Origin of the sequence: Leptolyngbya boryana PCC 6306, from assembly GCF_000353285.1 — a bacterium.
Lineage (GTDB): Bacteria > Cyanobacteriota > Cyanobacteriia > Leptolyngbyales > Leptolyngbyaceae > Leptolyngbya > Leptolyngbya boryana.
Genome location: NZ_KB731324.1, coordinates 3,384,690 through 3,615,375 on the forward strand (window position 1 = coordinate 3,384,690; position 230,686 = coordinate 3,615,375).

Consider the following 230,686-nt stretch of genomic DNA (forward strand, 5'->3'; position numbering starts at 1 on the left):
GATCGCAATCTACTACCACGACGACCACGACTGTTGTAGGTCCTACCCAAACGGCAACTCCAGCAACCAGTTCTTTTACAGTTGGACTGGCAGATTTAGGTAAGATCTTCCGCGTTAACTTTGATGGGAACGTTGGCACTCAAGCTGTTGCAGGGTTGTCTTCATTTGTTGACTTCACTTTCAAAGGATTTGAGACTGTTGCTGGAAACACGATCGCGAAGTTTCAAGCGGTGTTGGACGACACTTCTAGCGGTGGCATTACCTCTCGTGTAACGGGATTAGGCTTCAACACAAGCTCGACGCTTCTGAGTTCAAGCGCGAGCGGTTTGTTTGATAAGGCACATTTGAATGGTGCATTTCCAAATCAGTTTGGCAATGTAAATGTTTGCTTCAACGCTGGAAACACTTGCCAAGGGGGCGGAAATGGCGGTATCGCCACGGCTGGGGGTACTGGAACGTTTGACTTCTCACTCACACTGGCGGGTGCAGTCAATAGCCTCACACTCAATAATCTTGGAGTTCGTTACCAGAGCATTGCGGGTACATCATTAGGCTCAAGCGGTACGGGTCGTGCGACTTCCGTCACTGTGACTAATCCTCCGACTACTCCACCAACTAATCCTCCGACCACTCCACCGACTACTCCACCAACCACCCCACCGACTACTCCACCAACCACCCCACCGACCACTCCACCAACCACCCCACCGACCACTCCACCGACCACTCCACCAACCACTCCACCGACCACTCCACCAACCACCCCACCGACCACTCCACCGACCACTCCACCGACCACTCCACCAACCACCCCACCGACCACTCCACCGACCACTCCACCAACCACCCCACCGACCACTCCACCGACTACCCCACCAACCACTCCCCCAGTTACTCCTCCGGTGACTCCCCCAGTTACTCCTCCGGTGACTCCTCCAGTTACTCCTCCAATATTCGACACGCCGATCGATGGAACAAAACCCAACGATCCGACCCCACCGGTTACTCCTCCGGCACCTCCAACTCCTCCAAAACCGCCCACACCTAAACCTACGAAAGTACCTGAACCTGGCACGATCGCAGCATTAGCGTTAGTGAGCGCGATCGCAGTGCGTTACCGCAAACAACGCGATACCGAAGCGGAAATCTAAATCCGTTAGAAAACACGACAATCATCAAAAAAGAGAGTGCAAAACTTCACTCTCTTTTTTCTTGTTTTTTACGATCGCTGGAGTTGTTCGGCTAACAATCCTTGCGCTCTAGGGCGATAGAGCAGATAGAACAGCGATTCAATGTATCGCATCATATCTTCGCGATGATCCTGCGAAGTGTAATTCCAGAAGCCATAAATTTTGGCAAGTGAGAGCAGCCGCGTTGTATGAATTTTCCAAGTGTAAGTACTGTAGACTCGCTCGATTCCCCGCTGCGAAATCTGGCTCCAATAGTGCGGATCGCGATCGCACTGGTCTAGAAACTCTAAAATTACTTCTGCTGTTTCTTCGTAATTGGTTGGATTGATATAAAATCCATTCACTTTGTTCTGAATAATTTCAAGTGGACCTCCAAATCGAGTTGCAAACATGGGCAGTCCAGTCACCATCGCTTCAAGAATCGTCAAGCCAAATGCCTCAAATAAAGCAGGCTGCACAAAAATTCCTTCTCGATCAGCAATGACTCGATACACCTCTCCCGTGTCAATTTTGGGCAGACGCACACCAAGCCAGCGAATTTTGCCCTTGAGCTGATAGCGATCGATAATTTCATACAGCTTTTCGATTTCGCTAATTTCTTCGTGATCGGTTGAATCATCGGTGCGAAGTTTCCCCGCAATTAGGATCAAATTACATCGCTCTTGCAGAGATTCACTTTGTCCATAAGTCTCAGCCAGTCCTGTGAGATTTTTAATGCGATCAAGTCTCGCCATCGAGAATAACGGACGTTTATCTGGATTATCCAATTTGCCGTAGATTTGTTCAGGATCGTCATCGTAAAACAGAAGATTCTCTAGCCGTTCTCGATCGTTTAATAGTCGATCTTCTGTGCGAGTAAAGGGAAAGAATACGGCTTCATTCACACCCGGAGGAACAACGTTGAATTTAGGACTAAATAACTCAATCCCATCAACAACATGGTACAAATCTGGCATAGTAAAAGATTTGTAAGATTCGTACTGACCAACGCTTTCAGGTGTGCCAACGATCTCTTGATAGGTGCTGCTAATGATAAAGTTTGCTGCATTCATTGCAATCAAATCTGCCGTAAATTGCAGCGAGAAATGATATTTATCTTCTAGATCTTGCCAGTAAAGATTGCTAAAAAGATATTTCGATTTCTCAAGCGCATGAGCAATAATACAATGTGTTACTTTGAGTCGTCTTGCTAGTAAAAAAGCAACGAGGTTTCCGTCAGAATAGTTACCGATAATTAAATCCGGTCTGCCTTGAAACTCCGCTCGAAGCTCACGTTCTGCATCGATTGCAAAGGTTTCCAAATACGGCCAAATCTCGAATCGAGAAATCCAATTTTGTGTCAAATGTGGATTAAATTCTCGAAATGGAACTCTTAAAATCCAAGCATCTGTTGTGCCATAAATCTTTTCAAGTCTCTGATTACAAAGTGTTCCATCACTATTTGGAATCAATCGCGTTAAAACGATGACTTTCGGCTGCACACCCAAGATAGCTAAACCTGCAAGTTCAAGATCCTCTTGCAACTGTTTTTCCAAGCTTTTAACCTGATCTAGAATGTAGACGACTTGCCCGCCCGTATCAGGTCTGCCTAAAACTCCTTCTTGTCCAAACCATCCATGCGGCGAAATTAATGCCACTCTAAAGATCATTGGAATTCGCGAGATAAAAGCATCTAAAGTTTGGTGATCAGGTGAATCAATTAATTGATCTAAAATTTCTAACGTTTCTCGAACCCTTGCCGCTGTGTTACCCCAACCTGGTTCAAATCCTAAATCTTGTAATTCAAATCGAAAGGTTTGATAAGGATCATTTGGATCACGATCGCTGACAATTCCTAAGGCTTGCTTCACGCGATCGCTTAATTCTTCGGTGGAGCGAATCCGCTCATTAATCAACAATTGAAGCCCGTTATATCGATGTAACTGTAGAAATTGATATAACGAAACTTGCCCCTTTTTCTCATCTTGAAATAATTGGCTAGATAGAAAACGGTTGAGATATTCAACACCTTTTCCAATGTTTTTTGGATCACGCAATACAGGCGAATAGTCATAGAAGGGCGCAAAATCAATTTCGTATACATCCCCTTCTTGGGGATGATAGTGGTTGACAAAGCGATCGCGTAAATCTAGCAATTCTTGAACACTCATCGGTTCTACTGTCAAATCCTCAAGGATTCGGTACGCCTCCTGCTTTGCAATTCTCGGACGGATGATTAGACAAAAAAAGTCGTTTTCTAAAATGATTTCTTGAACATATCGGATTAATTTTTGTAGATTTGGTGAATCGGAAAATTGCTCTGACTTTTCATTAAAGAGTTGAAGAATTTCATTTCTAAGTAAATACTTTTTATCAGCCGATCTTAATAAGCTCGCAAATTGACGAAAATTCGATCGTTCCTCACTCTTGAGAACAGCTTGAATTAACTCTGACATCTTTCCTCACTCTCGATTTCAGTACTTCCATCTCCGGTTTTCCCAAAATAATTCTCATTTGGGGAAGATACTTTACATAATTTGAAATAACCCTACATCTCGATCCATTCTTTAAATTCACGACAAAACGCTAACTCAAATTCCTATCTTTTTCGTCTGTCAATCGAAACAACTTGCAATCCGCTCAATGACTCAATATGATCTATCCGTTGCAGCCCCACCATTAAGGCATGACTCCTGACACTTCTGTTTCGCCCACTCCCATTGACCCGCTCTCAGTGACTTCAGATTCAACTCTGGAGAAGCCTCTAGAAGCCCCTACACCTTCCTCAGACACTCCAACCGCTGAGAACCCTAAAACTGATGTCACTGCATCTAGTGACGCTCATGCATCCAGCGAGATCACGGATAGCAGTCTTTCTACATCGAGCGAGCTATCTCCTCAGACAGTCGCGATCGCAGATCTCCAAGTCCGCCTCAAAACAAAAGAGGGGGAACTGCATCTGATTTTGCCGCCCGAATCCGAGAATTCAAAGATTGCCCTGGCTTGGGTAGAACTGTGGCAGCAATTCAAACAGCTTTTAATGGGTCAGGAACGATTTTGGCAGCCGAATACCCCTGTGCATTTGGTCAGTGACGATCGCTTGCTCGATACACGGCAAATTAGCGCGATCGCAGAAGCTTTGGCTGAAGTGCAATTGCAATTGAAATGGGTGCATACCCGTCGTCGTCAAACGGCTGTTGTTGCTGCAACTGCAGGCTACTCGGTTGAACAAATTACGGCTGCTTCCCCATTACTTCCGAATTCTGAGCCTGCAACAGCGATGGAGGATCCGCTCTATATCCAAATGACATTACGATCGGGTGCAGAAATTCGTCATAACGGAACAGTCGTAGTTGTTGGAGATCTCAATCCTGGAAGTTCGATCATTGCAGAAGGCGATATTTTAGTGTGGGGTCGCTTGCGAGGCGTAGCGCACGCAGGATGTAAAGGCAATGCAAAATGTCTCATCATGGCGCTGCAAATGGAGCCAACTCAGATTCGGATCGCGGATTATGTTGCTCGCGCCCCAGAAACGCCCCTTGCACAATATTTCCCTGAAGTCGCCTATGTTTCGCCTCAAGGAAGTATTCGGATTGCACGCGCAGCAGATTTTGCAGCACGGAAGGAAGAGCCTAATTTTTCGTAGGTCTTGGGAGAGGGAAAGTGTGCAGGTCGGTGTGAACCGCAGTTATTTTTCGGAAGTTGGGAGATGGGGAGAACCCAAACTTAGATTGCTCCCTATCTTCCTATCCCCACTCCCTATCTCCCAACAAAAAAACGAAGGGCAGATAGCATCTTCTATCCCACCCTTCACTTTTACTCAAATTCCAATTGGCTTTAACGTTGAACGTTCACAGCAAACGTCAACACATCTTGTTCGCCTAAACGAACTTCTAACGGATAGACGCGATCGACAGCGAACTCCCGAATCTCCAGATTCAGCCGACCCGCTCCGTCGCGATCGACTAAAGACCGAGACTCCTCGCCTTGGAACTGAAGACTGCCGCCACAAGGAAGCTCTGCCTCAATTCGTAAGCAATCTGTCTTATATTCCATCCGTAGGGTAAATGCTCCAAGCTCAGTCAGCCATTCCCGCTCAATCCGAGGTTGCTGGGTCGAAATCTTCAACGTCAATGTACTCAGAATCTCGCGGGCTGCTAGTAGCGATAACGCCATTTGCTGCGTGTCGATCGCACCCTCAAAAGACTTCGGCAACTCCTCTCCAAGCTCAGTCGCGAGGTCTTGCAGCTTGGCAACAGAAGACCGAGCTGGAGAAACCATCACATACCCTGCAACATTGTTGAGCAGTTGAGACTGCCCCGGAAACAGGGTGTCCACTGCCTGAACCAGTTTTGCTCCTTCTCGCAGCGAAGAAAATAACGCCGATTGACACCGTGCCAGAAGTTCGGTCATCACCGCTTCAGGCAAAGGGATCGGCAAATTCATATGACGAATTTGACTTAACCAAACAGATGCTGCGGCTAAAACAGGTTGCGCTTCGATCGTTGACTCAGCATCATAATGAACCGCTTCTTTTTCCCAAGGAAAAACGGGCGGCTTTTGCTCAGCCTCCATCAGAAGACGACGTTTTAGCAGCGCATGAAAACGATCTTGCACAGCAGGTATCTCTCCCGGTTGGTGTGATAAGTCCTCAGACGAGGACGAGTGTGAGGTGGAACGATCCTCACGGATAGCATCACGATGTTGATCGAACTGTTCAAAAGTGACCCTCGGATCGGATGGATTGACCAATCCTAGGTTTTGTAACAGTTTTAATAGAACTCTAGTTCTGCTTTCTAAGTCGTGATCCATTGTGATAACACCCTATTCATCAGCCGAGAGCGTTCCTCCGGAATCTTGGTCATTACGAATTTCCCAAGCTTGCTCAAGGAGTTTAAACCATTGTTTCTGAACTTGATTCACCGTGCAACCTAACCGTTGAGCGATCGTGCTCTCGGGTAATTTTTGTTGCTTGAGATGAAGCAGTTCAGCTTGAGAGTTCGTTGCCCGTTGATGTAACAGTTTCCACTGTCGATTGGAGAGTCCCAGATTACGCTCTAAATCGGCTTCTAGCCATTGATGCACCAGCTCCCAATGGTGAGAGAACGAAAATCGAATCAAATGATATTTGAATCGCTGCTGTAAGTAATCCCGTTGACGCGGGGTTAAGCCCAAAATTGCTTCAATTTCATTGGCCGGTAAATCTTGAAGTCTTAACGTAAAGTAGTCGATACAGTCATGCTGCTTCCGTTCTTCGAGATAAGCAATCAATTCTTTGACAACCGATTGCCGCAACGTATCTTCAGCTAATTCGGGTTCTTGCGCGACCATTTGCTCGCGGACTTGCTGAATTGAGGCCATATTCCAAGGATTCTCAGATTCTGACATCGACCCTTCTGCGGCTTGCTCCAAATCCACGAGAGTTTCGATGGGCTGCTGCTGAGAAAAGGTCTGTGCGCGCAAAATGATCAGCTGTTGGTTCCGGTGTCCGGGTAGGGGAATACGACGCTTGCCATAACGCTCGGTGAACGCCATGTATTCCGCAAGCTCTAGCGTGGTTTTGGGCGTGTATTCGGCTCCCAACTGCGACTCTCTCCGGAAGGCGTTCAGCGCTTCCATGTAAAAGCCTTGTAAGAAGTCTTCGATCAAAACGAGTCGGGCTTGGTAGCTCGATTGAGTTTGGGGTGGCGTGATGTAGCGGTAAATCACAGCACTCAAATTGCTGTGAAGCTCAGCGCGACCACGACGCGACCCTAATTTGTAATAGGACAGACATTGTTGAAGGCGATGCTTGGCAAGAGTCGTTGCCCAGGTTTGAATTTCGCCGGAAGCTTGAATCCGTTTGCTCTCGGAGCAAATTCGGACGACTTCTTGGGTGAGTCGATCGGCGACTTCTTGACAATTGCGCTCAGAGGCATGGGTTGCTTGTTTCAGTTCGCCTAGTAATAGCTGAAGAATCGCATCCACGCTCTGGCAGATTTCCCCCACGGTTTCTAGTGTCGTGCAAATCAATGGCTTTCTCTCATTGGTTTGATGGAACTTTTTTGTGATGCCTAGATCACAATAGTGGTAGAAATCCCTGATTATTTGCGGACGGTACGTATGACTCTAGATCAACAACTTCAAGCGCTGATTAATGACGCACCCAAGGACGGCTCTACTCCTCAGCTTATTGAGTCTATCGCTCCGGTTTTAAGCGCGATCGCGCAACGGTTACGACATCTTCAATATTATGTAGTGCAGACGCTCAATCAAGATTGGGTGATGTTAACCCTGAATCATCGTACCCAAGGCGAGACAGAGAAAAACGTGGTTTATGCGTTTCCCAGTCTCAAAGACGTGGCTTCTAGTCCTTATGATCTGAGTGATCCGAATTTAATTGCTTTACCTGTCCCTGTGACGCATATCCTGTTTCAAATGCTGGCAATGGATAAGGATTACAGCACTATTTTTTTTGAAACACCCGGAAATGCGACGATCGGAACTGAGGTTCAGCGATCGGAGCTAGAAAGTTTGATTCATGAATATTGGCAATCCCAGGCAGATGCGGTGTCTGATGCCAATATTCCCAGTGATATCGCCTGATTGTGTGAGATGCATGTTAGAACTGTAAATCAAAATCTTGGTAGAAGTATTTGGATTTGCAGTTCTGACCTTTCCATTTTTCCATAGAGAAAAAACTTTGAAAAGTCAACCGTTTGAATACGCTATTTTTCTGAACTCATTCCAGATTGCCCTCGCTTGCACAGATAGACAAGTTTGAGGGAAAGATTCAAACACAATCCTTAAAGTTTGAATGGGTCGTTTCATCAAAGCTTTATATGAAGAATCCGGTTAAGAAGAGACCAATGTGTATATCTACAAGGATTTCAGCAGCTGTTTAGAGAAATCGAGTCGATTTGTCGGAATTTCTACAGAAAGATGGATCGTCAAATCGAAGAAGTCCGAGTACGATCGACGGGAAAATATTTTTGATTAGAAAAAATGAATTCTCTTTCAACGAGCGTGAGATCAGCGCTGACGTTTGGTTTGTGCTGCTACGTCAATTCAACGCCCCAAGTTCAGATTGCCCGAATTGCGAATATTGAGAATTGGTATTTTGAGCGGGTGGTATTTCCGGGACAACGCTTACTGTTTGAAGCGCCTGACAACGCCCATCTTGAGATTCATACAGGTGCAATAGCGAGTGCGGTTTTGACGGATACGATCGCCTGTTCATCGCTGAAGGTTAAAAGTTCAGAGGGTTAGCTGTTCGAGATGTCAGCAGGCTAAATCACTTATCTCTGAATCTAACCCAGTTTCGGGCTGAATGATTGCCTTGATCACCTTAGGCATCTTTTTGGCTAAATAAACAGCAGGCTATTTGAATCTTGCATACAGTTTAATCTCATTGGTTTTACGCTTCAGCATAAACAAACCGTTGAGTGATGAAAAGTAGCAATAAAGACCAGGAATATCATTCTTGAATGAGCAGCTAACCATATTCAGACCTGAGCAATTTCTCTACTTTGGACAATTGTGAAAACTCCTTGCTGCGCGAATTTCAAATGACTGACTTCAAATTCCTCAACCATCAAATTCCTCAATCGTTTGAATATCCAGCAGAATCGAGAGCGTTTAGCTAGGATTATGAAGCTAACGATCGAGATTTTGATTCAGCACGATCGAACCGTGAGAAACTGAAATCTAATCTGATCCATCAGCAGGCTAAGCTAAATCTCTTCTGCATATTTAGCCTACAATCTTTCTGCTTGGTCGTACTCCCGCAACGTATTCATGACTGTCGCACGTACTATTTGTCTAGGCTTTCTCGCAGTAATTCTAGTCGGCGCTCTGCTCTTAATGCTTCCCTTCTCAACCGCTTCCGGAGAATGGAACAGCCCTGTTGCAGCCCTTTTCACCGCAACTTCAGCCGTCTGTGTAACAGGGCTATCAGTTGTCGATGTCGGCAAGTTTTATTCATTCTGGGGGCAGTTTTTTCTGGTGCTCTTAGTCCAAGTCGGAGGACTTGGCTACATGACTGCTACCACAGTTTTATTACTCCTGCTTGGGAAACGATTAGGACTGAGAGAGAAAATCGCAGTTCAACAATCACTGGATGTCCAAGGACTTTCAGGACTCGCAGGGCTTCTGCAATCGATTATCGCAACGACTCTAGTTTTTGAACTGACGGGTGTGATTCTGTTGATGACCGTTTTTGTCCCACAATATCAGGATCAACCCTTGTGGGCACTGTGGCAATCAATCTTTCACAGCGTCAACGCCTTTAATAATGCGGGATTCGGCTTGTTCTCAGACAACTTGGTGCAATACGTAACCAATCCAGTCATGAACTTTACGATCACTGGATTAATTATTTTTGGCGGGATCGGCTACGGAGTCATTATGGAGCTATATCAATGGATTCGCAATCGCATCATGCGCAATCCTTGCCGCTCAAATTTTTCTCTCAATTTTAGAGTTGCAACTAGCACCACGATCTCGCTTCTAATTCTCGGTACGATCGCATTCTACGCGACCGAATTCCGTAATCCCAATACGCTTGGAGCTTTAAGTTTGCCGCATCAACTGATGGCAGCTTGGTTCCAATCTGTCACACCCCGCACTGCCGGATTTAATACGATCGACATTACCAAAATGACGACTGCGGGCTTGTTCATCACGATCGCGCTCATGTTTATGGGTGCAAGTCCAGGCGGAACGGGCGGCGGCATCAAAACTACAACGGTCAGAGTTTTATTAGACTGCACCAAGGCTGTTCTACAGGGCAAAGAAGTTGTTTTAGGCTCACAGCGGCAGATTCCTTCCGCTCTGATTCTGAAAGCGGTCGCTGTGCTTGTTGGCTCGATCGGCACTGTGATTGGGGCAACCATCCTCATTGCTCTGACCGATGCCAAACTTGATTTCATTCACATTCTGTTTGAAGTTGTCTCAGCCTTTGCCACGGTTGGCTTAACCGCCTTTGGAACGGCAAATCTATCGATTCCTGGACAACTGGTGATCATTGCTGTCATGTACGTCGGGCGGGTCGGAGTCTTACTCTTAATGAGTGCGATTCTGGGTGATCCCAAGCCGAGTTTTGTTAACTATCCTGAAGAAAATTTACTAGTTGGGTAACATTTTCAAATTATCATGAACAATCAAGAGTCATATTGAGGACAGGGACGTGAACTTATCGTCGTTAGGGTTCTTCCATAGTTTGAAATCGGATAACCGAAATCGACAGTTCGCTGTCATTGGATTGGGGCGCTTTGGTCGTGCAGTTTGTGCCACGATGCATAACTCTGGCTATGAAGTTCTAGCGGCTGACTTCGATAAGGGTAGAGTTGATCAAGCGTTAAACGATCGGATTGTCACCCATGCTCGCCAAATCGACTCGACTCAACCAGTGGCACTCCGAGAAGCCGGAATTTTTGAGCAAGATACTGTGATTATTGCGATCGGGAATTACGTTCAGGAAAGCATCATTACGACGATGAACGTCAAAGAAGGCGGGGTGCGTCATGTGGTTGCCAAAGCTTCCTCAGAAATCCACGAGAAATTGCTGAAAAAAGTTGGAGCCGATCACGTTGTCTTTCCAGAACATGAAATGGGTTGCGACTTAGCGCGATCGCTGACCAAACCTGGAATTTTAGAACGATTTGAGCTTGATCCTGAAAATAGTATTGTTGAACTCATCGCACCCGAAAACTTCCATGGCAAGACAATCGCGGAACTGAGACTGCGATCGCACTACGGCTTAAACTTGCTTGCCTTTAGTCATCAGGGAAAATTTATCATCAATCCTGATCCGAATACACGGCTCTCTAAGGGGATTGCGATTGTTGTCATCGGCGCAAATCGAGATATCGATCGTCTGCCAATTTGATCCGTAGGAATACGATTTCCGAGGTTTATCTTGTACATTAAAAGAAGAAGAGGGTTCTGCGTAATTATTCAGGATGATTATTTAAGCTTGTGTAAAATAACTCAGGACTCTATGGCAATAATTTGAAAATCCTGCTAAAAATACCTAGTCTCATAGCTGATATTTTGGCAACTTTTCCTCAGAACGTCTAATTACGTTCTTAGTCCAAGTGCAGATTACAGGGGCATCAACCAAAACACTCTCCGTCTTCCTGTAAGGTCTGTAATGTATGGCAAAAAGTTTCTTCGGTTTGACATGCCCTAAGTCAAACTTTTATCCAGTCAGTACTTTTAAACTGGCGGGTTGTTCAAATCGTGGCTCTCGTCGATCGTGGACACTGCTAACCCTCAGTATTACAGGGGGATGGCTTCTCAGTAATTTCTGGGTTCCAGTCCGTGCTGCTACGATGATCAATAACTCGGGGCTACAATTTGAGCAAGATACAACGCTTGATTCTAACTTCATAGAATCTCATGGTGCGTATCAATCGACTTTCGGAGTCATGGAAGTCGATACGAAAAAGAAAACTCCGTTGATTGTAGAAACGAAAGCTGCGGATGATGCAGAATCTATTTTTAAGCCTTCCTCGTTTCGGAATCATACTGGAACCAATACTGACTTTCGAGGAACCCCAAGCAATGCAGTTGCAAATCCAACTGCACGATTTACGTTTAAAGGAAACAAGCGATACGTTTTGTATTTAGAATCTAGCTTTAATGGTCGCCCGACTGGAATTCTTTACTCAGAGAACGTTCTGAATCCCAATCAAGAGCAACAAGTTAAATTCACAGGCGGTGCGAGCGATCTGTGCTCGAGTGGGGTGATGGTGAATTGGGACGATACAGGTTCTAAACTTGTGCGGAACCGAGGACAACAAGATCGTGATTTTGATGACTTTATCGTGCAGTTGAAAGGAACCACTTGTGCGATGGGCGGGGGTGAACCTCCTGAAGCCGTTTCGCAACTTCCCTCCCCGCCTCCGGTAGGAGTCTTACCTACGACGGTCGGTGGGAGAAGATTTCCCTGGGAACCATTGCTGCTGCTCGGTGCACTTCCGTTTTTGGGTGGAGGGAAGGATAGCAGTTCAAATCCTCCAGGTGGTCCAGGAGGACTGGTTAGTTCGAGTAATCCAGGTAATCCAGGCAATCCAGGTAATCCAGGTAATCCAGGCAATCCAGGCAATCCAGGTAATCCAGGTAATCCTATCTGTCCCAATAAACCAAACTGCCCGAATACTCCTGTCCCAGAACCAATGACAATTCTGGGGTCTGGGACTGCGATCGCATTTGGAGCTTTGATTCAGCGTCGCAGAAGACGGAAGCCATAATCCCTTAACGCTGTAAAGGCGTTCCTACTGGAGCGTCTCTACTCGTTTTTGATCGACGGATAATTCTGCTGCCACCACTCTATCCATTCTGTCCAAGCTTGCTCTAAGTCTTGCCGAGTTGTCGTTGGAGCCTTTGGATCGATTGGGAGTGAGGCGTTAGTCCAGAGACAGCGTAAATCGCGCAGTTGACTTCTCCCGATGAACCAGGGGAAGACACGCTGCATCAGAATATCGGGTCGAGTCTGCGCGCCTCTGAGTTCGCCATCGGTCACGGTCGTATCCCGAGTGACTGGAATGCAGGCGGAAAAGTAAAGTCGATTTGATCGCTGATAAACCGCATAGCTGCCGGTCGTTGAGCGCTTGGTCTCGAAATCAATTTTGGTGTTGTTAATCGTAGATTCTTCAAGAATGTCCGAGACTTTGGTGTAGGTGTCATTAAAGTAGCGCATCTCAATGTCCAGAGAGCGACCCTGGCGAAGATAGCGATACTGCTGTCCAGCGATCGTTAAATCATCGACGCTTGTCGCAAGCGAAGGGGTATAGCGTTTTTGAGTGCCAATTGAGGTGGCTTTGACAAATTCCCAGCGGGACAGGGGAATGGCTGCTGGAAAAGAATAGCTAAGTTGGGGTAGCTTCTGAGGGGGTGTAACTGTGAGTTTGAGCAGCACTAAACTACTACTTGCAAGCGCAGCAGCTAACCAATAATTGCGAATGGTCTCCCAGGTTTTCATGCTTGCACCTCATCGTTTTCAGCAGCCCGATCGGCTTGTTCGAGCAAGAAGTAACACAGGAAACCGAACAACGCGACGGAGATCATCGAGAAAATTAGCGAACCTGTACCTAAATGCCAATAATCAAAGGCTTCTCGCTGATTTTGAGCGACCAGAATTGCCATCAGTGCCACCCGAATCGCGTTTGTGAGGAAGGCGATGAGCATTCCAGCGAGGGGTACGATCAGCGATCGTATAAGTCCGATCGGGAAGAGAATCACAAACAAGCAACCCAGTAACAAATGCTGCCAAATCAGCTGAATCCCTGAACATCCTGGATAGACTTCGACACTTCCAGTCGGCATATGAAGTAAAACCCCGTCTTGAATCACCCGAAATCCGGAGTACCAGAGTAGGCTACCGCTGACATCTGCAGTAAGGGGCGAAATGTCGAATTGGGTTAAGAGAGTCGTCGTCGGGATCACCATCCATGCCAATACGAGAAGTGCGCGCCAGTACTGTTTCAGGGCAAAGCCTGATGCGAGTAAAGCGACTCCAATTCCAGATACGATCGGTGCAAATCTCAAGAAAGAGTCATATTCTGAAATGCCTAGACTTCTGAGCAAGACCCAAGCAATACAGCATGATCCGATCGCGCTCGGTACAGGATTGCTCTCAAATTTCAAGTTTTGATGGTTGCGCCAGACGAGAAACCAAGTGGCAGCCCAACAGATCAGGGCAGCTTCTAGAAATTGTCCATGATGTCCACTTCTCCAAATAAGTTTCAGATGAATCGCAGTGAGTGCTGTACTAAGTGCCAGCAGGAGATAGGGGGTGTTGAAAAACACAGTCATGAACTGTAAGTTTGGCAAAATATTTTACAAATTGGAAGCTAGCCTACTAGATTTTGCAGGTAATTTCGAGTCTTTCAGGATAGATTTTCATGTCTATTCACAATTTCTCGATATCTAAAGGCTGCCTTTACATCTGAAGGATAGCTGATTGATGCAATGTGGCACAGACAATTCAATTAGCAGTTGAACTCGATTCAACTGCTTAATTTGCAACACCTTGAGTTAAGCGAGACATTGCTTCAATAAATTCGTGATGAGTCAAGCGGGATTTTTGCTGTAAGTATGCCATTGATTTGAGAGCAGCCCAATGGGCATCCCAATCTGAACCCATGCAGCAATCTTCGATGACATAAAAGTGATAATCGTGCTGGTGAGCGTCAACAGCCGTGTAGTGTACACACACGTTAGTCAATGTGCCCATGATGACTAATGTTTTGATGCCGAGACCCCGCAGCAGTAGATCTAAATCAGTGGCAAAGAAAGCACTGTAGCGTCGTTTGGCGATCGCAAACTCTCCATCACAAGGAGAGAAATCAGGATGAAAATCGGTTCCTGCCCAAGTTTCGAGACAGTGAACAGGTTCAGCACCATCTAGCTCTCGCCCAAAATCCACCATTTCTTTACGATGTACTTCTTTGGTATGGATAATGGGCAATCCTGCTGTTCTAGCGGCGGCTAAAACTTGCTGAGCTTTGGGTTGGACTTCCGCAGCGCCAGTGACGTGGATTGCGCCACCGTGAAAGTAATCTGCTTGAAAGTCAATAATTAACAGAGCAGTCGATTTGAGATCAAACATGGGCAGCATCCGGCTGTTCTCCTGACTCACTCCAGTAGGTTCGATTCTACAGATTGAAATTAAAGCGTGTACGTAAAATCTTCCACAATCATTCCAGGAGCAAGAACGCCGCCTAAATTGCGATGCTCATACGTTCCAATGTCGGGAATAAATTCTTGAAAATTCGTCAGAGCGACCAAATTATCTCCCCAAAATTGATAGAGACTATCATCGAATCTGAGATTTTCGATCGGCGCAATAATCTCGCCCTTCTCAACCCAGAAACACGCATAGCGCGTCATTCCAGTGATGCGACCTGTGGGGCGATCGCTCCAATTCAAATAGTGCAAATTCGATAGATATAGTCCAGTATCGAGGGTTTTGAGAATCGCATCGTGGTCTAGGTCACCTGGGAGAATTTCGGGCGATCGCAGTTCTTCTCCTTGGGTTGCGCCATTTGCTTCCAGCCCATATTCTTTTGCGGTTGCAGACGAGGTTAGCATGTTGACTAGTTCGCCTGATTCGATCAAAGCAAGTTCTAAGGGTGCGATCTCGCCGAGTTCGTTAAATCTGGGAACTAAGCCGGATGTGAAATTCTCTTTCAGTGTGAACTTAGGCGAAAGTTTCTTCTCACCTCGACGCATCGCACTAAAGCAACTGCCGCCTTGTTGGTGAGACGATTCACTAATTCCTCCCCAAGAAAGCATTGTCATCAATTCCGCGATCGCAGCCGGTGCAAGATAAGTGCGATACTGTCCACGCTGAATCGGCTTTGGCGCGTTGGACATTAACGATAATTGCGCGCGCGATTCTTCAATCCGAGATTGATAGGCTGCCTCATCCCAAGTCGATCCGGCTAATGTGCCTTTTACGGCTTGTCCATCGGCGGTAAACAGTGAGTAATCTAGCGAATAAGAATCGGTGTCAAACCAGTGCTGTTGACCGACTGAATCCGCATACGCTCGAATCACAGAACCTGCGGCATAGATTCCCGTGAAATCGAGATCCGACACCATTGGAAGCAGGGTTGAAACAACTTGATCAGCAGCAATGAGCTTGCCAGCATGGGATTCTCGGCTGATGTGATTGCCTGAAGGCAGGACGAGATAAGGATTTTCAGGCAGTTGGGGGACTTCTTCGCGCAGGAGCGCGATCGCAGCTTGAGCCGTTTGGTGATCGCACTCAAGATTACCCGTAAACGGAAATTCTCGGTAGCTACTCCGATGATTGTGCATCAAAACAAGTTGAAGACTGCCATCATTGACGGTTCCAGTTTGTCGAACTTTGGCATGATTGAATCGAATGAACTGGCTTTGCTCACAGTTCAGAGTGAGGGTAAATTGCTCATCGGGTTGGAGTTGACTGCGAATTTCGTTAACCAGTTGATTAAAGCTAGCTTCTAACATCGGCTATGCGCCCCCTCCAAAGACTTCAATATTGGCAAAGACTGCTACGGGAGAGCCATGCCCGACCGTGATTGCCTGGTTCGGCTCGCCTTTTCCGCACATCGGCGTGCCGTACATTTGCCAGGTTGAGCGATCGCCGACCTCGACTAAGCCTCCCCAAAATTGAGGTGTAATACTTCGATAGTTCGGATTCCGCAACGTGGTTGTGAGTTTGCCTTGCTCAATGCGTTTGGCATATTCACAACTAAATTGAAATTTGTGGCGCTGATCGTCGATCGACCAAGAGCGATTGGATTCCATGTAAATTCCGCGATCGATGCCTGCAATGATTTCCTCGAAACTCTTAGTTCCGGGTTCGAGATTGAGGTTTGCCATACGATCGATTGGGGGACGATTCCAAGAAGAAGCACGGGCACACGCAACTCCTTTGACACCTGTTCTCGCTTGACTTTCGAGGCTGCCGACTCCGCGCTGTAAAATGCCATCTTTGATCAAATATTCGCGCGTGGCGGGTGCGCCAGTGTCGTCAAAACTGTAACTGGCAAATTCGCCAGAAACCGTTGGATCAAAGGTGATATTCATCAACGGTGAACCGTAGACGAGATTGCCAAAGTCCTGAAGTTTGACAAAGCTACCGCCTGCATAGTTACGCTCATCGCCCAAAATGCGATCGAGTTCTAACGGATGCCCCACACTTTCATGAATTTGCAGCAGCATTTGATCGGGTGCAAGCACTAAAGTGGTTGTCTCACTGGGACAGTCTTCAGCGTTGAGCAGTTCGATCGCTTGCTCTCCCACTTGCTGTACGCGCTGCCAAAGTTCTGGTGTGATGAAGTATTCTAATCCGCCTTGATAGCAAGCTGCGAGCCAACCGTTATTGGTGCGACGTTGTACCACAGAGCCTTCTTGTGCGGTTGCTGCGTAGTCTGTGCCGATGCGGAAGAAATGTTGATAGACTTCTGAGCCATTCGTGCTGACAAACCAGGTTTCTGTTTCAGTCGTTAACGCCGTGGCGCTAGTTTGAACAATCTGATCGGAAATCTTGAGTTCTTCAGTAATTTTGGTCAGGATTTGGTTAATTTCGCCGGGACTCAATGCATCGAAGGGCTTTAGTAAGGGCGAAACATATTGACCGACAACTTTGGGGCGCGCTTCGATCGACGTTGAATAAATATTCCATGCTGAAGCTGCAAGCGCTTGACGATATGCCTGTGCTGCTGCGGCTTGAATTCCCTCGACTGTTAGTAAATTTGTAGCAGCGTAGCCGATCTGCCCTTTGACTAGGACTTCGACCATCACGCCTTGCGTGAGAGACGAGCCATTGGTTTCAGGGACGCGATCGCGCACCGAACGAGTGGTAGATGATTCCTTGGTGGCTCGGAGTCCTATCCAATCGGCAGGAATCTCCAGCGCATTCAGGAATTGTGTGAGTTGAGAAATCATGGAACGTGGATGAATTCAGGATTGAAGGATTTTCGCGGGACGAAGATTAGTCACTCATTATAGACACGATTTCTAGTCTAGCGATGCCAAATTACTTCGCCCCCTGGTTTATCGATCAAAGTAATGCCTTGAACTTGCAGATCGTTGCGAATGCGATCGGCTTCGGCAAAATCTTTTGCTTTTTTCGCATCTTTCCGTTGCTGGATCAGGGTTTCAATCTCACTGTCTGATAACCCGCCCGAACTTTCTGCTTCTGGCTCTGCCTCTAAACCTAAAACTTTCGCCAGTTCGACTAAGGTTTTCCATTGAACTTGCAAAATATCGGGTGCAGTGTCAGTTTTGCCTTCATGCACTAGAATATTGCCTTGCCGCTGGAGTTCTTTTGCAACTGGGAATAGCGCCGCTAACGCCCCGGATGTGTTGAAATCGTCATCCATCGCGGCTTGGAATTCTTGCACGGTTTGAGAAGTTCGATCGATTTCCCCTTCCAAAGCCGAATTCAGCTTAAACCCAAACAGCAAGCCATCTTTTAATGTCTCCCAACCATTTTGAGCCGCTGACAAGGCTTCGTTTGTGAAATCGATCGGTTTTCGGTAGCTCGCTTGTAGCACAAAGAACCGGATCACCATCGGATCGATGCCTTTCTTATCGAGCAAATCGCGAATGGTTGTGAAATTGCCGAGCGACTTGGACATTTTCTCACCATCGACATTCACCATGCCATTATGGAGCCAATAGTTCGCGAGCGATTTACCCGTTGCCGCCTCTGATTGGGCAATCTCATTCTCGTGATGCGGAAATACTAGATCCGCACCCCCGACATGAATATCGATTGTTTCCCCTAAAAACTCCCGCACCATTGCCGAGCATTCAATATGCCATCCAGGGCGACCTTTCCCCCAAGGCGAATCCCATGCAGGTTCACCGGGCTTCGCGCCTTTCCATAAAGCGAAATCAAACGGATAGCGCTTTTTCGGTTCCTCATCATCGACCCGCCCGCTTGCACCTGCTTGCATGTCTTCTAATTTACGTCCTGAGAGCTTGCCATACTCTCGATCGTGCTGAACTGCGTAATAGACATCGCCCCCGGCAGCGTAAGCAAATTCTTTTTGCTCTAATTCGTAAATTAAGCGTTTGATGCCGTCGATCGTATTCGTTGCCCGCGGATAAGCATCAGCATCCAGAATATTCAACCGCCGCATATCCTCGAAATAGAGTTGAATATTGCGTTCTGCAACCGCTTCCATCGTGGAGCCTTCTTCGCGGGCGCGATTGAGGATTTTGTCATCAATATCGGTAAAATTTTGCACATAGCGTACCTTGTAGCCGCGCCAGGTCAAATATCGCCGAACCGTGTCCCACGCAATATACGATCGAGCATGTCCTAAATGGCAAAAATCGTACACTGTCACTCCGCAGCAATACATCTTCACGTGACCCGATTCGATTGGCTCAAACGGTTCCTTGCGGCGGGTTAGAGTGTTGTAAACGACTAAAGCCATGAAATTTTTCAAGTGAATAACGAACGATATCCCATCCTAATCGATTCTTATCAGCAATAATGAGGGAAAAGATATTTGATGCGATCGTGCTATGCAATCAGTCAGCACTCAGTCCGAACCTAAAATGGACGCGCCCAAAACTGGGCTTCCGGTTACGATTATCACAGGCTTCTTGGGAAGTGGTAAAACCACTCTGCTGAATCATATTCTGACCAATCAACAAGGTCTGAAAACAGCAGTCTTGGTGAATGAATTTGGTGAAATTGGGATTGATAACGAACTCATCATCCAGACTGACGAAGACAAGAATATGGTGGAACTCAGCAATGGATGTATTTGCTGCACCATCAATAATGATCTGGTGGATGCGGTCTACAAAGTTCTAGAACGTCAGGATCAAATTGATTATTTAGTAGTCGAAACAACAGGACTCGCTGATCCGTTGCCTGTCGCATTAACATTTCTTGGCACAGAACTGCGGGATCTGACTCGATTAGATTCGATCATTACCGTTGTCGATTCTGAAAACTTCAGCTTAGATCTGTTCAATAGCGAAGCGGCGTATAGCCAGATTGCTTACGGCGATATTATTTTGTTGAACAAAACGGATCTCGTCGATGAAGCGACCGTCGATGCGCTAGAAGTTCGGATTCGAGATATCAAAGAAGGCGCACGGATTCTCCGAACGGTGAAGGGAGAGATTCCGTTGGGTGCTTTGCTCAGCGTCGGCTTGTTTGAATCCGATCAATTTTTTGACCCTCATGCAGAACATCAGCATGAAGGGCACGACCATCACGATCATGATGATCATGCGCATGATCATTCCAACTGCGATCACGATCATGGACATTGCAACCATGACCACGATCATGACCATCACCACCACTCTCATCACTTAGAGAACGATGGGTTTACCTCAGTTTCATTTGAGAGCGATAAGCCGTTTAGTATCAAGAAATTCCAGCATTTCTTAGATAACCAACTGCCGACCAATGTCTTCCGGGCGAAAGGCATTCTCTGGTTTGATGAAAGTCCGAAACGGCACATCTTTCACCTCAGCGGCAAGCGGTTTTCACTCGATGATGATGAGTGGAAAGGCAAGCCGAAAAATCAGTTAGTGCTGATTGGTCAAAACCTAGATCACGAAGCGCTGCGATCGCAAGTCGAAGCTTGTCTAGGCGTATCTTCAGAAAATCGCGGCAAAGGTTTCGGTCGTTAAGGGCAATCTAGGGCATAACGGACAAAGTAAAAATTGTCGCTCCTTTGTTCCTGAAATTGCCCATGTCTTCCAAACAGGTATTCGTCTGCCAGTATCAAAGCTGTCTTGCTCAAGGGTCAGCCGAGGTACTGGCAGCTTTCTTAGAAAGTTCTGATGCTGAAGTATCGATCGTTGCATCAGGTTGCCAAGGACAATGTAATCTAGGTCCAACAGTGCGAATCCTGCCTGATGAAATTTGGTATTGTCGAGTGAAGCCGCAAGATGTGGAGACGATCGTTCACTCTCATTTACAGGAGGATCATCCTGTCGATCGCTTACTGCATCCCCGGTTTCACCCGTCTTATTCCACTCCGTAGTTCTATCTCCCCACCCTATGCGCGTCATTCTCCAACGAGTTACTTCCTCCCAAGTATTAGTCGCTGGAGAAGTGATCGGAAAAATCGATCGAGGCGTCAATCTTCTCGTCGGAATCGCTGAAACCGATACAGAAGCAGAGCTTGATTGGATGGCGCGTAAATGTTTAGATCTCAGAGTCTTTCCTGATGGAGAGCAGGGACGATTCGATCGTTCAATTCAGGAAATTAACGGCGAAATTTTGGTGATTAGTCAGTTCACACTGTATGGAGATTGCCGAAAAGGACGACGACCATCGTTTGATCAAGCCGCTGCTCCCAATCGAGCCGAGCAGATGTATGAGAGATTCGTTGAGAAGTTGCGTGAAAGCGGATTGAAGGTCGAAACTGGGAAATTTGGAGCGATGATGCAAGTTTCGATCGAGAATGATGGGCCTGTCACATTAATTCTAGAGAAATGAAGCGGCAGTTTGATTGCTCTTTCACGACGCGCACTCAAATCAGATCATCTCAGTAGCCCGTTGCGGCTAAATCACGTTGATAGCTGAACTCCACTCGCTTAACTTGCGATTGCCAGGTTCCATCTGAGTGAAGTTCAATGAGTCGAAACCCTGGATCTTCTTTTCCCAAAGCAAACTCGTCACTTTCGCGCGCAAACTGAATGCAAGTTGAAGGTGTCCCTAGATAAGTCACGGCTTTGCGTTGATGCTGAAATTCTTGGTGAATATGTCCAAATACGACAAGCTTGACTTGGGGATACCGATCGAGCACTTTCAATAGCTCTGCTGAGTTCTGCAACGTACTCGTATCTAACCAAGTCGAATTCACTGTAAAGGGCGGGTGATGGAGCGAGACTAGCGTCGGAGCATCGAGATTTTCGGCGAGTTGGTGATCAAGCCATTGCAAACTTTCCTTCGAGAGCCGACCGTGAACACAACCTGGATCTTGAGAATTGAGAAGAATGAATTGCCAATTGCTACAGCGAAACGATTTCTCTGCATGGAACTGAGTCAGCGATCGCTGCATCACCTCAATGTCGTCATGATTGCCAGGCAGCCAATAAGTGGGAATCTCAAGGGGAGCAAATAAGTGCTGCACATGTGCATATGAATCTGCCGAGCCATCTTGAGATAAATCGCCCGTCAGCAGTAACAGATCAGGTCGCGGGCGCAATTGACGCAGTTGAGTGATCAGGGCGTTCAGCGATCGCAACGTTGGCATTCCTAGAAGACACCGATCTGATTCGGCAAATAAATGCAGATCGGTCACCTGAACAATTCTGAGAGGAGGCGAGATCATATGCACAGAAAATAGAAAGCAAAAGGCGATAGCGCAGAAACTATCCTCTCTAGCTTACCGGGTGTCTTTTCAACGCTTTGCGATCTTATCCGCGCTTCTGCTGTGATCTTGATCACACTACTATGGAAGTTTTGCTGATCCGCAGCATTAAAAAAATATAAATTTCATCAAATCTTGCGGACTTTGTTCGACTTGCCAGTAAGGATAGATGGAGGAATGTCGAATCGACGAGTTCGGCATTCAATAGAGTGAGTAGGGTTAGGTTTCTCGGTTGTTTCTGAATGTTGCCTCATAGTCAAGAGGCACTAAACGGCTTTTTCGCTCGTATTTTTTACTCCGGATCGGTAACCCGTCCTGTTTTATGATGTGTTCCCTATGCAAACGAGATTGTTTGAGGGCGCAAGGCACGATCGCATATTTTTTCTCCTAGCACTATGAAAGTTATTGCATACTTTTTGTTCGGAGACGATCGCCTGTACGAGGTCGAGCTTGCCTTTAGCGTTTTATCTGCTCTCCGATTTCTCAAAGAACAACCGGAAGAAATCAAGTTCTGTATTGTTTCTGACTCTGCGGAAAGCTTGCTCCAGCATGGCGACATTGGAATTGACCTTCCCATTGAGCGCTTAACGTTCTCATCGCAAGAATTAGCAGCATGGACCAACAATGGAATGTACCTCTATCGGGCTAAGCCTTTCGCCTTGAAAAAGGTGCTAGAGCACTATCAAGCTCCTGCTGCTTTGATTGATACTGATACTTACTTTATTGATCATCCCCGGAAACTCTTCGAGCGAATTGCTCCAGGATGTTCTGTGATGCATGTTCGTGAAGCAGCGATTGGAGAAAGCGAACTGTGGCAGCCGATTGTTAACCAGATAGGCTCAGGAATAAATATCGGGGGGATCCAAATTTCTGCGCGATCGTCGATGATTAATTCTGGTGTGATTGGGATTGATCCGCAGGATCAATTGCTGATCGAATCTGCGGTGAAAGTATTGGATCACCTCTACCAGTTCGCTCCGCTCACTACTGTTGAGCAATTCTCGATTGGCGCTGTTTTAGAGCAAACAACACAGCTATCGTTCAGTGATGATTTAATTGAGCATTACTGGGGAACTCAGAAAGATTTTATTCGAGTTCAACTGCTGAAAGCATTGAAAGAAAACACGATAGCAAACGTCAATCGGATCTTAGAGAGAAGACCTGTTTTTCCATCTATTTATCCGCGAATTCGGTTCCGCGATCGCATTGTTACAACTTGGGGATTTTTGCAGCACCGAAATCATCATTATCGTCGCGCCCAATTGGCGTATCGCACTGCATTATTTTATGCAGACCGAGATCCAGATTATGCCAATGCGTGGGCTTATACTGCCTTGCAGTCTTTGAGGTATTCTCAACAGCGCGATCGCCAAAAAAATGCTCGTGCTTTTCGCTTCTTGAATAAAGATGAAATCGAGCAGGTAAGCTGGATTGAACCCTCGACGAGACGCGGCTGGATGCGGTTCTGGCAGCAATCAGGATAGCACTATAAGATGAGACATATTGATTTGCCATTTAGCATTGTATGATATGCTCGTGATTAAAGTAGCGATATTATGGCAATATTGCGGTTTCGGTAGTTTCTTCTGAGTCGTTAGAGCATTCTGTTTCTGCTGGATTTAGCATTTCAGCTCGTGTTTCAAAAAACCGCCACTGTATTATCTTGGCATTGTCAATCAGATTTCAATTTGCGATCAAATCTGTGACCAAATTCGTGCTCGAATTTGCGCTCAAATTATCACGCTTCTTTAATTGGTAAGCGGTTTGTCAAATCGCCAATTCTGCTGAATCGCCTTTGTAGGGCGGTGCGGTTTTACTCACTGTCGTTCATTTACCTACAAAATTTATGAGAATTGCAGTCATTGGAGCGAAAGGGCTTCCTGCCCAGCAGGGCGGTATCGAACACCATTGCCAAGAGCTATACCCTCGCATTGTTGAGCAAGGGCATCAGGTGGATTTGTATGCGCGATCGTCTTATACCGGATCGCTGTTTCGCGACACGGTGAATGGAGTCCGGGTGATTTCGATCCCCAGTCTTAATTTACGCGGATTGGATGCCCTGAGTTGCTCATTTCTCGGCACACTTTCGACGATCGCAGGCTTTCAAGAACAGCCTTACGACATCATTCATTTTCATGCATTGGGTCCTTCTTTATTTAGTGGATTACCTCGGTTGAATACAAAATCGCGTGTGATTGTGACCTGTCATGGACTCGATTGGGCAAGAGCAAAGTGGGGCAGAACCTCGCGTTGGATTTTGCGCCAAGGCGAGCGGAATGCCTTGAAATTTGCAGATGACATGATTGCGGTGTCGGAAGATCTACAAGACTACTTTCAGACGACTTACAGCAGAGACACACACTATATTCCCAATGCGCCTGCCAGTTATGCAGCTTCTGATCCCGCCTTTCAATTTGTTCAGTCGTGGGGATTACAGCCACAAAAGTACTTTGTGTTCTTGGGTCGATTAGTTCCTGAAAAGCGTCCTGATTTATTGCTCGAAGCTTTTGCTACCTTGAAGCAGACTGATTGGAAGTTGGCGATCGTCGGCGGAGACAGTGATAGCCAAGGCTATGCTGAAATGCTGAAACAGCAGTATGCCTCAAATGAGATTGTCTTTACCGGAGAACTCGTCGGAGCCAAACTGGCTGAAGTCGTCCGAGGGGCAGGATTGCTCGTGCTGCCATCGGATGTCGAAGGTATGCCGTTAGTTTTACTAGAAGCGATGAATGAGAATGTGCCTGTGCTCGCGAGCAATATTGAGGTGCATCAGAAGCTTTTAGCCAATGGGCGAGGATTGTTATTTGAGGCAGGTGAGGTTGCAGCCTGTCAGCAACGATTGCAATGGGCGATCGAGCATTCAAAAGCGCTTGCTCTGATGGCAGAGGCGGCTCGGCAGCATGTCCAGGCGGTTTACAACTGGGATGAGATTGTGCAGCAGACTCTAGCGGTGTACGATCGCGCTTTGATGCTGAGTTCGTCGCAGGGGGAGCAAGAACGCCAAATGAGTCAAGTTTAGACCCTTTATTGAGTGCAAGGTATGAGTTTACGGCAGAAAGTACTACAGGGCGGAATTTTTCTAGCACTGCGTGAAGGGTTCGGCATCATTCTCAGTCTGGGTAGCATTGTGCTCTTAACGCGGATGATCGGGCCGCAACAATACGGGCTTTATGCTGCTGTATTTGGCATCTTTACTTATCTGTTTAGCTTGGGTCAGTTTGGGGTGCTAGTTTATCTCGTCCGCATGGAAGAAGACCAGCGACAAGCTTATCATCAAGCGTTTATGCTGCTGCTCTTGATCGGGGTGGTTCTAACTGGAGGACTGTGGCTCGGTGGCTTTTTCTGGCTCGATCGCTGGGTAAATTTGCCTGGATTTGAAGCGGTGGCGAAAGTGATGCTGTCTGCGCTGCCGCTCACCTTGATCAATCAAGTTCCTCTGGCAAGGTTAGAGCGACAATTAGATTACCGTACGATCGCGATGATCGAACTGGCAAATCAGTTTACTTATAATCTGATCGCCTTACCGCTTGCGTTTTCGGGATTTGGGGTTTGGGCAATGGTGCTTGGATGGTTAGGACAGCAGATTCAGGATTCGATTCTGTTGTTTAGTCGGTCTCGGTATCGGCCCCACTTGACTTGGCAGCCGAAGGTCGTGAAAGAAATTGTGCATTTTAGCTTAGGGTTTTCGGCTGCGAACTGGGCGTTTCAGTTACGTGCCTTGGTGAATCCTCTGCTGATTGCGCGATTTGCAGGAGCGGAGGCAGTTGCTTATGTGGCGCTGGCAGTTCGCATGGTGGATGTATTGAGCTTTGTGAGAACTTCGACCTATCGGATTTCGATTTCGGCACTGGCTCAGATGCAGGGTCAGCTAGGACGATTACAGAGAGCACTGTCGGATGGGATGAATTTACAGGTTCTTGCTCTCGGTCCCTTACTTGCATTGGCAAGTTGGTTTGGTCCGATTTTAATCCCGCATATTTTTGGTGCAAAATGGGTGCCTGTGATGTCGGTATTTCCGTTGATTGCGTTTAGTGCCCTATGGAGTGCATTATTCAATCTCCATTCTTCCGTCCTGTATGTCCTGCATCGCAATTGGCAAGTGGCATTATTTCACATTCTGCATATTGTCTTGTTTATAGGTGGAGCTTGGCTGTTGGTGCCTCGGTTGGGATTGATGGGGTATGGTTGGGCTGAGGTAGCAACGCTCTTGGGATATGGCTTGATTCATCTCTATGTCACGCAAGCGATCGGGGAGCCTGATTACCGTATGGCGTTTCTCTGGGCAAGCGCATTCGGCTTGTCGCTGTTTTGCTATCAGATTGGCTGGTGGGCGATTATCCCATTGCTGTTTGTCGGAGTGTGGTCTGAGACACGGCAGACGGTCGGGCAATATATTCGCCAGGTTCGGGAGGCAAATGCGAAATGATTCGACCTAAGGTCAGTATTGCAATTAACAATTACAACTACGATCGCTATTTAGCTCAAGCCATCGAAAGTGCCTTAGATCAGACTTATGCCAATGTCGAAGTGATTGTCGTCGATGACGGTTCAACGGATCGCTCAAGACAGGTGATTGAATGCTATCGCGATCGCATCATTCCCGTCTATAAAGCCAATGGGGGTCAAGCTTCTGCATTCAATGCTGGATTTGCTGCAAGCACTGGAGAGATTGTTTGCTTTTTAGATGCTGATGATATGTTTTTGCCTGAGAAAGCAGCCGCGATCGTAGATGCGATTTCTGATCCCACTGTGATGCAATGGTGCTTTCATCCCTTACAACTTGCCAATGCCCAAATGCAGCCGATGGAGCCAATTCTGCAACTGGGTGAAACTTATCCAGTTGACGTTCGACAAGATGTTACAAAAGGGAAATTGAAAGGCAAGTTGCCTTTTGCGATTCCTGCGACCTCAGGGCTGTGCTTTACGCGATCGCTGCTCTCAAAAATTTTACCGATGCCCGAAGCCGAGTCCATTCTGCTCAATGATAGCTTTCTGCAATTTGCAGCGTTAGGAATTGCTCCGGGAATTGCCCTCGATCATCCTCTTGCTCTGCAGCGCGTTCATGGCAGTAATGCTTATACCGCAAATTCAGCTTCAGAGCGCATCAATGCTCCGATTCGGATTTTAACGGCTGCGGCATTACGCGATCGATTCCCCTCGACGAAGCAGTTTGCTAACTGTTGGTTTGCCGATGGATTAGGGCTGTATTGGAAGTTGGGAGGAGTGGATGCTGCCATTCAACCTTGGGTCGATCGCTATCGATCTGAACTTTCCCCCACTGAAGCCTGTGTGATTTGGATGCGTGCTACTTATCGACGATTGAAACCATGATCATTTTGAACCGCTTTGAAGCGGTATTTACTGTTTTCACAATGCTCTACTACAGTTCAGCACTGTATCGGATTCTTGTGGATGGACTCAATTCAAGCGGAGCATCCAGTAGCTCTGGAGCCGATAGTAACCCGATGTTGCTCCTGATGCAGCTTGTCATTTTAGCGGTGTATTTTGCGCTGAGCGCATTGCGATGGCGCAAGTTTATTCCAGCTGCAATGAAAGTTCCTCTATGCTGGGCGTTACCTCTGTTAGCCACGCTCTCAACTCAGTGGTCAGAAGTACCTGATCTGAGCTTGCGGCGGGGATTGTTGCTGGTCGGAGCAACGTTAGTGGGGGTGTATTGGTCGATTCGCTATCCGTTGATGACGATTCTGCGATGGATTGGATGGGGCTTTGGATTTGCAGCAGTTGGCTCGGTTGTGTTTACATTGGCATTTCCCGCGTTCGGAATGGGGATTGATGAACATGCAGGAGCTTGGCAAGGCATGTTCGCTCAGAAAAATGCGTTGTCGAGAGCGATGATTTTGGCATTCATGACCTATTTCTGCTTAGTGTTGGATCGACAACGACTGCGCTGGTTGTGGTGGAGTGGAATCGCGATCGCATTTGCCTTAATCTTGCTTTCAACTTCAAAGTCAGGCTTGCTGATTTTAGGAACGGTGGTCGCTTGTATTCCATTGTTTCGAGCTTTGAAGACGGGATCAGCCCCGAGAGCATTGCTTTGGGTGCTGGTTGCACTGCTGACGACAAGTTGTATTTCATTGGTGGTAATTGCAAATGCAGAGCTGATTGTGGCTGCATTAGGACGAGATTTAACGCTGACCGGACGCACGGGCATTTGGGAAGTGTTGAGCAGTAAGATTGCCGCCCGCCCCTGGTTGGGATACGGCTATAAAGGCTTCTGGCTCGATATGGACGGAGAATCATCCGATGTTTGGTATGCCACGTTCTTCATGTCTCCGAACGGTCACAATGGCTATTTGGATCTCGTCCTGGATTTAGGTCTGGTTGGACTGGGGATTTTTGCTGTGAGTTTTGTCCTTGCTGTGGCTCGATGTGCCGTTTGGTTGCGGGTGCAATCTCAGCCGATGGTGGCGGTGTTTCCATTGCTGTACATGGTTTATTTAACTCTCTCCAATATCACGGAAAGTTCGTTGATTTTGGAGCCGAACTATATTTTCTGGCTGCTTTACGTCACGATCGTTGCCATGGTTCAGGTACAGATGCCTGTTCCAAAGCGATCGCGAAAACTTCAACCGAGTTTAGAGGAATCATCTTATGTGTGATTTAGCAATCTTTACTCACTCTCTTTATGGAGGTGGGGCTGAACGAGCGATGGTAAATTTGATCCGCGGATTTATCCAGCGCGGATTGTCGATCGATTTAGTTCTACTCAAGCGAGAAGGAGCGTACTTAGACTTGCTGCCTCCGGAGGTGAGAGTGATTGATTTGGGCGGAGGGAGGTTATGGCAACGCTTGCCAGAGTTAGCAAATTATTTGCGAGAAAATCGCCCGCCTGTGATGCTCTCGACGTTGGATGATATCAACATTGCTGCACTTTGGATGCGGCGACTGACTGGGGTGGATATGCGCCTTGTGGCGAATGTTCAGAATACGATTTCTCAGGAAGCTCGGCGATCGAAGTCGCTGAAAGTTCGATTGATGCCCACTTTAAGCCGCTGGTTTCTCAACTGGGCGGATGCGGTGGTGCCAGTGTCTGAAGGCGTTGGCAGCGATTTGCAACAGATTGGTGTGCGCGAAGACTTGATTCAAGTAATTCATAATCCAGTCGTGACTCCTGATTTATTTGAACAGGCACAAGCCGCGATCGAGCATCCTTGGTTTCAATCTGAGATTCCTTGCTTGATGAGTGTCGGGCGATTAGAGTACCAGAAAAATTTTCCGCTCTTGCTCGAAGCCTTTGCCCAGGTTAGAAAGTCTCGTCCCCTGCGGCTGATGATTTTAGGAGAAGGCAACGATCGAGCGGCTTTAGAAGCTCAGATCGAACAGCTTGGAATTCAAGAAGATGTTGCCCTGCCTGGTTTTGTTTCAAATCCTTATGCTTACCTCCGACAAGCCGATTTATTCGTCTTGTCGTCTTGGTTTGAAGGATTGCCGACTGTTTTGATTGAAGCATTAGCGGTGGGAACTCCCGCAGTCGCAACGAATTGTCCGAGCGGGCCGGCTGAAATCCTAGCAGATGGCAAATATGGCGCATTGGTCGAAATGGGCAATGTGGAGCAATTAGCGAATGCGATCGCGCAGACATTAGACAACCCACTCCCTTCTTCGGTTTTACAAACAAGAGCTGCACAGTATTCGTTGAAACATTCCCTGGATCAGTACACCAAAGTGCTTCATCTTGCTGAAAGCACTTGTTCTGTATATTCCGCTTAAATCATCCGCTTTCATCCATAGCGAGCGGGTTTGCCCAACATAATCAATCTTACTTTCCCAACTCATTATGCATCTCCAGCCCCAAGTTGATAATGAAGTTATCCAATTCCGGTATACCTTTACTGTTTTTACTCCCACTTACAATCGTGCTCATACCTTGCATCGCGTGTATGAGAGCCTTTGTGCTCAGACTTATCAGAGCTTTGAATGGTTGATTGTGAATGATGGTTCGACGGATCATACTGAACAGCTTGTCCAGCAATGGCAACAATCTGCGCCTTTTCCCATCCGGTATCATCGACAAGAAAACAGTGGTAAACACATTGCTTACAACTATGCAGCGAAAGTTGCGCTCGGCGAGTTTGTGGTCAACTTAGATTCAGATGATGCTTGTGTTCCAGAAGCATTAGAGCGATTTCAAGATTATTGGAATCAGATTCCACCCGCTCAGCGCTCAAAGTACTCTGGAATCGATTGCCTTTGCCAGGATACTGAAGGAAAAATTATTGGCGATCGCTTCCCTCAAAGTCCGATGGATTCTCATGTCGCTGAAATTCGCTATCGGTTGAGAATTTCAGGTGAAAAATGGGGAATGCAGCGGACAGATGTGCTGCGAGAATTTCCCTTTCCAGATGTGCAAGGTCGGCGCTTAGAAATGCCTGAAAGTATTGTGTGGACGCGGCTGACTCGCCAATATCCAGCCCGCTACGTCAATGATGCACTTCGGATCTACTACACCAATGGAGCAGATCAGATCACGCGCGCACGTTGGGCAGAAAAAGACACGAGGGGATTTTTCCTCAGCAATCAAACTACGTTGAATTATGACTTAGATTATTTTTGGTATGCTCCGCGTACCTTCATCAAGGCGGCTGCAAACTGCAGTCGGGCTGGCTTACATTGTGGATATCCACTGCGTCAGCAGGTGAACTCTTTGACTTCAATCAGCGCGCGGCTACTTTGGCTAAGTTTACTTCCTTTAGGATTTGTGCTGTGGTTTCGAGACACGCGACAGTAGAGAAATGCTATGAATCGACGGAAAAGCAAGAATTGCCAGGACAAAATTCAAAGAATCAAAAGTTGTCAGCAAGGCTTTGTGTATCAGGAGGAGCAAAAACGGTTTTTCTATCCTATGAGGACTTGGATTCGTGGTATTCTCCTCATGGCTTTCATAGCAGAAACGAATACGCTCTCTTCACCGCTTAGCAATCCCTTACAGGCTCCATCCGAGCCATGGAATACTGCTTCCTTAACCATGAATCGGTCTAGTCGCTATGCTTCCTTAAAGACTTCGCTCGATCCTGCTTTTCATGACTCAGATCCGGGTGTGCCCAACGATGCTAAGCCTGATGGCGTGCCCTCGCACTACACCTGGTATGAGAGCGCAACTCAGCCCGGATTTGGCAATCATCCCCCGGCTGGTTGGCACGCGATCACGATGCTCGGACACGTCTATCCTGCACAAGGCTGGAAAACGTGGCAAGCTCCGAATACGCGCATTCAAATTAAAGGGGCAGAAACTTGGATTCTGAGCAAATCGACGAAGACCTGGAAACAGGTTCAGAAAACGGATCGGGTTGCTGGTGCAAGCTACGTGGCTGATTTTGCGGGTGATGCGAATCAGCCTGCTGATATTAGAGACGAATCAAGGAATGGGGGCGGTATTTCGGTTGCAGTCAACAATGGCTATTTGTTCCATTTTTGGGCAGAGCGTGCCACGATGAATCCGACAGATATTGCTGGTGTGTATGCGAAGTTTGAAGCGCGATTGGTCAAAGCTAATCCGAATGGTGTAGATGATCTCGATTCGGCTCGCTATATTGCGAGTGCGGGCGCAGATTATTGGCGCAATCATCATGTCCAGTGGGCAGCAGATTGGAGTAACAATGGTCAAGTTGCAGGCGGTCGATTTAAATGGGTGGCGCGGCACTGGAAGGTGTTTGCGATGACGACGATGCCTGCTGAGGAGATCAAGAAGAATCCGCCGCCGCTGAATTTTTAGCGATCTGGATACTCTTAGGGAGATGAGACGATAGGGAGCACTCTGAACTTGAGTTCTCCCATTTCGCGAAATGAATGCGGTTAAGTACTAGCTCTTGACCGCATTCATCTGTTGCTGATTCAAACAATACTTTCTTTTTCAAACAATACTTTGGTGATGAAGTTCTGAAGTCGGTAGTTTTGCTTCAGAACTTCATTGCTATCGAGAGCAAGAACTAATAGACCTGTTCCATTGGTGTATGAATGTAATCGTCATGATCGTAGTAAGAATCATGAGCATCATTTTCAAGCACCGCGCCGTTGATCACCATACCCAGAACATTTTGCGAAGATTGGTTTAGGAGTTCCTTCGCGGTCGTGGCATTCGCATGATCAACCACGCCTGGTCTTGCGACTAAAATCAGCCCATCGACAATTCTGCCGAGGGTCAAAGCTTCCGCCGCAACAATCAGAGGAGGAGCATCAACAATCACAAAGTCATACTGCTGCTCAAAGGTTTCAATCAAAGATGCCATCCGCTTAGAATCGAGCAAAGCTAGAGGATTCGGTGGAATCACACCACAGGTTAGAACGTCAAGATTTTGCATCACAGGTATGATTGCATCTCGGGCATTCGTCTGCTCTACAATCACATGGCTCAATCCACCGACATTCGTCAAATTCCAAATGTGGTGCTGAGACGGATGATGTAAATCTGCGTCGATCAACAGTGTGCGTCGTCCTAAGGTTGCCATTGTTGCTGCTAAGTTCGCTGCGATCGTAGATTTGCCTTCACGCGGGACAGAACTTGTGATCACAACGCTTTTGAGCTTTTCATCTAGGCTCAAAAACTTCAGATTTGCTTGCAGCATTCGATACGAGCCGCTCACCGCCGATCGCGGAGCATCTCGTACAGGGAGTTCAGGAATTGACCATTCCTGTTTCTTCGATCGCGCCATGAGCGGTCTACCAAAGTAAGGAATCGTTCCCAGCCAGGTATAGCCGAACAAGTCGCGTGCCTCTTTGAGCGTCTTGATCGATTTGTCTCGAAGTTCAAGCAAGGTAATGACTGCTAGCGACAGCAAGGTTCCGGCTGCTGCTCCAAGCAAGAGGAACATACTGGTCTTGGAACCAGATGCGCTATCAGGAATCGCAGCTCGCTCAACAATTCGCGCAGTCCCGACGTTTTGCTTCTCGGTTAATTGAACCTCTTGCAGTCGTTTCAGTAGGGTTTCATAGGTTGATTGTGCTGCGTCGAGCTGGCGTTGGAGTTCGCGCTGAGTTTGTTCTAGACGAGGAACTTGCATCATGCGATCGCGATAGAGATCCCGAGTCTCTGTCAAGGAAGCTAACCGCGTCGAAGCTCCTAATTTTTGAACTTCAGCATTGACAAAATCCTTCATCAAGTCGCGACGCAATTCGTCAGGAACAAGATCGCGTGGCGTAACGGAGGCAGCATCGACCGTTTGAGAGATTCGCTCTTCGAGCAAGTTTTTTAAGGCAGCTTCTCGGTCTTGTAAATTGACGATCGCCGGATGTTTGCCTGTGTAGCGTGTACGCTCTAGCTCTAGCTGAGTTTGTACTTGCTGAAGCTGAGCGGCAATTTGTTTGATGTTGTCATCTTGGCTGAGGAAACTAACTTCCAAAGCGCGATCGGCTGTCATGTTGAGCGTGCTTGCAAGTTTGTCGTGCCGAGTCGTTGTTTCAGCAAGATCAGTGCTGGCATCTGCAATTTGTTTTTCTAGCGTGCTAATTGCCTCGTTGACCCGAGCTTCTTCAGCTTTCGCATCTGCAATTCCACTTTGCTCTTTGAATTGTCTGAGCGCAGTTTCGGTTTGTCGTACAGTTGCTTCTGTTTTGGGAAGTTGCTCAGCAATGAATTCTCTCGCAGCGGCAGCTTCAGAGCGATTCTCTAAAACATTGGCATTGAGGTATTGAGTCATGACTTGATTGAGAACCGCAGCAGCTTTGTCGGCTTCTTGATCCTCGTAGCTAATCTGCAGAACGTCCGCACCAGCAACATCTTTGACTTTAATTGATTTTGCTAGAGCATCTGGATGCAGGGGCTTACCGGAGGCGTCCGTCAATTTGAGGGCTTCGATCGTTTGCTGCATCACTGGGCGAGAAACGACGTTCTGTGCTTCTGTCCTGACGGGATTGCTTTGCATGGTCAAGTTTGACACTCGTCCCGCCGCTTCGCCTCCAAGCCCAGTTAAAGCAGGGATTTTGTTGGGTTTGAGGACGATTTTCCCAGTCGCGACATACGTTGGCTTCTGCGACGAGGATGCAAATCCAGCCACGATCAAACTCAGCGTAATGATCGCAGCAGTGGGCTTCCAGCGTCGTTTTGCAATTAACCAATAATTCTGAAAATCAAGCTTCTCTAGGTTGTCTAGAGACACCGTGCCAGAGTCGGCATTGTTCTTCGCTCTCATTGTTTGGATCGAATTAGTTTGAACAACTTGAAACCATTCTAGAAATAGTCCTAGTGGTATCTACAACCCTGTTAGCTCGATCATTTCCTGCATGATTCTAGAATCGTCTTTGCAGTATTGATCTTTTTCTGATACTTGATGCAACTTTACTCTACATCAACTCAGTTCACAATTTGAAAAACTCACATACTTAAAGTGTCCTGCAACAATTGATATTAGTGTTGCTTTTTTTACCCGATTTTTGATCAAAATCGGGATTGTTTAAGGAATGAGTTGCATTTCTATCTGTGCCAGTCTACTGAAATTTACGTGTACGATCGCGCAACTGGAACTCGCTCCCGCGATCGCGCTTTCCATCTCCACAGCATATCTTCATAAACTCGGCTGACAATGGCTTGTGCTGCATAAGGTTGAGCCGCACTGACACAGGCTTCTACAGGAAAATGGTCGGGATTGAATAAAACTTGGTCGAGAGCCTTCGCGATCGTGATTGCTGCTCGATCTTGACAAACGACTCCACTCTTTGAGTTGAGCAGTCTGGGAGTATCTCCGCAGTCAGTCGTTACAATCGGTGTTCCGCACCCTAACGCTTCTAGGACTGAAACAGGCAGTCCTTCAAATCGACTGCTCAGGACAAAGACGCTGGCAGCTTGATAAAGTCTGAGCATTTCGGTCTGAGTTTGTGCGCCGAGCATGGTTGCTGGAACGCCTAATCGCGTAATTTCAGCCCGAACTTCCGGCGCTAATTCTCCATCTCCGGCGAGCAGTAAATGAGCGTTGGGATGGGATAAAGCGGCGATCGCTTGAATCAGCAGAACGGGGTCTTTTTGGGGTTGCAGTCGCCCGGCAAAGAGAATGAACTGCGTTTCTTCAGGCAAGTTCATCGTTTGGGCAAGGACTCGACGATGTGCGCTGCGATCTGGGGCAGGCTGAAAGACTCCATCATCGTAGGAGTTGTTAATGTAGGTGATGCGATCGCTCAAATTTGGATAGCGATCCTGATACAGTTCAAGCGATCCGGTATGACAAGACAGCACTTGGTCAAACTGCTGAATCAAATAGCGTTCTAAGGCGTGATTCAGGGCTGGAATTTTTTGTTTTGCTGCTTGCTGCTTGAGATCATTATGGACAAACAGCGTTTTTTCACCTTGCCACTGTTTAGATGCGATCGTCGGTTCTAAACGATGAAAGTGCATGAAGTCTGATTCGAGACAGGTGCGCAGTAGCGCGGCGGTATATCGAACCGTGACCGGAATGCGTTTGCGGTGATTGTTGTCTTGTAGGGTGAGAATGGGCATGAACTGGAGAGTTCTGCCTGCATAGTTCGCTTCTCGCCAAGTGAATAGAGGTTCGGTGGGATCGTCCGTGGTTCCGACAAAGCGGATCTCGAAGCTATCGGGAGCATATTTGAGGAACGATCGAATGATAGTTTGGATACCGCCGATGCTACTTCGCCAAGGGTTAAATTGATAAAAGATGGTGAGAACTGGTTTTTGCATAGAAGGGGTGAGCAGAGAAGGACAAAACGAGCATGGGTGAGCTAGTAAGCTCCTTCTCGACCCAACACAACTTTCAGCGTTTTCAGAATGATCAGCAGGTCATACCCCACATTCCAACGTTCTTGGTACCTCAAATCCAAGTCTACAACCTGCTCAAAATCTTTAATCTTAGAGCGACCGCTCACCTGCCACTCTCCAGTTAATCCAGGTTTGACTTCTAAGCGTCGCCAATGCCGATTGTTGTAATGAGCGACTTCATCTAACGTGGGGGGGCGAGTTCCAACTAAGCTCATCTCTCCCATCAGCACATTCCAAAGCTGTGGCAGCTCATCTAAGCTCGTTCGGCGCAAAAAACGTCCTACTTTTGTAATTCTGGGATCGTTTTCGTTTTTGAAGAGGAGATTACTTCCTTCGTTTTTAATCTGGTGTTTTAGGACTTCGGCATTGTCCACCATGGATCGAAACTTGCGGATCTCGAAGGTTCGCCCGCCCAATCCACAACGCGTTTGCTTGTAAAAGATTGTGCCAGGACTATCGAGCTTGATCGCGATCGCAATCGGAACAAAGAGGATGGATAGCATCAGTAGCCCAACTAAGCTTCCCAGGACATCAATACTCCGCTTCAGCCCAGATTGTGTGGAGGGGTGAAACGTGATGGAGCGAGGGAGCGTTAAGTCGGGAGACAACTGAATAGACTGTAATTCAGACGCTTCGGGGAAGTTCATTTCTGCTTTTCCTTTTTCAATGGTGCAGTAGTTCGCAGGTGATGCAGGAATGGCAATCAGTTGCGCCCGTACTGAGGAGCACAAGCTACGCTGTACGCTGAGAGGATGAGCCTTGTGAGGGGTTTAAAGCAAGATTTAAACGGGTTCTGACAAAGCTTGATCCTTGAGATAAGCAGGTTGGACAGAGGTCGCCATGTGCTTCATCTTCGGTGTAGACAACGACCCTAGCGAGCATCGGTTGAAAAAGGTCAGAGCAGATCACACAGGTCTGCCGAGTCGGACGGGAACACACGTGTTCGATTTGCAATTGCATATAGGATGACAAGTCAATCAAGAGAGTATTTTGGACATTCTTCTGAGGGTTCCAATTCAGATCCTCAGTAATTTAGCTGAGTGAATTGCTGATTTATGCAGCCGAAAAGGCAACATCAGGTTGAATGCAAGTTTTTGCAAATTTGTCTAGTGGAATAACACTGAAAATCCGCAGCACCCTTAATTTCTATCATGTATATCTATTGAGAGCAATAGCTGTTGCTATGAATGTGCGATTACATAGGATCTTTTTACATTCAAGTCAGTTTCGTGAAGTTGAACACACATACAACTGCGATCGATACTCGAACTACTATCGATCGCAGTTGTATGACAGCTAAAAAAAATGAGGAGCAGTAGGACAGATCAGCAGTGATCTACCCATCAGATTTATCGCTTGAAGACGACTAGGGAGATCAACATCTATCACCCCGAGGGATCGCGCTGATTACAGCGCGATCGCGCTCGGATGCATCACCGGAATGTCCTCTGCTTTTGCCATTTGCCGAGCATGTTGTGAGATTGTGAGCACTGTAAAATTATCAGTCAAGACCCGAATAATTTTGCTCATCATTGCCACTTTCTTGTAGCTCGGTAGATTCATCGCTGGAAAGAAAGCGAGTTCCGGCAAATCATCACAGCCCATAAAATCCAGAGGGTGCAGCAAGATAGAAGGCTGGACTTGAAACAATTTGCAAAGCGCGATCGCGCATCGGAAATACAACATTGCCAGCATCGGAGAAAACACGCCCAGATACAGAATATAGCTAGCATGAATTGGAACCTTAAACACAGGCATTGTCGTGACTGGAAGCTCGACTAAACTGCCCGCATCCATTCTCAAGCGATACGGCTTGAGCGGGCGCAATCCATCTTGAAATTTCCCAAACAGTTGCTTGCGCTTTTCGAGTTCTTCTTTACTCAGCTTACTGGTCATAAAATAGTAAGCTCGCGCCAACGGTCCTAAGAAGGTTGGAAATGTTGAAGCATCGCAGAGATATCCTCGTCTCGCGAGCACTTGCAGCACAGTTCGAGACAAGCTAAAGCCAGGACCTCGAAAACAGATAGGACGCTGTCCGGTCGCCTGCTCGATGTGCCGTTCTGCGATCGCGAGTTCTGTATTAATCTGCTCTTCGGTGTACAGATGCAACCAAGGTTCATGCAGAAACGAATGGTTTCCAACTTCATGACCGTGATCGGCGATCGCTTTTAATGCTGCTGTGTTTTTTTCTAGCGCAGCATCCTGTCCAACAATGAAGAACGTAATTTTCAGATCCCGCTGATCCAAAAACTCCAGTACTCGCGGGATCAGAAGATTTAAATAGGATGGAAAAGACTCCCAGCCCTCATCTCCGTGAGTTTTCATGTAAGACCATTGATTATCCAGATCAAGCGATAAGCTCGCGATCGGTTTTCTACGCTGTTTCATAGGGTTCACACTAATTCAAGTTCGCTGCAAGTTGACGCATTTTCGAGGTTGTGCGCCAGTAGATGTCCTCCATGAGTAAATGGGCGAATTCTCCATTGCGCCCAATACTGTAGAGTCCTGAAATCCCTGTGGAGTGAGCGAGTCGCTGACGATGCTCCTCATACTGGCTCAAGAAGACTGGATAAGCGATCGGAGTTTTCAACACCCGACAGCCAAAATATCGCTGCCGCGCATCTGGAATGATTTCACGCAAATGTTCGATACAGCGCTCTCCCAATTCTTCGTCTGACATCTGCCAAATCTCATCGCCGATTTCACAGCCGATATCTGCGGTGATCAGTGTTTTTCCTTCAGGAGCGAGCCACGGCATGGATAAAGGTGTCTCGGTTAAGCGAAAGAAGAGATAGTCGCGTTCTGGAGTCCAAACGACTGTATCAGAGAGCAAGCCACGACCATGCAAGCGCAAATTCACAAAAACCATCGGACGGTACTTGAAGCTCGATAGAGGCTTGACCGCATCCGAGCCTTGAACCAGTTTGGCTAAAATATGACAAGGTGCCGTACTAATCACAGCAGAAGCAGGCTGCTCTATCCCTTTGACTCGAACTCCGACTGCTTGCTCATTCTCAACGAGAATTGCTTCTACTGGAGACTCAAGCTGAATGCAATCTTGAAGATCTTCGGCTAGCTTTTGACACAATAAGCCGAGTCCACCTTTAGGATAGACGTGCCAAACATGCGGATTTTCAGGCATGTCATGGCTGTATCCATTGGTGACAGCGCGCTGAGTGAAGCGAGCCATCAGCTTATGGACGATGCTCTGAGCAATTCCGGCTTGCAGCTTATCGCCAACAGACGTTGCTAAATCTTCAGCCGCAGCGCCTGACCAAGCTTCAGTTAATGGAATCGCGACTTCATTGGCTAAAGTTTGACCATACTCAGCACGATACCATTCGGCTGCATTTTTCGGCTGATGCCGCTTCAATTTGCTGGCGATCCCGCTGGCAACATAGCGAGGATTTTGCAGTAAACCAAACGGATATGTGTAGTTACGACCTTTGAGGTAGACAGTTTCGCCATAGTAGCGCACGTTTCGGCACAGCGCACCTACGCCGATCGCGGCAGCGAGTCGATTGGTGACAAAATGTGCGCCAAAGTCATAAGTAAAACCATCGGGATCGTGAAAACTGCCTGCTAGTCCAGCAATCTGCTTGCCTGCCTCATAGAGTTTCACAGGGATGTTATGTTGTCGAAGTGACCAAGCGGCAGTCAAACCAGCTAGCCCACCGCCGACGATCACGACAGGTTTAATTTCAGTGTTCATAAGGTTCAGGGAGGAATTAAATCAGCTTATCAAGGCTTTCTCAACACGGCTCTCAGCAAAGCTCCATGACCCATCCGTTGATGAATCATGTCAAAAATCGTAAACACACCGAGCGAGAGGGTAGATTGCAAGCTGAATTGATTGATGAGCCATTTGGGTGCGTTCCAATCGACGAGCGCATTCCGAATCGAATAGACCCAATTGACTGGCGACACGATCGTGGTCATCTGAGCGACTTCGAGATCAACTTTCTGCGCCAGCATTCTTAAATTGGTTGAATTAAACAAATTCCAGTGTCGCGGAAAATGATAGCCGCCCCAGTGGCGGGCTTTTGAGAGTTTGAAATCCAATGTATCGGTGTTGTCGGTCACAATGACAATTCGACCGCCCGGCTTGAGGAGCGATCGCACAGCAGCGAGCACTTCAGCGGGATGATCGACATGCTCGATCGTGGCGATCATGAAAGCTAAATCATAGCTATTTTTGGGCAAGTCTAAGTCCTGAACCATGCCTGAATGAATCTCCAGTCCTTCATTCATTCCTGCTTTGACTGCGAGATCGCTCGGTTCAATTCCTTCGAGTCTCCAGGTGGGCTGTCCAAAATCACGCAGTAAGCGTAGATGAAAGCCATCCCCACAGCCGACATCAATGATTCGAGCATCTTTGCCTAGTCCTTTGCAAGCTGACAGCAATCGCTTTGCTTCTAATCGCTGCCGCACCCGGTAGACAAAGCCAAATCGCTCAGCCGAGAATTCATACGCATGATAGTCACGCGGATAAATGCGATCGAGTTCGCTGATATCAGGGCGCGGATTGAGATAGACCAATCCACAGCCACGACACTGCACAGCTAGAAACGTATCGGGGCTAGTACGATACTCGAAATCTTCTCCAACTGCTACAGCACTTGCATCATCGACATCGCAAATACAGCACTTCACCCGTGTCATCGCGAGGGGAGCAGTTCCATCAGCACGGCAGGGCGCGCCATAAGGTTGAGGAAAGGTATCAGATAAATCTTTCATGATCTATAAGAGAGCTATTGAACTGAAGAAAGGAGCGCTTGCGGGGCTTCTCAATGATCGATCGTGGCTATCATCTTGCACGCAATTTCATGAGAATTGACGACCTGTAAGCTTGAGGTGAAACGACCGACTTAGGAAGCCGAAGATTTGAAATGCAGACCTGAGCGTTTTGCAATGAGCAATTTCTGAATTCGTCGATTAAACAAAGCGAACCAAGCCATTAATAGACCTCCAGCGCCAAAGCTCAGAACAATGCCAATCCGTTCTTGAGGCAGGGTTTCTAGCTGCACCGCGATCGTATGTTGACCCGGTGGAACTTTAATTTGTAGCAGTCCCTCTGGAGAGGGCTGTATTGGGAGAGAAAGAGAGTTGGTTTTAGCGATCCAAGCTGGATAGTAGAACTGTCTCAGCGTCAACCATTGTTCAGTTTCTAAACTGGTTTGTAAAGTTAGAAACCTGGGTTTCCAGATCGAAGCATTGACTCGATCTTGTGCTTCGATCGTCACCGCAGAGCCAAATTTCTCATCAATCAGTTTTCGCAGATTATCTGTTGTATAAAGCGATGCAGGAACCCATTTTGGGCGATGTAAGACTGCATCTCGCTGAATCTCAAGCTCTGATTTTAGATTGAGAATAGGATAGAGCGATCGTTTCATGACTACGCTGCTAGAAAAGAGCAATACGATCGTTAACAACAGACTGATTGTGGCGAGTTTAGAACTGACAAGGTGCGTCCAGTATAGAACAAATGTTGTTGCGATCGTACACAAAGTCACAATCACAATGAGCAGTACTTTGTTTGCTGCAGTCCAAGTGAAGAACATTTCTCGTACAGGCAGCAAACTTAGAAATGCTAATCCTGCGCCAATTCCAAGAAGGAGCACCGCACTTAAAATTGTTTTGAGGTTCAGTCGAGCAGGCTGAACAGAGGTCGCTGCCAATCCAACTAAAGCCGTTGTCGCAAGCGTCAAAATTGTATTAAATCGCCAAGGGGCTTCGATGATCTGTAGCGGTGGGATTAATTGCCAGACCCAGTTACTTTGAGGGAGGCACATCCAGCATGAAACCAGCGCGATCGCGATCCAAAACAAGCTAGAATGCCGTGTCGAATTCAGCCGATTTGCGATGAAGAATGTCGTCGCTGCCAGCACAAGCATCAGAACACTTGAGATTCCTAGAAATGAAATCACGCCCTGGAAATTCTGCCGAATGCTCTCTGCAAATAAGAAGTTTGTTGTGTAGTCGTAAAACTCGTACTGAGTCGGATCAGCCTTAAGGATAATGAAATCTTTGGTTGTCATCGCTGGAAACCAGTAGATTGCAGCTAATCCGACTGCCAAGATAAAGGCGATGCTGAAAGCGATCGCAATTTTGACTCGCTGCTTTCCGTACCAAAGCAGATAAAGAAATGGGACAGGTGAGAAAATCAGAAAAGTGGGCAAATGCGTCATGATCAAGAGCGCTTGCGCGATCGTGAATCCAATCGCTGCTTTTTTCTGACCCTGAGCCAATTTATGCGTGAAATATAGAATCAACGGTAGCCAGACAAAGCTCCAAAATTCTGCATAAGCAAATCGAACATACAGATCGACTGCTAAATGATAAGGTGCAATCACATAAAAAATTGCTGCAATGAACGCTGCTCTAGCTGGAACCAAACACTGCAACCACAGATAAGCCGTGATCCCCGATGCAGCGAGTCCCAGTAATGCGCCAAAGCTCAACTGATGCCACCCTAGCGGATCAGCCATCCAGACCAATGGACGCAGTAAGCTCGTGAAATAGTAGGGCACTGGGCTATAAAAGAAAAAAGTTGGACTGCCTAATCCTCCATTCAAATTGAGCAACCAACGGGGATATAGTTCTCCAGACCAGAATTGATCCGAAAACTGTTTTGCCCAACGCAGATGAAATGCAGGTAAGTCATGGGCATCGTACACGCCGTAAAACAGCATCGGCAGCATGACTAAAAGCGCGATCGCGACGATCGCCAAGCGATGGATTTGAGTCATCGATTGAGATTGCTTTGCAAGCACAGGCGTTGTTTTCATTGCAACTTTCGGTGTGAGGATTAGGCTCGAACAGCATCGATTGCGAACTGTCGAGAGCGGGTGAGCAATTCCACGGCAGATTTTTCAGCTAGCAGCACTGTCTCATTCACATTCAAGGTTCCATTCGGAATATGAGCAGAGTTAATGATGTGTACGCCTGGAACAGAAGTATGCATCGGCGGTAACTTTTCCGAATAGTTCAAGGTTGAAATCGCAAAGACCTGCCGCACACGCGAGACTCGGAAAGCTACCACATCATTGCGATCGAACTTTGGATACATCAAGACCAGCGTTTGAATAAACTCTTCTTGAATCTCTTCATCGGTTAATCCAAAGGCGGGATCATTGCTAGAGACATACTTCGGTAAGTAAACGAGCGATCGCTGATCAAATTCTGAGCGATCAACGAGAGCGGACATTTCAATGACACCTGTAAACGGAACCCAGGTATCTGTAATATTCGTGACGTAGTAAGATGCTAAGGGCTTTTTCAGCAACAGGGACGCACAGATAATGCCTTGATACTCAACGTTTCTGAGTAAGTCGTATTCCATCGCAGAAAGCCCTTTGCAGACTTGAGCCGAGATCGGAGATGCCATCGTCAGCACCACTTCATCGAAGTGTTCTGTCTGTCCGTTGGTAAATTCAAGTTGGACTTGTCCTTGCTTGCGAATCACGTGGCTCACTCGATGTCCAACTTTCAGCTCAACATTGTGTTCTGAAAGCACTTCAACGAATCGAGAGAGCAATCGTGCATATCCGCCTGGCAAGTAGCCGAACATTTCTTTTTTCAAGCCTGTTCGTCGCGCGGCATACATGCGAGCAATGATCGCCCAAATGAATGAAGCAGAAGCAATGTGATAATTTTCACCGAGCTTCGATCGCAGAAGCGGCAACCAAATTTTTTCAAATGTGCGATCGCCCGATAGTTTTCTCAACCAAGTTGCGACGGGAATCTTTTCTAGTTTTTTCCAGTTTTTGACCTTTGAGGCATACCAGATCGTGAAGCCTAATCGCAACTTATCGATGAATCGTAATGCTGGAAAGCTCAAAAATTCCAGCGTATTCGACATCGAATAGAGCTTGCCATCGGTGAAGAATCCTGTTTTGGTTTCGACCCATTGCATGTCTTGTTCTAAGCCTAGCTCTGTCAGTAGCGATCGAACATGAGTATCCGAGAGCAATGTGACATGATAGTGCCGATCCCAAAGGATGTTGCCTAATCGCCAAGCACTTGCCAGCCCACCAAATTGATGAGCGCTTTCGTATAAAGTAACTTGCTTACCTTGCTGAGCGAGACGGAGTGCGAGGGTCATGCCGAGGATGCCACCGCCTACGATCGCCCATCGTTGTGATGAAACTGACATGAGTATCTTGGGTAGGTGAATGAATGTGGGGAGTGGGGAGTGGGGAGAACTAAAGTGTCAATTCTTCAACGACCCCTTCGCGAATTGCATACTGAAGTCCACAGGTCGGACAATCAATATCTGCGTGAAACGTCTTAAGATCGGCTGGGAAGCGCGTCAATAGCTGACCGCATCGGCACACAGCGCCTACTGAGCGAGCAGGATGTCCGATCGCTAAATGGAAATCTGGAACGGATTTTGTGACTAGCGATCCCATACCAACCATTGCGAACCGCCCGATCGACAAATCATTGCCGATCGTGCAATTTGCTCCGATCGTGGCTCCTGCTTTCACAAGGGTCGGTAAAGTATGCTCATCTGGATCAGAGGGACGCAGGTGTTTGAGATCAGAGGTCGTCGCTCTGGGAAAACGGTCATTGGTGAACACCGTTCCTGCACTAATCATCACTCCATCTTCGATCGTGACTGCATTGCAGATATACACAAAGGCATTGATCTTGACGCGATCGCCAATCTTCACACCATAAGCAATATAGGTTTTTTCACCAATGATGCATTCTTCGCCAATCTCAGTGTCAAAGCGAATATGAACATTGTCCCAGACTGAACTCCGCGCTCCAATCGAAACATTCGCTTCCACGATTGCCGTTGGATGAATACGCACAGAAGGGCTACTAGAATTGATTTGCAGATTCATAGACTCGTTCTAGATTTTTAAACTAAATCCACGCACAGTAGGCTCGATAGTCTCGGTTAAACTTTGTTCAACCCGCAGGTTTGAAATTCACTCTCTTTGCGGGTTGAACAGCCAAACCCCAACCCTTACGATGCGCTAGCAAACGCTTTATCGCCATTGGTCGGCGCAGTCGCGAAGCCTAGCACCTTCAGCGAGTCGTAAGATACACCTGTCCACTGAGTTTGATTCATCGACTTGTAAGCCGCTTCGATCACTTCTACAGACGCAATACTGTCTTGCGGAGTGATCAACAAAGCTTCTTGTCCCAAAATCGCTTTCGAGAAGTTCTCGATTTGGCTCGTAAATGCTTGAACCTTGTCGTATCCGTTGCCAAACTTGATCCACTCAGGACTAGAAGATTGACGATACTTCGACTCTTTCCAACCGATCGAAATCGTTCCTTGAGAACCGTAGATCCGAATGTAGCTATCCAACTCTTTGTTGATACTCCAGGACAGATCCACGTTACCTACAACGCCGCTCGCACTCTTCGCAAAGATTCTCACGGTATCTTCTACATCCAAGCTCTGAATGCGTTTTCCTTCAATCACCTGGACTTCAGCTAGAGCGCCCAAGAAGTAGCGCATAATATCGATCGAGTGGGTTCCGTTATCAATTAACACGCCCCCGCCACTAATCGCAGGCTTCGAGTTCCAACGCGAGGACATATCCACCCGCGAAGTAAACGCATTCTCAAACAAAACAATCTCGCCTAAAACGCCCGACATGACTAAGCTCTTTGCCCGAATTACATCTTCGACATAGCGGAACTTCGATGCCATCGTCAAAATTACGCCGTTGCGCGCCGCAGTATCGACCATCTCGATCGCACTGTTCACATCGACACTCAGCGGCTTCTCACACAGCACATGAATCTTGCGATCTAAGAAGTAGACGGAAATGTCCCGGTGCGTCACAGGGGGTGTACAGATAATCACTGCATCAAGTTCCAAGCTTTCTGCCATCGTCTGATAGCTATCAAAGCTCTGGCAGTTCAATCGTTCTGCAAGCGCCTGTGCTGCCTCGGGTCGAACATCAACAACGGCGACTAATTGCGCGATCGTAGATTTTTCAAACGCCTGTGCATAAGCCTGTGCAATTCCACCTGCTCCAATCAATCCAAACTTCAGCTTCTCAGTCATGACATTTCCTCTTCACAGCTACTGATGTGTATTGATCCGTGGCAAATTTGATTCACCACGGTTCCAATGGCTCTACCGCGTACTTTTCTCGGATGACCTAAGCTAACGACTCATGAATTGCATTCGCAATGTAGTCAATATGCTCGTCGGTATAAGCCTCATTCCAAGGCAGTACCAGTACTGCTTCTAAGCCTGCAAATGTTCCCGGAAACTTCTCAGGGCTATAATCCACCGCCTCAGGACGCGCCAAAGTAAACGGAAAGCGCGAATTCCCAAACGTCCGCTGTTGCTCAAAAATCATGCACTGAAACGCAGGTTTCTGAATGTATCGAGGAGCCGAGAAAATTCCACGCTCTTTGAGTTTCTTCGCTAAACCGACTGCACCATCTGGCACGACCTTGCTATCGACCCGCAAGCAGTACTTCCAGAACACATGCGTATTGCGCTCATCGCAGTAGGGTGTTTCAATTCCTGCCAAGCCTTGCAGCTTTTGTGTCATCTTCTTCGCTGCAATTCGCCGATGTTCTACACAGCCCCAAAGCTTCGACAACTGTGCGACTGCAACTGCGCCTTGAAGCTCACACATCCGCCCATTCAAAGCAATGAAATAGTGATCGGGATTCGGATCCCCATAACCAAATGCCTTGTTGATGAACAAGAACATCCGACGTGCTAGAGCATCATCGTTCGTGGTGACAATTCCACCTTCACCTGTCGTGATGTGCTTACCTTGCTGCAAACTAAAGCAACCAATCTTACCAATGGTTCCTACAGGCTTGTCAGCATGAGTGGCGAGAAAAGCTTGGGCACAATCTTCGATCACAGGAATGCCACGAGACTCTGCTAATTCCATGATCGCAGTCATGTCACAAGGATTCCCGAACAAGTGCGTCACAATAATTGCTTTCGTGCGATCGCTGATGCATTTCTCGATCGTTTCAGCCGTGACGTTCCAAGTTTGCGGATCAACATCTGCAAAGACCGGAATCGCACCTTGATACAGAATGGGTGTCAAAGCCCCCATATCCGTGATTGAAGTCGTGATAATCTCATCACCTGGCTCTGGATCAATTGCTGCGATCGCAGTATGGACTGCGCCTGAACCGGAAGAGCAGGCATAAGCATACTTCACGCCTAGCATCTCTGCAAACCGCTTTTCTAGCGTTTTAACAAAAGTTCCTTTCGTGCTTGTCAATGTTCCGCTGCGAATTGCTTCCGACACCAATGCAATTTCTTCTTCGCCTAATGTCCGACCGCTCGCTTCTTGGTCAGAGGGTAGAACTAAACGAGTTTGTTGTTTCGGTGCTTGTACCATGTGTTTTTCTCCTGTACTGCAAGCAATTCCACGGACTCAGCACAAAGCTGAGAAGGCTTTCTACACAAGCCTTGGAACTGCAAATATTTTCAAGACTTACTTTTCGGAATTGCGCTTATAAATCGCGGTGCCTAGATAGAACAGTTCTTCAAAATAGCTCTTGTTCTGCACCGATACGATGCCTAAACTAAAAAGCTGAATTGCGAGCATCAAAGTTGTTCCGCCAATAAAGAAGGTATGCGGAGCCTGAGCGAATGCTAATGCAACTGCTTCTGTCGCATCTGGAAACCGAGTGTCTTGTGCTAAGCGCTGATATTGCGTGAAGCAATGCACCAGCACCCAAGCATTGGCATAGAGCGACATCAGAAAAAAGAGCACGCTTGGGACGATAAAAAATATCACAGGGCGTAGTAGAAAGCCCGAGAAAAAGATTTCCCAAGTATGCCGAAGCAACTTTGCGCTAGAACTCAGGCTCGATTTGCGCTGCTGCGGCTGCGGCTGGCTTTTCTGCATTCTCCAATTCAAATGGGCTGGAATCTCTTCTACTTTCGTTCCAAGTAAAAAGGCTTTGTGAATCAATTCAGGATTGATTTCCATACCATTTGAGCGCAGATTCAGCGATCGCAGAAATTCCGCATCATAGACCCGAACCATTCCAGTCAACGTCGATAAGTTGCGCTTAGCTGCGATCGATAAAAATCGATTTGCCCACACACTTAACTCACGCCGTAACCAAGGGACATTTGAAACTCGTCCTCCACTCATATAAGGTGAAGCAACGACAACCCCAGCTTGAGTGTCCTGAATCTTTTTCAGCAGCAAGCCGATATGCTCAGGACAATAGCTCAGATCCAGATCAACGACGACGACATAGTCCCCTTTTGCGCCGCTAAACCCGGTCTTTAATGCTTGTCCGAGTCCTCGATTGACGCGATGATGAAGCACTCGGACATTTGAGTGGGTGCGGGCAAATTCTTGAGCTAACCGACCCGTTTCATCGCGACTGCCATCATTCACAATCACAATTTCCCAGTCATACTCCGACTCTAGCGATCGCATGTAGTCGCAGAGAAAAGACAGGTTATCTTGCAGAATCAGTGCTTCATTAAATGCGGGAGCAATCAATGAAACGAGTGGCTTTTGATCGGATGAAGGCACAATCGAATATGGGCTGTGCCGAGTCGATCGCACAGGTGAAAATTGTTCTTGCATTGGAACACACCTATAGACAAATGATTGATGCAGACTCGATGCAGTCTGATCTCATCAGCTAAAAACTTTTAAAAGCATTCAGGTGCTAGAAAAGCAATATCGCTTAAATCTTCTACCCGCGTAGGCAATCTTTTTCTCGAAACCTAACCGAAACGTCCTCAATTCTCAGTGCCTAGCTTTTCTAGTCTCTCTACCTAACTTCTCTCTTCTGCCGTTTTCAATACGAGCAGTACAGATTCACACAGATTCACATTTTCTTAACACGATATCTTAATTGAATGATTTCATCTCAACCGTGCCACACCGAGCCATCTATATAAGTAAACGTATTCAATCAGTAAAGTCAAGCACGCATTTTGCGCTTGAACGGATGCACTGGCTACAAGGGATAACTAACTATCCGGATAACCTAAAGTTCCGTAGAATAAAGATAGCCCCTCTATTTTTTTGGAGCTAGACACATACACAGAGAGACTCGTATCAAAACTCTCGTCAAAGCTAGAGCGATCGCAGTAAGTTTAGCGCTTGTCCTGCTTAGATGCAGAGTATATTTACTTCTAGTTAACCTCTGTACAAGAAGCGAGTTAAAGCTTAAACATCACATTGATACTTACCTTGCGAAAAACCACCTCTCTACTGAACTCCGTTATGCGCTCGATCACTCAGACGAAATTAAAGATTTAAGAAAGTAATCAATATTTCCTTACTCGATTAGAACTCATCATCATTGATGAGAAGTCCTTTCAAGGGGAAAATTCGTCTCAATTTTTGGATTGGGCATTCTAGGTTCAACCTCTGAAAAGATATTTGAAAGATTATAAAAAAGCTGTTTCACTTCGATCTGTCTCGCTTTAGGTATTTAACCAGGACTGATGCACGTCTGTGCTATACGAACTGAGCGCTAGTTTTTTGTTTGTGAATCCTTTTAGTGAACTCACTCTGACTTGCAATCTAGAGATGGTTAGCATTCAACGACGATTTTCAAACTATTTTCAGAGAAATCGCTCTATTGTGTCTTGGATTTGACATGTCGTTATCGCCACTTGCCCAATATTGTATTCGGAAACTCTTACGCCAAAGTACCGATAATCTCGCGCAGCTATTCATGCCCAATTCTAGAGCGGCGGGTCTCAGCGAAATGAGCCTGGATAAAATCCTGTCGAACTGGTCATGTCAGCTAAACTCCGAAGGCTCAGAGACGGTAGAACTTGAACTGCTGCTGAAACTCTATCAGCAATTCGAGAAAGCACCTGCTCACTCAGCGAATCTCATTGAAATTAAGCGCCGAATTTTGCAAATTTTGGGCTTTCAAACCTCGCCTATCCTGCCGACCGAGTTTCCTACGATCATCAAACTTGGCTCGACCCAGCAATTTTCTTTCTTCTACAAGGGGCGAATTCAAACCGGGATGCGCTACCAAAACGAGCTATTTGGTGCTGTCAAGACATTTTCTTTAACACATCGATTGCAAGCGTATCAGAACGCTTGGGCACTGTCAGTCGCCAAAGTTCCGATCGTGCTGACATTCAGTACCTCAGAACTGGTCATCTGGATCAATTTACAGTCTCCAACATATGCGGTGTTAGTCCATCAAAATCCAGCTGTGTTCAGTACCGTTTTAACGCTCAATTCCGCTTTACATAAACGGAAATTCGCGCGCGAGTAACTCTCCTTTAAGCCACAATCCGCACCTAGCAATCCTGAATCGTGAACTCTCTAGCATACAGAAGGTCAAAGTAAACTCTTACAACAATCCCCGATACCGAATGAAGAGCAAAACCACTGCCCAAGACCCTAGCGCAACTTTAATCGCGACTAGAACATTCAGCAATGGCAAAACTCCACCACTGATCAAAGCTCCCGGTTCTCCATGCGGCAACTCATAGCCAGCTAGCGTGATCACTGCCAACACAATGAACACCAAAACCGAAATCTTCTCCCACATCGCAGCTTTCCACTTGTGATACACTGCTTCCAACCATTCTGGCGAAGAAGTAATCGCAATCAGCCCGATCGCTGTTCCACCCGCAACCCCGGCAGCAAATCCGCCCCCAGGACTCAGATGCCCTCGGATTCCCAATTCAATACTGACCAATGCACAGATGGTCGCTCCTAATCTTGCCAACACAATGGAAGCTTGATCCGTAAAATGGTGCACTTTACTGGGCGGCTCATTCGATAAGAGATACTTCGCCCCGAGAATTGAGATTGTAAACACAATCACTTCAAAAATCGTGTCGTAAAGCCGATTTCTAAAAATAATTCCCGAGACTGCATTAATCACACCACTTTCTTTCACCACCGTCTCTGCGATCGAAAACGGCAATTCTGGCGCAGGATTCGGCATAAAAAGAAATTTCACATACAGCGCTAATCCGGCTGCAAGGTAGATCCATTTCATGATTTCTCTCCTTTGTAAGTCAGTTGAGCGAGAGGAAATGCTAGTTCGTTTTGTAAAATTTCATAGAGGCGTGGGATGCGAACTACTGTGTTATAGTTCTCCGAATCGCGCACACAAGTTGCATGAATTTCTTTTGTCATCAATGCTTGATCTAAATCTTGGCGATCGCGAAAGGGTACTAATTCCACTCGCATATAGTGCTTGTTCATGATCGATCGCACATTCTCAATCATTGGTTCCAAATTCTCTTCTGTAAGAATTCCTAGCCGCATGACGAATGACGATCGTACTGCTACTGCGTATAGCATCGTTGCCAGTAAGCTGCCCATCAATGCTTCTGTCAAGCCAACATCTCCCGCTCCTAACACGGCATATAACAAGGCAGCGATAGCCCCTAAAATGCCGCGAATGATCAGTGCATGATAGGGATTTGTTTGAAACACTAACATAGCTGCCACAATTGGCAAGAGCACGGCAATGATATTTACCTCAGTCATAATCCGGTTCCTCACTACTCGAACAGTGAGCCAGCACATAGCCCAACATGGTGTTCCAAATCATCAGACAAAAGAGCGCAAGCAGTAACAATGCCCATCGGTTCGGAATCCTCAGAAACAATCCGAAGATAATCGTCATCGAACCGAGCGTGTCAGCAACGGACAAACTGTGAAGTTTGTAAAGTACCGATCGCTGAGTCGGTAAGGCTAATGTCCCCCAAAACCAGAGAACAATGCCCGCTCCAATCAAAATATCACTGAGAATATTGATCATCCGTCATTCATCCTCTTGAGAATATGTGCGAGCAGCATCATGCCAGCGTTACCCACACTCAAAATGATCACAGCAACAACGCCAATCATCCAATCGTCTCGAAAGACCGCGATCGTTAAAGCAATAATGGCGGTCTTGGATGAGACGCTGGCAAATGCAAGCATCGTTTGCCAAATATCTTCATTCTTCCAAGCTTCGTAGAGCGGAATTAACAATGCAATCAGCATTGCAATCAGCAGGATATTCATGAAGCATCCCTCCGCACTTCATGCACTTCATACCAACCTCTATCATCGTGTTTCGTGACGATCGTTTTCGGTGTGAAGGTAATCAGAAAGATATCGAGAAAAATCATCCGTGGCGATCGATGAGCGGGAACTCGTTCTTTCACTATCGTTTCATGGCGGTGCGGATGCAGCATAATTTCAAACGCTTCTTGATACGCTGCCGGAATCACCATGAGAATTTTTTTCAGCGATCGTAGCCACTCTCTTAAAGTCTCTGGAGCCGTATAGCTCCGAGGTAAGAGAAAGGCAATACAGAGTCCAATCACAATATTTGCTGCACTGAAATCGGCAGTGAGCAAGAACCAGAGAACGAGTCTGACAAGAACATGTCCAATCATGCGAGTGCCATCCAGAACAACAGAATCAAGGTTAAGCCCATCATGCCGACTAGGTGCTCAAACTCTTCAAGCATTCGCGGCAGTTTGACCGTCGCCCGTCGAAAGATCACCCAATATGCCAACCATCCCCCGCCAATCGTGACGAAGGCTTTCACAATGTTTTCGACGCTATAAGCTTGGATATAGGCAATATTCGCGAACAACAAGCCTCCGAGAAGGAGCACGATCGCGGCAATCAATCCCGGACGCACTTTTTCCTCGGTCTTGCCATGTGGCAAAAAGATAAATTTTGCAAAAGAGGTCGCTGTGCCAACGGCACAAACATTCATTGCGATCACTTGCCAAGGCAGTAGATTCTTCAGGGTAAAAACCTTGGCTCCAAATCCTGCCCACAAAGGCGATCCAGAAATCGAAAGACTGGCAATCACCAACGCAATCCAAACCGGGGTCGAAATCGTCTTGGTCTGCAATTCCTTAAAGTTCCGACTGGGCAAATTCCCGGCAAGCAAGAATAGTGAGGATTTCACTAAGCCGTGCGAGAGCGTGTAAAAGCCTGCTGCCTCCGGTGCTGCCAGAATAAATCCCAATTGTGAAACAGTGTGAAATGCTAACATCCGTTTCGTGTCTTTCTCAAAGACCGCATAAAACACTCCTAAAAGCGTTGTTGCGACTCCAAAAATTCGTACGATCGTATCGATATCATCCAAAATCAACGCACATCGCACCAAAGCTAAGAGGCTTGCCTTGACCACGACTCCGGACAATAAGGCAGATACAGGCGTTTCTGCTTCAGAATGTGTCATCGGCAGCCACAAGCCTGAAATGAATACTCCTGCTTTGACCAGTAAGCCTAGAAACAGAAGCGCGACTGCTTCAGGTGGTGCATTCTGCAATCCTGTAAAACTGAAAGAATGATCTGCTTTATAAACCAAAGCTGTCCCAATCAGGTAGAACAGCATGGCGACATTACTGGTAAACAGATAACGTAACCCGACCCAAATACTGCGATCGGTTCTCGGATAAGCAATTAGCAAAAATGCTGCAATTCCGCTGACTTCTAACGCAATATATAAGCTGAGAAAATCTGAGCAAACAAATGCCGCATTAATGCTGGCGTGTAAGAGCAGCGTTTGCGCGTAAAAAAAGGTTAATTTGCTGGTTTGCCAACAGTAAAATAGCACGGCAATCGTGACGATCGCATTCGTTAAAATAAAGTACGCTGTTAGCGAATCAACCGTTAAGACTACGCCAAAGCTATCTAATAGTTTTAGGTTTAATGCAGGCTCAGTAAATAGTTTCAAAGCATAAGCAACAGAAACTAATGTGCCGAACAATGAAAGCTGTTTATCGAGTTTTGGTACTAAATAAATCACAAACCCGAGAAAGAACGGGAATGTAATCCAGGCAAGTGTAAGAATATTCATGGTGTATTCTGTTTTTCAATTTCGTGACTCTCTAACGTTGGATTTTCTTTGGCTAACTTCATGACACCAACCAGCATGAGTGCCTGAATTGAGAAGCCAATCACAATACCTGTCAAAATCACAGCTTGAGGAACTGGATCAGCAAAAGCTCGTTCTGTTGTTCCAGAGAGAATAGGTGTGAACGTTCCTTGCCGAGCAGCAATCACGACATAGTAAGCAATCACCCCTGCACTCATCACATCCATTGAAATGATTTTCATGACAAGATTCTTTTTCAGAATAATGCCAAAAAAACCGCACAAAACTGTGGCAAAGACACACGCTTCTAGCACGAAATTTTCCTGTTAAAAACTAGGGTGTTCGATCGTAATTTGATCAATAGCGAAAAGTCGTAGCTTTGCACTATTGATTGAATAATATTGATGATCCATTAAAGGATTGATTCGTCTCTATTTGATATTACGAGATAGCTGTCTTAAAAAAAACTTGAAGAGTATAGAAAACCCCATACCTTACCATAGGTTTCATTCGCTTCAAGTCCTTAATAATTGAGTGGATTCGACCCTAACAACTCGAAATTTTCTATATAAAGTCCGACTGAAACCGAAAAGACAAACTCGGCTCTGCTGACCATTGTTCTCTTGCAGGACGAGTCTGGTTTGTGTCATCTCGATCGACAAATTGAGCCTTTTGGCACAGGTTCAGCAAGACTTGCCGAACTCGTGCCAGGACAAGTTGGAATAACAATATCGGGAGATTCGGAGCAGCGTTCAATCGAGCGACGATTATTCGTTCTCTTCTTCGCTACCAAACAACACAGGTAGACTCACATGGGTAATCCGTTCTGTTTTCGCCAATTTGACAACTCGATCGCCGCGTTCATCTTTTGCTCTCAGTTCCAAACGATCGACATCGATCCGCGCTAAGTGATTTTCATTTGTCAATAAGAACACTAATGCTTGAGGCAGCACCGCCACGATTCCGGCGACTAAATCGGTCTTGTTGTTGAAATGGAACGATTGAGTTCCAAGCTCTCCAGTACTGGCGCGACGCATCGCTGAGACTTCCATATGTTTTGCATAGCCCTGCTCGGAAATCATCAGGAAGGTATCATCTTCGTTCGCGATCGCCCATCCAACAATCCGCTCTTTCTTGCCCACGCGCATTCCGGTTTGACCTTGAGAAGTCCGGCTTGCTACTGGAACCTGCAAATCATTGACTTCAAAGCGTAAGACTCGCCCACTTGAAGTTGCTAACATCACCTGCTCACCCACTTGAACTGGGTTAGCAGCTAAGAGTTGATCCCCTTCTTTGAGTTTCAGTGCAGTTAAGCCTCGCCCGGTAATATCCGCAAATTCAGATAGCGGTAGACGTTTAATCTTGCCTTGCTCGGTTAGAAGTAGAACAAATTGATCGTCTAGAACTTCTGGCAGCATAAAGGTTGCCGCGATCGCATCGGGTTCTGCTTGCGCCGCAGGAGGTAACAACGTCACAAGGGGCGAACCTTTTGCTTTATTGTTATTCGCTTGCGGAATGTCTCGAACTTTCAACGTAAAGGCTTTTCCATTGCGAGTAAAGACAACCAGCGTTTTACCTGTGGTTGTAAAGTCAGTTTGAGTTGCAAAATCATCTCCGTCTTCTAAGTCTTTGGTGACGGTATCATCATTGCGAGTTTTGCTTAGGCGATCGTAGGTTTTCGGGGTCATGCGCCGCACATAGCCCCGCTGAGTTACTTCTACAACGGTATCTTGCTCTTCTTCCTCAAACTCAAAGGCTAAATTGACCGATTTTGCAGCAGTCGTCGCTTCATCTTTATCTTTGACTTCCATCGCTGCAACTTCAGTGGAAGAAAGGATTTTAGTGCGACGATCGTCTCCGTATTTCTTCTTCAACGCCCGCAGATCTTTCTTCAATGCTTTGAGCAATTCTTTACGATCGCTAAGCAGCTTGTGCAACTCATCCATTTTTGCCAGCAGCTCATCATACTCGGTTTGTAAGCTTTGCCGCTCCATTCCGGTGAGCCGACGTAGTGGCATCGACAGAATGGCATCTGCTTGTCGATCGCTCAAGTCTAAGCGCTCTTGCAGTTGAATCTTCGCAGTTCCTCCATCGGGTGCATTTCTTAAAATATCAATTACATCATCCAAATTCGCTAGCGCTTTTAAGCGACCTTCGACCACATGAAGCTGGCTATCGGCTTGATCGTATTCATGACGATATTGCCGCGTTAAAGTAGTTTCGCGGAAGTCTAAGAACGCTTGCAGCATTTGTCGGAGGGACATTTGCTTCGGTTGTCCGTTCTCAAGCGCGAGTAAAATTACTCCGAAATTGTTCTGTAAGGGGGTTTGACGATACAGGAAATTGAGAATTTTTTGAGGATTCGCATCGCGACGTAGTTCAATCACGACGCGAATACCTTCGCGATCGCTTTCATCGCGCAGATCGCCAATCCCTTCGATTTTGCCAGTGTTGACTAATTCGGCAATTTTCTCAATCAAGCCAGCTTTGTTGACCTGATACGGTAATTCGGTAATGACGATCGCACTTCTACGATGCTTCCCTCGTCCGGTTTGAATTTCTTCTAAGTTTGCAATTCCCCGAATCGGAACACTGCCCCGTCCGGTTAAGTAAGCTTCTCGAATTCCATTCGTATCAATGATTTCCCCACCTGTCGGAAAATCGGGTCCTGGAATCAACTTGAGCAGTTCTTCATCTGAAAGCGTGGGTCGATCGATTAAGGCAATCAATCCTTCGACCACTTCACCCATATTATGCGGCGGAATATTCGTTGCCATTCCAACTGCAATTCCTGAACTCCCATTCAGCAGCAGGATCGGGAGTTGGGCAGGTAAAACGGTTGGCTCTTGCTGTGAATTATCAAAGTTCCCAATAAAATCGACGGTTGATTCGCCAATTTCTGTGAGTAAGGCTTCGTTCCCGATCGCGGAGAGTCGCGTTTCGGTATATCGCATTGCCGCAGGCGGATCGTTATCAACGGAGCCGAAGTTTCCGTGCCCCCCAAGTAGCGGATAGCGGCTGGAAAAATCTTGAACTAATCGAACTAACGCATCATAAACAGCTTGGTCGCCATGCGGGTGATATTTACCGAGTACGTCCCCGACGACACGGGCGCATTTCCGATAAGGGCGATCGGGAGTTAATCCCAATTCATGCATTGCGTATAAAATACGACGATGGACAGGTTTTAAGCCATCGCGCACATCGGGTAGTGCTCGCCCAACGATGACGCTCATGGCATATTCCAAATAAGACTGCTGCATTTCTGTATGTAACGCAGTCGGGATGACTTGTCCACTTGGAAGAATGTTTAACTGTTCTGATTGAGTTCGCGTCCGCGCCATGAGCCTACTTGTCCTGCTGAATTTTACAAACTATATGCGGAAATGATCGGTTCGGTGATTTAATTTGATCGCTGTCCTGAAAATACTAATACAGTTGCGTTATCTTACAATCGTTTTATTGTGCCGTATCCAGCATCTTGTCGTAAGAGGAATTTGATATGCAAACCGTCCTAATTGTGGAGGATGATCTGACAAATGCTAGAGTCTTTTCCAAAATTCTGACAAAACGCGGAGGTCTAGCGGTCAAACATACTGAAAATGTAGATGAAGTGATTGAGATTGCCCAGTCCGGCGAGGCAGACATTATCCTCATGGATGTCTCTCTCTCTCGTAGTATGTACCAAGGCAAAGCAATGAATGGAATTCAGCTAACTCAGTTGCTCAAGGCAGATGAGAAGACTGCAAGCTTGCCGATTATCTTGGTCACCGCTCACGCCATGGAAGGCGATCGCGAAAATTTCCTCAAACAAAGTGGTGCAGATGGCTATATCTCGAAGCCAGTCGTCGATCATCAAGCCTTTGTCGATCAGATTATGGAACTGCTGCCGGGGGCGTAGCGGCATAACATTTGCCTCAAAGGTTTGCATACATTAGTACTATTTTAGCGCGATTTTGGCAAGGATTTGGCTGAAAATTCTTGAAAGTGGAGCGACATAAACTAATCTCAGCCGATTGGGATCTGTTGTAAATGCAAAAACAGATCTGCCTTGGCATTTTTCGACAGAACGTGGAAAATACGGAGGGATGTCATGTAATGCATGATTTGATATCCGTAAATCCATAGCCCGGACACGATTATGTCTTCTCAGACGAATTGCCCTTTTCTTGCAGATAGAATGCTTACCGAGCGTAAGTTCTTTGTAGGAAGGCGAGATCAGATTCGATTTATTCTGTCGCGGATGACGAATGACCAGCCAACAAGTGTCAATGTGGTTGGAGATCGGCGTGTCGGAAAATCCTCACTGCTCTATCACATTTATCAAAGTTATGAAGAGCAGGTAACAGCATACGGGCGACGAGCAGAAGAATTTGTCGTTGTCTATCTATCACTTCGAGATGGAAACTGTCGGAAACCAGAAGACTTTTATCAGGCGGTAGCTGATCAACTGCTTCAGCGGCAGAGAGTTTTATCAAACCCGATTTTGGCTCAACCGTTACAGCAGAGCCAATTGAATGGAAGCAAGTTTTTTCGGGCAATGGATGCTTGGAAGCAAGCGAAAGTGCTGCCTGTCGTGTGTTTGGATAATTTTGAGGAACTGCTTGATCCTGAAAGTCAGTTTGATGATGGATTTTATGACAACTTGAGGGCGCTTCAGGGACGGAGTGAGATCATGCTGATTATTGCATCTCGGCGCAAGTTGCGGGAATACAAGCAGAAGGGGCGTACTTCAGAATTTTTTAATGTGTCACAGACAGAAGTGTTGCAGGATCTTTCTGAGTCAGAAGCGCAGGATCTGGTGCGATTGCCGGATACACAAAATCCTGCATTGAGTGAGGAGCGACAGCAATTAGCTCTCAAGTGGGCAGACCGACATCCCTATCTATTGCAGTTAGCAGCCCTGTATTTGTGGGAAGCACGACAGTTTGACAAATCAAATGAGTGGGCGCAACGGCGATTTGAAGAGGACGCGCGAGGAGTGCCGAGGCGGGTGAATCCAGCGAGAATGGTGTTTATGGGAATCGGGCGACTGGGGCAATGGGGACAGCAGTTAGGCGATACAGCCGATGACTGGGGAAATTTTTTGAAGGGAATGGTGACGCTCGTGCTGTTGGGTCTGGCATTAACGGGGGTTGTGAAGTGGAGCAATTTTGGCAGCTTTATGCAGGATTTTGCAGGAGAGATTTTGAAGAATATGCAGACGCAGCCAGATCAAAAGGGTGAAGGGAAGTAGAAGATAATGAATCAGCTTTGGCAGTATGTTCGAGAGTGCATTCAACTCTTTCACTGGGTTTATTTTCAGCCGTTTACTTTTGTCAGAAAGCTGCGAGAAATCCATCCTGATTTAGAGCCGACTACAAATCCCTTTTCGTTAAGAGCGGAGTTTGTAGAGTTCCCAAACTTGAAAAGATATGCTGAGCAGATCGGTTGGCTGACCATGCTCACGCCCATCCTCGCTGCACTCGTAGTCGCTCCGATTTATTCATTCTTCTCAGACACTCCCTTTGATTTTTTGCGAAGTGGTCAGGTTTTACTAGGGTGGATTGTAGGTGTGTGGATTGCTAAAGGCGAGTTTCCATCCCTTCAGAAATGGCTCAATTATCTTTTTTACGGATTTGCCATATTCGTAGTTGCGTATGGAATTAGTGAACAATTTAAGCTCGAAATTTTCACAGCACTTTTGAATGCTCTTCCAGTTTTAAAGCAAGGAGTCAGCGCGATCGCGCCTTTCTACTTGTTCGCGTTTGGTATCGTATTTGGTGTCGCTTTTGGTGTCGTATTTGGTGTCGCTTTTGGTATCATGGTTGGTGTCGCATTTGGTGTCGCGTTTGGTGTCGCGTTTGGTGTCGCGTTTGGTGTCGCTAGTGGTATCGTGGTTGGTGTCGCTAGTGGTATCGTGGTTGGTGTCGCTAGTGGTATCGTGGTTGGTGTCACGTTTGGTGTCGCTAGTGGTGTCACGTTCGGTGTCGCTAGTGGTGTCACGTTCGGTGTCGCTAGTGGTATCGTGGTTGGTGTCGCGTGGATCTTGGGTGCAATCCGAGCCTATTTCTGGATACCAGAATTCGTCTGGATGTTGGGATTGGGGCTTTTTGCTCGTAATGCCCATGTGAGTGCTTCAACCTTACGGTTCTTACCACCGTACTTTGATCAATTGATTTACTTTCCGCTCCCTTTTCTGTCCGAACTCATTGTCGAAGCCCATCGGACAAACCCTGTTGCGGCTGAGTCTACGATCGACTATCTCATCAACTCCACAACACAACAAAAAGCAGCAATCAATGCAATGCAGGGGATTGCGTTAGATACTCTCAGTCGATGCAAATATGCCACTGATATTACGCAAGCTTCTCTCATACTCGACTGGATTCCTCGGAATGAAGAAGACTTTGGGGCTGTTTTGCTCCAATTGATTGATCTGAGCCAAAGTATTCGCACTGCTTACGATGGAACAACTCCCTACCGTAAACTTGAATTGCTCGATCAGCCAATCGCCGAACTCACGAAACTTCAGAAAAAACTCGCAACTCAAGAATTTGCGAAAGACGCAACTTTATACGGTTCTATCGTTGAGCAATGGCTGACGATTCTTCAAGATAGCCGCATCGCCTTTGCAGAAGCTGCCTCTCAATCTCCTGAAATCCCTGATCGGTATCTTGCAGGCAATGCACTCGATCCCCTGAGCGCGAAAGGGCGGTTTAAAGGTCGTCAAGAGCTATTTCGTGAGATTGAAAACATTTCTCTCTCTGCCCAACCACCCGTTCTCCTACTCTACGGCAGACGGCGTACCGGCAAAACTTCCACACTGAACTATCTCCCAGAAAAAGTCAGTGGCGATCTGATCCCACTCTTTGTAGACTTCCAAGGCGCTTCCAGTTTCCAAACTTTTGAGAGTATTGCTGAATGGATCGCAGAGGAAATTCAGAAAAGCGCTCGGCTCTCTCGAAACGTCATTCTCCCCGCAATTGATGCCAAAGAGATCGCCCGTGATCCCTTTGCTGCACTTTTGCAATGGATGGCAAAAATCGAACGGCTTGTCCCCTCGAAACGTTTTCTGCTCTGTCTAGATGAGTTTGAGCGACTCGAAGAAGCGATCGCAGCAAATAATAACAATCGAGCACCGCTCAACTTCCTTCGCTACGTCATGCAAAATCGTCGCCAGTGGGTGCTTCTATTTAGTGGTTCTCATCGTCTCAGCGAACTGAATCCCTACTGGAGCGATTGCTTAATCAGCACCCAAACTCTGCCTCTAACTTATCTTTCTCCAACCGAAACTCGCGAACTGATTCAACAGCCTGTTCCCGATTTTCCAGATATCTACGAACTCGAAGCTGTCGATGCCATTAGTAATCTCACCCACGGGCAGCCCTATCTGGTTCAATTAACGTGTTCGCAAGTTGTCGATCGTCTGAATCAAGAAATTCTCGCTGACCAGCCTCATCGCAAAGCGACTGCAAAGGATGTACAGCTTATCATTCCAAAGGTTCTAGAACGAGGTGAAGGTTATTTCAATGAATTTTGGCAAACTCAAACGCCAGAACAACAAGCCATTCTGAAATTAATCGTTCAAGGGGAGCACATTACTCAACCGACTCATATACTAGACAAGTTCATTCAAGCAGAGATTTTACATAAACAAGCTGAACAGTATATTTTTCAAGTTCCGCTAATTCATCACTATATAAACTCTCTGGGTTAGCTGAGGAGAACTTGCAGGAGATATTCGATTCTCACACAAGATCTACAATTGATTTTTGAGTTTGAGTTGCAAATAGCGATCGACTAATTCATTAGTGATTTGATTCGCAGGCGCATCTAAAACTAAAACGCCTCGCTGCTTCAACGTACTAAATGCCATCTGCCTCTGAGCGATTAAATCCAATGCCACTGCCCTTTCATAGGTTGCAGGCAGATCTTCAGTAACGGTATGAGCTTGTTGATCGACTTGTGGGTCGCGCAAGGTGACACAGAAGGGTAAGTATCTTGGCGTTAATCGTCCCAATGCAGCAAGCAATTCCGAAGACGCAGTATTGTCAACAATATCGGTAATGACGACAACTAAAGCACGTCGGGTTTGTTGATTGACGAGCGTTGTCACTGCACCGAGATAATCTGGTTCTAGCATCTCTGGTTGAATCGGAGTTAACCGCTCGATCAGATGATTGAGATGAGCTTGCCCGCGTTCGGGTGGAATCCAGGTTTGAACTTGACGATCGAATACTCCGACTCCGACTCGATCTCCCCGATGCAATCCTGCCAGAGCCAAAGCTAAAGTTGCATTCAGTCCCCAGTCAAATCGCGTCAATCCCTTTACTTGCGAAGTCATTAACCGACCGCGATCGAGCAAAATAATCAACGTTTGCTCTTGTTCTGGTTCCAACACTCGAACTAAAGGTTGTCCGCGTCTCGCTGTTGCTTTCCAATCAATGAAGCGTGGATCATCTCCAATCCCATATTCTCGAAGCTCTGAAAATTCGGTTCCAATTCCCATTCTTCGAGCGCGACGCATTGAGCCAGACGATTCTAGCGTTAGGCGAATTGAGAGCGATCGCAATCCCATCAAATCTGGATAGACAGCGACTTTCTGTTCTTGCGGAATCTGCCAATTGTGCCAAGCTAAACGCCAAGGGCTTAACTGCCGAACTTGAATGTCTTTCCAAATGTACTCGCCTCTCTCACTGGGATGAACCGTGTAAGAAAGCTGTTGCGAAGTATTTGGAGGTAACTTTGCCGCTAAAGGCATCGAAGAGATGCCAAATGAGATCGGATATTTGTCATAAATCCGCACCTCTGCCGTTGTCTTGCCTGCTTCAACCGAGAGACTGACTAAGTTGTCTCGCCCGATCGATAAGCGCGATGCGACCTGCCGTTCGATTTTGACTCGATGCGGCTTGACGCGCCAGCCATCCCAAATCGTTAAAGCCAAAACAATCAAGTCAAACAGCAACATTCCCAAAATCGCCAAAGCGGGATTAAAGAAGAATGCAATGACCGCGATCGCACCACCCAGCAATAACAATCCGTAAGTTCGACGTGAAGGCAGCATAAGTTAACGAGGCACAGCAACTTGATTGAGGACAGCATTGATCACCGCTTCGACTCCAATCCCGTCTAACTGGGCTTCAGGACGCAGAATCAGACGATGACGCAATAGAGGAGATGCAACAGCTTTAATGTCATCCGGTGTGACATAGCTGCGCCCAGACAGCCAAGCTTGAGCCTTACTGACATTGAGCCATGCGACTGCCGATCGCGGCGATGCTCCTAAAACTAAGTCTGGATGTTGCCGAGTCTTTTGAACCACTGCGAGTAAATAATCCAGAACACTCTCTTCGACTTTGAGCGATCGAATTTCCCGTCTCGCCTGCAAAATTTGCTCGACAGATGCAACGGGCTGAATATTATCTAAATCCAATCGCTTACCCTGAAAACCTGCTTGATGATTGAGCAGCATTTTCTTCTCGGCAACCGGATCTGGATAGACCGCCATTAACTTGAATAAAAAGCGATCGAGTTGTGCCTCTGGCAGCGGATACGTGCCTTCAAATTCCAGCGAGTTCTGAGTCGCAATTACCCAGAAGAAATCAGGCAACGGTAAACTCTCACCGTCTAAGGTGACTTGCTGTTCTTCCATTGCTTCGAGCAATGCTGATTGAGTCTTGGGCGGGGTTCGATTGATTTCATCCGCGAGAAGAATCTCAGTAAAAACGGGTCCTTTTTTCAGCAAAAAGCTGCGAGTATTGAGGTCAAAAATATTCGTACCGAGAATGTCAGAAGGCAGAATATCAGGCGTAAGTTGCACACGTCGAAACTGCGATCGCACTAACTTTGCCATCACTTTGACAGTTAATGTTTTTCCAGTTCCAGGCACGCCTTCTAAGATCACATGACCGCCTGAAAGCAACGCAACCAAAAGCTGCTGGATGAGGGCACTTTGACCAACCACAATCTGATCAAGGCTCTGTCTCAGTTTAGAAAATGTTGTTTGCAGGTCGGACATAGGCGGATGGGGTAACTATGAGCACAACCATCTTAGTGCGGAAGTTTGGGTTTGGATAATTTAATGAGGAGTGGGGAGGTTATTCTGCGTTTGCTTCTAGGTATTGGCTGTCTAGCAGAAATGCTCCTTTCTCGAATCTCACACCCCAGTAGCCACCGGGTCGGCGATCGAGCACGGTTCCTTCATCCCCGACCTGCAAAATATCCGCCGGACGCAGCATCGGCATTGGATCAGCCGACTTCAAATAAGGCGGCAAAGAAATCAAACGAACCTTTGCACCGATCGTAAATTCTTTCATGACACCGAATCTCTGATATCTGCCAATCGAGCATAGCCTTTAAAGCGATCGACATCCTACTTCCCATTCCCTCACTCCCTACTCCCCACCCCTTTTTCCAACAAAATTATTCGATTTCTTCCAAACTTTAGGGTATACTACTCATAGTCGTTATGAGTTTGTGTAAAAGTCTTATGGCAAACCCCACTGTCGAAAATTTAGTCATTATTGGCTCAGGTCCTGCTGGCTATACGGCAGCGATTTATGCAGGACGCGCCAACCTCAAACCCTTAGTTTTTGAAGGCTTTCAGGCGGGCGGGCTTCCAGGAGGTCAGCTAATGACGACAACTGAAGTTGAAAACTTCCCTGGTTTTCCGCAAGGCATCACTGGCCCGCAACTCATGACCCAGATGAAAGCGCAGGCTGAGCGTTGGGGTGCAGAACTGGTTACAGAAGATGTCTTATCTGTTGATTTCTCAACTCGCCCATTCAAGATTCGCGCCGAAACACGAGAGGTTGAAGCGCACAGTGTCGTAATTGCGACAGGAGCAACCGCAAAACGCTTAGGCTTACCGAGCGAGCATGAATTCTGGAGCCGTGGAATTTCGGCTTGTGCAATCTGTGATGGTGCAACCCCGATCTTTAGAGGTGTCCCTCTCGTGGTGATTGGTGGCGGCGATACTGCTGCCGAGGAAGCAATTTATCTGACAAAGTATGGCGATCATGTGAATCTCTTGGTGCGAAGCGATGTGATGCGCGCTTCAAAAGCGATGCAAGATCGAGTCCTGAGCAATCCTCGCATTACGGTTCACTGGAATTCAGAAGCGATCGATGTTGTCGGCGATGAGAAGCACATGACGGGTGTAAAAATTCGCAATCGTCAAACAGGCGAAGAAAGCATCATCGAAGCGAAAGGCTTGTTCTATGCGATCGGACACACTCCCAATACAGCTTTGTTTAAGGGTCAAATCGAACTCGATGAAGTAGGCTACATCAAAACGCATGGTTCTGTCGAAACCAATTTGGAAGGAGTCTACGCAGCAGGCGACGTGCAAGATCACGAGTTTCGGCAAGCGATTACCGCTGCAGGAACGGGCTGTATGGCAGCGATGTTGGCAGAGCGCTGGTTATCCGCCAATGGCTTAGTGCAAGAATTTGAGCGCATTGAAGCGGATGTTCCCAACGAAGAAAATACGGCGCATCCAGCTTCTGAACAAGTGATCGAATTCAGTTTGGAACATACTCGCCATGTCGGTGGCTTAGCGTTGCGGAAGTTGTATCACGAAAGCGATCGCTTAATCTTGGTCAAGTATGCTTCTCCAAGTTGTGGTCCTTGTCACACGCTCAAGCCAATTTTGAATAAAGTTGTCGATGAGTTCGATGGCAAAATCCACTATGTCGAAATTGACATTGAGGAAGATCCCGAAATTGCAGAAGCAGCAGGCGTGATGGGAACTCCGACCATTCATCTTTTCAAAAATAAAGACAAGGTGGCAGAAGTCAAAGGTGTCAAGCAAAAGAGCCAATATCGTGAATTGATTACCACTCATATCACCGATTAAAGACTTGGCATATCAATGCTGAAATTCAAAAGCTCCGGGTTTTTCAAAAAACTCGGAGCTTTTGCGTCTGGTGAAGTCAAAACTCGCTTTAGAGGATGTTTGCAACGTATCAACAGGTTTCTCACTTCGTTCTAGCTCGCCCTGGAATGGAATTCCAAGGCTAACGGTGCTAAGTCCACTAAAGGGACTGAAGATCTGATTCTGCTTGGCTGTTAGTCCCTTTAGTGGACTTTGTTCAACTAGCCCGGAATTCCATTCCAGGGCGGGGGAACGCGATGAACGATACGTTGCAAACATCCTCTCAGAGATGCTTCGATCGTACACATCTCAACCAACAGAACTAACTTCCACCTCATTAGGCTCTTCCAGCACAGAGTTCTCTGAAACTTTCTTCACGGTCTCTGGCGCAACAGATTCCTCGATGATAGAGTCTTCTGAAACCTTCTCTACGGTCTCTGCCGCAACAGATTCCTCGGGTTTCGGCTTCTTCTGAATCAACTGCCCAATATCTTGATTAATCTGAAAATACTGATGGAACTTATCTGTCACCTGTACTAACGACGATCGACCATCTGAATTTTTCCGTTTCCGCACAAATCCCAATTCCACCAGTTCAGGAATATGTTGATAGACTCCCGATCCCCGAATTTCAACTAATTCTGTCTGGCTGATCGGGCCTTTCAGGGCAATCACCGCCAAAGTCCTCAGCGCCCCAACTCCCAAATCTGCTGGAATCAGCGCATTAATCAAATTCTGATACGTTTCGCGAAGTTGCAAACTGTACCCTGAATCTGTTTCAGCGATTTCCAGTGCCCCGTCGCGGTGAGCATAATCCGACATCAACTCCATCAATCCCTCTTCGGTGGTTTGCCGATCGAATCCTGCTAATTCAGCGAGTTGCGCGATCGTCATCGGTTGCGCTTTGAGATAAAGAATTGCTTCAAGCGTAGTGGTCAGACGAGTCATGAGAATCGCATCAGAAAAAGAATGACTAATAGAGTAGCAAACTTCAGCAAAGGCGCTGAACTTGTTACATTAGAAATTGCCTTTCATCATGTATCAGTTCTCATGACGGATCTTCCCGAAACCCCAACTTCTGAAACCCCAATTTCTGAAACCCCAAAAGAGCCGCAGCCTAGCTACGTCAAACTGGCAATGCGGAATATGGTTCGCAAACGCGGGACATCGATTTTTCACTTTGCCCTCACCACGATTGGCTTATTGGGCACGCTTGTCGTTCTTTCGTATTTGACCCGCTAATGCAAGTCGAATTAAGCGTTCAGGATTGCTGTCCTCAAAACTCGTCCATTCAGCCCGAAACCTGGGAAATTTGGTTTCGGCAGTGGCTTGATCTCCTAAAACCTGAACTCGATGGAGCGCCGCTTCATCCCCAGGAAAATTATGAACTGAGCTTACGATTAACCGACGATCGCGAAATTCAGTCTCTCAACCAAAACTATCGCCACAAAGATCAGCCAACTGACGTACTCGCCTTCGCATCCCTAGAGGTAGACTGTCCACAGATTGATGAATTAGAGACAGAACCGCTTTATTTAGGGGACATTGTCATTTCGGTTGAAACTGCCGAACGACAAGCCGCTCCCCACAATTTAGAAACGGAACTGGCTTGGCTTGCTGCGCATGGACTGCTTCACCTTCTTGGGTGGGATCATCCCGACGATGCAAGTTTGCTACGAATGTTAGATCAGCAGCAGATTTTACTGAATGCAGTGGGATTGGACGCAAAACGGTAGAAAATGTTGAGAAATGCAACCCAGGACTATTCTCTCTGAGCAATTGTATTTTTCAGATTTATTTTCTCAGGTCGAGCTTTACCTTTCCTAACAATGTTGTAATACTGTGTTTACTGTGATCTGATGCGATAGCCGCGCCATGAGGGTATTGCTAAAGTATCTTCACTGGTTTCTCACCTGGTCTGCGTATGTCTCAAGAAGTCCCCACTCAGTCCCCAAAACGTCCCAAAGTCGTCCCTCTGGTCAAACCTGAACGGGATCTGGCTTGGCAAGTTGCACCTACTCTCTTCACGAGCTTTCGCTATGCCTGGATGGGGGTCAGCTATGCATTTCTGACTCAGCGAAATTTCAGAATTCATGTCTGTTTGGGATCAATCGCGATCGGATTAGGGTTGCTTCTCCATGCCAGCGTCGTTGAACTGGCTGTGATTGGTTTAACAATCGGCTTAGTTCTCGCGATGGAATTATTGAATACTGCGATAGAATCTGTGGTCGATTTAACCGTTAAACAGACCTATCACGAACTCGCAAAAATCGCCAAAGACTGTGCAGCAGCAGCGGTTTTAGTGTCAGCGATCGCAGCAGTTTTAGTCGCAGGCTGCATTTTATTGCCAAAACTTTGGTTAGTCTTGTAGGTAATTTTCTAGAATTTCTGAGAAACTGAAAAGACTGATTCAAGGCAGTCTTTCATGATTCTGGTCATTGATAATTACGACAGTTTTACGTATAACCTCGTCCAATACTTGGGAGAATTGGGCGAAGAATTCGCGATCGCATCTGACATCCAGGTCTATCGCAACGATCAAATTACACTGGATCAAGTGCGCGCATTACAACCGGATGCGATCGTCATTTCACCCGGACCCGGACGACCTGAAGATGCCGGAATCTCGATGGAACTCATTCGGCAATTGGGAGCCAACACTCCGATTCTAGGTGTTTGTCTGGGACATCAAAGTATCGGGCAAGTTTTTGGCGGCGAGATTGTATCCGCGCCTGTATTAATGCATGGCAAGACTTCGGAAGTGAAGCATACAGATACCGGAGTGTTTGAAGGACTCGACAATCCGATGACCGCAACTCGGTATCATAGTCTGGTGATTGATCGATCGAGTTGTCCAGCAGTGCTAGAGATTACGGCTTGGGTCGAGGATCAAACGATTATGGGCGTTCGCCATCGCGAGTATCCGCACATTCAAGGGGTGCAGTTTCATCCAGAAAGCGTGTTGACCAGTTCTGGCAAGCAACTGTTACGGAACTTTTTGCGATCGATTCAAGGTCAATAATTCAAAACTTGGTGTGAGGGAGTATGAAACGCAGGCAGTTTATTCAGTACGCAGGTGCGGGCTTGGTTGCGGGCGCAGTTCCAATTGCAGCGCAAGCACAGTCGGGCGGATTAACCGTGCAGTATTTAGGTCATATGTGTTTCCTGTTTACCGGGGGTGGAAGGCGCATCTTAGTGAATCCTTTCCGAAGTGCAGGCTGTACTGCTGGCTATCGCGCACCGAAGGTTGCAGCTGATTTAGTCATGATTAGTAGCCAAATTCTCGATGAGGGTGCGATCGATGTTGTGCCTGGGAATCCAAAGCTGTTAGTGGAATCAGGTGCCTATGACATTAACGGATTCAAAGCGCAGGGAATTGCAATGGATCACGATCGCGTCGGTGGAAAACGATTCGGTCGCAATATCGCTTGGCGTTGGTCGCAGGGTGGTCTGAATGTGGTGCATTTAGGTGGGGCTGCGGCTCCGATCACGTTAGAGCAAAAGATTTTGATTGGCAGTCCAGATGTCGTGTTTCTGCCTGTTGGGGGCGGAGCGAAAGCGTATGACCCACAAGAGGCAAAACAGGCATTGCAGGTACTGAATGCCAAGATCATCGTGCCCATGTACTACCGGACGGCAGCAGCAAAAGAACAGTGTGATATTGGCGGATTGGATGCGTTTCTGAGCGTGATGAGTGGGACGCCTCTGAGAAAGGGCGGAAGCTCAATTTCCTTAACTAAGGCAAACTTGCCGAAGGAGGGATCGGTGATTCAGGTTATGACTTACGCCTAACGAATTTAGGGAGTTCGCGCTCCGCATCTACTCTGGGATTTTCACCTTGCACGATTGAGCTATTTAGTTAGACTTCCTGCATAAATCATTGCGCCTTGGCGAATGGAATTCGCGGCTAAACGAACAAAGTGTGCGAAGGCACACTAACAGCCCTTTTCGCGGTTAGTCCACAGCGGTGGACTTTGTTTGTATAGCATCGAATTCTATTCGGAGAGCATTCTCAATGGCTCGACAACTTGAGTCAATTCTGATCGCTGAATCTTGAATTTGTTTTTACACTAGATTTTGTGACAGTAAACCCTCGTGCTGTAAGTAGCACTTGTAACGAGTAAAGCCGTGAAATTACCAGACTTAGACTCCGAAACAATCGACAGAATTCTTGAAATGGCATGGGAAGATCGCACTCCCTTTGAAGCGATCGCACTGCAATTTGGTTTGGATGAGCCACAGACGATTGCACTAATGCGACGAGAAATGAAGCGATCGAGCTTTGAGATGTGGCGGAAACGAGTGACAGGACGCAAAACCAAGCATTTGAAACAGCGAGATTTTGTAGAAGGACGGTTTCGCTCTCAGAATCAGAAAGGCTCCTAGAAGACGTACCAGATTAGAGAGCCGTCCTAAAATAAAAGCTGTGTGGCAACACTCGTTTATCCTTCATCCTTCTAGATTCATGCTCCATTCCGAATTTCAGCAAAGACGCGATCGCTACTTGGCAAAAATTGGTAACGGCACAGCAATTTTTCGCAGTGCGCCGATGGCAGTGATGCACAACGATGTGGAATACAATTTCCGCCAAGATAGCGACTTTTACTATCTGACGGGATTCAACGAAGCTGATGCAGTCGCAGTCTTTGCACCCTGGCATGAAGAACACAAATTTATTCTATTTGTGCAGCCAAAGGATCGAGATAAGGAAACCTGGACAGGTTATCGCATCGGAGTCGAGGCAGCGAAAGAACTCTATGGAGCGGATGAAGCTTATCCGATTACTGAACTCAATGAGAAATTAGGGCAGTATGTCACGAAAGCTGAAAAACTTTACTATCACTTTGGACGAGATCGCACGTTTAACGATCTCGTTCTCAGACTTTGGCAGCGCTGTGTCGCTTTATATGAACGCAATGGAGTAGGGCCTACGTCGATCGAAGATCCAAGTTTTACCCTGCACCCTATGCGACAAGTGAAAAGCGAATACGAGCTTTCCGAGATGCGGCGGGCGGTTGAAATTGCGGCGGAAGCGCATAATCTGGCTCTGAAAATTCGCAAGCCTGGAATGTATGAGTATGAGATTCAAGCCGAAATGGAGCATTTATTTCGGCTCAGAGGTGGGCAAGGCATTGCTTATCCTTCGATCGTCGCATCCGGCAAAAATTCTTGCATTCTGCACTACACCGAAAACGATCGCCAAATGCAAGACGGCGAGCTTTTACTCATTGACGCAGGCTGTTCTTACAACTATTACAACTCAGACATTACCCGCACCTATCCGGTCGGCAATCAGTTTACTGAGGAGCAGCGGATTTTGTATGAATTGGTGTTGAAGGCGCAACTTGCTGCGATCGAACAAGTCAAACCTGGCAAGCCGTGGAATGAATTTCATGATGCATCGGTTCGAGTCATCACGGAAGGATTGCTGGAATTAGGCTTACTACAAGGTGATATCGAAGAAATCATCAAAGAGGAAAAATACAAAGCCTTTTTCATGCATGGAACAGGACACTGGCTCGGCTTAGATGTACATGACGCAGGCGCGCGAAAAGTCGGAGAAACCTGGTTGAATTTTCAACCGGGACAAGTCGTGACAGTTGAGCCGGGAATTTATATTCGCGAGGACTTCCAACCGCTCGAAGGACAGCCGGAAATTAGCGATCGCTGGCGAGGAATTGGCATTCGGATTGAAGATGATGTCTTAGTGACAGAAACGTCCAATGAAATCCTGACCGCAGCAGTTCCGAAATCACTTGAAGCAATGGAGCGATAAGAAATTCGCACTGTGCAGCGCATCGACGCACACAGTGCGACAAAGATTAAAATCAGGTGTACTATAACAAGCTGTAGCGTGAACCAGAGAAACTCATGGGATCAACGGCACAATTTGGACTGATCTGCTTTGTCATTTTTTTCATCTTCTCCCAAGCGTTTGAATGGGCAAGCGAGATCAAATTACCTCTGCCAATTTTTATCTTAGGCGGCGCATTTCTCGCGATCGCATCTAACTTTGATCGCCGCGCCGGCTTTCCCTTTAATCTGCTCAACACGGTTCCGCCTCCTGAAGAACCCCTCATCCCTAGCGCACCTCCGACGATCGCGCAATCCTCCACACCGAAATTTCCTCAGGAAGTTTCTTTCACCATTCGCAAGCCGGAAAAACTCGATCAGTGAGATGCGCCCGTCTTCCGTCACAATGAGATATGAGTGACGTTTTTTCTCCTGACCCTTATGTTGAACCGTTTAGTCTCTGTTTTTATCGCCGTTTTCATCGTCTGTTTTACGATCGCTCAACCGGCTTGGGCAAGTCTGACCGACGATCGATATGATGGCGAGATCTTCGCACTCTATGCTGGAAATGGCTCACTCGTTCCCCCCAAAGTCACTTTAGCCGACTCTTTCAACCAAAAGAAACCTGCACTGCTTGTGTTCTACACAGACGACAGCAGCGACTGCAAACAATACACCAACATCGTTTCTCAAACTCAAGCCTTCTATGGGCGCGTCATCGACATTCTCCCAATTCGAGTCGATTCGCTCCCCATCAAAGCCAAATTTGATCCCAAAGAACCAGGCTACTACTACAAAGGCTTCGTTCCTCAAACTGTCTTATTTGACCAAAACGGAAAAGTGCGCCTCAACGAAATTGGCTCGATTCCTTACGAAAAAATCGATGACGAATTTCGCAAAGTCTTTGATTTGCTACCTCGATCAGAATCGGTCATTCTCAAACGTCGCCCAGTCAACGAAATCAATTCCGAACTCGTTCCTCAATCAAAATCTTAAGAATCAGATCAGAAAAGCCCACGGCTCTAGATTTACTCGGTACTATGACGGATAGGACACCTAGCCCCTTTGCCTGAGATGCCCCAAATCTATAGCACTGAGGAACTAATCCAAATCCTGTCACGAGAGCGGCACGCCTGCATGAATGGGCAACGCCTCAATCTTGCGGCAATGCCCTCTGGCATTAATCCCCTGCTTGATCGCTTCGTCAACTCGGACGGAATTCAGCGATTTACTGCCTACCGAGACTTCCGCACAGCAATTCATCATTACCAGATCGAGCATCAGGTTTCAGGCATTGTCTGGTCATCTATGACAATTAATGGAAGAACCTGCACCTGTCCCAAAATTCATGAACACTTAATCAGTCTGCCTTCTGATCTGGCAATTCTCAGAGCCGAGAAACTGAAAATTGTTCAGTTCTGGCAAGATATCACCACTGAATTAGATCTCTATCTCAGTATGAACAGCGGTAAACTGTACCAGCTGATTGCTCAAGAAGATATCGATCGCATTTTGCACCGCTCAGAATGGGCTGTCCTTAGCCAGCAAGGAAAAGACGAAACTCTAGAACTGATCTTGCAACTCGGCTGGGGCAAACCCGAAGAAGCTGTCTACCGTCGTGGGTTTCCCGAATCTGGCAGTGAGTACATTCATGCTGTGCAACCTGGCTATGTTCCAATCGGATAGCACGCTATTTTCGATGCAAAAGATTTCTGTTGAAATTAGACTAGAATAATAAACACTTCAGAGCATGATTTTCCAACGTTTTATGTAGGGTATAGTCTATCTTTTAACCCTGCATAAATGAGTTCTGTTTTTCAATAATAAGTAGCATTTTATACATCTAGGTGCATCAATTGAGTTCCTAATTTAGTGAAAGAATGTGCTTGTGAAATCATCACTTTCAACCCAGGCAGGTGAGCAAAAAATGGTGGGTGAAAAGATCGCCATTATTGAAGATGAAGGCATCGTTGCGCTAAATCTTTGCTCACGCCTAGAAGCTGCAGATTATGCGGTTACAGGTATCGCGAACTCTGCAAAATCTGCTTTGGCTCTTGTTGCAAATACAGCACCTGATCTCGTTTTGATGGATATTGGACTGAAAGGTCAGCAAACGGGGATTGAAGTTGCCCAAACCATCCACGATCGCTGGAAAATCCCGGTCGTATTTCTCACCGGGTATACCGATGCAAGTACTTTGAATTCAGCCCAACAAGCTGAGCCTTTTGGCTTTTTATTAAAGCCGATCGAGCCGAGTGAACTGTATAGCGCGATCGCAATTGCCCTGCAACGTCACCAAGACCAACAACAACTCGAGCGCCTCGTCCAGGAACGCACTTGTGAATTAGCCTTAGTCAACGCGCGGCTTCAGATTGAAATCGAAGAGCGTGAACGATCGGCTACGGAAGTTACACAAGCTTTAGACGAACTGAAAGAGCTGAAATCTCGGTTTATCACAACGACTTCGCACGAATTTCGGACTCCATTGGCGATCGTACTGACCTCTGCCGAACTTTTAGAACGACTAGGAACAGACTGTTCCGAAGAACGTCGATCTCGCTATTTCCAAAAAATCCGCGAAGCCGTTCGATCAATGACAACGATTCTCACCAATGCGCTTACGTTCCGAAAAACAGAGGCTGAAGGCATCGAATTGCAGCTGCATACATTTGACCTACATCGATTTTGCAGCAGCTTACTGTCAGATATTCAAGGCGAAATCGAATTGAACTATGTTGGCAATTGCACTCAGGTCATGCTTGATCCAGAATTGCTGACCTTAATTTTGCATCATCTTTTGAGCAATGCCCTCAAATTTTCTCCTGCACACCAACCGATCAACTTAAAAGTGCAATGCTCTGGCGATCACGTTGTGTTGACAGTCAGCGATCAAGGTGCGGGCATTCCAGAACAAGATTTACCCTTAATTTTCGAGCCATTTCACCGTGCGAAAAACGTAGATACAATCGCAGGTGGTGGCTTAGGATTATCGATCGTCAAACAATGTGTCGAATTACAGGGCGGTACGATCGAGATCAAAAGTAAAGTGGGACAGGGCACAACCGTGCAGGTTCAACTTCCACTCACCTAGCCGTTTAGTAAATCTCAAATCCAAGGGCAAATTCTTCTGGCTTGTCCGAAATAATTTCGATCGTATATTCGCCATCCATGGGCAAACGTCCCTGCCAATTCTGCGACTCAGTCGAACTGCCGCCAATGCGCTGCCCATTTGGTGCAAGAACTGTTAGGAGCGATTTCCCTTTCAGAACGCGTACTGCCATCACTTGGCGACCAGATGCTTTTAACAAATATTTGCGACTTTGATTAGGCTGAAGCTTTCCAGTGACTACTGTCTGCGTCTTGTTGCGTGGGAATCGAACATGCTGAATATTTGAATCGATAAATTGCGAAATGGGCGTGATTGCCACATCTAGCGAATATGAGCCTACTCCTGTTACCTGAATCGTATACCGATCGTTCTTTGGCAACTGACCTGTCCAATTCCGAGTCTGATGAGACGAACTATCAATTGCCTGCCCATTCGATTGCAGCAAATTCATCAACACCCCTGTTCCTTCAACCGTCACAGTCATAATCTGCCCCTGTGCAGCTTCAACAGTATAGGGTTGAGAGGTTTGCTCCAGTAAGTTTCCTTGCAGCACAGCCGAAATTTCTCCCGCTGGGATGACAATCCGCTGCGGCTCTCCATTACTCACAGTTCCGGAATTCCGAAAAGGAGCAGCTGTCCTGATCTGTTGGGTACTTGGTAAGGGATCTGTGATCCGAAACAGATGCAATCCAATTCCTGTAGAAACCAGTAGGCTGGTTGCGATCGCGGTCGGAACTGCGAATCTGCTCATCGTTGAAGTCTTTCTAGATACTGAAGAACTTCTAGAGAGTCCTGATCTTGACCTACCCGAAGCCTCATCCTCAGTGTTGCTGCTCATCGATAATCGCGTCCTAATTGTCGTCGTGACCTGCTTCAAGCTGGTATCTCTTGCTGCGGGTGCAATCTCTCGTTCAATCAACTGAAGCGGCTGTGACATCGGATTCAGTAGGGTGCTTTTTACCGATTCCTCTATCAAGGGCTGTAGGTCTGCCCATGCTTCGCGTGCAGATTGATAGCGATCGCTCGGATGCAGCGACAGCATTTTCTGAAATATCAATGCCAACTCATCACTGATCTGACTATAAGGCTGCCATTGCCATGCCAACGTCTGGCTATCCAGAAGATTTTGAGGCTCTCGACCTGTCAGGAGTACTAGACAGGTTGCTCCTAACGCATAGAGGTCACTATGTGGAGAAACATTCCCCGTTTGTAGCTGCTCGGGAGGAGCATAACCCACCTTTCCTACCCGAGTAATCGTCGAAATAATCGGCCAATGACTTGCTGCTTCCTTCACTGCGCCAAAATCAATTAATATCGGCAAGCTTTGGTTCGTCGTTGGTGTCACGACAGCCGGAATCACCCTTTCACGCACTTCAGCGGCTCTCAAGATGATGTTTTCCGGAGAAATATCTCGATGAATAATATCTCGATCGTGCAAATAAGCTAGAACAGGCAATAAATGATTCAGCAAATGTAAAATTTCGGCTTGAGAAAATGCTTCTCCGTTCTGCCGTCGAGCCTGCAATAAATCCCGATACGTTTGCCCTTGCACAAAATCTTGAACGAGAAACAGCCGCTGTTCACTCTCAAATGCTGCCCAAAACCGAGGAATTTGCGGGTGCTGAATCTGATAAAGCGTACTTGCCTCACGCTGGAACAGTGCTTTCGCCTTCTCCACTAAGCTGTCATCTTGATATGGAACAGTAAATTCCTTAATAACGCACAGCTCATCAAACCGTTCTTGGTCAACGGCTAAATAGGTTCGTCCAAATCCGCCTTGACCTAAGATTTGCTTGATCAAATACCGTTGCCGGAGCAGCGTTCCTGATGCGATCGAAGATACCATAGTGGGATGCACAACTTTGAAAACAGCGCAAGGGATGACTTGCTGTAATAATTGTTACTCAGACTTCGGTATTATTCCTATGGGGTGAAACCCCTCACCGCGACGGCAAAATTTCAATCGGTTGCCTTCTATCGGGATCACTCCGTTGATAGAGGAAGGCATGAGTTGACCAAATGCATACTTATGTAAAGCATTTCACTGGTGTTTTGGCTTGACTCTCTTAGGAAGTTAAGCGAAACTGACAGATAATCAGAAACCACTCTTATTAGCTGCTAAGTTCTGTAACGTTTTAAAGTGAAATTGCTGGAACTTTGAATAGAAGTAACTTTCGACTTTGTTTGACAAGCCTTCCATTCCCAGACATTTTGCTAAGTACCTTCTAGACATTGGGCAAAGCGCATGGAGACGTTAGAGTTCATCATCTATCCAGACGGTCGGGTGCAAGAGAAAGTAACCGGAATTATTGGGACTTCTTGCGAAGAAGTCACTGCCGCGATCGAAGCTCAGTTGGGTCGAGTTATCGCCCAAGAACGCACCTCTGAATACTTTGCCCAAACGGTTCAGCAATCCGAAACGGTAAAGACCCAAGCAACGTACAGCGATTGGTAAGTTCGTATAGACCCCTTACAATTCGATTCGTAACCATTTGCCATGTCACATTTTAGTCAAATCAAAACTCAAATCCGCAATCTCACTTCCTTACAATCTGCGCTCTCGGATTTAGGAATGGACTGGAAAACCGGTCCTCGAGACGTTCGGGGATATCGCGGTCAGACTCAATCTGCAGAAGTTGTGATCGAACAAAACAACGGTTACGATGTCGGTTTTGCCTGGAACGGTCACGAATATGAGCTGGTTGCCGACCTTCAGTTCTGGAGTTTGGATAACTCCGTCGATCGTTTCTTGAGTAAGGTAACGCAGCGCTACGCTTATCACACAATTGTGAATGAAGGTGCTGACAAAGGCTTCCAGGTTGCCGAGCAGCAAAAGAACGAAGATGGTTCGATTCGTCTAGTTTTACAACGCTGGAGCGCGTAAATGGCTGACTCCTTCCAACTACCCGAAGGTGATAATTCTCTCTCTGGGGTTGACCCCGAACGGTCTGGACTGGAACCCGAGTTGGGTGGGTTTCTTCGTGAGACAGAAGGGCGATCGGGTTTTGAGCCTGAGTTGGGAGGAGTTTTCCGACAAAAGGGTGTGTACGTCGATGAAATTACTTGCATCGGCTGTAAGCATTGTGCTCACGTTGCCCGAAATACTTTCTATATTGAGCCAGACTACGGCCGATCGCGTGTGATTCGCCAAGACGGGGACGCTGAAGAACTCATTCAAGAAGCGATCGAGACCTGCCCTGTCGATTGTATTCACTGGGTCAATTACGCTGAGTTAAAACGACTGGAAGAGGAGCGTAAGTATCAAGTCATTCCAGTTGCAGGTTTCCCAGTTGACCATGCCATGATTGCGGTAAGTCGCCGACACCAGAAATCAAGACTCAAACGTAGGACTCAAGATAGCTGAATTGAAAAAATCTCTTGATCATTAAGTTGAAAGGTTTTTTAATCGTCATTCTTCAGGAGCCAGAGAGTCGGATGCTTCCTCTAACTCAGAGCGATCATTGCTTGCGCCTTGCAGGGTAAAGGGCAGATGCGCGCCTTTCAAGCCGCGTATAATCCGTTCAGGTGTCTCTTCAAAGACGACAAATAGAGGGTATATTTTGTCAGCCCCATCATTCAGGATGTGCTGGTGACGAGGTGGCATCACCCACTCATAATCTTTCTCTAAAATAATCTGTGTCCGTCGCCAACGACTTAACAGATCAGAAAAATCTTCATCGGGTTGATGAATAAAGATAAAGATTTCTTTTCCGGTTTTGATTTTCCACTCTGGATCACACATCAAGATTGCTAATTCACACGGCAAAAGATGAGATTCAAGTGTTGTGATGTTGGTTCCATTGGCTGCCATTGTTGTATGGCGAATTCGCACGATCGGCAATGGAATCGTAAGCACACTCTCCTCTGCCCGTCGCATACTTGGAATCATTTCTAGATAGGCGCGGTGGCATTTTAGAAGCTCGATCGCTTCTGTGGAATGACTATATGTGGCGAGTAATTCTTCGTATTGAACTTTTTGAGCGGACATTGCGACGGCTTTGGGATCAACAATAGATGAACAACAAAGGTCAGATGCGGTGAACTTGTGCCCCGTACATCTGACCCGAATTTGTGAATTAACGGAATGTGATTGCACATTAACCGAGTTTTTCAAAGATGGCAAACATCGGTAAGTACATTGCAACGAGAATACTGCCGACCATGCCGCCCAAAAATAGAATCATAATCGGTTCCATAATGCTTGTTAGGGCTTTCACAGCTTGCTCAACTTCATCCTCGTAAAAATCTGCAACTTTCATCAGCATTTTGTCGATCTCGCCGGTTTCCTCACCAATGCTGATCATTTGAATTGCCATTGCTGGAAAAACTTGCTCTTTTTGTAACGCAATACTGATCATGCCGCCTGTCTGAATTTCTTTGCGGGCTTCATCAATCGCGTTTGCGACAATCTGATTTCCCGAAGTGTCCCGGACAATTTCCAAACAGGTCAAAATTGGAACGCCCGATCGAGTCAATGCCCCAAAAGTCCGACAGAACCTCGCAGTTGCCGTTTTCTGAATGAGATCACCAAATAATGGCATCTTTAAGAAGAAGCGATCCATTGTTTCGCGGCCAACGCGAGTTTTGTAATACTGCTTGTACGCGAAAACCATTGATGGAACAATAATAAAAAGGCTAAACGCTGATGGACTGGTTAGAAAAGCACTGATATCCAGCATGAGTTGAGTAAATGCTGGCAGATCGCCCCCCATTTGTTTAAAGATATTTGCAAAGATTGGGATTAAGAAGATCGTCATTCCCAAGAAAATTAGTGTTGCAAGCACCCCAACTACAACTGGGTAGCTCATCGCTGATTTAATTTGGTTCTGCAGACGGGCAACATCCTCAAGCAGTTTTGCCAAGCGATTGAGCACTTCATCGAGTACTCCACCCGTTTCCCCAGCTTGCACCATACTGACATATAAGCCATCAAAGCATTGAGGATGTTTTCTCATCGCCTCAGACAGGTTGACCCCTTGCTGAACATCTGAGCTAATTTCCATCAGTGCTTTCTTCAATTTGGGATTGGTGCACTGATCCGCCAATACACCTAATCCTCGAACTAGGGCAACCCCTGCGTTTACAAGTGCTGCAAACTGACGCGAAAATACTGCTCTGTCTTTGACCGTGACAGAAACCATTGAAGTTTGGAAATTGGCAAAGCTCTTATTGATATCAAAGGCTTCGTTTTCTTTCAGTTCTTGCACAAACAGTCCTTGTTCACGCAAGGCAGACCGCGCATCACTTAGAGAATCCGCGATAATTTTTTCCTTTTTGGCGTTTCCTTTAGCGTCTCGGACGCGGGCAACATAGGTTGGCATAGATTTTCGGTAAGAGGTAGAAAAAATGGAAGATGCGGATTCCGCAAAGTGATCGATCTAAAAAATCACCTTCTCACTAAGATGTTGAGTAGAAGGTGTGAGTAATTTGAGTTAGCGCTTCACTGCTGTGCCTGCTGCACCATTCGGAACTCCACCAATTAAGCGCTGAAGTTCATCAGGACGAGAAGTTTTGGAGGCGGCGGCTTCAAATGTAATCAGTCCAGCTTTGTATTGATCAGCTAGCACTTTTTCAAGGGTTTGCATTCCCAATTTTCCGCCTGTCTGAATTGCTGAGTAAATTTGGGCGGTTTTCCCTTCACGAATCAGGTTGGCGATCGCAGGGGTGACAATCATAATTTCCTGAGCCATGACTCGCCCATATTCACCCGGTTTGGGATTCTTCTTCGGCACCAGCGTTTGGCTGAAGACTGCAACGAGTGAGTTGGAAAGCTGCACCCGCACTTGCGTTTGACGCTCGGATGGAAAGACATCAATCATCCGGTCAACGGTTTGTGCCGCAGAACTCGTATGGAGCGTGCCGAAAACTAAGTGACCTGTTTCTGCCGCAGAAATTGCTAGTGAGATAGTTTCCAAGTCCCGCATTTCCCCAACCAGAATAATATCTGGATCTTCCCGGAGAGCTGCTTTTAGAGCATTTGCAAAGCTCTTTGTATCTTCATGAAGCTGGCGTTGGTGAACCAAACTTTTGATAGGTTCGTATACAAATTCGATCGGATCTTCGATCGTCAAAATATGTTCTGCACGAGTGCGGTTGATCAAATCAATCATTGCAGCTAAAGTCGTTGTCTTACCTGAACCGGTAGGACCTGTAACTAGGATTAAGCCTCTTGGCTTTTCGGACATTTCTCGAACGACATCGGGAAGATTCAGTTTTTCAAAATTTGGAATTTTGGAACTGAGTGCCCGTAGACATGCAGCGTAAGTTCCGCGATCTTTGTAGACATTGACCCGAAAACGAGCTAATCCGCGCACACCATAAGAGCAGTCAAGCTCCCAGTTTTGCTCTAGTGTTTTGCGCTGAGTGTTATTCAGCATACTGAAAATCAAACGCTGACATTCTTCTGCACTGAGAACATGATCGCTGACGGGTTGAAGATGTCCGCTGATGCGAAAATAAGGCGGCAGTCCTGCGGTCAGGTGCATGTCAGAACCGCCCATTTCGATGAGTTGTTCCATCAAGTCTTCGATCATCATTTCCATGTGAGTTGCTCCTTAAGAGATAAGAACGAGTGCAAATGAGTTAAGGTCAAGGATTAATCTTGGAAGCGCGGAGTCGTGCAATAGTGGCAGTCGAGCCAATCCTGCTGCATTTCTGCTCCACAAGTCCGGCAGGTGAGCGAAGTCTTACGCTTTGCCTTGAGTTCGGCTTCGAGTCCAGTGTCAGTGAAGGTGACCCGCTCAATTTCTTCAAGCGTGCAAAGTCCTTTGCGAACAAGATCCAAGCTGTAAGCGAGTAGGGTTTGCATTCCTTCTTCCACAGCTACTTCTTTAATTCGTTCAGTCGGAGCGCCCTCTGTAATTAAGGTCTGAAGCGCTTCTGTTACTCGCATCACTTCATAAACCCCGAGTCGTCCTTTATAACCAACCCCGCTACATTTCTGACAAAGTTGATTTTTCGAGCGAGCTTCCTGAATTTCCTGGGGACTTAAAGTGTTGGCTTTATATAACGTCAGTTGGGCATCACCCGCACTGGTTAATCCGAAGCGAGCAAGTTCTTCGGGGGAAGGTTGGTAAGGGATTCGGCATTCGTCACAGACTTTCCGAACCAAACGCTGAGCAACAACACCCAGCAATGCGCCGGACACCATGAAGGGTTCAACTCCCATTTCATCGAGTCGAGCGATCGCACCTGCGGCATCATTGGTGTGGAGAGTGGTCAAAACCAAGTGACCCGTCAGAGCAGCTTCGATCGCGGTTTTTGCTGTTTCTTTGTCGCGGGTCTCACCGACCAGAATGACGTCCGGATCTTGTCGTAGGAACGCTCTCAAAATTGCAGCGAAGTCCATCCCTTTTTCCCGGATGACCTGAACTTGGGTAATTCCAGGGAGAGAATACTCGATCGGGTCTTCAGCCGTACTAATGTTGACTCCAGGTTCGTTACGTTCAGCCAAAGCTGAGTACAGTGTTGTGGTTTTTCCGGACCCCGTGGGGCCAGTTACTAACATGAGACCGAAAGGACGTTTCACCATTTCTTGAACGATTCTCAAAGAAGTTTCGTCCGTAATCAACTTATCGAGTCCAAGCTGTGTCGCCGAATTATCTAGAATCCGAAGGACAACTTTTTCGCCATAGCGACTGGGGAGTGTGTTGACTCGGAAGTCTACTTTGCGACCGTCATAAATCCGGCGAATCCGGCCATCCTGCGGCGCTCGACGTTCTGCGATATCGAGTTGAGAAATAATTTTGAAGCGTGCTACAACTGCGGGGATAATCTTCTTCGGAAAAGGTTCAAACGCTTCTCGTAAGACTCCATCTTTACGAAATCGGATGCGGAGAGATTCTTCTTGCGGTTCGATGTGAATATCAGAGACTGCCATTTGCAGTGCTTTAATCAGAATTTTATTCACCAGCGCAATGATCGGAGCGGCATCAGCCTCAGCACCAGCATCGAGATCCATTTCTGCGCTGTCATCTTCTGATAGCTCGGCAAGGGATTCTAACCCTTCGAGATCTGAGCGCACATCTACTCTAGATTGGGCTTCAAGCTGCTTCTCCTGCTCAAGCCGAGCATCCATGTAGGTAGAAATCAGCCGCTGATAATCATCGATCGTAATGACTAATCGCTGCAATCCAATGCCTTTTGGACGTAAGATGCGATTTAATTCATCCTGCGCTGCTAGATTGTCGGGATCCACCATTGCCACAAGCACAAAAGGTGGATCGGTCTCGCTTTGAGAAAGGGGAATGAGATTATAACGACGGCAAAGCTCAATTGGAATCAACGTGTCGATTAACTGCCCGACTTGAGCGGAAGAAACCTGATTGAGTTCAGGATCAAGAGATTCAACGCCGTAAAGAATCTTCAACTCAAACAGTTGCTGCCGTTTATATTGGCGAATCAAATCCGGTGACAGCTGCTGCCCGGTCAGCGCTTCTAGCACAGCAGTCAGCGGTCTACCTGACTTTCGACATTCAATCAGAGCCTGCTGCATTTGCTCGTTATTGACGTAGCCAGATTGAATCAATTTATTGCCAAACGGCGAAAAATTGTTTTGAACAACAAGGGCGCGCCGCTGAGAAGAAGAGTTTGTCATAACGGATGAACGAAGATCACCTTATTGAGCATTCCCAAAATGTTTTTTGAAGAACGCTTGGATTGAATGAGATCGAGCTTCAAACCGAAGGCAGTGCGATATGATGCTTAACGGTTGTAAGCAGTGCGGCATCTGAGGACTCATTCGCTAGGATGGAAGAAGTTTGCTTAAGCCAGCGTTCTATACAGGGGAATTAGCGCACGATGATCGACGAACAAAATCAACAAGTAGACGAAACTCAAGTTTCAGCCAGTGAATCTTCTGAACCAACTTCTACTCCGTCTGAGCCAGCGAGTGAAGCCGTGGAAACGGAAGTTGCTGCAACAGCTTCTGAATCTGAAGATGAAACGGATTATGAAGCGGCATTTATGGAATTGCGATCGAATTATGCTGCGAAAGAGCGAGAAATTGAAGGTCTGAAAAAGCAAGCAGATGAACTCAACAATCAGTACATGCGGATTGCCGCCGATTTTGAGAATTTCCGTCGTCGCACTCAGCGGGAAAAAGAAGAGTTAGAAACTCAAATTAAATGCAGCACCGTGAAAGAGTTGCTTCCGGTTGTAGACAACTTTGAGCGAGCACGATCGCAGATTAAGCCGCAAACTGATGGTGAAGCGAACATCCATAAGAGCTATCAGGGTGTCTATAAGGATATGGTCGATCGCTTGAAGAAAGTCGGTGTTGCACCAATGCGAGCAGAAGGGAAAGAATTTGATCCGAATCTGCACGAAGCAGTCATGCGCGAACCGACCAGTGAACATCCAGAAGGAACCGTGATTGAAGAACTGATGCGGGGATACATGCTCGAGGATAAAGTTCTGCGTCATGCCATGGTCAAAGTTGCAGCACCTCCTGAAGATGGCGATAGTGCCGAGACTGAAGGCTAAGTCTGTTCGTGAAAGTACCGAGGATAGAGCGACTGGATCAGGTTGCCTGTCAGCGCAGCGTTAAAAAATTTCTGCAATAGGGAATCATTCGGAAAGTTAGTTCAAAGATATCCGTATGGTACGGAGAACTAACTTAGAACTTTATGTTCTGCGTTCACCTCGCGTACTTTCGGCAGCGCTAGTTATGGGAAAAGTCATCGGCATCGACTTAGGAACAACCAACAGTTGTGTGGCTGTGTTGGAGGGCGGTCAGCCCTTAGTCATTACCAATTCTGAGGGCGGGCGAACCACGCCAAGTATGGTCGGATTTGGCAAGGCGGGTGATCGCCTAGTCGGTCAATTGGCAAAGCGACAAGCTGTCACTAATGCGGAAAACACTGTATTTAGTATCAAACGGTTTATTGGTCGGCGATGGGATGATACACAGGTCGAACGCTCACGGGTTCCCTACAACTGCGTCAATGGGAAAGATGCGACCGTAGATGTGAGGATTCGCGATCGTAATTACACAGCTCAAGAAATTAGTGCCATGATCCTGCAAAAACTGAAGCAGGATGCAGAAAATTATCTGGGCGAAGAAGTCACCCAAGCGGTGATTACGGTTCCTGCATATTTTAGTGATGCTCAGCGTCAAGCGACGAAAGACGCTGGCACGATCGCAGGATTAGAAGTTCTCAGAATTATTAACGAGCCAACTGCGGCTGCACTTGCGTATGGGTTAGAGAAACAAGATCAAGACCAATGCGTTTTGGTCTTTGACCTGGGTGGTGGAACGTTTGACGTGTCGATTTTGCAGTTAGGCGATGGCGTTTTTGAAGTCAAAGCGACCTCTGGCAATAACCATTTGGGTGGAGACGATTTTGATGCTTGTATCGTAGATTGGTTGAGCCAAACGTTCCTACAACAAGAAGGAATTAATCTTGCAGAAGACAAGATGGCGCTTCAACGCCTGAGAGAAGCTGCCGAGAAGGCAAAAATCGAACTTTCTGGAACCCTCAGCACATCGATTAATTTGCCGTTTATTACTGCCGATGAATCGGGACCGAAGCATTTAGAGACAGAACTGACTCGCGCTAAGTTTGAAGAGCTGGCAAACGAGTTGATTCAAGCGACGCTCAATCCGATGGAGCAAGCGTTGAAAGATGCGAATCTGACGACAGAAGATATCGATCGCATTATCCTCGTCGGCGGTTCGACTCGAATTCCAGCCGTTCAAGATGCACTCAAGAAATTTTTCAACGGCAAGACTCCTGACCGTTCCGTCAATCCAGATGAAGCAGTGGCACTCGGCGCAGCGATTCAGGCGGGCGTATTGGGTGGAGAAGTCAAAGATTTGCTGTTGTTAGATGTCACGCCGCTTTCGTTGGGGATCGAGACATTGGGGGAAGTCTTTACGCGGATTATCGATCGCAATACTACGATTCCCAGCAGCAAAACTCAGGTGTTCTCAACTGCAACGGATGGACAAACCTGCGTTGAAATTCATGTGTTGCAAGGTGAACGGGCAATGGCTCGGGATAATAAGAGCCTAGGTAAATTTCAACTCACGGGCATTCCACCTGCACCGAGAGGTGTGCCTCAAATCGAGGTTGCCTTTGAAATTGATGCAAACGGCATTCTCAAAGTATCAGCGCTTGACAAAGGGACAGGACGCGCTCAGAGCGTTGAAATTTCCAATACGGGTGGATTGAGCGAGGGTGAGATTGAACGGATGCGTCAAGAGTCAGAACTCTTCGCAGAAGAAGATAGTCGGCGAATGCAGTTGGTTGAATTGAAAAACCAGGCAGATAGCCTCTATCACAGTTATGAAATGACTCTCAAAGAGAATGGTGAAGTCATCAGCGACACTTTGAAATCGCAAGCGAATGAGAAAATTGTTCAACTTAGGAGCGCGATCGCCGATCCAAAGGTTAGTATCGATGAGGTGAAATCGTATCTTGATGGGTTGCAGCAACTGCTGTATACCATTGGTTCAGCAGTTTATGAACATGCTCAACCTGTCGCAAGCTCTCCTTTTGAAACTGATACCAGTTCTCGGATGAGTTTTGAAGATGACACCGTTTCTGCTGATATGAGTGGGTTCACCTTTGAGGCAGATGCAACCGTGACTGCGGATTATGAAACAGTCGATTAGTTCGGCGTTAGGGTAGTAAGATAGGGAGTCTAGACCGTTACCTTAACGCCTTGTATATCCCTTTATTAGCCCTCTTACCCCCTGAATCTCTACCCTATGGCTCGTGATTACTACGAAATTCTTGGCGTTTCCCGTGATGCAGACAAGGAAGAAGTCAAGCAAGCCTTTCGTCGTCTCGCCCGTAAATATCATCCGGATGTGAATAAAGAGCCTGGAGCAGAGGAGCGATTTAAAGAGATCAATCGCGCCTATGAGGTGATTTCTGATCCGGAGGCACGGGCAAGATACGATCGCTTCGGTGAGGCTGGTGTTTCTGGTGCTGGTGCTGCTGGTGGCTATCAAGATTTCGGCGACATGGGTGGTTTCGCGGATATCTTTGAAAGTTTCTTTAGCGGATTTTCAGGTGGTGCTCCAGGCGGCGGACAGACTCGACGAAGAGGCGGCCCGGTTCGAGGGGATGACCTCCGACTCGACCTGAAATTAGACTTCCGAGAAGCGGTTTTCGGAGGCGAGAAAGAAATTCGGATTAGCCATTTGGAGACCTGCACAAACTGTAATGGCAGTGGTGCAAAACCAGGGACTCGTCCCAGAACTTGTACAACTTGTTCTGGAGCGGGTCAAGTTCGTCGGGCGACTCGTACCCCCTTCGGGAGTTTCACTCAAGTTTCAGTTTGTCCGACCTGTAATGGAACAGGGCAGATGATTGAAGAGAAGTGCGAAGTGTGTAGCGGAAACGGACAGCGCCAAGAAACGAAGAAACTGAAAATTACCATTCCGGCAGGGGTGGATAATGGCACCCGATTGAGAGTTTCAGGTGAAGGCGATGCGGGTCAGCGCAGTGGACCTGCGGGTGACTTGTATGTTTATTTGTTCATCAACGACGATCCTGATTTCCAGCGCGATGGCATTAATGTCTTGTCTGAAGTCAAAATCAGCTACTTGCAGGCAATTTTAGGATCTCGCATTGAGGTGAAGACCGTTGATGGTGAGGAAGAATTGACCATTCCAGCAGGCACACAGCCAGGAACAGTTCTGACCTTGGAAAATAAGGGAGTTCCTAAACTTGGAAATCCAGTCAGCCGAGGCGATCATTTGATCACGGTGTCAGTGGATATTCCAACGCGGATTACTCCTGAGGAGCGCGAATTGCTGGAGAAACTTGCAAAGATTCGCGGCGATCGTGTGGGAAAGGGCGGTGTTGAAGGTTTTATTGGGAAGATTTTTGGCGGATGAGTCAAGCAGAAGAAGCACTACAAATGGATTTACGCGGGACACCTTGCCCGATCAATTTTGTGCGGACGAAGTTGAAGTTAGAACAAATGGCAGAGGGAGCTTTGCTCGAAGTTTGGCTTGATCCGGGTGAGCCGATCGAGCAAGTTCCTGATAGCCTGACGATGGAAGGCTATACGGTTGAGAGCATCGAAGATCGATCGAGCTTTTTTGCGGTCAAAATTCGTCGCTGATCTTATGAGTTCTGATGACAAGGTTTTGGAAGAGGATCAGCCTGATCAGGAGCCATTAACAGGTACAGTTCTAGCAGTTCAAGCTAATTTTTATTGGGTACGGCTTCATCAAAAGAGCCTGCCTAAATCTCTGCTGCTCTGTACTCGACGCACTCGGTTAAAGAAAATCGGGCAACGCGTTATGGTGGGAGATCGGGTTTTAATTGAGGAACCAGATTGGAATGGCGATCGCGGCGCAATTTCTCAAGTCTTGCAAAGACAATCAGAATTAGACCGTCCGCCGATTGCCAATGTGGATCAGATTTTGCTCGTCTTTGCATTAGCATCTCCCACGATCGAGCCATATCAATTGAGCCGATTTTTGGTGAAGGCTGAATCGACAGGATTAGCCGTTAGCTTGGCGTTAAGTAAAAGCGATTTAGTTTCGCAGGATGAGCAGCAAGGATGGAAAGAACGTCTAGCTGAATGGGGCTATCAACCAATATTTATTAGCGTTCGTCAAAAATCTGGTTTAGATGAATTAAAGCAGTATTTAAACAACAAAATTACAGTCGCATCGGGTCCATCGGGTGTTGGAAAGTCGAGCTTAATTAATCAGATTATTCCAAGCGTTGATTTACGAGTTAATGCTGTTTCTGGCAAGTTAGAGAAAGGTCGGCATACTACGCGCCATGTCGAACTCTTTGAGTTACCAACGGGCGGATTATTAGCAGATACACCAGGATTTAATCAGCCTGATTTGTTTTGTTTGCCCCAGGAATTAGCACAATATTTTCCAGAGATACGGCAGAAATTAGCAGGAAAAAGCTGTCAGTTTAGTGATTGTTTACATCGAGATGAACCTGGATGTGCTGTGCGCGGGGATTGGGAGCGATATGAGCACTATTTAGATTTTTTGGAAGATGCGATCGCGTATGAAATTCAGGTTCATCAGCAAACTGATCCTGATGAAGCTTTAAAGCTTAAATCGAAAGGAAAAGGAACGCAGTTTGAGCCGCGTTTAGAAGCGAAGAAGTACCGTCGTGAATCGCGCAAAAATCAACAACAATCGCTGAGAAAATTAGACATTGAGAAATTAATGAAAAGTGAGGAAGACGAATAGTTGAGTTCGTTCAAGATTGAAATCCAGACTGATGATACGAAGTCTCCCTCGATAAACTGCATCATCTCGTTTCCTAGCTGACTGATTTTAAGTGATCGAGATTAAATTCTTGGGCACTCTGGCAAGGCAATGCTTGAGAGAAAAAAATGCAGTGGATTGACTTTCAGAAAACAATGCATCAGAGGTCGATTTTTTCAGAGCTAGATGAGACCCAGAAGCAGGCAAGGAATTTCAATCTTCGAGGGCATTCTTTAATCCGAGGTGTAGCTGGTTCTGGTAAATCTTTGGTGCTGCAACAAAGAGTGAAGAAATTGGTAGAAGAGAAGTTCGATCGTATTCTTGTTCTTTCCTACAATCGCTACATGCAAGGATGGATTGAATCAAACTTAACTTATCCTGTTGAATGTAGTACATTCCATCGTTGGGCGTTTCAAAATTTTCAATATCGCTATGTATCTGATCGAGCAAGAGAATCGAGACAAAAGTTGATTGAATTGGCACATCAATCGGATTTGAATTATCAAGCAATTCTAGTTGATGAAGCGCAAGATTTTTATGATGAATGGTTTCAAGCATTATTGAAAGTTCTCGATCGTCAAACGAATTCTCTATTCTTTGTTTATGACAATACTCAATCTATATATGGGCAGGAACATCGTCGGAGAAGCGGCTGGAGTTGGGCAAAACTAGGAATTGATGTTGTAGGACGATCGCAAATCTTTGATCTCAATTACCGCAATTCGCCCGAAATTCTAGAACTGGCTTGGAAGTTTATTCAACCTGCCTTGGCGAAAGCAGAGATTAAAATCGAAAAACGCGAAAATAGTCCGTCGATCGATAAACTGATTGAACCGAAAAAGAAAGCATCTCGGAGTTCTGGAATTTCTCCTCTTTTAGTTCAGATTGAATCAGAAAAAATTGCGATCGAGATTGCAAATCAAGTCAAGACTGCTCTAGAAAGTTGTGCAAAATCCTCGATCGGAATTCTATTTCATTCAGGTGATGAAAAGGCAAGAGCCATAAAAACTCAACTCAGCAAGGAGTTATTTCGCTTAGGCGTGAGTCATCATGCACCGATGACCTCGTCAGAACGAGATAAGAATTTTACGGCTCGATCTTCGGTTTTGATTGATTCTTGGAATGCAGCCAAAGGCATTGAATTTGATGCTGTGATTATCGTACTAGCTGAGATTTCCGAGGAATTTGAAGAACAAGCAGGGCTTTATACTGCAATGACTCGTGCGAAAGATCATCTCGTGTTTGTCTATGAGAATAGAAGCGGAATTGTTGATATTTTAGAAGATATTTTGACCTCACCTGATCAGCTTAGCGAATCATAAGAGAAACAGATTGAAGCGCTCCGATGATTAGCCCTAGAATTCCACCTAGATTGACGATCGCTTGTAATTCGCTGCGCACAATTCCATTAATTGCAGCTTCTAAATCAGCAGGAGAAGTCGCTTTTACTCGATCCGTGATCACTTGATCGATATTGAGGATTGGAATTGCTTGAGCGACAATTTTCTCCAAATCTTTCTCCAAATAACGCTCTAAAATGAGCGCTAATTCTTCGCTAACTAGATCTAGAGAAGAAAGAACTGCTTCTGAGTTTTGTAAGCGATTCAGAACAACAGATGCGACATTTTCCCAATCGACAGATTGGCTCAATCCTTGCAAGACATCTGAGCCACGATCTTGAAGATAGTGACGAACACTATCCCGCATGGTTTTGCGAAGTTGTCTCACTGTTGCAACAGGAAGATTTTGTAACGATAGATTCTGTAGCCATTCTTTAAATCGCTGCTTGACTCCTAACGAGAAAGTCAACTCTGCTAGAACGGCATTGCTATTTTCTTTCTCATCTAAACAAAACGTTCTCAGACGAGTTAGAGTATTCCGTACTCCAAATAAATTAGCAACAACCCAGTAAGTTCCGCTTGTTTTTTCTCGGAAACCTTCGTCGATGACTTGAATATTACGATCGGTCAAAAAATCGATTAATGTCTGCCGCAAGACATCAGGTGGAATGACAATTTCGATTAACCATTCTGACAGCTTCTCTGCTTGTTCTTCACTCAGCTGAAACTCTAAAATGACTTGATCAAAAATGTGATTTAACTGATCCTCAAGAAATTCTTCTTGTCTGGCTACAACCTTCAGCAATCGAGGCAAAGACTGCCCAAATAGATCTCTCAGAATACTTCCTAAGATTTTTGCAGTTTTTTGTTCTTTGCTTTCTTGAAGTTGTTCGATCGATAGTTTTAACAACCAAAGAATTGCAGCCTGCACACGTTCTGTTTGCAACAGTCGTCGCGCCAAATTTTGTAATTCTTCGGGCGTTAATAGCGATCCCATAATCGTGTCAGAGATTCGCTTCGCCAGTCGTTCTTGATTTCTTGGAATCAAACCCGGCGTAAACGGAATTCGCCGTCGCCCGATATAAACTGCTCGATAAGGGCGAAACAGCATCTTAATTGCGATGTCATTGGTGAAATAGCCAATCACACCGCCAACTACAGGAGGTCCAACAAATAGCCAGAGCGTCGAGAGATCCACAGGGCTTCAGGAGAGGCGATCGCCTCATTTCGTAATAACCAATACTCCCATCGTACCGCCCGCGATCGGGTAATGGGTGGCAGTTGTAAAACCTGCTTGCTCGGCAAGGCGAACTTGCTCGCGACCCGTTGGAAATTTATCAAGACTGGGCGCGATATAGGCGTATTCTTCGGTAAAGCCCATGCGTTGAGCCGCCGGAACTACGACTTCATCGAGATACCACTGTTGAAAAGTTCTGACGAACGCACTGTCAGGACGGTGCATATCGAGAATTGCGGCCTTTGAGCCAGGTTTGAGAACACGATGGATTTCTTTCAAACTGCTTAAGATGTCAACCACGTTGCGTAAGCCATAGCCCATCGTGATGCAGTCAAATTGATTGTCTGAAAGTGGAAGATTTAAGACATCGGATTGAATCCAGTGAATCGGAGGCTTGATGCAGCGGCGTTCACTGCGATCGCGTGCGACCTCTAACTGAGCCGCTGAGAAATCAACTCCGTAAACTTGTCCGGTTCTGCCTGCCTTTTCTGATAGCATTTGAGCCAGATCGCCACTTCCGCAGCACAAATCCAGACAGGTATCTCCGGGTTTTGCACCGCTCCACTTGACTGTCATTTGTTTCCAGATGCGGTGCATTCCGAAACTTAGTCCGTGATTCAGCTCATCGTAGACGGGAGCAATACGATCGAATAAAGCTTGAATATGATCAGAATTCATTAAGATAAGCGCTTCTCTAAAATGGGTCTCTCTAAAATTTTAAGTTTCGAGAGGTGTAGTTGCGACAGGGATTTTAGAGAAACGCTGATTTGGCTATACTGCGACTGCAATATAAGCGGAGCGGCTACAAGTGATGGCTAATGCCACTTGTTGAGCTGAGAGGTGCAGCAGCAGCAGTTCGTCTTCTCTCAGGCTTTGCGGGTGTTTCCATTGCAGGCAGAGAACGGCTAATACTTCGCCTCGGAGTGTGACTGGGACGACGAGATGTGCGCCGAAACTGGGATCTTCTGTTTCGGTTGCGACTTGCATACTTTGAGATGCGATCGCTTCTTTCACTAATGAAGATGCTGCTATATCGGAGGTACCACTTGCACCATAGGTTGCACTATTCGTAAATGCACCATTTTCAATTAATTGAATGGTACAGAGATCGGCAAGGAAGTTTTGACCAAAGGCGGTAGCGATTGGCTCTAATGTACTTTCAACGCTGGTTGCGCTTTGGGCGACTCCAACAATCGAGGATAAGAGCGCCGTTTGCGATTGCGATCGACGCAGTTCTTCTGTGCGCTGTTTCAATAATTCATAAGTTTCGGCTGCTCGTTGGACAACGGCTTTTAACTCGTTGGGATCCCAAGGTTTGGTGATGTATTTATAAACTTGTCCAGAGTTAATGGCTTCGACTAAATCTTCGACATCGGTGAAGCCTGTAAGGATAATCCGCATGGTGTCGGGGAAGTTCGGCACTGTGCGGCTGAGGAACTCGGTTCCTTTCATTTCGGGCATCCGTTGGTCAGAAATGATCACAGCGACTTCGCCTTCTTCGGAGAGCAATTTCAGCGCGTGGATGCCGCTTTCTGCTTTCAGGACGTTAAAATCGCGACGGAATGTCCGGTAGAGCAGATCGAGGTTGTCGGGTTCATCATCGACGACGAGCATTTTCGCTTTTTTGGGTCGATCGAGATTCATCAGTTGGCGGCTAATCGGTTCTAGTTCTGGAATTGCATATTCCATCGATCGTCACTCCTTCGCAGCTTGGGAACAGTGAGTTTGAGTACTTCTAGTCTTGCCACTTTGAGCGAATTTGTAACAAATACCTTTGGTTTAGATGAGATCTCTAATCATTCATGTCGCAATTTGAGCGCATGAACAATGCTCAAAACGTCACATGTCCAAGCAGGCAGGATGAATGTCATGGCAATTTCTTCCAAACTATTGATCCAACAGAGGACGATCGCGCCCCAAAGTGTCGGAGCATAACCGAATCCGAACAGTGCGATCGCTGCCACGAGTAAAGCTAATCCCCAAGCCTTTGCGGTGTAAGTATGAAAACTGGGAAGCTTCCTAAACTTAATCAAGCTAATTGAAAATAGAAGAAATTGCGCCGCAACAGCAATTAATAAGGGGATTTTAAAATCAAGAATAACCGTTGGATAAACGAGCCAGGTACTCAAAGCAAGACAGAGAAATAAACAGATGTCTGCCCAACTATCTGCTTGACGAAGTTGAGGGGTGCTCACTTTTAATTTACGAGCAATAATGCCATCGAAAATATCAGAAACGATCGCGAGAATATAACCGCAAAGAAACCAATTTGTAACTGCTCCATCGAGAGCATCTAATAGGAGAAAGGGCGCGATCGCAAATCGAAATCCTACTAAAATTGCGGGGAGATAAGTAAGTTTGATCATTTTCTTAGTATGAAAACTTACTCGTTAGATACGAATTGATTTTCAAAAATCCGGAAGTTCAAATTGCTAACTATTTAAAAGTGATTGTTCTTCAATCTCAGTTTTGAGCATCTTCTACCTGATTTCTCAAGACATTAGGAGATAACACTTGGATTGCTGAATCTGTAAAGCCTGAAACATCACGAGTGACGATCGCATCTAAACTCAGGGCGATCGCACAAGCAATCTGGACGGCATCCTCGAAGTCACTCTGATTTGAAAGGATTGCTTGCTCTAAAACATTACGATCGACGGTACAAATTTCCATGATGGCAAGAATATCAGTTACAGCATTTCTCGCCATTTCAGCGCTTTTTGTCTGCCGTTTCACCACATAGTAGACATCTGTTAGAGTAGTCGCTGAGACAAATCCTTTAATTTGATCTGCTCCAACTGCCCTGATCAAAAACGCTGCATCTGCTGTAAATGGCTCTCGGCATAAAATCGCGTCCAACAAAATATTGGTATCAAAAAGGACTCGCATTACAGGTATTTCTGGGCCAAACGTTCATCTAACATTGCTGCCACTTCCTCATCTGAAGGAGGTGGGGCATCTGTTTGTGCCATTCCGATTAATCGCTCAGCTATCTCCTGACGTTTGGTAACTGGTCTAGGAGTAGGTTGAAGCGATCGCATAAGAACATTTGCTAACTGCAATCGTTCTTCAGGAGACAGTTTCAAAGCTTGGTCTTGAATTTCATCTAGTTGCATAAGCGATGCTCGTCAAGAGATTGCCATCTTTATTATCGCCAATTTGTTCAGCTAGGCTTCAGAACGATGAGCTGTATCCATTTAGCGATCGACAAATTGTTTATCGAAGAATACGCACCTTCGATTGGAGCATCAAGAGAGGAAAAGTATAGAATTCAGAAACTTCTAGTCAAATGAGTAGCCAGCGAAGAAAATTTCAGTTGGTTCTCCTTCCTGATAGAGAACGATATAGCGCCCGGTTCCGCGATCGATGCTATCCCAAAACATTTCAAAAGGCTGCCAATTATCGATGGCTTCTTCACCTAGTAAAAGAGACTCAATCAATTCTCGCGTTGGCTGAGTTGTTTGCAATATTTCTCGAATTTCGTGCTCAGAAAGCGGGCAAACCGCAAAGTCTTCTGGTTGATTCGATACGTGAGTCATATCGAGAATTGATTGGGTTCCATCTGGCATCGATTGATCAAGAAGGGCTTCTATTGCTTCATGCACACTGCCATACTGCTCAATCAATTCATTTGCAGGGCGATTTGATTGATTGAGAGTTACACCAATCTGCATATTAGTTGACATTTGATTGAACCAGTAATCAAACCCGTAACGTCCCATCCTGAATTCTTGCTCTCTCAAGTTTTGAAGTGCTTCATTAATATCACGTTGGTAGGGAGTGAAGTAATGCCAAGGATTTCCGCCCATATCGTTGTTGAGTAAATCATCTCTCTCAACCCATTTTTCCCTTTTTTATTGTATGCAACAAAAAAGGAGATGGGTAATCCATCTCCTTAAAAATGATCGCGAAACTAAGTCTGCGAATCAAAAATTAGTAGCGGTAGCCGCTTCCACCAGAACCTGGTTTGTGAACGATGAAGCTCATCACTTGGCACTGTTTGATGTTGTCGAATGCTACGACGCGGATGTAGCAGTTCGAGTACTCAGAACGGCACTGTTGAACTTCGTTCAGAACTTCTTGAGGAGAAGTTGCGTTGAACAAAGGCAACTTCCACATTGTCCAGTAGTACTGCTCAGGAGCAGACGACTCGCTGAACTCGATACAAGGGAAGAAGCCGTTCTCGATCGTGTATTGGATTTGACGAGCGATTTGAGCATCGGTCAAAGGAGGCAAGTAGGAGAACGTTTCAAAACGCTGCTCTTTAGGGAGAGTTTTCATGAAATCCTCAATAAATTAACTAGGTTCAGGATCAGAATCTTCAGTTGTGGTCGTCAAATCGAGTTGCGTCATTCGTTCTAGCTGCTTGCGGCGTTGCTCCATGTTCGCTTGCTGCATTGACGATCGCAGCATTTCGGGCAGCACATCGGCAATCTCTTCAGCAAGATGCTCTCGCACCGTCAGAATTCGGAAAGCCAAATCCTGACGTTCGCGAAACAAAGCCTCCATAAATGCTTCACCGTCTGTAATGCTTTCTCTGGAAGAAAACTTGTGCAGCCAGTAAGCCTTCTTTGGATCAGTTTCGTCTAGCTGAGCATAAACAACCCGGACAGCCTGATACGTCAAATAGCTTGTCAGCGTTTTTGTCGTATCTTTCGCAATTCGCTTCAGATCCATAAGTTGAGTTTTGAATAATAGATTTTAGATCTTGGGTTTTGGCTTATTGTGCAGCCTAAAACCCAAAATCCGCAATCTAAAATTCATCAGACGGTATCAACAGCTTCGAACTCGAACTTGATTTCTTTCCAGAGTTCGCAAGCAGCTGCCAAGTCAGGCGACCAGCGGCAAGCTTCACGGATGATGTCTCCACCTTCACGCATCAAGTCGCGACCTTCGTTACGAGCTTGGACGCAAGCTTCGAGCGCAACACGGTTAGCCGTTGCACCAGGTGCGTTACCCCATGGGTGACCCAAGGTTCCACCACCGAACTGCAATACAGAGTCGTCGCCGAAGATTTCAACCAACGCAGGCATGTGCCATACGTGGATACCACCAGAAGCAACTGCCATGACACCAGGCATGGAAGCCCAGTCTTGGGTGAAGTAAACACCACGGGAAGGATCGCGCTCAATGTAGTTCTCACGCAGCAAGTCGATGAAACCAAGGGTGATCGCCTTGTCACCTTCGAGCTTACCAACGACGGTTCCGGTGTGAATGTGGTCACCACCAGACATTCTCAAGCACTTCGCCAAGACGCGGAAGTGGATCCCGTGGTTCTTCTGACGGTCGATAACTGCGTGCATTGCGCGGTGAATGTGCAACAGAACGCCGTTATCACGACACCAATGAGCCAAGGAGGTGTTTGCTGTGAAACCACCGGTCAAGAAGTCATGCATGATGATCGGCATTTCGAGTTCTTTCGCGAACTCTGCACGCTTCAGCATTTCTTCGCAGGTTGCAGCGGTTACGTTCAGGTAGTGACCTTTGATTTCGCCGGTTTCAGCTTGTGCCTTGTGGATTGCATCTGCAACGAACAAGAAGCGATCGCGCCAACGTTGGAACGGCTGCGAGTTGATGTTTTCGTCGTCTTTGGTGAAGTCCAAACCGCCGCGCAGACATTCGTAAACTGCACGACCGTAGTTCTTAGCGGACAGACCCAGTTTCGGTTTGATCGTACAACCGAGCATCGGACGACCGTATTTGTTGATTTTGTCGCGTTCAACTTGAATCCCGTGAGGAGGACCTTGGAAGGTCTTCAAGTATGCAACCGGAATGCGAAGGTCTTCGAGGCGCAGCGCTTTCAACGCTTTGAACCCGAATACGTTACCGACCAAAGAGGTCAGCAAGTTGGTAACAGATCCTTCTTCAAACAGGTCGAGAGGATATGCAATGTAAGCAATGAATTGGCTATCTTCGCCACGGACAGGCTCGATATCGTAGCAGCGTCCTTTGTAGCGATCGAGGTCGGTCAGCAAGTCCGTCCAAACGGTCGTCCATGTTCCCGTTGAGGATTCAGCAGCAACAGCAGCAGCAGCTTCTTCGGGCGGAACGCCAGGTTGAGGAGTCACCCGGAACGCTGCCAAAATATCGGTGTCTTTAGGCGTGTAGTCTGGGGTGTAGTACGTTAAGCGGTAATCTTGTACCCCAGCCTTATACCCAGCTTTCGACTGGGTTTTGGTTTGAGCGTAGGACATATCTCCCTTCCTGTAATGAAAAACGATGGAAAACCTTATAAGCAGACATCACCAACAGTGACCAGAGAAATCCTCTGACCGAATTGGTTGGCATATTGCCCTAGTCACTGGGGATCAGTTTGCCACAACATGATCCCATGTTTGGAGTCAGTTTCTTTAATCTCGACTGATTCCGGTGCATAGGCGCAGACTTTCAGAATCATATCAGGATTTCAATAAGCCTTACTTTAGAGAATCTATGTTCGTTGATAAAAAAATGTTATCAGACATGTCCAATTATTACGTTTGCCATATTAAAGCTTAAGAAAATTGGAACTGCCTCATCTGCTTCAGAAAATGCGATCGCTGTCAAGAGGATGAGCATTCTGATTTGCCCGAAAATCGCCCAATTTATAATAAAAAATCTGAACTAAATCTTAACTAACTACAAAAATTAGAAGCGAATGATTCGTGAAACCATAGAATTATGCCTTACCAAAAAATAGATGCGTCTGAGCAGAGATGTCCGTAGTTTCATCTAGGTTCCAACAAAGCTCGATCATTTTATCCCGGCGGTAGTTTATGTCCTTGTACTATGAATATACTGCTGAGACAATTTTTTGGTTTTATAGAATACTAAAGCGAGGCTTAGTTTATGTCTCTTTTAAAACGATGTGCAGCAGAGTTTCTAGGCACATTATGGCTGGTCTTTGGGGGATGCGGAAGTGCAGTCTTGGCAGCAGCTTATACAGCAGATACAGCCAAGATTGGTGAGAATACGACGTTTCCGCTAGGAATTGGTTTGGTTGGCGTGTCGTTAGCATTCGGGTTGACGGTGCTGACGATGGCTTACGCGGTCGGTGGAATTTCAGGTGGACACTTTAATCCGGCGGTTTCGTTTGGATTATTTGCGGCGAAGCGGTTTCGCGGTGGACAAAACTTGCTGGCGTACATTGTGGCGCAGGTTTTAGGCGGAATTGTGGGGGCTGGAGTTCTGTATTTGATTGCGTCTGGAAAGCCTGGGTTTGCGCTAACGGGATCGAATCCTTTAGCGACGAATGGATTTGACGCACATTCGCCGGGAGGGTACGGATTAGTCGCTTGCTTTTTGGCAGAGGCGTTTTTGACATTCTTCTTTTTGCTGATCATTTTGGGCGTGACTGATCGACGAGTTGCAAGTGGATTTGCGCCTGTTGCGATCGGGTTTGCGTTAACTTTGATTCATTTGATCAGCATTCCAGTCACCAATACTTCAGTGAATCCAGCACGGAGTCTAGCTCCTGCGGTATTTGTCGGTGGAGAATTGTTGGCACAGGTTTGGTTATTCTGGGTGGCTCCGATACTCGGCGCAGTTTTAGCTGGATGGGTCTATTCATCCTTGTTTGAAGATGCGCATACTTCGGATGAGCCGGAGCGGATTGAGGAAATGGTTTAGCGAATTGGGAGCGGAGGTAAAAGCCTCCGCTTTTTTTAGGGCTGACGAGTTGCGATCGCGAGGCGAATGTTGGGAATCGATCTCAGCCGATCCATAACAGTAATGACTTGCCCGTGAGGGACTTTCTCGTCGGCATTGATCACAACAACGGCTTTAGGATTTCGGCTAAGAATTTCTCGCACTGCAGCAGGGAGAGTGCTGATATTCATTGGTTTTTTATCGAGAGCAAGCTCGCCGTTCGGAGTGATAGTAATCACGACTTGAGAAACTTTTTGAGATTCAGCGGTTACAGCCTTGGGAAGAGCGACGGGTAAGCCTTGCGATCGCGTGAGAAACAGCGTAGACATGATGAAGAACGTCAGGAGCGCAAAGATTACGTCGATCAGGGGTGCAAGGTAGATTTGGGGAGGTAGATCTGGGTCTTCGGGCAAGCGCATAATAGAAAATCCTGGATTTGATCGTGTGGGGTTCAGGCTCAACCTTTCCTACAGTTGATTAATTTCACTGAGCTACTGATCACGAGCGACCGATTAACTCACGACTTAGAAAGTGTGCCGACGACGATAGAGAAGTTCTAACTGTCCGCCGTACTCTTGAATCAGCGCAATCTGGCGCGCGTACAAACCTCGGAACAGATTGGCAAACAAGAGGGTGAAGATGGCGACAACCAGACCCGAAGCAGTAGAAATCAGAGCTTCACTGATCCCGCCTGTGACTCCCAGTGTATTCGTCCCCCCAACATCTCCAAGCCGTAGGGAAGCAAACGAGTTAATCAGTCCGGTGATAGTTCCTAGCAATCCCAGCAGGGGAGAAAGACCGACGATCGTGTCAAAGACCGTATTAAAGCGTTTGAGCAAAGGAATCTCTGCGAGTCCGGCGCTTTCGAGAGCGAGGCGAAATTCTTCAGGCGTAGCTTGCTCTAATTCTAGGGCGGCAAGGAAGATCCGAGCGATCGGTAAATCGGCGTTCTTTTCTAACATTTGGAACGCGGCAATTTGGTTGCGTTTGTAGACGCTGAGCACTTCTCGTGCCACTCTTTGATGACGTTGGGAGACTTTGCCCCAGAAAAGAATTCGCTCTAGAATCAGCGCGACTGCCAGGATTGAGAAAAGCAGAAGCGGATACATGACAAGTCCGCCAGCAATAAACCAGTTAGGCATGAGCAATGGGCAATCTTTGGACGATTCATTATTATCGATGACTTTGAGTACGATCGTGGGAATTTCGGAGCGTGTTTGAGGCGTAAGCGCTGATTCAATTTATACAGGTTGGACTGCAAAAAAGGTTTCAGAGAGTCTAATACCGACATCATTCATGCGCTGTTGCAAGCTGTCTAAGAATTCATGCAGTCCGGATTCCATCACATCTTCGATCGTTAAATAATCTAAATCCGATCGCAGTTTTCCGAGCGATCGCTCAACGGATGTATTCCAAGCGCCTTCAGGCGTTCCGGTGATTTGATGCAGCGATCGCTCAGTTTGGCGAATACAATATCGAATCGATCGCGGAAATTCTCGATCGAGCACTAAAAACTCAGCGACCGAAGTTGGGGTGATGCGATGCACGCCACGTTTGCGATACATCTCATACGCACTTGCAGACCGCAACAATGCCATCCACTGCAATTGATCTAACGTTGTGCCCACATCTCGAATCGAAGGAAGCAAAATAAAGTACTTCACATCGACAATTCGACTCGTTTTATCGGCTCGTTCCAGCCAGCGACCCATCAGTCCAAAATGCCAGCCTTCGCTATGGGTCATCGTGGCACTGGCAACTCCCGCAAACAGATGGCTTGCAAGTTTGACTTCACTAAAAAATGTAGGAAAATCAAGCCGATCCGCGACTGCTGCATCATTGACAAAGTGATAGAACGCATTGATCTGTTGCCACATCTCAGACGAAATAATTTCACGTACCGATCGCGCATTCTCACGGGCAGCATTCAAGCAGGAAATGATGGAGTTGGGATAAGTGCGATCGAAGGTCAAAAACCGAATTACATTATCCGCAGTGGCTTCTCCATACTTCTCTTGAAAGATAGCTAAATCTCCAGTCGTCCGGATCAATGGCTCCCATTGCTGAACAACCCCGATCGGTGAATCGAGAGATAAATTCAAATTCACATCAATGAAGCGCGCAATATTCTCAGCACGCTCAACATAGCGATTCATCCAGTAGATCGAATCTGCAACTCTACTTAGCATTGTTCTTTCCTCTAGCTAGCTAACCACCCAAGTATCTTTATATCCGCCGCCTTGCGACGAGTTGACGACTAATGAGCCGCGCTTCAACGCAACGCGAGTCAGGCCTCCTGGCGTGATGTAGATATCTTCGCCATACAAAATATAGGGACGTAAATCCACATGACAGCCTTCAAACTCATCGCCCATTAAGGCAGGCACACGCGATAAGCAGAGGGTCGGTTGAGCAATGTAATTGCGAGGAGCAGCTTTGATTTTTTCTGCAAATTCTGCTCGTTCTGCTTCAGTCGATTGTGACCCAATCAACATGCCATAGCCCCCCGACTCATTCGCCGCTTTGACCACGAGCTTATCTAAGTTGGCGAGCACATAGCTCAATTGTGAAGGCTCCCAGCAGAGGTAAGTTGGAACATTCGACAGAATCGCATCTTCGCCGAGATAGTAGCGGATCATTTCTGGAACATACGCATAAATCACTTTGTCGTCTGCAATTCCAGTTCCCAAAGCATTGGCTAAGCCTAATCGACCCGATCGATAAACATCCATCAGTCCTGGTACTCCCAGCAGTGAGTCTGGGCGGAATGCTAACGGATCAATGAACTCATCATCAATGCGTCGATAAATCACGTCGACTCGCTTCAATCCTTTCGTGGTTCTCATTTGCAAGTAACCGTCTGCAATCACAAGATCGCGACCTTCGACGAGTTCAACGCCCATCTGCTGAGCCAAGTAAGAATGCTCGAAGTAAGCAGAGTTATAAATGCCTGGGGTCAGTAGTACAACAGTGGGATTCTCAATGTAATCAGGAGCGAGATTCAGCAACGTTTCGAGTAAATAGCTTGGGTACTCTTCGACCGGCTGAATGTTCATGCGATTAAAGACGAGCGGCAGTGTGCTTTTCATAATCCGCCGACTTTCGAGGACATACGACACGCCAGAAGGACATCTGAGATTGTCTTCTAGGATGTACCATTCTCCAGTGCGATCGCGAACTAAATCCATCCCGCTAATATGTGACCAAATTCCTTTCGGGGGCTTCAATCCCATACAGGGCTTGAGAAAGCCTCGCGAAGAAAACACAATCTCGGATGGAATCACGCCATCTTGAATGATCTTTTGGTCGCCGTACACATCGGCTAAAAACTCATTCAGTGCGACGATTCGCTGCTTCAGTCCCTTTTCTAAAATCTGCCATTCTGCAGCCGCGATCGTCCGAGGCAGAATATCGAACGGAAAAATTTTCTCGGTGCCCTGCTCATCGCCATAGACGTTGAAAGTTACGCCCATTTTGAATAGTGCAATCTGAGCGGCTTGCTGACGATGTTGAATTTCTTCGATCGATAAAGAATTAATCCGGTCAATGAGCGGAGTCACTTCTGGACGAGGACGACCCGGCGCATCAAACAGTTCGTCGTAAAAATGTCCAGGATCATAGTTTGCTAACTTCACAACAAATCACCATAGTGCTCTCTGATTAATAGGATTGAGTGAACTGCTTAAGCTGTAAAGCTGAATACTAAATCCATCATCTTAGGAATCAAGAAATATAACGAAGTCAATCTATTCTCTGAATGAAATTGCAAGGTAGAGATGGAATTCTGCAAAGTTTGGCAATTCATGATGTACGCAGCAGATTTGGGAAACGGACAACGGTTAACGATCGAGAATGTTGGAACACAGACTGTGCTGACTTGGACAAGCCAGAGTTCTGGTCAGCAACAAAGCCAGCAAATGAGCCTCTCGCTTGGCGCTTGGTCAAGTATGCCGAAGTTGTTTAAATCACATTCCAGCTTTATTTTGCAGATCGAATCTCAACGCACGTCTTACATTCGATTGCAGGCAAACGGAATTAGTCTGTTGAGCGAAGTGCCGCTGATGCTTGGTTCTGAAGAGGTTTTGTTGCAGCGTGTCACGACTCCTAGTAGTCCCAAAATGCCAGAAATGAAGCCATTAGAACCCCTGCGGATGGGCAATATGACCATGCGAATGGAACCGATGGAGATGAGCATGGGCAATATGAATCTCCGATTCGAGACTGAGACATCTTCATCTGCCAATGCTTCAACGGCTCACTTCTGTTCGCAATGTGGAACGAAAGTGCAAGAGAACGATCGTTTTTGTGCGCACTGTGGAACAAGGCTAAAAAGTTAGCAACTAAATTCCCCGAATCCGAGGAATTTAGAAGGCGATAGTATGGCTAGCTATGTTCAAAAGTCTGGCTCAAGGCGTGGGCGGAAAAGTTGCAGACCCTAAATCACCCGCCGCACCCATGACTTTGGCTTCGCCATTGTTGTACGACAGCGAAACTCCTCCCGCGTTTCCCGTATTGATCTCGACAGATTTACCACTCCAAGTTCTCTGGGTTCCTTTTGTCAGTGTGCCTTCGTAAACAGAAGTTCCATCAACGAGGACTTCTACCCAGCTTTCCTCAGTGATATTCATTTTGACATTGACAGCCCCTGGAGACGGTGAAGCAGGAGTCGGGCTACTTGGGGTAGAAGCGACTGGAGCAGAACTGCCGGGTGTAGGCGCTTGAGAGGGTTGTACAGTCGGAGAAGTTGCAGCACTAGGATTCGATCGCTCTGGCTGACGATTGACAAACGTTGAAGCGAGAACGCCGATTACGCCTAATCCGATTGCAGCCGCTAAAGCAATCAGTGGCAGACGAGCAGGTGGCTCACTGGTGCTGATGCGAGGAGGCGTAGGAACGGAGTCGCGGACGGCAGTAGGCTCGAGTTTTTGAGCAGGCTGAGGATCACGAATGGCAGCAGGTTCAGAAGCTTTGGGTGTGGGAAGTGGAGTCGGAGCTTCGCTATGCACGACCTGAGGAGGCTCAGCAGCCCTGGGGATGGAAGGTTCAGGTGCTTTGGGAACAGCAGGCTCAGATGCTTTAGGGAGAGCAGGCTCAGGCGCTTTGGGGATAGAAGATTTGAGAGCAGTTGGCTTCGGGGTTTGAGGCTCGATCGTATTCGAGATCAAAGAAGCCGTCGCTGGAGCAGGCAGGGGGGAAAGATCAACAGTGAACTCTTTCGACAGTGCGATGCCGTCAAGCCCAATCGCATCCGCAAAACGCCGAATGAAGCCTTGAATGAATACAGGCTCGGGAAGCCGATCGAGATTTGCATCTTCGAGCGCAATCAGTAATCGTTGCGGAATGTAGGTTTTCGCGGCAATTTCTTCGAGCGACATCGATTTTTTCTGACGCTCCTGACTGAGCCGCGTTGCGATCGCTTTAAGTTGTTCTTTTTGTGCCGACATACCCATAAATCCTACGACTTTCTTTAGCCTTGCATCATGACAAAAGCACTTTAGATCGAGCCTAGCTGCTTGAGTCAAGCGTATCGTGTTTCAGCCCCGTGTACAAAATCACGATCGCTTTTCAGTATGATGGGGAAGCTAAAATTCTGTAAAGCGTTTTGGCGGAGAGTTCTGATTGTATAACTTATGCTGCGCCGCCCTGATATTGCGTTTATTCCCACCCCTGAAGCCGCGATCGAAACTTTGCTCGAAGTTTTACAAGTCAATGATTCTGATGTAATTTACGATCTCGGATGTGGCGATGGACGAATTTTGATCAGTGCCGCATTACAGTTTGGGGCGCGGGGCGTTGGGATCGACCTTGATCCCCTTCGAGTCAAAGAAGCTCAAGCGAAAGCAGATGAGTTAGGAATTCGCGATCGCGTTAAGTTTCAAGAAGCGGATTTGTTTACAAGTCGATTTGAAGATGCTTCGATCGTCGTGCTATATCTTCTGCCACATCTGAATTTGAGGCTTCGACCTGCTTTGTTTGAGCAGCTTAAACCGGGAACGCGGATTGTCTCGATCGATTTTGATATGGGGGATTGGTTACCTGAAAAAGTGATTAAACTCGATATCGAAGAAGAATCGACCTTGTACTTCTGGACAATTCCAGCCTAATAAAAACCTCCTTGCTCTCAGGGAAGCTTAAAACATCTGCCAATCTGGAGATCGAAGCCGGCGCAACTGCTCGGCTCGTTTGCGGAAAAATGAATCGTCCAAACGGCTGTAATTGTGGCGCAGGGCATAGGTTAGACTAATTGACCAAACCCAAATATGAGCCGTTTGAGTAAAAGCAGAAATTGCTTTCAGTTCAAAAGCTTCCAGCGGAGTGACGGATTGATATCCCGCTAAAAATGCCTCTCGAACTCGACGGCTAATGCCTGTATTGAGCGCAATCTGCCGAAACTTACCCAAATCAAACGCTCGCCAACCCAATCCACATTGATCAAAATCAAATAGAGTGGGTTGATCAGTCTCTGTAAAATGAGCATTACCACTGTGCGGATCGCCCCAACAAATCCCCCAATAAGGAGCCGATCGCGGAAATGTCTGCAACTCTGATTTGATTTGCAAAATTGCAGTTTTGAGATAATCCCGATCACTACTTTGCAAAAACGGAGCGATCGCATCCCAGGATTCATCGAGCAAATACTTCAGCGTCAAAGGCTTGCGATCGAACTTACATTCAAATGCTTCTCCAGCTTGGTGCATTTTTGCGATCGTTTCTCCTAATTTCGTCGCCTGCCGAACGCTCAAATCCCCAAGCGGAATTGCACCAGGCGCATAGATAAACAAAGCCGCATAGCGATCTCCCTCCGGGGCTTTGATCACAATTGACAATTTGCCAGAGGTTGTAGGCAAGGGATAAGCAACTGAAATCCCTTTCTTTTGCAGAAAATCGAGCAACGCTAGTTCAAAATCGATATCTGCTTGCGATCGCCAACCCCAATGGGAAACTCTCAGCACATACGATGCTTGATCGGTTTCAACCAAATAGACATCACTTAAACCACGGCACCAAAATTCGCACGATCTGACCGTTCCAATGTCATAGCACGACAGCACCCTAGACACGATCGCGCTTGGATCGATCGTAGAATAAAGAACGGGCAAAGAAACAACTGTCATGAACTGTTAACGATTTTGTCAACCTCTATACTGGGCTAGAACGACCTCGCTAACGGTTAGATGTGATACGAAACCCGTAAACTTGAGAATGAAGATTTAATTACAAAAGGCGATCGCTGTGATTCGAGTCGGAATAGTTGGAACTGGGTATGCCGCAAAACTGCGGGCAGAAGCTATCAATCAAGACGATCGCGCGAAGTTAGTGGGAGTAGCTGGACATCGAGCGGATAAGACAACTGAATTCGGACATACCCATCAAACTCAAGCATTTAATGCTTGGCAAGAGTTACTCGGTGCTGTTGATTTGGTGATCATTTGCGGTGTGAATTCAGAACATAGCTCGATCGCTCAAACGGCGCTTGAATCGGGCAAGCATGTGGTTGTGGAATATCCTTTAGCCATCGATCTTGAATCTGCGACAACTGCGATCGAGACGGCTCGTGCTCAGAATCGATTACTTCATGTTGAACATATCGAACTACTCGGGGGAGTCCATCAGGCATTTTTGCGATCGCTTTCCCAAATTGGCACGCCTTTTTATGCCCGCTATGCGACCGCCACACCTCAACATCCTGCACCTGCTAAATGGACTTACAATCCCTCTGTTTTTGGGTTTCCACTTGTAGGAGCATTGTCTCGGCTCCATCGGCTTGTTCACGTCTTTGGACAGGTCGAATCTGTGAGTTGTCAGAATCGATATTTGAACTTACAGAGCGATCGTTTTTTGGGCTGTATGTGTAAGGCGCAACTGAACTTTCAGAATGGCGTCATTGCGGATGTTGTATATAGCAAAGGTGAAACAGCATGGAGCGCAGAACGCAAGTTAGAAGTTCAAGGTGATCAAGGCGCATTAGTCTTTGAGGGCGATTCAGGTGTGTTGATCAATTCTGAAGGTGCAACGCCGATCGAGATTGGTGCGCGCCGAGGTTTATTTACCAAAGATACCAGTGCAGTTTTAGATTATTTGTTAGACGGCAAGCCCCTCTATGTCCAACCTGAAGAAAGTTTGTATACCTTGAAAGTTGCGATTGCTGCTCAGCGATCGGCAGAATCCGGACAAACGATTCGCATCGATTAAGCACTTCGTTGCAACTTTGTTCAACTCTTGTCGATGCTGTAAGTCGAGCAAAGTTGCAACACATCCTACTTCCCTAGCGATCGCAAGCCGCCTCTCGTTGGCTCGGCGTTGCATCTGGATAAAATGTCACAATTCCGCGTGCCGCTTTCACAAACACCGCTTTAAAAGGAACCCTTGCTTCTGGATCTCGTACCGTAAACAAACAAACGGACTTACTACTCGAAGTCGATCGCGAAGTTTTAAACGCGATCGTGGCATCTGTCAAAAGCTCCTCAGCATTACTCACATAGGAATATCCCTTTTTCGCATCTCTAGAGATCACCTGATTGCCCCGACGCACCTCAACGCCTAAGGTATAGATTTTCCCTTCGACCACCTCTTCTGCTTGAGCATTATTCGGCAATCGTCCTGCAATTCCGGCTTGCTGCAACTGCCAGTAACGCCCTACATAATGCAATCCTCCAATTTGCTGTGAGCCTCGCAGTTCACCACAGAAGATATGCTCAAACCCTTTTCGATTTGACCAAATCGTCAGCAGATCATCTTGAAACTGCTGATCACTTCTGCGACCTGGAAAAATCTCACCCCCTACTGCGGTTTTAATCCTTTGCACAACATCAGGCGATTCTGCAAACAATCGACGCAATCTAACGGTTCCAACCGGGCTACCAAACTCTCCGCAAGTTGCAAGTACTTTGCGATCGAACTCATTCAATTGCGGTGCAGGCGGAGTAATGTCTACTAAGCGATCGCGAGGAATGCCGACTTGCGCTGGATTATTTTCTTGATCAAAAAATGGCAAAAGTGCTGACCTAGCTGAAATCGCGCGAGTTGGTTTGGGTTTCTTCTGTCTCGCTTGGTATTCAATTCGGGGACTAGATTGAGCCAATGCAGAGGAGTAAACCGTTGTTACACCGAGTAAGAGAAGTCCAGAGCCTACTAGCCCAACTTTGAGAAATTGTTTCATCGCTCACCATCTACGAATGTCATGCCAAAAATTGGGCACTACTAAACGTAGACCATGATACGCGCCTTCCAGTTTCTCACTTACCTAAAAAATCTCTTATGCGCTCCAAAATTCCGGTTGGACTGCTCTTGCTAGTGAGTTTAATTTTCGTTGGATGTGGTGATCGATTTTTGCCATCCGCGATCGGGAAATATAGCTTGCAGGCTCGAACTGCGATCGACCAACTCTTAATCAATGCTTTTCCACGGTGGCAACCTAAAACAAATCCGAACCAGCGGACTGAAGACGCGGTTCGGAATATGAAGAAGTAGGGAATGAGAGCATAAAGAATCAGGGAGTCCTTAGAAATTTTATCTCCCTACTCCCCACTCCCTACTCCCTACTTCTACGCCTTCTTCAACCAGCTAAACATCGCACGCAGATCCTTTCCAACCTCTTCAATCGGATGCTCTGCTTCACGCCGACGCATTGCATGGAAACCTGCCTTACCCGACTGATTTTCCAGCACGAATTCCCGTGCAAATTGCCCCGTCTGAATCTCGTCGAGAATCTTCTTCATCTCTGCACGAGTTGCATCGGTGACAATTCGAGGACCACGAGTCAAATCTCCATACTCCGCAGTATTCGAGATACTGTCACGCATCGTCGCTAATCCACCTTCTACAATCAGATCCACAATCAGCTTCACTTCATGTAGACACTCAAAGTAAGCAAGCTCAGGCTGATATCCTGCATTCACGAGCGTTTCAAATCCAGCTTTGATCAGCGCACTCAGACCACCGCACAGCACAACCTGCTCGCCGAATAGATCAGTCTCGGTTTCTTCCCGGAACGTCGTTTCCAGAATTCCACCGCGAGTGCCGCCAATTCCTTTGGCATATGCCATTGCGCGATCGCGCGCTTGACCTGTCGCATCTTGATACACAGCAAACAAGGCAGGCACACCTTGACCTTGTTCATACGTGCGACGCACCAAATGCCCTGGACCTTTTGGTGCAACCATGACCACATCCACATTTGCAGGTGGAATGATTTGAGCATAGTTGATGTTAAAACCGTGGGCGAATGCCAGCACATTGCCTTCGCTCAGATTCGGTTCAATTTCATGGGTGTAAACGGAACGTTGGACTTCATCTGGCAGCAAAATCATGATGAAATCCGCAGCCTTTGTTGCATCCGCAACACTATGAACCGTTAAGCCAGCGTCTTTCGCTTTCGTCGCTGATTTACTGCCCGGATACAGCCCAACGATGACGTTCATGCCGCTGTCTTTGAGGTTAAGGGCGTGGGCGTGCCCTTGAGAGCCGTAGCCAATAATCGCGATCGTTTTGCCCGCAAGTAAATCTAAATTGGCATCAGCGTCATAGTACATCCGAGCCATATGAGGAGTCTCCCAGCAAGTCGTAGATAATAAATTGGTGTCAGAATCAGTAATCTTATCAGAAAGTTGGGAAACTATTCGGAATCATTCAGAATTCCTAAAAGTCTGATAGAGTTGGCAAAAATAGAGCCGAGGCACGAATGTTGAGCGTGAGGTAGGATATCACCCGGTTTCTAGTAAGGTTACTCAATTTACCTACTACCGTCAGTTTTCATTATTGATCTGGTTCTGGAGTCTTAATCAAATCGATTTTCGTCCCTATTTATGGGGTGGGAAAATTTGTTTTATATAGCTTAGATCTTTACATCAATCATGTCGCTCAGTATCCTGAACTCTATATATCTGTCCATTCAAATGGCCCTATTTTGGGTAGCTTAGAACTTTCAGAATTTTCCAGTTTAAAGATCCCCAAATTTGAGAGATTCAGGGAGCAAAACAGGCTATATATTTCACGAGCAATTTGGGACTGCTATCTCTCAAAGACGAACCGATTACCTATCATTTTTTCATTACTCAATTGCATTCATCGTTTTAATCTTCAGACTTGGATGATGCGAATTGTTTGGTTGATTCTACTGGTTACTGATTTGTTCGATCGCACAAACTCCTCGGAAAATTTATTTGACTTCTTCCATTATTAATGTTGCCTTTCACGAATAGTAATGGCATGCTGGCATAGGCTGTCACGCTATTGTTTGCGACTCCGCAGACGCAAAATCGATGATTACTCTCTGAGTCCGAAAATTACAAAATCGCAGTGTAGCTAAACCTGAATTTCAATCATTCAAGTTTATGTCTTCTAAAGCTGTAAAAGTTTCGGCATTGGTTTATGCGATCGTGTTTTTAACAATTCTCATCCTTGCCTACACGGGGAACCTTCCCACCCAACTCGACTTCATTCCCTACTTGGATAAGATCGGGCATGTCATTCTCTACGCGATCGCAACCTATCTCGGACATTCCCTTTTCGGATATCGTCGTCTGCGAAATGGGTTGCCAATTTTCCCACTTCTTTTTGCGATATTCACGATCGTTGAAGAAGCAGTGCAAGGATTCTCACCCAATCGCACGCTGGATGCGATCGACCTAGTGATGAGTTTATTCGGGATTGGCTTGGGGTATCAGCTCGCCGAAAACGGCAACAAGCGCCGTTCCTAACACCACAAAGCCGAGTTTATGGAGTCCGACTCTGCTCAGCCTGATAAATGTAGAACTTGCCAAACATACCAACGGTTTCCAACTGAAACGCAGGCAAGTCAAGAAAAATGGGCAAATTCGGCACAATCGATCGCGTGGATAAATTCGTACGATAAATGCTGAATAGTCCGAAATTTTGGCGATCGGTACTTTGGAGAATTAATTTTTTAACCTGTGCTTGATTATCTTGAACAAACTGCGGGCACTGCTCGCGAATAATTTGAGGCACTTTTTGACAGCCTTCAGCTTTGATTTGCTGTAATGCAAATTCTCCAAATGCGGCTTCATCAGGATTAGTCAGCGCCATGAATCCTGCACCTCCCAGCATTGCTAACCCAACAGTCCCCAAAAGAATCTGAGAGGATTTCATCTTCACACCACCCCGCTACAATTCACGATTTGGTCTTCTATGACGTTTTACCAAGTCTACATGTTCTCAGATTCTTGAACTTATCTAATTTCTTATGCTATGATCATTAACGCAATGGCGAGCGTAGCCAAGTGGTTAAGGCAGAGGATTGTGGTTCCTCCACTCGGGGGTTCGAGTCCCCTCGTTCGCCCTTCCTGGTTCTAGTAAATCCAAATGGAGACTTTTCTGAAGTCTCCCTAGAGCCGAAAATTAAATCCTTCAAAGGTGGGCAAAGTCCATCTCTTGACCCTTTGCCCTGTTCGACAAAGGGTCGAATTTTTTATGGAAATCTGTAAGCGATTCACGCTTTTAGGTCTGAAAGCTTCTTGATTGAGTAGACGTTACGATCGCCGCTTTCCATGTCTTTTTCCTTGCGAGTCGTGTGTCCCTTGAACTTCTAAAAAATTGACCTTAACTGAGATTCCTGAGATCCCTAACTTTCCTTAATTTACCCTTATCGACTGGGGGAAGCAGACCGAGTAACTTAAAGATATCAACGACGAAAGCCTCTTCAGATAAGGCTTTCAAGACTTTAAGAAGGAGCTTCCCACATGACCGTCACTCTAAAATCTCAATTCCGTCACGCTGTACTCAAAGCCACCGCTCTCTTGAGCATCACGGTTCCACTCCTGATGCTCTCAGCCCCTGAAGCTGCCCAAGCAGACGCACCCCAAGCTCAATGTACTCAAGCACTCGGCATCAATATCTGTGCCAATCTGCAACCTGCCGCCTATGAACTCTACGCCCAATCCAATAACATCACGAGTGAAAGAACGCTGTTGCCGCCTGAAGGCGGGTGTCCGGTTTTCACAATCAACGCTCCGAGTGGTCGTTTTCGGGTAGAAGGCTGTTTTAAACTTGGTTCACCTGCCACACTGGAAGGTGCAGTGACACGCATCGGCACGACTCAACAACAAGCGTTTAGCTTGAACTTACCCGACGGCCACTTCTTAGGAGACGACCGCCATTTGGGAGAAAAAGGATATGCGTATTATTTAGATGGTGTACAAGTGGCAACGGAACCGAAATGGTCACGTCAAGATGCAATCACTCACCTGGAATTGGCGAAAAAGACTTATCCCAACCGAAAGGGCGAAGGCTATTTCGACGGGAGGAAGCTGGGGTATGAATTATTTTGGGATGGGGTGCGAGTCGGTTTTGAACCAAGTTGGAGCATTGCACAGGCAATCAATAACCTGCAATACAACAAGAAAGCTTATCCTGAGAAGCGAGTTGAAGGAATGCTCAACGGACAAAAGCTGGAGTATGAATTGTTTTGGAATGGGGTACGAGTGGGGTTTGAACCGGGTTGGACAAAGCAACAAGCGATCGACAACCTCCGTTGGAATAAACAGACCTACCCAAATAAAAACGTAACAGGCTTGTTCAACGGTGAACTGATCGTTTTCCAGCGACCCGCTACCCGTCCTCCAGTTGTGAGACCCTCATCAGTCTAAGCACAGTTCCTCCCGTTCGCTGTGTAGAGTGCGGGGAGAAGATGCAACGTTCCTCCTTCTGAAGCGGAAGCATATCCCTTGCGAGTGACGACTCAATGCTTTTGAAACAAGAAGATGGTATCACAAACTACAAAATGTGATTAAGCAGGAGGAAAACATGGCTGTAATGAACCATAGACGAGCCGTTGGTGTCTTTTCCACTTCTCAAGCAGCAGAACAGGCTTTAACTGAATTGCGGGATGCTAGATTTCCGATGGATCGCGTCTCGGTGATTGGGCGAAACACCGATCGATTGGAAGACAGTCGTCATATCGGGGAAACACATGTTCAGGATCTTTCTGAAACCACTCATGTTGATGAAGGATTGAAGACAGGCGCAGCAGCAGGCGGCGCAGTTGGGGGTCTAACAGGCTTACTTGTTGGACTGGGTACACTTGCAATTCCTGGTGTAGGGCCAATTCTGTTAGCAGGCGCGACAGCAACAACACTCGCAACGACCTTGGCAGGTGGAGCGATCGGAGCTGCGGCAGGCGGGCTGCTTGGTGGACTCATCGGGTTGGGAATTCCAGAAGATCGAGCACGGGTTTACCACGATTACGTTACTCGTGGAGAATATCTTGTGATTGTCGATGGAACAGACACAGAAATTCACCAGGCTGAATCTATTCTCAAGCATCGAGGCATTCACGATTGGGAAATTTACTCTTCTCCGACTTCTGCGGTTCGATAAAACAGACGGTGAGATAGCTACGGTCTAGTGCGGCTTTGACGATGCTTTCTCACTTGTGTTGAGACTGTAATTCTAGAGCAATAAACCTATGAAAAAGATAATGACGCTAGCGCTGAGCAGCATTCTCCTACTTGGAGTCGCTGCTTGTGAAAGCAATTCATCAAAAACGAGTGAAAGCGCTCCCAATTCGACTGAGAAGACTGGGGAAGTTCCGACGAATCAAACTGCCCAAAATAATCAGAACGATGCCGCAAGCAAAGTGCGAAGAGATCAATTGAACTCTGATATTCGCGCTCGCGAACAACGGAGTAATGCAACGGGCGGAGATACTGATCGCGCTGATAGTGATCTAGCAAGAGAAGTCGGCAGCAAGCTGGAAGCGAATATTCCCAATGGTCAGTTAACGATTAAAGCGAAAGATGGTGCAGTCGTTGTTTCTGGGACCGTACAAACTCAAGATCAGCTCAATAAGATTGAGCCTTTATCCAAGGAGATCAAAGGCGTTAAGACAGTCAACGTTGCGGCAAAGGTTGCTCCTGCTCAAAAGCAGTAGTGTGTGCAATTTTCAAATCGCAAGTAAACAGGATTTGAAAATTACATAAGCCTCAATCATGGATGTCCTGATTCGCTGAGAATCGCACAATCAGGACGTCCACTGATTTATAAGCAAAAGTTACTAGCTCTCAAGAGCAAATGGCACTCAGTAAAGTTGAGTTTGAGTTAGAGAAGATGCGATCGCGTATCGTCTTCTTCTCAAAGATTCAAGTTGAAGTCGTTAAAAAAGAGCGATCGTACAGCACTGTACGATCGCTCTTTACAATTTATTTGCTCAACTTAAGGCGCTAACGCATTGCCGCGAATCAAGCTGCCGATTGTTTTCGCCGTAATCTTTAATTGCACCAGCGGATTTGCCGGGACAACCGTTTTGTAGAGATAGCTATCGAAGGTCAATTTCTGAACATCGATATCCGAGCACATTTCGACGAATGCTTCGCGAGTTGCATCCGTCCGATAGAACACGGTTTGCAGAATATCCAACACCTTGTAGGTCAGACCATACTGCTTATCCCACCGCTTGAGATAAACTTTCAAATCTGCCTCAGTGGGAATCCGACGACCGTTTTCGGAAAATTCAACGATCGTTTCTGCACACATCCGCGCTGACTTCGCTGCGAAGTAAATTCCTTCACCGGAAGACTTCGTCACGGTTCCCGCTGCATCGCCGACAAGAGCAACGCGACCGACAACGCGCCGAGGTCTGGGATGTTCTGGAATTGGATGCGCTTCGACGCGAATGATCTTACCGCCTCTCAGCTTTGCTGCCGCACGGGCACGAATTCCAGCTTGTAGCTTTTTGATGTCTGCTTTGTTGGGCGACATCGTTCCGGTTCCGACCGCAACGTGGTTGTATTTCGGAAACACCCAAGCGTAGAAATCTGTAGAGACATCATCACCCACATACATTTCTGCGAGGTCTTCGTAATACGCCATCTTGTCGTCTGGCAAGCTGATGCGCTCTTGGAACGCGATCGCATAGTTATAGTCACCTGCATCGATCGCTTTTGCGACGCGTGAGTTTGCCCCATCCGCGCCGATCACCAGATCGACTTCTAGGGTTGCCGCTTTTCCTTCTAAGTTGCCATCGGAATGATCCGCATAGTGTAAGGTATAAACCCCGTTTGCACTCGTTGGCAATTCCAGCTTGTGCATCGTGCCGTTAATCAGCTTCGTGCCACAAGCCACTGCGCGATCGCGTAAAAAGCCATCTAAGACTTCGCGGCGGCACATGCCAATGTATTCATCGTCTTTTAAAGTGCTGCCGATGCTGACTTCCACGTTGGACGGGGAAATCATTTTCATCTTGCGAACTTTACGATCGATAATTTCTTCTGGCAAGTCAAACTCAGCCACCATACAGAGGGGAATAGCCCCGCCACAGGGTTTTACGTTGTCTAACTTGCGTTCGATCAAATAGGTTTCAATACCTGCTTTTGCTAACGTTTCTGCTGCGGATGATCCAGCAGGTCCGCCGCCTACAACTGCAACCCGGAGTGTCAAAGGTTTTCTCCCAATTTCTTAAAAGCTACGAGAGCAATGGTATCACGCCTGTTTTGCTCATCTGTTACGGAGTGCCGCAAGTTGAAACACAGCTTAACAATTCCTCTCGCCAGGTTTCGAGTGCATCAATGTACTTATGCTGAACACTTTGCAATTACTCTATAGAACTGATGCGAATCTCTTGCTCTCTTAACGTATTGCGCTCCCAAAATACACCGTCTGCCAATCCTTGAATTTTCGGATCAATCTCTGCTAATTCCAAACGGCGCTCTGTGAATAAACAATATTCTTCATTCTGCTCAATTCCTAAGTAGTGCCGTCCTAATTTCTTTGCGACGACTGAAGTTGTGCCACTGCCAAGAAACGGATCAAAGACAAAATCTCCGGGATTAGAGCTGGCGAGAATTAATTTTGCAATCAATTTTTCACTTTTTTGAGTGGGATGGTCGGTATTCTCCGGCATTGACCAAAACGGAATCGTAATATCTGTCCAAAAATTCGAGGGATGAGTATCGCGAAAATTTCCCTGTGCGGTCACTTGCCAATCCTTCGGCGTTCCGTCCTGAGTCCGATAAGGCGCAATCACCCGTCGGCGCTGCTTCACTGCCTCGACATTAAAGGTGTACTCGTGAGACATCGTACAAAACCAAATATCTTCGCTGGAATTTTTCCAATTGGTTTTGGCTCCTCGCCCCTTCTCACGTTCCCAAGTAATGCGATTTCGCACAATAAAATGAGTCGCAGCAACCGTGAAAATCGAAGCAGAAGACAGCCAATCGCCACAAATGTAGATCGAAGCAGTCGGTTTCAGCAAAGGCTTGAACTGAACGATCGCAGCATCGAGCCACTCGGTATATGCCTCGACGGTACGACGCTCAAACTTGAAGCCATTGAAATTCTTCGTCAAATTGTAGGGCGGATCGAGAATTAACAGATCTACAAATCCAGTCGGCAGCAGAGTAGCGATCTCCAAGCTATCCGCTTGAATCGTTCCGGTTCTCAAGTCTGAACTCAGCCTTTCGATAGAAATCAATCGCGGTCGGAGTCGATCGCGATCTAAATCTGTGAGTTCTAGGCTACGATTTCGATTCGCTTTCAGCTTTTTAGCGATTGACATAAGAGAATCCTAACGTTTCCTTTAAAAACCATCGTTTTTGCGGTTGTCATTTAGCACATTCTGCTCTGTTAGTTGAACTTTTGTAGAAATACTTTAACCAAAGTAATAGTTTTTAGCGAATTCCCCGGACACGGTTTAAAAAATTAATGGGTAAGGTATTACAGTATTCAGATTTTTTCGACAATTGGGCATTCTAACGATTGCACAATTTCAGTTCGACAACTTCTGTCACTCAGATTGGGTAAGAAACCACTTCCATTTATCTTCAGGGTTGACTTGTCATGATGTTCAAAATCGATAATTTTATCTGCGTACAATCACTTAGGCATCGACTTTTTTCTCAGCTCAACCTATGTAAGAAGCAATAACTCCACCGTGTAAACACTGGATTCGTTTACTTCGATCACGTAGAATAGTGGTCAAGATGATGAAGCGAGTCCACCACCGTAGATACTCTATCTTCATAGGTTGCTGCCCATGAGTACTTTTCTAAAGGCTACACTGACGGCAACTTTGGCTGCGAGTGTATTACTGATAATGGATGATTCGAAGCTGGTTCGAGCAGAAAGCAGTCCATCTACCAATGGTTCAAAATCCGCACAAGTTCAAGATGCAAGTCCGGTTGCATCCATCTCGATTCACTCCACTGTCCGTCATTTGGCTGAACCATTACAGAACAGCTTCGATCCAGAACCCAACGATCCTCCTAAAGGAACAGGCGGGTCAGGAACCCGTTAGCCAAAGAGTTTCGATGTTTCAATGTTTTGCTTTCAGTTCCGCAGTTCAGTTCGCTGAGCTGCGGATTGTTTTATGCGATCCTGAAACAGGTGTGCTTTCTGAGAACAGTGCGTTATGACTCAACCTTATTCCGATATTGACCTTGCGCCCTTTATCGATCATTCGCTGCTTGCCCCGATCGCGACGCCTGTGCAGGTCGAGCAGTGGTGTGAAGAAGCCGATCGCTATCGGTTCGCCTCGGTTTGTGTCCTGCCTGTGCATGTTAAGCAAGCCGCCAATCTGTTACACACGAAACAACCGCGCGTCGCAACGGTGATCGGATTTCCGATCGGTGCAAACACCTCAAACGTCAAACTTTATGAGGCACAAGATGCGGTCGAAAATGGAGCGAGCGAATTAGATGTCGTGATTAATATCGGCTGGCTTAAATCTGGGAACCTCGACGCTGTGCATCGAGAAATCGCTGAAATCCGAGAAGCGACCGGATGTCCGATCAAAACGATTTTAGAAATGTCGCTTTTAACAGAACAGGAAAAACGCACAGCCGCAGAAATTTGTTTAGATGCAGGTGCGGCTTTCCTGAAAACAAGTACAGGTTGGACAGGGGGGGCAACGGTCGCAGATGTGCGCCTTCTCAAAGAAATTGCGCAAGACCGAGTCGGAATTAAGGCTTCTGGTGGAATCCGTACCGCAGAGCAGGCTTTGGAGTTAATCGTGGCGGGAGCAACTCGACTTGGAACCTCACGAGGTGTTGAGTTACTGCGCCAGCGCGATACCCTGGATAAGAACCCGTCTTAATCCGTCTACATGAGTCGAACTTACAAAGCGATCGGGATCAATCTCAAAGCGATGCCTCTCGGTGAATCAGATCGGATTGTCACGATTCTGACGAAAGAGTTTGGGCTACTGCGTGCGGTGGCAATGGGAGCACGTAAGCAGAATTCTAAATTGGGCGGACGGAGTGGATTGTTCGTTGTCAATCAACTCCTGTTTGCGAAAGGTCGATCGCTCGACAAGATTACGCAAGCCGAAACGCTCGAATCTTATCCGGGATTGGCGCGGAACTTGAAGAAATTAACTTCAGGACAATATTTAGCAGAACTGGTGCTGCAGCAAGCTTTAAGTGAACAGCCTCAGGAAGACTTGTTTTATCTCTTCAATGAACATCTCGGTAGAATTGAGCAAGCCACGGATTCTGAGGTTCTCCCCCGCTTGATTCACGCGATTTATCAACTTCTCGCGATCGCGGGAATTGCTCCCCAAGTGTATCAGTGCTCAGTGACGGGAGCCACAATCGAGGCCTTCGACCAACTTGATCCAGTCTGTGGATTTAGTGGAGCCGCTGGCGGTGTGGTCAAACTTGATGAACTCGATCGCATTATTGAAGAACAAGCTCCACGTCACCGAGTCCAGTCACCTGTGGGAGAATATCGAGTAGAATCCTCAACTTCGTCGCAGACGACAGTCACCGATTTCCCCCGTAAATTCTTCTCGTCGCGTTCCCTCAATGTGCCGCTTCACGCCCCTGAACTGGCCGCCCTTCAACAGCTTCCCCAAGCTGACTCTCCTGAACCTGACCAGTTTCCGACGACGACCTGGTTGATCCTAGAAAAGTTGCTCCGTCAGTATGCTCAGTATCATTTCGATCAACCGATTCGATCTGCTGCGCTGATTGAGAGTTGTTTTGCACCCGATTCGATGCCGAAACCATGATGCGACCCTCCCCTTCTGATGATTACGTTCTCATGTCCTCTCCGTTAGATAAAGATGCGATCGGCTTGAATTCCCGTCCAAGTTCGGAACCGTTTCGCTCTCAGCCACCGACTGGGAATGGGCGATCGCCGATGCCCAAGGAAAATTTTTCTCCAGAATCAAATGGCAATGGTTCTAAGAAATACGTATCAGAAGATAAACCTATCGAGCCGAAACCTCCAGAAGAAGTAGAACAAGGATTTGCTCCTGTTCTAAAAAATCGCGCGTTTCTCACGCTCTGGTCAGGACAAGTCTTTTCTCAACTTTCCGATAAAGTTTATCTGGTGTTGATGATTGCGCTGATTGCGAGTCGATTTCAATCAGAAGGGCAGACGATTAGTGGCTGGGTGTCGTCGATCATGATTGCCTTTACGATTCCAGCAATCCTCTTTGGTTCGATCGCCGGAGTTTATGTCGATCGCTGGTCAAAAAAAGGAGTCCTCGTCGCGACTAATCTTCTCAGGGGCGCACTGGTTTTCATCTTGCCGATCGCGCTTTGGCTGACCAAGGGTTGGACAACCTTTCAAGGGTTACCCGTTGGATTCTGCTTGCTGCTCGGCATTACATTCTTAGTGTCAACGCTGACCCAGTTCTTTGCACCAGCCGAGCAGTCGATCATGCCGCTTGTGGTAGAAAAGCGGCATCTGCTCTCTGCAAATTCGCTTTACACCACGACTGCAATGGCATCTGTGATTGTCGGCTTTGCTGTCGGAGAACCCCTATTAGCCTTAGCGGATACGGTCGCGAGTTGGTTTGGGGGAGGCACGGATTTTGGCAAAGAATTGTTGGTGGGAGGAGGATATGCGATCGCGGGTGTTCTGCTTTTACTCATGCACACCAACGAGAAAACCCAAGACATTCCCTCTCAAGAGCAACCCCATGTTTGGGAAGATATCAAAGACGGGCTGCGATTCCTCAAAAATCATGCCCATGTCCGAGGTGCATTAATCCAGTTGGTCATTTTGTTCTCAATCTTTGCGGCTTTAGCCGTCTTAGCCGTCCGCTTAGCGGAAGTCATGCCTGAAATTAAATCCTCACAATTTGGATTTTTGCTCGCGGCAGGCGGAGTAGGGATGGCAGCAGGAGCCGCGTTACTGGGGAGCTTCGGACAGCGATTTGCTCATGCGAGACTCGGCACAATTGGGTCAATTGGAATTGCAGGTTCCCTTGTTGGGATTGCATTTTTCTATTCTCATCTCTGGATTACCTTGGGACTTTTAGCGGCGTTGGGTGCCTTTGCCGCATTAGTTGGCATTCCCATGCAAACAACGATTCAGCAAGAAACGCCAGAAGACATGCGCGGGAAAGTGTTCGGATTGCAGAACAATGCCGTGAATATTGCATTATCTCTACCGTTGGTCTTAGCGGGAGTTTCTGAGACTCTATTTGGATTACGGGCTGTGTTTTTAGCCCTTGCCGCGTTGACGATCGCAGGAGGATCTTTAACCTGGTATATTGCTCATACCACCGATGGGACTGAAGAATAAGCCTTAATACCTAGAGACGAGTTGTTTCTAATACTCTTCGCCCTCGCTGATTCCCTAGCCTCTATTACAAACTACAATGCACATCGCTTGGCTTGGCAAGAAAACGCCATTTTGCGGCAATGTTACCTACAGTCGAGAAGTTACGAATGCTTTGCTAGACCGGGAACATCAGGTCAGTTTCTTCCACTTTGCCCAGGAAGAAGCCAGCCCTGATAATTTTCCGGACTTAAGAGAAATTCAAATTCCATTTTTATATAAATCCCAGATCTATACAATTCCGACTCTAAAATCTGCCAAAGTTCTAGAAAAAGCTCTGCGGGATCTCTCTCCTAAACCGGATATCGTACATGCATCGCTGACGCTTTCTCCGCTAGATTTCATGCTGCCGGAAATTTGCCAGGAGTTGAATCTGCCGCTCGTTGCAACCTTTCATCCGGCATTCGATCGCAAACTTCGCAATTTCACATCAGGCACGCAACATCTGATGTATCAGCTGTATGCGCCGTCGCTTGCCAAGTACGATCGCGTCATTATCTTCTCGCGAATTCAAAGGGATTTATTAATTAAACTGGGCGTTCCTGCGGAACGAATTGCCGTGATTCCCAATGGAGTTGATATTGAAAGATATTCTCCAGGTGCGTCTTCTTTCAAAGCTCAACTTGGCGCGAAACGGCTCTTTCTCTATCAAGGTCGGATTGCACCGGAGAAGAATGTAGAATCGCTGCTCAAAGCTTGGAAACAGGCAAATATGGGCGAGGATAGCCAGCTCGTGATTGTGGGCAATCATGGAACCTTAGCGGCTTCACTGATTCCGTTTTATGGCGAAGAACAGGGAATTAAATGGCTCGGCTTTTTAGCAGATGAGCGCGATCGCATTAACATTCTGCGCAGCACAGATGTGTTTATCCTGCCGTCGCTAGTTGAGGGCTTATCGCTGTCTTTACTGGAAGCGATGGCTTGCGGAGTTGCATGTGTGGCAACGGATGCAGGAGCCGATGGTGAAGTGTTAGAAGACGAAGCAGGAATTGTGCTAGAGACGCAGCGAGTGACTTCTCAGTTGCGAGCCTTACTGCCTCAGTTGAGAGATCATTCAAGCTGGACAAGAATGTTGGGGCAAAAAGCGCGGCAACGAGTTGAAGAACGTTACACCCTGAGCCGCAATATTGCCCAGGTCGAAGCGCTGTATGAAGATCTGCTGGATGAACATCGTCGAAAACGTCGAGTGAGCGTTCTGAACAAAATTCCATCGCCTTGGCGACCGACTGCGTTTGACATTCCCAGAGGTCGGTATCCGATGGATTCGATCGTGCCTGAACCTGAGAGTTAAGATTTGAGCCTGTGGGCAAGCAGAATCAACGGCAAGCATTGAGGGGACATGGCATTCAGCAAACCTTGCAGACGCTGTGTTTCTCTGCTGGAAATGTCAATACTGAGTAGAGCACTCCAATTCTCTACTCGGAATCATGCCTGATCCTGTTGATCCTCAAGTCGAATTCTATCTGCGGCAAGCACGTCGATTGAGTAAAGCCGGGCTTTACGACGATGCGATCGCTCAATTCGATAAGGTTTTACAGCGTCAGCCGAGCCTGTCCGAAGTTTGGTTTGAGCGAGGTAAAGCGCTCTATGGGCTGCAACGCTACGACAAAGCGATCGAGAGCTTGAAAGAATCCATCTTACTCAAATCGGATTTTGAACCGGCTTGGAATATGCAAGGCATGGCGCTTTCCCAACTCGATCGCCATGCTGAAGCCATCTCCAGTTATGACCAAGCCATTAGGCTTCTTCCAACGAACTTTAAGGCATGGTATAACCGTGCCAATGCGCTCTTGAAACTAGGCTCAACGTATGAAGCGCTTCACAGCTACGAGGAAACCTTAAAACGGCGACCCAACTATACAAAGGCTTGGTACAACCGGGGCATTGTTCTCACCCAACTGAACCGATTTGAAGACGCGATCGACAGCTATCGCCAAGCCCTGCTCAATCGTCCTCATTTTTCTTCGGCTCATTATAATTTAGGGAATCTGTATTATCGGCTAGGACGATATGAAGAAGCGCTCTCTAGCTATGCACAAGTGCTGGAAATTCGTCCTGACCTTTATGAGGTTTGGTACAACCAGGCAAATGCGTTCCATCGTGCCGGGCGACATGAACGTGCGATCGAGAGCTATACTCAAACCCTAGCGCTGAAGCCGAATTCAATCGAGGCTTGGTACAACCGAGGCAATACCTTCGATGCACTCTGCCAGTATGAGCGAGCCATCGAAGATTATCAGCAAGCATTAAAACTCAAGCCTGAGTTTTACGAGGCTTGGTACAACTTGGGCGGAGCTTGCCAGAAATTGGGGCGATATGAGGAGGCGATCGCGCATTACGACCAAGCGATTCGCTATAAACCGCAGTTTCATGAAGCGTGGAGTAGCCGCGGATTCGCTTTGGGAAAAGTCAACCGCTATGAAGCAGCGATCGAGAGTTTTGATCAAGCGATCGCGCTGAATCCCGATGTCGATGAGGTTTGGTATCGACGTGGAAAAGCTCTAGAGCATTTAGGCAAGAGTGAGATGGCGATTGCAAGCTATAACACCGCTTTGAGCCTCAATCCGAAGAACGATAAGATTTGGTACAGTCGCGGGATTTCGTTGAGCCGAGCAGGACGAGATGCAGAAGCAGTTGAGAGTTTTGAAAAAGCGATCGCATTGAATTCGGCTCTCTCAGATGCCAAGCATCGTATTGAAAAGGCGATCGCCTCAAATTTAGATCTTTTAGCCGCGAAGCCTCATCTTGACCACTGAAGAAAATCCGAAGTCACAGAGTTCTTGCCAGCAGGGTATCCGCACAAATTGGTCACGCAACTTGCAGAGATTCGGGGACTAAGCCGCATCTTGATTTCAAACTTGCGTCACCAAGTCGGATCGAAAAAGAGATTGACCGTTATACAGTCTTGTCCGGGTGGAATCGAAGAGATACAACTCCGCACGGTTTCGCCGTTATCGAGTTCGACTTCGCAGGCATGGCATGAACCCATCAGGCAACCTGTCGGGATTGAAACCCCTGCACGATCAGCAACTTGCAAAAGCGGTTCACCAACTTCTGCATCAACAGTGACATCATCAGGAAGGAATCGGATGCTAACACTCATCACAAAATTCTAAAGAATATCTAAACGCTAACGAGTTTAGTAGATTTTGCCTCTACTGTATGAATCAAGGACAAACGGGTACGTTGCACCGAAAGGGTTAGGGATAAGAGCGCATGCAGAGTATCTGATGCGCTTGTTTTTTTTCTAGGGTAAAATCGGTTTCAAATTCAGATGCGGCTCGATCGCATCTGCCAATTGATCCAACATGATTTCCCGTTGTTCTCGATAGTTGGCAACCCCGGTCGGTAGCGATCGTAGTCCTCGCTGTTGCCGCAAACGATTTAACCAAGCCCGTCGCCACGGACCATTATCGAAAATTCCGTGCAAATACGTGCCCCAAACCGATTGAGACTCATCGACCACTCCCAAGTTTGGATCATCAAACAGCGCTTGTGTGCCTTCTTCTGATTCAATCAAGCGAGTTCGACCTTGATGAATCTCGTAGCCTGACACAGGCAAGCCGTCTTGAGGAAAATTCGAGGTGACATTCCGCTGACGCGCCACTTTCTGACCTGCAATCACCGTTTTCAGAGGAAGCAATCCTAAGCCGCGATATCGCCCTTCCTGCCCTTCAATGCCTTCCGGGTCAGCCAAAATCTTACCGAGCATTTGGAAACCGCCACAGATGCCAAGAACGGTTCCACCTGCTGCGACGTAGTTTTGGATCTCTTCTGCCATTCCAGTTTTATGCAGTGCGATCAGATCCGCGATCGTGGTTTTCGATCCTGGAATAATCACGGCATCCGGATGCCCTAACGATTGCTTAGGATGCAGATATTTCACATTCACTGAGGGTTCAGCTTCTAGGGGATCAAAATCCGTAAAATTGGAAATCCGCGGCAGACGAACGACCCCGATCGTTAAATCGCCTTTCGGGTTTGAGGAACTGCGATCGAACAAAGACAACGAATCTTCTGCCGGAAACACTTGATCCAGCCACGGAATCACCCCAATCACCGGAATCCCGGTCTTCTGCTCGAGCCACTCAATGCCCGAATCGAGCAGCGATCGCTGTCCGCGAAATTTATTAATGACAATGCCTTTAATCAAAGCTCGCTCATCTGGATCGAGTAATTCCAAAGTTCCAACCACATGCGCGAAGACTCCACCGCGATCGATATCGGCGACAAGAATCGTCGGTGCGTTTAAATGCTTCGCAACCCGCATATTCGTTAAGTCGCGGTGTTTGAGATTAATTTCAGCTGGACTCCCTGCCCCTTCACAGACGACGAGATCAAATTCTTCAGAGATGCGTCTGAGCGATTCTTCGATCGCCGTCCAGCCCGGTTCAAAAAACTGCTCATAATAATCTGCAGCCGTTGTCCGTCCAATCACTCGCCCTTTTAATACCACTTGCGAGGTCATATCGCCTTGCGGCTTCAAGAGAATTGGATTCATCTCAACCCAAGGCTGAATTCCCGCTGCCCAAGCCTGCACCGCTTGAGCATAGCCAATCTCACCGCCATTTGCCGTGACATAAGAATTGAGCGCCATGTTTTGTCCCTTGAAGGGAGCCACTCGAAACCCCTTGCGTGTGAGAATTCGGCACAAGGCTGTTGCGATCATTGATTTGCCTGCATGGGAAGTCGTTCCTACAACCATGACTGCTTTCATTGGGTCACCTCCGGGGAATGAATCGAGTATCGGGTCTAATTATGTGTTCTAAACGGGCAAGCGCAGCCAACGGTTTAACGTATTCAAAATGCGATCGCGCAAATTTGCCTTGCCAAACCCACCGACGGATTGCCATTGCGAGACCAGTTGCCGTCCTAGTGGAGTCAAGCGAAACCGATCCGTCAGTCCTTGCCCATCGACTTCCCGCCGCAGCAGTCCAACTTGAATCAGCCAGAGCATTTCACCATCCGCACTCAGTTCAGAAAGCATCCGCTTTGTCAATTGATTTCGAGTCCCAGGGATGCCAATCAAGGCACTGAGCGCAACACTTTGATCCAGCATCAAAGCATAGAGTTTGAGTCGAAAAGGCGCACACCGAACCGCACGAGCAGCACGATCGAGCGTTTTCTGAGGATGACGAAAGACAGGGTTAGGCGTAGTAGGGGTCATCAGGAATTATGACTAGGTTTGATAAAGCTTTGATGAACTGACAAAAGATTCAGCCTCTATTATTGACAGAAATATTGTTCATTTGCAGATTAGATGGCAGCGAAGTGAGAAAATCGTGCTATCTTTAGTAAATTTTCTCAGAGTTTAACGCCGAATCCGGGTAAAGTTGCAGTTTTTACTCAGTAATCTCAAGGATTCGATGTTAACTCAATGTTTCGATCGCTTCTCTCTCCAAGGGTAGAGCCTCGATTGCGGAGAGAGACCACTCAAGATAGATCCGGCACTTACTCTATACGCCTTAAGATTGCTTCACTGATAGAAATTCGTAGAATCCTCACAGTCTGTGATGTCCAATATACGATTAAGAAATGAGGCTTGGCGGTAGGTATGATTCGAGTCATTTTGATTGAAGACCACGATCTAACCCGTGTTGGGATTCGAGCCGCTCTGCAACAGCGCGAAGGGTTTGAGGTGATTGGTGATGCGCGGGATGCTAAGTCAGGCTTGAAGTTAGTCAAGACAGCCCAGCCTGATGTCGCGATCGTAGATATTGGCTTGCCTGACTTCACTGGCATTGAGCTGACTCAGCAATTTAAGCAAGCTCAAGCATCCGGCGAATGTCCAAATACTCGCATTCTGATCATGACGATGCAGGATAGCGAAGATACGGTCTTAGCTGCGTTTGCGGCAGGCGCGGATTCTTATTGTATGAAAGATGCCAGCATCGATAAGTTGGCGCAGGCGATTCAGACCACAGCCGGCGGCAATGCTTGGATTGATCCCGCGATCGCGCGCGTTGTTCTACATCAAACTCAAAAAGTTTATAGTTCAAATCAACATTCTCCCGAACCTGCCACGATTTCAATTAATCGTCTAGCAGACGAAGATCTAGTTCCTGCTTATCCACTCACTGAGCGAGAACTTGAAGTCCTCAAGCTGATTGTCGATGGCTGTAGTAATGCGCAAATTGCCGAAAAGCTCTATATCACTGTTGGAACAGTTAAAACCCATGTCCGCAACATTTTGAATAAGCTCTGTGCGGATGATCGTACCCAAGTTGCAGTGCGGGCACTGAGAACAGGTCTTGTTCAATAGTTCAATCCCTCTAGATGAATCGAATTACCGCTTAGAGACGTTTCGATGGAACGTCTCTTTCGCTATGCGGTTAAGGCATTAATCCGCTCTAGTAAAGTCAGAAAGTCAATGGGTTTCTGCACATATCCATTTGCTCCAGCATCTAATCCAGGCTGTACTTGGGTCTTATCATGAGCAGAAACTAATAAGATTGGTAAGGTGCAATTGCGCGATCGAATTCTCTCAGTCACTTCCAATCCATTCATGCCAGGCATCATGACATCTAGCAGAACTAGATCTGGGCAAGTTTGCTGAAGCTGCTGCAAAGCTGCAATTCCACTCTCTGCGACTTCAACTTCAAAGCCTTCTGCTTCTAAAAAGACCTGCAGCAGCAATAGATTGTCCAACACATCGTCAACTGCTAAGATTCGACGCACCTTACGTCTTAACACAGCCTGAGTCCTCACTTTACATTTTGTGCTTCTTGCTACCTATAGTTACTTTTATTTACTGACAATCAGTCATACTCTAGAGGGATTTCGAGAGAAATCTATCTTTCGATTTCACTCTCTGTCTTGAGGGGCTTATCAATCCGGGTCACGATTTTCTATTCTTACGGCTGTATAACCGGAGAAAAAATTATGACGACCGCGATTGAGACAAAAAGTAGAAACAGCGGACTTTGGATAGGCGTGTTACTCATTGCTTTGGGATTAGGTGCGATCGCTGCTCCAGTCTTTTCGACGATCGTGACTGAGACTTGGCTTGCTTTGATTGTGATTGCAGCCGGATTTACTAAGTTAGTTTATGCAATTCAAACGCGTGAACAAGGTGGGTTTATTTGGAAAATTCTCTTGAGTGCTTTGTACATTGCAACCGGGATTACGTTGCTGGTCGCGCCCTTGACGGGTGTTCTGACTTTGACGCTACTCCTAGGCGGATTCTTAGTCAGTGAAGGGACGTTTGAAACGATTTTAGCGTTCAAGCTGCGTGAGCAAAAGAATTGGTTCTGGTTACTCGGAAATGCGATCGTCACGTTGGGCTTAGGGATCTACATTCTGCTGCAATACCCGTTTGATGCACCTTGGCTCTTGGGAACCGTTGTGGGTGCGAGTGTTGCTGCGAGTGGTTTATCGCGAGTCATGTTCTCTTTGAATCCCCCAGTGCAGAATCCCCCAGTGCAACCGAGTGATGAAAGCTCAGCCACTTCTGTTTAAGCCAATTCGCTGAACAATCATTGATTCTGATTTTTGGAGCCGCCGATGTCTTGTAGATGTCGGCGGCTTCACTGTTTATACAGATAAGCAACGCTAAATCAGGAATAACTTTTATCAGCTTCTCAACAAACTAGCTTTAACAAGTATTAACACGCACAACAGCTAAATACTTTTTCACGAACGCAAATAAATTCCGTAGATGCTCCAGTTAACGAGATCTGAATGTACGGAGCACTATATGAATGGATTTCACATTTCAGTAAAGCTCAGTAAGTACCTACGTAAAATCTAGGAGCTTTCCGAGTTTTAACTTGAAACCTTCTGGGCTAAACTTCTCAGCCTTTTAGGTTATGGGGAATTGAGCGGATTTTTTTGTTCTCTCTGTTGATTGAATCAAGTTATGCAGCGCTATTCGTACTTTCTTTCTATATCCGTCAGCCTGCTGATCAATCTTCTCTCTCTAAAAAGCGCGATCGCTGCTTCCAATCTCAAAATCGATTTGACAAAGCCGATAGAAAGTACAGCCGAGACTCTATCGAATCTGCCCAAGGAGAACTTAGCACCAGACCCGGTAGTCATTGCCCAAACCATTAATCCAACACCTAGCGAGATCATTGTCCCGCTCCCCAAAGACCCAGATGCGCCAGAGATTCAGCAACCCGCTCAACCTCCAGAATCAAAACCTGCAGAACCGAAACCTCCAGAGCTTCCAAAACCTGCGATCGCCGATCCAGACGTTTCTAAAAAATTACTCGATGCGATTATCTTAAACGCGATCGGGAATAGCTCGAATCGCTTGCCCTGGGTGGTCAATCCAGCGAGTAACTTGCTGGAATCGACGACTTCATTTACCCCTGCAAAGACTGAAAACTATACAGACATTGATGCTCAATATCGCGATGATCAGCTTCTCATTAGAGAGTTTGACTTTGCACACTTTCCTAAACCTGACCAGTTTTACTGGGTCTTGCCGAAGAATCGAGTTGTGATCGAAACACGAGGTTGGCAAGCGGGAATTGACTATCAAGGGCAAGAAAGAATAGTTGAAATCGAGCAGCGTATTAAATTAACGCAAGCACTCTGGGGATTACAAGCTGTTTGGTCTTTGCCGCAGCCGTTTCGGGATTTGTACGGAAAGACGGATACGAGCCAGTTTACAATTCAAACGATTTCAGGTGAAATCAATAATCCACCCGGAGTGGCTGCTGCTCCGGTGGTCATTAACAATCCAACTTTAAGTCCGACAGCAGTTCGTATCGCCCCGCCGCCATCTCTCAGCAGTGGCTCTAGCAATACTTCCAACGGTGGAAGCTCACTGTTTCAGTTTTTAGAGCCAGAAAATGCTCCGTTGATTCTTCAGGCATACCCGACGAGTAATCTACAACCGCTCCTTGAAGCAGAAGGCTTATTCGTTGGGTCAAAAATCCCGCAATCGGCTCTAGAAGCTGCAAGAATTGGCTGGAAAAATCCGTTTACTGGAGAAGGGGAATCCACAGCTCCAATCATGAGTTCTCTGCCTGGAATCAAGATTGGACAGTTGGGAAAGTTTGACAATCTTGATTTACTCAATATTTTGGTCAATCCAAGCTTGAATTTAAGCGAACGCAATCTGGCTTATTTCAATTCCTTGTTCTGGATTCCATTGGGACAGAGATCTCCTCAAATTTTACGCACAAAAATTACTGAAGCTGACGATCGATTTTGGCATCGTTTGTCGCTGAATCAGCCTCACAATCGCACGTTGCTGCAATATGATGCAACTCGTCCTCAAGCGACCTATACGAATGTGTTTGCAAATCCTGGCTTTTCTATCTCTTTTTCCATGAAAAAGGGTCAGGTGAATGATCTGCAATCGTTGAATTCTAGCTTGGGCTTGTTGTTGGGGGGAGTCTTTAGCTTTGTTCGACCGAAAGAGCTAACCCAAAGCTTAGAAGAGAGCCGCGATCTCTACGATCGTCGTGAACCGTTTTCTGGCATTGTCACTCAAGCAACCTCGAACCAGAGAAGTGCGATCAACCAGCGTCTCAACCGTGGCTTGTACTATGCCAATACAACCAGCGGAATCAAACAGATTTCAGGAACGATCACGTTTCCGAGCACCATTACTCCGGGACACGCTGAGCTTTTTCAGATTCGGGTCGGAAATCAACGCCGACTTGCCCGCTTTTTGCAGACTGAAAGCACTTGGATTCCAGGAGAGACTTATTTTTCCCGATTAGAACTCTCTAATCGGGACTTTGGTCAATTATCTTTTATTGGTACGCCAGTGCCGTCGGGCTTAACTGGACTGACACCGAATCGATCGTCTGCAACACAAGTGGTGATTCAAGCTCCTGATGGTCAAGAGTTTGTGCAGGATTTCTCGTCGTCTTCGCCAGATTACACTGTTGTTCCGATTGGGATTCGATCGTCGGATATTGCGTTCGATCGCATTGAACTGAGTCAAATCGGGCGTAGCAAAACTCGCGTGAATCGATTTGAAGGATATCTCTTTTTGCCTGCTGTTGAAGCGATGTTGTCAGGGTCTTCAGGAAAATGGAACTATGCTGTCAATTCTGGCGTTTGGTTTAACCTGAATGGAGATGCTGCGTTTGATGTTGCTACGAACAATGTAGGCAATCCTGAGCCAACAGTTGGAATTTACTTAAACTCTTTAGTTAATCATATTGATACTCGCGTCATCAACGGTTCTAATGGGCAACCAAAAGCCGTCGTAAGTCTTGTTCCATCGTTACGGTTGTCTTGGAGCAGTGTGCCAAATTCTTCTAATCCAGCTTACCTAAACTTGAGCTATACCTATGCTCGACAGCAAGACGATCTGAACTACTCTCTCACACCAGGCTTTTTCTTGAGTTATAGTCGCGATCGCGTAGAGCCTGCTGGATTCTTTGAGGGACAACTTAGATTTAAGAGCGGTTTAGAATTTCGTTCTTCGCTCGAACTCAGTGATCAGTTTTTCTCTGGATTCGAGGCACTTCAACGCTTGAGTGTAATTTGGTCAGCAGGTTTATATATTCAAAATTATCGATCGACAGAAAGCCTGATCAGCCGAGAATCTGCCCTCTCTTATGGCATTATCTTGAGAAATCGTTCCAGTCGGGGCTTCGCTTGGCGATCGCGGTTAGGAATGAGTGGCGACAGTTTTGAAGTTCGCCTAGAAGGGGGATATCAGTTCTAGTCTGATTCCACGCACAGCCGAGAGACGAGTGATACATCTCTGCTCAATGAGCAAGCATCATACGGAAAAAGTAGAAAGCGATCGAATGGTTCTCAAGTTTTGAGTATCTTAGGTTCAAGACTATCAAGGCTAGGAGTAGTTTTGGACAACTACTCTATTTAGAACAATCACGTAGATTCAAGATGAGCAAGTAGATTTATAGACTTCCCAATTGACTTTTAGAGTAAATTCTAGCTAAGTGAACTCATAAAAAATCAGAGATGTAGTCATTACATCTCTGATCCATTCCAGACAATACTACTTAGTCAAATGGTGGAATTGGACCTGGTGGAGTCGGAGCCGGAGCACCAGTCGGATTAGACTCGAGACCATCCACACCAGCAGCAGCCTTCAGAATTGCAGCATAAGCATCCATTCCTGCCTCGGTTGTCACATCAAGACCAGTCAGAGTGTTAGCAACAACCTGCTCAAGCAAAGATGAACCACCAACAGTCGGCAGAGGGACAGCGGGTGCATCAATGCTTAACACTGGAGCCGTCGAATCTGCTGTACCTGCAACATCCAAAGAACCAGGGAAAAATACTCCTGCAGGTGCAACAATCTCACCAGAAATCGTGGTGGTGAAACCAGCGGGAGATGTACGAGTGATTGCACCGCTCACCGATGCATTTTGTGCCGATGCAGGGGCAACAGCTACCGCTACTAAACCAGCTAGACCCACTAAAACAGATGCAGAACGAGATAAGAAGCTCATCGTTTTTACTCCTCTAACTTTTACAGATCTTTAAACGGCTCCTAGTCCTATCACCAAGGGTTCTAGAAGTATCGATAAGACTAGAGCCGGAGCCAGAACTAGTCTAAAAAGCCAGTGGGATTCGATTCGAGACCATCCACACCAGCAGCAGCCTTCAGAATTGCAGCATAAGCATCCATTCCTGCCTCGGTTGTCACATCAAGACCAGTCAGAGTGTTAGCAACAACTTGCTCAAGCACAGATGAAGAACCAACCGTCGGTAGAAATGTAGTGGGTGCATCAACGCTTAACACTGGAGCCGTCGAATCAGCAGTACCCGTGACATCCAAAGAGCCGCTAAAGTACACTCCTGCAGGTGCAACAATCTCACCAGAAATCGTGGTGGTGAAACCAGCGGGAGATGTACGAGTGATTGCACCGCTCACCGATGCATTTTGTGCTGATGCAGGTGCAGCAGCTACCGCTACTAAACCAGCTAAGCCCACTAAAACAGATGCAGAACGAGATAAGAAGCTCATCGTCATTACTCCTCTAACTTTTACAGATCAACTTTGTGCTTCACGCAAAGTTTGTATGGCCTTATTATTGAGCAAGGAACAATGAATCTATATAGCAAACTTACGTAAGTTAGACAGATACTAACTATGCTTAGCTTTATAAGTTAAGAGTAAATACACAATTTTTGTACAGGAAAAGTAGGGTGATTTCCAGATAGTAACTCGCTCTTAAAATGCAAGAGCGAGATGAGTTGATTCATCCCGCTCAAGTGCAATGAGAATGAGTTCAAATATGGTTGTCTAAGCAAAGAAGAAGGCTGCTTGATTCCCGATTGCTAGGTTCTGGCTAATATTGCTCGAAGTAAAGCCAGTTGTATTCATTAGAACCATCAATTGTGTTCCCTTGCCAAATCCCAAAGATTGATTTTGCAAGTAAAGGGATGTTGTAGCTCCATTATCTACTACATCGATATTGATCGCGCTATCAATTCTGAGTTGGTCACCACCGACTCCTCGCCGGAAATTAGTCACCGTATCCCGACCATCTCCCGCAGCATAGATCACAAGATCGATCGCTTGATCTAAACCTAAATCGATCGTGTCGTTGCCCAGTCCTCCAATGAGAATGTCCGCTCCAGCATTACCTCGCAAGTTGTCTGCGCCTGCTAAGCCGATCAACGTATTGTTCTCGTTATTGCCGAAAATTTGGTTGTTGAGAGCGTTACCCGTACCGTTTTGAGCATTTCCAGTCAGGGTCAGATTCTCAACGTTATCGCTCAAAATCCAATTGACTGAAGCGTTAACAGAATCAATTCCTTGATTCAAAGCTTCGACGATGACATCAGCAAGATTATCAACCACATAAGTATCGTCGCCAAGTCCTCCGATAAGTGTATCTGCTCCTAAACTTCCATCGAGCCTGTCATTTCCTGCGCCTCCGGTTAAGCGGTTATTTCCAGCATTTCCAACCAAAATATTTGCAAGATCATTTCCAGTTCCATCGATCGCAGCCGAACCCGTTAAAGTTAGATTTTCGACATGAGAAGAGAGCGTATAACTCACAGAGGAAATCACTGAGTCAACCCCTTGGTTTGCGAGTTCGGTAATCGTATCGCTAGCAGACTGGATGAGATAAGTGTCATTGCCAAAGCCACCAATCAGGGTATTCGTGCCACCTCCACCACTGAGGGTATCATTGCCAGAGCTACCATTGAGGATGTCATTACCAGAGCCACCCCAAACTGAGTCAGCACCACCACTTCCAGAGAACGTAATTGCACCTGCATATCCTGAAAAATCGAATTCTTCAAAGTTGCGAATCACTAATCCTGAAACATTCGTAATTTGTGAGTTGAAGTTGGTCACGTCTACTGTAATCGCCATAGTTCCATTGTTTAGAACAAAGCGATCTCTGCCATCACTCCCATTAAACTGATCGTTTTGCTGCACTTGAGCATAGTCAACCGTCACTCGATCGTCACTGTACCCACCAATAAACCAATCGCGTGCATTACTTCCAGCGAATGCGATCGCGCCAATATACTGACTAAAATCAAACTCTTCAAAATTTTGAACAGTTAGCCCTGCAACGCCGCTGATTTGATTACTGGTATCTGCTGGATTGACTGTAAGAGCCACATTCCCAAAACTGAGAACAAAGCGATCGTTACCGCTACCACCGTCTACTCGATCGTTTTGCAATACCTGCTCGTATAGAGCACTAACAGTGTCATTCCCTCCCCCCGCATTCAGCTGATCTGTTCTCAATGTCAGTGTGAAGGTTTCATCAGCATTCGTTCCATTGATGTTGTTTCCAACATTGACAACGATCGATTGACTGACCTGAAGCGCTGTAGTACCACTGTCGCCATTGCCATTGTCATTGACTGTAACTGAAATCGTATCGCCTGTAGCAGCAGTACTCCGATAGGATAGAGATGCAAGTGCTGTATTTAGATTGTCGAGGCTACCCTGGATCTGAAAACTCTGATCGTCGCTTCCATCACCTGTGATGAATGAAATTCCATTGACGACACCAAGTGAGAGTGTTCCGGTTCCAGCAGAGAGCGTCACTGTAAGAGGAATCGCATTATTTGCATCGACATCGTTGATACTAATGCCAGAAATTGCCGTTGAACTATTCTCAGCAACGTTCTGCGTTCCAGGAATACTGAGAAGTGGAGCATCATTGACCGCAGTGATACTCAGGGTTGTCGTAGCAGGTGTACTTGTTTGCGTACCATCTAATAAGACGAATTGAATTTGGCGATTCGTCGTGTTGGGATTGTCGCTGAGGTTACGGTAGGTAATCGATTTCAGCGCAGCTTCGTAGTTTGCGATCGAGGTTGTTCCAGTGAGTGTAAGAACACCATTGTTGAAGCTGCCTGTGATGCCGTTTTGGTTAACAAAGAGAAGCTCGTCCTGTGCTGCGACAAAATTCGCGATCGTAATAATCGCTCCAGTCATATTAGAGTTGGAACTCGTTATTGTAAGACCAGAGCTAGCTAGGGTTGCAGTGCCGTTTTCGGTAAAACTTGTCGCAAAATTGATCCCTGGATTTGCGCCATTGAGATCGAGCGCAATCGGTGGTCTGAGTTCAATCGATCGATTGACCTGAATTGGAGTGATTCCGTTATCTCCATTTCCGTTATCGTTGACTGTAATGGAGAATGTATCAGTCGAGCTACCATTAGCACGGTAGGATAGAGATGCAAGTGCTGTATTCAGATCACTGAGACTGCCGCGAATCTCAAAGCTCTGATCGTCGCTGCCATCACCTGAGACAAAAGTAATTCCAGTGACTGTACCGAGTGAAATAGTTCCAGTTCCAACAGAGACAATCACATTTAGAGGAATCGCATTGTTAGCATCAATATCATTAATACTAATGCCTGAAACGGGAGTTAATCCGCTAGGGATAAAGCCTTGACTGGTAGGAGCATTAAGAACTGGACTGTCGTTGAGTGCAGTAATGCTGACTGTTGTGGTTGCAACTGGGCTAGAGCGAGTGTCATCAAATAGGACAAACTGAATCTGACGATTTGTCGTATTGGGATTGTCGCTGAGGTTGCGGTAAGTAATCGATTTGAGCGCAGTTTGGTAATTCGCGATCGAGGTTGTTCCAGTCAGTGTAAGGACACCATTGGTAAAACTGCCTGTAATCCCATTTTGATTGGTAAATAGCAGCTCGTCTTCTGCAACGAAATTGGCAATTGTAATCGTTGCTCGATCGATCTCAGTGTCAGAATTAGTAATTGCGAGGGCAGAACTGGTGAGAGTTAGTGGCGCACCATTTTCGGTAAAGCTTACAGCGAAGTTGCTGCCCGCAGATGCGCCGTTGAGATCAAGCGTGAGCGGAGTTGGAGGCTCTAGTTTCCATAAGCGATTGCTAGAGCTATCGGTTGCTGAGAAGTATAGTGTTCCGTTGACATTGATCAGATTGTCAACAGTAGAACCAGTAACACCTGCTCGAATGTTATTCACAAGCGATGCTTGACCCGTTATTGGGTCAACTTTCCAGAGTTCAAGCCCATTGATGCCATCGTTCGCCGAAAAATACAGCGTTCCATCTACATTCGTTAGAGATGCTGGATTAGAACTACCAGCCGTGTTGATATCTCTGACTAGTACTGCTTGACCATTCGCATCAACCTTCCAAAGTTCTCGTCCATTTGTACCGTCATCTGCTGTAAAGTACAATGTCCCATTGACGTTGACTAACTCAGTCGTCGCCGTTGTTGTAAGAGAAGAACCACTTGGATTGATATTTGCTACCATTGAAGCCTGACCCGTTATTGGGTCAACTTTCCAGAGTTCACGTCCGTTTAAACCATCGTCCGCTGTAAAGTACAGCGTTCCATTCACATTTGTGAGTTTTCCTGGTAGAGAACCTGTCGTTCCTGTTTGAATATCACTTACTAAAGATGCCTGTCCGTTCGTCGGATCAAACTTCCATAGTTCAGTTCCAGTTGCAGCGCTACCACTGGCTGAAAAGTAGAGAAGCCCGTTGACATTGGTTAGATTTGCAGGAGAAGAGCCTGCAATGCCTGATCGAACATTAGCAGCGAGTGAAGCAATGCCCGTAATTGGATCGACCTTCCACAGTTCAAGGCCATTTGTGCTGTCTGTTGCTGCGAAGTACAGCGTTCCATTCACATTAGTTAGAGAAGTAGGCGCAGAACCTGCACTTGTGACAAGTTTTGCTTGCCCATCGATGGGATCAACTTTCCACAGTTTGCGACCTGTACCGTCATTTGCAGAAAAGTACAGTGTTCCGTCCAGATTAATCAAGTCTTGGGGATCAGCATTGCCTGTATTAGGATTGATATCCAGAACTAACGATGTTGTATTCGTTGCGGGATCGAACTTCCAGAGTTCACGACTGTTTGTAGGAGTAGTTGCAGTAAAGTAAAGTACTCCGTTTACATTGGTAAGTCTCTCTGGTGCAGAAGATCCAGTGCCTGAAACAATGTCGCTTACCAGCGTTGCATTACCAGTTGTGGGATCAACTCTCCATAGTTCAGTGCCAGTGCCAGTGCCACTTGCAGCGAAGTACAGAACACCATCAACGTTGGCAAGCTGTCTTGGGGTGGTATATGTCGTTGCACCTATGACGCTAACAGGGAGATTGGTCAAAATCCCGCGATAGTTCGATCTCGCTTCCATCCCAAAAGCTAAGTCAGCCTGAATTTCCCCAGTTCTAACTTCTAACTCCCAATTCCCACCAAGTTCTGCACATCCTGTCTTGGTTGTAGAAGCTGCGATCGTGGCTCCTGTCAGTTCACTCATTTGTTGCAAAAGTGCCTCTGCACCTTGAGCGACTTCGCAACCATAAATTAAAATTTCTGCATCTGCGCTTAATGCTTCCGACCACTGCATCAGCGATCGCGCATAAATTCTCATCGTTTCAGCACTCAATTGTGCTGTGCCTATTAAAATCGCGCCAGGAGTTCCATGAGAGATGAGATGAATCGCTTTAATCTGCCTACGATTCTCTAACACTTCAGCGATCTGCACGATACCATCGCGATCGCCATCGAGCAAAATCACTTCAATCTGCGATCGCACTCCCGCAACGAGACTGGAAACCTCAGGAACAGACGGATCAACAAAGGCAATTTCAGCACGCTCGCAATGATTCAAAACAGCAGCGTCAAACTGGGGTGCAGAAGCAGACATTCTGGTGGACTCCTAACAGAACGTCTTTATCATTCCCGTCTGCGATCGCAACTTAAATAAGCTTATCTAGTGAAATTTCTCGAAGTCAGTAATAGAACTGAACAACGGCATCTCTTAAATTTGGAGATGCCGTTGCAACCGTGAAATCTCTGTGAAACTGCCAACATAAACTGGGCAGATTTTGCAGGCTAGAAATTCCCGTGAGTTGCGATCGCATGTTTAAGACGATCGATCACCTCACTGAGCGCAATTGCTCCTAATTCACCGGATGCACGCGTCCGAATATTCAACGCATTCGATTCGACCTCTTTCGCACCCACAACTGCCATCACCGGAATCTTTTCCTTCTCAGCATTGCGAATCAGTTTGCCCAATCGATCGCCGCTCGGCGCAACTTCCGCTCGAATTCCTGCAAGTTTCATTTGCTCGACAGCCTGCTTCGCAAATGGTAAAAATTCATCACTCACCGTGAGTAATCGAATCTGCTCAGGAGCCAGCCACACTGGGAAATCTCCCGCATACTCTTCGATCAGAATTCCGATCAATCGCTCTAACGAGCCAAACGGCGCACGATGAATCATTACAGGACGCTTACGGCTGCCGTCTTCTGCCACATATTCGAGATCAAAGCGTTCCGGTAAGTTGTAATCGACTTGCACCGTTCCAAGCTGCCATTCTCGATCGAGCGCATCACTAAAGATAAAGTCCAATTTCGGTCCATAAAATGCTGCCTCTCCAATGCCCTCAAAATAGTTCATGCCCATCGTTTCGACTGCACGGCGAATTGCACCTTGAGCTTTCTCCCACGCCTCATCAGACCCAATATATTTATCCGAGTCTGGATCACGGAAACTCAAACGAGCCTTAAAGTTTTTCAGTTGCAGACTCTTGAAGACCGATAAAATCAAATCCACAACACTGAGAAACTCCGCATCAAGCTGTTCAGGCGTGACAAACAAGTGAGAGTCATCGACTGTAAAGCCTCGTACTCTCGTTAATCCGCCAAGTTCACCTGACTGTTCATAGCGGTAGACTGTCCCAAATTCTGCTAATCGCATCGGCAGATCTCGATACGATCGCAGTTCACTCTTATAGATCTGGATGTGGAACGGACAGTTCATCGGCTTCATCACAAAGCCCTGTTCTTCGGTTCGAGCTTTGTCATCTTCCGCCATCATGGGGAACATATCTTCGCTGTACTTCTGCCAGTGACCTGAAGTTTTAAACAGATCCACTTTGGCAATATGTGGCGTAACGACAGGCAGATAACCGCGTCTGGTCTGCTCTTGTTTGAGAAAGTCTTCTAGGGTTGATCTCAGAATCGTTCCTTTGGGTGTCCACAGAGGTAATCCTGGTCCCACTAAATCCGAGAAAATAAACAATCCTAACTCTTTACCCAATTTTCGATGATCGCGCTTCATCGCTTCTTCTTTGCGGCGCTTGTATTCAGCTAACTGTTCAGGCGTTTCCCAAGCTGTGCCGTAAATGCGTTGAAGCTGAGCTTTAGTTTCATCTCCGCGCCAATATGCACCCGCAACGGATTCAAGCTCGATCGCGTCTGGATTTAATTCTTCGGTCGTTTCTACGTGCGGGCCTGCACACAAATCCCACCACTGATCGCCTAAGTGATAAATCGTGATCGGCTCTTGTTTGATATCGTCGAGAATCTCTAGCTTGTAAGGCTCATTCAGCGCTTGAATGCGGCTTTTTGCCTCTTCGCGGCTCACTTCTTCACGAATCACAGGCAATTTGCGCCGAATGATCTTCGCCATCTCTTTCTTGATCGCTTTGAGATCCTTTTCAGTAAAAGGCTCTGGGTTATCAAAATCGTAGTAAAACCCATTCTCAATCCAAGGCCCGATCGTCACCTGTGCTTTCGGAAAGAGCTTCTGAACCGCCATTGCCAATACGTGCGAAGTCGTATGGCGAATTTTCTTCAACGCTTCAGATTCGCTGGTTTTGGGCAAATAAATTTTTTCCGGCTGGTTTGAATCGGCAGACATGGGACGAAGGCTAATAAAATCACCCATATATCTTACCGACCTCCCGGTAATTCGGGGTTGAATCTGCAAACTTTCAAGCTAAAATAGAAATGTTACGAAATGTAACGACTATTAGGATTTGCTAACGCGATCGGTTTTCAAAATGTTTAATCCCAATCACCCCGACTCCGACTTATTCAAAACCATCTTAGAACCGCTGCTCGACGACTTCGAGTACTGGTTTTCGCGCTCTCGCAGCCTGTTGGAAGAGCAGCACATTCCATTTCTCTCTGCAGACGAGCAGAAAGACCTCTTGCAGCGCGTGATGACCAGTCAGCAGGAAGTGAGCACGGTTCAGGCGTTGCTGAAAGCCACAGGGGGTCAGGCGGGAGTCGATTCATCCGTCTTAGTCACGTGGCATCATCTAGTGAGCGAATGTTGGCAAGTCAGTCTCAAACTGCGATCGCAGCAATCGAGTTGAGTTTTGCAAACTCTCTCTTTTTTGGGATACCAGGAATCAGAAAAATCTGAGAAACTGTTAGATAATTAGAAAACGATTTTTCATAATTGCAAACCGGGAGCCGCAGCGCTTCCGGTAAATTCTCTTTTGTCAATCTCTATTGGCGCGAGGCGTATGATTCTGCACCTACTTTATATTCTGGCTTTCACAGCATTGGCTTTCTTGGCAGTTGGCAATTTAATCCGGAATTTAATGACGTTGGGGGTTGAGTCGCAGCGTCAGTATCCTCCCGTCAAACAGAATCGTCCGACCCCTCATCCAGAGCTACTCGATGAGCATGGTCGCATGATTGACGAACCGCTGCTGGTCATGCGATCGATGAGTGTGGAAGATGCCCGTGAACAGCTAGATGCCATCTATAAGTCCTCGCCAGGGGGGGAATCCGCACAGTCGGGTGACGAATAGCTAAATTGAGAAACGCCATAATTATCAGTAAAGGTGCGGTTACGGTCGCGCCTTTTCTATTCTGATGAGGAAGGAGCGATGAAGTGGGATAGTTCCTGGTTGAATCAAATTCGGGATGGGATGGCAGAAGCCACGAAGCGCGTCTCGATTGAACCTATGGCAAAGACGCTACAGAATTGGTTCAAGGTCGATGAAGCAGAAGTCGAAGAGATTTTGAAGAAAGTCAGATCGGAACTACCGACGACTGAAGCATTGCTGGTCGGCAAACCGCAATCAGGAAAATCTTCGATCGTTCGTGGTTTAACCGGCGTTTCGGCTGAAATCATTGGTCAAGGCTTTCGTCCGCATACCCAGTACACTCAACAATATTGCTATCCCACTGAGGATTTACCACTTGTCATTTTTACAGATACGGTCGGCTTGGGAGATGGAACGCAAGCAACATCGGAAGTGATTCGCGAATTAGTGGGCGAATTGCAGTCGAGTGAATCTGAGACGAATGCCAAAATTTTACTGCTCACTGTTAAAATCAGTGATTTTGCAACGGATACGCTCAAACAGATTGCAGGTCGGATTCGGCAAAAACGCCCAGAAGTGCCTGTCTTACTGGTTGTCACTTGTCTGCATGAACTCTATCCACCGGATGTGAGCGATCATCCTGAGTATCCACCAAATTTGGCAGAAGTCGATCGTGCGTTTACGCGCATTCAAGAAGACTTTAAGGGCTTGTTCGACCGTGCCGTTTTGATCGATTTTACGTTGGAGGAAGATGAGTTTCATCCAACCTTTTATGGATTAGAGCCTTTGATGGATACGATCGCAGAATTGCTGCCGGAGGCTGAAGCAAGAACCATTTCGCAACTGTTAAGCGATCGAGATGCAGGGCAGCAAATTAGCGGTTTGTATCGAGATGCTGCGCGACGTTATATCTTGCCGTTTTCCGTAATGGCAGGGGCAGCAGCAGCGATTCCTTTACCGTTAGCCACAATGCCCGTGTTGACTGCGCTACAAGTTTCGATGGTGGGAGCATTGGGACAGTTGTATGGACAGACGTTAAGCCCTTCACAGGCAGGTGGGGTCGTTAGTGCGATCGCGGGTGGATTTGTAGCACAAGCGATCGGGCGCGAATTGATTAAATTTGTGCCGGGGTTTGGCAGTGTGATTGCGGCTTCGTGGGCGAGTGCCTATACTTGGGCATTAGGCGAAGCAGCATGTGTGTATTTTGGGGATTTGATGGGTGGTAAAACGCCTGATCCGAAAAGGATTCAAGCTGCGATGCGGGAAGCTTTCAGCGATGCGAGACATCGATTTAAGACATCGAAGGGATAAGTCAAGTGAGTTAAAGATCAGTAGTTTGCAGGCGTTCGACTTCTGAAAGTCTCGGTTAGAATTTTCGTATCTGTCACGTTATCGACGAATGCATCTTCGCTTCTCGCAAGACATTGAATCTCTAATCAAGCGGCTATCCGAAGAACCGTTAACGATCGCGGCTATTCTCTCCGAAACTTCAGAACGCGGATTTGGTCTCGTCATTGGACTAATGGTGATTCCTTTTCTCTTTCCTGTGCCGCCCGGGCTAACGGGAATTCCGGGTACGGCTTGTGTTTTGCTAGGTGTTCAAATGGCATTAGGAAGGCGTACCCCTTGGTTGCCCAAAAAAGTCGCCCGGTTTCGATTTCCGACGAGCTTTGCTAAACAGCTATTGCAGAATGTGCGACGAGTCACGCGCATTTTAGAGAAAATTACTCGTCCTCGGATGCGTCGAATTGCCGCGAATCCAAAAATTTGGCAATTCAATGGAATGTGCATCACTTGGCTTTCTATCTTGTTAATTGCACCGATTCCTTTGACGAATCCATTTCCCACGATCGGGATCTTACTCCTCGTCGTCGCGATGCTCGAATCAGATGGATTATTAATGTGCGTGGCTTATGGACTGACGACTGTGATTACAGGAATTTGTGCCACGATCGTTTACTTACTTTGGCGATCGCCAGAATTCATTCAGCAATGGCTATAAATTCAGCTTCAAGCAATGTTGATCATTGAGGTGTAGAGGGTTGAGAGCTAGACAGTCTAGCACTGGAGAATTGAGAGTCCAACACAGTCACTCTCACCCTCTACTCGTATCAGCAAAGCTAGTAAAATTCATCCTTCCAGATGAAACGACCAGAAGCTAAGATACGAGGTAAGTGTAGCCGCTTAAACTGCGTTCATAGTTCTGAAGCAGCAATTGTGACTCTTGCAAGGTAATTCGATTGTCTGCTAATGCGAGTTCAGTCTGAAGTCGAATACTTTCGATCATGTCTTCAGGATCATATTGCACATAACCCAGCACTTCTTTCATCGTGTCGCCGCGTACCACATGCTGAATTTGGTAGCCTTTGGGCGTGAGTTGGATGTGAACAGTGTTTGTGTCACCAAACAAGTTGTGCAAGTTGCCCATAATCTCTTGGTACGCTCCATTCAGGAACATGCCTAAGTAGTAAGGTTCACCAGGCTTTAAAGTATGCAACTCTAGCACAGGTTTCACATCCCGCAGATCAATAAATTGATCAATCTTGCCATCACTGTCACAGGTGAGATCGGCGAGCGTTACACGGCGCGTCGGTTCCTCGTTCAAGCGATGAATCGGCATGATCGGGAAGAGTTGATCGATCGCCCAACTATCGGGAGCCGATTGGAAGACTGAGAGATTCATGTAGTACATGGATGCCATGATCTGCTCTAGGTCTGCAAGATCGTCAGGGATATAGTCAAGCTGTCGCGAAAAAGTAACAATCTTATGGCAGCACGACCAATACAAACGCTCGGCTCTAGCGCGTTCAGTCAGGCTCAGATAACCGAATCCAAACAGATTCACGGCTTCGTCTTTGAACTGAGTGGCATCGTGATACATCTCTAAGAAATTATCAGAGTTGATCGACGTATAAGTTTCGTAGAGATTTTGCACGATCACATGCTCATTCTCCTTGGCAGGTTCTGGAATCTCAGACGAGACATCGCTCGTTCCCAGAATGTTGAAGACTAAAACGGATTGATGCGATGCGATCGCTCTGCCACTTTCGCTAATCAAAGTCGGAACGGGAAGATTCGCGATCGTACAAGCATCTTTCACGGCCGCCACGACATCATTGGCATAGTTTTGAGTCGTGTAATTTTTGGATGCATGGAAATTCGTTTGCGACCCGTCATAGTCCACACCCAATCCACCCCCAACATCCATGTATTGCATGTTGGCTCCCAGTTTGCAGAGTTCCACATAAATTTGACTCGCTTCTCGCATCGCTTCTTTCAAGACGCTAATCGCTGAGATTTGAGAGCCAATGTGAAAATGCAGCAGTTGCAGGCAGCCAAGCATATCGGCTTCTTTTAACCGATTGACGGCATGAATAATTTCAGGAATGGTTAAGCCAAACTTAGCGCGATCACCTGCCGAAGTGCCCCAACGCCCAATCCCTTTGGCATTCAACTTGGCACGCACGCCCAAAATCGGTTCGACTCCAAGTTTTTTGCTCGCTTCGATCGCAAATTCAACTTCTTCGACTTGTTCAAGCACAATGATTGGCGTTTGTCCCAATCGTCGCGCCAACATTGCGGTTTCAATGTATTCGCGATCTTTATAGCCATTGCAAATGAGCAGCGCTCCCGGCGTTTTGAGCGATGCTAATGCAATCATCAGTTCAGGCTTTGATCCAGCTTCTAATCCAAACTGATGCGGTTGTCCGAATCGCACCAGATCTTCGACCAAATGGCGTTGTTGATTGCATTTCACAGGAAACACGCCCCGGTAGACACCGGGATAGCTGTATCGTGCGATCGCTTTCGCAAATGCCGAATTAATCCGCTCAATTCGATCTTCCAAAATGTCTGAAAATCGAATCAGCAAAGGCAAGCCTAGATTTCGCTGTTTCAATGCGTTGACCAAATCGAACAAGTCTAACGATCCGCCACGATTCCCTTTCGGCGAGACGGTGACGTGTCCTGCTGCGTTAATTGAGAAATACGGATCGCCCCATCCTTGAATGCGATAAAGCTCTTCGCTATCTTCGATCGTCCATTGTTTCTTCGGTTGAGGCGGTTCAACGGGGCGCGATTTACCGTTCGATTTGCCGTTCGGCTTGCCCTTTGAGTGATTGCTTGACGCTTCCAACTTCTCTTCAGGCTGTAGATTTTCCGGTTTGGCAGTAGCTGCGCGCTCTCCCATCGTGGCTGCTCCTCACTTTGCGATTCTTAAGCATTCAGTGTATCGCGGAGTTTACGAAATCGAGGTCTTTCGCACTACGTAATTTGGGGAGTGGGGGGAGTGGGGAGATTGACTCCTACTCCCTACTTCCCAATTTCATCCCAAACCCCCAATCTGGGCTAATCTAGGTTTGGTAAATTTCATGTCATTCTTGGGAGTCCAGCTTGGAACGCACATTTTTAGCCATTAAGCCTGATGGCGTACAACGTAAATTGGTTGGTGAAATCATTCGCCGCTTTGAAACAAAGGGCTTTACTCTCGTCGGATTGAAATTCATGAACGTTAGCCGTGAGTTGGCGGAGAGCCATTACGGTGTTCACCGTGAGCGTCCGTTTTTCGGCAGCTTGGTGGAATTTATTACATCCGGCCCTGTGGTCGCGATGGTTTGGGAAGGTGACGGTGTGATTGCAGGCGCACGGAAAGTCATTGGTGCGACAAATCCGCTGACGGCTGAACCTGGCACGATTCGGGGAGACTTTGGTGCAAACATTGGACGGAATTTGATTCACGGTTCAGATGCACCCGAAACGGCTCAAAGCGAAATTGCGCTGTGGTTCAAAGACGAAGAATTAGTGAATTGGTCGCCGACGATCATCGGTTGGATTCACGAATAATCTCGGCTTGACTTGAGAAGTCCAACTTTTTGAACAAGTTGGACTTCTGTAGATTTTGACGATCGCGCTAACTCACTAAATCCGGAAACACTTCTTGCACTGCCGGGTGAATCAAATGATGGTTCTGGACATTTAGCCCCTTCGCTAAGGCAGGATCGCGATCGAGAGCTTCCATCCGATGATTTGCCAATTTCAACACATACGGCAACGTACTATTATTCAAAGCCTGGGTCGCCGTCCAAGGAACTGCGCCCGGCATATTTGGGACACCATAATGCACTACGCCTTCTTCAACATACGTTGGAGCCGTGTGTGAGGTCGGATGCAGCGTTTCGATACAGCCACCTTGATCAACAGCAACATCGACAATGACCGAACCCGATCGCATTTTTTTCACTAATTCTCGCGACACTAAGATCGGCGCTTTCCGTCCTGGAATCAGCACTGAACCAATCAGTAGATCCGCTTGAGGAACTAATTCTTCGATATGACTCGAATTACTGTAAAGCAGTTCAATTCGCGATCCAAAGACGGATTCTAAATACGACAAGCGATCGACATTCACATCTAAAATCGTCACCTGCGCGCCCATTCCCGTTGCCATCCGCGCCGCTTCGGTTCCAACAATTCCTCCACCTAAAATCACCACTCGTCCCGGTTTAACGCCGGGAACGCCTCCAAGCAAGACACCTCGCCCACCTTGCTGTCGTTCCAGATATCGCGCTCCAAATTGCACCGATAAGCGACCCGCAATGATACTCATAGGGGTCAACAGCGGCAGTCGGCGATCGCTAAGTTCTACAGTTTCATAAGCGATCGCGCTTACCCCTGAATTCAGCAAATGTTCGGTTAATTCGTGACTAGCTGCCAAGTGCAGGTAGGTGAATAGAATTTGTCCTTTCTGTAAATAGTCATATTCCGCTTTCAAAGGTTCTTTGACCTTAATCACGAGTTCACGATCCCAGGCTGCTTTGGCGCTATTGACGATCGTGGCACCGACTTGCACATAATCTGCATCACTAAAGCCCGAACCCTCACCTGCCTTTGACTCGATCGCGACCGAGTGCCCCTGTTCGATCAGCACCCTCACACTACTCGGACTCAAACCAACTCGAAACTCTTGATCCTTGGTTTCTCTAGGGACACCGATTTCCATAGCCATTCTCCAGTCGTACTTCTAGTGTAGTCTTCCAACCTAGAGTCAACGGTTGTTTAACATGCAGATCCCATTTATGCAATTCGCTCGCTAAAATACAGATAAAGAATTGTTAAGCGATTCAACCGCTTTGACTCGTAACAATTTTTACCCCTAAATCTAGGATAGGTTTTGTTTACCATGACGCAGATTCAACCGACCGTAACCCCCAAGCTTGAAAATCCGAAATTTGGCTTCAATCAGTATGCAGAACGCTTAAATGGACGTGCCGCAATGATCGGATTTGTGGCAGCGCTGATTGTAGAATTTGTCACGGGACAAGGCGTTTTGACCTGGCTCGGCTTGCTCTAAGATGTGAATCTTGACTCGATTTGGTTTTGTCCCGCCACTCGATCAAATCGATGAGAGAGCGGGACTTTTGCTAGTTAGATTTACCCAAATCTGAGAACCAAAAATTTTGAGTCCCCTAGAATTGCGGATTTATGAGTAAAATAAGCTTACAAGCCGTAAAAAAACTTAACCTATAGCCTCTGAGTCGGCAACTACATGACCTCAGCAACATCCCTATTTTCTCCGGTAGAAGCGGATCTACGTTTACTCACCGAGAATCTTCAAAACCTCATTGGTGCGCGTCATCCGATTCTGTACGCTGCCGCAGAGCATCTATTTAGCGCTGGCGGGAAACGCATCCGACCCGCGATCGTGCTCTTAGTCGCTCGCGCCACGATGCATGGGCAGGAGATTACTCAACGCCACCGACGCTTAGCTGAAATCACCGAAATGATTCACACGGCAAGCTTGGTGCATGACGATGTGATCGACGAATCCGCAACCCGACGCGGTATTCCAGCGGTTCATAGCCGATTTAGCAATCAAGTTGCAGTACTTGCTGGAGATTTTCTTTTTGCCCAGTCTTCTTGGTACTTGGCGAATTTAGAAAACATCGAAGTGATCAAGCTGCTCTCTGAGGTGATCAAGGATTTTGCAGAAGGCGAAATTCAGCAGGGATTATTTCGGTTTGATATGGGAATTACGATCGAGTCTTATCTCGAAAAGAGCTATTACAAAACCGCATCTTTAATTGCCAATAGTTCAAAAGCTGCCGCAATTCTCAGCGATGCTTCTGAAGTCGAGGCACAAAATCTCTATCACTACGGGCGTAATCTCGGTTTAGCGTTCCAAATTGTCGATGACATTCTTGATTTCACAGGCTCAACCGAATCTCTTGGCAAACCTGCTGGCTCAGATCTCAGAAGCGGCAATCTCACGGCTCCCGTTCTGTATGCCTTAGAAGAAAAGCCGTATCTGGAAGACTTAATCGATCGAGAATTTGAACAAGAAGATGATCTCGAACAAGCTTTAGCACTGGTTCGGGATAGCCAAGGGATTCAGAGAGCGAGAGAACTGGCGTCGCATCACGCTAAATCCGCGATCGAACATCTGGCAGACTTGCCAATGTCTGAATCTCGACAGGCTTTGATCAAACTTGCTGACTATGTATTAAGCCGCTTGTATTAATTCACACAATCGAAATGCAGGTACAGGGTAGAGCTATCTACCCTTTTTTTGTGCTGAAAATCTTACTTTTGATAGATTCTAACTTTTTAGTATTTTGTCTAGCCCAGATATTATCTTGTTTGATTTCTAACCCCTGAAAGATGAAAACGAAGTGAAATGTTACTAACCTAAACACAAGCGAATATGAAAATTCACATTCTGTTTCTGTTTATCGTGTTTTGGTAAAAGAACTATGGCTATTTCAGGACAGCGCCCTCGGATTGCATTAATTTCGGTTCATGGCGATCCTGCGATCGAGATTGGCAAAGAGGAAGCGGGCGGTCAAAACGTCTATGTGCGGAACGTTGGAGAAGCGCTGTCCCGGCAGGGATGGCAAGTCGATATGTTTACTCGTCGATCGGATGCCGACCAGCCTGAGATTGTGCAACACACGCCGCATTGCCGCACGATTCGATTAACGGCTGGGCCGCAAAAATTTATTCCTCGTGATGAATTGTTTGGCTACTTGCCTGAATTTGTCGAAGCTCTGCAACAATTTCAGGCTGACTCAGGATTTCAATATGATTTAGTTCATACTAACTACTGGCTGTCTTCCTGGGTCGGTATGACCTTGAAAAAGCTGCAAGGCGTGAAGCAGATTCATACCTATCACTCTTTAGGTGCAGTGAAATATCAGTCAATTTCAGCGATTCCTATGATTGCGAAGACTCGCTTAGCGACTGAGAAATTATGTTTAGAAACGGCTGAGCGGATTGTCGCAACGAGTCCACAAGAGAAAGACCACATGCGATCGCTCGTTTCGACTCACGGCAGCATTGATATTATTCCTTGTGGCACGGATACTCGACGCTTTGGTCATATTTCTCGAATCGAAGCGCGGCGCGCGTTGGGATTAGAGCAAGATGCCAAGATTGTGTTGTATGTGGGTCGCTTCGATCGCCGAAAAGGAATCGAAACCTTAGTTCGTGCGGTGGGTCAGTCTCAACTGAAAGACCAAAATTTGAAATTGATCATCGGCGGGGGCAGTCGTCCTGGGCAGAGTGATGGCATGGAGCGTGAGCGTATTGAAGGCATCGTCAATGAACTCGGCTTGCAGGATATCACACTGTTTCCGGGTCGTTTAGGGGTTGAAAATCTGCATTTGTACTATGCAGCCGCCGATGTGTCGGTTGTGCCGAGCCATTATGAGCCGTTTGGATTAGTGGCAATTGAGGCGATGGCAAGTGGAACGCCTGTTGTCGCTTCGGATGTCGGCGGATTGCAGTTTACCGTCATTCCTGAAATCACAGGCTTGTTAGCTCCGGCAAAAGATGATGCGGCATTTGCCAAGGCGATCGATCGAATTTTGGCAGATCCAAACTGGCGTGATCAGTTAGGTCAGGCAGGGCGAGATCGAGTTGAGAAGATGTTTAGCTGGGATGGTGTTGCTGCTCAGTTAGGTAAGGTGTATCAACAGGTGCTCAAAGTTCCGACAAAAGCACCAGCAGCAGCGATCGCATAGCTCAGAAATCCGAGTGTTTTGAGAAACACAATGGCTAAAGTGGGCGGCGGCGGTAGATAAGCCTGAAGCGAAGCACAAAAGCTCTCTACCGTCTGCTCCAACCATGTTGTTCGACCGTGCCTTATTAACTATTACTGATTTACCAAACCTTGCAATTCGTTAATGTTGATATCAATTCCTTGACGCTTTAGATATTGACCCAAATTAATCTGGATAAATAAATCTTTGAGTTCTTCCGCAATCTCTGGGGGCGGACTGCCAGATAATGCGGTGGCAATTAGTCGTTCTGCGGCTCGTAATTCGCCACACTCGATCGCTAAAGATGCAGCACTACGGTGGAGGACAGATCGAGTAGGTTCGGCATCGAGAACGCTAGCAATTAAATTAGCAGCCTGGGTTTCTTGTTCAAACGCTTGTCGGGTCAACTGTGTTGCTTGTTCGATCTCGCCTCTCAAGCGGGCGACTGCGGCTGCTTCGGCTAAATCCATTGCTTGTTGATGGAGCGTTTGAATCTGGTTCATTGGAGTAAGGCTCCTTCGGGATTCCGTTTCGCGCTAACGACAGAAAGCGGGCGGCTGAATTCTACTACTATGATATAAGCTGGCAACCCTTCTGCATCAGATGCGCCAGTTTGTTCGATTTTCTGCTTGACTCTGGCATTGATTTGACTCCGATTGCCCTTACGAATCCCAGACACTTCAAGCCGAGCCATGCGCTGAAACGGCAGTGTTGCGGTTGGATCTTGGCTTCCCAACCAGTAGTCAAATCCAGTACCCTTACGAGAACGTTCAATCACCGTCAGATTGGTTAATTGCAAAATCAATAAAAATGCAATGCCATAAGCCGCTTGCTCGGTTGTATATTCCTCATCATTCCAGCATCGCCTTGCTTGTTCTGTAACGGGTTGCCAATTCAACTGGAACTGAGTGGAAAATTCTCCTCCAACTTCGAGAGTTACTCCTGGCTCATGGGCTGCATCCGTTAGACAAATTGCTCCTGCTTCTGCGATCGCTGCTCCGAAAGCGGGTGTAATTGCGGGAAGTCCTTGGTGAAGGATCTGCAAGTTTAAGACTTGAATTTGGCTCAAAACGCTGTTGTCCCATAAAAGCTAGAGGCTCAATTTTACTTTCAATCGATAGAGTTTGTGTCGTTGCTTTTGGCTCACATTTTTCATGTTCGCCACAATTTTGCCCTGGTTTCCCGCTTCGACTTGCTGCCGAATACCAGGCTCATAGAGTCTGCTGATTGGCGGAAACACTCGAAGCATGAGCAAGTTAAAGAATGTACTGATAACAGATTTACTTCTTTCTGTCCGATACAGTTTGTCCCCAAGTTTCATGTCCCTCTGACCATATTTCCATGACTTGATTTGAGAAATGACAAACTTTCTCTTCCTCACTCATCAGTGAATAACTACCAGAGGTTTGAAGATAGAGAAATTTTTCAACTTGTAGTTAACCGATCGCGCTCTATTAAGACTTCTTCATGTTTATGCTGCAGCGATCGTTAAAAGTCGGTGGTTGAAGTTTCTTGATTCCTGTCTGCTGATCCTGCCACAAAACTATCTCCAACCCTGAAAACCTCAAATTTTCTTGCTCGTTCTTCTATTCTGCTTTGTCGGTCTAACGGCTAAGTTGAGCGGCAACAACTTTCTTTGCATCCAAGCCGATCGCCTCTGCTTGTCCGCTCCAACGAAGTGTTCGACCGCGCTAGCTACCTCTTCACAATCTCTATGACGGACGCTGCCGATGTATCAGTTCCATAGTTTGATACTTTCAGAACCTTGGTAGGGAGAAGCTTGTAACTAAAAATCAGAGATATAGTATTCGGTATTGAGCTTGGTTCTACTACACTATCGATTTCTAGTTGCTGCTCATACAGCTTTACAGGCTTTCCACCACCATTGACATAAGCATATAAAGAAATTTTGTAAAAACCACATTCGTACATAAAATTTAGGGTGTCAGGAGAGAAAACATAATATTTGACAACACTTTCACCAGCCTTGAGAGCGACTGGTGCAGGTATTTCTGCTCCAAATCCTTTGAAGTTTTGACCAACTAAGATACCTTCTTGCCAAGCATAGAACCTTTCAGATTTGTGAGTCGAAAGGCTTGAGAAGTCTACATAGAAAGAATCAATAACTCCAGTTCGACCGCCAACGTTTGTAATAGAAATCGGGAAGTTAATGACTAGAGTATGAGTTTCAGGCATGCGCCCTAAAGCAATCCATCTCAATGGAGGACTTACAAATTTTGCCCCACGCAGAATATTCCAGTAAGCGGTAAGAAACGAGATTAAAAGAGAAGTACCTGACACAAAATCTCTAACTTCTATATTTGGTAGAGATAGATGAAACATACTGATTAGCTGTAAACTCCGCTTACTTACAAACCACGTTGGACAATTTCTGGTGCTACTGCCAACTTAATACGATTTTGTCGATGCCGATAATGTTACAGCTTGTATCGAGTAATCGCCAACTTCCTCTAGATTTTGTCCTGCTGATATCAAACCAATTCGTTGTCCTAACAAACAGATGATCTAGAAAAACTTATCTCATCAATGACCCAGCGGTCGAACTATTATTTAGACTGACTCTTTCCGCCTAATTCTCTAGAGCAGGACATTAGATCGAAAATAGTCGGCATAACATCCCCTCAGGGCGATTTAGGCTGCTCAGAGTCAGGATAACATCCGAAACTGGCATACTAGACCGACTCCTTCTGTCTATTTCTAGTATTTGGAACGTTAGCCCGACTCATGTTCCGTATATTACTCCTCGACAGGGGAATTAGACAGAAATTTTCCGTATTTCTTTGTAAATAAATTTTGTACTATTCTGCCTATGATCCCGTGCAACCCTATTGACTAGATGAACTTTGAACCCGATGACTCCACCACCCAAACCACTCCCCAATTCGCAATGATTAAATCAACGAGACATGTGCAGCCACAACTCGCCATCCATCTAAAGTTCGCATCCAAGTCTGGCTTTGTCGCCCTGATTTTCCCGATCGTACAAATTCTGTATTCGCCGTTGCAAAGTCCCGTCCGTAGGTTGTAATCACCGTATTTTTCAACGTGCGATCGAGTCCGGCGGGCGATCGACCTGCGCGAAATTGCGCGATCGCGTCATAGCCATACAGATTCTCAGTGGCTCCATATCGAATCGTATAGGGACTGTTCCAAAAAAGCTGATCCAGCACTTCTACATCATTCGTGATCAGTGCTTGCTCATATTGTTGAAACACCGCCGTTACTTCTGCCAAAACTTCAGGAATATCGATCTCCATTGTTCCTCCACCCTAAAGACTACGCTCTGCTGTAGATTTCATTGTGTCTTGAATTGGATACGGTTAAAGTAACGTATGCTATCCTCCCGTATGCAATTAGTCGTTGAAGAGCTTCCCAGTGACCCGATCGAGTCAGCCGAAGTCGTTGGCTTGAAATATGTCACAGATGAAATGCCTGGAATTACGAGAAAGCGATCGGGGAAAAGCTTTGCATATTTTGATCTGAATGGCGATCGCATTCGCGATGAGAAAATCATTCAGCGCATTAATTCTCTAGCCATTCCGCCTGCCTATAAGAATGTCTGGATCTGCCCATTGGAAAATGGACATTTGCAGGCAACGGGACGAGATGCAAAGGGGCGAAAGCAATATCGATATCATCCACTTTGGCGAGCAATTCGCGATCAAAATAAGTTTTCTCGCATGATTGCATTTAGTCAGGCTTTGCCAGACATTCGACGACGATTAGAGAAAGATTTAGCATTACCCGGATTACCAAAGCAAAAAGTACTCGCTACAGTTCTGAAGTTAATGGAGCTAACCCGGATTCGAGTCGGCAATGAGGAATATGCGAAAACCAATAACTCGTATGGGTTGACCACACTACAAGATGATCACGTGAATGTCGCTGGCTCGAAGATTCAGTTTCAATTTCGAGGGAAAAGCGGAGTTGAACATGAGATTGAAGTGAGCGATAAGCGACTCGCAAAAGTTGTAAAACGATGTCAGGATTTGCCAGGTCAAGAGCTTTTTCAATATCTAGATGAGCATCAGCAAGCCCAAGACATTACTTCAAGTGATGTAAATGATTATTTGAGAGAAGTTACAGGTCAAGATTTTACTGCCAAAGACTTTCGGACTTGGGCAGGCACGGTTTTAGCTGCTTCTCATCTCGCTGAGATTGGCAAATTTACGTCTCAAACTGCGGCGAAGAAGAACATTACACAAGCCGTTAAGTCGGTATCTGCTTACTTAGGCAATCGTCCTGCGACTTGTCGAAAATACTATATTCACCCAAATGTCTTGGAAGCTTATCTAGATGAATCGTTGCATGAAGTTGTAGCAGAATATCAATCGATCGTAGTTGACGATCGACATGCCCTGCAATGTGATGAATTGATTGTTGTAGCGCTATTAGAAGCAACTCAGCGAAAGAGCTAGATTGAAAGTGTACTGGTCAAGCGCATGAATTTTGCGAAGAAGAGGGGAAGAACCTAGACTAAAATTGCTCCCTATCTCCCTATCTACATTGCGATCGCATTCTAAAATTTTGACAGTTCAGCCACAGCTAACTAAAGCTATCAATTCGCTTGCAAATGCTGTAGCCATGTTTCTAAATCCTTGGTTTCTTCAGCACTAAAGTTTCCTGTAATCATCGCAGTACCGCCAGTAATTCCAGTCTGAGCGTATTGGGAGGAAACAGTCGGAGCGCTTATCAAACGATTGTTGAGAAAAATGCCTACTGTTCGCCCAGTTCCTGCTAATTTCTTCGTCAGCGCTGTAAAAGCCTTACTTCCCTTCGCATCAAAAGTCACGATGATAGACGGCGTTGAGTTTGGGCTTGAATCGAAATAGGCTTTCGTTACATTCTTTTCGGTTAGAGTCGGTTTCTCGAATAGCAAAGAGATTGCCTCATTACTGAGTTTGAGTGCAGCGGCATTGCTTGCGATCGCGGCTTGATTGCCGGATTTCTTCAGGTCAGTCTGTTTTTTGAGGAGTTCTTGCTGAACTTGCCGCTCGATTTGTAATTGTGCTTCAGTTCCTAGCTTCTGTTCGCGAAAGGCAAGCTGAACCTTACTCTGTTGAATCTCGGGTTGCGCTGCTGTCGCTGTGGGCGTGGAGGGTATCGTTGCTGAATTGTTAACCATACATGCAGACAGTTTAGATGCGGTGCCTAGCAACAAGGCAACAAGCAGAATTGATCTGAGGTTTGCCATAGAGCAAGAATTTGCAATGTTGAATATGGAGAAGTCACCCAATCATGAAGCGAGCAATCTTTTTGCCTGCTTATACTTTACTGTCTGGTGAGTAGGTTGCCTATTAGCTGAAGGGGTACCATTTTTTGATCGCCATCCATTGCCGTACTTTGAAACTGGCTCAACGATCGAGCGAACTCAATTTCATTTCTAACGAAGGATTAACCCATTTTTTCATATCGATTGGAGGGGCTTGTTAGAGTCTCAATGAGATCGCGATCGCGCTTCCAGATTTGAAAACACAATCGCAATTAGGTCAATCTGCTTGCGGGGATGAGCAGTTACTTTCGTCCCGTTATGCTTTCTCAAAAATCATAATGTGCTGCTGTGGCAACCCATTGCGAGTCTCAACATACTTTAAGCCCGCAACACTCATTTCTTGTCTGACCTGCTTTTGAGTCATTTTGTGCAATCCCTTAATCATCACAAATGGATTCTCGCCTCGATACTCGACTAAAACCACCCGTCCTTGAGGTTTAAGCGATCGCGCAATCGCCAACATCATTTCCTGAGGAAACTCAAACTCATGATACGCATCGACCATTAATGCTAAATCCACACTGTTCTCAGGCAAATTCGGAGTTGTCTCATTGCCTAAAATCGGTTCGACATTAGAGAGTTTTTTCTGATCTTTTAGATAATTTAGAATCTCTAACATCTCCGGCTGCACATCGACTGCATAAACTTTTCCCTGAGGAATAGCAGATGCAATTCGGAAACTAAAATACCCTGTTCCGGCTCCAATATCTGCTACAACACTGTTCGGTTTAAGCTGCAAAGCTGTCATCACCTTTTGCGGTTGTTCCTCGGTCTCGCGGCTCGATCGCTCTAACCATCCTGCGCCCTGATGCCCCATCACCTGAGCAATCTCGCGCCCCATATAGATTTTGCCAATTCCATCCGGATCGTGATTGGCGCGCACTTCATACGCATCCGCCCACACAGGCGAACTTAGGCACATCCAAACCGCGAAAATTGCTGCCAATCTTCTCCAAAACATTGTCCTACCTCGATACGGATTCTCTCTTCTAGAGACTGTAAACTGTTGTCAGTTTTGTAGCAATCAAGAGTGCCGTGTTCCTGACTAAACGTTCTATCCTGCTTCAATTCGCGCTGGCAATGACGATCGCTGTATCGATCATCTTTTGTACACAGCCATCTCGCGCCTTCCAAGCCCAAATCACGCCGAAATCTCCAGCGCTTGGAGATACCGTTTCACTCATCATCCAATCTCAAACTGCTCCGTCTGTTCGCTTTAACGGTAAGACCTATCCCTCGTTTGATCTGGGCAACAATCGCTATCGCACACTCTTACCGACCACTCCGCTCGATCGTCCAGGTCGCCTATCGATTCAAGTCACTGCTGGAACGGACACACAAACGATTCCAATCACGTTGAGAAATCGATCGTTTCCGACCCAAAGCATCTGGCTTCCACCGGGTAAAGATAGTAATGGTGATGATGCTGAGTTCGATCGGGTTGATGCTTTTAAAGCGATCGTTTCTCCAGAAAAACTTTGGTCAGGTAAATTCTTACGCCCGAACCAAGGCGAGGTTAGCTCTGGCTATGGAATTCGCCGCTATTACAACGGAGTCTTTGCGAAAGATTACTATCATCGGGGAATTGACTATGCAGGCGGACAAGGATCAGCGATCGTTGCTCCCGCCGCCGGTCGTGTTGTTCTCATCGGACGCGAATCTCAAGGCTTCCGAGTGCATGGAAACTGCGTCGGACTCGACCACGGTCAAGGAGTCGAATCGATTTACATTCATATGAGTCGAATTGATGTCAAAGAAGGCGATTTTGTTAAACCTGGGCAGCGGATTGGTGCAGTCGGAGCAACTGGGTCTGCAACGGGGCCTCACCTCCATTGGGGCGTATTTGTCCATAGCTTAGCTGTAGATCCGACTCCTTGGCGGACTGGCACGTTTGAATAAGCAAGCTGTACGACATCCAAAATTGCAGAATCTACCTTTTGACGATCGCTTGCTTCTAACTTGAGCCAGATTAGCCTTTCCTGTCCTTCCCGATAGAGTGCAATAGACCTCTAAACGGGAAGTTTTTATTATGTCTAAACTAGAAGATGCGATTGAAAATGCTAAAGAAGCACTGCCCAATATTACGCCAACTCCGCCTGGGTTAAAGGCAGAGTCTTCTGTTCACGATCTCAAGTCTCGTCTAGAGTGGGGAGAGCCTGCTTTGACGATTCTCGATGTTCGTTCTCGTGATGTTTACAATCACGGGCACATCATGGGTGCAATGGAATTTCCAATGGATCAGTTGGTCGAACTGTCCCAGAAGAATTTTGAATACAAGCGCGATATTTATGTCTATGGCGCAACTGATGAAGAAACAACTGAAGCAGCAAGAATGCTACGTCAAGCAGGCTTTGTGAACGTTGCAGAACTCAAAGGCGGACTGGAAGCTTGGAAAGCGGTTGGTGGCTCGACAGAAGGAATCGACGAAACTCGGGCTGAACCGGGTGCAAATGCTTACAACGTGGTGACGAATGTCAAGAACCATTTTGAGCGGCAAGAGATCGACTTTCAAAAGCCATAATTGCTAGGCTAGAACGAGAGCACTCTATCTTTCTTGGAGGCTAGAGTGCTCTCATTTCTTTCAGCAGATCTCTCAAATTAGGGAGATTCAGGGCGTGAGAGATCAACATCTGTACCTGTGAAAATGAAGTCAGTCCTATGTGTGGAAGATTTACACAGACTCACTCTGCCGCCGAACTCGCTGCCATGTTCGACCTCGAAGAAACTCCCGATTGGCAGCCTCGCTACAATATTGCGCCGACTCAACCGATTCTCGCGATCGTTACACCGCATCACTCTAAACCTCTACGCTGGGGCTTAATCCCATCCTGGTCAAAAGATCCAACGATCGGTTCTCGCCTGATCAATGCCCGTGCCGAAACGGTCAGCGAAAAACCTGCTTTCCGAACTGCCTTTAGGCGGCGACGTTGCCTGATTCCCGCCGACGGCTACTACGAATGGAAAAAGCAATCTGAGAAAAAGCAACCGTTCTATTTCAGACTCGAATCTGGTGAGCCTTTTGCTTTTGCTGGCTTGTGGGAGCACTGGAATTCTCCCGAGGGAGACGAGATCGAAACTTGTACGATCATCACAACTGAAGCAAACGAACTTGCTGCAACCGTTCACGATCGAATGCCCGTCATCTTGAGCGAAGATTTCTACGATCGCTGGCTCGATCCGGATTTCAAATCCCCGCAATCGCTGCTCCACCCATATGTTAGCGACAAAATGATCAGCTATCCCGTTTCAACAGCAGTCAATCGCCCAACCCACGACACACCAGATTGCATTGCTCGATTGAATTGACGCTTGTAAATCGAAACCAGAAAATCATCCTCAAGAAGGCGAAGCAACTAGATGAGTTGAAGCATTAGAATTCTCGATCGCTTTCACCGGAATCAATTGCACGGCACAGGCCTTCAGTTCTGGCTGCTTAGAGTCGGGACAAGCAATCTCATGAGTCAGGGCGTTCGCTTCTGCGTTTTCTGCCCACAACGCCCCCCAATGCATCGGAACAAAGACAGTCTTAGGCGTAATCGCTTTCGTCACTTTAGCCGGAAATCGGGCTGTACCTCTTCTCGATCGTACTTCCACCCAATCATCCGATTGAATGCCCAACTTTTCAGCATCCCGCGGATGAATCTCAATGAATGGATTCGGATACATTTGTCGAATCTTCTCAATTCTTCCAGTACGACTCTGAGTATGCCAATGCCCATACAATCGACCCGTCGTAAGCACAAACGGATAGTTGTCATCGGGTGGCTCTGCAAGCCCACGTGAGTAGACCTGAGAAAAGCGCGCCTTCCCGTCTGGCGTATGGAATTTTAGATCGGTATAAAGCCGTTTTGCTTTTTCTACTTTTTGTTGCGTCGGTTCAGCTTTGCTTGAAAAGGGCCATTGTGTTGCACCCATTTCTCGTAAGTAAGTATGGCTCAATCCCGACTGATCACAAGGACGATCGCGAGTAAGCCGCACAAACTCTGCATAAACTTCAGCCGCATAGTTAAAAGCAAACTGCTTGCGATACCCTAATCTCCGTCCAACCTCTGCGAAAATCTCCCAATCCGATCGAGCTTCACCCGGCGCGACTCGAAACTGAGGGCACAACGTTACACGACGTTCGGAATTCGTCATCACGCCTGTCTTCTCACTCCATTGCGTCGTCGGTAACAAAACATGAGCATAGTCCGCCATCTCAGTCGGATAGTAACACTCCTGATAGACCGTAAAAGGAGATTGACGTAATGCAGCTTTCGTTCGCTCAATGTCGGGCATACTCACTGCCGGATTCGTTGCTGCAACCCACAACATTCCAAGGTTACCTGTTTCGAGTCCAGTGATCATCTCCCAAGCGGTTAGACCGGGATTAGACGAGATTGAGCCTGTTGGGAGTTGCCAGAATGTCTCAAGTTCAGCCCGATGCCCTGGATTCGTAACCGATCGATAACCCGGCAACAGATGCGATAGTCCACCTGCTTCGCGTCCCCCCATCGCATTCGGTTGTCCTGTCAGCGAGAAAGGACCAGCCCCAGGTTTACCAATTTGCCCAGTCATTAAGTGAACATTGATAATTGCTCGAACTTTGGCGGTTCCTTCTGACGACTGATTCACTCCCATTGACCACATGGAGAGGACTCGCTTTGCGCTGCTCCAGTAGTGAGCCGCAGTCAAAAGCTCGGTTTCAGCAATGCCGCATCGAATCGCAACGACATCAGGTGGATAGTGGCGAATCACTTCCTTAAATTCTTCAAAACCATTCGTATGAGATTCAATAAAAGCTTTGTCTAAATCGCCCCATCTCAGTAAAAGATGAGCAATTCCATACATTAAATCAATATCTGTTCCTGGATTAATTGCGAGATGGAGATCAGCAGCAGCAGCAGTCTCAGTGCAACGAGGATCGACGACAATCAGCTTCACATCGGAGTTTTTCTTGTGGTAGCGACGGAAGCGATTAAACACGATCGGGTGACACTCTGCGGTATTTGTGCCAATCAGAAAAGCACAATCAGTTTGTTCTAAATCCTCATAGCAACAAGGCGGTCCATCGGCTCCAAAGCTCTGAAGGTAGCCTGCAACAGCCGAAGACATACACAGGCGCGAATTTGCATCAAAGTTATTGGTGCCTAAACAGCCTTTCATCAGCTTTTGAGCGATGTAGTAATCTTCAGTTTGAAACTGTCCTGAAGCATACATGCCGATCGCATCGACTCCTTGGGTAAACTTTACTAGACGAATGCGATCGACAATTTTCGTCAACGCTTCTTCCCAAGTCACTCGACGAAAAGGCTGATCCAATGCATCCCGCATCATCGGAAAACGCAAGCGATCTTTGTGCAGGGATTCAGCGATCGTTGCACCCTTCACACAGACCATACCCTGGCTAGAAGGATGAGTGCGATCGCCTCGGACATTCCAGAGTGGCGTTCCGTCTTTATCTCGATTGACTGCTTTCCCCGGAATCGCAGGCGGCAGCACCTCCAAACCGCAGCCAACCCCGCAGTATGGACAGAGCGTTTTAGTTGGATCAGCCATTAGTCTATAACCCCTTAGTTCTCAAGTTCTGCCTTTCGTTCGCGATAAGACTTCAAGCTGCGAACAGGCAATCGATTGAAATAACTGCAACCCGTTTTCTGTGTAAGTATAAATCTCTAATCGTTCTTCTGGTAAGCTTTCAAACACAATTTTTTCACTGGGAAAAACCATACGATCGAGCGCAAGCTGAGTAGTATGTAATCGAATTTGCTGAATGCTATGAGAAGTATTGATGTAGTAGCAAAGAATCGAAGTCATGAATGTAATGGGGGGATCACACCCGTAAAGAGGACAATCGAACAGAGTCAAATCACTGTGTACTGCTGTAAGCATGTTTCGGGCAGCCGTCTTTGAAGAAAAACTGTCAGATGCGTCTAGTCTGTTTCCGGTTGGGAGAATCAGGCTGTGTGAATAGTTACGGGTTGAGAATCTTAACCATTGTATTCAATCCATCACTCTAGCAATCTCTTGCAAGAAGATGCATCAATCTGAACAAGGCAGAAGAAGCTAGAATCTCTTATTGACAAAGAATTTAAAGAAATTGCTATCCTATACAGTCAAGCGTTTCTGATGTATAAATTTTAGCGATTCTAGTTTTATTTTAATTTGAGGTTTGACCGTACTGAGATCGGCTAGATGCCGTGAGTTTTTAGAATAAATTTTAGACTCTCAGTACGATCGTAAAAGTGTTGAGGAATTAATTCCTATTCATCATCATGAGCGTATTTCCCAAACAGGAAGTCAAGTGCATAGTTTCGCAACGTGTAGTACTTTGGATCTTCCATTAAAGCAGCACGTTCGCGAGGACGCGGGAAGGGAACTTCCATGATTTCGCCAATCGTTGCCGCAGGACCATTGGTCATCATCACGACGCGATCGGCAAGAAACAACGCTTCATCAATGTCGTGGGTAATCATCAAGACCGTCACTTTATGCTGTGACCAAATTTGGAGCAGTTCTTCTTGAAGTTCCTCTTTTGTAATCGCATCCAATGCTCCAAATGGCTCATCAAGAATCAACACTTCTGGATAGATAGACAAAGCACGCGCGATCGAGACTCGTTGCTTCATTCCACCCGATAGCTGCTTGGGCTTTTTGTTGGCTGCTTCTTCGAGTCCGACCATCGCCAAATGTTTGTTGACGATATCAGTTTTCTCTGCCTTAGATTTGTCAGGATAAACGGCGTGAACTGCGAGATAAATGTTCTCGAATGCTGTTTTCCAAGGAAGTAATGCATAGTTCTGAAACACAACCATACGATCGGGACCCGGTTCAGAAACCCGCTTGCCCGCGACTCGGACTTCACCAGCGGTCGGCTGACGAAAGCCAGAAATCATATCTAGTAAAGTGGATTTGCCACAGCCCGAGTGACCAATGACGCAGATAAATTCGCCTTCATTAACGGTGAGATTGACATTCTCAAGAATGACTGCTTCTCCGCCGTCTTTTTTAGGATAAACCTTTGAAACTCCCTCAACTTCGACTAGGGGAGTGAGTGGATTTGCTTCAGTGTGTGGGTTTGGAGTTGAGAGAATTTGCATAAGGAGTGGGTGGGTGAGAGGTCAGAGAGATAGAGGGTGGGGAGTGGGGAGTGGGGAGTTCTCCCCGTTCCTACTACGCTGCGATCGACGTTTTAATCGGTTCTGCAACATCGATGATCACCTCTTCGATGCGAATTTCACGATGAATCGTCAAGCTATTGAGATAGCCAATCGGATCATCTGGATTGAATTCGACACCATCAAAGAGTTGGAACGATCGACGATCGCCTTCGTGATCCGGCAGACCTAATTCACGTGCAGCTCGACCATAGAGATCGACTCGGCGCACTCGTTCTAGGACTTCGATCCAGTTTTTCGGGAAGACAGTAATGCCCCACCGTGCTAACTGAGTCAAGATCCATAAATCTTCTACACCATTTGGACAGTTCGCATTGTCCACATGGAACTGATTGAATCGTAGTAAGTTGACCGGAGGCTCACCCGTTCCGGTGTCATAGGCATCAATGAATCCAGGACGCGCAAAGTCCGCTGCGGCACCCACATATTGAGGACGGGCAAGTAAGGTAAGAATCTCTTCACGATTTCGACGATCGTCACAGTACTCGCAAGCTTCGAGCATGGCTTTCACCAGAGCATTGTGAGTTTCTGGATGCTGAGATGTCCAATCTTCACGGACTCCTAACACTTTTTCAGGGTGTCCTTGCCAAATATCTAAATCGGTGGCTACCACATAGCCTGCACCTTCTTGGATCGCACGAGAATTCCAAGGCTCGCCAGCACAGAATCCATCAATGTTCCCGGCAACTAAGTTCGACACCATTTGAGGCGGCGGAACCACCGTGAGATTGAGATCTTGATCTGGATCAATGCCTCCAGATGCCAGCCAGTAACGCAGCATCAAATTGTGCATCGAAGTTGGATAAACCACACCCAACGTATGAGTTTGATCCTGGGTTGCTTCTAGCACCTGTTTGAAGTCAGCGAGGGTGCGAACGCCTTTGTCTAAAAAAGACTTGTTCAGGGTGATCGCATTCCCATTGCGAGACGTGACCATTGCGGTCACAATCGGAAGCGGGTCGTAACCACTGTTACCTAGCGTCATTGCGAGTGGCATCGCAGCGACCATTTGAGCCGCATCTAAGCGATTGCTGCGAATTCCTTCAGCGATCGCTTTCCAACTCGGTTCACGACTGAGCGTGACATCCTCAAGCCCATGCTTTTTGAAGAATCCTTTCTCTTTCGCCACAATCAGCGGCGCACAATCTGTGAGCGGAACAAACCCAATTTCGAGATTGACCTTCTCTAAGCCATTCTTGGCAACGGCAGCAACCGCTTGGCGTTTGCGTTTCTTGTCTCGTTTCTGCTGATTTAAGAAGTAGATCATTTCATTCCGTAGCGCATAGTAGCTCGGATGATTCACCACTTCCAGACGGTTGCGAGGACGAGGAATGGGAACGGTTAGAATTTGCCCAATATGGGCTTCTGGGCCATTGGTCAACATCACAATGCGATCGCTGAGCAACAACGCTTCATCGACATCGTGTGTCACCATTACACAGGTCAAATTGTTCTCCTGAGCAATGTTCATTAATTGCTGCTGGAGATTTCCTCGCGTCAGTGCGTCTAATGCCCCAAATGGTTCGTCTAACAACAAGAGCTTCGGGCGAATCGCTAACGCTCTCGCGATCGCTACACGTTGCTTCATCCCACCGGATAGTTCCTTTGGTTTTTTATCGGCTGCATGGCGCAGTCCTACCATATCAATATGATGCTCAACTACCTCATGTCGCTCAGCTTTGGATGCGCCTTTCATGACTTTATTGACTGCTAGCGCAATGTTCTCGCGCACGGTCTTCCAAGGTAAGAGCGAATAGTTTTGAAACACCATCATGCGATCGGGACCAGGTTCAGTGACTTGCCGACCCTCGAGAATCACCCCTCCTGTCGAAGCATGATCTAATCCCGCAATGATATTCAGCAAGGTAGACTTGCCACAGCCAGAGTGACCAATAAATGAGATAAACTCACCTTGGTTAATCTTCAGTTCAATGTTTTTCAGAGCAATGTACTCGCCGCCATCTTTGAGCGGGAATACCTTATCCACGTGGTCAACTTCTAAGAAAACAGACATAGCAAAAATCAGGTGAGGGTTGAGTGATCAGTTTAGTTATCAGATGTAATCAGTGAACCGAGCCAGCCAACTAAGCGATCGAGCACTAATCCAACTAAGCCGACCAACAAGACACAGATGATAATTTGGCTCATGCTGTCCTCGTTGCCTGCGTTGTAAGCATCCCAAATCTTAAAGCCGATGCCGCCTTCTGCTTTCAGCATTTCTGCTGCCACAATTGCCAGCCATGCTAAACCAATCCCGATTTTCAGTCCACCAAATACATAAGGCACAGTGGACGGAACCAAAATACTCAAGAAATACTCTTTACCCGACAGCTTCAAGACTTTAGCAACGTTGTTATAGTCTTGCGGAATTTGCTGCACACCGACTGCGGTATTAATGACGATCGGCCAAATTGCTGTGACAAAAATGACGAAGATTGCGGCTGGATTGTTGTCTTGGAAAATCCCCAATGAGATCGGTAACCATGCGAGCGGAGGAACTGTTCTTAAAACTTGCACGATTGGGTCAAGCCCATTCCGCATAAACTTACTCACACCAAGTAACACGCCGAGTGCAATTCCCACGACAGCCGCGAGCGAATACCCTAACGCGACCCGTTCCAAACTAATGAGAATTTGCAATCCTAACCCTTTATCTGTCCCGCCATTGTCGTAGAACGGATCGAGAATCAATCTCCAAGTCTGTTCAATGACTTTGATCGGACCAGGCATCTTGGATTCTGGACTCAGACAAAGCAGTTGCCAGAGCACCAGCGCAATGCCGACGCAGACAATGACTGGAACGAGAGTACCACTATACTTTTTCAGAGTTTCTGAGAATTGGGACGGTCGAACGGGACGGAGAGTCGGGTTGATAGTCATAGGAGAGAGGAAAGAACGTTGTAGGACAGTCAGCAGCAATGAGGGAGAGGCGAGCAAGATGGCAAATCCGACTCGCCTCGTCTAAGTTATGCTTTTTTGATTTTGAGGCTATCCAAGTAAGCTTTTGGATTTGCAGGATCAAAGGTCACTTTGTCGAAGAAGGTTTCTACGCCGCGAGAATCGGCATCTTTGGGAACTGCTGCTTCTTGACCGATCGCTTTGGCTGCTGCTTGCCAAATATCCGAGCGATTCACTTTGTCAACTAACGCTTTGACATCCGTATCGGCTGCAAATTTGCCCCAGCGGATATTTTCAGTGACGAACCAAGCATCGTGGCTCTTGAACGGATAAGCTGCATCCTCACGCCAGAATTTCATCAGCAGATCGCTGTTCTGCAACGTGCGACCATTACCCATATCGAAGTTCCCTTTTGAACGTTCAATAATGTCTGCTACAGGCGCTTTCACATACTTGTCAGCCGACAAGATCTTGCACATTTCTTCTTTGTTCTCGTCCTTGTCGCACCACATTTGAGCTTCTAGAACTGCCATCATCAAAGCTTTTGTTGCTTTAGGATTCTTGTCTACCCAATCAGCCCGCATTGAGAATGACTTTTCTGGATGGTTCTTCCATAATTCGCCTGTGGTAATCGCTGTGTAACCCAATTTCTTGTTCACTAAGCGATCGTTCCAAGGTTCACCCACGCAGAAGGCATCCATGGTCTTCGTTTCCATGTTCGCAACCATCTGCGGAGGCGGAACAACCACGATATCGACATCAGTTTCAGGATTGATTCCACCTGCTGCCAGCCAGTAGCGCATCCACAGATCGTGAGTTCCACCTGGGAAAGTCACAGCACACTTGAATTTCTTACCTGCTGCTGCTGCTTCAGCGATTTTTGCTTTCAAAGGAGAGCTATCGGCTGCTAATTTAAGATCAGCATAGTCATTCGAGACTGAAATTCCTTGACCGTCAGTGTTCAAACGGCTCAAGATGTACATCGGCACAGGCGTATTACCCTTAGTAATTTTACCTGTGGACATAAAGTAAGGAATCGGAGTCAAAATGTGAGAACCATCAATTCCACCTCTCTCGGAACCCAATTCCAAGTTGTCACGCACCACTGCCCATGAGGTTTGCTTAGTAACGGTCACATCCTTCATGCCGTACTTCGCGAAGAATCCTTTCTCTAACGCAATGATCAATGGAGCCGAATCGGTCAGGGCGATAAAGCCTAATTTAGCCGTTGTGACTTCTGGTGCATCTGCCGCACTGATATTTGCAGCAGGAGAGGCAGCAGGAGAGGACGCACCGCTAGAAGCACTTTTATTTAGACCTGTGCTACAACCATTCACAATCACTGCGCCTGCTGCGGTTGCGCCTGCGGTCAAAATGAACTTACGTCTTGAAAGATTAGAAGACATGGATCGTCCTTTTTAGAGAATGTACTGAAGGAAAAGGAAGCACAGCAAAAAGCTGGCGCATGTGAGAACAATGAGCGGAGCGAACAAACTTAGGGATCAAGCATCGAGCAAGATACGACCGACAGGACGAGCAATACAGGTGAGAATCTGACCCGAAGCGCGATCGTGCTCATCGAGCACATCGGGTTCGCTGTCATAGCTGACTTCACCTTCGAGTAAGGTGCATTTACAACTTCCACACGTTCCTGATCGGCAAGAACTTTCGATCGCGACTTCGGCTTGGTCTGCAATGTCTAGAATCAAATCATCCTGGGTGCAGGTGATTTCTTTTCCTGACTGAGCAAAACGAATCGTTGCTGGAGCTGCGATTTCTGTTGGCGCTTTTACAACAGGTGGCGCACTCAGCACATAGTCAAACTCTTGTGCATTAAGCTCTTGCACGGTTGTTGATTTCCCGTTCGGTGTTTCCACCGTGGGACGATCGAGCGTGATCAAGGCGGTCGGATTTGGACGAGCGGATTCGGGCAGGTCTGACCAGAGACGCGCCCCAAATTGCTCGATCAAAATCTCTTGCAGAATCGGTTTGAGATCTTCACAGGGAATGCTTTTTCTCACACAGGTTCCAAGTTCAGCATGTTTGCCAACTTTGCCCCCCATATAGAGATCCACGCCTTCGACTGTTTTGCCATCTTTGCGGACTTTTGTGCCCATCAGTCCGATATCTGCAACTTGAGGTTGTCCACAAGAGTTCGGGCAACCTGTCCAATGAATGCGCACTGGACGAGGACAGTACAGGTCTTGTTCTAGCTCTTGCATTAAAGCAACCGCACGATTTTTAGTTTCAATCAGTGCGAAGTTACAAAACTGTGCGCCAGTACAAGACACTAATGCCCGTGAAAGATTCTGAGGCTCGATCGAGAACCGTTTGACAATGGGTTCTCTGAGCAATGCAGAAACTCGTGAATCCGGAACATTCGGAATGATCACATTCTGCTCGACAGTTAAGCGAATTTCACCACTGCCGTAAACTTCAGCGATCCGAGCTAAATCAAACAAATCTTGCGCGTATAACCGTCCCACTGGAACATGCAAGCCCACATAGTTTAATCCAGGCTGTTTTTGGGCATGAATCCCAATGTGATCTCGCTTGTCCCAAAGGATCTCGTCTTTGGCAGCAGCAGGCGTAAAAGCATATCCCAATTGTTTTTCAACCGCTTCGCGGAACGGTTCCAATCCCATCTCATCAATCAGCCACATTAAGCGAGCTTTTTGACGATTTGCTCTCAGTCCCAAGTTCCGATAGACCGTTAAAATTGCTTCGCAGACCGCAACGACATCGCGCGGGTCAACCCAAGCATTGAGTGGAATTGCAGCTTCGCAGCGTTTCCCAGAGAAGAATCCGCCAACTAGGATATTGAATCCTAATGTGCCATCTTTGAAAGCGGGAACGAAAGCAATGTCATTGATTTCAGCATGAACTGAGTTATCGCGGCACCCTGCGATCGCAATATTGAATTTCCGAGGCAAGTTACTAAAGCTCGAATTACCACGACCATTGTTCGTGATCATGTCTTGAACTTTGCGAACTAGCCCACGAGTATCAATTAGCTCATCTGCATCAATGCCAGCAACAGGCGATCCGGTAATGTTACGAACGTTATCCATCCCGGATTGAATGCTCGTCAATCCAGCTTGGTCAAACTTACGAAAAATTTCGGGAAGGTCTTCAATCCGAATTCCTCGCAGTTGAAAGTTCTGGCGAGTCGTGATGTCTGCATTGCCATCATCTCCATAGCGCTGAAGGATTTCTCCTAGCACCCGGGTTTGTCCGCTCGTGATAATGCCATTCGGAACCCGCATTCTCAGCATAAATTTGCCAGGAGTTACGGGGCGAAAGAACACACCGAGCCACTTCAAGCGATGATCACGATCGGTTTCATCCATTGCTTCCCAGCCGAGCCGAGCAAAGTGCTCGAGTTCTGCTTTCACCGCAAGACCATCTTTCTCTGCTTTGAGTTTTTCAAACTTATTGAGGGTCGGTGCTGCAAGGGTGTCTGTCATGGATTGAGCCTATGAATATAAGGTGTTCCAGAGCGAACACAAATCGATATCAACTGCGGAACCGTTTGATGATTCGCGGTGATTACTGAGTAAAGGTAATCGGGATCACAGAGGACATTCGTATCTGTTGTTACAAAACTTTTCATAATATGACGTTTCTGCATAAAGCCGATTCGTTTTCGTCATCTGTCGGCGGGAAGAGGGGGAAGGGCGTACTTTAGAAATAGTTGTAATTTGGTGGGGAGCGGGGGAGGAGTGGGAGATAGAAAGGATTTACCCTACTCCCCACTCCCTACTCACTATTCCTCTATCGTTCTTTAGGAGAACCTCATGCGTCGGAGAACATTTCTATCGTGGGCAAGCGTTGGATGGGTCATGAGTCGAGTTCCGGCAGTGTTGACTGCGTTTTTAGCAGCTTGTCAGGGGGGGCAGAAGAGTGCGAGTGGGATGCAGACTGTGGGCAAAGTGGCAGAGTTAGATCAAAAAGGCTTTTTACAGACTGAGTCACCCGCACCGATCGCTGTTGTTCGTAATCCAGCTGATCCAAAATCTCTGTTAGCTGTGAATCCAACCTGTACCCATCAAGGGTGCTTAGTGGCATGGAAGGCTGAGCGTAAAGCGTTTGAATGTCCTTGTCATGGCTCAGCTTTTGCACCCGATGGCTCGGTACAGAAAGGTCCTGCAACCGCAGCTTTAGCCAAGTACGAGGCAAGCATCGATGGAGAAAATGTGGTTGTGAAATTGTAGTGAAACTTTAGGTAGAGGACGGCTCGATCGCTTTGTTCCACCGTTAGATCAGATCGAATGGAGATGTGATTATGACTCAAATGGCAGAAAAAAGCGGCAGCGCAATTAGCGACCTCGAATATGATTTGCTCACCGCCTTGCACAATAAAGCAGAAGCGGTCAAAGCTTATGAAACTTACATTCAAGATGCACAACAGATGAATTCTCAGCCCTGTGTGCAACTGTTTCAGAAGTTAAGAGAGCAAGATCAACAAACAGCTCAAGAGATTCGTCATCACCTTCAACAAGTGATGCAAAACGGCAAAATGTAAAACTCGCTTTCTTCTTCTAATTCTGGAAGCAGAAGCGAGCAGCTAGTCAATTTCAGCCGGATGGGAAGATAGAAAACAAGAATCATTTCCAGTTTTCCCTTATCTCCCCATCCCCCACTTCCCCATAAAACTCCGACCCTATGCACAATCCGAATCCTCCCGATGCTATTCTCGGAACCCCTACTTCTCGATCGCCCCTTTCTATGGCAAAGTAAACATCGTGAGAACTGAGATGTGCTAGGGCGAATATTGTGCAGAAATTCAGCTACACCGAAATTTTGGAACGCGCTCAAACCTCGGCTCGTCGCGCGGACTGGGAGCAATTAAGCTTAGACTTACAACTGCTCCTTCTAGGAGATGAGTCTACTCAAGGAACAGCACTTTCTGACCCGAATGTGACACCTGCACTTCTGAATCTAGCCATGCAAGTTCTAGAATCCGGAAGTTTCCAAGAACGTTGGGACATTGCAAAAGTCTTTCCGAATTTCGGCATTGATGCACTTCGGCCCTTAATTGAACTGCTCAAAGATGAAGAAGCTGATCCGGAGTCTCAGTGGTTTGCGATCCGCATCTTAGGAAACTTTCATCACCCTCAAGTGGTTGAAACCTTGATTGAGGTCTTGAAGACTTCGCACAGTGAAGAACTCAATTCAATGGCAGTTTCAGTGCTCGCAACTTTAGGGAGTACGGCTGTGCATGTGATTGAAGAGTTATTGCATGAAGATTCGACTCGATTGTTTGCGACCCAAGCATTAGGACAAATTCGGCGATCGCAGACCGTGCCCTTGCTGATGCAAGTCGTGAATGACTCAGATGCTCAAGTGCGCGCGATCGCCATCGAAGCGCTCAGCAGCTTTCATTCTCCTGAAATTACTGCCCTCTTGATCACCGCCCTCAAAGATGTCGCGGCTCCGGTCAGAATTGCCGCAGTATCAGGACTGGGATTTTGTGAAGGGCGAGATTTAGTCAAGCATCTCCGCCCGTTATTGTTTGATCTGAATTTGGAAGTGTGTCGTCAGGCGGCGATCGCGTTAGGTCGCCTTGCGACTCCCGAAGCTGCAACTGCTCTGTATGAAGCTTTGAAGTCAGAGTATATGCCAGAAAATCTCGCGATCGACTTAGTTCGTGCTTTAGGATGGATGCCGATCGTGGATGCACTCATCTATTTAGAATGTGTTTTCATGACAACTTCTGATGAAGGAATTCAGCTTGAGATTGTTCAAACTTTAGGGCGAGTTGGAGAGAATTTACGATCGCAAGCGACTGCCATTTTATTAGCCTGTCCTACACGTACACCAACCGTTCGGCAAGCCGTGGCGCTTTCTCTGGGGCAATTAGGCGATCCGAATGCGATCGATCCGCTGATCGCGATGCTAGCAGATGCTGATGAGGGCGTACGATTGCATGTGATTTCTGCTTTAAAGACATTAGATGCAGAGGTCGCGTATCAAAAATTAGGTCAGATCGAAGCACAAGAATCAGACTTGAAAACAGGAATTGCGATCGCGCTGCAAGAATGGAGCTACTGAGGTCGAGAGAACGCTAGAAACTACTGCTTTTGGCTCGACACAACTCATCAAAAGGGTGAGGAAGCCAGAGTCAGCGAACCTTATTGTGAAGACATATTCGTTCTTTACTAAGGATCGACAAAAGTACTATGGCGCTTCATAAGATTAAGGATTTTGACCCCGACTATCGGACGCATTTTGATAATGATGATGTAATTGGGCTTGACTTATATTCTGGCAACGACAAGATCGGTTCAGTTGAGGATGTTCTCGTTGATGATAATGGTGCATTCCGTTATCTCGTGATCAATACAGGTGTGTGGATTTTGGGTAAAAAAGTCCTGATGCCGATCGGACAAGCTCGAATTGTTTATGGCGAACGTCGAGTGTATGCCAACGGCTTAACCAAGGCTCAAGTCGAAGATTTACCCGAATACGACCCGGATCACTTGGTCGGCTACGACTACGAAGAACAAGTCCGCGATATCTATCGTCCGAATACAGTCGCAGCGGGCATGACTGCAACCGACATGACCTACGACCAAGACAGCTATCGCTACGAGCATGATCCAGCGTTGTACAATCTCACCGAAGATCACGACACTTTACGTCTGTATCAAGAGCGCTTAATTGCCAATAAAGCTCGTCGCAAAACAGGTGAAGTGGCAGTCGGTAAACACATTGAAACTGAAACCGCACGGGTGGAAGTTCCAGTCGAGAGAGAGCGAGTTGTCATCGAGCGATCTCCTGTTACAGGTGAATCAACTGTGATGCCGGGTGAAGCAGATTTCCACGAAGGCGAAGTCGCACGGGTGGAAGTCTATGAAGAAGTGCCTGATATCCAGAAAGAGACATTTGTGCGCGAAGAAGTCCGCGTGAAAAAGGTCGTCGATCATGAAACAGTAACCGCAGAGGATCAGGTTCGCCGAGAAGAACTCGATCTCGACATTGATGGCAATCCGAATGTCGATCGACAAATCTAATTTTGGCTAAGTAACCTCAGTGTTGATGTGAAGAGTAGGGAGTAGGGAGTTACCCCCCATCTCCCACTCCCCACTCCCCACTTAAGAACCCACAACCCCAACAGATCACTCCCCTTACCCGAATCATGACCTCTCAACCTCACAGCTTACTACCTAGCGAAGAAATCGATCTCACCCCTGAACAAGCCATTCGCCTGTTAGAAGAACGATTAATCGTTCGGTCTGATAAGCGGAAGGTTGGAGAAATCGTGGTGCGGAAAGAAGTCGAAGTCCGCATGGTCGAAGTTCCCGTCCGTCGCGAAAAGCTGATCGTTGAGCAAGTTCAGCCCAAGTATGAGCGACTTGCAGAAATTGATCTCGGACAAACCACTGAAACCGCAGGTTCAGGAGCCATCGTCTCTGGCGAATTCGACTCTCCCCGTGCGGTCAGCGATCTCTTAGATGCGATCGCAAGAACTCCGGATCACAGTTGTGCTGAAATTCGTGTCGAAATCAAGCTCAAAGATTCTAAGCATCAAGAGACTTATCAAACTTGGTTCGATCGCTGCCGTAAATCCTAGGAGACATCTATGACGACTGAACTTGAAGCACGTCCCGAAGTAATTGATCAAGAACTAATTGAAGCGCGTCGGCTGATGGCTTGGGAGCGCGATCGCGCTCAGATTGAGGACTTTTTCAATGAACCCGGAAAATATGTTCGTGCATTCTGGCAAGAATATAAGCCGATTATTTATGTCTTAGGTGCTATCTTTACCGCTTTGGTTGCCCTGAAAGTTGTGCTCGGACTCATTGGATTTGTGACTGGGCTACCTCTGATCGGTGGACTGCTTGAACTGGTTGGAATTGGCTACTCTGTATGGTTTGCGAACCGCTACTTGCTCAACGCCGAAACTCGTCAAGAACTTTCCCAAAAAGTAGACGAACTCAAGCAAGAGGTAGTCGGCGCTGCAAGTTCGACTCAAGAAAAGATGCTCGATTCGATCGACACCCAAACCGTTGAATAATCTTATCCCCCTATTTTGAACATCACTATGCTGCTACAAGAGAAAGAAACAGGTAATTTAGTCGAAGTGCTCGATATCCAACTGCTGATTGACCCGAATGAAGAAACGATTTCAGCAAAAGATCAAGCGGGTCAAGAAGAACAAGACCCAGAGAAATTTGCGAAAACGAATTTAGTCTTTCCTTCGGGAGAAGCTCTGCCCCAATGTTGGGTTGATGCAAATTATCGCACTCGATAAAGGCTGTACAAATTCATAGGCGTTTGAGAGAGGAGGAAATTGAGCGATCGCTCAATTTCCTCCTCTCTCATCGCATCAGCTACTGCTCTAGCACTGCCTCAACAAATGCCCACTTATCTGCAACTTCTTCAATAATTTTTGCAGTCGGTTTTCCGGCTCCATGCCCTGCTTTCGTCTCAATCCGAATCAGCACAGGTTGCGTTCCCTGATGCGCCGCTTGCAGTGCCGCAGCAAACTTAAAGCTATGGGCTGGCACAACGCGATCGTCATGATCTGCTGTAGTAATTAAGGTTGCTGGATAGCTCGTTCCTGCTTTAAGTTGATGAAGCGGTGAATAAGCATACAGTGCCTTAAATTCTTCTGGATCATCAGGAGAACCATAATCGCTTGTCCATGCCCACCCGATCGTAAATTTCGGAAACCGCAGCATATCTAATACACCAACCGCAGGAAGTGCCGCACCAAATAAGTCCGGACGTTGCGTCATACAAGCGCCGACCAGTAAACCGCCATTACTTCCGCCAGAAATTGCGAGCTTACTAGCAGACGTGTAGCTATGCTCGATTAACCATTCTGCTGCTGCAATAAAATCGTCAAACACATTCTGCTTATTGAGTTTTGTGCCTGCTTGATGCCAAGCTTCACCATACTCACCGCCTCCGCGCAGATTCGGGATTGCATAGACCCCTCCGCGCTCCATCCAAACGAGATTCGCGATCGAGAAACTCGGCGTCAGTGAAACATTAAAGCCACCATAGCCATACAGACAGGTGAGATTGTTTCCATTCAGTTCTAAGCCTTTTTTATGGGCAATGAACATCGGAACCTGAGTTCCATCTTTACTCTGATAAAAAACTTGTTGAACTTCGTAGTCGTGAGGATCGAACTCAACTTGCGGTTGTCGGAATAGCGTACTTTCTCCTGTCTCTAAGTTGTAGCGATAAATCGTTGTGGGTGTTGTAAAACTCGTAAAGCTATAGAACGTCTCAGTATGACTTCGCTTTCCACCAAATCCCCCCACTGAACCAATCCCAGGCAATTCGACGACTCGAATCAATTCACCCTGAAGATTCAGGATCTTAATTTGGCTACAAGCATCTTTGAGAGATGACACAACGAATTGATGACCAAAAAGGCTGACATTATCAAGCGTTTCAGAAGTTTCTGCAATCACTTCTTGCCATTGGTCACGCTGAGCATTTTCTAAGTCGATCGCAATCACTCGCCCGCGTGGTGCATCAAGATTAGTTTGAAACCAGCACAGACTTCCTTCAGAGTTGATCAAGTGATAGCTAGCTTCTAGCTGATCGATCAAAGCAACTACCGGAGCATAGGGAACAGTCAAATCTTTGTAATAGATCAAATTCTTCGGCTCTGATCCGAAGCGGACTGTGATGATCAAGTAATTCCCGTCCTCGGTCACCTCGCCATCTATCAACGCTTCTTTCTGCTCAGGAAGCTCAAACACTAGAACATCCTCAGCTTGGTCTGTTCCGAGTTGATGGTAGTAGAGTTTATGAAAATAGTTGATGTCTTCAAACTGTGTCGTTTCGCTCGGTTCAGGATAGCGAGAGTAGAAGAATCCTTGATGATCATGTGTCCAAGCAACACCGGAAAATTTCGCCCACTTGACTCGATCACTTTGATCTTCTCCCGTCTCCACATCGCGTACATACCATTCTTTCCAATCAGATCCCGAAGTAGAAAGAGCATAAGCCATCCATTGACCGTCATCACTAATCGCAAGACCAGACAGCGCGATCGTGCCATCGTCTGAAAGCTGATTTGGATCAAATAAGACTCGCGGCTGATCTTCTAGCGAATTCAACGTATAAAGTACACTTTGATTTTGTAAGCCGTCATTTTTGAAATAAAAATAGCGATCGCCAGCTTGAAACGGCGTGCCATATTTCTCATAGTCCCAAAGCTGAGTCAACCGTTGTCGAATCGATTCGCGCTGCGAAAGCTGTTCGAGATAGCGAAACGTCAATTGATTTTGAGCCTCAATCCAGGTACGACTCTGCTCAGAATCAGGGTCTTCTAACCAGCGATACGGATCTGTAACTTCGAGTCCGTGATAGATGTCTTTTTGCTCAACGGTGGGAGTGATGGGATAGGGAAGCATAAGCAAGGATAGTGGGGGAGTGAGGGAGTGAGGAGTGGGGGAATAGGGAGCAATCTGAGCTTGGGTTCTCTCCATTTCTCCACTCCGGAAAATCAATGCAGTTAACTAAGAGAATGTTTGGAACGTATCGTTCATCGCATTCACCCGCCCGTGATTGAAAATCCGGGCTAGTTGAACGAAGTCCACTAAAGGGACTAAAAACCAATTAGAATCAGGTCTTCAGTCCTTTGAAAAGGACTTCGCACCGTTAGCCCGGAATTCTATTCCAGGGCGAGATAGAACGGGGCGAGGAAACTGTTGATACGGTTCAAACGCTCTCTAACTAACTAGTCTACCTATCTAGACTTTAAGAAATCCCGAACAACTGCTTTGATATCTTCTTTCTTTCCATCCACACGGAAGTTTAATTCCTGCATCGTTTTATCGGAAATCAAGCCCCCAAGCTGATCCAAAACGTCTTTGAGTTCTGGGTGTTTCTGCAAGGTTTCTTGTCTGACAACTGCGGCAGCCTCATAGGGTGGGAAATAGCGTTTATCGTCTTGCAACACCGTCAGATCCAGAGTCGAAAGCAGCCCGTCAGTTGTATTGCCAGCCACGATATCCACTTGTTTATCGTTGAGCGATCGATACAAGAGTCCCAAATCCATCACTTTTGGCGGCTGAGTAAATTTGAGATTGTAATGCTTTGCAAGTCCTGGAAATCCATCTTCACGATTGAGAAATTCAGGCCCAAAGCCCGCCCGCCATTTTGGAGTTTGAGGCGCAGCTTGGGACAATGTTTGTAGCTTCAATCTGCGAGCATCTTCGCCTCGAATCACCATCGCAAAAGAATTGTTAAATCCAAACGGCTTTGACCAGAGCAGCTTAAAGTCGCGCTTAAATCGACTCTCGACTGTTTCACGTGTCTTTTTGGGATCGCTGTTTGCTCCAAGCTTCAAAATCGCGTTATAAGCCGTTCCCGTGTACTCAGGATAGATATCAATTTCACCTTTCTGAATTGCCGTCAAACAGATAAACGTTCCACCTAAATTCAATCGACGATCGACTTTCAAATTTGTTTTCCGCTCAATCTGCTGCGCCAGCAGTTCACCTAAAATATTCTGCTCTGTAAAGTTTTTCGAGCCAATAACAATGCGATCTCCCCCGGGCTGACAAGCCACGATCAAACCCGTTAAACAAACGGCGAGGAGTGCAAATGTAAAAAGTTTTTTCAGCTTCATTTTTTAACCGTCAATCGTCGTTCAATCCAACCTAAAATCCAATCTGCACCTAACGCCATTATTGCAGCCGGAATCGCGCCTGCAATAATCAGTTGATTATCTACAATGGCGACTCCTCGAAAAATAAATTCTCCTAATCCTCCCGCTCCAATTGCCGATGCGATCGTTGCCAATCCAATCCCAATCACAGTTGCCAGCCGAATACCCGACAAAATCACACTCATCGCCAATGGAATTTCAACTTGTAACAGCAATTGACGATCGCTCATTCCCATGGCTCGTCCTGCTTCTCGAACAGCGGGATCGACCGAGTTAATCCCAACAAAAGTATTGCGAATAATCGGCAGCAGCGAATACAGCACCAACGCCACGATCGCAGTTTTCTCTCCAATTCCCCCAATGATCGGAATCGGCAACAGAATGCCAAACAGCGCCAGACTCGGAATCGTCTGCATCACATTGGCAAACCCCAAAATCGGTTTCGCAAGTCTCGAATATCGCGTGATCAAAATTCCTAGCGGAATTCCGATAAGGATTGCGATCGCCATTGCCACTGCCACTAAAAATAAATGCTCTCCACTTCGCTGTAAAATCTCCTCGCCATACCGCGTCCAGAATTCCATCTCAATTCCTCTCAGTCTCTCGCGCTCAAAAATGCTCTGGCTTCTGGATGCTGAGATCGCTCAAATTCAGCCGGAGTCGCAATTTCTACCAACCGACCAGCTTGCATCAATCCAATCCGAGTTCCCAACTTAAACGCCTCACGGATATCATGCGTGACAAAGACGATCGTTTTCCCTAACTGCTGTTGCAACCGCTGAAACTCTCGCTGAAGTTCGACGCGCGTAATCGGATCAAGTGCCCCAAACGGCTCATCCATCAGTAACAGCGGCGGATCTGCCGCCAAAGCTCTCGCGACTCCAACCCGTTGTCTTTGTCCACCCGATAATTGATGCGGATAGCGATCGCTAATACTTTTTTCCAATCCGACGAGTTCTAACAAGTCCATCACTCTCGATCGAATCCGCTCCGGCTGCCAATTTTCCAGGACAGGCACAACTCCAATATTCTGTGCCACGCTCAAGTGCGGAAAGAGTCCAACTTCTTGAATCACATATCCAATTCGCCGCCGCAAGTGGATCGGGTTCCAAGATTGAGTCGATCGACCTTCGACTCGAACTTCTCCTTGCGTAGGGGTCAGAAGATGATTGATCAATCTCAGGGTCGTTGTCTTTCCGCAACCACTTCGACCCAGTAAAACAATTGTTTCACCAGAAAAAATTGTAAAGCTGAGATCTGCAATCAGCAATCTCTGATTTAGTTGATAGGAAACTTGGCAGAACTCAACAACACTCATTTAAGATTCGGTTAACTTGCGTTTTTTCATTGAAATTCAGTCTAGATCACCCAGCCGGGTGAAGCCTATCAAGGAATATCCTTCTAACCTAGATTAGTCTATTCCAGCGATTGGAGTGCTACATCCTTGTTCAAGGATCACATGGCAAAACTCAACCTATCTCAGGTTGGTCACTCATTGTTCGCGATTGCGATCATCGCGATCGTGTACTACTTGAGTGCACGTTTTGCCTTGAGCATCACCCTCCTCAATCACTGTGCTCTGGCATCTGTGCTCTATCCCCCGATTGGAATTTCACTGGCAGCTATTTTACTGATAGAACATCCTGTTTGGCTCGGTGTCTTTTCTGGTGCAGTCATGTCTGGGCGATCGCTCGATCAAGTCAATTGGCTGACAGCATTCCTAGCAGCAACGGGCAACACGCTAGAAGTTATCGTTGCGAGCCAATTGTTGAAACAAGTGGAATTTAGTAGATTACTTCGTCGTGTACGAGACGTGTTGGCATTAATTGGATGTGGAGCCGTTCTTGCCCCCACGCTGAATGCAACCATCACAACTCTGACTTCGGCTGCGATCTCCCAACCGACGGAGCTTATGAATCATTGGTTTGCAAGTTGGCTTGACAGTTCAGTTTCGATTTTGGTTTTCACACCCGCGATCGTGGTGTGGGGAAATCAAGAACTTCGTGTACCGCACTCTTTTCGCAACAGATTGAAAAAGTTGCAGCCCGTTCTCGTGGGTCAACGGACGATCGAGTTTTACATCTGGTTAGGATTGATGGGAGTGTGGAATGGGCTAATGTTGACTACTTCAACCGGAACAGCCCCAATTGTGCAGGGAGCAGCACTGCTTTTACTGAAGTATTCACCATTTCTGTTTGTAGTTTGGGCAGCACTGCGGTTTGGACAGCAGAGAACGATGTTGTGCTTGCTGATTGCATCCTTAAGTTCGATTTGGGGACTGACCCAGATCCAGCAGGGAAATTTTCAATCTTCACTGTTTCAGATCCAGATTGCGATCGCAATCATGGCGATCATCACCCTGGTTTTAGTTGCGACGATCGCGGAGCGCAAAACAGTCGAAGCTCAACTAAGGCGCAGAATTGAACAAGATCAGTTTTTAGCTGAAAGCACATTGAGAATTCGGCAATCTTTAGATGTCAAGCAGGTTTTGAATACGACCGTCGCAGAAGTTCGAGCGTATCTGAACGCCGATCGTGCTCATATTGCTGTGTTTGATGAACAAGGGTTTACCGATGTTGTTGCCGAATCAGTTGCACCCGGATGGAACCCGATGCTAGGAACGCGATCGCCTCGACCAATCTTGGCGGATATTGCCGTTTTATTTGAGCAGCAATCTGTGCGAGTCAACCCAAATTCAGACATGACTCAGAACGAGTTTCTGAAGCTTTATTATGCGATGTATCAGGTCAAAGCAAGCATTGGAATCGCAATTTGGCAAGAAGGACAGTTGTATGGTGTGTTAAATGTGCATCAGTGCGTTGCACCGAGGAATTGGCAGGATTTTGAAATTGAATTGCTGACTCGGTTAGCTACTCAGGTAGAGTTGGCGATTCAGCAGGGACGTCTGTATGAAAAGGTGCAGGGATTTGCCAGCGGATTAGAATCTCAGGTACAGGAGCGGACTGCACAGTTGCAGCAGAAAATGATCGAATTAGAGACGTTGAATCAGGTGAAGGACACGCTGGTTCATGCGGTAAGTCATGATTTGAGAACGCCTGTGTTAGGAATGTTGATGGTTCTGAAACGGTTGCAAACGAAAGCAGAGGAAACCATTTCACTCTCGAAATCCGTGCTCGATCGCATGGTCGAAAGTGGCGATCGCCAATTAAGTTTGATTAGTTCCTTACTAGAAAATTATTCGCAGGAACCACACAAGTTGAGTTTGAATTATCAACGTGTGTCGATCGTGGAATTAGTCGATCAAACGTTACACCGATTAGAGCCATTGATCCATCAAAATCAAATTCGCTTAGAGAAGCAGATTGCGCCTGATGTGCCACAGTTCCTAGCTGACTCAATCCAGTTACAGCGCGTGTTAGAACATCTGATTACCAATGCTATGAACCACAATCTTCCAGGCATCAATTTAGCAATTCAGGTAGAGAAGGCTGAGAATGAGATGAAATGTACGATTTCGGACAATGGAATCGGAATTCCACCCGATCAGTGCAATTTGCTGTTCGATAAGCCTTTCCTAAGAGGATCGCAAAATCATCATCGCACTGGGTTGGGATTAGGATTATTTCTTTGTAAGCAGGTGATTACAGCACATCAGGGGCGAATTGGTGTGAACTGCGAAGGGAAAGGAGCAAATTTTTGGTTTACTTTGCCTTTAGGGTAAGGACTTACGATCATTTCTATATGAAACACGATCGTTCCTCAATTCGATGAACTTTAAAGTTTTTGAGGGATAGATTGTGTCAATGGATCATCCAAGAGTTCATCAATGCAGTTCTTCTAGAGAACTTTTTGGAGAAACGATCGAAGATGTTGCTGTTCGGTAGAAATTGCTCCAGTGATTTTTATATTTGCTGGACAGGCACGTGGGTCATTACCGCCAAACTCTTGTTTTCATCACATCAAAATGGAAATCATATGTCCAAACTGGGAGTTGCAATCGTTGAGCGATCGTAGTGGTTGTCGCATCGAAGAGGGTAATCGCTTGGTCTGGATATTGTTGAATCAGTTGAGTTGCATTTTGGTAATCCGCGATCGTCGGTTGAATAAGATCTGCGCCATTTAGAATTTCATCAATGTACCGAAACCCGATACGGATTTCTAAGCGTTTTAGGATGAGACTATGCGTTTCAAGGAATACAGGATAAGACACAAGCACGGTCAGATTTTGGGTTGCTAAGCGATCTAGTTCTGCAAGAGCTTGAGCATGATAGGTATCACTCGGATCGTAAGCGGCATAAAGTGGGCCTGTGTCAGCAAGCACGCGAATCACACCAAATGCTCCTGATCGAGGTTAGCAAGCACTTGATCATGTTCGATCGAGGTATTGTGATATCCACTGCCTTGTTCAGCAGGAGTAATTCTTAGGCGCTTCTTGGGTTGAGAGAGATAACCCCGCTCGGTCAGAAAAGTTTCTAAGGCGGTTTGGAGAACATCGGGAAGATCGGTTGGGTCAGTTTGATCTTGGATGTAATCAGCGATCGCTTGGGCGAGATGATCTGGTAATTCTGTGTTCAATTGCATGGGTAGGAGAGAATCGCGGTGTTATTTTATTATGGCTTGCAATCTAAGATGCCAATCTTTTATGAATCAATGCAGTCGTTCCGATTTCAAATTCAATTGCTCCTCAATCCAATGTGCTTCGTAGTTCTTGAAGGATAGATTGTGTCATTGGATCATCGGAGAGTTCGTCGGTGCGGTTCTCTTGGAGAGCTTTTTGAAGAAGCGATCGAAATCGTTGCGAGGCTTCCTGTCTCCATTGATGGCTTTCCTCTAGCTTGGCAGACAGGATGGGGATAGCTTGCAGGTAAAGAGCTTCTGCCTCTCCGGAGCGTCCTTGTAGATCGTAGAGGTATGCCAAATTACTCAAATTCTTGGCTGATAACGGATGGTCGGCAGGAAGTTGTTCTTGCCGAATGCGGACTGAGTACAGGAGCAGAGGTTCTGCATCCTCGTAGCGTCCTTGCAAATGGTAGAGTACTGCCAGATTGTTGAGGCTAGTTGCCACATCGGGATGGTCAGTGCCTAACTGCTGTTCCCGAATCGAGAGAGCACGCACTAAGAGCGGTTCTGCCTCTTCGTAGCGCCCTTGCAAATGGTAAAGAAATGCCAGATTGTTGAGGCTAGTTGCCACATCGGGATGGTCAGTGCCTAACTGCTGTTCCCAAATCGGGAGAGCACGCACTAAGAGCGGTTCTGCTTTGTGGTGGCATCCTTGCGATTGGTAGAGTACTGCCAGATTGCTGAGGCTAGTTGCTACATCAAGATGGTCAGTGCCCAATTGCTGTTCTCGAATCGAGAGTGATCGCACATAAAGCGGTTCTGCCTCCTCGTAGCGTCCTTGGGAACGGTAGAGTACTGCCAGATTGTTGAGGCTAGTTGCTACATCAAGATGGTCAGTGCCCAATTGCTGTTCTCGAATCGAGAGTGATCGCACATAAAGCGGTTCTGCCTCCTCGTAGCGTCCTTGCTCTTTGTAGAGTAATGCCAGATTGTTGAAGCTATTTGCCACATCGAGATGGTCTGCTCCCAACTGCTGTTCATGGATTGAGAGTGATCGCACATAAAGCGGTTCTGCCTCCTCGTAGCGCCCTTGCGCGTAATAAAGTTCTGCTAACCAATTTAGACAAGTTGCTAAATCCAATGCTTGCTCTGGTCTAGCTAATCGCTCCATTGCTTCCTGCAAATGGGCAATCATCATCGTGGATTCCCGAATTAGAGATTTCTCCGGCTCATCCCTGACTCTTTTTGCCTCAGCAATCACCACCTGATAAAACCGCTGCTGCAAGTCGGAGTCATCCGCCCGTTGCTCCCGCTTCACCACAAAAAACTCCCGTAACAATTGATGCAGTTGGTACATCCCCTGATCCACGCGCTTCAGCAGATTTGCACCAAGAAGCATCTGATCGCGAATATCCTCCAACTCCTCAGCATCAAACTTCGGCAAACACTGTTCTACCAGCTTCCACGGAATTTCAACCAAAGCAAACAGACTCAAAACGGCTGCAACTTGCTGTGCAATCTCATCCAAAGCGTGCCAACTCAACTCAAACGCCGCTGCAACCCCCAAAGATGCCGTCATTCCAGGTTCCGCTTGCTGAAACGCTCTCGCTTCCAATCGTTTCTCTTGCAACCGTTGCCACAAAAGCTCGATCGATAAATCTCTCTTCTTCGCCAAATGCCGCCCAACTAATTCCACGCCCAACGGCAAATATCCCAACCATTCACAAAGTTCTTTCGAGCGCGCTAACTCCTCATCAACCCGCGAATCTCCCACCAACGATCGCAATAATTCCAGCGCTTTCTCTTCCGACAACACATCAAGCTGTAATGGTTGCACCGGAGATCCGAAGCGCGATCGCGAAGTCATCAGCACTTTAAACCTAGATTCCTGTGGCGGCAGAAACAATTCAATATCCTCATACTTCTGCACATCATCAAAAATTAGCAATGCTGCTCCCTCTCGCCAGCGTCGCCAGCACCAGCGCACCTTTTCGACTAATTCGAGATCCTCTGGCGGAGTCAAATCTAAGCACGATCGTACAAAGCTAATAATTTGAGTTCCAACTTCCTCACGCGCCCTCAACCAGCACAATCCACCCGGATAAGATCCTTCACGACAGTGCTTCCGAGCATATTGCAGCGCTAATTCTGTTTTGCCAATGCCGCCCATTCCCGCGATCGCTGAAATTGCCACCGTCGAACTTTGTTGCAACTGCTGATGAATCTGTTCAAGCTCCACCTCTCGTCCGACAAAGTTTATACTTCCATACGGCAAGTTCTGAATCAGATTTGGGGGATAAGTAGGCTTTGCTCGATCGCTGATCGTCCCCGATTGCCCTGGGAATTGCGGCGGTTGATCAGGTTTAGTTCGTCCATCTTGCACCGCTTGTAAAACTAAATCCCGCGCTGATACCTCATCAACTTCGACTAAATCGACATAGACGATCGTTGACCACATTCCACTCAGCAAACAGTTCCCGATTCGGATGGGAATGAGCGATCGCTTCTCCCCAGTCGGATCTTGTGCAAAAGCTGATGCCCATTCAGGCTGGGTAAATTGCGAACTGAGATAATTTTCGGATAAAACCGAGATCGTTCGTTCTGCCTCAGATGCCGCTCGTTGCATATCCAGCACAAAGTTTCCACCCGGACGAAAATCCCAGGCTTGAATCACGACGGTATATCCCGATTCTTCCAAGATCCAAGCAATCCACTCAGCCCAAGCTTTGTCATGGCGATTGTAGCTGACAAAAAAATCCTTCTTTGCGTCTGTACTCATCGGGGCAACTCAGAGACAACACTGTTTCTTTTCTACCGCAGAAGAAGTCCGGAGTCCGCGAATTGTCACAGCTCCTTTAGAAACGATTTATTTTGCTGCTTGAATCTTCTGGATCTGCTGAGTGAAATAATCAACTCGATAATTAATTTGTTTTGCAACTTCTAACCCTTGCTGAAATGCCTTTGCAGCCTCCGCTGGTGCATTCCGTTGCAGTTGAATCTGACCAATCTGATCTAGCGCATCCATCACTCCATAGGTGTCATACGCCTGCTGCTGCACACCCGCTAAATAGTTATAAACCTGAAGTGCTGCCTCTAATCGATTGTTCGATCGATAAAGCACCCCTAATTTTTTCAACGCATCACTCGCATATGCCAACTGTCCCAAAGGCTGTGCAAGCTCAAATGCATCCTGATATACCCTTTCTGCCGCATCTAATTGCTGGCTCGCAACAAAATTATCTCCCTGTCTGATCTTCAAAGCCGGAACGAACAAAGCTTGCTGCGGATTCTTTTGATAAATCTCAATCAACTGCTGCTGATACGTCACCGCTTGAGCAGATTGCTTAGCTTGTTCGTGAATGTAAGCAAGCTGAGCTAAATTTGTCACAATGTTAGGAGCATCATTGCGCGATCGCGCCAATTGCAAAAGCTCCTCATACGTCGCGATCGCAGGCGGATAATCAAACCAGCTTAAATGCAATTGTCCGATCGTATTGAGTAAGCTCACTTCTGCCACGGAGTCTTTGCGCGTTCGGGCTTCACTCAACATTTGCTGATAGACTTCCAGCGCCAGTCCCGGCGATCGCACTTGTTGATAAGCAATACCCAACGCAGGGAAAATCTGAGCGCGATCGGGCAGACTGACCTGCTGCTGATTTTGCAGCGGTCTTTGAACTTGGGTTTGAATCGCGGACAGACGATTGGTAATCACTCGGACTTGGGGATTTAGATTTTGTCGCCAAGCGATGTCTCCTACTCGACCCAAAGCCTGCACTTCTTCTAAAAATCCCAGCGCCCGTCTGAGTCTTAATTCTCGGTTCCAAATTTCAAACGATCCTAGAACATCTCCAGCCCGTAGTTTTGCGATCGCTTGTGTATTTAATTCATCTAATGCTTTGCGTAACGTTTGGCGTTCTGGCTCTGACAAAGGGCGATTTAGCCCTCCAGGCAACAGCGGATCAGGAGCCGTCAACTCCAGCGGATTCGGCGGAAATTTATCCGGTTGTTTGGGCGGTTCAGCCGCATTCACACTTAAGGTCAATGAAACAACTCCGGCAATTGCCATTCCACTGAAGCCCCGCCAGTCAAATCTTGTCATAAATTTATCTCTAGAAGCGATCACCCTATCTACTTAATAGAATTCCAGACTCTGGAAAAGTTTCAGCCAAAAATTTGCGATTTGCTGGAATTAAACGAAAATTCATAATTTCCGCGCACTGAAGATTTTACAGTTAGGCTTAAGATTTGTACTGGACTAGATGCGAAAATCGATCGCGCTATTTCTTGATGAATTTATCCATTTGGTTTGGGTGAGGAATCTGTGAGAGTTTTGGTTGTTGGCAATGGTGGGCGAGAACATGCCCTAGCTTGGAAGTTCTTGCAGTCCCCGCAAGTGCAACAGGTGGTCTGTGTTCCGGGAAATGGCGGGACGGCTTCTCTGAAGAATTGCCGAAATTTAGCGCTTTCTGTAGATGACTTTGAAGGTATTGCCCGATATGCCTTAGTCAACAACATTGGAATGATCGTTGTCGGGCCAGAATTACCGCTATCGCTCGGCATTACAGATTATCTCAAAGCGCAGGAATTAACCGTCTTTGGACCAACCCGAGAGGGGGCACAAATCGAGTCGAGTAAAGCCTGGGCAAAAGACTTGATGAAAGCCGCAGGCATTCCCACTGCGCGGGCAGAAGTTTTCACAGACGCAGAATCTGCGATCGCCTATATCCGCTCTCAAGGAGCGCCGATCGTGATCAAAGCCGATGGCTTAGCTGCCGGAAAAGGCGTCACCGTTGCCATGACGCTCGAACAAGCTGAAACTGCGGTCACTGCTTGTTTCTCCGGACAATTTGGCGCAGCAGGTAGCCAAGTCGTGATCGAAGAATATCTGCAAGGTGAAGAAGTTTCGATTCTGGCAGTCACCGATGGTCTAACGATTCGTCCCTTATTGCCCGCTCAAGACCATAAGCGAATTGGCGAGAACGATACTGGCGAGAATACAGGCGGCATGGGGGCTTACGCTCCAGCCCCGATCGTCACTCCAGACTTAAAACAGCGCATTCAAACAGAAATCCTGGAGCCAGCCATTCAAGCGTTGCGCGATCGCAATATCGATTATCGAGGCATCCTCTACGCTGGATTGATCATCACACCCGAAGGCGATCCGAAAGTGATCGAATTTAACTGTCGATTTGGCGACCCCGAAACTCAAGTCGTTCTGCCTTTACTAGAAACGCCGCTGGAAAAACTGCTCTATGCCTGTGCCAAGCAGAAATTAGCAAACTTTCCAGAGATCGAATGGAAATCAGGAGCAGCAACTTGCGTAGTGATTGCTTCAGAAGGATATCCCGGCAATTATCCGAAAGGCTTGCCGATCAACGGAATTACAGCCGCAGAAGAAACGGGTGCAGCTGTCTTCCATGCCGGAACCCAAATGAAGAATCAACAAATCGTCACAGATGGAGGTCGCGTGTTTGGTGTAACGGCGATCGCAGACACCTTTGACCAGTCGATCGAGCAGGCGTATCGAGCCGTCGATCAAATTCAATTCGAGGGGATGTACTTCCGCCGAGACATCGCGCACCGAGTCCGAGGAAAAAGTATGTGAAGCGGTAGTCCTTCAACATCCCTGTGAGCAGTTTGACAGTGGGGAGTAGGGAGTCACCTAGACTTACTCCCTACTCCCCACTCTTTTTGGGACTTACAACTCCACCAGAATCGCTATCGTTTTATACCGCGTTCCACTTCCGAAATTTCGCGGCACTGCATCACTTAGGCAAAAGTTTCAGATTCCCTAAACACAGTAAGATTAAAAGACAGTAAGGCGTGAAACAAACTATTAAGTTTCAACCTTCGTTCTTCATTCTTTAGAATCTGCCCGTGTCCTCCTTTATCACACCGATTCGAGACGTTTTACGACGCTGGTGGTCAGGATTTAGCCTCCAGACAAAACTGATGGCGGCGGCAACTTTAGTCGTTTCGATCGTCATGAGCGGTCTTACGTTCTGGGCAGTTAATACAATCCAACTGGATGCCCGAATGAATGACACTCGCTTCGGCAGTGATTTAGGCTTGTTATTAGCCGCCAACGTTGCGCCATTGGTGAATGAAGAAAATCGCACCGAACTGGCTCAATTCTCGCATCGGTTTTATGGCAGCACTTCTAGCATTCGCTACATGCTCTATGCCGATGCCGATGGCAATATTTTCTTCGGCATTCCTTTCTCGGATTCCGAGGTTCAAAATTCCCTAACCATTCAGCGCAAAATTCAACTGCCTGAAGACTTTAATGAACGCACCAATCGTCCCATGGTGCGTCAGCACATTACGCCGGATGGTGAAGTCACCGATGTGTTTGTGCCCTTGGTTTTTGAGAACAAATACTTAGGCGTTTTAGCGATCGGAACCAATCCCAATCCAACCGTTGTCACCTCATCGCATTTAACGCGAGACGTCACGATCGCGGTTTTCGTCTCAATCTGGGTGATGGTCATTCTCGGTGCAGTCTTCAACGCGCTGCAAATTACCAAACCGATTCGGGAACTTGTGATCGGCGTGAGAAACATCGCCAAAGGAAATTTCAAACAACGAGTCGAACTGCCTGTGGGCGCAGGAGTGGAACTGAGCGAACTGATTGCCAGCTTTAATGACATGGCAGAACGCTTAGAACGCTATGAAGAACAGAACATTGAGGAATTGACCGCCGAGAAAGCAAAGCTTGAGACTTTGATTTCGACGATCGCAGATGGAGCCGTTCTGCTCGATGCCAACATGCGGATTGTTCTTGCCAACCCCACCGCACGGAGAATCTTTGGCTGGGAGAACAAAGCGATCGAAAGCGAAAACGCCATGTATTTCTTCCCGGTTGCCGTTCAAGTCGAACTGACGCGCCCGCTCTTTCAAATGGCGCGTGGCGAATTGCGAGAAGAAGCAGAATTTCGGATTACCGCGATCGAGCCGAATAACCGGACGCTGAGAATTCTTTTAAATGCCGTCGTCGATCCAGTCCGAGACAACGTGAAAGGAATTGCGGTGACGGTGCAAGACATTACCCGCGAAGTTGAACTGAATGAAGCAAAAAGTCAATTTATCAGCAATGTCTCGCACGAACTGAGAACGCCATTATTCAACATCAAGTCGTTTATTGAAACGCTCTACGAATACGGCGACGAACTCAGCGAAACTCAGAAGCTCGAATTTTTGGAAACCGCAAATCGAGAAACCGATCGCTTAACTCGCCTGGTTAACGATGTTTTAGATCTGTCTCGCCTCGAATCCTGCAAGATTTATCAATTTGAAGCGATCGACTTAGTACAACCGATCGAACAAATTCTCAGAACTTACCAACTCAACGCCAAAGACAAAGGCATTGAACTGATTAAAGATATTGAACCCGATCTGCCGCCTGTGTTTGGGCATTACGATCTGTTGCTGCAAGTCTTTGCGAATCTCGTGGGCAACGCTTTGAAATTCACCGAGGCGGGTGGAAAAGTCGCCCTGCGCGCCTACTCTTTAAGATCATCTGAAGATCAAGTCCAGCAGTTCGTGAGAGTTGAAATCGGTGACACTGGCATTGGAATTGATGGCGCAGATCAAGAAGCAATCTTCGATCGCTTCTTCCGCGTCGAAAACCGAGTCCATACCTTAGAAGGAACAGGCTTAGGACTGTCGATCGTCAAAAATATTATTGAGCGTCATCGGAGCCATGTCCGTCTCGTCAGCGAAGTCGGCTGTGGCACAACCTTCTGGTTTGATTTGGTGGTGTTTCAGGAGAATCCTGAGTTTGAAGAAATGTCAGTCACTCTGGACAGTCCAGCACTCCTTCAATCAAAACCAGGATAGATGCACAGCCGGACTTAGACCTTCAAGAAGCTGTAAATCGTTTGAGTTGTCAGCAAGTCACAGATCGTAGAAGGCAGACGATGTAACGGGAAGGTTTGACGATCAAGTTGAATCTGGAGTCCAACTAATGGATCACTTCCAGGTGAAACGAGGAACTCCATCTTCTCTAGAGACAGACCCATCGTAATTTGATCCAACATATCGGCAACAGCAATCGTAAACGGATGCTGCGCAGACTTGTACCACTCGGCATCAGCGGCGATTTCATGCTCAAAGCCTAAATTGATGATCAATGACGATCGATCAAACAGCGCGAGCGCCATCGGTCGAGTTTCTTCCTGTAACATCAAATCCCGAGCTTTCGCCACATGCCGTAATTTCTCAAGCAGCGCATACCGCTCGGTCACAGAATTCAGATCATCTCTTAAATTGATCGAAATGGTTGCTAAGTAAGTGCGAAGAAATAAATGCCCTAATTTTTCTGCTTTCGTCGCCAAATAGCCAGAATTGTAAGTCGTCGCTTCTGTTAATAAAGGAACGCGATCGATCATTTCCAATCCATAGCCTTTAAGTCCTGCAATCTTGCGCGGATTATTGGTGACTAGACGAATCTGTTTTACCCCCAGATCATTCAAGATCTGAGCGCCCACTCCGTAATCCCGCAAATCTGCTGGAAATCCTAGCTTTTCATTGGCTTCAACAGTATCGAGTCCCATGTCTTGCAGCGAGTAGGCTTTCAGCTTATTCACTAAGCCAATCCCTCGCCCTTCTTGTCTCAAATACACGACGACACCGGAACCGTTATGCTCAATCATCTTCAATGCAGCTTCCAGTTGCACTCGGCAATCGCAGCGCAATGACCCTAAAGAATCGCCGGTCAAACATTCTGAATGGACGCGCACCATCACAGGCTGGTTTGAAAACTCGGCGGGATCACCTTTGACGATCGCCACATGCTCTGTATTGTCGAGCAGATTCCGATAGCCATAAATCTTAAAGTGCCCAAATTGGGAAGGTAAATCAGCAACCGTTTCTCGATGTACAAATCGTTCATGCTTTAACCGATAGCTGATCAGATCGGCGATGCTGATAATTTTTAAATCATGCTCACGGGCGTAGTCGATGAGCTGTGGCAACCTTGCCATCGACCCATCTGGGTTTTGAATTTCACAGATCACACCCGCCGGATATAAACCTGCCAAGAGAGATAAATCGACCGCTGCCTCAGTATGTCCTGCACGTTTCAGAACACCGCCGCTGCGTGCGCGGATCGGGAAGATGTGTCCAGGACGACGTAAATCAGTCGGACGCGTGTCGGGATCAAGAACAGCCTGGATTGTTTTAGCGCGATCGTCGGCGGAAATCCCGGTCGTGACGCCGATCCGAGGAGACGCATCAATACTGACAGTGAAAGCCGTCTGATTCGTATCCGTATTTTCTCGAACCATTAAAGGGATATCTAGCTCATCGAGCCGTTCTCCCGTCATAGCGAGACAGATCAGACCTCTAGCATAAACTGCCATGAAATTAATCATGTCAGCCGTGGCAAACTGCGCGGCGCAGATGACATCCCCCTCGTTCTCCCGGTTCTCATCATCGACAACAACGATCGCTTTTCCGATTTTCAAGTCGGCGAGGGCATCATCGATCGAATCGAAGGTAAACGGTTGGGTATAGGTTGGTTGAGACGATTTAACAGAGAAGTTCAAGGCGACCACACCGTAAAGTTTCTTGAAGCGGACTTATCTTTGATTGTAATTCTTTTGACTACGGAACTCATCGTCTAATTGTAATTCTTTTTACGCAGAGGGATGGGCAGGAGGCAAGCATCGCACGCTACACTTCTAAAAATCAATACGTAGGATATTGTACAGATCCGTAAGATTTATGAGAAAACCAGTGAGTATTCACATTCGTCAATTCCCTGAAGTCGTATCGAGCGAAGCAGTTTTGATTGAAGTGTGACCATAGATTAAAAATGCAAGTGTAACGGCTGAAATCTGTCGAGATCGGCTTTGAGAATTTCACGATCGGCATTACAATGCAGCAAACATTAAGGTGATTCACAGAAGGTCGAAGGCTATGGGTGATTCAGAACGGATCTCCGTCGGGATTATAGGCGCATCAGGTTACGGAGGAGTTCAACTCGTTCGCCTGTTGCTGGATCATCCGCGCCTGGAGTTGGCTTATTTGGGCGGCGATAGTACTGCGGGACAGGATTTCTCTGCTCAGTATCCTCATCTTTTTTACGCAGTACAACAGCCGATCGAAGCAATTGATCTCGATAAAATTGCTGAACGTTGCGATGTCGTTTTTCTTTCTTTGCCAAATGGTTTGGCACTGAAGATGGCTCCAACGTTGCTAGAGCGCGGCTGTAAGGTTTTGGATCTGTCAGCCGACTATCGTTTTTCGGATTTGTCAGTTTACAAGCAGTGGTATGGCGGCGATCGTACCGATGATGCCGTCGCTGAAACGGCAGTCTATGGCTTGCCGGAGTTGTATCGCGATCGCATTGCTGGAGCGAATTTAGTCGGGTGCCCAGGATGTTATCCGACCGCAAGTTTGTTGGCGTTGTCTCCTTTGCTAAAGCAGGGATTGGTTGATCCAGGAACTGCAATTATTGATGCGAAGTCTGGGACTTCTGGCGGCGGGCGAGTTCCCAAGACTGGCTTCCTACTCGCCGAGGCGGATAATTCGCTTGGGGCTTACGGTGTGGCGCGGCATCGTCATACCCCAGAGATTGAGCAGATTTGTAGCGATCTGACCGGGCATGATGTGCTTGTTCAGTTCACACCGCATTTAATCCCAATGGTGCGCGGGATTTTATCCACAGTTTATGCAACGTTGCGCGATCCAGGATTGGTGCGGGATGATTTGCTGACAATTTATGGGGCATTTTATCGATCGTCACCTTGGGTGAAGTTGTTGCCCAGTGGAACCTATCCGCAGACCAAATGGGCATGTGGAACAAATCTTTGCTATATCGGCATTGAAGTCGATCAACGAACGGGCAGAGTGATTGTCATGTCCGCGATCGACAATTTAATGAAGGGACAGGCAGGGCAGGCAATTCAATGTCTCAACATCATGATGGGATGGGATGAAACTCTAGGATTGCCGAAGTACAGCTTTTATCCTTAATGCAGTGCTAGGTGAACTCTATCAATCAAGACATTATTCGGAAGTTGGATGATCTTTAAACAAGCGATCGTGTTGTGGATCATAAAGTCGCGATCGCGCGTTTAAATTCACGCCTTCAGACCCATAAGGAACAGTTGCAGCACTCAAGGCAGGACTAATCACATAAAGGGTTGTCCGAATTAGATTTTCCTGTTGGGTCACTTCTGCCATTTGAGCAAGAGGAACGACTCGAATTTTTTCATCTTCCCAACCTAAGCGAAAACAAATTGCAACCAGCGTTTCGGCTGAATAGTGTTGCAGAAGTTTGTGCTGAGCAGTTTCAACATGGCGCGCACTGAGATAGAGACAAAGCGTTGAGCGATGGGCTGCCAATGACGACAGTTCTTCGGATTCTGGCACCTGAGTCCGTCCGCTAATGCGAGTCAGAATGATCGACTGCACTAAGCCTGGAACGGTAAATTCAACTCGCAACCGCGCAGCCGCTAACTGATAAACACTAATGCCTGGAATGACTTCAAAAGGAATATCCGCATCAAATAGTGCCTGCATTTGTTCTTGGATAGCACTGTAAAGACAAGGATCGCCGGAATGAAGCCGGATCACCGATTTGTGCGATCGCACTCGATCAATCAGAATCGGCAAAATCTCTTCTAAAGTCTTATCTGCTGTCGGAATCACCTCAGCATCAGCCCGAATCCCCTCAAGAATTTGAGGGGGAACCAAGGAATCAGCGAATACGATCGTATCTGCCTGAGCTAAAAGTTTTTGCGCTTTTACCGTCAGTAAATCGGGATCGCCTGGTCCTGCACCGACAATATAAACTGCGGGAGAGAGAGGGATATCATCCATAGCAATTTTCACCGCGAAAAAGCAACGATCGCATTCTGTCCCCCGAAGCCAAAACTAAAGCACAGAACATTTTCTAATTTTGCGGTCTGAGCCGATCGCGCGATCGCTAACTCAAACTCCAATTCTCGCAAACCTACATTCGGTGGCACAATTTGCTCTTGCAAAGCCATCAAACAAAACGCCGCTCCCAAAGCACCCGATCCACCCAAAGTATGTCCGGTCGCTCCCTTCGTCGAACTGACCCAAACCGAATCGGAAAAACAGCGCTGAATTAACTGGGCTTCATTGCGATCGTTCAATTGGGTAGACGTTCCATGAGCGTGAATGTAGTCAATCTCTTGGGGTCGAAGCTGACTCCGCTCCAAACAGTGTTGAACCGCAGCGATCGCGGCTCGACTCTCAGGCTCCGGCGCGCTGACATGATACCCATCCGCCGTCAGTCCAGCCCCCAAAACTCGTCCATAGATTTTGGCATTTCTTTGAGCGGCTAACTCCGCCGACTCCAAAATCAAAACTGCCCCGCCTTCTCCTAATACTAAGCCTTGTCGATCTACATCGAACGGAAACGCTCCCTCTCTCGCTAAGGCTCCCATCCGTTCAAATCCAATCAGGGTCAGAGGAGTAATGGGTGCTTCGATCGCTCCACAAATGACACGATCGCACTGTCTACTGCGAATCAATTCCGCCGCGCGCGCGATCGCCCAAAGTCCAGTCGCACAGGCGGCCATCGGAGCCAACACAATCCCTTGAGAGCCGACCATCTGAGCCGTCGCGATCGCCGCCACATTGGGCAACGTATTCAACCAGTTTGACATCTCCCCTTGCCCTGCCGCTAACTTTTCCCACTGCATCTGGTTGCCACGACTTGACCCCAGCACAATCCCACAGTCAAACAAAGGTGATTCTAATCCTGCATCCTCGATCGCATCTGCTACAACCTGTCGCGTCAACGTTAAAATCTCACTCGGCTGTTGTTCAATCAATGCGATGGGTTTCGGCTCCACACACGAAAAAGGCTGGTAGAACTGAATGCCTGATCGCATTTCTACCAACCCTTTCCAACTCGACATTAGATTTCCCAACGCTGAGACTAAACCAATCCCAGTAACAACGACATCCATTGAGTAGTTCGCAAGGTTAAACGTGAAAAACGAAGTTGGGGAATGAAGAAACCACCCCCAACTCTTCATTTTCTCACTAGGGTGAAGTCGTCGGACTTGGAGAAGGACTTGCGCTTGGACTCGCCGCTGGACTCGCCGAACCTCCCTTTAAATTTTCTAATCCCTGAGTGACCTTCGCAGATTCAATACGATCGCCCTGTTGAATCTTATCCACCGTCTCCATTCCCTGGGTCACATATCCAAACACGGCATAATCGCCATCTAGGAATTGCAAATCTGCCAACGCGACATAGAACTGTGATGAAGCCGAATCCGGAGACTGCGATCGCGCCATCGCGACTGCTCCACGAGTATGTCTAAGTTTCGGTGGAACATTCACCCCAGCTTCTCTAAATGTACGGCTATAAATCGGCTCTTTTGCATCTCGGGGCGTAATTTCCAATGGAATGTCTCGCGGTTGCTGAGTTGCTGGATCAATAAATCCACCTGTTCCCAAGCGATCGAGCGGTACATTCGGATTCTTACTTTGAGGATCGCCACCCTGCACTACAAACGGTTGAGGTTCCCGCACTACACGATGAAACACCAATCCGTCATAAACCTTGCGGTTTACCAAATCGACAAAGTTTCCGGCTGTAATCGGTGCACTGGTTCCATCTAATTCCATTGTGATGGGCGCACCTTTCACCGTCATCACCACGGTTGCTTTTCCTTCTAAGCGAGGCAGTGTCGTTGCCGTTGGCGAACTTGTTGCTGGTGTAGAAGGGCTTGGAGTAGGCGATCCGGTTGGAGCGGCAGAAGTTTCCGGTTGAGAATTACACCCAACTAAGGCAAACATTGTGATGACCAATAAACATACAAGCCAATTCTGGAGTTTTGTCTGCATTTCTAGATACCTATTCCAACAAAAAGCCAACTAACATCTTACGCACATTCGCGCAAATGAAGCATAAAAAAGCTTGTAGATTCCACACCCACAAGCTTTTCTATACATTCATCAGTTTCTATCAACAGAATTCATCATCTGTAAGCTGCGTCAACGTTTGCTACAGCATCGTAAATCCGCCCTTATAAACCTTCTAAGGGAACACTTAAAAACTTCGCCAATCCTGCTGCTTCGTTCTCTAATTCTGCTAGTGTCATCGGCTGTCCGACGCGAGTCAAAGGAATATCGCGCATTCCTTTCACTTTCAAGTACAGCGATCGTCGAGGATTGACCCCTTCTCTCAGCGTCACTTTCACTGCCTGAACATCCGAAGTCTTCAAATCAACTTCAACCTTACGATTTTTTCCAGGAAAACCCCAGCGAAAGATTTTGACTTCGCCTTTCTCTTTGTTAAATTCGTTGTAACCGCCGCCTAAATCCCAAGAAATCGTCAACCACAAATAGGTTGCCAACAATAATCCAGCCGTGCCATAAAAGCCCATCACGAGTCCTTGCGGCACGAAGACAAGCTGAGTCGGATCAGAAAACGGCAAAAAATTCGTTTTGGTATAGCTAGAAATTGAAGCTAGGAAGAATCCAGTCGCTCCTACTGAAACAACCGTTGCCCAAAAATAGTTACTGAACCGCCGCGCACCTAAGACTGGCTGCCTCAAAACAAGGCTTTCTGAAGATGATGTGGTTTGTGCCGCCATAGCGCTTTTACTACCTAAAAAACTTACAAAATCTCAAATTCATTGATCGCGTCAAACCGTATCCCAGCCCGATCTACAATCTTACAGACAATCTTAATTAGTATACCGCCTGCAACACTTCGTTAAGTACAAGTAAACATAAGTATAGTTACTCATTGACAATCGAGCGTTCTCATAAAGCGATTCAAAGACTGAAATGCTGAAAAGCCTGATTTGTTTAGCGATCGCAAAAAAGTACAAAAAAATTATGCTGAGATTCGACGTGTCGGTTTGTAAATTTTCTAATTTCTCTTATTATATATAGGCATATAAACTCGTTCACTCTAGACAGCCAGCAGTTTTTATTAAGCTAGAGGATTTTGATTCATGACCATCGCAGTAGGTCGCGCGCCGCAGAGAGGAGTCTTTGACGCTCTCGATGACTGGCTCAAACGCGACAGATTCGTCTTCGTCGGTTGGTCGGGCATCCTGCTCTTCCCCTGTGCCTTCCTGGCACTCGGCGGATGGATGACCGGAACCACCTTCGTTTCCTCGTGGTACACCCACGGACTCGCGTCCTCGTACCTCGAAGGCTGTAACTTCCTCACCGTCGCAGTCTCCACCCCCGCTGACAGCTTGGGACACTCCTTGCTGTTGCTGTGGGGACCCGAAGCCCAAGGCGACTTCACCCGCTGGTGTCAACTCGGCGGTCTGTGGACATTTGTTGCCCTACATGGCGCCTTCGGACTGATTGGCTTCTGCCTGCGCCAACTCGAAATTGCTCGGTTGGTGGGCATCCGTCCGTACAACGCGATCGCGTTTACTGGACCGATTGCCGTGTTCGTGTCGGTGTTCTTGATGTACCCCTTGGGACAATCGTCCTGGTTCTTTGCTCCCTCGTTTGGGGTAGCTGCCATCTTCCGCTTCATCTTGTTTGTGCAAGGGTTCCACAACTTCACCTTGAATCCGTTCCACATGATGGGCGTAGCGGGGATTCTCGGGGGTGCGCTGCTGTGTGCGATTCACGGGGCGACTGTAGAGAACACCCTGTTTGAAGACGGTGAAGGCTCCAGCACGTTCCGGGCGTTCAACCCGACCCAAGCAGAAGAAACGTATTCGATGGTGACGGCGAACCGCTTCTGGTCGCAGATCTTCGGGATTGCGTTCAGCAACAAACGCTGGTTGCACTTCTTCATGCTGTTCGTGCCTGTGACCGGGTTGTGGATGGCGTCGGTGGGCATCATCGGCATTGCGCTGAACTTGCGGGCGTATGACTTCGTGTCGCAAGAGCTTCGGGCCGCTGAAGACCCAGAATTCGAGACGTTCTACACCAAGAACATTCTGCTGAATGAGGGCATCCGGGCATGGATGGCATCTCAGGATCAGCCTCATGAACACTTTGTATTCCCCGAAGAGGTTCTTCCCCGTGGTAACGCTCTCTAATACTTCTTTCGCAGGCAACCGCGACCAAGAATCATCTGGATTTGCTTGGTGGGCAGGTAATGCTCGTTTAATCAATCTCTCTGGTAAATTACTGGGTGCTCACGTCGCCCACGCAGGTCTGATCGTTTTCTGGGCAGGTGCAATGACCTTGTTTGAGGTTGCGCACTTTATCCCCGAGAAACCGATGTATGAGCAAGGTTTGATCTTGCTGCCTCACTTGGCAACCCAAGGTTGGGGTGTTGGACCGGGTGGCGAAGTGATTGACACCTTCCCTTACTTTGTCGTCGGTGTTTTACACCTAATCTCTTCCGCAGTACTCGGTCTGGGTGGAATTTACCACGCAGTTCGTGGACCGGAAACACTTGAAGAATATTCGTCTTTCTTCGGTTACGACTGGAAAGATAAGAATCAAATGACCAACATCATTGGCTATCACTTGATCCTGTTGGGTCTAGGTGCATTGCTGTTGGTGATTAAAGCAATGTTCTTCGGCGGAGTCTACGATACTTGGGCACCGGGTGGTGGTGATGTTCGTGTGATCACGAACCCCACATTGAACCCTGCTAAGATCTTCGGCTATCTCACCAAAGCTCCTTTTGGTGGAGAAGGCTGGATCATCAGCGTGGACAACATGGAAGACATCATTGGCGGTCATATTTGGATCGGGTTCATCTGTATTGCAGGTGGAGTCTGGCACATCTTGACCAAGCCTTTTGGTTGGGCACGTCGCGCGCTGATTTGGTCAGGTGAAGCTTACCTTTCCTACAGCTTGGGTGCGTTGTCTTTGATGGGCTTCATTGCTTCTGTCTTTGTTTGGTATAACAATACGGCTTACCCCAGTGAATTCTACGGTCCGACGGGTCCTGAAGCGTCTCAAGCGCAAGCGATGACCTTCTTGATTCGTGACCAGAAGTTGGGGGCGAACGTTGGTTCTGCTCAAGGTCCGACAGGTCTTGGTAAATACCTGATGCGCTCTCCGACGGGTGAAATCATCTTTGGTGGTGAAACCATGCGCTTCTGGGATTTCCGTGGTCCTTGGTTAGAGCCGCTACGGGGTCCGAACGGTCTTGACTTGAACAAGATCAAGAACGATATCCAACCTTGGCAAGTTCGCCGCGCGGCTGAGTACATGACTCATGCTCCGCTGGGTTCGATCAACTCCGTGGGTGGTGTTGCAACGGAAATTAACTCGTTCAACTATGTGAACCCTCGTGCTTGGTTAGCGAGCTTCCACTTCATCATGGGCTTCTTCTTCTTGGTTGGTCACTTGTGGCATGCAGGTCGCGCACGCGCGGCTGTTGCTGGCTTCGAGAAAGGAATCAACCGTGAGACTGAACCTGTATTGTCGATGCCGAACCTTGACTAATTTCTAGTCAGTTCGATTTCAAAGCCCTCGCCTCGTGCGGGGGCTTTTTGTGTAGAATCTCTATCAAGTCGGATGTAAGTTCTAATGCGATCGCTGTGGAATAGAGCTATCCAACTTGAAAGTTTAGAAGAATGATGACTTTATTTTTTCTGATCGCGATCGCTGCAATTCTTGGCGCGATCGTGTCTGCATCTCGCACTTATACAAAACTCAAGTTACAGCCCAATTCTGTTCAAGAAGCCATTGCCCCAGAAGCTCCGAAACTTCAGCCTGATTTAGACTCTGAAGGTGCAATTCTGTCGATGATTCCACAGCCTACACCTGATATTCCTTTAGCGACATCGCTGAGAATTTCAGAGGTGATTGATCCGAGCTTAGAGACTGATTCACCCCCAGAAGCAACGCATCATTCCCAGCCTGTTCTCGCAGAACTTGAGCAGTTAGAACAGGTTGAGGAAACGTTGAATCAGCTGACGAGCAAGGTCATCGATCCAGATCCATTCATGCGATTGGCGGTTGCGGTTGAATTGGGAGAGTTGGCAAAACGAGGGCAAGCGGTTGATCGAGTCGTGACCCTCTTGAATCGATTGCTAGAAGATGCTGATTTAGAAGTTCGAGTCCAAGCAGGAGCATCTTTAGCAATGCTTCCGAATGCTCTAATTTAGTAGCATTCACAGGGCTGCTTTTGAGGTTGCAGACGCGCCAAGATCTGCTGCAATACGATTGCAGTCCAATCAATATCTTCTTCGGTTGTCTGTTTTCCTAACGTAAGCCGGATACCTGATTTCGCAACACGATCGTCATAACCCATCGCCTGCAAAATCGTACTGGGGCGCAATGTTCCGCTACTACAGGCAGCCCCTGCACTAATTCCAATGCCCGCAAGATTCATTTGTCGAACTAACACTTTGCCATTCAGCGTCTGCCCATCTGCCTCGGGTAAGCAGAAGCTGACATGATGCGGGAGCCGATGCACCCGGTCTCCGGTCACGACTAAGCCAGAAACATTAGATAGCGCATCAAATAAGCGATCACGGAGCCGAATCAAGCGAGGAGTTTCGATCGCTAATTCTTGAGCGATCAACTCGGCTGCAATGCCAAAACTTGCGATCGCTGGCAGAGCTTGCGTGCCCGATCGCAGTTTTGCTTCTTGTCCGCCACCATTGAGCAGCGGCAGAAGTTTTACCCCAGGACGCACATAAAGTGCTCCAGCCCCCTGAGAGCCGTAAATTTTATGACTTGACAGTGACAGTAAATCAATCGGTAAGTGCTGAACATCGATCGGCAATCGTCCCGCAACCTGGACAGCATCGGTATGAAAAACTGCACCATGATCATGAACAATCTGACCCAATTGGGCGATCGGTTGAAGTGTTCCAACTTCGCTTTGACCATAGATGATCGACACTAAAACGGTGTTGGATTGAAGCGATGCTTTTAAATCTGCGGGATCGACTTGTCCAAGTCGATTCACTGGCAGTCGAGTCACTTCCCAACCCCACTGTTCTAGAAGGCTTGCAGGCTCAGAAGTGGCGGAATGTTCAACACTAGAAATAATGATATGTTGAGGCGTACGGTACTGCTGAGCGATTCCCATCACCGCAAGATTATTTGACTCTGTTCCACCCGAGGTAAAAACAATTGACTCTTCGGGTGCATTAATTAGACGAGCAACTTGAACGCGCGATCGCTCTAGAATCGTTGCCGCACGCTGACCCCACTGATGCAAACTCGACGGATTGCCCCATTCCTCCGTCAGGACTTGTTGCATTGCTGCGATCGCTTCGGGTCGCGTGGGCGTAGTTGCACTATAGTCGAGATAAATTTGCATGAGTGGGGGTTGCCAAAGATGGGTACGCTACAGGTGCTATTCGATGCGAATGCATTGAAAGTAGCACGTTGATGTTGTGCGAGAATCTAGCTTGTGGTCAGACTGAATCACCTTATCCAGTTTAGTCTCTGTACGCTCCTATTTGCGGGATGCCGAGCAGCTTCATCTTCGATCAGTGTGCGCCCACTGCCACAAGATCCCAACATCCAAGTCTTTACGAATCAAGCAGCGGCCTCTGAATATACTGAGCCGTATCGCAAAATTACAAGGGCAGGCGATAACTTAGAAGAAGTTTTAATCGATACGATCGCACAGGCAAAGTCGAGCATTGATGTTGCTGTTCAAGAATTTCGATTGCCTAATGTGGCGAAGGCATTGCGCGATCGAGCCGCAGCAGGCGTGACCGTGCGAGTGATTCTCGAAAATCAGTACGCTCGTCCTTACAGCAGTTATTCTGCCGCAGAAGTTGAGAAATTGCCGGAGCGAGAAAAAGCGAGATATCAGGAATCCAGAACGCTGATCGATCAAGATCAAGATGGACAGTTAAGCCTGACTGAAATTCAGGATCGAGATGCCTTAGTGATGTTGGATGTTGCGAAGATTCCTCGGATCGATGATCGAGCCGATGGCAGCCGAGGCAGTAACTTAATGCACCACAAATTCATAGTTGTGGATGGAAAGACTACGATCGTGACTTCGGCAAACTTCACGATGTCAGACGTACACGGAGACTTTGCTCGTCCTAGCAGCCGCGGCAATGCTAATAATTTGCTGAAGATGGAAAGTGTGGAAGTTGCACAGGCTTTTACAGCAGAATTTGAACTCATGTGGAGCGATCGCAAATTTGGCGTGAAAAAGCCATTTCGTCCAGCACAGCAGTTCAAACTGGGCGAGAGCGTGATTTCCTTGCAGTTCTCACCCAATTCCAGAACGATTCCCTGGGAACAAACACCCAATGGTTTGATTGCCAAAACGCTTCAGCAATCCACGCAAGCGATCGATTTAGCGTTGTTTGTGTTCTCGGATCAGGATCTAGTTAATACGATCGAAGGAAAATCAATTCGGGCATTAATCGAACCCAGCTTCATGTATAGACCTTTCAGCGAAGGTTTAGATATGTTAGGCGTGGCGCTAAGTAATAACTGCAAGTGGGAAGTCAATAATCGTCCTTGGCAAAATCCCATCAAGACAGCTGGAGTGCCGCAACTTCCGCCCGGTGATATGTTGCATCACAAGTTTGGAATTGTAGACGGACATACCGTGATTACAGGGTCTCATAACTGGACGCTTGCCGCGAATCGTGGAAATGATGAAACGGTTATCGTGATTCGGAATCCGGTAGTTGCAGCCCATTTTCAACGAGAATTTGATCGACTGTATGCAAATTCAGTTCTGGGGATTCCTCCAGCAATTCAGCGCAAGGTTGAGGCTGAACAGAAACAATGTCCTCCACCAAGCCAATCTCGCACCGGGTTAGTCAATCTCAATACTGCAACTCAGGCAGAGTTAGAAGCATTGCCGGGAGTTGGCTCAGGATTAGCGAAACGAATCATTCAAGCCCGTCCATTTCAGTCCTTGGAAGATCTCGATCATGTGCCTGGTGTCGGGAAGAAGTTGATAGAACGCTTGAGCGATCGTGTGACCTGGTAGGAGACTTAACTGATCACTCTATCTCTAATGTTTACGCATTCCGTCCAGGTTTTAGAAACCTTCGATCGTACACAGTGCCTCTCGCAATTCCAAAGCGTTTTCCCAGTAACCTTCTGCCCTTCTTCCAGTTTGAAGAATTAATCTCAAACTATAAGCATTCGGAAATCCTTCCACCTCTAGCCAGATGCGATCGCTCTCTAATTCACAAGCGATCCTCTCTTCATCCATCAACTCTTGAGCGATTTGTTGAAGGGTCTCATGCAGTTGTTCGCTCAAGCGACGAAAATCATTCCATTCCTGCTCGGTTAGTTCGATCGCCCAATCTTCTCCACCGACTAAGCCTTTAAATTCAGGAGCCGCAGCATCCCAACCTAATCGCCAACCTGCACCCGTTTTCAGAATCCGGCTCATCGAGGGGTAAAGACATTCACTAACGACTGAATCAAGGCATCGCGCTGTTTGCGATTCAACTTTTGGATAATCGCACGATCGCTTTCAAAGGGATTTTTGCGGAGATTTTCAGCCCCAGGATAAGTACTTGCGCTCATTAGTTCATTTGCGCCCAGAAAATCCGCGATCGTATATTTCCAGTCCAGCCGATAATTCACCGGACGACCTTTGATGAAATAGTGATAACGCACCAAACGACTGACTAAAGTGTTGTTGGGATCAACCTTGCCCGTTTCACGATTCACGTATTGATTTTCGAGCGGGAGATCCGGATTGTCTTTGTATACTTGCTGCCATGCTTCCTGAATCCGAGTCGGGCGAGAACCAGGCGTTTGGGCGAGAGCAGGCGAACTCAAGAACAGCGTGACGAGACTGAAAGTAATAAAGCGCTTCATAAGACTGATCAAAAAATAAGGGCAATTGCTTGCCCCAAATTCAGGATTATTCGCCGATAATTTCGGGCTGTGTCAGTTCATCCGACATTTCGATAATGGCTCGCATCACAGGCTTCATCATCGGATCATCTCCACTGTCAAAATCTTCAAAACGGCGGCGTTTGGCGCGATTTGCAACTTGAACAGTGATCCGGTAACGGTTAGAAGCAGCGCTAATCAAGTCATCGGCGCGGCGCATCAGTTGAACCGTGTCAAAGGTGGGACGTTTATGTAAGGATCCAGATTTTGCCATCAGTGTTCTCTCAGTAAAGAATTCGGAAGTATTTCGATCTTCAAAGCTTGTGTAAAGTTTTGAAAAATTTCGTTTAGAGTGATAGAGTCCGAATTAGCTCAGACTCTATTAATAGCGCAGACCTGTTTCATTCGCACAAGATTCATGCAGATTTTGGTTTCTCCCCCAATCAATTCTACGGCTCCTCCAGTGTCTTCACTGCGAATTTTGGCATTAGGCGATAGCCTCGTCTATGGATTTGGTGATCCAGAAGGTGGAGGTTGGGTAGAGCGACTCAGACGACGCTGGATGAGTCCGGGAGAGGCAAACCACGCCCTTTATAACTTGGGAGTGCGAGGAGATGGGGTGCGGCAGGTCGCACGGCGATTAGAGGTCGAATTTCATCACCGCGGAGAATTGCGAAATCGCGTTCCGGATTTGATTATTTTGTCGGTCGGAGTGAACGACTCGCCACGAGTTGGCAAGCTGGATGGAAAAAATTTAACGCCGTTTGAGACCTTTCAAGTTGAAATGGCGGATTTACTCGATCGAGCCAGTAAGCTTTGTCCTGTTTTGTTTGTTGGCATGGTTCCAGTAGACGAAGCGAGAATGCCGTTTCTGGACTGTATGCATTACAACCATCAAGATCAGAGTCGCTATAACGCAGCAATTCGATCAGCATGTGAGGCAAGAAAGATCCCGCATTTAGATCTGTTCGAGACTTGGAGATCGAGAGGATCAACTTGGTGTCAGCAGCAATTTACTGAAGATGGATTGCATCCCAATGTCAGTGGATATCAGGCATTATTAGAAGATATTTCGAGTTGGGATGCGTTTCGCAAGTGGATTGAGAGATGACAGTTTTAGTGGTAGCAACCGGAAATCCGGGCAAAGTGAAAGAGATTGAGCCGTATTTGTCTGGGCTGAATTGGGAATTACGGTTGAAGCCGCCAGAATTGGAGATGGAAGAAACGGGAACGACGTTTCAGGAAAATGCGGCTCAAAAAGCGACGCAAGTTGCGATCGCGACCGGACAATGGGCGATTGCCGATGACTCGGGATTGGAAGTCATGGCATTAGACGGTAGACCCGGCGTGTATTCGGCTCGGTATGCAGAGTCAGACCAAGCTCGAATTGCAAAATTATTAGGCGAATTAGGAGATGCCACCGATCGGCGGGCGCAGTTTGTTTGTGCGATCGCGGTGGCGAAGCCAGATGGAACGATCGCGCTTTTGACCGAAGGATTCTGTCCGGGTGAGATTTTAACCGCTCCGAGAGGCGAAGGCGGATTTGGATACGATCCGATTTTTTACGTGCCAGAGCAGAGAATGACGTTTTCTGAGATGCCGTTAGAGGTCAAGCAGGAAATTAGCCACCGTGGGCGGGCTTTCCAGGCGATTTTGCCGCAGATGAAAGCGCTTAAAGTGTGAGCGAGAAAGAGAAAAGGGCTTGGAATTTTCCAAGCCCTGGTTGATAGGCATTGACTAGCAAAGCGAAAAATTATTCTGCTTTCGCTTTACGTTTGCGGGCAGAGTAAGCGCCAACTGCGCCCAGAGCCAGCAATCCAGCAGCAGAAGCGGGTTCTGGAACGGATTCAGCAGGCGGCATATCAGTGACATCAGCAACCGTCAGCTTGGTGCGGAAAATGGTGTAGCGATTATTATCACGCTTGTCACCGGATGAATTGGTCGTGGTGTTGAGGAATTCTGCTGCTTGAGTCACTTCCGAAATCCGTCCCCAAGGACGAGTTGAACCATCGTTCAAGCCTCGGCTACGAGCAGAAATCCAATTCGCATTCGAGATTTCCCAGTTCAACTCAGCATTACCGGGTGTGTGTCCCCAGTCACCGGGGTTTGTGCCTTTCTGAGTAATGACATACTCCCACGCATCCGGTTTCGAGAGTAAGTTGTAAGTCTTGCTGTCTTTGTCTTTGAAGCTGAACTCGCCGACCCAAGACTCGTCTACACTGCGATCGTCCCAAACGACGACATACAAATAATCATTAGAGTCCATTGTGAAATCCCAAGTTTCGGCATGTGACCAGTTGTAGCCGCCCGTGCTGCCATTGGGACCATACTCATTGCGTCCGACGAAGTTTAAGCGGTCGCCCGTGCTGCTGCCATGAAAGAGTCCGTAGTGATTATCAGCAGTTAGCGTAGCCCGACTCGTGAGGGAAGCTGCAAACGCTTGACCTGCGTTCGAGAGTGCGATCCCCATTGCAAGAATTGCTCCAGCAATGAACTGTTTTCCAGAGAGAGACATGCCTGTAGCTCCTTGAGATGAATGCGTTCATACTGGCATCTCAGTGTTTTAGTGTGTATGTTTTTACACTTTTCTTGTTTCTTTACTGATGTAATCCCAGGCGTTTTTGAGGAGGAAATAAATTTCTTGCATAGTAAAAGAGATCGCTTCACATTCTCCTTGTAAACCCGGAGATAAAATTAGATTAATTTCAATATTTAAGCAATTAAGAATAGATTTTATTCAATGATCAATCCGTAAGATTGATGAGAAGGCACTAGAAATACAGGAAAGATGATGCGACTTCTATCGTATTTTTCACTGATAAAAGATTCTATTCTTGCTAAGAATGCGGAGCAAAATCAGCTTGAATCTCCGCAGTGGCGAAATTCCTGACAGAATAGATAGATGTGATTTTTTCTAGCCCTTTTTTCTTATGACTGCGACAGAGCCAGGTTCATACAAAAATAGTGTCAATCTTCCCCAGACTAAGTTTGACATGCGCGCAAATGCCGTCAAACGGGAACCCGAATTGCAGAAGTTCTGGGCAGAACAGAAGATTTATGAACACCTGTCACAAGAAAATCCGGGTGAAGTGTTCATTCTGCATGACGGGCCGCCTTACGCCAATGGCGCGTTACACATCGGTCATGCGATGAATAAAATTCTCAAAGACACGATTAATAAATACCAATTGCTCAAAGGGCGAAAGGTTCGGTATGTTCCAGGCTGGGATTGTCATGGTTTACCGATCGAGTTAAAAGTCTTGCAAACCCTCAAGCCAGATGAGCGTCGAGCCTTGACGACGATCGAGCTACGCCACAAAGCGAGAGATTTCGCCCTTGCAACGGTCGAGCAACAGTCCAAGAGCTTTCAACGATATGGGGTTTGGGGAGATTGGGAGCATCCTTATCTGACCTTGAAGCCAGAATACGAAGCGGCTCAAATTGGTGTGTTTGGGCAAATGGTGCTGAAAGGCTATATCTATCGCGGCTTGAAGCCTGTGCATTGGAGTCCCAGTTCTAAGACAGCTTTGGCTGAAGCGGAATTGGAATATCCAGAGGGTCATACTTCGCGCAGTTTGTATGCGGCGTTTGAAGTGTTGAACTTGTCGAAAGAATTGCAGATGCCCCTTGATCCATTTTTGGGTGAATTGGGTGTAGCGATCTGGACAACAACGCCTTGGACGATTCCAGGGAATTTGGGTGTGAGTGTCAATCCAGATTTGGTCTACGCGGTCGTTGAAGTTGGAGAGAATGCACCGGGAAGATTTAAGTATCTGATCGTGGCAAAGGATTTGGTCGATCGCTTGTCAGAAGTGCTTGGGACAACCTTAGAAGTCAAAGCAACGATGATGGGTCGATTGCTGGAGCATTGTACGTATCGGCATCCCTTGTACGATCGCGTCAGTGAAATCTTGATCGGAGGCGATTATGTCACAACGGAATCCGGAACAGGATTAGTTCATACCGCTCCAGGACATGGTCAAGAAGACTATCAGGTTGGACAGCGCTACGGATTGCCGATTCTTGCGCCTGTCGATGATAATGGCGACTTTACTGAAGAAGCCGGACAATTCAAAGGACTGAATGTTCTGGGTGAAGGGAATACAGCTGTGATCGAGGCATTGCAAGAAGTCCGATCGCTCTTAAAAGAAGAACCCTACCAGCACAAATATCCTTACGATTGGCGCACCAAAAAGCCGACGATCTTCCGAGCGACTGAACAATGGTTTGCCTCTGTTGAAGGATTCCGCGATCAAGCCTTGAAGTCGATCTCTGAAGTTCAATGGATTCCGGCTCAGGGAGAGAATCGCATTACATCAATGGTCGCTGAGCGATCGGATTGGTGTATTTCACGGCAGCGGAGCTGGGGCGTGCCGATTCCCGTGTTTTATGAGGAAGAGACGGGTGAGCCATTAATGAATGAAGAAACGATCGCGCATGTGCAGCAGATCGTTGCCGAAAAAGGCTCAGATGCTTGGTGGGAATTGTCGATCGAAGAACTGCTTCCCGAAAAATACCACGGTAAAAAGTATCGAAAAGGCACAGACACAATGGATGTCTGGTTTGATTCAGGCTCGTCTTGGGCATCGGTTGTAGAACAGCGATCGGAACTTCGCTATCCGGCTGATATCTATCTCGAAGGTTCAGATCAACATCGCGGCTGGTTCCAATCAAGCTTACTCACGAGTGTGGCAGTGAATGGTCATGCGCCTTACAAAGCGGTGCTAACTCATGGGTTTACTTTGGATGAACAGGGACGGAAGCAAAGTAAATCGTTAGGAAACGTTGTCGATCCAATGGTGGTGATCGAAGGGGGTAAGAATCAGCAGCAAGAACCGCCTTATGGGGCTGATATTTTGCGATTGTGGGTGTCTTCGGTGGACTACACCAATGATGTGCCGATCGGGAAAAATATCTTGAAGCAGATGTCCGATGTGTATCGCAAGATCCGCAATACGGCTCGGTTTTTGCTTGGGAACTTGCATGACTTTGATCCTGCAAAAGATGCTGTTCCCTATGAGCAGCTACCCGAACTCGATCGATATATGCTGCATCGCATCACTGAAGTCTTCGACGAGGTTCAAGATGCGTTTGAAACTTATCAATTCTTCCGCTTCTTCCAGACGATTCAAAACTTCTGTACGGTTGATTTATCGAACTTCTACTTAGACATTGCAAAAGATCGGCTGTATATCAGTTCGGTCAATGCTCAACGTCGCCGGAGTTGTCAGACTGTTTTGGCGATCGCGCTTGAGAATTTAGCGAAAGCGATCGCGCCTGTGCTATCCCACATGGCAGAAGATATCTGGCAGTACTTGCCTTATTCCACTTCGCACAAATCGGTGTTTGCGGCGGGATGGGTGAAGCTAGAGGATCAATGGCGCAATCCAGAGCTAGCAAAACAGTGGGAACAGTTGAGAGAACTGCGGGCAGAAGCGAACAAAGTTCTGGAACAAGCTCGCGCTGATAAAGCGATCGGGTCTTCACTCGAAGCTAAGCTTTTACTCTTTGTTGCGGATTCAGAGCTGCGGGCAAAACTGCAAGCTTTGAATCCTGCTAGTAGTTTGAGCGGCAATTGTGTGGATGAATTGCGCTATTTGTTTATCACTTCGCAAGTTGAACTACTCGAATCTAGCGATCGCTTAACTGGTTCAAAGTATTGCTCTCAAACGGATACACTTGGCATTGGCGTGATTGATGCTGAAGGGGAGAAATGCGATCGCTGCTGGAACTATTCGACACATGTGGGTGAATCAAAAGAGCATCCATTGTTATGTGAGCGATGCGTTCCTGCGATGGAAGGTCACTTTTAGCAAAGCCTCTGCGTAATACTCTCTCGCCTCAAATTGAACATTGAGGCGAGAGAAGCAATTTATCGTTTGGATGTTTGGGATTCTTATCGCTTTTGAAAGACAACAGATAGATTATTGGCAGGCATCGAAAGGACTTTCAATAACTCTAAATTTTGAGCTTGAGCAGCATCAACTACATCCTCCAAATTTCTGACACCCCACTCTGGATTTTGTAGTTGCAAGCTGTCATCGAACAATTCATTACTAGGAGCGGTATGGATTCCGCTTTGTTTGTAGGGACCGTACAAATACAAAATTCCGCCGGGTGGAAGCAGTCGATTCGCACCTGCCATTAGCCCTAAACACGCTGCCCAAGGCGCAATGTGAATCATATTGATATTCACGATCGCTTGAATTGAGTCTTCAACATTCCAAACTGAATCACGTGCGTCAATCTCGATCGGGGCAGCTAGATTCTCCGCAGGCTCAAACTCGCGCCACGCGGCGATACTGTCACGCGCGATCGCGCTTGGATCAGAAGGTTGCCATCGTCGAGGTGCTAAACGAGGTGCAAAGAATACCGCATGTTCTCCTGTGCCACTGGAAATTTCTAGGATTGTTCCTGCTGGAGGGAGCACTTCCAGTAAAACCTCTAGAATCGGTTCACGATTGCGTTGAGTGGCAGGAGCAAATTGACGATCGTGAGATGGATTCATTAGATATACCTTCTATTCATCGACTTAACGAGAGAAAATTGATTGAGCCATTGAAATTTTTAACTTATCCGGATTCACGCTTGACCCTAGCGGTAATAGTTATACCTCACTGCTCCACAAGCTGATCCATCTGTATACCCCCTTCCGACATAAATCAGATTGGCATTCCTACTCTTCTCACAATGCATTGATCTGAAATATTGCTGAAGGATTGTCGATCGCGGAACCAATCCCCAAACCTCCCGATTTACAAGTATCTTCCAATCTAAATCTGTTCGATGGAACTTGTCGAACTCGAAAATTTAACCTCTAAAGTCGCAAGGTTTTTTGTCGATCGACAGCTAGAAACGATATCCTGCTTAAGGCTGCACAACTCAGAACTCTAAAGAGTCTGAACAAGTCTAAAAAATGATCGTGATCTCAGTGGGCGAACCGAAATCGTATGAAACCGTATTTTGAATTGTTGGCTTTAGGTGTAGGAGCGTGGATGGCTATCGGCTCGGTGGATGCGGCAACCGCCAATCCCACCTCACCCCAAAATGAGCCAGAACCCGCCTCAAACTCGTCCGTCGCCGCTCAACCACAATCTCGTGTTCTGGTTGCGGCTCCCCCCAGTGTGGCAAAACCCTCAATTTTTAACCAATTCAAGCCAGAGAACAGTTCTCCAACGCTCACCCTCGCAGCATCGCGCGACTTAGAAGGCGATCCTACCCCTCCTTGGGTCATTGATCTCAAACCGAACGCGATCGCACAAACTCCCTCCGTCGTTGTCCCAACCAAACCCGTCACGACTAAGCCAAACCCCAAACCCAACCCAACCGCCCAAGCTCCAACAACTCCACGTCCTTCTGCACCCTTACCCCGACCAACGACCTCTACACCAACCCCCACTCCCACCCCTACTCCAACCCCTACTCCCCCACTCCCCACCTCCCCACCTCCCACCCCCGGCGCTTCTGCCCAAACCCTCCTCACCCCCTCCCCCAACCGTCTCCTCTTCCCCACCAAACCTGGAGAAGTCCAAGTCCGTTCCGTCCAACCGATTACCCTCCAACAAGCGCTAGACCTTGCAGAACGCAACAACCGCGATTTAGAAATCGCCCGTCTGCAAGTTGAACAAAGCCGTGCTGCCATTCGAGAAGCGCGTGCAGGAAACTTTCCCACACTTGCATTGACATCCAACCTCACCCGTTCTGGAAGTGCTTTCATCACTCAAGACACCCAACAAAATAGCTTTCTAGAGCAACTGGGCATCCAAAGTCAGAGCGGCAGCTCCACACGAACGGCGTTCGGTCTGGGCGCACAGCTAAACTACGACATTTTTACGTCAGGGCTACGTCCAGCTCAGATTGAAGCAGCAGAACGGCGATCGCGCACGGCTGAATTGCAATTGGAACAAACTCGCGAAGAACTGCGGCTGCAAGTTTCCAATGATTACTACAACTTGCAGAATGCAGACTCTCAAGTTGCGATTAACGAAGCAGCAGTCCGAAATGCAGAAGCTAACCTGCGAGACTCGAGAGCGCAAGAAACAGCCGGACTAGGAACTCGATTTGACACCTTGCGTGCAGAAGTTAACTTAGCCAATGCTCAGCAGCAACTTCGCAACTCCCAAGCGACCCAGGAGATCAATCGCCGACAACTGGCTCAGCGGCTCAGTTTATCTGAAACCGCGACGCTGACCGCGGCTGATCCAGTTCAGCCTGCAGGAACGTGGACGATTCCGTTGGAAGATAGCATCGTCTTGGCTTATAAAAATCGAGCAGAACTCGAAGAACAGCTTGTGCAGCGTGAAATTAGCCAAGCTCAAATTCGGGCTGCACGAGCGCAAAATGGAGTCACTCTTGGCTTTGTCGCCTCGTATGATTTCAGTCGCTCTGGAACCATTGATACCGATGCTAACAATTCCGACAATTACAGCCTGGGACTGCAAGCACGTTGGAATCTTTTTGATGGCGGGGCAACTAATGCTCAAATTAGCCAGCGAGAACGCGATCGCGAGATTGCCGAAGCCCGATTTGCTCAAAACCGCAATCAAATCCGCTTCCAAGTCGAGCAAGCTTTCGCGAACCTCCAAGCCAACTTTGCCAATATCAATACGACTCAGCAATCGGTCGCCCAGGCAGAAGAAGCGCTGAGATTGGCAATTTTGCGTTTCCAGGCTGGAGTCGGTACACAAACCGATCGAATTAGTGCTGAAGCAGCCCTGACTCAAGCTCAGGGAAACCGTGTTAGCGCCATCATCGGTTACAACCAAGCACTCGCTCAACTGCGACGTGCTGTGAGTAACATTCGCCCATAAGTGGCGCGATTTTCTAAATACCCGTCACAATAAAAGCTTGAGCCTTCTCGATCGCTATTGTCTCCCCAAATCGTCCCATGACTCACTCTCTACTTAATCTCTTCTGGATGCGTGCCTTAATGATTTCAGGGTTGGGCTGGCTCGTCGGACTCGGTGCGATCCGTTCTGTCCACGCTCAAGCCCCAACCGATCCTTTGCCTGCGGTCAAACCTGCTGCTCCTGCTGCGGTTGAGATTGCGCCACCCGTTCAAGTTGCCCCTGCGGTTGAAGTTGCCCCTGTGGAGGGGGATACGTTTATTGACAAAACCGACTATGACTTAGGTGCAACTGAACGATCGACTCCGACTCCAACCGTGATTGCGAAACCTCCAGCGTCGATCGTGTCTCCTCGGTATCGTGCGCCTGCTGAATCGGTGAGTATGGCTCCGGTTGAAGTGGGCGGCTTTAACTTGTCCGTCACGGGAATTAACTGGGCAGGAGCAGCACAATCCAACCCGATTGGCTCCGCTTACGGCACCGTTCAAAATTATTACAATCGCAATGTTCGCCCGATCGGACGTATTGGGAACGGTGATCTCAGGTTAATTTTTCCGTTAGCGATTCCGGCTCCGATCACATCCATGTTTGGTTGGCGAGTTCATCCGATCACGGGCAATACGAGATTACACACAGGAACTGATATTGGAGCAGCATTGGGTACTCCTGTTTTAGCCGCGTTAACAGGTCGCGTCATTCTCTCTGATTTTTTTGGAGGCTATGGTTTATCGGTTGCGCTAGAACACAATGCAGGCGCACAACAGACGCTCTATGCTCACTTATCAGAGATCTTTGTCAAACCGGGCGATATTGTGAAACAGGGTACCGTCATTGGGCGAGTGGGGAGTACAGGCAATTCGACTGGACCTCACTTGCACTTTGAGGTGCGCCAGCAGACGACCGAAGGTTGGGTGGCAATGGATGCAGGAGTCGTCTTAGAAACGGCGATGGCAGAATTAGTGAAATCGATGCAGGTGGCTCAAAAGCCTGTTCAGCCGAACCGTCAATAGGTGCATTTGATAGCCCGACGTGGAATGGGGAGATAGGGAGACTAAATTCAGAGTGCTCCCTATCCTCCCCATCTTTCTATCTGATTGATTGCCGTGAACTACTCGGTGAAAAGAGATCTGCTCTACAGCATCGTTCATTCCCTCAACTCTCGAACATCGAAGAGTTGAGGTTGTCGCTGTAATTTCCGAACTCAAGGGATATGTCTTAAGCCTTCTCACGCTACACATGCCCCGAATTACTGAGGCTTCTGATACATTGAAAAGCCCTTGCCATAACTTCTAGAAGATTGTTTAATCGATTGAAATTGTGAACGTTTAGTGAACAAATCAACCGAACATTGTGTCCTGAATTTAAAGATGAGACCTGAATTTTGTAGAAGGCGATGAGAGGTAGGTCTGCAACTATAGCAATTGATTGTGAGTGTAAATATGTCTATCCGATTGTGTTTTAAAATCGTACTCTTGTCCGCTGGATTGTGTCTGCTTTCTTCTACGGCATCTCTGAGTCATGCGACTCCGCTGCTGCTTGCTCAAGCTTCTCGACAAGCAACAGCATCAGCAGAATCAAAAGTTAATCAAGGATTACAACAAATTCAGCAAGGAAAATTGAATGAAGCGATCGCTTCATTTCGCGAAGCAGCTAAGCTCAATCCGCGTCTTGCTGCGGCTCACTATAATTTGGGGTTAGCATTACGTCAAGCTGGACAACTTCAGCCCTCAGCCGATGCGTTTCATCAAGCCACCAAAGCCGATCCAAATTTTGCACTAGCATTTGCAAATCTGGGTGCTGCGTTGCTAGAAGGCAATAATATCAAGCAAGCAAGAGACTACTTAGCAAGAGCGATCGAACTTGATCCGAAGTCGGGTGTGGCTCAGTATAATCTGGGCTTAGTTCTGATGCAGGAGAAGAACTATGATGCTGCAGTGCAAGCGTTTCAGAAATCAGCCAATCTAAGTTTGAATGCTCCGGAGCCTTTATTTCAGATCGGACAAGCCTATCAGCAGCAAGGAAAATTGAATGAAGCGATGTCTGCGTTTCAGCAAGCGATTCAGCGCAATCCGAACTATGTCGAAGCACACTATAGCTTAGGTTTAGTCTCTTACTATCAGGGTAAACTAGACCAAGCTTTGAATGGGTTTCGCAAAGCAACCCAGATCAATCCGAAGTTTGCAACGGGTTACTATGCCGCAGGTTTGGTATTTGTTCGGCAGAAGAATTTGCCTGAAGCTGAACGGGTGTTGCGATATGCCAGAGATCTCTTTTCTAGTCAAGGGAATACAGCTTGGGCGAAGAAGACAGAACAGCAGCTTGAGCAAGTGAAACGGATTGAACGCGGGGAGATGCGCCCGCAATAGATACGCCCAAAGATGTATGAGGAAAGTTTCGGGTTCTCCTCGACTAGGCTTAACCCGATATGTGAGCGATGCGTGGGCTGAGCGTAGTCGCAACTCAACCCCACGATTCACTCGATCGCGCTAAACAAATCGATGCTGAAATTCACAGATCAAATCGACTCGACCTTTGCGCAACATTGCCGGATCAAGCCGTTCCGTCGTATTGCAAGTCATCAGCACGACTAATTTTTGCTCTAGCTCAAAGTTACCAACGCTCACCACACTCTGATACAACGTTCCATCGAGCAAGCTCAAAATATGCTCTGTCTTATTACTCGCCTGAGCAATCTCTGTTGAGCGATCCTGTGCTAAGTTATCTGCCTCATTGATAATCAGACAAATCCGCTCTAGATAAGCAGGCGGCACAAAATTCTCGACTGCATCGTGATCCAAAATGAAAATCACGTAGCCCAATGGCACAAGAATTTCTTTCGCGATCGCTTGCGTCCAAGCAGTCTTTCCAGTTCCCGGATCACCATGCACTAAGACGGCGAGACGATCTTGCGTCATGACCGTTTGCTGCACCGCATCACTAAAGGCTTGAATCTCCTCTGGAAAGTCACGGGTACTAAACTGAGCATGAATTTGACCTACACGGTTCTGATACCCACTTAGCATCACTGCTAAGCCATAGGTCGCCTTTTGAATCAACGGAGCCATATTCTTCGCCATCAGCGTCCAATACCGCCGACCGCGATCGACATAGTCAATTTGCAACCACGCATCATGGCTTGACCAATAGGCATAAACGGTACTAACTACATCGAGACGTTCCCACTGATCAAATCGATCGGGTGGAAAGTAAAACCAGCGATCGAGATAGTTCTGAGTAATCAGATCTGGACGACCTAAGATTTCCAGCATTTTCCGAATTGCCGTTTCCTGCAATCGATTCAAAGCATAATCGATCGGAATGCTGCTACGGCTCACAACTTGCCGCATCGGAGTTTCTACACTCAAGCTATCGATATAGTGGTGATCCGGACAGGGTGGCTCAGGCGTGAGATAGTTCCAAACCTGATCTAGTTCTCCACGCGTATAAGACGAGCAAAGATTGATTACATTTGACCACCAAGCTTGATAGCTCCGTCCTAGAGAATCTGTAATCGTACTCACTGCACCCATCATGCGGCGATTCAGTTCATCCCCGTCGTTCTGTACAAGGTGCAAAAAATAATTCCAGTCAAAATCTCGATTCAGCGGTCGCCATCCCGCTGCTAGTAAGTTTTGCCCTTGCTGTTGACTATGCTGAAATTGATTGTATTGATTGAAGTTGAAGTCTGACATAAGATTTCAGAACGATTTTAAATTGGGTTCGACCCAAGTAGAACGAGCAAGCGGTGAAAACAAACAATCGCGGCTGTAATATTCAAACAACACTGCCGGATCAGCGTAGTGATGAATGAGTTGATTGGCTAAGTTCAGTAAAGAATCATGAATATCAACATGATTGAGATCGGTTTGAATGAGGTGAATCCAAAATAACGTAATTGTTTCGTGATAGCCGCCAGTTGGAGTTGATTCAATCCCGTGTGCATGATTATAGCGTTGGATGCCAAAGCGGATTTTCTCTACTGCAGTGCGAGGAGATCGAATTAAATACCACAATGCAACGGTTAAATGTGCTGCATGTGTCCAGTGTTCTCTCGCTAAACGACAATCCTCAAACGCTCGAACCAATTCAGTAATTTCATCTTCTGACGTATACATGAGCAAACTACTGATATACTACATATATAATACAATTACTGTCAACGGGTTTCGGATACAATCCTGAAGTCTTTTAGTCATCAGTTGCAATGGTCAAACCTCGAATTTGGCGATCGACATTCATCGCGCTTCTATTTGTAATGAGTGCGATCGTTACGAATTGTGCCTCACAAAATACGACTCCAACAAATCCAGGGGTTCTAGTATATGCAGCCAGTGGGCAGCCGACCAATTTAGAACCTGGAAACATTACTGACGGAAATTCTCTGATTGTTCAGAATCAAATCTACAATCGCTTGATCCAATTCAAGCCTGGAACTGCGGACTTAGAGCCGAGTTTAGCAACGTCTTGGAGCGTCTCAAAAGATGGTAAAACTTGGACATTCAAGCTGCGCAAAGGTGTGAAATTCCATGACGGCACCGAGTTTAATGCACAAGCAGTGAAGTTTAATGTCGATCGCTGGTGGGATAAAAAGAATCCGAATGGATTTCGCAATGCGGGCAAAAGCTACGAAATTTGGGGTCAGATTTTTGGCGGTTACAAAGGTGAACCTGACTCACTCGTTCAGGATGTCAAAGTGATCAATCCTTTGACGATTCAATTCGTTTTGAAACAGCCGTTTGCTGCTTTTCCAACAGCGATCGCATCTTCTTACTTTGGCATTGCGAGTCCAACTGCAATTCAGAAAGCAGGGGCGAACTATGGAACACCTGCAAGCGGAGCAATTGGAACCGGGGCATTTGTATTCAAAGGGTGGCAAAGTGGCGATCGCATTACGCTTGAGAAAAATCCGAACTATTGGAAGCCAAACTTACCTCAGTCAAATCAGCTTGTGATGCGGTTTGTAACGGATTCTGGCGCAAGACTTGCACAAGTTAGAGCAGGACAAGTTGATTTTACAGTTGAGCTAGCACCTGATCAAAAGCAAGAAATTGAGCAAGATCAGAATTTAGCAGTGATGAATCGTCCTTCGTTTAATGTCGGCTACTTAGCATTAAATCCGAGCTTTAAGCAGCTTTCTGATGTGCGAGTGCGACAAGCGATCGCACATGCCATTAACCGAGAAGCGCTGGTGCAAGCGTTTTGGAAAGGATCAGCCCAAACAACGCCGCATTTTCTTCCGCCGTCTCTGGATTGGGCAACGTCACCTAAGGTCAAAGGCTATGACTACAATCCTGACAAAGCAAAAGAGTTACTCAAACAAGCAGGATTTGCCAATGGCTTTGAAATCGACTTGTGGTACATGCCTGTAGCACGCCCTTATTTTCCCACACCAAAAGCGATCGCAGAAGCGTTTGCCGCCGACCTACAAGCCGTGGGAATTAAAGCAAATCTGAAAACAAAAGATTGGGCAGCTTATCTTGCTGATCGCAATAAAAAACCGGGCTATCCAATGTTTATGTTGGGTTGGACAGGAGATTATGGTGATCCAGATACATTTTACTATCCGCACTTTGGCCCAGGTAGCACAACCGATTTAGGCAATTGGAAAAACGATCGAGTCATTCAACTGCTGAATCAAGCTCGATTGACAGGCGATCGGACTCGTCGTGCAAAACTTTATGCTGAAGTAGATGAAATTATTCAGCGCGAAGCGGTGCGATTATCGATCGTGCATTCTGATCCGTTATTAGTGCAGCGAAAATCGATCGCCGGATGGACACCTAGCCCATTAGGAACTGAGCCATTTGAAGCGATTCGCAAACAATAATTTTGGTACGAACCAAAACTGCCATCAGTCGAGGATTCGGGGCAACATAGACCCCGTATAAATTCCCACCTCAGCCATCAATGGAGTGTGATTCTAAGCTAAAATCTGAATGCGCACCTGTTTCATAGTCCGAAATCATGCTCTTAGAACTTTCAGGTCGAACGAAATATGCACTCTTAGCGATGTTGGAATTGGCTTCAGTCTATGAGACAGGGGAAACATTACAGATTCGACAGATTGCAGCATCACAGAATATTCCCGATCGCTATTTAGAGCAGTTACTCGCGACCCTAAGACGAGCTACTCTTATTTCGAGTGAGCGGGGCAAAAAAGGGGGATATTTTCTCTCTCGCCATCCTCGCAGAATCACAATTTTGGAGATTGTGAACTGTATGGAAGGAGAAGAACCTGCAACGTCTGCTGAAGGTAGTTCTGAATCTGCTGCAATGCAAGCAATCACTGGCTTTTGGCAAAAGGTTAAACAAGCAGCTGATGAGGTTTTAGAAACTCATTCCTTACAAGATCTGCTAGAGCAGCGCAATCATTTTCAGCAGCCGATTACAATGTATTACATCTAAACGGCTGCCTTCAGTTGATAGAGTGTCTATTTCAAAAATCGATTTCAATCGATCGTTGAACCCGTAGTTAGAAACATCAGCCTCAGTCCAGGTGCAAAATCGGGCGTCAGAACTTGTGTCTGACATGCCTGTAACAGCCTATGCAACAGAGGTTTACAAAGCACACTTATTTATTCACTTAACTCAATCAGACTCACCCTCTAGTTCGTAGTCGATCGTACTGAAATCTTAGGTCAAGTCTCAGCTAATGAATAGAGAAAACATTAGATGTTTTCTTGTGTTTTCTCACGTCTGACCTATCTCTACGTTTGCCCTACTCTCTAGAAACTTAAGCATGAGTACTACCACCAGTAACCCTCCTATCTCGAATGAAGTTGCCTTACGAATCGCTCTAGCTGTTAGAGTTTTGCCTGAAATTTCGCTCACTGAGTTGATTGAAGCACTCCAAGATAATGTTGGAGAAGTCTTGAATGAAGCAGCACTCAGCCGCATTACAGTTACAAACTTAAAAACTGCCTTTGGACAGACTTATGATCTAGATGGTGAAGAAGAAGGCGAAGATGCCAATGCAGGCGACATTGCTGCACTCAAAGAAGCGGTTCGGATTCTCTGGGGCGCAAAAGATGAAGCTGAGGCACTTCCGACGATCGAGCCTTATCAAGATGGTGAAATGCCACACTCTGTTCGGATTGCAGTTGCTTCTAACAATCGCGAACTGCTTGATGGTCACTTCGGATCTTGTTTGCGGTACTTGGTCTACCAACTTTCTGCTACAACGCTTAAATTAATTGATATTCGCTCAGCACTCGAAGCTGATCTATCCGACGATCGCAATGGATTTCGCATCAATCTGATTCGAGATTGCCATGTCGTGTATATCGTCTCCATCGGTGGCCCTGCTGCTGCCAAGGTTGTGCAAGCTGGTATTTATCCAATGAAACTAATCGAAGGGGGTGAAGCAAGAGCGATTCTGACTGATCTGCAAACTGTCATTGCGACGGCTCCACCGCCTTGGATGGCTAAAGTTTTAGGCATTGCAGAAGGTGATCGCGTCAAGAATTACAAAGCCATAGAAGCAAGTTAAGACTTCTGGCGCCTTTTTCTGTCAAGTTCAACATTCTTTAGGTTTTGAAGTCTCTCCCGCTCATACACTATGAGAGAACACATTCAACCTAAAGCCTGTAATGCATCCGCGTGTTATCTGTCTCGGCGAAATTCTCTTCGATCGCATTTCCAACCAGCCAGGACTCCCCCTCGAAGCAGTCACCACTTGGACAGATTATCCGGGTGGTGCTCCTGCCAATGTCGCCTGTGCCTTAACTAAACTTGGCACACCCAGCGCATTCGTTGGAGCCGTTGGAGATGATGACTTAGGTCAATCGCTGACCGAGTTACTCAAGAATCTCAAAGTCGATACGAGCGGTGTGCAAATCTATCCCGCTCCAACTCGGACAGTCCTGGTGTTGCGATCACAAACCAACGATCGTAGTTTCGTCGCGTTTGGCGAGAATCGCGATACAAGCGAATTTGCAGATACACAACTTCAAGGCGATCTCATTCCTGTCGAATTGTTTCAACATGCAGATTATCTGGTGCTTGGAACTTTATTGATGGCTTATCCGCGCAGTCGAGTCGCGATCGAGCGGGCTTTACAACTTGCCGAACAGTTTTTTGTCAAAGTCGTCTTAGATGTCAATTGGCGACCTGTGTTTTGGAAAGACCAGAACATTGCACCTGCACTGATTCATGACTTAATCAAGCGGGCAGATTTTCTCAAAATGGCAGAAGAAGAAGCTGCATGGTTATTTGATACAACTGATCCGGGTGTGATTGCCCATCGCGTCGAATCCCTAGAAGGCGTGCTAGTAACCGCAGGCGAAAAAGGATGTAGCTACTGCCTCAATCAGCGAGAAGGAAAGATTCCAGCTTTCTCGATCGACGTTGAAGACACAACAGGCGCAGGCGATAGCTTCTTAGCTGGATTTGTACATCAACTTTGCCAGCACCAACTGTCTGAAATTAACCATGATGCAGAACATATTGTCAAATATGCCAGTGCTGCGGGTGCGTTAACGACCTTAAAAGCAGGCGCGATCGCCGCTCAACCGACCGGGGCAGAAGTCGATGCTTTCTTATTTTTAGATCAACAGGCGAGCTAAGTGATGGGAATCGAAATTGAGCGAAAATTCTTAGTGATTGGAGATGAATGGCGCGCGCTTGCACCAGGCACTCTCTATCGACAAGGCTACATTCCAACGCTAGAAAGTACAGTGAGAATTCGGATTATTGACGATCGAGGATTTATCACGATTAAAGGCATGACTCAAGGCATTTCGCGATCGGAGTTTGAGTATGAAATTCCGCTCACGGATGCTGCACAAATGTTAGATACGCTCTGCAAACCGCCACTGATTGAAAAATATCGGCACAAAATTTCACTGAATGGCTTAGTTTGGGAAGTCGATGAGTTCTTAGGGCAGAATCAAGGATTAATCATGGCAGAGGTTGAACTAAAAAGCGCCGATCAGTCGATCGATCTGCCCGAATGGATTGGAGAAGATGTTTCTCACGACCCGCGCTATTACAACTCCAATTTAGCGAAGCATCCGTTTAGTACGTGGTAACGCTCTGCACTAGCAAAACACACTCAATTTCAATTCCTGAGCCAGTTTTTCAACTAGAAAAAGTCCAGCAACAGAATTTCCAATCCGATCGATCGCTGGACTATAGCAAGCGATCACGCCTTGTTTTGGCACAATGGCGAGCAGCGCTCCACTCACGCCCGACTTCATCGGCAAGCCAACCTTTACAGCGAAAATTCCAGACACTTCATACAATCCGCAGGTCAACATCAGGGCTGAAACCGTCTGCTGGTGCAAGTGAGAAATTTCCGGATGCGGTTTTGCCAGCAATAACCCCAGTTGTGCTAAATCTGCGATCGTTCCTGACAAACAGCAAAGCTGATTATACGTATCCAGCGCCAGATCTGAACGATCCAGCAAGTCACTCTGAACAAGTAAATCCGCGATCGCACGATTGGTTTCATTCGGCAGCGATCGTACTGAATTCAGCGCGTTTTGATCCAATTCAATTTGAGTGTGAGCGAGATCGTTCAACCATTTGCAAAATGCGGCACAGCGGTCTGAACCGGAAGCTTTGGGCATCAGACCTGTAAGCGCGATCGCGCCGCTATTGATCATAGGATTGCGAGGACGGCTATGATCCGCTTTCAGTTGCACGATCGAATGAAACGGCAAATCCGAAGGTTGCATCCCCACTTGCTGAAAGACGCGCTCAGCACCGACCTGCTCTAGAAGATAAAGCAGCAAAAACGGCTTAATGACGCTCATCAGCACAAAAGGCTGAGCGACATCACCCGCGGCTAGCGTTTGAGTTTCAGCCAAAACTTGAGCCGCAAGCAGGCGCGAATCAACCTGCGCCAACTGCGGAATATAATCTGGAAGCCGTCCTTGCAGCGTAAACCGTCGTGCTTGGATAACCCAAGCATCGAAATCAGCTTGTGTGAGAACTGCCAGAGTCATGAGGAACCGAAGTTTAGAGAAGAAGCCAACAGGAGTATAGCCTCATTCGTTCTGCTTTCCTTAGACTTGATTAAATTCTTCGGTGCGTTCGCTGTAATCGATCGGTAAAACAACCATCAAGTTTTCATTGGGGCGAGGAATATAGTGCGATGATAGAAACAGTTTGTCGCCTTCTTTGTAAGCCGTCATTTTTTTGGCAGCTTCTAATCCAGCTTCAACGGAGATTTTGACTTCTGAAACATCGCCTCGAACGACGATCGTAATATAGGCGCCGCTAACACGTTCCATTTCAACTAATGTCACTCGTGCGGCTTTGACCATGACATCTGCAACCGCAAGCGCCGGGGGTAAACCCCGCACTTCTACCATTCCGACTGCCTTAGCCATCCTCTAAACTCCCTTCCATATTGCGCGCAATATATAGATTATTACAGTTTGGTCTATGGATGGCGAAACTCGGGTCGTTGCTTCCGCTGTTCATTCTGATTAGAAAATCTAATCTATTTGCGCCGTTTGCGATGCACTAAGCCACCGAGCATGATGGCAATTCCTGAACCGAGCAGAGTAGAAGGTTCTGGAACAGCGGTTGCATCGACTGCAAGCCGAGCAGCACGAGCTGTAGAGTTAGCAAAGGGGATCGCTCTAGGAGTGAGATCGACTCGGGTTATACGAACAGAAGCACTGGCTGAGGTGGTGTTATCTCCGAAGAAAACGAAATTTGGTAAATTGTACGGCACGCCTTCGGGTGAGTAGTTACGCAGGCTTCCGGTGAGAATGGGAGTTTGAAAATTGCCGTTTGCGAAGAGTCCATAGTAATTGCCTTGCACAGAGAGGTCGTAGCGAACAGCGCGCACTGGACTAAATGAAGTGCCTTCTGCATGAGTAAATCGAGGCGGTTTGGTCGCTCCGTCGTTTTGTGCCCAGATGCGATCGCTCAATTTCGCATCACTTGCCCAGAATCCCAGTTCGATACCGCGCCGATCAGAACTCAAAGCGATAATGCTCAATCCTGCTCGATCAGGATTTTGATGGGCTTCAGACAACAGTTGGAGATTGAAGCCCAATGTATATCCTTTGGTACGATCGAGGGTGCGAAAAATTGAATATCCGCCTTGGAGAGTGTTGGATGCTCTGGTGTTGAAGGTTGTCCCACCATTGCTGACAGTTTCAGTGCCGGGAGGTGTCACGCTTGTCCAACCTTGTTTGGCAAATGAGGTATTACGTGAACCATCGTATAGATTTAGAGTCTGTGCTTGTACCTGGGTTGCGGCGAGTGTCAAACTCAAGCCTGCAAGGATTCCGACTGCTGTTCTCATTCTTCTTTCCCTCTAAGTAATGATTCGGGATAGAAGCGCCCTGCCAGTAGCAGAATACACCTAAAAAACAGGGATTTTATAATTCTTGAGAAATTGATGCGATCGCAGTTTAGTTTTCCGCTTGCTTCGCATTGTGCATTCGTATGTTTAGTGCGAAAGCACTCGTGCTACAAACGTTAAGTCTGTTGATGTTTGAGCTTGAACCAAAGCGATCGCAGTTTCCAAAACTTACTACTTTCCATCGCTTCAATTCGCGTTCTTAAAGCAGCATTCTCCGCTTGCAACTGCATTTCTCGCTGAATCTGCTGTTCCACAAAATTTTGATGTCCGACAATCTGAGGAATCGCTTGACGATTATGCGATCGACCTTTGATCCAAAATGCCTGATCTGGTCCAACTCGCTCTAAAACAGGCTTCTCATGATGTCGGTCGCAGAAATCATAAAACGCCTCTCGACACCCTTCCCAATAGCCAAAATCATCCAGAACAATACAGCCACCCGTCACAATGCGAGGATAAAACGTTTCTAAAACCAACGTCACCGAATCGTACCAATCCGCATCACAATGCAGCAACGCGACCTTCTCAGGCAATTCCGCTTGGAAAGTCGTTTCAAACCACCCTTTTCTAATCGTATACGACTGCTCATCCGTACCCACCGTGTGCAAAATCGTTTTGAGATCCTCAATCGTGCCCACACATTCCCCGACCCAAACCTTCGCATCATCCCCATCTTTTGCCGTTGTCGGTGGCATTCCTGCAAAACTGTCGTACAGCCAGAGATGTCGGTCTTCCAGAAACGTTGAAATTACGGCTGCTGAGCCGCCCTTGTAAGTTCCACACTCCACAAAGTCACCGTCGATCTGATTCAAATTCAGGTATTCGCAAAGTGCAGCCAGATTCGTCAGACGATCGGAAGTACACAGGGTATAAGGTTGAACTTGCTGAAGCAACAATGGGTCAAGAGACATAAAGCATTAGAGTTCGATAAGCGTTTCGTCTGGAGTTGAACTAGAGCGGTAAATCTCAAAAGTAGGATTGAGATTCACAATGCCTGCCCAGAGAATCGCATTGGGGTTTTGGAGAATTTTTAGCACAGCAGTATTATGAAGCATCGTCAAGACTCGTTTGAATTGATGTTCACTGAAGCCACCCTCTGCGATGCCGATTGTAATCGTATAATCTCCAGCCAGTAGAGGTAGATGAAACTGAAATCGAGCTTCGATCGAGCTACCTGCTTCGACCGCTCCAATGCTGTGCTTCATGCAGAATGTATTCGACTCAAACACGACTTCTCCTGTACGATTTCGCATTCGGAATCCTACATGCGGATCTTCCATGCGCTCTAGAAAGGTGAGTCCGATCGCTAGCTGAACTTTAGAATCACTAAAGGCGGATTGGATCGCATGATTGTCCGCATCGAGAAACTGCACATACTTCAATTGCACTGATGTTGACGTGATAGCAGCATCGGTACTCGCTTGAGGCATTTGAATCGCAATGCGCTCCGGAGCTTGATCTTGTTTTTGTAAAAGCTTCGCTTCGTACAGGTCAACGACTTGCCGGGGAGTTGCATCGAGAATGACTCTGCCATGTTCTAGCAAAATCGCGCGATCGCACAACTTGCACACGGCACTCGAATCATGCGAGACAAAGAGTAACGTTACGCCTGCTTCTCGTAACTCCCTCAATCGAATAAAGCATTTCTGCTGAAAGTAGACATCTCCTACTGCCAGCGCTTCATCGACAATGAGAATATCCGGATCAGTATTGACAGCCACAGCAAACGCTAACCGGACAAACATACCGCTCGAATAGGTTTTCACGGGCTGATCGATGAAATCTCCAATGTCGGCAAACTCAACGATCGTGTCAAATTTCTGCTCAATCTCAGCTTGACTTAGCCCTAAAATCCTACCGTTAAAAAAGACATTCTGCCGTCCTGTAAACTCTGGATTAAAACCACTCCCGAGTTCTAACAATGCGGAAATTCGACCATTAACAGTTAACTGTCCGGAGGTGGGAGTCAATGTCTGGGTAATCACTTGCAGCAGCGTGCTTTTTCCGGCTCCATTCTGCCCGACAATGCCGATCGTTTCGCCTCTGAAAATTTCTAAATCAATCTCTTGGATTGCCCAAAATGGCACAGCCCGACTTTTCCCAGGCAGCAAGATCTCTTTTAAGCGATCGACCGGACGCGCATACCGCTTAAAACACTTTGAAACACCTTTGAGAGAAATTGCAACCTCAGCCATAGAGTTCATCCTACACAACATCAGCAAACGCTGGACGCAATCGCCGATAAACGAATAGCCCAATGGCAAACGTGAGCATGGAAACGCCCCACAACACGCCCAATTCTTCCCAATGATGCATCCGACCGACCAACACTAAATCACGATACACTTCGACGATCGTGGTCATCGGATTCAACCAGAACACCAAAAATCGCCATCCTTCAGGAATGAGTGAAGATGGATAAACGATCGGAGTCAAGTAAAACCACAAATTCAGAATCACCGTAATCGTTTGCGGAATGTCTCTCAAAAACACCGTCAATCCTGCTACGAGATACCCTAAACCCGCTGTGAGCAGCAATTGAGGAATCCAAATGATCGGAAATAACAGCACCGAAGTGTGAATCAGTTTGGCGGTAAATGCCACAAATGTAATCAGTAAGATAATTCCAAACGAGCTTTCGACCAATGCTGTACAAATGGGCACCAGCGGCAGCAGCCCTAGCGGAAATACGACTTTCTTGATCAAATTCGGCTGACTAATCACCGACGTGGTTGCCCCTGTGAATCCTGCGACAAAGGCTGTCCAAGGAATCAGCCCCGCAAACATCCACAGCCCAAACGTAAAGTCATTCGCAGGCAACCCCCGAAAATTGAGTTTGATTTGCAGAACAATCGAAAATAAGTATGTATATACTAATAGCTGCGCGAGTTGATTTAAGATCGCCCAAAAATTTCCGAGGATTGATCCTTTATATTTCGCTTCTAGATCGCGTTTAACCAAGGTTTTGAGCAGATCAAACTTGATCCAAAAAGATTGAGGAATCGGCAATCGGCGCACTGCTCGATCGCGTTGCCGTGTGCTGAAAGTAACGAATTTACGCGCCACGATTTTCAATGGATTTTTCACACCTCTCACCCTAGTTCAACGCAATTGCGTCTTCGTCAGGATATCAGTTTAGGCGCACATGTTCGATCGCGTGCAAAATTGCCGATCGTTGCTCATCGTCATATTGCCATCGGCGTAAAAAATCTCGATAGGTTCCATCTGACTCGATCGAGGTTTTTAATTCCATGAGCTGACGATCGACGCTTTTCGACATCATGCGGCGAATTAAATAAGTGCTGCGCCGCTGTACTCTGGCTGAACCCTCTGCCAGTTCTGGCTTTTGATTGCGCGTATGGGTCAAGATCATGGCGGTTGACATGGCTAAATTCTTCGTCAGCAGATCCGCGACTTTCTCTTCAGCAGGAAGCAATCCTAATACAACATGAAAGCCAATTTCATCCATCAATTCCCGATCGTCGCTTAAATAAGTGACAAAAAAACCGCGTGCGCCGTTCTCAGTTTGTACTAACGCAGTTATGATCCTTTCAAGTTCAGGTTCCGAGACGTGACCCTGTTCGACCTCGGCAAGGAGTGATTGGGTTAGCTCGATCGCGCCTTCAAACGAGATCGAGTCGGGAATTGCAAAGCGAGAAGGAATCTCCATATTCACGATCTCTCTAAAGTTGATGGTTCTCAACAATTATGGCGATCATTTCCTCTAAAAAACAGCCCAACGATCGAGATAAAGCTGCTGCGCCCGCTGACAAGGTGAGCGTCATGGCGCAAGCTGTCTCCCAAGCTGTCTCCCATGGCAAGCCTGAGAAGACAACCATTCTTCAAGCTGAGCCGGAGCCTGAAGAACGCAGCAAACAAGAAGAAAAAATCCGTCCCCAATGTCTGACGGAATATATTGGACAGAAAGATCTAAAAGATGTTTTAGATATTGCGATTCGCGCCGCTAAGTCTCGCCAAGAGCCATTAGATCACCTTTTACTCTACGGCCCTCCCGGACTGGGTAAAACCACAATGTCGCTGATTTTGGCGCAAGAAATGGGCGTGAAATGTAAAATTGCTAGCGCTCCTGCCCTCGAACGCCCGCGCGACATTATGGGTTTACTGATTAGCCTTCAGCCGGGTGATGTGCTGTTCATCGATGAGATTCACCGTCTTGCCAAAGTCGCTGAAGAATTGCTCTACCCGGCAATGGAAGATTTTCGGGTAGACATTCCCCTTGGCAAAGGGAAAAGTGCCAAAATGCAATCGATGAGCTTGCCGCCTTTTACGTTAGTAGGAGCCACAACGCGAGTCGGTGCGTTGACTTCGCCATTGCGCGATCGCTTTGGCTTAATCCAACGCCTGCGATTTTACGAAATCGATGAACTGACTGAAATCGTCTTGCGTACGGCTGCACTGCTGAAAATGAACATTACCCAGTCGGGTGGAGAAGAGATTGCTCGCCGCGCCCGTGGAACCCCTCGGATTGCCAATCGCTTGCTCAAACGAGTCCGCGACTTTGCTGAAGTGAAAGCCTTTCGAGAAATCGATCGAGACATTGCCGCCGAAGCCCTGCAACTGTTCAACGTCGATCCTTGTGGTTTAGATTGGACGGATCGCCGCTTGCTCAGTTTCATGATCGAACGACACAACGGTGGTCCCGTCGGACTTGAAACGCTAGCTGCGTCCACGGGTGAAGACGCTCAAACGATCGAGGAAGTTTACGAACCTTATCTGATGCAAATCGGGTATCTTAGCCGTACCCCACGGGGTCGAGTGGCAACTGCGGCTGCTTGGAAACATTTGGGCTATACCCCACCCGATACTCATCAAATGACACTTTTACCGTAGGAGATGTTCATGATTCGCTGTTTGCTCAAATCTCTGTTGATGGTTGCGATCGCGTTTTTCATCGCTTGGCAACCTGTTCTTGCTGAAGAAGAACCCATGACTGCTGCAACTCTGTTTGAGCAACTTTCGACTCTAAAACAGCAAGCCTTTGAATCGACGAACAAAGGCGACTTTACCAAAGCTGAAGCGTATTGGTCAGAACTGCTAGAGTTGCTGCCAGATAATCCCGCCATTTGGAGCAATCGCGGCAATTCCAAAGTCAGTCAAAACAAGTTAGAAAGTGCGATCGCAGATTTCAACAAAGCGATCGAGCTTGATCCGAATGCCCCTGATCCATATCTGAATCGGGGCGCTGCAATGGAAGGATTGGGAAAATTTGAAAGCGCGATCGCCGATTACAACAAAGTTCTCGAACTTGATCCCAATGATCCGGCTGCCTATAACAATCGAGGCAGTGCTGAAGCCGCATTAGGACAGTGGGAAGTGGCAGTAAAAGATTTTCAAAAAGCAGCGGATGCTGCTCCAGACTATGCGTTTGCTCGTGCCAACTATGCATTAGCTCAGTACCAACTTGGCAACATTGAAGATGCCATTCGGACAATGCGAAATTTAGTTCGCAAGTATCCAAAATTTGCCGATATGCGGGCAGCGCTCACGGCTGCACTGTGGGTTGAAGGCAAGCAGGGCGAAGCAGAGAGCCAGTGGGTTTCAGCCGTCGGATTAGATAAGCGGTACAAAGACATTGAATGGGTGAAAAACGTGCGCCGCTGGCCGCCAACCATGTCGAGTGCTTTGGAGAAGTTTCTCAGCCTCAAATCTTAGAACAATGGCTCTACTTTGAAACTATAAGCTCAAAAATTCGATGGTTGAGCAGTATTGCGAACTCTGAACTATCCGCAACTCAACTTGAGCATAAGGTTAAGAGTTCACCACGATCAATCTGATGGGGAGAGCGGAGAAAGACCTAAAATCATAGTCCTGCTCCCCATCGTCCCACCTCTCCACTCTACAAAGTCAGCATCGTCAACTAGCCGTTCTCACCGCAGGCAACCTCGGATATCGGAAGACCATGAATTATTCGGATGCAATATTTAAAGAAATGTAATGAAAGTTGCAAAAAATCCGATCCGTTCATTCTATGGAATTGGGAGCCTTTAGGTTAGACGAGATCTCTAGGTTAGGGAGGAAGCGCGATCGTGCCACCCATGTTGCAGATTCAACTTCTTGGTGGGTTTGACTTATCCTACGGCGACCAGTCGTGGACGAGGGCGATTTCAGAACGGCTTCAGTCTTTGCTGGCTTATCTAGCATTGAATCGGCAAAGGGCACAATCTCGCCAACACTTAGCCTATCTATTTTGGGGAGACTCGAGCAATCCGCAGGCTCGAACTAACCTACGTAAAGAGTTATACAATCTGCGGCAAAACCTACCCAATGTAGAACAGATTGTACGGATCGAGCCAAAAACGCTCTCATGGTCGCCAACTATTCCTTTTGCGCTAGATGTGATGGAATTTGAGAATGCGGTAGCACAGAACCAACTTGAACGTGCGATCGCGCTCTATCGAGGTCAATTATTGCCCAGTTGCGACGATGACTGGATTTTCCCAGAACGAGATCGATTGCAGCAATTGTATGTTCGAGCCTTAGAGCAATTGATCGAACAACTCAAAAACCAGCAAGACTATCGTTTAGCTTTAAACTACGCACAACAGCTATCACGGGTCGATCCGCTCAACGAATCGACCTACTGCACCTTGATGCAATTGCATGATTTGAGTGGCGATCGCGCTAATGCACTTCAGGTTTATCACCACTGTATGACGATGCTGCGCGAGGAGTTGGGCGTTGATCCGAGTCCTACCACTCGTAGATTCTATGAACAATTGCTACTAGAAGAAGAATCACCCATCGGCTCATCTCCAATTCAGCCAAGGGTACATCTCCCCCTATCGCTGCCGTCACAATCCGCCTTGCCAATGGTCGGACGGAACCACGAGTGGCATTTAATTCAAGAATGGTCAGCGATCGCTGACCCCCAAGTTCTACTCCTCACTGGTGAACCTGGGATTGGCAAAACTCGACTTCTAGAAGAACTTCGAGAAACAACCCCTTTTGCGCTCTGGGGACGGGGATTTGCGGCTGAAATGCTACGACCCTACGGCATCTGGATCGATGCATTGCGATCGGTACGGCTCCTCAATCCTGTCCCAGCAGAATTAGGCTTCTTACTGCCCGAAATCGGACAACCGAGCAAAGCCCCACCGGATCGAAGCCATTTGTTTGATGCGGTCGTGCAATTGCTAGCAAACTGGGCAGCACAAACCCCCTTACTGGTGATGCTCGATGATATTCAGTGGATAGATGAAGGCTCATCCGCCTTACTGCACTATGCGAGTCGCTTGTTGACTCATCTCCCGGTTAAATTTGCTTGTACGGCTCGTTCTGGAGAACTCTCCAAAAATGCCGCGATTTCGCAAGTTCTTCGATCGCTTCGACGGGAGCAACGTTTAAATACGATTGAACTCCAACCCTTCGATCGGGGTAACACAGCAGCCTTGATTCATGCAGCCAATACCGATCATCCATTTGAGATGTCTCTAGAACTCATCGATCGAGTTTTTCGAGATAGTGGCGGCAATCCTCTCTTTGTGCTGGAGATAGCACGAGCATTGTCTCAGCGGCAATCTCATGCAACGGATTTGGCAGCGTTGATTCGCGATCGCTTAGACCAATTAGAGGACAAAGCGCGTGACCTTTTACCCTGGGCAGCCGCGCTCGGACGAAGTTTCAAGCCTGCAATGGTCGCTCAGGTGGCAGACTATCCGTTGCCGGAGTTATTCAGCGCGATCGCGCAACTAGAGCAACAAAGCATTATCCGTCCCAGTGCGACAGGTGAAAATGAACTAGGCTATGACTTTGCCCATGATGTCGTGCGCCAAGTTGTGTATCAACACATTTCAGAGCCGCGCCGCCAGTTGATGCATTGGCAGATTGCTCACCGGCTCAACCAAATCGCAACGCTAGATCATTCTTTCGCAGGAGATATTACTCATCATGCGGGGCTAGGAGGAGATCATGCACTCGCTGCCTCTCATGCCTTGCCTGCCGCAGAACGCTGCTTAAAATTATTTGCTTATGCGGAAGCAACAGTTCTCGCAGAGCGGGGGGTGCAGTCGTGTCAATGGCTCGATCAGCGCTC

General features: G+C 47.0%; 216 protein-coding genes and 1 tRNA gene (2 of these 217 only partly in view). 104 read left to right on the forward strand and 113 right to left on the reverse strand.

The window, feature by feature from the left end; translation table 11 throughout:
* Positions 1–1,151, forward strand: the 3' portion of a protein-coding gene (locus LEPBO_RS42950) for a cistern family PEP-CTERM protein (protein ID WP_017288773.1). 100 nt of this gene lie to the left of the window's left edge; the window shows 1,151 of its 1,251 coding nt (coding positions 101–1,251); the start codon falls outside the window, past its left edge; the stop codon is at positions 1,149–1,151.
* A 68-nt stretch (positions 1,152–1,219) separates the two neighbouring features.
* On the opposite strand, the gene LEPBO_RS0117060 is transcribed toward LEPBO_RS42950, so the two are convergent.
* Positions 1,220–3,625 carry a sucrose synthase gene (locus tag LEPBO_RS0117060; protein WP_017288774.1) on the reverse strand — a complete coding sequence of 802 codons (2,406 nt, stop codon included), beginning with the start codon at positions 3,623–3,625 and terminating at the stop codon, positions 1,220–1,222.
* Between the two features lie 230 nt (positions 3,626–3,855).
* Here LEPBO_RS0117060 and minC point away from each other — a divergent pair, with 230 nt between their 5' ends.
* Positions 3,856–4,815 (forward strand): septum site-determining protein MinC, encoded by a 960-nt coding sequence (minC, locus tag LEPBO_RS0117065; protein ID WP_017288775.1) that lies wholly within the window; start codon positions 3,856–3,858, stop codon positions 4,813–4,815.
* Positions 4,816–5,006: 191 nt separating this feature from the next.
* Here the strand turns inward: minC and LEPBO_RS37385 are convergent, their stop codons facing one another.
* Both LEPBO_RS37385 and hetZ read right to left on the reverse strand, forming a co-directional pair.
* Positions 5,007–5,786 carry a hypothetical protein gene (locus tag LEPBO_RS37385; RefSeq protein WP_051077802.1) on the reverse strand — a complete coding sequence of 260 codons (780 nt, stop codon included), beginning with the start codon at positions 5,784–5,786 and terminating at the stop codon, positions 5,007–5,009.
* A 207-nt stretch (positions 5,787–5,993) separates the two neighbouring features.
* Positions 5,994–7,136, reverse strand: a complete 1,143-nt coding sequence (hetZ, locus tag LEPBO_RS0117075; protein ID WP_017288777.1) for a heterocyst differentiation protein HetZ — start codon at positions 7,134–7,136, stop codon at positions 5,994–5,996.
* A gap of 135 nt (positions 7,137–7,271) precedes the next feature.
* Here hetZ and LEPBO_RS0117080 point away from each other — a divergent pair, with 135 nt between their 5' ends.
* The 5 genes from LEPBO_RS0117080 to LEPBO_RS43630 all read left to right on the forward strand — a co-directional run bounded on the left by LEPBO_RS0117080 (position 7,272) and on the right by LEPBO_RS43630 (position 12,403).
* The gene (locus LEPBO_RS0117080; RefSeq protein WP_017288778.1) at positions 7,272–7,754 is read left to right on the forward strand and encodes a hypothetical protein; all 483 of its coding nucleotides are present in this window, start codon (positions 7,272–7,274) and stop codon (positions 7,752–7,754) included.
* Positions 7,755–8,153: 399 nt separating this feature from the next.
* Positions 8,154–8,417, forward strand: coding sequence for a DUF1830 domain-containing protein (locus tag LEPBO_RS0117085; protein ID WP_017288779.1), 264 nt, complete (start codon positions 8,154–8,156; stop codon positions 8,415–8,417).
* A 528-nt stretch (positions 8,418–8,945) separates the two neighbouring features.
* The gene (locus LEPBO_RS0117095) at positions 8,946–10,286 is read left to right on the forward strand and encodes a TrkH family potassium uptake protein (RefSeq protein WP_017288781.1); all 1,341 of its coding nucleotides are present in this window, start codon (positions 8,946–8,948) and stop codon (positions 10,284–10,286) included.
* 49 nt (positions 10,287–10,335) lie between these two features.
* Complete coding sequence (locus LEPBO_RS0117100; RefSeq protein ID WP_017288782.1) at positions 10,336–11,037, forward strand: potassium channel family protein; 702 nt, start codon at positions 10,336–10,338, stop codon at positions 11,035–11,037.
* Positions 11,038–11,305: 268 nt separating this feature from the next.
* Positions 11,306–12,403 (forward strand): PEP-CTERM sorting domain-containing protein, encoded by a 1,098-nt coding sequence (locus tag LEPBO_RS43630; protein ID WP_096735589.1) that lies wholly within the window; start codon positions 11,306–11,308, stop codon positions 12,401–12,403.
* Positions 12,404–12,441: 38 nt separating this feature from the next.
* Here the strand turns inward: LEPBO_RS43630 and LEPBO_RS0117110 are convergent, their stop codons facing one another.
* The 6 genes from LEPBO_RS0117110 to cysS all read right to left on the reverse strand — a co-directional run bounded on the left by LEPBO_RS0117110 (position 12,442) and on the right by cysS (position 19,093).
* The gene (locus tag LEPBO_RS0117110) at positions 12,442–13,134 is read right to left on the reverse strand and encodes a cyanoexosortase A system-associated protein (RefSeq protein WP_017288784.1); all 693 of its coding nucleotides are present in this window, start codon (positions 13,132–13,134) and stop codon (positions 12,442–12,444) included.
* The gene (gene crtA / locus LEPBO_RS37395) at positions 13,131–13,961 is read right to left on the reverse strand and encodes a cyanoexosortase A (protein ID WP_190711086.1); all 831 of its coding nucleotides are present in this window, start codon (positions 13,959–13,961) and stop codon (positions 13,131–13,133) included. Before crtA ends, LEPBO_RS0117110 begins: the two co-directional genes overlap by 4 nt.
* A gap of 208 nt (positions 13,962–14,169) precedes the next feature.
* Positions 14,170–14,772 (reverse strand): cysteine hydrolase family protein, encoded by a 603-nt coding sequence (locus tag LEPBO_RS0117125; protein WP_017288787.1) that lies wholly within the window; start codon positions 14,770–14,772, stop codon positions 14,170–14,172.
* Positions 14,773–14,822: 50 nt separating this feature from the next.
* The gene (locus LEPBO_RS0117130; protein ID WP_017288788.1) at positions 14,823–16,148 is read right to left on the reverse strand and encodes a TldD/PmbA family protein; all 1,326 of its coding nucleotides are present in this window, start codon (positions 16,146–16,148) and stop codon (positions 14,823–14,825) included.
* Positions 16,149–16,151: 3 nt separating this feature from the next.
* On the reverse strand, positions 16,152–17,591 hold the full coding sequence (locus tag LEPBO_RS0117135; protein WP_017288789.1) for a TldD/PmbA family protein: 1,440 nt from the start codon (positions 17,589–17,591) through the stop codon (positions 16,152–16,154).
* Between the two features lie 77 nt (positions 17,592–17,668).
* A complete protein-coding gene (cysS, locus tag LEPBO_RS0117140) occupies positions 17,669–19,093 on the reverse strand; it encodes a cysteine--tRNA ligase (RefSeq protein ID WP_017288790.1) in 1,425 nt (474 codons plus the stop codon).
* Positions 19,094–19,184: 91 nt separating this feature from the next.
* On the opposite strand from cysS, the gene LEPBO_RS0117145 reads away from it, so the two are divergent.
* From LEPBO_RS0117145 to dtd, 3 genes are read left to right on the forward strand one after another with little or no spacing between them, the layout of a single operon-like run.
* Positions 19,185–20,312, forward strand: coding sequence for a CobW family GTP-binding protein (locus LEPBO_RS0117145; RefSeq protein WP_017288791.1), 1,128 nt, complete (start codon positions 19,185–19,187; stop codon positions 20,310–20,312).
* A 56-nt stretch (positions 20,313–20,368) separates the two neighbouring features.
* Positions 20,369–20,668 (forward strand): (2Fe-2S) ferredoxin domain-containing protein, encoded by a 300-nt coding sequence (locus LEPBO_RS0117150; RefSeq protein ID WP_263970849.1) that lies wholly within the window; start codon positions 20,369–20,371, stop codon positions 20,666–20,668.
* Positions 20,669–20,685: 17 nt separating this feature from the next.
* Entirely contained in the window at positions 20,686–21,126 is a 441-nt protein-coding gene (gene dtd / locus LEPBO_RS0117155) for a D-aminoacyl-tRNA deacylase (RefSeq protein WP_017288793.1), read from the forward strand.
* Between the two features lie 49 nt (positions 21,127–21,175).
* On the opposite strand, the gene cpdA is transcribed toward dtd, so the two are convergent.
* Positions 21,176–21,964 (reverse strand): 3',5'-cyclic-AMP phosphodiesterase, encoded by a 789-nt coding sequence (gene cpdA / locus LEPBO_RS0117160; RefSeq protein WP_036044675.1) that lies wholly within the window; start codon positions 21,962–21,964, stop codon positions 21,176–21,178.
* Between the two features lie 434 nt (positions 21,965–22,398).
* Between cpdA and LEPBO_RS0117165 the strand changes: the two genes are divergently transcribed.
* The 8 genes from LEPBO_RS0117165 (at position 22,399) to LEPBO_RS0117200 (ending at position 31,736) form a co-directional block, all read left to right on the forward strand.
* The gene (locus tag LEPBO_RS0117165; protein WP_017288795.1) at positions 22,399–23,487 is read left to right on the forward strand and encodes a hypothetical protein; all 1,089 of its coding nucleotides are present in this window, start codon (positions 22,399–22,401) and stop codon (positions 23,485–23,487) included.
* A 362-nt stretch (positions 23,488–23,849) separates the two neighbouring features.
* Complete coding sequence (locus LEPBO_RS0117170) at positions 23,850–25,022, forward strand: glycosyltransferase family 4 protein (protein WP_017288796.1); 1,173 nt, start codon at positions 23,850–23,852, stop codon at positions 25,020–25,022.
* Between the two features lie 21 nt (positions 25,023–25,043).
* On the forward strand, positions 25,044–26,429 hold the full coding sequence (locus LEPBO_RS0117175) for an oligosaccharide flippase family protein (RefSeq protein ID WP_017288797.1): 1,386 nt from the start codon (positions 25,044–25,046) through the stop codon (positions 26,427–26,429).
* The gene (locus LEPBO_RS0117180) at positions 26,426–27,334 is read left to right on the forward strand and encodes a glycosyltransferase family 2 protein (RefSeq protein ID WP_017288798.1); all 909 of its coding nucleotides are present in this window, start codon (positions 26,426–26,428) and stop codon (positions 27,332–27,334) included. Before LEPBO_RS0117175 ends, LEPBO_RS0117180 begins: the two co-directional genes overlap by 4 nt.
* Positions 27,331–28,623 carry an O-antigen ligase family protein gene (locus tag LEPBO_RS0117185; protein ID WP_017288799.1) on the forward strand — a complete coding sequence of 431 codons (1,293 nt, stop codon included), beginning with the start codon at positions 27,331–27,333 and terminating at the stop codon, positions 28,621–28,623. The genes LEPBO_RS0117180 and LEPBO_RS0117185 overlap by 4 nt, the downstream gene beginning before the upstream one ends.
* Positions 28,616–29,734, forward strand: coding sequence for a glycosyltransferase (locus LEPBO_RS0117190; protein WP_017288800.1), 1,119 nt, complete (start codon positions 28,616–28,618; stop codon positions 29,732–29,734). Before LEPBO_RS0117185 ends, LEPBO_RS0117190 begins: the two co-directional genes overlap by 8 nt.
* A gap of 67 nt (positions 29,735–29,801) precedes the next feature.
* Positions 29,802–30,752 (forward strand): glycosyltransferase family 2 protein, encoded by a 951-nt coding sequence (locus tag LEPBO_RS0117195; RefSeq protein ID WP_017288801.1) that lies wholly within the window; start codon positions 29,802–29,804, stop codon positions 30,750–30,752.
* Between the two features lie 144 nt (positions 30,753–30,896).
* On the forward strand, positions 30,897–31,736 hold the full coding sequence (locus LEPBO_RS0117200) for a hypothetical protein (RefSeq protein WP_144056221.1): 840 nt from the start codon (positions 30,897–30,899) through the stop codon (positions 31,734–31,736).
* 214 nt (positions 31,737–31,950) lie between these two features.
* On the opposite strand, the gene LEPBO_RS0117205 is transcribed toward LEPBO_RS0117200, so the two are convergent.
* From LEPBO_RS0117205 to LEPBO_RS0117265, 12 genes are all read right to left on the reverse strand, one after another.
* Complete coding sequence (locus LEPBO_RS0117205; protein ID WP_017288803.1) at positions 31,951–34,149, reverse strand: GumC family protein; 2,199 nt, start codon at positions 34,147–34,149, stop codon at positions 31,951–31,953.
* 305 nt (positions 34,150–34,454) lie between these two features.
* On the reverse strand, positions 34,455–35,648 hold the full coding sequence (locus LEPBO_RS0117210) for a glycosyltransferase family 4 protein (protein WP_017288804.1): 1,194 nt from the start codon (positions 35,646–35,648) through the stop codon (positions 34,455–34,457).
* Between the two features lie 41 nt (positions 35,649–35,689).
* On the reverse strand, positions 35,690–36,373 hold the full coding sequence (locus LEPBO_RS0117215) for a sugar transferase (protein ID WP_081614748.1): 684 nt from the start codon (positions 36,371–36,373) through the stop codon (positions 35,690–35,692).
* 760 nt (positions 36,374–37,133) lie between these two features.
* Positions 37,134–38,114: a polysaccharide deacetylase family protein gene (locus tag LEPBO_RS0117220; protein WP_017288806.1), complete on the reverse strand. Its 981-nt coding sequence runs from the start codon at positions 38,112–38,114 to the stop codon at positions 37,134–37,136.
* Positions 38,115–38,124: 10 nt separating this feature from the next.
* Positions 38,125–39,438, reverse strand: coding sequence for a protoporphyrinogen/coproporphyrinogen oxidase (locus tag LEPBO_RS0117225; protein ID WP_017288807.1), 1,314 nt, complete (start codon positions 39,436–39,438; stop codon positions 38,125–38,127).
* A 29-nt stretch (positions 39,439–39,467) separates the two neighbouring features.
* A complete protein-coding gene (locus LEPBO_RS0117230; protein ID WP_017288808.1) occupies positions 39,468–40,463 on the reverse strand; it encodes a class I SAM-dependent methyltransferase in 996 nt (331 codons plus the stop codon).
* 131 nt (positions 40,464–40,594) lie between these two features.
* Positions 40,595–42,514, reverse strand: a complete 1,920-nt coding sequence (locus tag LEPBO_RS0117240) for a glycosyltransferase family protein (protein WP_017288809.1) — start codon at positions 42,512–42,514, stop codon at positions 40,595–40,597.
* Positions 42,515–42,534: 20 nt separating this feature from the next.
* A complete protein-coding gene (locus LEPBO_RS0117245; protein WP_051077803.1) occupies positions 42,535–43,881 on the reverse strand; it encodes an NAD(P)/FAD-dependent oxidoreductase in 1,347 nt (448 codons plus the stop codon).
* Positions 43,882–43,930: 49 nt separating this feature from the next.
* Positions 43,931–44,578, reverse strand: a complete 648-nt coding sequence (locus tag LEPBO_RS0117250; RefSeq protein ID WP_017288811.1) for an acyltransferase — start codon at positions 44,576–44,578, stop codon at positions 43,931–43,933.
* A gap of 125 nt (positions 44,579–44,703) precedes the next feature.
* Positions 44,704–45,759: a Gfo/Idh/MocA family protein gene (locus LEPBO_RS0117255; RefSeq protein WP_017288812.1), complete on the reverse strand. Its 1,056-nt coding sequence runs from the start codon at positions 45,757–45,759 to the stop codon at positions 44,704–44,706.
* A 97-nt stretch (positions 45,760–45,856) separates the two neighbouring features.
* Positions 45,857–47,074, reverse strand: coding sequence for a DegT/DnrJ/EryC1/StrS family aminotransferase (locus LEPBO_RS0117260; RefSeq protein ID WP_017288813.1), 1,218 nt, complete (start codon positions 47,072–47,074; stop codon positions 45,857–45,859).
* A 96-nt stretch (positions 47,075–47,170) separates the two neighbouring features.
* On the reverse strand, positions 47,171–48,286 hold the full coding sequence (locus LEPBO_RS0117265; RefSeq protein WP_081614749.1) for a glycosyltransferase family 2 protein: 1,116 nt from the start codon (positions 48,284–48,286) through the stop codon (positions 47,171–47,173).
* 1,027 nt (positions 48,287–49,313) lie between these two features.
* On the opposite strand from LEPBO_RS0117265, the gene LEPBO_RS0117275 reads away from it, so the two are divergent.
* Positions 49,314–49,952: a hypothetical protein gene (locus tag LEPBO_RS0117275; protein WP_017288816.1), complete on the forward strand. Its 639-nt coding sequence runs from the start codon at positions 49,314–49,316 to the stop codon at positions 49,950–49,952.
* Between the two features lie 78 nt (positions 49,953–50,030).
* On the opposite strand, the gene LEPBO_RS0117280 is transcribed toward LEPBO_RS0117275, so the two are convergent.
* The 9 genes from LEPBO_RS0117280 to gyrA all read right to left on the reverse strand — a co-directional run bounded on the left by LEPBO_RS0117280 (position 50,031) and on the right by gyrA (position 56,869).
* On the reverse strand, positions 50,031–50,687 hold the full coding sequence (locus LEPBO_RS0117280) for a Na(+)/H(+) antiporter subunit B (protein ID WP_017288817.1): 657 nt from the start codon (positions 50,685–50,687) through the stop codon (positions 50,031–50,033).
* Positions 50,684–51,184: a DUF4040 domain-containing protein gene (locus LEPBO_RS0117285; RefSeq protein WP_017288818.1), complete on the reverse strand. Its 501-nt coding sequence runs from the start codon at positions 51,182–51,184 to the stop codon at positions 50,684–50,686. Before LEPBO_RS0117285 ends, LEPBO_RS0117280 begins: the two co-directional genes overlap by 4 nt.
* On the reverse strand, positions 51,177–51,458 hold the full coding sequence (locus tag LEPBO_RS0117290; RefSeq protein WP_017288819.1) for a monovalent cation/H(+) antiporter subunit G: 282 nt from the start codon (positions 51,456–51,458) through the stop codon (positions 51,177–51,179). The genes LEPBO_RS0117285 and LEPBO_RS0117290 overlap by 8 nt, the downstream gene beginning before the upstream one ends.
* On the reverse strand, positions 51,455–51,706 hold the full coding sequence (locus LEPBO_RS0117295) for a hypothetical protein (RefSeq protein ID WP_017288820.1): 252 nt from the start codon (positions 51,704–51,706) through the stop codon (positions 51,455–51,457). Before LEPBO_RS0117295 ends, LEPBO_RS0117290 begins: the two co-directional genes overlap by 4 nt.
* Positions 51,703–52,083, reverse strand: coding sequence for a Na+/H+ antiporter subunit E (locus LEPBO_RS0117300; protein WP_017288821.1), 381 nt, complete (start codon positions 52,081–52,083; stop codon positions 51,703–51,705). The genes LEPBO_RS0117295 and LEPBO_RS0117300 overlap by 4 nt, the downstream gene beginning before the upstream one ends.
* A complete protein-coding gene (locus LEPBO_RS0117305) occupies positions 52,080–53,507 on the reverse strand; it encodes a cation:proton antiporter (protein ID WP_017288822.1) in 1,428 nt (475 codons plus the stop codon). The genes LEPBO_RS0117300 and LEPBO_RS0117305 overlap by 4 nt, the downstream gene beginning before the upstream one ends.
* Positions 53,504–53,839 (reverse strand): cation:proton antiporter subunit C, encoded by a 336-nt coding sequence (locus tag LEPBO_RS0117310; RefSeq protein ID WP_017288823.1) that lies wholly within the window; start codon positions 53,837–53,839, stop codon positions 53,504–53,506. Before LEPBO_RS0117310 ends, LEPBO_RS0117305 begins: the two co-directional genes overlap by 4 nt.
* A 250-nt stretch (positions 53,840–54,089) precedes the next feature.
* A complete protein-coding gene (locus LEPBO_RS42955; RefSeq protein WP_148668929.1) occupies positions 54,090–54,281 on the reverse strand; it encodes a hypothetical protein in 192 nt (63 codons plus the stop codon).
* An 11-nt stretch (positions 54,282–54,292) separates the two neighbouring features.
* Positions 54,293–56,869, reverse strand: coding sequence for a DNA gyrase subunit A (gene gyrA / locus LEPBO_RS0117315; RefSeq protein WP_017288824.1), 2,577 nt, complete (start codon positions 56,867–56,869; stop codon positions 54,293–54,295).
* A 158-nt stretch (positions 56,870–57,027) separates the two neighbouring features.
* Between gyrA and LEPBO_RS0117320 the strand changes: the two genes are divergently transcribed.
* From LEPBO_RS0117320 to LEPBO_RS42390, 3 genes are all read left to right on the forward strand, one after another.
* The gene (locus tag LEPBO_RS0117320) at positions 57,028–57,426 is read left to right on the forward strand and encodes a response regulator (protein ID WP_017288825.1); all 399 of its coding nucleotides are present in this window, start codon (positions 57,028–57,030) and stop codon (positions 57,424–57,426) included.
* Between the two features lie 279 nt (positions 57,427–57,705).
* The gene (locus LEPBO_RS37400) at positions 57,706–58,761 is read left to right on the forward strand and encodes an nSTAND1 domain-containing NTPase (RefSeq protein ID WP_051077804.1); all 1,056 of its coding nucleotides are present in this window, start codon (positions 57,706–57,708) and stop codon (positions 58,759–58,761) included.
* A gap of 6 nt (positions 58,762–58,767) precedes the next feature.
* Entirely contained in the window at positions 58,768–61,224 is a 2,457-nt protein-coding gene (locus LEPBO_RS42390; RefSeq protein ID WP_017288827.1) for an AAA family ATPase, read from the forward strand.
* A 42-nt stretch (positions 61,225–61,266) separates the two neighbouring features.
* On the opposite strand, the gene LEPBO_RS0117335 is transcribed toward LEPBO_RS42390, so the two are convergent.
* From LEPBO_RS0117335 to sipA, 3 genes are all read right to left on the reverse strand, one after another.
* Complete coding sequence (locus LEPBO_RS0117335; protein ID WP_017288828.1) at positions 61,267–62,571, reverse strand: DUF58 domain-containing protein; 1,305 nt, start codon at positions 62,569–62,571, stop codon at positions 61,267–61,269.
* Positions 62,572–62,574: 3 nt separating this feature from the next.
* Complete coding sequence (locus LEPBO_RS0117340) at positions 62,575–63,525, reverse strand: AAA family ATPase (protein ID WP_017288829.1); 951 nt, start codon at positions 63,523–63,525, stop codon at positions 62,575–62,577.
* A 79-nt stretch (positions 63,526–63,604) separates the two neighbouring features.
* On the reverse strand, positions 63,605–63,823 hold the full coding sequence (gene sipA / locus LEPBO_RS0117345) for a regulatory protein SipA (RefSeq protein WP_017288830.1): 219 nt from the start codon (positions 63,821–63,823) through the stop codon (positions 63,605–63,607).
* A gap of 173 nt (positions 63,824–63,996) precedes the next feature.
* Between sipA and trxB the strand changes: the two genes are divergently transcribed.
* A complete protein-coding gene (gene trxB, locus LEPBO_RS0117350; protein WP_017288831.1) occupies positions 63,997–65,364 on the forward strand; it encodes a thioredoxin-disulfide reductase in 1,368 nt (455 codons plus the stop codon).
* Positions 65,365–65,691: 327 nt separating this feature from the next.
* On the opposite strand, the gene scpB is transcribed toward trxB, so the two are convergent.
* Positions 65,692–66,330 carry an SMC-Scp complex subunit ScpB gene (gene scpB, locus LEPBO_RS37405; protein WP_017288833.1) on the reverse strand — a complete coding sequence of 213 codons (639 nt, stop codon included), beginning with the start codon at positions 66,328–66,330 and terminating at the stop codon, positions 65,692–65,694.
* Positions 66,331–66,351: 21 nt separating this feature from the next.
* On the opposite strand from scpB, the gene LEPBO_RS0117365 reads away from it, so the two are divergent.
* The 11 genes from LEPBO_RS0117365 (at position 66,352) to LEPBO_RS0117415 (ending at position 74,266) form a co-directional block, all read left to right on the forward strand.
* The gene (locus tag LEPBO_RS0117365) at positions 66,352–66,624 is read left to right on the forward strand and encodes a DUF3285 domain-containing protein (protein ID WP_017288834.1); all 273 of its coding nucleotides are present in this window, start codon (positions 66,352–66,354) and stop codon (positions 66,622–66,624) included.
* Positions 66,624–67,118: an rRNA maturation RNase YbeY gene (gene ybeY, locus LEPBO_RS0117370; protein ID WP_017288835.1), complete on the forward strand. Its 495-nt coding sequence runs from the start codon at positions 66,624–66,626 to the stop codon at positions 67,116–67,118. The genes LEPBO_RS0117365 and ybeY overlap by 1 nt, the downstream gene beginning before the upstream one ends.
* Before the next feature lie 188 nt (positions 67,119–67,306).
* Positions 67,307–67,753, forward strand: a complete 447-nt coding sequence (locus tag LEPBO_RS0117375) for a diacylglycerol kinase (RefSeq protein ID WP_017288836.1) — start codon at positions 67,307–67,309, stop codon at positions 67,751–67,753.
* Between the two features lie 54 nt (positions 67,754–67,807).
* Positions 67,808–68,404 carry an anthranilate synthase component II gene (locus LEPBO_RS0117380; protein ID WP_017288837.1) on the forward strand — a complete coding sequence of 199 codons (597 nt, stop codon included), beginning with the start codon at positions 67,808–67,810 and terminating at the stop codon, positions 68,402–68,404.
* 23 nt (positions 68,405–68,427) lie between these two features.
* On the forward strand, positions 68,428–69,174 hold the full coding sequence (locus tag LEPBO_RS0117385) for an MBL fold metallo-hydrolase (RefSeq protein ID WP_017288838.1): 747 nt from the start codon (positions 68,428–68,430) through the stop codon (positions 69,172–69,174).
* 336 nt (positions 69,175–69,510) lie between these two features.
* Positions 69,511–69,768: a TIGR03643 family protein gene (locus LEPBO_RS0117390; RefSeq protein ID WP_026148721.1), complete on the forward strand. Its 258-nt coding sequence runs from the start codon at positions 69,511–69,513 to the stop codon at positions 69,766–69,768.
* 79 nt (positions 69,769–69,847) lie between these two features.
* Positions 69,848–71,158, forward strand: coding sequence for an aminopeptidase P N-terminal domain-containing protein (locus LEPBO_RS0117395; protein ID WP_017288840.1), 1,311 nt, complete (start codon positions 69,848–69,850; stop codon positions 71,156–71,158).
* Positions 71,159–71,253: 95 nt separating this feature from the next.
* Positions 71,254–71,559, forward strand: a complete 306-nt coding sequence (locus LEPBO_RS0117400) for a hypothetical protein (RefSeq protein ID WP_017288841.1) — start codon at positions 71,254–71,256, stop codon at positions 71,557–71,559.
* A 57-nt stretch (positions 71,560–71,616) separates the two neighbouring features.
* A complete protein-coding gene (locus tag LEPBO_RS37410) occupies positions 71,617–72,171 on the forward strand; it encodes a thylakoid membrane photosystem I accumulation factor (RefSeq protein WP_017288842.1) in 555 nt (184 codons plus the stop codon).
* A gap of 78 nt (positions 72,172–72,249) precedes the next feature.
* Positions 72,250–72,861, forward strand: coding sequence for a hypothetical protein (locus LEPBO_RS0117410; RefSeq protein ID WP_026148722.1), 612 nt, complete (start codon positions 72,250–72,252; stop codon positions 72,859–72,861).
* A gap of 202 nt (positions 72,862–73,063) precedes the next feature.
* On the forward strand, positions 73,064–74,266 hold the full coding sequence (locus tag LEPBO_RS0117415; protein WP_144056222.1) for a hybrid sensor histidine kinase/response regulator: 1,203 nt from the start codon (positions 73,064–73,066) through the stop codon (positions 74,264–74,266).
* A gap of 4 nt (positions 74,267–74,270) precedes the next feature.
* Here the strand turns inward: LEPBO_RS0117415 and LEPBO_RS40150 are convergent, their stop codons facing one another.
* Positions 74,271–76,130, reverse strand: a complete 1,860-nt coding sequence (locus LEPBO_RS40150; protein ID WP_017288845.1) for a serine/threonine-protein kinase — start codon at positions 76,128–76,130, stop codon at positions 74,271–74,273.
* Between the two features lie 399 nt (positions 76,131–76,529).
* Between LEPBO_RS40150 and LEPBO_RS0117425 the strand changes: the two genes are divergently transcribed.
* The 3 genes from LEPBO_RS0117425 to LEPBO_RS0117435 are packed head-to-tail and all read left to right on the forward strand — an operon-like array spanning position 76,530 to position 77,648.
* The gene (locus tag LEPBO_RS0117425) at positions 76,530–76,739 is read left to right on the forward strand and encodes a DUF2997 domain-containing protein (RefSeq protein ID WP_017288846.1); all 210 of its coding nucleotides are present in this window, start codon (positions 76,530–76,532) and stop codon (positions 76,737–76,739) included.
* A gap of 42 nt (positions 76,740–76,781) precedes the next feature.
* On the forward strand, positions 76,782–77,168 hold the full coding sequence (locus LEPBO_RS0117430; protein WP_017288847.1) for a DUF1257 domain-containing protein: 387 nt from the start codon (positions 76,782–76,784) through the stop codon (positions 77,166–77,168).
* Positions 77,169–77,648 (forward strand): ferredoxin, encoded by a 480-nt coding sequence (locus LEPBO_RS0117435; protein WP_017288848.1) that lies wholly within the window; start codon positions 77,169–77,171, stop codon positions 77,646–77,648.
* Between the two features lie 45 nt (positions 77,649–77,693).
* On the opposite strand, the gene LEPBO_RS0117440 is transcribed toward LEPBO_RS0117435, so the two are convergent.
* The 4 genes from LEPBO_RS0117440 to LEPBO_RS0117455 all read right to left on the reverse strand — a co-directional run bounded on the left by LEPBO_RS0117440 (position 77,694) and on the right by LEPBO_RS0117455 (position 82,880).
* Entirely contained in the window at positions 77,694–78,272 is a 579-nt protein-coding gene (locus tag LEPBO_RS0117440; protein ID WP_026148724.1) for a hypothetical protein, read from the reverse strand.
* 109 nt (positions 78,273–78,381) lie between these two features.
* Entirely contained in the window at positions 78,382–79,605 is a 1,224-nt protein-coding gene (locus LEPBO_RS0117445) for a type II secretion system F family protein (protein ID WP_017288850.1), read from the reverse strand.
* Positions 79,606–79,716: 111 nt separating this feature from the next.
* Entirely contained in the window at positions 79,717–80,826 is a 1,110-nt protein-coding gene (locus LEPBO_RS0117450; protein WP_017288851.1) for a type IV pilus twitching motility protein PilT, read from the reverse strand.
* A 53-nt stretch (positions 80,827–80,879) separates the two neighbouring features.
* A complete protein-coding gene (locus LEPBO_RS0117455) occupies positions 80,880–82,880 on the reverse strand; it encodes a GspE/PulE family protein (RefSeq protein ID WP_017288852.1) in 2,001 nt (666 codons plus the stop codon).
* A 203-nt stretch (positions 82,881–83,083) separates the two neighbouring features.
* Between LEPBO_RS0117455 and grpE the strand changes: the two genes are divergently transcribed.
* From grpE to LEPBO_RS0117485, 6 genes are all read left to right on the forward strand, one after another.
* Positions 83,084–83,767 carry a nucleotide exchange factor GrpE gene (grpE, locus tag LEPBO_RS0117460; RefSeq protein WP_017288853.1) on the forward strand — a complete coding sequence of 228 codons (684 nt, stop codon included), beginning with the start codon at positions 83,084–83,086 and terminating at the stop codon, positions 83,765–83,767.
* A 184-nt stretch (positions 83,768–83,951) separates the two neighbouring features.
* Positions 83,952–85,901, forward strand: coding sequence for a molecular chaperone DnaK (gene dnaK / locus LEPBO_RS0117465; protein ID WP_026148725.1), 1,950 nt, complete (start codon positions 83,952–83,954; stop codon positions 85,899–85,901).
* A gap of 96 nt (positions 85,902–85,997) precedes the next feature.
* Complete coding sequence (gene dnaJ / locus LEPBO_RS0117470; protein WP_017288855.1) at positions 85,998–87,134, forward strand: molecular chaperone DnaJ; 1,137 nt, start codon at positions 85,998–86,000, stop codon at positions 87,132–87,134.
* Positions 87,131–87,364, forward strand: coding sequence for a sulfurtransferase TusA family protein (locus LEPBO_RS0117475; protein WP_017288856.1), 234 nt, complete (start codon positions 87,131–87,133; stop codon positions 87,362–87,364). The genes dnaJ and LEPBO_RS0117475 overlap by 4 nt, the downstream gene beginning before the upstream one ends.
* Before the next feature lie 4 nt (positions 87,365–87,368).
* Entirely contained in the window at positions 87,369–88,466 is a 1,098-nt protein-coding gene (rsgA, locus tag LEPBO_RS0117480) for a small ribosomal subunit biogenesis GTPase RsgA (RefSeq protein WP_017288857.1), read from the forward strand.
* A gap of 146 nt (positions 88,467–88,612) precedes the next feature.
* Entirely contained in the window at positions 88,613–89,806 is a 1,194-nt protein-coding gene (locus LEPBO_RS0117485; RefSeq protein WP_017288858.1) for an AAA family ATPase, read from the forward strand.
* On the opposite strand, the gene LEPBO_RS0117490 is transcribed toward LEPBO_RS0117485, so the two are convergent.
* The 10 genes from LEPBO_RS0117490 to LEPBO_RS0117535 form a co-directional block, all read right to left on the reverse strand.
* Positions 89,793–91,022, reverse strand: coding sequence for a DUF445 domain-containing protein (locus LEPBO_RS0117490; protein ID WP_017288859.1), 1,230 nt, complete (start codon positions 91,020–91,022; stop codon positions 89,793–89,795). The genes LEPBO_RS0117485 and LEPBO_RS0117490 overlap by 14 nt on opposite strands.
* A gap of 24 nt (positions 91,023–91,046) precedes the next feature.
* Positions 91,047–91,739: a bifunctional demethylmenaquinone methyltransferase/2-methoxy-6-polyprenyl-1,4-benzoquinol methylase UbiE gene (gene ubiE / locus LEPBO_RS0117495; RefSeq protein WP_017288860.1), complete on the reverse strand. Its 693-nt coding sequence runs from the start codon at positions 91,737–91,739 to the stop codon at positions 91,047–91,049.
* Between the two features lie 93 nt (positions 91,740–91,832).
* The gene (locus tag LEPBO_RS0117500; RefSeq protein ID WP_017288861.1) at positions 91,833–92,750 is read right to left on the reverse strand and encodes a response regulator; all 918 of its coding nucleotides are present in this window, start codon (positions 92,748–92,750) and stop codon (positions 91,833–91,835) included.
* A gap of 107 nt (positions 92,751–92,857) precedes the next feature.
* Positions 92,858–93,427, reverse strand: coding sequence for a CDP-alcohol phosphatidyltransferase family protein (locus LEPBO_RS0117505; RefSeq protein WP_017288862.1), 570 nt, complete (start codon positions 93,425–93,427; stop codon positions 92,858–92,860).
* 97 nt (positions 93,428–93,524) lie between these two features.
* Positions 93,525–93,950, reverse strand: a complete 426-nt coding sequence (locus LEPBO_RS0117510; protein WP_017288863.1) for a PIN domain-containing protein — start codon at positions 93,948–93,950, stop codon at positions 93,525–93,527.
* On the reverse strand, positions 93,950–94,177 hold the full coding sequence (locus LEPBO_RS0117515; RefSeq protein ID WP_017288864.1) for a hypothetical protein: 228 nt from the start codon (positions 94,175–94,177) through the stop codon (positions 93,950–93,952). The genes LEPBO_RS0117510 and LEPBO_RS0117515 overlap by 1 nt, the downstream gene beginning before the upstream one ends.
* Positions 94,178–94,342: 165 nt before the next feature.
* Entirely contained in the window at positions 94,343–94,870 is a 528-nt protein-coding gene (locus LEPBO_RS0117520) for a hypothetical protein (RefSeq protein WP_017288865.1), read from the reverse strand.
* Positions 94,871–94,994: 124 nt separating this feature from the next.
* On the reverse strand, positions 94,995–95,342 hold the full coding sequence (locus tag LEPBO_RS0117525; protein WP_017288866.1) for a ribulose bisphosphate carboxylase small subunit: 348 nt from the start codon (positions 95,340–95,342) through the stop codon (positions 94,995–94,997).
* A 15-nt stretch (positions 95,343–95,357) separates the two neighbouring features.
* Positions 95,358–95,738, reverse strand: a complete 381-nt coding sequence (gene rcbX, locus LEPBO_RS0117530) for a RuBisCO chaperone RbcX (protein ID WP_017288867.1) — start codon at positions 95,736–95,738, stop codon at positions 95,358–95,360.
* 86 nt (positions 95,739–95,824) lie between these two features.
* Positions 95,825–97,255 (reverse strand): form I ribulose bisphosphate carboxylase large subunit, encoded by a 1,431-nt coding sequence (locus tag LEPBO_RS0117535; RefSeq protein WP_017288868.1) that lies wholly within the window; start codon positions 97,253–97,255, stop codon positions 95,825–95,827.
* Between the two features lie 634 nt (positions 97,256–97,889).
* Between LEPBO_RS0117535 and aqpZ the strand changes: the two genes are divergently transcribed.
* Positions 97,890–98,669 carry an aquaporin Z gene (aqpZ, locus tag LEPBO_RS0117545; protein WP_017288870.1) on the forward strand — a complete coding sequence of 260 codons (780 nt, stop codon included), beginning with the start codon at positions 97,890–97,892 and terminating at the stop codon, positions 98,667–98,669.
* 35 nt (positions 98,670–98,704) lie between these two features.
* Here the strand turns inward: aqpZ and LEPBO_RS0117550 are convergent, their stop codons facing one another.
* From LEPBO_RS0117550 to LEPBO_RS0117565, 4 genes are all read right to left on the reverse strand, one after another.
* Positions 98,705–99,106, reverse strand: a complete 402-nt coding sequence (locus LEPBO_RS0117550) for an ExbD/TolR family protein (protein WP_017288871.1) — start codon at positions 99,104–99,106, stop codon at positions 98,705–98,707.
* A 105-nt stretch (positions 99,107–99,211) separates the two neighbouring features.
* Complete coding sequence (locus LEPBO_RS0117555) at positions 99,212–99,829, reverse strand: MotA/TolQ/ExbB proton channel family protein (protein ID WP_017288872.1); 618 nt, start codon at positions 99,827–99,829, stop codon at positions 99,212–99,214.
* A 99-nt stretch (positions 99,830–99,928) separates the two neighbouring features.
* Complete coding sequence (locus LEPBO_RS0117560) at positions 99,929–100,876, reverse strand: alpha-E domain-containing protein (RefSeq protein ID WP_017288873.1); 948 nt, start codon at positions 100,874–100,876, stop codon at positions 99,929–99,931.
* A 15-nt stretch (positions 100,877–100,891) separates the two neighbouring features.
* On the reverse strand, positions 100,892–102,322 hold the full coding sequence (locus LEPBO_RS0117565; RefSeq protein ID WP_017288874.1) for a circularly permuted type 2 ATP-grasp protein: 1,431 nt from the start codon (positions 102,320–102,322) through the stop codon (positions 100,892–100,894).
* Positions 102,323–102,463: 141 nt separating this feature from the next.
* On the opposite strand from LEPBO_RS0117565, the gene LEPBO_RS0117570 reads away from it, so the two are divergent.
* Complete coding sequence (locus LEPBO_RS0117570; RefSeq protein ID WP_017288875.1) at positions 102,464–103,024, forward strand: zinc ribbon domain-containing protein; 561 nt, start codon at positions 102,464–102,466, stop codon at positions 103,022–103,024.
* Positions 103,025–103,093: 69 nt separating this feature from the next.
* Here the strand turns inward: LEPBO_RS0117570 and LEPBO_RS40155 are convergent, their stop codons facing one another.
* The gene (locus LEPBO_RS40155; RefSeq protein WP_017288876.1) at positions 103,094–104,131 is read right to left on the reverse strand and encodes a helix-turn-helix domain-containing protein; all 1,038 of its coding nucleotides are present in this window, start codon (positions 104,129–104,131) and stop codon (positions 103,094–103,096) included.
* Between the two features lie 186 nt (positions 104,132–104,317).
* Between LEPBO_RS40155 and LEPBO_RS0117580 the strand changes: the two genes are divergently transcribed.
* Positions 104,318–104,791, forward strand: coding sequence for an SAM-dependent methyltransferase (locus LEPBO_RS0117580; protein WP_017288877.1), 474 nt, complete (start codon positions 104,318–104,320; stop codon positions 104,789–104,791).
* A gap of 27 nt (positions 104,792–104,818) precedes the next feature.
* Here the strand turns inward: LEPBO_RS0117580 and LEPBO_RS0117585 are convergent, their stop codons facing one another.
* Positions 104,819–105,802 (reverse strand): homoserine kinase, encoded by a 984-nt coding sequence (locus LEPBO_RS0117585; protein WP_017288878.1) that lies wholly within the window; start codon positions 105,800–105,802, stop codon positions 104,819–104,821.
* Between the two features lie 118 nt (positions 105,803–105,920).
* Here LEPBO_RS0117585 and LEPBO_RS0117590 point away from each other — a divergent pair, with 118 nt between their 5' ends.
* Positions 105,921–106,880 carry a Gfo/Idh/MocA family protein gene (locus LEPBO_RS0117590; RefSeq protein WP_017288879.1) on the forward strand — a complete coding sequence of 320 codons (960 nt, stop codon included), beginning with the start codon at positions 105,921–105,923 and terminating at the stop codon, positions 106,878–106,880.
* Positions 106,881–106,953: 73 nt separating this feature from the next.
* Here LEPBO_RS0117590 and LEPBO_RS0117595 read toward each other — a convergent pair whose 3' ends face one another.
* Positions 106,954–107,847 carry an EndoU domain-containing protein gene (locus LEPBO_RS0117595; RefSeq protein ID WP_017288880.1) on the reverse strand — a complete coding sequence of 298 codons (894 nt, stop codon included), beginning with the start codon at positions 107,845–107,847 and terminating at the stop codon, positions 106,954–106,956.
* Between the two features lie 98 nt (positions 107,848–107,945).
* On the opposite strand from LEPBO_RS0117595, the gene LEPBO_RS0117600 reads away from it, so the two are divergent.
* On the forward strand, positions 107,946–108,158 hold the full coding sequence (locus LEPBO_RS0117600; protein ID WP_017288881.1) for a hypothetical protein: 213 nt from the start codon (positions 107,946–107,948) through the stop codon (positions 108,156–108,158).
* Positions 108,159–108,232: 74 nt separating this feature from the next.
* Here the strand turns inward: LEPBO_RS0117600 and ilvC are convergent, their stop codons facing one another.
* Positions 108,233–109,228 carry a ketol-acid reductoisomerase gene (ilvC, locus tag LEPBO_RS0117605; protein ID WP_017288882.1) on the reverse strand — a complete coding sequence of 332 codons (996 nt, stop codon included), beginning with the start codon at positions 109,226–109,228 and terminating at the stop codon, positions 108,233–108,235.
* 792 nt (positions 109,229–110,020) lie between these two features.
* Here ilvC and LEPBO_RS0117610 point away from each other — a divergent pair.
* Entirely contained in the window at positions 110,021–110,386 is a 366-nt protein-coding gene (locus LEPBO_RS0117610) for a VanZ family protein (protein WP_017288883.1), read from the forward strand.
* Between the two features lie 16 nt (positions 110,387–110,402).
* On the opposite strand, the gene LEPBO_RS0117615 is transcribed toward LEPBO_RS0117610, so the two are convergent.
* A complete protein-coding gene (locus LEPBO_RS0117615; RefSeq protein WP_017288884.1) occupies positions 110,403–110,795 on the reverse strand; it encodes a DUF4359 domain-containing protein in 393 nt (130 codons plus the stop codon).
* Positions 110,796–110,912: 117 nt separating this feature from the next.
* Here LEPBO_RS0117615 and LEPBO_RS0117620 point away from each other — a divergent pair.
* The 5 genes from LEPBO_RS0117620 (at position 110,913) to LEPBO_RS42960 (ending at position 113,867) form a co-directional block, all read left to right on the forward strand.
* Positions 110,913–110,985: transfer RNA gene (locus tag LEPBO_RS0117620), tRNA-His, on the forward strand.
* Between the two features lie 400 nt (positions 110,986–111,385).
* Positions 111,386–112,291 carry a hypothetical protein gene (locus tag LEPBO_RS0117625; protein WP_017288885.1) on the forward strand — a complete coding sequence of 302 codons (906 nt, stop codon included), beginning with the start codon at positions 111,386–111,388 and terminating at the stop codon, positions 112,289–112,291.
* 157 nt (positions 112,292–112,448) lie between these two features.
* The gene (locus LEPBO_RS0117630) at positions 112,449–113,021 is read left to right on the forward strand and encodes a hypothetical protein (protein ID WP_017288886.1); all 573 of its coding nucleotides are present in this window, start codon (positions 112,449–112,451) and stop codon (positions 113,019–113,021) included.
* An 88-nt stretch (positions 113,022–113,109) separates the two neighbouring features.
* Positions 113,110–113,574: a BON domain-containing protein gene (locus LEPBO_RS0117635; protein WP_026148729.1), complete on the forward strand. Its 465-nt coding sequence runs from the start codon at positions 113,110–113,112 to the stop codon at positions 113,572–113,574.
* A 140-nt stretch (positions 113,575–113,714) separates the two neighbouring features.
* The gene (locus tag LEPBO_RS42960) at positions 113,715–113,867 is read left to right on the forward strand and encodes a hypothetical protein (RefSeq protein ID WP_017288888.1); all 153 of its coding nucleotides are present in this window, start codon (positions 113,715–113,717) and stop codon (positions 113,865–113,867) included.
* Here LEPBO_RS42960 and chlP read toward each other — a convergent pair.
* Together chlP and LEPBO_RS37430 are read right to left on the reverse strand one after the other, a co-directional pair.
* On the reverse strand, positions 113,856–115,079 hold the full coding sequence (gene chlP / locus LEPBO_RS0117645) for a geranylgeranyl reductase (RefSeq protein WP_017288889.1): 1,224 nt from the start codon (positions 115,077–115,079) through the stop codon (positions 113,856–113,858). The genes LEPBO_RS42960 and chlP overlap by 12 nt on opposite strands.
* Positions 115,080–115,233: 154 nt before the next feature.
* Positions 115,234–116,196 (reverse strand): DNA-methyltransferase, encoded by a 963-nt coding sequence (locus LEPBO_RS37430; RefSeq protein WP_017288890.1) that lies wholly within the window; start codon positions 116,194–116,196, stop codon positions 115,234–115,236.
* 477 nt (positions 116,197–116,673) lie between these two features.
* Between LEPBO_RS37430 and LEPBO_RS42395 the strand changes: the two genes are divergently transcribed.
* The 6 genes from LEPBO_RS42395 to LEPBO_RS37435 all read left to right on the forward strand — a co-directional run bounded on the left by LEPBO_RS42395 (position 116,674) and on the right by LEPBO_RS37435 (position 122,965).
* Entirely contained in the window at positions 116,674–116,934 is a 261-nt protein-coding gene (locus LEPBO_RS42395) for a hypothetical protein (protein WP_144056223.1), read from the forward strand.
* A 114-nt stretch (positions 116,935–117,048) separates the two neighbouring features.
* Positions 117,049–117,732, forward strand: coding sequence for a deoxyribose-phosphate aldolase (deoC, locus tag LEPBO_RS0117660; protein ID WP_017288892.1), 684 nt, complete (start codon positions 117,049–117,051; stop codon positions 117,730–117,732).
* Between the two features lie 9 nt (positions 117,733–117,741).
* The gene (gene recO, locus LEPBO_RS0117665; RefSeq protein WP_017288893.1) at positions 117,742–118,647 is read left to right on the forward strand and encodes a DNA repair protein RecO; all 906 of its coding nucleotides are present in this window, start codon (positions 117,742–117,744) and stop codon (positions 118,645–118,647) included.
* Positions 118,644–120,173: an MFS transporter gene (locus LEPBO_RS0117670; RefSeq protein WP_017288894.1), complete on the forward strand. Its 1,530-nt coding sequence runs from the start codon at positions 118,644–118,646 to the stop codon at positions 120,171–120,173. The genes recO and LEPBO_RS0117670 overlap by 4 nt, the downstream gene beginning before the upstream one ends.
* 76 nt (positions 120,174–120,249) lie before the next feature.
* Entirely contained in the window at positions 120,250–121,500 is a 1,251-nt protein-coding gene (locus tag LEPBO_RS0117675) for a glycosyltransferase family 4 protein (RefSeq protein ID WP_017288895.1), read from the forward strand.
* Between the two features lie 136 nt (positions 121,501–121,636).
* The gene (locus LEPBO_RS37435) at positions 121,637–122,965 is read left to right on the forward strand and encodes a tetratricopeptide repeat protein (RefSeq protein ID WP_017288896.1); all 1,329 of its coding nucleotides are present in this window, start codon (positions 121,637–121,639) and stop codon (positions 122,963–122,965) included.
* A gap of 107 nt (positions 122,966–123,072) precedes the next feature.
* On the opposite strand, the gene LEPBO_RS0117685 is transcribed toward LEPBO_RS37435, so the two are convergent.
* From LEPBO_RS0117685 to LEPBO_RS0117695, 3 genes are all read right to left on the reverse strand, one after another.
* Positions 123,073–123,312, reverse strand: a complete 240-nt coding sequence (locus LEPBO_RS0117685; protein WP_017288897.1) for a 2Fe-2S iron-sulfur cluster-binding protein — start codon at positions 123,310–123,312, stop codon at positions 123,073–123,075.
* A gap of 144 nt (positions 123,313–123,456) precedes the next feature.
* The gene (gene cobQ, locus LEPBO_RS0117690) at positions 123,457–124,926 is read right to left on the reverse strand and encodes a cobyric acid synthase CobQ (protein ID WP_017288898.1); all 1,470 of its coding nucleotides are present in this window, start codon (positions 124,924–124,926) and stop codon (positions 123,457–123,459) included.
* A gap of 48 nt (positions 124,927–124,974) precedes the next feature.
* Positions 124,975–125,376, reverse strand: a complete 402-nt coding sequence (locus LEPBO_RS0117695) for an Npun_F0494 family protein (protein WP_017288899.1) — start codon at positions 125,374–125,376, stop codon at positions 124,975–124,977.
* A 387-nt stretch (positions 125,377–125,763) separates the two neighbouring features.
* On the opposite strand from LEPBO_RS0117695, the gene LEPBO_RS0117700 reads away from it, so the two are divergent.
* Positions 125,764–126,471: a response regulator gene (locus tag LEPBO_RS0117700; protein WP_017288900.1), complete on the forward strand. Its 708-nt coding sequence runs from the start codon at positions 125,764–125,766 to the stop codon at positions 126,469–126,471.
* A gap of 62 nt (positions 126,472–126,533) precedes the next feature.
* On the opposite strand, the gene LEPBO_RS0117705 is transcribed toward LEPBO_RS0117700, so the two are convergent.
* Entirely contained in the window at positions 126,534–126,902 is a 369-nt protein-coding gene (locus tag LEPBO_RS0117705; protein WP_036044694.1) for a response regulator transcription factor, read from the reverse strand.
* Between the two features lie 189 nt (positions 126,903–127,091).
* On the opposite strand from LEPBO_RS0117705, the gene LEPBO_RS0117710 reads away from it, so the two are divergent.
* Together LEPBO_RS0117710 and LEPBO_RS37440 are read left to right on the forward strand one after the other, a co-directional pair.
* Positions 127,092–127,667, forward strand: coding sequence for an HdeD family acid-resistance protein (locus LEPBO_RS0117710; RefSeq protein WP_017288902.1), 576 nt, complete (start codon positions 127,092–127,094; stop codon positions 127,665–127,667).
* A gap of 400 nt (positions 127,668–128,067) precedes the next feature.
* Positions 128,068–130,845: a hypothetical protein gene (locus LEPBO_RS37440; RefSeq protein WP_017288903.1), complete on the forward strand. Its 2,778-nt coding sequence runs from the start codon at positions 128,068–128,070 to the stop codon at positions 130,843–130,845.
* A gap of 301 nt (positions 130,846–131,146) precedes the next feature.
* Here LEPBO_RS37440 and LEPBO_RS0117720 read toward each other — a convergent pair whose 3' ends face one another.
* From LEPBO_RS0117720 to thrS, 4 genes are all read right to left on the reverse strand, one after another.
* Entirely contained in the window at positions 131,147–131,599 is a 453-nt protein-coding gene (locus LEPBO_RS0117720) for a hypothetical protein (RefSeq protein ID WP_017288904.1), read from the reverse strand.
* Positions 131,600–131,697: 98 nt separating this feature from the next.
* A complete protein-coding gene (locus LEPBO_RS0117725; protein WP_144056224.1) occupies positions 131,698–132,117 on the reverse strand; it encodes a hypothetical protein in 420 nt (139 codons plus the stop codon).
* Positions 132,118–132,396: 279 nt separating this feature from the next.
* Complete coding sequence (locus LEPBO_RS40160; protein WP_017288906.1) at positions 132,397–137,274, reverse strand: DUF4347 domain-containing protein; 4,878 nt, start codon at positions 137,272–137,274, stop codon at positions 132,397–132,399.
* A gap of 188 nt (positions 137,275–137,462) precedes the next feature.
* Positions 137,463–139,277 (reverse strand): threonine--tRNA ligase, encoded by a 1,815-nt coding sequence (gene thrS / locus LEPBO_RS0117735; RefSeq protein ID WP_017288907.1) that lies wholly within the window; start codon positions 139,275–139,277, stop codon positions 137,463–137,465.
* Positions 139,278–139,419: 142 nt separating this feature from the next.
* Between thrS and LEPBO_RS0117740 the strand changes: the two genes are divergently transcribed.
* The 4 genes from LEPBO_RS0117740 (at position 139,420) to LEPBO_RS0117755 (ending at position 142,201) form a co-directional block, all read left to right on the forward strand.
* Positions 139,420–139,737 (forward strand): DUF2605 domain-containing protein, encoded by a 318-nt coding sequence (locus LEPBO_RS0117740; protein ID WP_017288908.1) that lies wholly within the window; start codon positions 139,420–139,422, stop codon positions 139,735–139,737.
* Between the two features lie 153 nt (positions 139,738–139,890).
* Positions 139,891–140,181, forward strand: a complete 291-nt coding sequence (locus LEPBO_RS0117745; protein WP_017288909.1) for a DUF2973 domain-containing protein — start codon at positions 139,891–139,893, stop codon at positions 140,179–140,181.
* A 78-nt stretch (positions 140,182–140,259) separates the two neighbouring features.
* Positions 140,260–141,510 (forward strand): YcjF family protein, encoded by a 1,251-nt coding sequence (locus LEPBO_RS0117750; protein ID WP_036044697.1) that lies wholly within the window; start codon positions 140,260–140,262, stop codon positions 141,508–141,510.
* 88 nt (positions 141,511–141,598) lie between these two features.
* Positions 141,599–142,201, forward strand: coding sequence for an exopolysaccharide biosynthesis protein (locus tag LEPBO_RS0117755; protein WP_017288911.1), 603 nt, complete (start codon positions 141,599–141,601; stop codon positions 142,199–142,201).
* Between the two features lie 156 nt (positions 142,202–142,357).
* Here the strand turns inward: LEPBO_RS0117755 and speA are convergent, their stop codons facing one another.
* Positions 142,358–144,388 (reverse strand): biosynthetic arginine decarboxylase, encoded by a 2,031-nt coding sequence (speA, locus tag LEPBO_RS0117760; protein ID WP_017288912.1) that lies wholly within the window; start codon positions 144,386–144,388, stop codon positions 142,358–142,360.
* 203 nt (positions 144,389–144,591) lie between these two features.
* Here speA and ndk point away from each other — a divergent pair, with 203 nt between their 5' ends.
* On the forward strand, positions 144,592–145,041 hold the full coding sequence (gene ndk, locus LEPBO_RS0117765; RefSeq protein WP_017288913.1) for a nucleoside-diphosphate kinase: 450 nt from the start codon (positions 144,592–144,594) through the stop codon (positions 145,039–145,041).
* A 67-nt stretch (positions 145,042–145,108) separates the two neighbouring features.
* Here ndk and ald read toward each other — a convergent pair whose 3' ends face one another.
* Positions 145,109–146,197, reverse strand: coding sequence for an alanine dehydrogenase (gene ald, locus LEPBO_RS0117770; protein ID WP_017288914.1), 1,089 nt, complete (start codon positions 146,195–146,197; stop codon positions 145,109–145,111).
* Between the two features lie 180 nt (positions 146,198–146,377).
* On the opposite strand from ald, the gene LEPBO_RS41085 reads away from it, so the two are divergent.
* From LEPBO_RS41085 to LEPBO_RS0117785, 3 genes are all read left to right on the forward strand, one after another.
* Positions 146,378–146,548, forward strand: a complete 171-nt coding sequence (locus LEPBO_RS41085) for a chlorophyll a/b-binding protein (RefSeq protein WP_017288915.1) — start codon at positions 146,378–146,380, stop codon at positions 146,546–146,548.
* 195 nt (positions 146,549–146,743) lie between these two features.
* On the forward strand, positions 146,744–147,715 hold the full coding sequence (gene sds, locus LEPBO_RS0117780) for a solanesyl diphosphate synthase (protein ID WP_017288916.1): 972 nt from the start codon (positions 146,744–146,746) through the stop codon (positions 147,713–147,715).
* A 232-nt stretch (positions 147,716–147,947) separates the two neighbouring features.
* Positions 147,948–149,216, forward strand: a complete 1,269-nt coding sequence (locus LEPBO_RS0117785; RefSeq protein WP_017288917.1) for a glycosyltransferase family 4 protein — start codon at positions 147,948–147,950, stop codon at positions 149,214–149,216.
* A gap of 131 nt (positions 149,217–149,347) precedes the next feature.
* Here LEPBO_RS0117785 and LEPBO_RS0117790 read toward each other — a convergent pair whose 3' ends face one another.
* The 5 genes from LEPBO_RS0117790 to hpxZ form a co-directional block, all read right to left on the reverse strand.
* Positions 149,348–149,737: a hypothetical protein gene (locus LEPBO_RS0117790; protein ID WP_017288918.1), complete on the reverse strand. Its 390-nt coding sequence runs from the start codon at positions 149,735–149,737 to the stop codon at positions 149,348–149,350.
* Complete coding sequence (locus tag LEPBO_RS0117795) at positions 149,734–150,303, reverse strand: hypothetical protein (protein WP_017288919.1); 570 nt, start codon at positions 150,301–150,303, stop codon at positions 149,734–149,736. The genes LEPBO_RS0117790 and LEPBO_RS0117795 overlap by 4 nt, the downstream gene beginning before the upstream one ends.
* Before the next feature lie 21 nt (positions 150,304–150,324).
* Positions 150,325–150,555, reverse strand: coding sequence for a hypothetical protein (locus tag LEPBO_RS42965; RefSeq protein WP_017288920.1), 231 nt, complete (start codon positions 150,553–150,555; stop codon positions 150,325–150,327).
* Positions 150,556–150,929: 374 nt separating this feature from the next.
* Entirely contained in the window at positions 150,930–151,577 is a 648-nt protein-coding gene (locus tag LEPBO_RS0117805) for a hypothetical protein (RefSeq protein WP_144056226.1), read from the reverse strand.
* 569 nt (positions 151,578–152,146) lie between these two features.
* Complete coding sequence (gene hpxZ, locus LEPBO_RS0117810; protein WP_017288922.1) at positions 152,147–152,512, reverse strand: oxalurate catabolism protein HpxZ; 366 nt, start codon at positions 152,510–152,512, stop codon at positions 152,147–152,149.
* A 75-nt stretch (positions 152,513–152,587) separates the two neighbouring features.
* On the opposite strand from hpxZ, the gene LEPBO_RS0117815 reads away from it, so the two are divergent.
* Entirely contained in the window at positions 152,588–153,673 is a 1,086-nt protein-coding gene (locus tag LEPBO_RS0117815) for a DNA topoisomerase IB (RefSeq protein WP_197693255.1), read from the forward strand.
* 140 nt (positions 153,674–153,813) lie between these two features.
* On the opposite strand, the gene LEPBO_RS37450 is transcribed toward LEPBO_RS0117815, so the two are convergent.
* Together LEPBO_RS37450 and LEPBO_RS0117825 are read right to left on the reverse strand one after the other, a co-directional pair.
* Positions 153,814–154,380 (reverse strand): SecDF P1 head subdomain-containing protein, encoded by a 567-nt coding sequence (locus tag LEPBO_RS37450; RefSeq protein WP_144056227.1) that lies wholly within the window; start codon positions 154,378–154,380, stop codon positions 153,814–153,816.
* Between the two features lie 403 nt (positions 154,381–154,783).
* Positions 154,784–155,488, reverse strand: coding sequence for a class I SAM-dependent methyltransferase (locus tag LEPBO_RS0117825; protein WP_017288925.1), 705 nt, complete (start codon positions 155,486–155,488; stop codon positions 154,784–154,786).
* Positions 155,489–155,562: 74 nt separating this feature from the next.
* Here LEPBO_RS0117825 and LEPBO_RS0117830 point away from each other — a divergent pair, with 74 nt between their 5' ends.
* From LEPBO_RS0117830 to LEPBO_RS0117840, 3 genes are all read left to right on the forward strand, one after another.
* Positions 155,563–156,426, forward strand: a complete 864-nt coding sequence (locus tag LEPBO_RS0117830; protein ID WP_263970830.1) for a M23 family metallopeptidase — start codon at positions 155,563–155,565, stop codon at positions 156,424–156,426.
* 130 nt (positions 156,427–156,556) lie between these two features.
* Complete coding sequence (locus LEPBO_RS0117835) at positions 156,557–157,048, forward strand: rhodanese-like domain-containing protein (protein WP_017288927.1); 492 nt, start codon at positions 156,557–156,559, stop codon at positions 157,046–157,048.
* Between the two features lie 137 nt (positions 157,049–157,185).
* Positions 157,186–157,833 (forward strand): SOS response-associated peptidase, encoded by a 648-nt coding sequence (locus LEPBO_RS0117840; protein ID WP_017288928.1) that lies wholly within the window; start codon positions 157,186–157,188, stop codon positions 157,831–157,833.
* A gap of 30 nt (positions 157,834–157,863) precedes the next feature.
* On the opposite strand, the gene LEPBO_RS0117845 is transcribed toward LEPBO_RS0117840, so the two are convergent.
* From LEPBO_RS0117845 to LEPBO_RS0117875, 7 genes are all read right to left on the reverse strand, one after another.
* The gene (locus LEPBO_RS0117845) at positions 157,864–160,065 is read right to left on the reverse strand and encodes a molybdopterin oxidoreductase family protein (protein ID WP_017288929.1); all 2,202 of its coding nucleotides are present in this window, start codon (positions 160,063–160,065) and stop codon (positions 157,864–157,866) included.
* Positions 160,066–160,086: 21 nt separating this feature from the next.
* Positions 160,087–160,323 (reverse strand): DUF1830 domain-containing protein, encoded by a 237-nt coding sequence (locus tag LEPBO_RS37455; protein ID WP_017288930.1) that lies wholly within the window; start codon positions 160,321–160,323, stop codon positions 160,087–160,089.
* Between the two features lie 446 nt (positions 160,324–160,769).
* Positions 160,770–161,606: a nitrate ABC transporter ATP-binding protein gene (locus LEPBO_RS0117855; RefSeq protein ID WP_017288931.1), complete on the reverse strand. Its 837-nt coding sequence runs from the start codon at positions 161,604–161,606 to the stop codon at positions 160,770–160,772.
* Between the two features lie 73 nt (positions 161,607–161,679).
* Positions 161,680–163,698 (reverse strand): ABC transporter ATP-binding/substrate-binding protein, encoded by a 2,019-nt coding sequence (locus LEPBO_RS0117860; RefSeq protein ID WP_017288932.1) that lies wholly within the window; start codon positions 163,696–163,698, stop codon positions 161,680–161,682.
* A 32-nt stretch (positions 163,699–163,730) separates the two neighbouring features.
* Entirely contained in the window at positions 163,731–164,564 is an 834-nt protein-coding gene (ntrB, locus tag LEPBO_RS0117865) for a nitrate ABC transporter permease (RefSeq protein ID WP_017288933.1), read from the reverse strand.
* A gap of 86 nt (positions 164,565–164,650) precedes the next feature.
* The gene (locus LEPBO_RS0117870; RefSeq protein ID WP_017288934.1) at positions 164,651–165,988 is read right to left on the reverse strand and encodes a CmpA/NrtA family ABC transporter substrate-binding protein; all 1,338 of its coding nucleotides are present in this window, start codon (positions 165,986–165,988) and stop codon (positions 164,651–164,653) included.
* Between the two features lie 96 nt (positions 165,989–166,084).
* Complete coding sequence (locus LEPBO_RS0117875; RefSeq protein WP_017288935.1) at positions 166,085–168,049, reverse strand: ferredoxin--nitrite reductase; 1,965 nt, start codon at positions 168,047–168,049, stop codon at positions 166,085–166,087.
* Positions 168,050–168,379: 330 nt separating this feature from the next.
* Here LEPBO_RS0117875 and LEPBO_RS0117880 point away from each other — a divergent pair, with 330 nt between their 5' ends.
* From LEPBO_RS0117880 to LEPBO_RS0117910, 7 genes are all read left to right on the forward strand, one after another.
* Positions 168,380–168,796 carry a QcrA and Rieske domain-containing protein gene (locus LEPBO_RS0117880; protein ID WP_026148733.1) on the forward strand — a complete coding sequence of 139 codons (417 nt, stop codon included), beginning with the start codon at positions 168,380–168,382 and terminating at the stop codon, positions 168,794–168,796.
* Between the two features lie 71 nt (positions 168,797–168,867).
* Positions 168,868–169,107: a hypothetical protein gene (locus tag LEPBO_RS0117885; RefSeq protein ID WP_017288937.1), complete on the forward strand. Its 240-nt coding sequence runs from the start codon at positions 168,868–168,870 to the stop codon at positions 169,105–169,107.
* A gap of 251 nt (positions 169,108–169,358) precedes the next feature.
* A complete protein-coding gene (locus LEPBO_RS0117890; protein ID WP_017288938.1) occupies positions 169,359–170,636 on the forward strand; it encodes a HEAT repeat domain-containing protein in 1,278 nt (425 codons plus the stop codon).
* 128 nt (positions 170,637–170,764) lie between these two features.
* Positions 170,765–171,598 carry a DUF2382 domain-containing protein gene (locus LEPBO_RS0117895; protein ID WP_017288939.1) on the forward strand — a complete coding sequence of 278 codons (834 nt, stop codon included), beginning with the start codon at positions 170,765–170,767 and terminating at the stop codon, positions 171,596–171,598.
* Between the two features lie 125 nt (positions 171,599–171,723).
* A complete protein-coding gene (locus LEPBO_RS0117900) occupies positions 171,724–172,158 on the forward strand; it encodes a DUF2382 domain-containing protein (RefSeq protein WP_017288940.1) in 435 nt (144 codons plus the stop codon).
* 9 nt (positions 172,159–172,167) lie between these two features.
* Entirely contained in the window at positions 172,168–172,602 is a 435-nt protein-coding gene (locus LEPBO_RS37460; protein WP_017288941.1) for a CAAD domain-containing protein, read from the forward strand.
* A gap of 27 nt (positions 172,603–172,629) precedes the next feature.
* The gene (locus tag LEPBO_RS0117910; protein WP_017288942.1) at positions 172,630–172,839 is read left to right on the forward strand and encodes a hypothetical protein; all 210 of its coding nucleotides are present in this window, start codon (positions 172,630–172,632) and stop codon (positions 172,837–172,839) included.
* Positions 172,840–172,918: 79 nt separating this feature from the next.
* Here the strand turns inward: LEPBO_RS0117910 and LEPBO_RS0117915 are convergent, their stop codons facing one another.
* The 4 genes from LEPBO_RS0117915 to LEPBO_RS0117930 form a co-directional block, all read right to left on the reverse strand.
* The gene (locus tag LEPBO_RS0117915; RefSeq protein ID WP_017288943.1) at positions 172,919–175,039 is read right to left on the reverse strand and encodes a prolyl oligopeptidase family serine peptidase; all 2,121 of its coding nucleotides are present in this window, start codon (positions 175,037–175,039) and stop codon (positions 172,919–172,921) included.
* 260 nt (positions 175,040–175,299) lie between these two features.
* Positions 175,300–176,184: a glycine betaine ABC transporter substrate-binding protein gene (locus LEPBO_RS0117920; protein ID WP_017288944.1), complete on the reverse strand. Its 885-nt coding sequence runs from the start codon at positions 176,182–176,184 to the stop codon at positions 175,300–175,302.
* Complete coding sequence (locus tag LEPBO_RS0117925; RefSeq protein ID WP_017288945.1) at positions 176,181–176,807, reverse strand: ABC transporter permease; 627 nt, start codon at positions 176,805–176,807, stop codon at positions 176,181–176,183. The genes LEPBO_RS0117920 and LEPBO_RS0117925 overlap by 4 nt, the downstream gene beginning before the upstream one ends.
* A gap of 11 nt (positions 176,808–176,818) precedes the next feature.
* A complete protein-coding gene (locus LEPBO_RS0117930) occupies positions 176,819–177,541 on the reverse strand; it encodes an ATP-binding cassette domain-containing protein (protein ID WP_017288946.1) in 723 nt (240 codons plus the stop codon).
* Positions 177,542–177,682: 141 nt separating this feature from the next.
* Here LEPBO_RS0117930 and LEPBO_RS0117935 point away from each other — a divergent pair, with 141 nt between their 5' ends.
* The gene (locus tag LEPBO_RS0117935; protein WP_017288947.1) at positions 177,683–179,905 is read left to right on the forward strand and encodes a sensor histidine kinase; all 2,223 of its coding nucleotides are present in this window, start codon (positions 177,683–177,685) and stop codon (positions 179,903–179,905) included.
* A 210-nt stretch (positions 179,906–180,115) separates the two neighbouring features.
* Here the strand turns inward: LEPBO_RS0117935 and LEPBO_RS0117940 are convergent, their stop codons facing one another.
* The 4 genes from LEPBO_RS0117940 to LEPBO_RS0117955 all read right to left on the reverse strand — a co-directional run bounded on the left by LEPBO_RS0117940 (position 180,116) and on the right by LEPBO_RS0117955 (position 184,843).
* Entirely contained in the window at positions 180,116–180,514 is a 399-nt protein-coding gene (locus LEPBO_RS0117940; RefSeq protein ID WP_017288948.1) for a type II toxin-antitoxin system VapC family toxin, read from the reverse strand.
* Positions 180,511–180,765 (reverse strand): hypothetical protein, encoded by a 255-nt coding sequence (locus tag LEPBO_RS0117945; RefSeq protein ID WP_017288949.1) that lies wholly within the window; start codon positions 180,763–180,765, stop codon positions 180,511–180,513. Before LEPBO_RS0117945 ends, LEPBO_RS0117940 begins: the two co-directional genes overlap by 4 nt.
* A gap of 103 nt (positions 180,766–180,868) precedes the next feature.
* On the reverse strand, positions 180,869–183,523 hold the full coding sequence (locus tag LEPBO_RS37465) for a tetratricopeptide repeat protein (RefSeq protein WP_017288950.1): 2,655 nt from the start codon (positions 183,521–183,523) through the stop codon (positions 180,869–180,871).
* An 87-nt stretch (positions 183,524–183,610) separates the two neighbouring features.
* On the reverse strand, positions 183,611–184,843 hold the full coding sequence (locus LEPBO_RS0117955; RefSeq protein WP_017288951.1) for a tetratricopeptide repeat protein: 1,233 nt from the start codon (positions 184,841–184,843) through the stop codon (positions 183,611–183,613).
* Positions 184,844–185,065: 222 nt separating this feature from the next.
* Here LEPBO_RS0117955 and purD point away from each other — a divergent pair, with 222 nt between their 5' ends.
* Together purD and nblS are read left to right on the forward strand one after the other, a co-directional pair.
* Entirely contained in the window at positions 185,066–186,349 is a 1,284-nt protein-coding gene (gene purD, locus LEPBO_RS0117960) for a phosphoribosylamine--glycine ligase (protein ID WP_017288952.1), read from the forward strand.
* 272 nt (positions 186,350–186,621) lie between these two features.
* Entirely contained in the window at positions 186,622–188,583 is a 1,962-nt protein-coding gene (gene nblS / locus LEPBO_RS37470; protein ID WP_036044704.1) for a two-component system sensor histidine kinase NblS, read from the forward strand.
* A gap of 14 nt (positions 188,584–188,597) precedes the next feature.
* Here nblS and ribBA read toward each other — a convergent pair whose 3' ends face one another.
* Complete coding sequence (gene ribBA / locus LEPBO_RS0117970) at positions 188,598–190,301, reverse strand: bifunctional 3,4-dihydroxy-2-butanone-4-phosphate synthase/GTP cyclohydrolase II (protein WP_017288954.1); 1,704 nt, start codon at positions 190,299–190,301, stop codon at positions 188,598–188,600.
* Positions 190,302–190,665: 364 nt separating this feature from the next.
* Here ribBA and argC point away from each other — a divergent pair, with 364 nt between their 5' ends.
* Positions 190,666–191,724: an N-acetyl-gamma-glutamyl-phosphate reductase gene (gene argC, locus LEPBO_RS0117975; protein WP_017288955.1), complete on the forward strand. Its 1,059-nt coding sequence runs from the start codon at positions 190,666–190,668 to the stop codon at positions 191,722–191,724.
* Between the two features lie 33 nt (positions 191,725–191,757).
* Here argC and cobM read toward each other — a convergent pair whose 3' ends face one another.
* The 4 genes from cobM to LEPBO_RS0117995 all read right to left on the reverse strand — a co-directional run bounded on the left by cobM (position 191,758) and on the right by LEPBO_RS0117995 (position 195,332).
* Positions 191,758–192,573, reverse strand: a complete 816-nt coding sequence (gene cobM / locus LEPBO_RS0117980; protein ID WP_017288956.1) for a precorrin-4 C(11)-methyltransferase — start codon at positions 192,571–192,573, stop codon at positions 191,758–191,760.
* Between the two features lie 8 nt (positions 192,574–192,581).
* On the reverse strand, positions 192,582–193,694 hold the full coding sequence (locus LEPBO_RS0117985; protein ID WP_017288957.1) for a beta-ketoacyl-ACP synthase: 1,113 nt from the start codon (positions 193,692–193,694) through the stop codon (positions 192,582–192,584).
* Positions 193,695–193,770: 76 nt separating this feature from the next.
* A complete protein-coding gene (locus tag LEPBO_RS0117990; protein WP_017288958.1) occupies positions 193,771–194,532 on the reverse strand; it encodes a peptidylprolyl isomerase in 762 nt (253 codons plus the stop codon).
* Positions 194,533–194,762: 230 nt separating this feature from the next.
* Positions 194,763–195,332, reverse strand: a complete 570-nt coding sequence (locus LEPBO_RS0117995; protein ID WP_017288959.1) for a photosystem I assembly protein Ycf4 — start codon at positions 195,330–195,332, stop codon at positions 194,763–194,765.
* A 366-nt stretch (positions 195,333–195,698) separates the two neighbouring features.
* Here LEPBO_RS0117995 and psbD point away from each other — a divergent pair, with 366 nt between their 5' ends.
* The 3 genes from psbD to LEPBO_RS0118010 all read left to right on the forward strand — a co-directional run bounded on the left by psbD (position 195,699) and on the right by LEPBO_RS0118010 (position 198,785).
* Positions 195,699–196,754 carry a photosystem II D2 protein (photosystem q(a) protein) gene (psbD, locus tag LEPBO_RS0118000; protein ID WP_017287122.1) on the forward strand — a complete coding sequence of 352 codons (1,056 nt, stop codon included), beginning with the start codon at positions 195,699–195,701 and terminating at the stop codon, positions 196,752–196,754.
* Entirely contained in the window at positions 196,702–198,120 is a 1,419-nt protein-coding gene (gene psbC / locus LEPBO_RS0118005; RefSeq protein WP_086371004.1) for a photosystem II reaction center protein CP43, read from the forward strand. The genes psbD and psbC overlap by 53 nt, the downstream gene beginning before the upstream one ends.
* A gap of 131 nt (positions 198,121–198,251) precedes the next feature.
* Positions 198,252–198,785 carry a hypothetical protein gene (locus tag LEPBO_RS0118010; RefSeq protein ID WP_017288961.1) on the forward strand — a complete coding sequence of 178 codons (534 nt, stop codon included), beginning with the start codon at positions 198,252–198,254 and terminating at the stop codon, positions 198,783–198,785.
* Here LEPBO_RS0118010 and LEPBO_RS0118015 read toward each other — a convergent pair.
* The gene (locus LEPBO_RS0118015) at positions 198,782–199,951 is read right to left on the reverse strand and encodes a cysteine desulfurase family protein (RefSeq protein WP_017288962.1); all 1,170 of its coding nucleotides are present in this window, start codon (positions 199,949–199,951) and stop codon (positions 198,782–198,784) included. The genes LEPBO_RS0118010 and LEPBO_RS0118015 overlap by 4 nt on opposite strands.
* 93 nt (positions 199,952–200,044) lie before the next feature.
* Here LEPBO_RS0118015 and LEPBO_RS0118020 point away from each other — a divergent pair, with 93 nt between their 5' ends.
* The gene (locus LEPBO_RS0118020; RefSeq protein WP_144056228.1) at positions 200,045–201,601 is read left to right on the forward strand and encodes a phospholipase D-like domain-containing protein; all 1,557 of its coding nucleotides are present in this window, start codon (positions 200,045–200,047) and stop codon (positions 201,599–201,601) included.
* 51 nt (positions 201,602–201,652) lie between these two features.
* Here LEPBO_RS0118020 and LEPBO_RS0118025 read toward each other — a convergent pair whose 3' ends face one another.
* Genes LEPBO_RS0118025 through LEPBO_RS0118035 form a run of 3 tightly spaced genes read right to left on the reverse strand, consistent with a single transcriptional unit; the run spans position 201,653 to position 202,738 of the window.
* Complete coding sequence (locus LEPBO_RS0118025) at positions 201,653–202,012, reverse strand: DUF1818 family protein (protein ID WP_017288964.1); 360 nt, start codon at positions 202,010–202,012, stop codon at positions 201,653–201,655.
* Positions 202,009–202,446 carry a hypothetical protein gene (locus LEPBO_RS0118030; RefSeq protein ID WP_017288965.1) on the reverse strand — a complete coding sequence of 146 codons (438 nt, stop codon included), beginning with the start codon at positions 202,444–202,446 and terminating at the stop codon, positions 202,009–202,011. Before LEPBO_RS0118030 ends, LEPBO_RS0118025 begins: the two co-directional genes overlap by 4 nt.
* 46 nt (positions 202,447–202,492) lie before the next feature.
* Positions 202,493–202,738 (reverse strand): DNA-directed RNA polymerase subunit omega, encoded by a 246-nt coding sequence (locus LEPBO_RS0118035; protein ID WP_017288966.1) that lies wholly within the window; start codon positions 202,736–202,738, stop codon positions 202,493–202,495.
* Positions 202,739–202,882: 144 nt separating this feature from the next.
* On the opposite strand from LEPBO_RS0118035, the gene LEPBO_RS0118040 reads away from it, so the two are divergent.
* Positions 202,883–203,575, forward strand: a complete 693-nt coding sequence (locus LEPBO_RS0118040) for a GDSL-type esterase/lipase family protein (RefSeq protein ID WP_017288967.1) — start codon at positions 202,883–202,885, stop codon at positions 203,573–203,575.
* Positions 203,572–204,147: an RdgB/HAM1 family non-canonical purine NTP pyrophosphatase gene (gene rdgB, locus LEPBO_RS0118045; RefSeq protein ID WP_017288968.1), complete on the forward strand. Its 576-nt coding sequence runs from the start codon at positions 203,572–203,574 to the stop codon at positions 204,145–204,147. Before LEPBO_RS0118040 ends, rdgB begins: the two co-directional genes overlap by 4 nt.
* A 70-nt stretch (positions 204,148–204,217) precedes the next feature.
* On the opposite strand, the gene LEPBO_RS0118050 is transcribed toward rdgB, so the two are convergent.
* Positions 204,218–204,979, reverse strand: coding sequence for a PEP-CTERM sorting domain-containing protein (locus LEPBO_RS0118050; RefSeq protein ID WP_017288969.1), 762 nt, complete (start codon positions 204,977–204,979; stop codon positions 204,218–204,220).
* Between the two features lie 415 nt (positions 204,980–205,394).
* On the opposite strand from LEPBO_RS0118050, the gene ileS reads away from it, so the two are divergent.
* Positions 205,395–208,277 carry an isoleucine--tRNA ligase gene (gene ileS / locus LEPBO_RS0118055; protein WP_026148739.1) on the forward strand — a complete coding sequence of 961 codons (2,883 nt, stop codon included), beginning with the start codon at positions 205,395–205,397 and terminating at the stop codon, positions 208,275–208,277.
* Positions 208,278–208,360: 83 nt separating this feature from the next.
* Here ileS and LEPBO_RS0118060 read toward each other — a convergent pair whose 3' ends face one another.
* Positions 208,361–208,972, reverse strand: a complete 612-nt coding sequence (locus LEPBO_RS0118060; protein WP_017288971.1) for a DUF938 domain-containing protein — start codon at positions 208,970–208,972, stop codon at positions 208,361–208,363.
* A 442-nt stretch (positions 208,973–209,414) separates the two neighbouring features.
* Here LEPBO_RS0118060 and LEPBO_RS37475 point away from each other — a divergent pair, with 442 nt between their 5' ends.
* From LEPBO_RS37475 to LEPBO_RS0118075, 3 genes are all read left to right on the forward strand, one after another.
* Positions 209,415–211,274 carry a TolC family protein gene (locus tag LEPBO_RS37475; RefSeq protein ID WP_017288972.1) on the forward strand — a complete coding sequence of 620 codons (1,860 nt, stop codon included), beginning with the start codon at positions 209,415–209,417 and terminating at the stop codon, positions 211,272–211,274.
* A gap of 77 nt (positions 211,275–211,351) precedes the next feature.
* Entirely contained in the window at positions 211,352–212,320 is a 969-nt protein-coding gene (locus LEPBO_RS40165) for a M23 family metallopeptidase (protein ID WP_017288973.1), read from the forward strand.
* Between the two features lie 429 nt (positions 212,321–212,749).
* The gene (locus LEPBO_RS0118075) at positions 212,750–213,676 is read left to right on the forward strand and encodes a tetratricopeptide repeat protein (RefSeq protein WP_017288974.1); all 927 of its coding nucleotides are present in this window, start codon (positions 212,750–212,752) and stop codon (positions 213,674–213,676) included.
* Positions 213,677–213,796: 120 nt separating this feature from the next.
* On the opposite strand, the gene LEPBO_RS0118080 is transcribed toward LEPBO_RS0118075, so the two are convergent.
* Positions 213,797–215,002 carry an AAA family ATPase gene (locus tag LEPBO_RS0118080; protein WP_017288975.1) on the reverse strand — a complete coding sequence of 402 codons (1,206 nt, stop codon included), beginning with the start codon at positions 215,000–215,002 and terminating at the stop codon, positions 213,797–213,799.
* A 6-nt stretch (positions 215,003–215,008) separates the two neighbouring features.
* Positions 215,009–215,425, reverse strand: a complete 417-nt coding sequence (locus LEPBO_RS0118085) for a hypothetical protein (RefSeq protein ID WP_017288976.1) — start codon at positions 215,423–215,425, stop codon at positions 215,009–215,011.
* Positions 215,426–215,514: 89 nt separating this feature from the next.
* Here LEPBO_RS0118085 and LEPBO_RS0118090 point away from each other — a divergent pair, with 89 nt between their 5' ends.
* The 5 genes from LEPBO_RS0118090 to LEPBO_RS0118110 all read left to right on the forward strand — a co-directional run bounded on the left by LEPBO_RS0118090 (position 215,515) and on the right by LEPBO_RS0118110 (position 220,339).
* On the forward strand, positions 215,515–217,137 hold the full coding sequence (locus tag LEPBO_RS0118090; RefSeq protein ID WP_017288977.1) for an ABC transporter substrate-binding protein: 1,623 nt from the start codon (positions 215,515–215,517) through the stop codon (positions 217,135–217,137).
* A 137-nt stretch (positions 217,138–217,274) separates the two neighbouring features.
* A complete protein-coding gene (locus LEPBO_RS0118095; RefSeq protein ID WP_017288978.1) occupies positions 217,275–217,715 on the forward strand; it encodes an RrF2 family transcriptional regulator in 441 nt (146 codons plus the stop codon).
* 334 nt (positions 217,716–218,049) lie between these two features.
* The gene (locus tag LEPBO_RS0118100; protein ID WP_017288979.1) at positions 218,050–218,799 is read left to right on the forward strand and encodes a dinitrogenase iron-molybdenum cofactor biosynthesis protein; all 750 of its coding nucleotides are present in this window, start codon (positions 218,050–218,052) and stop codon (positions 218,797–218,799) included.
* Between the two features lie 100 nt (positions 218,800–218,899).
* The gene (locus tag LEPBO_RS0118105; protein WP_017288980.1) at positions 218,900–219,874 is read left to right on the forward strand and encodes a carbohydrate kinase family protein; all 975 of its coding nucleotides are present in this window, start codon (positions 218,900–218,902) and stop codon (positions 219,872–219,874) included.
* Between the two features lie 3 nt (positions 219,875–219,877).
* Positions 219,878–220,339 (forward strand): CYTH domain-containing protein, encoded by a 462-nt coding sequence (locus tag LEPBO_RS0118110; protein WP_017288981.1) that lies wholly within the window; start codon positions 219,878–219,880, stop codon positions 220,337–220,339.
* A gap of 9 nt (positions 220,340–220,348) precedes the next feature.
* On the opposite strand, the gene LEPBO_RS0118115 is transcribed toward LEPBO_RS0118110, so the two are convergent.
* The 7 genes from LEPBO_RS0118115 to LEPBO_RS0118145 form a co-directional block, all read right to left on the reverse strand.
* A complete protein-coding gene (locus tag LEPBO_RS0118115) occupies positions 220,349–221,257 on the reverse strand; it encodes a glutaminase (RefSeq protein ID WP_017288982.1) in 909 nt (302 codons plus the stop codon).
* Between the two features lie 60 nt (positions 221,258–221,317).
* Positions 221,318–221,644 (reverse strand): carbon dioxide-concentrating mechanism protein CcmK, encoded by a 327-nt coding sequence (locus LEPBO_RS0118120; RefSeq protein ID WP_017288983.1) that lies wholly within the window; start codon positions 221,642–221,644, stop codon positions 221,318–221,320.
* Between the two features lie 113 nt (positions 221,645–221,757).
* Positions 221,758–222,573, reverse strand: a complete 816-nt coding sequence (locus tag LEPBO_RS0118125) for a PEP-CTERM sorting domain-containing protein (protein WP_017288984.1) — start codon at positions 222,571–222,573, stop codon at positions 221,758–221,760.
* A gap of 176 nt (positions 222,574–222,749) precedes the next feature.
* Positions 222,750–223,544, reverse strand: a complete 795-nt coding sequence (locus LEPBO_RS37485; protein WP_017288985.1) for a TylF/MycF/NovP-related O-methyltransferase — start codon at positions 223,542–223,544, stop codon at positions 222,750–222,752.
* Between the two features lie 6 nt (positions 223,545–223,550).
* Positions 223,551–224,828 (reverse strand): ABC transporter ATP-binding protein, encoded by a 1,278-nt coding sequence (locus LEPBO_RS0118135; RefSeq protein WP_017288986.1) that lies wholly within the window; start codon positions 224,826–224,828, stop codon positions 223,551–223,553.
* A 10-nt stretch (positions 224,829–224,838) separates the two neighbouring features.
* A complete protein-coding gene (locus tag LEPBO_RS0118140; RefSeq protein WP_017288987.1) occupies positions 224,839–225,720 on the reverse strand; it encodes an ABC transporter permease in 882 nt (293 codons plus the stop codon).
* A gap of 43 nt (positions 225,721–225,763) precedes the next feature.
* Positions 225,764–226,303: a hypothetical protein gene (locus LEPBO_RS0118145; RefSeq protein WP_017288988.1), complete on the reverse strand. Its 540-nt coding sequence runs from the start codon at positions 226,301–226,303 to the stop codon at positions 225,764–225,766.
* 38 nt (positions 226,304–226,341) lie between these two features.
* Between LEPBO_RS0118145 and ruvB the strand changes: the two genes are divergently transcribed.
* The 3 genes from ruvB to LEPBO_RS37490 all read left to right on the forward strand — a co-directional run.
* The gene (ruvB, locus tag LEPBO_RS0118150; RefSeq protein ID WP_017288989.1) at positions 226,342–227,484 is read left to right on the forward strand and encodes a Holliday junction branch migration DNA helicase RuvB; all 1,143 of its coding nucleotides are present in this window, start codon (positions 226,342–226,344) and stop codon (positions 227,482–227,484) included.
* Positions 227,485–227,493: 9 nt separating this feature from the next.
* Positions 227,494–228,306, forward strand: coding sequence for a tetratricopeptide repeat protein (locus LEPBO_RS0118155; RefSeq protein WP_017288990.1), 813 nt, complete (start codon positions 227,494–227,496; stop codon positions 228,304–228,306).
* A 383-nt stretch (positions 228,307–228,689) separates the two neighbouring features.
* Positions 228,690–230,686: the 5' portion of a BTAD domain-containing putative transcriptional regulator gene (locus LEPBO_RS37490; protein ID WP_017288991.1), read on the forward strand. It continues 1,033 nt past the right edge of the window; 1,997 of the gene's 3,030 nt are visible here — the first part of the coding sequence; the start codon lies at positions 228,690–228,692; the stop codon falls past the right edge of the window.

Bases quoted from the DNA above. Each gene is read 5' to 3' on its own strand.
- LEPBO_RS0117060 (WP_017288774.1), bottom strand. From the start codon at position 3,625: ATGTCAGAGTTAATTCAAGCTGTTCTCAAGAGTGAGGAACGATCGAAT.
- minC (WP_017288775.1), top strand. From the start codon at position 3,856: ATGACTCCTGACACTTCTGTTTCGCCCACTCCCATTGACCCGCTCTCA.
- LEPBO_RS0117080 (WP_017288778.1), top strand. From the start codon at position 7,272: ATGACTCTAGATCAACAACTTCAAGCGCTGATTAATGACGCACCCAAG.
- LEPBO_RS0117085 (WP_017288779.1), top strand. From the start codon at position 8,154: ATGAATTCTCTTTCAACGAGCGTGAGATCAGCGCTGACGTTTGGTTTG.
- LEPBO_RS0117095 (WP_017288781.1), top strand. From the start codon at position 8,946: ATGACTGTCGCACGTACTATTTGTCTAGGCTTTCTCGCAGTAATTCTA.
- LEPBO_RS43630 (WP_096735589.1), top strand. From the start codon at position 11,306: ATGGCAAAAAGTTTCTTCGGTTTGACATGCCCTAAGTCAAACTTTTAT.
- LEPBO_RS0117110 (WP_017288784.1), bottom strand. From the start codon at position 13,134: ATGAAAACCTGGGAGACCATTCGCAATTATTGGTTAGCTGCTGCGCTT.
- LEPBO_RS0117125 (WP_017288787.1), bottom strand. From the start codon at position 14,772: ATGCTGCCCATGTTTGATCTCAAATCGACTGCTCTGTTAATTATTGAC.
- LEPBO_RS0117130 (WP_017288788.1), bottom strand. From the start codon at position 16,148: ATGTTAGAAGCTAGCTTTAATCAACTGGTTAACGAAATTCGCAGTCAA.
- LEPBO_RS0117135 (WP_017288789.1), bottom strand. From the start codon at position 17,591: ATGATTTCTCAACTCACACAATTCCTGAATGCGCTGGAGATTCCTGCC.
- cysS (WP_017288790.1), bottom strand. From the start codon at position 19,093: ATGGCTTTAGTCGTTTACAACACTCTAACCCGCCGCAAGGAACCGTTT.
- LEPBO_RS0117145 (WP_017288791.1), top strand. From the start codon at position 19,185: ATGCAATCAGTCAGCACTCAGTCCGAACCTAAAATGGACGCGCCCAAA.
- dtd (WP_017288793.1), top strand. From the start codon at position 20,686: ATGCGCGTCATTCTCCAACGAGTTACTTCCTCCCAAGTATTAGTCGCT.
- cpdA (WP_036044675.1), bottom strand. From the start codon at position 21,964: ATGATCTCGCCTCCTCTCAGAATTGTTCAGGTGACCGATCTGCATTTA.
- LEPBO_RS0117165 (WP_017288795.1), top strand. From the start codon at position 22,399: ATGAAAGTTATTGCATACTTTTTGTTCGGAGACGATCGCCTGTACGAG.
- LEPBO_RS0117170 (WP_017288796.1), top strand. From the start codon at position 23,850: ATGAGAATTGCAGTCATTGGAGCGAAAGGGCTTCCTGCCCAGCAGGGC.
- LEPBO_RS0117175 (WP_017288797.1), top strand. From the start codon at position 25,044: ATGAGTTTACGGCAGAAAGTACTACAGGGCGGAATTTTTCTAGCACTG.
- LEPBO_RS0117180 (WP_017288798.1), top strand. From the start codon at position 26,426: ATGATTCGACCTAAGGTCAGTATTGCAATTAACAATTACAACTACGAT.
- LEPBO_RS0117185 (WP_017288799.1), top strand. From the start codon at position 27,331: ATGATCATTTTGAACCGCTTTGAAGCGGTATTTACTGTTTTCACAATG.
- LEPBO_RS0117190 (WP_017288800.1), top strand. From the start codon at position 28,616: ATGTGTGATTTAGCAATCTTTACTCACTCTCTTTATGGAGGTGGGGCT.
- LEPBO_RS0117195 (WP_017288801.1), top strand. From the start codon at position 29,802: ATGCATCTCCAGCCCCAAGTTGATAATGAAGTTATCCAATTCCGGTAT.
- LEPBO_RS0117200 (WP_144056221.1), top strand. From the start codon at position 30,897: ATGGCTTTCATAGCAGAAACGAATACGCTCTCTTCACCGCTTAGCAAT.
- LEPBO_RS0117205 (WP_017288803.1), bottom strand. From the start codon at position 34,149: ATGAGAGCGAAGAACAATGCCGACTCTGGCACGGTGTCTCTAGACAAC.
- LEPBO_RS0117210 (WP_017288804.1), bottom strand. From the start codon at position 35,648: ATGCAAAAACCAGTTCTCACCATCTTTTATCAATTTAACCCTTGGCGA.
- LEPBO_RS0117215 (WP_081614748.1), bottom strand. From the start codon at position 36,373: ATGAACTTCCCCGAAGCGTCTGAATTACAGTCTATTCAGTTGTCTCCC.
- LEPBO_RS0117220 (WP_017288806.1), bottom strand. From the start codon at position 38,114: ATGAAACAGCGTAGAAAACCGATCGCGAGCTTATCGCTTGATCTGGAT.
- LEPBO_RS0117225 (WP_017288807.1), bottom strand. From the start codon at position 39,438: ATGAACACTGAAATTAAACCTGTCGTGATCGTCGGCGGTGGGCTAGCT.
- LEPBO_RS0117230 (WP_017288808.1), bottom strand. From the start codon at position 40,463: ATGAAAGATTTATCTGATACCTTTCCTCAACCTTATGGCGCGCCCTGC.
- LEPBO_RS0117240 (WP_017288809.1), bottom strand. From the start codon at position 42,514: ATGAAAACAACGCCTGTGCTTGCAAAGCAATCTCAATCGATGACTCAA.
- LEPBO_RS0117245 (WP_051077803.1), bottom strand. From the start codon at position 43,881: ATGTCAGTTTCATCACAACGATGGGCGATCGTAGGCGGTGGCATCCTC.
- LEPBO_RS0117250 (WP_017288811.1), bottom strand. From the start codon at position 44,578: ATGAATCTGCAAATCAATTCTAGTAGCCCTTCTGTGCGTATTCATCCA.
- LEPBO_RS0117255 (WP_017288812.1), bottom strand. From the start codon at position 45,759: ATGACTGAGAAGCTGAAGTTTGGATTGATTGGAGCAGGTGGAATTGCA.
- LEPBO_RS0117260 (WP_017288813.1), bottom strand. From the start codon at position 47,074: ATGGTACAAGCACCGAAACAACAAACTCGTTTAGTTCTACCCTCTGAC.
- LEPBO_RS0117265 (WP_081614749.1), bottom strand. From the start codon at position 48,286: ATGCAAGAACAATTTTCACCTGTGCGATCGACTCGGCACAGCCCATAT.
- LEPBO_RS0117275 (WP_017288816.1), top strand. From the start codon at position 49,314: ATGTCGTTATCGCCACTTGCCCAATATTGTATTCGGAAACTCTTACGC.
- LEPBO_RS0117280 (WP_017288817.1), bottom strand. From the start codon at position 50,687: ATGAAATGGATCTACCTTGCAGCCGGATTAGCGCTGTATGTGAAATTT.
- LEPBO_RS0117285 (WP_017288818.1), bottom strand. From the start codon at position 51,184: ATGACTGAGGTAAATATCATTGCCGTGCTCTTGCCAATTGTGGCAGCT.
- LEPBO_RS0117290 (WP_017288819.1), bottom strand. From the start codon at position 51,458: ATGATCAATATTCTCAGTGATATTTTGATTGGAGCGGGCATTGTTCTC.
- LEPBO_RS0117295 (WP_017288820.1), bottom strand. From the start codon at position 51,706: ATGAATATCCTGCTGATTGCAATGCTGATTGCATTGTTAATTCCGCTC.
- LEPBO_RS0117300 (WP_017288821.1), bottom strand. From the start codon at position 52,083: ATGATTGGACATGTTCTTGTCAGACTCGTTCTCTGGTTCTTGCTCACT.
- LEPBO_RS0117305 (WP_017288822.1), bottom strand. From the start codon at position 53,507: ATGAATATTCTTACACTTGCCTGGATTACATTCCCGTTCTTTCTCGGG.
- gyrA (WP_017288824.1), bottom strand. From the start codon at position 56,869: ATGGCGCGGACGCGAACTCAATCAGAACAGTTAAACATTCTTCCAAGT.
- LEPBO_RS0117320 (WP_017288825.1), top strand. From the start codon at position 57,028: ATGCAAACCGTCCTAATTGTGGAGGATGATCTGACAAATGCTAGAGTC.
- LEPBO_RS37400 (WP_051077804.1), top strand. From the start codon at position 57,706: ATGCTTACCGAGCGTAAGTTCTTTGTAGGAAGGCGAGATCAGATTCGA.
- LEPBO_RS42390 (WP_017288827.1), top strand. From the start codon at position 58,768: ATGAATCAGCTTTGGCAGTATGTTCGAGAGTGCATTCAACTCTTTCAC.
- LEPBO_RS0117335 (WP_017288828.1), bottom strand. From the start codon at position 62,571: ATGCTGCCTTCACGTCGAACTTACGGATTGTTATTGCTGGGTGGTGCG.
- LEPBO_RS0117340 (WP_017288829.1), bottom strand. From the start codon at position 63,525: ATGTCCGACCTGCAAACAACATTTTCTAAACTGAGACAGAGCCTTGAT.
- sipA (WP_017288830.1), bottom strand. From the start codon at position 63,823: ATGAAAGAATTTACGATCGGTGCAAAGGTTCGTTTGATTTCTTTGCCG.
- trxB (WP_017288831.1), top strand. From the start codon at position 63,997: ATGGCAAACCCCACTGTCGAAAATTTAGTCATTATTGGCTCAGGTCCT.
- scpB (WP_017288833.1), bottom strand. From the start codon at position 66,330: ATGACTCGTCTGACCACTACGCTTGAAGCAATTCTTTATCTCAAAGCG.
- LEPBO_RS0117365 (WP_017288834.1), top strand. From the start codon at position 66,352: ATGACTAATAGAGTAGCAAACTTCAGCAAAGGCGCTGAACTTGTTACA.
- ybeY (WP_017288835.1), top strand. From the start codon at position 66,624: ATGCAAGTCGAATTAAGCGTTCAGGATTGCTGTCCTCAAAACTCGTCC.
- LEPBO_RS0117375 (WP_017288836.1), top strand. From the start codon at position 67,307: ATGTCTCAAGAAGTCCCCACTCAGTCCCCAAAACGTCCCAAAGTCGTC.
- LEPBO_RS0117380 (WP_017288837.1), top strand. From the start codon at position 67,808: ATGATTCTGGTCATTGATAATTACGACAGTTTTACGTATAACCTCGTC.
- LEPBO_RS0117385 (WP_017288838.1), top strand. From the start codon at position 68,428: ATGAAACGCAGGCAGTTTATTCAGTACGCAGGTGCGGGCTTGGTTGCG.
- LEPBO_RS0117395 (WP_017288840.1), top strand. From the start codon at position 69,848: ATGCTCCATTCCGAATTTCAGCAAAGACGCGATCGCTACTTGGCAAAA.
- LEPBO_RS0117400 (WP_017288841.1), top strand. From the start codon at position 71,254: ATGGGATCAACGGCACAATTTGGACTGATCTGCTTTGTCATTTTTTTC.
- LEPBO_RS37410 (WP_017288842.1), top strand. From the start codon at position 71,617: ATGTTGAACCGTTTAGTCTCTGTTTTTATCGCCGTTTTCATCGTCTGT.
- LEPBO_RS0117410 (WP_026148722.1), top strand. From the start codon at position 72,250: ATGCCCCAAATCTATAGCACTGAGGAACTAATCCAAATCCTGTCACGA.
- LEPBO_RS40150 (WP_017288845.1), bottom strand. From the start codon at position 76,130: ATGGTATCTTCGATCGCATCAGGAACGCTGCTCCGGCAACGGTATTTG.
- LEPBO_RS0117425 (WP_017288846.1), top strand. From the start codon at position 76,530: ATGGAGACGTTAGAGTTCATCATCTATCCAGACGGTCGGGTGCAAGAG.
- LEPBO_RS0117430 (WP_017288847.1), top strand. From the start codon at position 76,782: ATGTCACATTTTAGTCAAATCAAAACTCAAATCCGCAATCTCACTTCC.
- LEPBO_RS0117435 (WP_017288848.1), top strand. From the start codon at position 77,169: ATGGCTGACTCCTTCCAACTACCCGAAGGTGATAATTCTCTCTCTGGG.
- LEPBO_RS0117440 (WP_026148724.1), bottom strand. From the start codon at position 78,272: ATGTCCGCTCAAAAAGTTCAATACGAAGAATTACTCGCCACATATAGT.
- LEPBO_RS0117445 (WP_017288850.1), bottom strand. From the start codon at position 79,605: ATGCCAACCTATGTTGCCCGCGTCCGAGACGCTAAAGGAAACGCCAAA.
- LEPBO_RS0117450 (WP_017288851.1), bottom strand. From the start codon at position 80,826: ATGGAAATGATGATCGAAGACTTGATGGAACAACTCATCGAAATGGGC.
- LEPBO_RS0117455 (WP_017288852.1), bottom strand. From the start codon at position 82,880: ATGACAAACTCTTCTTCTCAGCGGCGCGCCCTTGTTGTTCAAAACAAT.
- grpE (WP_017288853.1), top strand. From the start codon at position 83,084: ATGATCGACGAACAAAATCAACAAGTAGACGAAACTCAAGTTTCAGCC.
- dnaK (WP_026148725.1), top strand. From the start codon at position 83,952: ATGGGAAAAGTCATCGGCATCGACTTAGGAACAACCAACAGTTGTGTG.
- dnaJ (WP_017288855.1), top strand. From the start codon at position 85,998: ATGGCTCGTGATTACTACGAAATTCTTGGCGTTTCCCGTGATGCAGAC.
- LEPBO_RS0117475 (WP_017288856.1), top strand. From the start codon at position 87,131: ATGAGTCAAGCAGAAGAAGCACTACAAATGGATTTACGCGGGACACCT.
- rsgA (WP_017288857.1), top strand. From the start codon at position 87,369: ATGAGTTCTGATGACAAGGTTTTGGAAGAGGATCAGCCTGATCAGGAG.
- LEPBO_RS0117485 (WP_017288858.1), top strand. From the start codon at position 88,613: ATGCAGTGGATTGACTTTCAGAAAACAATGCATCAGAGGTCGATTTTT.
- ubiE (WP_017288860.1), bottom strand. From the start codon at position 91,739: ATGAATTCTGATCATATTCAAGCTTTATTCGATCGTATTGCTCCCGTC.
- LEPBO_RS0117500 (WP_017288861.1), bottom strand. From the start codon at position 92,750: ATGGAATATGCAATTCCAGAACTAGAACCGATTAGCCGCCAACTGATG.
- LEPBO_RS0117505 (WP_017288862.1), bottom strand. From the start codon at position 93,427: ATGATCAAACTTACTTATCTCCCCGCAATTTTAGTAGGATTTCGATTT.
- LEPBO_RS0117510 (WP_017288863.1), bottom strand. From the start codon at position 93,950: ATGCGAGTCCTTTTTGATACCAATATTTTGTTGGACGCGATTTTATGC.
- LEPBO_RS0117515 (WP_017288864.1), bottom strand. From the start codon at position 94,177: ATGCAACTAGATGAAATTCAAGACCAAGCTTTGAAACTGTCTCCTGAA.
- LEPBO_RS0117520 (WP_017288865.1), bottom strand. From the start codon at position 94,870: ATGGGCGGAAATCCTTGGCATTACTTCACTCCCTACCAACGTGATATT.
- LEPBO_RS0117525 (WP_017288866.1), bottom strand. From the start codon at position 95,342: ATGAAAACTCTCCCTAAAGAGCAGCGTTTTGAAACGTTCTCCTACTTG.
- rcbX (WP_017288867.1), bottom strand. From the start codon at position 95,738: ATGGATCTGAAGCGAATTGCGAAAGATACGACAAAAACGCTGACAAGC.
- LEPBO_RS0117535 (WP_017288868.1), bottom strand. From the start codon at position 97,255: ATGTCCTACGCTCAAACCAAAACCCAGTCGAAAGCTGGGTATAAGGCT.
- aqpZ (WP_017288870.1), top strand. From the start codon at position 97,890: ATGTCTCTTTTAAAACGATGTGCAGCAGAGTTTCTAGGCACATTATGG.
- LEPBO_RS0117550 (WP_017288871.1), bottom strand. From the start codon at position 99,106: ATGCGCTTGCCCGAAGACCCAGATCTACCTCCCCAAATCTACCTTGCA.
- LEPBO_RS0117555 (WP_017288872.1), bottom strand. From the start codon at position 99,829: ATGCCTAACTGGTTTATTGCTGGCGGACTTGTCATGTATCCGCTTCTG.
- LEPBO_RS0117560 (WP_017288873.1), bottom strand. From the start codon at position 100,876: ATGCTAAGTAGAGTTGCAGATTCGATCTACTGGATGAATCGCTATGTT.
- LEPBO_RS0117570 (WP_017288875.1), top strand. From the start codon at position 102,464: ATGGAATTCTGCAAAGTTTGGCAATTCATGATGTACGCAGCAGATTTG.
- LEPBO_RS40155 (WP_017288876.1), bottom strand. From the start codon at position 104,131: ATGTCGGCACAAAAAGAACAACTTAAAGCGATCGCAACGCGGCTCAGT.
- LEPBO_RS0117580 (WP_017288877.1), top strand. From the start codon at position 104,318: ATGCTGCGCCGCCCTGATATTGCGTTTATTCCCACCCCTGAAGCCGCG.
- LEPBO_RS0117585 (WP_017288878.1), bottom strand. From the start codon at position 105,802: ATGACAGTTGTTTCTTTGCCCGTTCTTTATTCTACGATCGATCCAAGC.
- LEPBO_RS0117595 (WP_017288880.1), bottom strand. From the start codon at position 107,847: ATGAAACAATTTCTCAAAGTTGGGCTAGTAGGCTCTGGACTTCTCTTA.
- LEPBO_RS0117600 (WP_017288881.1), top strand. From the start codon at position 107,946: ATGCGCTCCAAAATTCCGGTTGGACTGCTCTTGCTAGTGAGTTTAATT.
- ilvC (WP_017288882.1), bottom strand. From the start codon at position 109,228: ATGGCTCGGATGTACTATGACGCTGATGCCAATTTAGATTTACTTGCG.
- LEPBO_RS0117610 (WP_017288883.1), top strand. From the start codon at position 110,021: ATGTCTTCTAAAGCTGTAAAAGTTTCGGCATTGGTTTATGCGATCGTG.
- LEPBO_RS0117615 (WP_017288884.1), bottom strand. From the start codon at position 110,795: ATGAAATCCTCTCAGATTCTTTTGGGGACTGTTGGGTTAGCAATGCTG.
- LEPBO_RS0117625 (WP_017288885.1), top strand. From the start codon at position 111,386: ATGACCGTCACTCTAAAATCTCAATTCCGTCACGCTGTACTCAAAGCC.
- LEPBO_RS0117630 (WP_017288886.1), top strand. From the start codon at position 112,449: ATGGCTGTAATGAACCATAGACGAGCCGTTGGTGTCTTTTCCACTTCT.
- LEPBO_RS0117635 (WP_026148729.1), top strand. From the start codon at position 113,110: ATGAAAAAGATAATGACGCTAGCGCTGAGCAGCATTCTCCTACTTGGA.
- LEPBO_RS42960 (WP_017288888.1), top strand. From the start codon at position 113,715: ATGGCACTCAGTAAAGTTGAGTTTGAGTTAGAGAAGATGCGATCGCGT.
- LEPBO_RS37430 (WP_017288890.1), bottom strand. From the start codon at position 116,196: ATGTCAATCGCTAAAAAGCTGAAAGCGAATCGAAATCGTAGCCTAGAA.
- LEPBO_RS42395 (WP_144056223.1), top strand. From the start codon at position 116,674: ATGAGTACTTTTCTAAAGGCTACACTGACGGCAACTTTGGCTGCGAGT.
- deoC (WP_017288892.1), top strand. From the start codon at position 117,049: ATGACTCAACCTTATTCCGATATTGACCTTGCGCCCTTTATCGATCAT.
- recO (WP_017288893.1), top strand. From the start codon at position 117,742: ATGAGTCGAACTTACAAAGCGATCGGGATCAATCTCAAAGCGATGCCT.
- LEPBO_RS0117670 (WP_017288894.1), top strand. From the start codon at position 118,644: ATGATGCGACCCTCCCCTTCTGATGATTACGTTCTCATGTCCTCTCCG.
- LEPBO_RS0117675 (WP_017288895.1), top strand. From the start codon at position 120,250: ATGCACATCGCTTGGCTTGGCAAGAAAACGCCATTTTGCGGCAATGTT.
- LEPBO_RS37435 (WP_017288896.1), top strand. From the start codon at position 121,637: ATGCCTGATCCTGTTGATCCTCAAGTCGAATTCTATCTGCGGCAAGCA.
- LEPBO_RS0117685 (WP_017288897.1), bottom strand. From the start codon at position 123,312: ATGAGTGTTAGCATCCGATTCCTTCCTGATGATGTCACTGTTGATGCA.
- cobQ (WP_017288898.1), bottom strand. From the start codon at position 124,926: ATGAAAGCAGTCATGGTTGTAGGAACGACTTCCCATGCAGGCAAATCA.
- LEPBO_RS0117695 (WP_017288899.1), bottom strand. From the start codon at position 125,376: ATGACCCCTACTACGCCTAACCCTGTCTTTCGTCATCCTCAGAAAACG.
- LEPBO_RS0117700 (WP_017288900.1), top strand. From the start codon at position 125,764: ATGATTCGAGTCATTTTGATTGAAGACCACGATCTAACCCGTGTTGGG.
- LEPBO_RS0117710 (WP_017288902.1), top strand. From the start codon at position 127,092: ATGACGACCGCGATTGAGACAAAAAGTAGAAACAGCGGACTTTGGATA.
- LEPBO_RS37440 (WP_017288903.1), top strand. From the start codon at position 128,068: ATGCAGCGCTATTCGTACTTTCTTTCTATATCCGTCAGCCTGCTGATC.
- LEPBO_RS0117720 (WP_017288904.1), bottom strand. From the start codon at position 131,599: ATGAGCTTCTTATCTCGTTCTGCATCTGTTTTAGTGGGTCTAGCTGGT.
- LEPBO_RS0117725 (WP_144056224.1), bottom strand. From the start codon at position 132,117: ATGAGCTTCTTATCTCGTTCTGCATCTGTTTTAGTGGGCTTAGCTGGT.
- LEPBO_RS40160 (WP_017288906.1), bottom strand. From the start codon at position 137,274: ATGTCTGCTTCTGCACCCCAGTTTGACGCTGCTGTTTTGAATCATTGC.
- thrS (WP_017288907.1), bottom strand. From the start codon at position 139,277: ATGTCTGCCGATTCAAACCAGCCGGAAAAAATTTATTTGCCCAAAACC.
- LEPBO_RS0117740 (WP_017288908.1), top strand. From the start codon at position 139,420: ATGTTTAATCCCAATCACCCCGACTCCGACTTATTCAAAACCATCTTA.
- LEPBO_RS0117745 (WP_017288909.1), top strand. From the start codon at position 139,891: ATGATTCTGCACCTACTTTATATTCTGGCTTTCACAGCATTGGCTTTC.
- LEPBO_RS0117750 (WP_036044697.1), top strand. From the start codon at position 140,260: ATGAAGTGGGATAGTTCCTGGTTGAATCAAATTCGGGATGGGATGGCA.
- LEPBO_RS0117755 (WP_017288911.1), top strand. From the start codon at position 141,599: ATGCATCTTCGCTTCTCGCAAGACATTGAATCTCTAATCAAGCGGCTA.
- speA (WP_017288912.1), bottom strand. From the start codon at position 144,388: ATGGGAGAGCGCGCAGCTACTGCCAAACCGGAAAATCTACAGCCTGAA.
- ald (WP_017288914.1), bottom strand. From the start codon at position 146,197: ATGGAAATCGGTGTCCCTAGAGAAACCAAGGATCAAGAGTTTCGAGTT.
- LEPBO_RS41085 (WP_017288915.1), top strand. From the start codon at position 146,378: ATGACGCAGATTCAACCGACCGTAACCCCCAAGCTTGAAAATCCGAAA.
- sds (WP_017288916.1), top strand. From the start codon at position 146,744: ATGACCTCAGCAACATCCCTATTTTCTCCGGTAGAAGCGGATCTACGT.
- LEPBO_RS0117785 (WP_017288917.1), top strand. From the start codon at position 147,948: ATGGCTATTTCAGGACAGCGCCCTCGGATTGCATTAATTTCGGTTCAT.
- LEPBO_RS0117790 (WP_017288918.1), bottom strand. From the start codon at position 149,737: ATGAACCAGATTCAAACGCTCCATCAACAAGCAATGGATTTAGCCGAA.
- LEPBO_RS42965 (WP_017288920.1), bottom strand. From the start codon at position 150,555: ATGAAACTTGGGGACAAACTGTATCGGACAGAAAGAAGTAAATCTGTT.
- LEPBO_RS0117805 (WP_144056226.1), bottom strand. From the start codon at position 151,577: ATGTTTCATCTATCTCTACCAAATATAGAAGTTAGAGATTTTGTGTCA.
- hpxZ (WP_017288922.1), bottom strand. From the start codon at position 152,512: ATGGAGATCGATATTCCTGAAGTTTTGGCAGAAGTAACGGCGGTGTTT.
- LEPBO_RS0117815 (WP_197693255.1), top strand. From the start codon at position 152,588: ATGCTATCCTCCCGTATGCAATTAGTCGTTGAAGAGCTTCCCAGTGAC.
- LEPBO_RS37450 (WP_144056227.1), bottom strand. From the start codon at position 154,380: ATGGTTAACAATTCAGCAACGATACCCTCCACGCCCACAGCGACAGCA.
- LEPBO_RS0117825 (WP_017288925.1), bottom strand. From the start codon at position 155,488: ATGTTTTGGAGAAGATTGGCAGCAATTTTCGCGGTTTGGATGTGCCTA.
- LEPBO_RS0117835 (WP_017288927.1), top strand. From the start codon at position 156,557: ATGTCTAAACTAGAAGATGCGATTGAAAATGCTAAAGAAGCACTGCCC.
- LEPBO_RS0117840 (WP_017288928.1), top strand. From the start codon at position 157,186: ATGTGTGGAAGATTTACACAGACTCACTCTGCCGCCGAACTCGCTGCC.
- LEPBO_RS0117845 (WP_017288929.1), bottom strand. From the start codon at position 160,065: ATGGCTGATCCAACTAAAACGCTCTGTCCATACTGCGGGGTTGGCTGC.
- LEPBO_RS37455 (WP_017288930.1), bottom strand. From the start codon at position 160,323: ATGACTTCGATTCTTTGCTACTACATCAATACTTCTCATAGCATTCAG.
- LEPBO_RS0117855 (WP_017288931.1), bottom strand. From the start codon at position 161,606: ATGCAAATTCTCTCAACTCCAAACCCACACACTGAAGCAAATCCACTC.
- LEPBO_RS0117860 (WP_017288932.1), bottom strand. From the start codon at position 163,698: ATGTCTGTTTTCTTAGAAGTTGACCACGTGGATAAGGTATTCCCGCTC.
- ntrB (WP_017288933.1), bottom strand. From the start codon at position 164,564: ATGACTATCAACCCGACTCTCCGTCCCGTTCGACCGTCCCAATTCTCA.
- LEPBO_RS0117870 (WP_017288934.1), bottom strand. From the start codon at position 165,988: ATGTCTTCTAATCTTTCAAGACGTAAGTTCATTTTGACCGCAGGCGCA.
- LEPBO_RS0117875 (WP_017288935.1), bottom strand. From the start codon at position 168,049: ATGACAGACACCCTTGCAGCACCGACCCTCAATAAGTTTGAAAAACTC.
- LEPBO_RS0117880 (WP_026148733.1), top strand. From the start codon at position 168,380: ATGCGTCGGAGAACATTTCTATCGTGGGCAAGCGTTGGATGGGTCATG.
- LEPBO_RS0117885 (WP_017288937.1), top strand. From the start codon at position 168,868: ATGACTCAAATGGCAGAAAAAAGCGGCAGCGCAATTAGCGACCTCGAA.
- LEPBO_RS0117895 (WP_017288939.1), top strand. From the start codon at position 170,765: ATGGCGCTTCATAAGATTAAGGATTTTGACCCCGACTATCGGACGCAT.
- LEPBO_RS0117900 (WP_017288940.1), top strand. From the start codon at position 171,724: ATGACCTCTCAACCTCACAGCTTACTACCTAGCGAAGAAATCGATCTC.
- LEPBO_RS37460 (WP_017288941.1), top strand. From the start codon at position 172,168: ATGACGACTGAACTTGAAGCACGTCCCGAAGTAATTGATCAAGAACTA.
- LEPBO_RS0117910 (WP_017288942.1), top strand. From the start codon at position 172,630: ATGCTGCTACAAGAGAAAGAAACAGGTAATTTAGTCGAAGTGCTCGAT.
- LEPBO_RS0117915 (WP_017288943.1), bottom strand. From the start codon at position 175,039: ATGGAGAGAACCCAAGCTCAGATTGCTCCCTATTCCCCCACTCCTCAC.
- LEPBO_RS0117920 (WP_017288944.1), bottom strand. From the start codon at position 176,184: ATGAAGCTGAAAAAACTTTTTACATTTGCACTCCTCGCCGTTTGTTTA.
- LEPBO_RS0117925 (WP_017288945.1), bottom strand. From the start codon at position 176,807: ATGGAATTCTGGACGCGGTATGGCGAGGAGATTTTACAGCGAAGTGGA.
- LEPBO_RS0117930 (WP_017288946.1), bottom strand. From the start codon at position 177,541: ATGAGTGTTGTTGAGTTCTGCCAAGTTTCCTATCAACTAAATCAGAGA.
- LEPBO_RS0117935 (WP_017288947.1), top strand. From the start codon at position 177,683: ATGGCAAAACTCAACCTATCTCAGGTTGGTCACTCATTGTTCGCGATT.
- LEPBO_RS0117945 (WP_017288949.1), bottom strand. From the start codon at position 180,765: ATGCAATTGAACACAGAATTACCAGATCATCTCGCCCAAGCGATCGCT.
- LEPBO_RS37465 (WP_017288950.1), bottom strand. From the start codon at position 183,523: ATGAGTACAGACGCAAAGAAGGATTTTTTTGTCAGCTACAATCGCCAT.
- LEPBO_RS0117955 (WP_017288951.1), bottom strand. From the start codon at position 184,843: ATGACAAGATTTGACTGGCGGGGCTTCAGTGGAATGGCAATTGCCGGA.
- argC (WP_017288955.1), top strand. From the start codon at position 190,666: ATGGGTGATTCAGAACGGATCTCCGTCGGGATTATAGGCGCATCAGGT.
- cobM (WP_017288956.1), bottom strand. From the start codon at position 192,573: ATGGATGATATCCCTCTCTCTCCCGCAGTTTATATTGTCGGTGCAGGA.
- LEPBO_RS0117985 (WP_017288957.1), bottom strand. From the start codon at position 193,694: ATGGATGTCGTTGTTACTGGGATTGGTTTAGTCTCAGCGTTGGGAAAT.
- LEPBO_RS0117990 (WP_017288958.1), bottom strand. From the start codon at position 194,532: ATGTTTGCCTTAGTTGGGTGTAATTCTCAACCGGAAACTTCTGCCGCT.
- LEPBO_RS0117995 (WP_017288959.1), bottom strand. From the start codon at position 195,332: ATGGCGGCACAAACCACATCATCTTCAGAAAGCCTTGTTTTGAGGCAG.
- psbD (WP_017287122.1), top strand. From the start codon at position 195,699: ATGACCATCGCAGTAGGTCGCGCGCCGCAGAGAGGAGTCTTTGACGCT.
- psbC (WP_086371004.1), top strand. From the start codon at position 196,702: ATGAACACTTTGTATTCCCCGAAGAGGTTCTTCCCCGTGGTAACGCTC.
- LEPBO_RS0118010 (WP_017288961.1), top strand. From the start codon at position 198,252: ATGATGACTTTATTTTTTCTGATCGCGATCGCTGCAATTCTTGGCGCG.
- LEPBO_RS0118015 (WP_017288962.1), bottom strand. From the start codon at position 199,951: ATGCAAATTTATCTCGACTATAGTGCAACTACGCCCACGCGACCCGAA.
- LEPBO_RS0118025 (WP_017288964.1), bottom strand. From the start codon at position 202,012: ATGAGCCGGATTCTGAAAACGGGTGCAGGTTGGCGATTAGGTTGGGAT.
- LEPBO_RS0118030 (WP_017288965.1), bottom strand. From the start codon at position 202,446: ATGAAGCGCTTTATTACTTTCAGTCTCGTCACGCTGTTCTTGAGTTCG.
- LEPBO_RS0118035 (WP_017288966.1), bottom strand. From the start codon at position 202,738: ATGGCAAAATCTGGATCCTTACATAAACGTCCCACCTTTGACACGGTT.
- LEPBO_RS0118040 (WP_017288967.1), top strand. From the start codon at position 202,883: ATGCAGATTTTGGTTTCTCCCCCAATCAATTCTACGGCTCCTCCAGTG.
- rdgB (WP_017288968.1), top strand. From the start codon at position 203,572: ATGACAGTTTTAGTGGTAGCAACCGGAAATCCGGGCAAAGTGAAAGAG.
- LEPBO_RS0118050 (WP_017288969.1), bottom strand. From the start codon at position 204,979: ATGTCTCTCTCTGGAAAACAGTTCATTGCTGGAGCAATTCTTGCAATG.
- ileS (WP_026148739.1), top strand. From the start codon at position 205,395: ATGACTGCGACAGAGCCAGGTTCATACAAAAATAGTGTCAATCTTCCC.
- LEPBO_RS0118060 (WP_017288971.1), bottom strand. From the start codon at position 208,972: ATGAATCCATCTCACGATCGTCAATTTGCTCCTGCCACTCAACGCAAT.
- LEPBO_RS37475 (WP_017288972.1), top strand. From the start codon at position 209,415: ATGAAACCGTATTTTGAATTGTTGGCTTTAGGTGTAGGAGCGTGGATG.
- LEPBO_RS40165 (WP_017288973.1), top strand. From the start codon at position 211,352: ATGACTCACTCTCTACTTAATCTCTTCTGGATGCGTGCCTTAATGATT.
- LEPBO_RS0118075 (WP_017288974.1), top strand. From the start codon at position 212,750: ATGTCTATCCGATTGTGTTTTAAAATCGTACTCTTGTCCGCTGGATTG.
- LEPBO_RS0118080 (WP_017288975.1), bottom strand. From the start codon at position 215,002: ATGTCAGACTTCAACTTCAATCAATACAATCAATTTCAGCATAGTCAA.
- LEPBO_RS0118085 (WP_017288976.1), bottom strand. From the start codon at position 215,425: ATGTATACGTCAGAAGATGAAATTACTGAATTGGTTCGAGCGTTTGAG.
- LEPBO_RS0118090 (WP_017288977.1), top strand. From the start codon at position 215,515: ATGGTCAAACCTCGAATTTGGCGATCGACATTCATCGCGCTTCTATTT.
- LEPBO_RS0118095 (WP_017288978.1), top strand. From the start codon at position 217,275: ATGCTCTTAGAACTTTCAGGTCGAACGAAATATGCACTCTTAGCGATG.
- LEPBO_RS0118100 (WP_017288979.1), top strand. From the start codon at position 218,050: ATGAGTACTACCACCAGTAACCCTCCTATCTCGAATGAAGTTGCCTTA.
- LEPBO_RS0118105 (WP_017288980.1), top strand. From the start codon at position 218,900: ATGCATCCGCGTGTTATCTGTCTCGGCGAAATTCTCTTCGATCGCATT.
- LEPBO_RS0118110 (WP_017288981.1), top strand. From the start codon at position 219,878: ATGGGAATCGAAATTGAGCGAAAATTCTTAGTGATTGGAGATGAATGG.
- LEPBO_RS0118115 (WP_017288982.1), bottom strand. From the start codon at position 221,257: ATGACTCTGGCAGTTCTCACACAAGCTGATTTCGATGCTTGGGTTATC.
- LEPBO_RS0118120 (WP_017288983.1), bottom strand. From the start codon at position 221,644: ATGGCTAAGGCAGTCGGAATGGTAGAAGTGCGGGGTTTACCCCCGGCG.
- LEPBO_RS0118125 (WP_017288984.1), bottom strand. From the start codon at position 222,573: ATGAGAACAGCAGTCGGAATCCTTGCAGGCTTGAGTTTGACACTCGCC.
- LEPBO_RS37485 (WP_017288985.1), bottom strand. From the start codon at position 223,544: ATGTCTCTTGACCCATTGTTGCTTCAGCAAGTTCAACCTTATACCCTG.
- LEPBO_RS0118135 (WP_017288986.1), bottom strand. From the start codon at position 224,828: ATGGCTGAGGTTGCAATTTCTCTCAAAGGTGTTTCAAAGTGTTTTAAG.
- LEPBO_RS0118145 (WP_017288988.1), bottom strand. From the start codon at position 226,303: ATGGAGATTCCTTCTCGCTTTGCAATTCCCGACTCGATCTCGTTTGAA.
- ruvB (WP_017288989.1), top strand. From the start codon at position 226,342: ATGGCGATCATTTCCTCTAAAAAACAGCCCAACGATCGAGATAAAGCT.
- LEPBO_RS0118155 (WP_017288990.1), top strand. From the start codon at position 227,494: ATGATTCGCTGTTTGCTCAAATCTCTGTTGATGGTTGCGATCGCGTTT.